Source organism: Stenotrophomonas sp. STK17_22, assembly GCF_051983905.1.
Classification (GTDB): domain Bacteria; phylum Pseudomonadota; class Gammaproteobacteria; order Xanthomonadales; family Xanthomonadaceae; genus Stenotrophomonas; species Stenotrophomonas maltophilia_A.
The window spans coordinates 1119485-1345225 of sequence record NZ_CP197010.1 but is presented as its reverse complement, the minus strand read 5'-3'; the positions used below and the strand labels follow the sequence as shown (position 1 = coordinate 1345225).

General features: G+C 66.2%; 212 protein-coding genes and 1 tRNA gene (1 of these 213 running past the window's edge). 107 read left to right on the top strand and 106 right to left on the bottom strand.

Annotation, left to right across the window (positions count from 1 at the left end):
* Positions 1-73: 73 nt before the first annotated feature.
* A complete protein-coding gene (locus ACSYS9_RS06115) occupies positions 74-1717 on the top strand; it encodes a catalase (RefSeq protein ID WP_049424487.1) in 1644 nt (547 codons plus the stop codon).
* A 108-nt stretch (positions 1718-1825) separates the two neighbouring features.
* A complete protein-coding gene (locus ACSYS9_RS06110) occupies positions 1826-2428 on the top strand; it encodes a DUF937 domain-containing protein (protein ID WP_071228516.1) in 603 nt (200 codons plus the stop codon).
* Positions 2429-2500: 72 nt separating this feature from the next.
* Here ACSYS9_RS06110 and ACSYS9_RS06105 read toward each other — a convergent pair whose 3' ends face one another.
* From ACSYS9_RS06105 to ACSYS9_RS06095, 3 genes are all read right to left on the bottom strand, one after another.
* Positions 2501-3688 carry a glycoside hydrolase family 5 protein gene (locus tag ACSYS9_RS06105; protein ID WP_032127549.1) on the bottom strand — a complete coding sequence of 396 codons (1188 nt, stop codon included), beginning with the start codon at positions 3686-3688 and terminating at the stop codon, positions 2501-2503.
* 113 nt (positions 3689-3801) lie between these two features.
* On the bottom strand, positions 3802-4209 hold the full coding sequence (locus ACSYS9_RS06100) for an RNA-binding S4 domain-containing protein (protein ID WP_004149153.1): 408 nt from the start codon (positions 4207-4209) through the stop codon (positions 3802-3804).
* Between the two features lie 9 nt (positions 4210-4218).
* Positions 4219-4458 (bottom strand): hypothetical protein, encoded by a 240-nt coding sequence (locus ACSYS9_RS06095; protein WP_071228517.1) that lies wholly within the window; start codon positions 4456-4458, stop codon positions 4219-4221.
* 62 nt (positions 4459-4520) lie between these two features.
* Between ACSYS9_RS06095 and ACSYS9_RS06090 the strand changes: the two genes are divergently transcribed.
* Complete coding sequence (locus ACSYS9_RS06090; protein ID WP_049399635.1) at positions 4521-5981, top strand: MATE family efflux transporter; 1461 nt, start codon at positions 4521-4523, stop codon at positions 5979-5981.
* 825 nt (positions 5982-6806) lie between these two features.
* Here ACSYS9_RS06090 and ACSYS9_RS06085 read toward each other — a convergent pair.
* The 10 genes from ACSYS9_RS06085 to ffh form a co-directional block, all read right to left on the bottom strand.
* On the bottom strand, positions 6807-7217 hold the full coding sequence (locus ACSYS9_RS06085; protein ID WP_071227725.1) for a DUF1801 domain-containing protein: 411 nt from the start codon (positions 7215-7217) through the stop codon (positions 6807-6809).
* 38 nt (positions 7218-7255) lie between these two features.
* Entirely contained in the window at positions 7256-7690 is a 435-nt protein-coding gene (locus ACSYS9_RS06080; protein ID WP_032127553.1) for a DUF1801 domain-containing protein, read from the bottom strand.
* Positions 7691-7769: 79 nt separating this feature from the next.
* The gene (locus ACSYS9_RS06075) at positions 7770-8150 is read right to left on the bottom strand and encodes a DUF6404 family protein (protein ID WP_049398969.1); all 381 of its coding nucleotides are present in this window, start codon (positions 8148-8150) and stop codon (positions 7770-7772) included.
* 82 nt (positions 8151-8232) lie between these two features.
* The gene (gene rplS / locus ACSYS9_RS06070; protein WP_005408597.1) at positions 8233-8634 is read right to left on the bottom strand and encodes a 50S ribosomal protein L19; all 402 of its coding nucleotides are present in this window, start codon (positions 8632-8634) and stop codon (positions 8233-8235) included.
* Between the two features lie 154 nt (positions 8635-8788).
* A complete protein-coding gene (gene trmD, locus ACSYS9_RS06065) occupies positions 8789-9547 on the bottom strand; it encodes a tRNA (guanosine(37)-N1)-methyltransferase TrmD (protein WP_071227726.1) in 759 nt (252 codons plus the stop codon).
* An 8-nt stretch (positions 9548-9555) separates the two neighbouring features.
* Complete coding sequence (gene rimM, locus ACSYS9_RS06060; protein WP_071227727.1) at positions 9556-10068, bottom strand: ribosome maturation factor RimM; 513 nt, start codon at positions 10066-10068, stop codon at positions 9556-9558.
* A gap of 44 nt (positions 10069-10112) precedes the next feature.
* Positions 10113-10373: a 30S ribosomal protein S16 gene (rpsP, locus tag ACSYS9_RS06055; protein ID WP_005415733.1), complete on the bottom strand. Its 261-nt coding sequence runs from the start codon at positions 10371-10373 to the stop codon at positions 10113-10115.
* 132 nt (positions 10374-10505) lie between these two features.
* Positions 10506-11288, bottom strand: a complete 783-nt coding sequence (locus tag ACSYS9_RS06050) for an aminotransferase class IV family protein (RefSeq protein ID WP_071227728.1) — start codon at positions 11286-11288, stop codon at positions 10506-10508.
* Entirely contained in the window at positions 11285-12361 is a 1077-nt protein-coding gene (locus tag ACSYS9_RS06045) for an NAD(P)H-dependent flavin oxidoreductase (RefSeq protein ID WP_071227729.1), read from the bottom strand. Before ACSYS9_RS06045 ends, ACSYS9_RS06050 begins: the two co-directional genes overlap by 4 nt.
* Before the next feature lie 91 nt (positions 12362-12452).
* Positions 12453-13829 carry a signal recognition particle protein gene (ffh, locus tag ACSYS9_RS06040; protein ID WP_005408591.1) on the bottom strand — a complete coding sequence of 459 codons (1377 nt, stop codon included), beginning with the start codon at positions 13827-13829 and terminating at the stop codon, positions 12453-12455.
* Between the two features lie 122 nt (positions 13830-13951).
* Between ffh and ACSYS9_RS06035 the strand changes: the two genes are divergently transcribed.
* The gene (locus tag ACSYS9_RS06035; RefSeq protein WP_012510433.1) at positions 13952-14746 is read left to right on the top strand and encodes a cytochrome C assembly family protein; all 795 of its coding nucleotides are present in this window, start codon (positions 13952-13954) and stop codon (positions 14744-14746) included.
* A gap of 90 nt (positions 14747-14836) precedes the next feature.
* On the opposite strand, the gene ACSYS9_RS06030 is transcribed toward ACSYS9_RS06035, so the two are convergent.
* From ACSYS9_RS06030 to radA, 4 genes are all read right to left on the bottom strand, one after another.
* Positions 14837-15301: a hypothetical protein gene (locus ACSYS9_RS06030; RefSeq protein ID WP_049424469.1), complete on the bottom strand. Its 465-nt coding sequence runs from the start codon at positions 15299-15301 to the stop codon at positions 14837-14839.
* Positions 15302-15393: 92 nt separating this feature from the next.
* Positions 15394-17700 (bottom strand): tetratricopeptide repeat protein, encoded by a 2307-nt coding sequence (locus ACSYS9_RS06025; RefSeq protein ID WP_071227730.1) that lies wholly within the window; start codon positions 17698-17700, stop codon positions 15394-15396.
* A 48-nt stretch (positions 17701-17748) separates the two neighbouring features.
* Entirely contained in the window at positions 17749-19605 is a 1857-nt protein-coding gene (locus tag ACSYS9_RS06020; protein WP_071227731.1) for an ATP-binding protein, read from the bottom strand.
* A gap of 144 nt (positions 19606-19749) precedes the next feature.
* Positions 19750-21126, bottom strand: coding sequence for a DNA repair protein RadA (radA, locus tag ACSYS9_RS06015; protein ID WP_014646395.1), 1377 nt, complete (start codon positions 21124-21126; stop codon positions 19750-19752).
* A gap of 149 nt (positions 21127-21275) precedes the next feature.
* Here radA and ACSYS9_RS06010 point away from each other — a divergent pair, with 149 nt between their 5' ends.
* On the top strand, positions 21276-23333 hold the full coding sequence (locus ACSYS9_RS06010) for a putative bifunctional diguanylate cyclase/phosphodiesterase (protein ID WP_071227732.1): 2058 nt from the start codon (positions 21276-21278) through the stop codon (positions 23331-23333).
* A 497-nt stretch (positions 23334-23830) separates the two neighbouring features.
* On the opposite strand, the gene cyoD is transcribed toward ACSYS9_RS06010, so the two are convergent.
* The 4 genes from cyoD to cyoA are packed head-to-tail and all read right to left on the bottom strand — an operon-like array spanning position 23831 to position 27847.
* Complete coding sequence (gene cyoD / locus ACSYS9_RS06005; RefSeq protein ID WP_005408584.1) at positions 23831-24172, bottom strand: cytochrome o ubiquinol oxidase subunit IV; 342 nt, start codon at positions 24170-24172, stop codon at positions 23831-23833.
* Positions 24172-24810 (bottom strand): cytochrome o ubiquinol oxidase subunit III, encoded by a 639-nt coding sequence (gene cyoC / locus ACSYS9_RS06000; RefSeq protein ID WP_005408583.1) that lies wholly within the window; start codon positions 24808-24810, stop codon positions 24172-24174. The genes cyoD and cyoC overlap by 1 nt, the downstream gene beginning before the upstream one ends.
* Positions 24807-26804 carry a cytochrome o ubiquinol oxidase subunit I gene (gene cyoB / locus ACSYS9_RS05995; RefSeq protein ID WP_049424462.1) on the bottom strand — a complete coding sequence of 666 codons (1998 nt, stop codon included), beginning with the start codon at positions 26802-26804 and terminating at the stop codon, positions 24807-24809. Before cyoB ends, cyoC begins: the two co-directional genes overlap by 4 nt.
* A gap of 2 nt (positions 26805-26806) precedes the next feature.
* Entirely contained in the window at positions 26807-27847 is a 1041-nt protein-coding gene (gene cyoA / locus ACSYS9_RS05990) for a ubiquinol oxidase subunit II (RefSeq protein WP_005408581.1), read from the bottom strand.
* A gap of 351 nt (positions 27848-28198) precedes the next feature.
* On the opposite strand from cyoA, the gene ACSYS9_RS05985 reads away from it, so the two are divergent.
* The gene (locus ACSYS9_RS05985) at positions 28199-28834 is read left to right on the top strand and encodes a GyrI-like domain-containing protein (protein WP_081352262.1); all 636 of its coding nucleotides are present in this window, start codon (positions 28199-28201) and stop codon (positions 28832-28834) included.
* 13 nt (positions 28835-28847) lie between these two features.
* Positions 28848-29183, top strand: a complete 336-nt coding sequence (locus ACSYS9_RS05980; RefSeq protein WP_071227734.1) for a hypothetical protein — start codon at positions 28848-28850, stop codon at positions 29181-29183.
* 117 nt (positions 29184-29300) lie between these two features.
* Here ACSYS9_RS05980 and ACSYS9_RS05975 read toward each other — a convergent pair whose 3' ends face one another.
* The 4 genes from ACSYS9_RS05975 to ACSYS9_RS05960 all read right to left on the bottom strand — a co-directional run bounded on the left by ACSYS9_RS05975 (position 29301) and on the right by ACSYS9_RS05960 (position 34026).
* Complete coding sequence (locus tag ACSYS9_RS05975; RefSeq protein ID WP_071227735.1) at positions 29301-29735, bottom strand: hypothetical protein; 435 nt, start codon at positions 29733-29735, stop codon at positions 29301-29303.
* 189 nt (positions 29736-29924) lie between these two features.
* Positions 29925-30000 (bottom strand) — tRNA-Thr (locus ACSYS9_RS05970).
* A 50-nt stretch (positions 30001-30050) separates the two neighbouring features.
* Positions 30051-31055 (bottom strand): 2-hydroxyacid dehydrogenase, encoded by a 1005-nt coding sequence (locus ACSYS9_RS05965; protein ID WP_071227736.1) that lies wholly within the window; start codon positions 31053-31055, stop codon positions 30051-30053.
* A gap of 97 nt (positions 31056-31152) precedes the next feature.
* On the bottom strand, positions 31153-34026 hold the full coding sequence (locus ACSYS9_RS05960; RefSeq protein WP_071227737.1) for an autotransporter domain-containing protein: 2874 nt from the start codon (positions 34024-34026) through the stop codon (positions 31153-31155).
* 286 nt (positions 34027-34312) lie between these two features.
* On the opposite strand from ACSYS9_RS05960, the gene ACSYS9_RS05955 reads away from it, so the two are divergent.
* Genes ACSYS9_RS05955 through ACSYS9_RS05935 form a run of 5 tightly spaced genes read left to right on the top strand, consistent with a single transcriptional unit; the run spans position 34313 to position 40286 of the window.
* Positions 34313-34792, top strand: coding sequence for an RNA polymerase sigma factor (locus ACSYS9_RS05955; protein ID WP_235202849.1), 480 nt, complete (start codon positions 34313-34315; stop codon positions 34790-34792).
* A complete protein-coding gene (locus ACSYS9_RS05950; RefSeq protein WP_049424370.1) occupies positions 34789-35757 on the top strand; it encodes a FecR family protein in 969 nt (322 codons plus the stop codon). The genes ACSYS9_RS05955 and ACSYS9_RS05950 overlap by 4 nt, the downstream gene beginning before the upstream one ends.
* A gap of 11 nt (positions 35758-35768) precedes the next feature.
* Entirely contained in the window at positions 35769-38567 is a 2799-nt protein-coding gene (locus tag ACSYS9_RS05945) for a TonB-dependent receptor plug domain-containing protein (RefSeq protein ID WP_071227738.1), read from the top strand.
* Between the two features lie 46 nt (positions 38568-38613).
* Positions 38614-39570, top strand: a complete 957-nt coding sequence (locus tag ACSYS9_RS05940) for a hypothetical protein (protein ID WP_071227739.1) — start codon at positions 38614-38616, stop codon at positions 39568-39570.
* Positions 39567-40286, top strand: coding sequence for a hypothetical protein (locus tag ACSYS9_RS05935; RefSeq protein WP_032127576.1), 720 nt, complete (start codon positions 39567-39569; stop codon positions 40284-40286). Before ACSYS9_RS05940 ends, ACSYS9_RS05935 begins: the two co-directional genes overlap by 4 nt.
* Before the next feature lie 83 nt (positions 40287-40369).
* Here the strand turns inward: ACSYS9_RS05935 and ACSYS9_RS05930 are convergent, their stop codons facing one another.
* The 7 genes from ACSYS9_RS05930 to murJ all read right to left on the bottom strand — a co-directional run bounded on the left by ACSYS9_RS05930 (position 40370) and on the right by murJ (position 50030).
* Positions 40370-41035: a lysoplasmalogenase gene (locus ACSYS9_RS05930; protein WP_071227740.1), complete on the bottom strand. Its 666-nt coding sequence runs from the start codon at positions 41033-41035 to the stop codon at positions 40370-40372.
* Positions 41032-42915: a M61 family metallopeptidase gene (locus ACSYS9_RS05925; protein ID WP_071227741.1), complete on the bottom strand. Its 1884-nt coding sequence runs from the start codon at positions 42913-42915 to the stop codon at positions 41032-41034. The genes ACSYS9_RS05930 and ACSYS9_RS05925 overlap by 4 nt, the downstream gene beginning before the upstream one ends.
* A gap of 157 nt (positions 42916-43072) precedes the next feature.
* Entirely contained in the window at positions 43073-44023 is a 951-nt protein-coding gene (gene ispH / locus ACSYS9_RS05920) for a 4-hydroxy-3-methylbut-2-enyl diphosphate reductase (RefSeq protein WP_049424359.1), read from the bottom strand.
* Between the two features lie 27 nt (positions 44024-44050).
* Entirely contained in the window at positions 44051-44575 is a 525-nt protein-coding gene (gene lspA / locus ACSYS9_RS05915) for a signal peptidase II (RefSeq protein ID WP_049424357.1), read from the bottom strand.
* A complete protein-coding gene (ileS, locus tag ACSYS9_RS05910) occupies positions 44575-47406 on the bottom strand; it encodes an isoleucine--tRNA ligase (RefSeq protein WP_071227742.1) in 2832 nt (943 codons plus the stop codon). The genes lspA and ileS overlap by 1 nt, the downstream gene beginning before the upstream one ends.
* Positions 47403-48350 (bottom strand): bifunctional riboflavin kinase/FAD synthetase, encoded by a 948-nt coding sequence (locus ACSYS9_RS05905; RefSeq protein ID WP_032127582.1) that lies wholly within the window; start codon positions 48348-48350, stop codon positions 47403-47405. Before ACSYS9_RS05905 ends, ileS begins: the two co-directional genes overlap by 4 nt.
* A gap of 75 nt (positions 48351-48425) precedes the next feature.
* Positions 48426-50030: a murein biosynthesis integral membrane protein MurJ gene (gene murJ / locus ACSYS9_RS05900; protein WP_049462332.1), complete on the bottom strand. Its 1605-nt coding sequence runs from the start codon at positions 50028-50030 to the stop codon at positions 48426-48428.
* A gap of 117 nt (positions 50031-50147) precedes the next feature.
* On the opposite strand from murJ, the gene rpsT reads away from it, so the two are divergent.
* On the top strand, positions 50148-50417 hold the full coding sequence (gene rpsT / locus ACSYS9_RS05895; RefSeq protein ID WP_005408560.1) for a 30S ribosomal protein S20: 270 nt from the start codon (positions 50148-50150) through the stop codon (positions 50415-50417).
* A 206-nt stretch (positions 50418-50623) separates the two neighbouring features.
* Here rpsT and cgtA read toward each other — a convergent pair whose 3' ends face one another.
* The 3 genes from cgtA to rplU form a co-directional block, all read right to left on the bottom strand.
* Positions 50624-51676 (bottom strand): Obg family GTPase CgtA, encoded by a 1053-nt coding sequence (cgtA, locus tag ACSYS9_RS05890; RefSeq protein ID WP_032127584.1) that lies wholly within the window; start codon positions 51674-51676, stop codon positions 50624-50626.
* A gap of 177 nt (positions 51677-51853) precedes the next feature.
* Positions 51854-52117, bottom strand: coding sequence for a 50S ribosomal protein L27 (rpmA, locus tag ACSYS9_RS05885; RefSeq protein WP_005415704.1), 264 nt, complete (start codon positions 52115-52117; stop codon positions 51854-51856).
* Positions 52118-52135: 18 nt separating this feature from the next.
* Positions 52136-52444, bottom strand: coding sequence for a 50S ribosomal protein L21 (rplU, locus tag ACSYS9_RS05880; RefSeq protein WP_005408557.1), 309 nt, complete (start codon positions 52442-52444; stop codon positions 52136-52138).
* A gap of 339 nt (positions 52445-52783) precedes the next feature.
* Between rplU and uvrA the strand changes: the two genes are divergently transcribed.
* From uvrA to ACSYS9_RS05865, 3 genes are all read left to right on the top strand, one after another.
* Positions 52784-55786: an excinuclease ABC subunit UvrA gene (gene uvrA, locus ACSYS9_RS05875; protein ID WP_071227743.1), complete on the top strand. Its 3003-nt coding sequence runs from the start codon at positions 52784-52786 to the stop codon at positions 55784-55786.
* Complete coding sequence (locus ACSYS9_RS05870; RefSeq protein ID WP_053449117.1) at positions 55786-56193, top strand: acyl-CoA thioesterase; 408 nt, start codon at positions 55786-55788, stop codon at positions 56191-56193. The genes uvrA and ACSYS9_RS05870 overlap by 1 nt, the downstream gene beginning before the upstream one ends.
* Before the next feature lie 98 nt (positions 56194-56291).
* The gene (locus ACSYS9_RS05865) at positions 56292-57017 is read left to right on the top strand and encodes an enolase (protein WP_071227744.1); all 726 of its coding nucleotides are present in this window, start codon (positions 56292-56294) and stop codon (positions 57015-57017) included.
* Positions 57018-57257: 240 nt separating this feature from the next.
* Here the strand turns inward: ACSYS9_RS05865 and ACSYS9_RS05860 are convergent, their stop codons facing one another.
* A complete protein-coding gene (locus ACSYS9_RS05860; RefSeq protein WP_071227745.1) occupies positions 57258-57704 on the bottom strand; it encodes a copper chaperone PCu(A)C in 447 nt (148 codons plus the stop codon).
* Between the two features lie 34 nt (positions 57705-57738).
* Here ACSYS9_RS05860 and ACSYS9_RS05855 point away from each other — a divergent pair, with 34 nt between their 5' ends.
* The 4 genes from ACSYS9_RS05855 to ACSYS9_RS05840 all read left to right on the top strand — a co-directional run bounded on the left by ACSYS9_RS05855 (position 57739) and on the right by ACSYS9_RS05840 (position 61401).
* Positions 57739-58515 (top strand): enoyl-CoA hydratase/isomerase family protein, encoded by a 777-nt coding sequence (locus ACSYS9_RS05855; protein WP_071227746.1) that lies wholly within the window; start codon positions 57739-57741, stop codon positions 58513-58515.
* Positions 58516-58642: 127 nt separating this feature from the next.
* Positions 58643-59563 (top strand): acyl-CoA thioesterase II, encoded by a 921-nt coding sequence (gene tesB / locus ACSYS9_RS05850; protein WP_004148214.1) that lies wholly within the window; start codon positions 58643-58645, stop codon positions 59561-59563.
* Between the two features lie 4 nt (positions 59564-59567).
* Complete coding sequence (locus ACSYS9_RS05845) at positions 59568-60077, top strand: pathogenicity-like protein (RefSeq protein ID WP_071227747.1); 510 nt, start codon at positions 59568-59570, stop codon at positions 60075-60077.
* A 106-nt stretch (positions 60078-60183) separates the two neighbouring features.
* On the top strand, positions 60184-61401 hold the full coding sequence (locus ACSYS9_RS05840) for an RNA polymerase sigma factor (protein WP_071227748.1): 1218 nt from the start codon (positions 60184-60186) through the stop codon (positions 61399-61401).
* A 51-nt stretch (positions 61402-61452) separates the two neighbouring features.
* Here ACSYS9_RS05840 and ACSYS9_RS05835 read toward each other — a convergent pair whose 3' ends face one another.
* A complete protein-coding gene (locus ACSYS9_RS05835) occupies positions 61453-62016 on the bottom strand; it encodes an EF-hand domain-containing protein (RefSeq protein WP_071227749.1) in 564 nt (187 codons plus the stop codon).
* 156 nt (positions 62017-62172) lie between these two features.
* On the opposite strand from ACSYS9_RS05835, the gene ACSYS9_RS05830 reads away from it, so the two are divergent.
* On the top strand, positions 62173-62928 hold the full coding sequence (locus tag ACSYS9_RS05830; protein ID WP_071227750.1) for an arginyltransferase: 756 nt from the start codon (positions 62173-62175) through the stop codon (positions 62926-62928).
* A 38-nt stretch (positions 62929-62966) separates the two neighbouring features.
* Entirely contained in the window at positions 62967-64172 is a 1206-nt protein-coding gene (locus ACSYS9_RS05825) for an endonuclease/exonuclease/phosphatase family protein (RefSeq protein ID WP_071227751.1), read from the top strand.
* A gap of 71 nt (positions 64173-64243) precedes the next feature.
* Here the strand turns inward: ACSYS9_RS05825 and purT are convergent, their stop codons facing one another.
* The gene (gene purT, locus ACSYS9_RS05820; RefSeq protein WP_071227752.1) at positions 64244-65431 is read right to left on the bottom strand and encodes a formate-dependent phosphoribosylglycinamide formyltransferase; all 1188 of its coding nucleotides are present in this window, start codon (positions 65429-65431) and stop codon (positions 64244-64246) included.
* Between the two features lie 137 nt (positions 65432-65568).
* On the opposite strand from purT, the gene ACSYS9_RS05815 reads away from it, so the two are divergent.
* Genes ACSYS9_RS05815 through ACSYS9_RS05790 form a run of 6 tightly spaced genes read left to right on the top strand, consistent with a single transcriptional unit; the run spans position 65569 to position 68591 of the window.
* Positions 65569-66450 carry an SPFH domain-containing protein gene (locus ACSYS9_RS05815; RefSeq protein WP_071227753.1) on the top strand — a complete coding sequence of 294 codons (882 nt, stop codon included), beginning with the start codon at positions 65569-65571 and terminating at the stop codon, positions 66448-66450.
* Between the two features lie 45 nt (positions 66451-66495).
* Complete coding sequence (locus ACSYS9_RS05810) at positions 66496-66675, top strand: hypothetical protein (protein ID WP_005415691.1); 180 nt, start codon at positions 66496-66498, stop codon at positions 66673-66675.
* On the top strand, positions 66672-66851 hold the full coding sequence (locus ACSYS9_RS05805; RefSeq protein ID WP_032127598.1) for a DUF4177 domain-containing protein: 180 nt from the start codon (positions 66672-66674) through the stop codon (positions 66849-66851). The genes ACSYS9_RS05810 and ACSYS9_RS05805 overlap by 4 nt, the downstream gene beginning before the upstream one ends.
* Before the next feature lie 3 nt (positions 66852-66854).
* Positions 66855-67448, top strand: a complete 594-nt coding sequence (locus ACSYS9_RS05800) for a PH domain-containing protein (RefSeq protein WP_071227754.1) — start codon at positions 66855-66857, stop codon at positions 67446-67448.
* A 9-nt stretch (positions 67449-67457) separates the two neighbouring features.
* Positions 67458-68267 (top strand): M15 family metallopeptidase, encoded by an 810-nt coding sequence (locus tag ACSYS9_RS05795; RefSeq protein ID WP_071227755.1) that lies wholly within the window; start codon positions 67458-67460, stop codon positions 68265-68267.
* Between the two features lie 30 nt (positions 68268-68297).
* Complete coding sequence (locus tag ACSYS9_RS05790) at positions 68298-68591, top strand: hypothetical protein (protein WP_032127601.1); 294 nt, start codon at positions 68298-68300, stop codon at positions 68589-68591.
* Positions 68592-68648: 57 nt separating this feature from the next.
* Here ACSYS9_RS05790 and ACSYS9_RS05785 read toward each other — a convergent pair whose 3' ends face one another.
* The 4 genes from ACSYS9_RS05785 to ACSYS9_RS05770 all read right to left on the bottom strand — a co-directional run bounded on the left by ACSYS9_RS05785 (position 68649) and on the right by ACSYS9_RS05770 (position 72275).
* Complete coding sequence (locus tag ACSYS9_RS05785; protein ID WP_071227757.1) at positions 68649-69020, bottom strand: DUF423 domain-containing protein; 372 nt, start codon at positions 69018-69020, stop codon at positions 68649-68651.
* Positions 69021-69123: 103 nt separating this feature from the next.
* Positions 69124-70197 carry an SRPBCC family protein gene (locus ACSYS9_RS05780; RefSeq protein ID WP_071227758.1) on the bottom strand — a complete coding sequence of 358 codons (1074 nt, stop codon included), beginning with the start codon at positions 70195-70197 and terminating at the stop codon, positions 69124-69126.
* A gap of 234 nt (positions 70198-70431) precedes the next feature.
* Positions 70432-71073 (bottom strand): response regulator, encoded by a 642-nt coding sequence (locus tag ACSYS9_RS05775; protein ID WP_006424175.1) that lies wholly within the window; start codon positions 71071-71073, stop codon positions 70432-70434.
* A complete protein-coding gene (locus ACSYS9_RS05770; RefSeq protein WP_049461775.1) occupies positions 71073-72275 on the bottom strand; it encodes a sensor histidine kinase in 1203 nt (400 codons plus the stop codon). The genes ACSYS9_RS05775 and ACSYS9_RS05770 overlap by 1 nt, the downstream gene beginning before the upstream one ends.
* A gap of 153 nt (positions 72276-72428) precedes the next feature.
* On the opposite strand from ACSYS9_RS05770, the gene ACSYS9_RS05765 reads away from it, so the two are divergent.
* The 5 genes from ACSYS9_RS05765 to ACSYS9_RS05745 are packed head-to-tail and all read left to right on the top strand — an operon-like array spanning position 72429 to position 75453.
* Positions 72429-73025 carry a GNAT family N-acetyltransferase gene (locus tag ACSYS9_RS05765; protein WP_032127604.1) on the top strand — a complete coding sequence of 199 codons (597 nt, stop codon included), beginning with the start codon at positions 72429-72431 and terminating at the stop codon, positions 73023-73025.
* Positions 72971-73819, top strand: coding sequence for a septum site-determining protein MinC (gene minC / locus ACSYS9_RS05760; RefSeq protein WP_050509775.1), 849 nt, complete (start codon positions 72971-72973; stop codon positions 73817-73819). The genes ACSYS9_RS05765 and minC overlap by 55 nt, the downstream gene beginning before the upstream one ends.
* A gap of 35 nt (positions 73820-73854) precedes the next feature.
* Positions 73855-74664 (top strand): septum site-determining protein MinD, encoded by an 810-nt coding sequence (minD, locus tag ACSYS9_RS05755; RefSeq protein ID WP_010483375.1) that lies wholly within the window; start codon positions 73855-73857, stop codon positions 74662-74664.
* Between the two features lie 2 nt (positions 74665-74666).
* On the top strand, positions 74667-74927 hold the full coding sequence (gene minE / locus ACSYS9_RS05750) for a cell division topological specificity factor MinE (RefSeq protein ID WP_004148073.1): 261 nt from the start codon (positions 74667-74669) through the stop codon (positions 74925-74927).
* Between the two features lie 46 nt (positions 74928-74973).
* On the top strand, positions 74974-75453 hold the full coding sequence (locus ACSYS9_RS05745; protein ID WP_049422782.1) for a hypothetical protein: 480 nt from the start codon (positions 74974-74976) through the stop codon (positions 75451-75453).
* Between the two features lie 87 nt (positions 75454-75540).
* Here the strand turns inward: ACSYS9_RS05745 and ACSYS9_RS05740 are convergent, their stop codons facing one another.
* The 3 genes from ACSYS9_RS05740 to ACSYS9_RS05730 all read right to left on the bottom strand — a co-directional run bounded on the left by ACSYS9_RS05740 (position 75541) and on the right by ACSYS9_RS05730 (position 81183).
* Complete coding sequence (locus tag ACSYS9_RS05740) at positions 75541-76785, bottom strand: DUF819 family protein (protein ID WP_049461777.1); 1245 nt, start codon at positions 76783-76785, stop codon at positions 75541-75543.
* 141 nt (positions 76786-76926) lie between these two features.
* The gene (locus ACSYS9_RS05735) at positions 76927-79005 is read right to left on the bottom strand and encodes an alpha/beta hydrolase family protein (RefSeq protein WP_071227759.1); all 2079 of its coding nucleotides are present in this window, start codon (positions 79003-79005) and stop codon (positions 76927-76929) included.
* Between the two features lie 213 nt (positions 79006-79218).
* A complete protein-coding gene (locus ACSYS9_RS05730; protein WP_032127608.1) occupies positions 79219-81183 on the bottom strand; it encodes an OPT family oligopeptide transporter in 1965 nt (654 codons plus the stop codon).
* A 200-nt stretch (positions 81184-81383) separates the two neighbouring features.
* Between ACSYS9_RS05730 and ACSYS9_RS05725 the strand changes: the two genes are divergently transcribed.
* Together ACSYS9_RS05725 and ACSYS9_RS05720 are read left to right on the top strand one after the other, a co-directional pair.
* Entirely contained in the window at positions 81384-82532 is a 1149-nt protein-coding gene (locus ACSYS9_RS05725) for a DUF1624 domain-containing protein (protein WP_071227760.1), read from the top strand.
* Between the two features lie 79 nt (positions 82533-82611).
* Positions 82612-84366, top strand: a complete 1755-nt coding sequence (locus ACSYS9_RS05720) for a peptide MFS transporter (RefSeq protein ID WP_071227761.1) — start codon at positions 82612-82614, stop codon at positions 84364-84366.
* A 58-nt stretch (positions 84367-84424) separates the two neighbouring features.
* Here the strand turns inward: ACSYS9_RS05720 and ACSYS9_RS05715 are convergent, their stop codons facing one another.
* Positions 84425-86407: an alpha/beta hydrolase family protein gene (locus ACSYS9_RS05715; protein WP_071227762.1), complete on the bottom strand. Its 1983-nt coding sequence runs from the start codon at positions 86405-86407 to the stop codon at positions 84425-84427.
* 167 nt (positions 86408-86574) lie between these two features.
* Positions 86575-87210 carry a LysE/ArgO family amino acid transporter gene (locus ACSYS9_RS05710; protein WP_005408523.1) on the bottom strand — a complete coding sequence of 212 codons (636 nt, stop codon included), beginning with the start codon at positions 87208-87210 and terminating at the stop codon, positions 86575-86577.
* 138 nt (positions 87211-87348) lie between these two features.
* Here ACSYS9_RS05710 and ACSYS9_RS05705 point away from each other — a divergent pair, with 138 nt between their 5' ends.
* The 13 genes from ACSYS9_RS05705 to ACSYS9_RS05645 all read left to right on the top strand — a co-directional run bounded on the left by ACSYS9_RS05705 (position 87349) and on the right by ACSYS9_RS05645 (position 101781).
* Positions 87349-88254: a LysR family transcriptional regulator ArgP gene (locus tag ACSYS9_RS05705; protein ID WP_071227763.1), complete on the top strand. Its 906-nt coding sequence runs from the start codon at positions 87349-87351 to the stop codon at positions 88252-88254.
* A gap of 182 nt (positions 88255-88436) precedes the next feature.
* Positions 88437-88883: a GNAT family N-acetyltransferase gene (locus ACSYS9_RS05700; RefSeq protein ID WP_071227764.1), complete on the top strand. Its 447-nt coding sequence runs from the start codon at positions 88437-88439 to the stop codon at positions 88881-88883.
* Between the two features lie 227 nt (positions 88884-89110).
* A complete protein-coding gene (gene mqo / locus ACSYS9_RS05695) occupies positions 89111-90811 on the top strand; it encodes a malate dehydrogenase (quinone) (protein WP_071227765.1) in 1701 nt (566 codons plus the stop codon).
* A gap of 268 nt (positions 90812-91079) precedes the next feature.
* Complete coding sequence (locus ACSYS9_RS05690) at positions 91080-93272, top strand: TonB-dependent siderophore receptor (RefSeq protein ID WP_071227766.1); 2193 nt, start codon at positions 91080-91082, stop codon at positions 93270-93272.
* A gap of 220 nt (positions 93273-93492) precedes the next feature.
* Positions 93493-95136 carry a malonate decarboxylase subunit alpha gene (mdcA, locus tag ACSYS9_RS05685; protein WP_071227767.1) on the top strand — a complete coding sequence of 548 codons (1644 nt, stop codon included), beginning with the start codon at positions 93493-93495 and terminating at the stop codon, positions 95134-95136.
* A 10-nt stretch (positions 95137-95146) separates the two neighbouring features.
* Positions 95147-95467: a malonate decarboxylase acyl carrier protein gene (mdcC, locus tag ACSYS9_RS05680; protein ID WP_071227768.1), complete on the top strand. Its 321-nt coding sequence runs from the start codon at positions 95147-95149 to the stop codon at positions 95465-95467.
* A complete protein-coding gene (locus ACSYS9_RS05675) occupies positions 95464-96372 on the top strand; it encodes a biotin-independent malonate decarboxylase subunit beta (RefSeq protein ID WP_071227769.1) in 909 nt (302 codons plus the stop codon). Before mdcC ends, ACSYS9_RS05675 begins: the two co-directional genes overlap by 4 nt.
* A 2-nt stretch (positions 96373-96374) precedes the next feature.
* Positions 96375-97079 carry a biotin-independent malonate decarboxylase subunit gamma gene (mdcE, locus tag ACSYS9_RS05670; RefSeq protein WP_071227803.1) on the top strand — a complete coding sequence of 235 codons (705 nt, stop codon included), beginning with the start codon at positions 96375-96377 and terminating at the stop codon, positions 97077-97079.
* Complete coding sequence (gene mdcG / locus ACSYS9_RS05665; RefSeq protein ID WP_071227770.1) at positions 97072-97713, top strand: malonate decarboxylase holo-[acyl-carrier-protein] synthase; 642 nt, start codon at positions 97072-97074, stop codon at positions 97711-97713. The genes mdcE and mdcG overlap by 8 nt, the downstream gene beginning before the upstream one ends.
* Entirely contained in the window at positions 97710-98567 is an 858-nt protein-coding gene (mdcB, locus tag ACSYS9_RS05660; RefSeq protein WP_071227771.1) for a triphosphoribosyl-dephospho-CoA synthase MdcB, read from the top strand. Before mdcG ends, mdcB begins: the two co-directional genes overlap by 4 nt.
* On the top strand, positions 98564-99484 hold the full coding sequence (mdcH, locus tag ACSYS9_RS05655) for a malonate decarboxylase subunit epsilon (protein ID WP_071227772.1): 921 nt from the start codon (positions 98564-98566) through the stop codon (positions 99482-99484). The genes mdcB and mdcH overlap by 4 nt, the downstream gene beginning before the upstream one ends.
* Positions 99485-99588: 104 nt before the next feature.
* Positions 99589-100956 (top strand): SLC13 family permease, encoded by a 1368-nt coding sequence (locus tag ACSYS9_RS05650; protein WP_071227773.1) that lies wholly within the window; start codon positions 99589-99591, stop codon positions 100954-100956.
* Between the two features lie 105 nt (positions 100957-101061).
* The gene (locus ACSYS9_RS05645) at positions 101062-101781 is read left to right on the top strand and encodes a GntR family transcriptional regulator (RefSeq protein ID WP_012510388.1); all 720 of its coding nucleotides are present in this window, start codon (positions 101062-101064) and stop codon (positions 101779-101781) included.
* Positions 101782-101891: 110 nt separating this feature from the next.
* Here ACSYS9_RS05645 and ACSYS9_RS05640 read toward each other — a convergent pair whose 3' ends face one another.
* Positions 101892-102224 (bottom strand): hypothetical protein, encoded by a 333-nt coding sequence (locus tag ACSYS9_RS05640; protein WP_071227774.1) that lies wholly within the window; start codon positions 102222-102224, stop codon positions 101892-101894.
* A 151-nt stretch (positions 102225-102375) separates the two neighbouring features.
* On the opposite strand from ACSYS9_RS05640, the gene ACSYS9_RS05635 reads away from it, so the two are divergent.
* On the top strand, positions 102376-103323 hold the full coding sequence (locus tag ACSYS9_RS05635; RefSeq protein WP_071227804.1) for a nucleoside hydrolase: 948 nt from the start codon (positions 102376-102378) through the stop codon (positions 103321-103323).
* Positions 103324-103327: 4 nt separating this feature from the next.
* Here the strand turns inward: ACSYS9_RS05635 and ACSYS9_RS05630 are convergent, their stop codons facing one another.
* The 6 genes from ACSYS9_RS05630 to ACSYS9_RS05605 form a co-directional block, all read right to left on the bottom strand.
* Positions 103328-104587, bottom strand: a complete 1260-nt coding sequence (locus ACSYS9_RS05630) for an MFS transporter (protein ID WP_071227775.1) — start codon at positions 104585-104587, stop codon at positions 103328-103330.
* Between the two features lie 77 nt (positions 104588-104664).
* Entirely contained in the window at positions 104665-105678 is a 1014-nt protein-coding gene (locus ACSYS9_RS05625) for a hypothetical protein (RefSeq protein ID WP_071227776.1), read from the bottom strand.
* A 105-nt stretch (positions 105679-105783) separates the two neighbouring features.
* Positions 105784-107097 (bottom strand): sensor histidine kinase, encoded by a 1314-nt coding sequence (locus ACSYS9_RS05620; protein ID WP_071227777.1) that lies wholly within the window; start codon positions 107095-107097, stop codon positions 105784-105786.
* Positions 107094-107834, bottom strand: coding sequence for a response regulator (locus ACSYS9_RS05615; protein ID WP_032960784.1), 741 nt, complete (start codon positions 107832-107834; stop codon positions 107094-107096). Before ACSYS9_RS05615 ends, ACSYS9_RS05620 begins: the two co-directional genes overlap by 4 nt.
* A gap of 58 nt (positions 107835-107892) precedes the next feature.
* Positions 107893-108438 (bottom strand): redoxin family protein, encoded by a 546-nt coding sequence (locus ACSYS9_RS05610; RefSeq protein WP_071227778.1) that lies wholly within the window; start codon positions 108436-108438, stop codon positions 107893-107895.
* Between the two features lie 3 nt (positions 108439-108441).
* Entirely contained in the window at positions 108442-109236 is a 795-nt protein-coding gene (locus tag ACSYS9_RS05605) for an alpha/beta fold hydrolase (protein ID WP_071227779.1), read from the bottom strand.
* 342 nt (positions 109237-109578) lie between these two features.
* Between ACSYS9_RS05605 and ACSYS9_RS05600 the strand changes: the two genes are divergently transcribed.
* The 5 genes from ACSYS9_RS05600 (at position 109579) to ACSYS9_RS05580 (ending at position 113119) form a co-directional block, all read left to right on the top strand.
* On the top strand, positions 109579-110223 hold the full coding sequence (locus tag ACSYS9_RS05600) for an HvfX family Cu-binding RiPP maturation protein (protein ID WP_049461797.1): 645 nt from the start codon (positions 109579-109581) through the stop codon (positions 110221-110223).
* A 100-nt stretch (positions 110224-110323) separates the two neighbouring features.
* A complete protein-coding gene (locus ACSYS9_RS05595) occupies positions 110324-110800 on the top strand; it encodes an HvfA family oxazolone/thioamide-modified RiPP metallophore (protein ID WP_049422760.1) in 477 nt (158 codons plus the stop codon).
* Between the two features lie 56 nt (positions 110801-110856).
* Positions 110857-111702, top strand: a complete 846-nt coding sequence (locus tag ACSYS9_RS05590) for an HvfB family MNIO-type RiPP peptide maturase (RefSeq protein ID WP_071227780.1) — start codon at positions 110857-110859, stop codon at positions 111700-111702.
* Positions 111695-112429 (top strand): HvfC family RiPP maturation protein, encoded by a 735-nt coding sequence (locus ACSYS9_RS05585; RefSeq protein ID WP_049461799.1) that lies wholly within the window; start codon positions 111695-111697, stop codon positions 112427-112429. Before ACSYS9_RS05590 ends, ACSYS9_RS05585 begins: the two co-directional genes overlap by 8 nt.
* Before the next feature lie 51 nt (positions 112430-112480).
* Complete coding sequence (locus tag ACSYS9_RS05580) at positions 112481-113119, top strand: ferric reductase-like transmembrane domain-containing protein (RefSeq protein ID WP_071227781.1); 639 nt, start codon at positions 112481-112483, stop codon at positions 113117-113119.
* Between the two features lie 62 nt (positions 113120-113181).
* Here the strand turns inward: ACSYS9_RS05580 and ACSYS9_RS05575 are convergent, their stop codons facing one another.
* From ACSYS9_RS05575 to ACSYS9_RS05525, 11 genes are all read right to left on the bottom strand, one after another.
* Positions 113182-113586, bottom strand: a complete 405-nt coding sequence (locus ACSYS9_RS05575; protein WP_071227782.1) for a hypothetical protein — start codon at positions 113584-113586, stop codon at positions 113182-113184.
* A 27-nt stretch (positions 113587-113613) separates the two neighbouring features.
* Positions 113614-114750, bottom strand: a complete 1137-nt coding sequence (locus tag ACSYS9_RS05570) for a metallophosphoesterase (RefSeq protein WP_071227783.1) — start codon at positions 114748-114750, stop codon at positions 113614-113616.
* Positions 114751-114884: 134 nt separating this feature from the next.
* Positions 114885-116423: a TerC family protein gene (locus tag ACSYS9_RS05565; RefSeq protein ID WP_440568889.1), complete on the bottom strand. Its 1539-nt coding sequence runs from the start codon at positions 116421-116423 to the stop codon at positions 114885-114887.
* Positions 116424-116466: 43 nt separating this feature from the next.
* Positions 116467-116691, bottom strand: a complete 225-nt coding sequence (locus ACSYS9_RS05560) for a helix-turn-helix domain-containing protein (RefSeq protein WP_032127628.1) — start codon at positions 116689-116691, stop codon at positions 116467-116469.
* Positions 116691-117158: a DUF2975 domain-containing protein gene (locus ACSYS9_RS05555; RefSeq protein WP_032127655.1), complete on the bottom strand. Its 468-nt coding sequence runs from the start codon at positions 117156-117158 to the stop codon at positions 116691-116693. Before ACSYS9_RS05555 ends, ACSYS9_RS05560 begins: the two co-directional genes overlap by 1 nt.
* A 182-nt stretch (positions 117159-117340) precedes the next feature.
* Positions 117341-117922 (bottom strand): NMCC_0638 family (lipo)protein, encoded by a 582-nt coding sequence (locus tag ACSYS9_RS05550; RefSeq protein ID WP_049398870.1) that lies wholly within the window; start codon positions 117920-117922, stop codon positions 117341-117343.
* A 128-nt stretch (positions 117923-118050) separates the two neighbouring features.
* Positions 118051-118554, bottom strand: coding sequence for a GNAT family N-acetyltransferase (locus tag ACSYS9_RS05545; RefSeq protein ID WP_071227805.1), 504 nt, complete (start codon positions 118552-118554; stop codon positions 118051-118053).
* A 14-nt stretch (positions 118555-118568) separates the two neighbouring features.
* A complete protein-coding gene (locus ACSYS9_RS05540) occupies positions 118569-119006 on the bottom strand; it encodes a hypothetical protein (protein ID WP_032127634.1) in 438 nt (145 codons plus the stop codon).
* Between the two features lie 72 nt (positions 119007-119078).
* Positions 119079-120821 carry a GGDEF domain-containing protein gene (locus ACSYS9_RS05535; protein ID WP_071227784.1) on the bottom strand — a complete coding sequence of 581 codons (1743 nt, stop codon included), beginning with the start codon at positions 120819-120821 and terminating at the stop codon, positions 119079-119081.
* 162 nt (positions 120822-120983) lie between these two features.
* Positions 120984-122009 (bottom strand): AI-2E family transporter, encoded by a 1026-nt coding sequence (locus ACSYS9_RS05530; RefSeq protein ID WP_071227785.1) that lies wholly within the window; start codon positions 122007-122009, stop codon positions 120984-120986.
* Between the two features lie 135 nt (positions 122010-122144).
* The gene (locus ACSYS9_RS05525; RefSeq protein WP_049398866.1) at positions 122145-122993 is read right to left on the bottom strand and encodes an isocitrate lyase/PEP mutase family protein; all 849 of its coding nucleotides are present in this window, start codon (positions 122991-122993) and stop codon (positions 122145-122147) included.
* A gap of 108 nt (positions 122994-123101) precedes the next feature.
* On the opposite strand from ACSYS9_RS05525, the gene ACSYS9_RS05520 reads away from it, so the two are divergent.
* The gene (locus ACSYS9_RS05520; protein WP_071227786.1) at positions 123102-123998 is read left to right on the top strand and encodes a LysR family transcriptional regulator; all 897 of its coding nucleotides are present in this window, start codon (positions 123102-123104) and stop codon (positions 123996-123998) included.
* Here ACSYS9_RS05520 and ACSYS9_RS05515 read toward each other — a convergent pair.
* Together ACSYS9_RS05515 and ACSYS9_RS05510 are read right to left on the bottom strand one after the other, a co-directional pair.
* Positions 123986-125038, bottom strand: a complete 1053-nt coding sequence (locus tag ACSYS9_RS05515) for a sensor domain-containing diguanylate cyclase (RefSeq protein ID WP_032127639.1) — start codon at positions 125036-125038, stop codon at positions 123986-123988. The genes ACSYS9_RS05520 and ACSYS9_RS05515 overlap by 13 nt on opposite strands.
* A gap of 104 nt (positions 125039-125142) precedes the next feature.
* A complete protein-coding gene (locus ACSYS9_RS05510) occupies positions 125143-126150 on the bottom strand; it encodes a LacI family DNA-binding transcriptional regulator (RefSeq protein WP_049422751.1) in 1008 nt (335 codons plus the stop codon).
* A 95-nt stretch (positions 126151-126245) separates the two neighbouring features.
* Here ACSYS9_RS05510 and ACSYS9_RS05505 point away from each other — a divergent pair, with 95 nt between their 5' ends.
* The 5 genes from ACSYS9_RS05505 to ACSYS9_RS05485 are packed head-to-tail and all read left to right on the top strand — an operon-like array spanning position 126246 to position 130878.
* Positions 126246-127298 carry a sugar phosphate isomerase/epimerase family protein gene (locus tag ACSYS9_RS05505; RefSeq protein WP_071227787.1) on the top strand — a complete coding sequence of 351 codons (1053 nt, stop codon included), beginning with the start codon at positions 126246-126248 and terminating at the stop codon, positions 127296-127298.
* A 27-nt stretch (positions 127299-127325) separates the two neighbouring features.
* On the top strand, positions 127326-128543 hold the full coding sequence (locus ACSYS9_RS05500) for a nucleoside permease (RefSeq protein ID WP_071227788.1): 1218 nt from the start codon (positions 127326-127328) through the stop codon (positions 128541-128543).
* A gap of 12 nt (positions 128544-128555) precedes the next feature.
* A complete protein-coding gene (locus tag ACSYS9_RS05495; RefSeq protein WP_071227789.1) occupies positions 128556-129680 on the top strand; it encodes a Gfo/Idh/MocA family protein in 1125 nt (374 codons plus the stop codon).
* Between the two features lie 19 nt (positions 129681-129699).
* Positions 129700-130563 carry a sugar phosphate isomerase/epimerase family protein gene (locus ACSYS9_RS05490; protein ID WP_071227790.1) on the top strand — a complete coding sequence of 288 codons (864 nt, stop codon included), beginning with the start codon at positions 129700-129702 and terminating at the stop codon, positions 130561-130563.
* 18 nt (positions 130564-130581) lie between these two features.
* Positions 130582-130878, top strand: a complete 297-nt coding sequence (locus ACSYS9_RS05485; protein WP_071227791.1) for a c-type cytochrome — start codon at positions 130582-130584, stop codon at positions 130876-130878.
* 30 nt (positions 130879-130908) lie between these two features.
* Here the strand turns inward: ACSYS9_RS05485 and ACSYS9_RS05480 are convergent, their stop codons facing one another.
* The 6 genes from ACSYS9_RS05480 to ACSYS9_RS05455 form a co-directional block, all read right to left on the bottom strand.
* Positions 130909-131652 (bottom strand): 3-keto-disaccharide hydrolase, encoded by a 744-nt coding sequence (locus ACSYS9_RS05480; protein WP_256200895.1) that lies wholly within the window; start codon positions 131650-131652, stop codon positions 130909-130911.
* 14 nt (positions 131653-131666) lie between these two features.
* Positions 131667-132242: a gluconate 2-dehydrogenase subunit 3 family protein gene (locus ACSYS9_RS05475; RefSeq protein WP_071227793.1), complete on the bottom strand. Its 576-nt coding sequence runs from the start codon at positions 132240-132242 to the stop codon at positions 131667-131669.
* The gene (locus ACSYS9_RS05470; RefSeq protein ID WP_071227794.1) at positions 132242-133927 is read right to left on the bottom strand and encodes a GMC oxidoreductase; all 1686 of its coding nucleotides are present in this window, start codon (positions 133925-133927) and stop codon (positions 132242-132244) included. The genes ACSYS9_RS05475 and ACSYS9_RS05470 overlap by 1 nt, the downstream gene beginning before the upstream one ends.
* A 27-nt stretch (positions 133928-133954) precedes the next feature.
* Positions 133955-134851: a hydroxypyruvate isomerase family protein gene (locus tag ACSYS9_RS05465; RefSeq protein ID WP_071227795.1), complete on the bottom strand. Its 897-nt coding sequence runs from the start codon at positions 134849-134851 to the stop codon at positions 133955-133957.
* Between the two features lie 201 nt (positions 134852-135052).
* On the bottom strand, positions 135053-135628 hold the full coding sequence (locus ACSYS9_RS05460) for a single-stranded DNA-binding protein (protein ID WP_010483495.1): 576 nt from the start codon (positions 135626-135628) through the stop codon (positions 135053-135055).
* Positions 135629-135798: 170 nt separating this feature from the next.
* Positions 135799-136194, bottom strand: coding sequence for a hypothetical protein (locus ACSYS9_RS05455; protein ID WP_071227796.1), 396 nt, complete (start codon positions 136192-136194; stop codon positions 135799-135801).
* 138 nt (positions 136195-136332) lie between these two features.
* On the opposite strand from ACSYS9_RS05455, the gene ACSYS9_RS05450 reads away from it, so the two are divergent.
* The 3 genes from ACSYS9_RS05450 (at position 136333) to ACSYS9_RS05440 (ending at position 141996) form a co-directional block, all read left to right on the top strand.
* Entirely contained in the window at positions 136333-137364 is a 1032-nt protein-coding gene (locus ACSYS9_RS05450; protein ID WP_049397657.1) for a LacI family DNA-binding transcriptional regulator, read from the top strand.
* A gap of 132 nt (positions 137365-137496) precedes the next feature.
* Positions 137497-138399 carry an ABC transporter ATP-binding protein gene (locus ACSYS9_RS05445; RefSeq protein WP_071227797.1) on the top strand — a complete coding sequence of 301 codons (903 nt, stop codon included), beginning with the start codon at positions 137497-137499 and terminating at the stop codon, positions 138397-138399.
* A gap of 12 nt (positions 138400-138411) precedes the next feature.
* Positions 138412-141996, top strand: a complete 3585-nt coding sequence (locus tag ACSYS9_RS05440) for an ABC transporter permease/M1 family aminopeptidase (protein ID WP_071227798.1) — start codon at positions 138412-138414, stop codon at positions 141994-141996.
* Positions 141997-142111: 115 nt separating this feature from the next.
* Here ACSYS9_RS05440 and ACSYS9_RS05435 read toward each other — a convergent pair whose 3' ends face one another.
* Positions 142112-142399 (bottom strand): hypothetical protein, encoded by a 288-nt coding sequence (locus ACSYS9_RS05435; protein ID WP_256200896.1) that lies wholly within the window; start codon positions 142397-142399, stop codon positions 142112-142114.
* A 236-nt stretch (positions 142400-142635) separates the two neighbouring features.
* Between ACSYS9_RS05435 and ACSYS9_RS05430 the strand changes: the two genes are divergently transcribed.
* Together ACSYS9_RS05430 and ACSYS9_RS05425 are read left to right on the top strand one after the other, a co-directional pair.
* Positions 142636-143535, top strand: a complete 900-nt coding sequence (locus tag ACSYS9_RS05430; protein WP_143048171.1) for a hypothetical protein — start codon at positions 142636-142638, stop codon at positions 143533-143535.
* A 10-nt stretch (positions 143536-143545) separates the two neighbouring features.
* Positions 143546-143920 carry a hypothetical protein gene (locus ACSYS9_RS05425; protein WP_049422733.1) on the top strand — a complete coding sequence of 125 codons (375 nt, stop codon included), beginning with the start codon at positions 143546-143548 and terminating at the stop codon, positions 143918-143920.
* A gap of 128 nt (positions 143921-144048) precedes the next feature.
* Here ACSYS9_RS05425 and ACSYS9_RS05420 read toward each other — a convergent pair whose 3' ends face one another.
* The 6 genes from ACSYS9_RS05420 to ACSYS9_RS05395 all read right to left on the bottom strand — a co-directional run bounded on the left by ACSYS9_RS05420 (position 144049) and on the right by ACSYS9_RS05395 (position 151746).
* Entirely contained in the window at positions 144049-144507 is a 459-nt protein-coding gene (locus ACSYS9_RS05420; RefSeq protein ID WP_071227801.1) for a GNAT family N-acetyltransferase, read from the bottom strand.
* Between the two features lie 115 nt (positions 144508-144622).
* Positions 144623-145009: an SseB family protein gene (locus ACSYS9_RS05415; RefSeq protein WP_071227802.1), complete on the bottom strand. Its 387-nt coding sequence runs from the start codon at positions 145007-145009 to the stop codon at positions 144623-144625.
* A gap of 58 nt (positions 145010-145067) precedes the next feature.
* Positions 145068-146030, bottom strand: coding sequence for an IS110 family transposase (locus ACSYS9_RS05410; protein ID WP_132808894.1), 963 nt, complete (start codon positions 146028-146030; stop codon positions 145068-145070).
* A gap of 324 nt (positions 146031-146354) precedes the next feature.
* Entirely contained in the window at positions 146355-148070 is a 1716-nt protein-coding gene (locus ACSYS9_RS05405) for an alpha-amylase family glycosyl hydrolase (RefSeq protein WP_071227627.1), read from the bottom strand.
* On the bottom strand, positions 148070-149557 hold the full coding sequence (locus ACSYS9_RS05400; protein ID WP_071227628.1) for an MFS transporter: 1488 nt from the start codon (positions 149555-149557) through the stop codon (positions 148070-148072). Before ACSYS9_RS05400 ends, ACSYS9_RS05405 begins: the two co-directional genes overlap by 1 nt.
* Positions 149554-151746, bottom strand: coding sequence for a Six-hairpin glycosidase-like protein (locus ACSYS9_RS05395; RefSeq protein ID WP_071227629.1), 2193 nt, complete (start codon positions 151744-151746; stop codon positions 149554-149556). Before ACSYS9_RS05395 ends, ACSYS9_RS05400 begins: the two co-directional genes overlap by 4 nt.
* A gap of 237 nt (positions 151747-151983) precedes the next feature.
* Between ACSYS9_RS05395 and ACSYS9_RS05390 the strand changes: the two genes are divergently transcribed.
* On the top strand, positions 151984-154035 hold the full coding sequence (locus ACSYS9_RS05390; protein ID WP_071227630.1) for a glycoside hydrolase family 97 protein: 2052 nt from the start codon (positions 151984-151986) through the stop codon (positions 154033-154035).
* A 251-nt stretch (positions 154036-154286) separates the two neighbouring features.
* On the top strand, positions 154287-157055 hold the full coding sequence (locus tag ACSYS9_RS05385) for a TonB-dependent receptor (protein WP_071227640.1): 2769 nt from the start codon (positions 154287-154289) through the stop codon (positions 157053-157055).
* 256 nt (positions 157056-157311) lie between these two features.
* Here the strand turns inward: ACSYS9_RS05385 and ACSYS9_RS05380 are convergent, their stop codons facing one another.
* Positions 157312-158925, bottom strand: coding sequence for an alpha-glucosidase (locus ACSYS9_RS05380; protein ID WP_071227631.1), 1614 nt, complete (start codon positions 158923-158925; stop codon positions 157312-157314).
* 214 nt (positions 158926-159139) lie between these two features.
* Between ACSYS9_RS05380 and ACSYS9_RS05375 the strand changes: the two genes are divergently transcribed.
* Entirely contained in the window at positions 159140-160138 is a 999-nt protein-coding gene (locus ACSYS9_RS05375; protein WP_071227632.1) for a polyprenyl synthetase family protein, read from the top strand.
* 96 nt (positions 160139-160234) lie between these two features.
* Here ACSYS9_RS05375 and ACSYS9_RS05370 read toward each other — a convergent pair whose 3' ends face one another.
* Positions 160235-161026, bottom strand: coding sequence for a dienelactone hydrolase family protein (locus ACSYS9_RS05370; protein ID WP_071227633.1), 792 nt, complete (start codon positions 161024-161026; stop codon positions 160235-160237).
* A gap of 134 nt (positions 161027-161160) precedes the next feature.
* Between ACSYS9_RS05370 and ACSYS9_RS05365 the strand changes: the two genes are divergently transcribed.
* The gene (locus ACSYS9_RS05365; protein WP_071227634.1) at positions 161161-161754 is read left to right on the top strand and encodes an SMI1/KNR4 family protein; all 594 of its coding nucleotides are present in this window, start codon (positions 161161-161163) and stop codon (positions 161752-161754) included.
* Positions 161755-161814: 60 nt separating this feature from the next.
* On the opposite strand, the gene murD is transcribed toward ACSYS9_RS05365, so the two are convergent.
* The 3 genes from murD to ACSYS9_RS05350 all read right to left on the bottom strand — a co-directional run bounded on the left by murD (position 161815) and on the right by ACSYS9_RS05350 (position 167228).
* Positions 161815-163224 (bottom strand): UDP-N-acetylmuramoyl-L-alanine--D-glutamate ligase, encoded by a 1410-nt coding sequence (gene murD, locus ACSYS9_RS05360; protein ID WP_071227635.1) that lies wholly within the window; start codon positions 163222-163224, stop codon positions 161815-161817.
* On the bottom strand, positions 163205-164557 hold the full coding sequence (murL, locus tag ACSYS9_RS05355) for a UDP-N-acetyl-alpha-D-muramoyl-L-alanyl-L-glutamate epimerase (protein WP_071227636.1): 1353 nt from the start codon (positions 164555-164557) through the stop codon (positions 163205-163207). The genes murD and murL overlap by 20 nt, the downstream gene beginning before the upstream one ends.
* Positions 164558-164633: 76 nt before the next feature.
* Positions 164634-167228: a bifunctional aspartate kinase/diaminopimelate decarboxylase gene (locus tag ACSYS9_RS05350; RefSeq protein WP_071227637.1), complete on the bottom strand. Its 2595-nt coding sequence runs from the start codon at positions 167226-167228 to the stop codon at positions 164634-164636.
* A gap of 75 nt (positions 167229-167303) precedes the next feature.
* Between ACSYS9_RS05350 and ACSYS9_RS05345 the strand changes: the two genes are divergently transcribed.
* Positions 167304-168176 (top strand): PhzF family phenazine biosynthesis protein, encoded by an 873-nt coding sequence (locus tag ACSYS9_RS05345; protein ID WP_071227638.1) that lies wholly within the window; start codon positions 167304-167306, stop codon positions 168174-168176.
* A 131-nt stretch (positions 168177-168307) separates the two neighbouring features.
* A complete protein-coding gene (locus ACSYS9_RS05340) occupies positions 168308-169186 on the top strand; it encodes a PhzF family phenazine biosynthesis protein (protein WP_071227639.1) in 879 nt (292 codons plus the stop codon).
* A 31-nt stretch (positions 169187-169217) separates the two neighbouring features.
* On the opposite strand, the gene ACSYS9_RS05335 is transcribed toward ACSYS9_RS05340, so the two are convergent.
* Both ACSYS9_RS05335 and ACSYS9_RS05330 read right to left on the bottom strand, forming a co-directional pair.
* A complete protein-coding gene (locus tag ACSYS9_RS05335) occupies positions 169218-170183 on the bottom strand; it encodes an IS110-like element ISStma4 family transposase (RefSeq protein ID WP_440568522.1) in 966 nt (321 codons plus the stop codon).
* Between the two features lie 326 nt (positions 170184-170509).
* Entirely contained in the window at positions 170510-170941 is a 432-nt protein-coding gene (locus tag ACSYS9_RS05330) for an OsmC family protein (RefSeq protein WP_005408443.1), read from the bottom strand.
* A 371-nt stretch (positions 170942-171312) separates the two neighbouring features.
* On the opposite strand from ACSYS9_RS05330, the gene ACSYS9_RS05325 reads away from it, so the two are divergent.
* From ACSYS9_RS05325 to ACSYS9_RS05310, 4 genes are all read left to right on the top strand, one after another.
* Positions 171313-171711, top strand: a complete 399-nt coding sequence (locus ACSYS9_RS05325; RefSeq protein ID WP_010483539.1) for an HU family DNA-binding protein — start codon at positions 171313-171315, stop codon at positions 171709-171711.
* 253 nt (positions 171712-171964) lie between these two features.
* A complete protein-coding gene (locus ACSYS9_RS05320; RefSeq protein ID WP_032129232.1) occupies positions 171965-172273 on the top strand; it encodes a DUF3861 family protein in 309 nt (102 codons plus the stop codon).
* A gap of 55 nt (positions 172274-172328) precedes the next feature.
* Positions 172329-172877: a hypothetical protein gene (locus tag ACSYS9_RS05315; protein ID WP_071228086.1), complete on the top strand. Its 549-nt coding sequence runs from the start codon at positions 172329-172331 to the stop codon at positions 172875-172877.
* Positions 172878-172958: 81 nt separating this feature from the next.
* Entirely contained in the window at positions 172959-173555 is a 597-nt protein-coding gene (locus ACSYS9_RS05310; RefSeq protein ID WP_012510326.1) for a DUF1439 domain-containing protein, read from the top strand.
* A 72-nt stretch (positions 173556-173627) separates the two neighbouring features.
* On the opposite strand, the gene ACSYS9_RS05305 is transcribed toward ACSYS9_RS05310, so the two are convergent.
* Positions 173628-174095, bottom strand: a complete 468-nt coding sequence (locus ACSYS9_RS05305) for an SET domain-containing protein (protein WP_012479369.1) — start codon at positions 174093-174095, stop codon at positions 173628-173630.
* A 209-nt stretch (positions 174096-174304) separates the two neighbouring features.
* Between ACSYS9_RS05305 and ACSYS9_RS05300 the strand changes: the two genes are divergently transcribed.
* The 5 genes from ACSYS9_RS05300 to ACSYS9_RS05280 all read left to right on the top strand — a co-directional run bounded on the left by ACSYS9_RS05300 (position 174305) and on the right by ACSYS9_RS05280 (position 179607).
* On the top strand, positions 174305-174760 hold the full coding sequence (locus ACSYS9_RS05300) for an SUF system Fe-S cluster assembly regulator (protein ID WP_005408436.1): 456 nt from the start codon (positions 174305-174307) through the stop codon (positions 174758-174760).
* Between the two features lie 17 nt (positions 174761-174777).
* Positions 174778-176253: a Fe-S cluster assembly protein SufB gene (sufB, locus tag ACSYS9_RS05295; protein WP_043396952.1), complete on the top strand. Its 1476-nt coding sequence runs from the start codon at positions 174778-174780 to the stop codon at positions 176251-176253.
* Positions 176254-176327: 74 nt separating this feature from the next.
* Positions 176328-177092: a Fe-S cluster assembly ATPase SufC gene (gene sufC / locus ACSYS9_RS05290; RefSeq protein WP_019337095.1), complete on the top strand. Its 765-nt coding sequence runs from the start codon at positions 176328-176330 to the stop codon at positions 177090-177092.
* A complete protein-coding gene (gene sufD, locus ACSYS9_RS05285; RefSeq protein ID WP_071228085.1) occupies positions 177092-178354 on the top strand; it encodes a Fe-S cluster assembly protein SufD in 1263 nt (420 codons plus the stop codon). Before sufC ends, sufD begins: the two co-directional genes overlap by 1 nt.
* Positions 178351-179607, top strand: coding sequence for a cysteine desulfurase (locus ACSYS9_RS05280; protein WP_071228084.1), 1257 nt, complete (start codon positions 178351-178353; stop codon positions 179605-179607). Before sufD ends, ACSYS9_RS05280 begins: the two co-directional genes overlap by 4 nt.
* Positions 179608-180156: 549 nt before the next feature.
* Here the strand turns inward: ACSYS9_RS05280 and ACSYS9_RS05275 are convergent.
* From ACSYS9_RS05275 to ACSYS9_RS05240, 8 genes are all read right to left on the bottom strand, one after another.
* On the bottom strand, positions 180157-180690 hold the full coding sequence (locus ACSYS9_RS05275) for a hypothetical protein (protein ID WP_239509104.1): 534 nt from the start codon (positions 180688-180690) through the stop codon (positions 180157-180159).
* A gap of 17 nt (positions 180691-180707) precedes the next feature.
* Positions 180708-180971: a hypothetical protein gene (locus ACSYS9_RS05270; protein ID WP_049462176.1), complete on the bottom strand. Its 264-nt coding sequence runs from the start codon at positions 180969-180971 to the stop codon at positions 180708-180710.
* Positions 180972-181217: 246 nt separating this feature from the next.
* On the bottom strand, positions 181218-181724 hold the full coding sequence (locus tag ACSYS9_RS05265; protein ID WP_143048184.1) for a hypothetical protein: 507 nt from the start codon (positions 181722-181724) through the stop codon (positions 181218-181220).
* A 1401-nt stretch (positions 181725-183125) separates the two neighbouring features.
* Positions 183126-183449, bottom strand: a complete 324-nt coding sequence (locus tag ACSYS9_RS05260) for a hypothetical protein (RefSeq protein WP_143048183.1) — start codon at positions 183447-183449, stop codon at positions 183126-183128.
* A 146-nt stretch (positions 183450-183595) separates the two neighbouring features.
* Entirely contained in the window at positions 183596-184405 is an 810-nt protein-coding gene (locus ACSYS9_RS05255) for an RHS repeat domain-containing protein (RefSeq protein WP_081352287.1), read from the bottom strand.
* Positions 184406-185053: 648 nt separating this feature from the next.
* Positions 185054-185515, bottom strand: coding sequence for a hypothetical protein (locus tag ACSYS9_RS05250; RefSeq protein WP_143048182.1), 462 nt, complete (start codon positions 185513-185515; stop codon positions 185054-185056).
* A 5-nt stretch (positions 185516-185520) separates the two neighbouring features.
* Complete coding sequence (locus tag ACSYS9_RS05245; protein ID WP_080355180.1) at positions 185521-186459, bottom strand: RHS repeat-associated core domain-containing protein; 939 nt, start codon at positions 186457-186459, stop codon at positions 185521-185523.
* 3 nt (positions 186460-186462) lie between these two features.
* The gene (locus ACSYS9_RS05240; protein ID WP_440568870.1) at positions 186463-191781 is read right to left on the bottom strand and encodes a wall-associated protein; all 5319 of its coding nucleotides are present in this window, start codon (positions 191779-191781) and stop codon (positions 186463-186465) included.
* A 241-nt stretch (positions 191782-192022) separates the two neighbouring features.
* On the opposite strand from ACSYS9_RS05240, the gene ACSYS9_RS05235 reads away from it, so the two are divergent.
* The 11 genes from ACSYS9_RS05235 (at position 192023) to ACSYS9_RS05185 (ending at position 204654) form a co-directional block, all read left to right on the top strand.
* A complete protein-coding gene (locus ACSYS9_RS05235; RefSeq protein ID WP_049463142.1) occupies positions 192023-192562 on the top strand; it encodes a GNAT family N-acetyltransferase in 540 nt (179 codons plus the stop codon).
* A complete protein-coding gene (locus tag ACSYS9_RS05230) occupies positions 192559-192891 on the top strand; it encodes a non-heme iron oxygenase ferredoxin subunit (protein WP_032129243.1) in 333 nt (110 codons plus the stop codon). Before ACSYS9_RS05235 ends, ACSYS9_RS05230 begins: the two co-directional genes overlap by 4 nt.
* A gap of 707 nt (positions 192892-193598) precedes the next feature.
* Positions 193599-195923: a catecholate siderophore receptor Fiu gene (locus ACSYS9_RS05225; protein WP_049463141.1), complete on the top strand. Its 2325-nt coding sequence runs from the start codon at positions 193599-193601 to the stop codon at positions 195921-195923.
* A 48-nt stretch (positions 195924-195971) separates the two neighbouring features.
* The gene (locus ACSYS9_RS05220) at positions 195972-196649 is read left to right on the top strand and encodes a Fe2+-dependent dioxygenase (protein WP_049463140.1); all 678 of its coding nucleotides are present in this window, start codon (positions 195972-195974) and stop codon (positions 196647-196649) included.
* Positions 196650-196813: 164 nt separating this feature from the next.
* Positions 196814-197215, top strand: a complete 402-nt coding sequence (locus ACSYS9_RS05215; protein ID WP_049463139.1) for a hypothetical protein — start codon at positions 196814-196816, stop codon at positions 197213-197215.
* A 146-nt stretch (positions 197216-197361) separates the two neighbouring features.
* Positions 197362-199788, top strand: a complete 2427-nt coding sequence (locus ACSYS9_RS05210) for a TonB-dependent receptor domain-containing protein (RefSeq protein WP_071228091.1) — start codon at positions 197362-197364, stop codon at positions 199786-199788.
* A gap of 174 nt (positions 199789-199962) precedes the next feature.
* Positions 199963-200601, top strand: a complete 639-nt coding sequence (locus tag ACSYS9_RS05205; RefSeq protein ID WP_071228079.1) for a PepSY-associated TM helix domain-containing protein — start codon at positions 199963-199965, stop codon at positions 200599-200601.
* A gap of 26 nt (positions 200602-200627) precedes the next feature.
* Positions 200628-201146 carry a DUF2271 domain-containing protein gene (locus ACSYS9_RS05200; RefSeq protein WP_005408420.1) on the top strand — a complete coding sequence of 173 codons (519 nt, stop codon included), beginning with the start codon at positions 200628-200630 and terminating at the stop codon, positions 201144-201146.
* 76 nt (positions 201147-201222) lie between these two features.
* The gene (locus tag ACSYS9_RS05195; RefSeq protein ID WP_071228078.1) at positions 201223-202026 is read left to right on the top strand and encodes a DUF4198 domain-containing protein; all 804 of its coding nucleotides are present in this window, start codon (positions 201223-201225) and stop codon (positions 202024-202026) included.
* A gap of 55 nt (positions 202027-202081) precedes the next feature.
* A complete protein-coding gene (locus tag ACSYS9_RS05190; protein WP_071228090.1) occupies positions 202082-203053 on the top strand; it encodes an FAD:protein FMN transferase in 972 nt (323 codons plus the stop codon).
* Positions 203050-204654 carry a sulfite reductase subunit alpha gene (locus ACSYS9_RS05185; RefSeq protein ID WP_071228077.1) on the top strand — a complete coding sequence of 535 codons (1605 nt, stop codon included), beginning with the start codon at positions 203050-203052 and terminating at the stop codon, positions 204652-204654. Before ACSYS9_RS05190 ends, ACSYS9_RS05185 begins: the two co-directional genes overlap by 4 nt.
* Before the next feature lie 335 nt (positions 204655-204989).
* On the opposite strand, the gene ACSYS9_RS05180 is transcribed toward ACSYS9_RS05185, so the two are convergent.
* The 4 genes from ACSYS9_RS05180 to ACSYS9_RS05165 form a co-directional block, all read right to left on the bottom strand.
* A complete protein-coding gene (locus tag ACSYS9_RS05180) occupies positions 204990-205598 on the bottom strand; it encodes a HutD/Ves family protein (RefSeq protein ID WP_049398795.1) in 609 nt (202 codons plus the stop codon).
* 34 nt (positions 205599-205632) lie between these two features.
* Entirely contained in the window at positions 205633-206358 is a 726-nt protein-coding gene (locus ACSYS9_RS05175; RefSeq protein ID WP_071228075.1) for a murein L,D-transpeptidase catalytic domain family protein, read from the bottom strand.
* A gap of 16 nt (positions 206359-206374) precedes the next feature.
* Positions 206375-207460: a L,D-transpeptidase gene (locus ACSYS9_RS05170; protein WP_049463135.1), complete on the bottom strand. Its 1086-nt coding sequence runs from the start codon at positions 207458-207460 to the stop codon at positions 206375-206377.
* Positions 207461-207812: 352 nt separating this feature from the next.
* The gene (locus tag ACSYS9_RS05165) at positions 207813-208217 is read right to left on the bottom strand and encodes a ComEA family DNA-binding protein (RefSeq protein WP_440568863.1); all 405 of its coding nucleotides are present in this window, start codon (positions 208215-208217) and stop codon (positions 207813-207815) included.
* A 121-nt stretch (positions 208218-208338) separates the two neighbouring features.
* On the opposite strand from ACSYS9_RS05165, the gene ACSYS9_RS05160 reads away from it, so the two are divergent.
* From ACSYS9_RS05160 to murU, 4 genes are all read left to right on the top strand, one after another.
* A complete protein-coding gene (locus ACSYS9_RS05160) occupies positions 208339-209832 on the top strand; it encodes a M20 family metallopeptidase (RefSeq protein WP_010483606.1) in 1494 nt (497 codons plus the stop codon).
* Positions 209833-209902: 70 nt separating this feature from the next.
* On the top strand, positions 209903-210172 hold the full coding sequence (locus tag ACSYS9_RS05155) for a GlsB/YeaQ/YmgE family stress response membrane protein (protein ID WP_049398791.1): 270 nt from the start codon (positions 209903-209905) through the stop codon (positions 210170-210172).
* Positions 210173-210236: 64 nt separating this feature from the next.
* A complete protein-coding gene (locus ACSYS9_RS05150; protein ID WP_071228073.1) occupies positions 210237-211262 on the top strand; it encodes an aminoglycoside phosphotransferase family protein in 1026 nt (341 codons plus the stop codon).
* Positions 211259-211969 carry an N-acetylmuramate alpha-1-phosphate uridylyltransferase MurU gene (gene murU, locus ACSYS9_RS05145; protein ID WP_071228072.1) on the top strand — a complete coding sequence of 237 codons (711 nt, stop codon included), beginning with the start codon at positions 211259-211261 and terminating at the stop codon, positions 211967-211969. The genes ACSYS9_RS05150 and murU overlap by 4 nt, the downstream gene beginning before the upstream one ends.
* Positions 211970-212498: 529 nt before the next feature.
* On the opposite strand, the gene hda is transcribed toward murU, so the two are convergent.
* The 3 genes from hda to ACSYS9_RS05130 are packed head-to-tail and all read right to left on the bottom strand — an operon-like array spanning position 212499 to position 215511.
* A complete protein-coding gene (gene hda / locus ACSYS9_RS05140) occupies positions 212499-213206 on the bottom strand; it encodes a DnaA regulatory inactivator Hda (protein WP_071228071.1) in 708 nt (235 codons plus the stop codon).
* Positions 213206-214375 carry an AI-2E family transporter gene (locus ACSYS9_RS05135; protein WP_032130360.1) on the bottom strand — a complete coding sequence of 390 codons (1170 nt, stop codon included), beginning with the start codon at positions 214373-214375 and terminating at the stop codon, positions 213206-213208. Before ACSYS9_RS05135 ends, hda begins: the two co-directional genes overlap by 1 nt.
* Positions 214372-215511, bottom strand: a complete 1140-nt coding sequence (locus tag ACSYS9_RS05130; protein ID WP_071228070.1) for a DUF2066 domain-containing protein — start codon at positions 215509-215511, stop codon at positions 214372-214374. The genes ACSYS9_RS05135 and ACSYS9_RS05130 overlap by 4 nt, the downstream gene beginning before the upstream one ends.
* Before the next feature lie 99 nt (positions 215512-215610).
* Here ACSYS9_RS05130 and purM point away from each other — a divergent pair, with 99 nt between their 5' ends.
* The 7 genes from purM (at position 215611) to ACSYS9_RS05095 (ending at position 220537) form a co-directional block, all read left to right on the top strand.
* A complete protein-coding gene (gene purM, locus ACSYS9_RS05125; RefSeq protein ID WP_071228069.1) occupies positions 215611-216669 on the top strand; it encodes a phosphoribosylformylglycinamidine cyclo-ligase in 1059 nt (352 codons plus the stop codon).
* A 22-nt stretch (positions 216670-216691) separates the two neighbouring features.
* The gene (locus ACSYS9_RS05120; protein ID WP_071228068.1) at positions 216692-217180 is read left to right on the top strand and encodes a hypothetical protein; all 489 of its coding nucleotides are present in this window, start codon (positions 216692-216694) and stop codon (positions 217178-217180) included.
* Entirely contained in the window at positions 217177-217599 is a 423-nt protein-coding gene (locus tag ACSYS9_RS05115) for a hypothetical protein (RefSeq protein WP_032130364.1), read from the top strand. Before ACSYS9_RS05120 ends, ACSYS9_RS05115 begins: the two co-directional genes overlap by 4 nt.
* A 41-nt stretch (positions 217600-217640) precedes the next feature.
* The gene (locus ACSYS9_RS05110) at positions 217641-218303 is read left to right on the top strand and encodes a DUF2238 domain-containing protein (protein ID WP_071228067.1); all 663 of its coding nucleotides are present in this window, start codon (positions 217641-217643) and stop codon (positions 218301-218303) included.
* Positions 218300-218959, top strand: a complete 660-nt coding sequence (gene purN, locus ACSYS9_RS05105) for a phosphoribosylglycinamide formyltransferase (protein WP_049398165.1) — start codon at positions 218300-218302, stop codon at positions 218957-218959. The genes ACSYS9_RS05110 and purN overlap by 4 nt, the downstream gene beginning before the upstream one ends.
* Before the next feature lie 67 nt (positions 218960-219026).
* Complete coding sequence (locus ACSYS9_RS05100; RefSeq protein WP_049398164.1) at positions 219027-219851, top strand: DUF3108 domain-containing protein; 825 nt, start codon at positions 219027-219029, stop codon at positions 219849-219851.
* Between the two features lie 2 nt (positions 219852-219853).
* Positions 219854-220537 (top strand): DUF3108 domain-containing protein, encoded by a 684-nt coding sequence (locus tag ACSYS9_RS05095; protein ID WP_010483632.1) that lies wholly within the window; start codon positions 219854-219856, stop codon positions 220535-220537.
* Between the two features lie 122 nt (positions 220538-220659).
* On the opposite strand, the gene ACSYS9_RS05090 is transcribed toward ACSYS9_RS05095, so the two are convergent.
* The 3 genes from ACSYS9_RS05090 to ACSYS9_RS05080 are packed head-to-tail and all read right to left on the bottom strand — an operon-like array spanning position 220660 to position 222509.
* Positions 220660-220989: a hypothetical protein gene (locus tag ACSYS9_RS05090; protein ID WP_032130368.1), complete on the bottom strand. Its 330-nt coding sequence runs from the start codon at positions 220987-220989 to the stop codon at positions 220660-220662.
* Positions 220986-222257 carry a UDP-N-acetylglucosamine 1-carboxyvinyltransferase gene (gene murA, locus ACSYS9_RS05085; RefSeq protein ID WP_071228066.1) on the bottom strand — a complete coding sequence of 424 codons (1272 nt, stop codon included), beginning with the start codon at positions 222255-222257 and terminating at the stop codon, positions 220986-220988. The genes ACSYS9_RS05090 and murA overlap by 4 nt, the downstream gene beginning before the upstream one ends.
* Positions 222258-222278: 21 nt before the next feature.
* Positions 222279-222509 carry a BolA family protein gene (locus ACSYS9_RS05080; protein ID WP_005408396.1) on the bottom strand — a complete coding sequence of 77 codons (231 nt, stop codon included), beginning with the start codon at positions 222507-222509 and terminating at the stop codon, positions 222279-222281.
* Positions 222510-222563: 54 nt separating this feature from the next.
* Between ACSYS9_RS05080 and ACSYS9_RS05075 the strand changes: the two genes are divergently transcribed.
* The 5 genes from ACSYS9_RS05075 to lptB form a co-directional block, all read left to right on the top strand.
* Positions 222564-223565, top strand: coding sequence for a KpsF/GutQ family sugar-phosphate isomerase (locus tag ACSYS9_RS05075; protein ID WP_049421533.1), 1002 nt, complete (start codon positions 222564-222566; stop codon positions 223563-223565).
* A 66-nt stretch (positions 223566-223631) separates the two neighbouring features.
* Positions 223632-224180 (top strand): KdsC family phosphatase, encoded by a 549-nt coding sequence (locus tag ACSYS9_RS05070; RefSeq protein ID WP_071228065.1) that lies wholly within the window; start codon positions 223632-223634, stop codon positions 224178-224180.
* Positions 224177-224752, top strand: coding sequence for an LPS export ABC transporter periplasmic protein LptC (gene lptC, locus ACSYS9_RS05065; protein WP_071228064.1), 576 nt, complete (start codon positions 224177-224179; stop codon positions 224750-224752). Before ACSYS9_RS05070 ends, lptC begins: the two co-directional genes overlap by 4 nt.
* A 104-nt stretch (positions 224753-224856) precedes the next feature.
* On the top strand, positions 224857-225408 hold the full coding sequence (lptA, locus tag ACSYS9_RS05060; RefSeq protein ID WP_071228063.1) for a lipopolysaccharide transport periplasmic protein LptA: 552 nt from the start codon (positions 224857-224859) through the stop codon (positions 225406-225408).
* On the top strand, positions 225408-225741 hold the start of the coding sequence (lptB, locus tag ACSYS9_RS05055) for an LPS export ABC transporter ATP-binding protein (protein WP_049400688.1). It continues 386 nt past the right edge of the window; 334 of the gene's 720 nt are visible here — the first part of the coding sequence; the start codon lies at positions 225408-225410; its stop codon lies beyond the right edge, outside the window. The genes lptA and lptB overlap by 1 nt, the downstream gene beginning before the upstream one ends.

Here is a 225741-nt window from a genome sequence, read left to right as displayed (position 1 = left end):
TATTCATTTCATCTGGCCCTAGCTAAAGTCGAGTGAAGATGTTCCATCCCGTCTTCACCCGCAGGAGCCAGCCATGAGCCAGTCCGATAACAACAGCCCCAAGTGCCCGTATCACACCGCGCCGTCGCCTGCGGAAGGCGCCCAGCAGCAGCGTGAACTGAGCACCACGCCCAAGCAGAAGCACGGCGATGATCCGGTCACGCCGATGACCACGGCCTTCGGCGCACCGGTGGTGGACAACCAGAACAGCAAGACCGCCGGCCCGCGTGGCCCGCTGCTGATGGAAGACGTGTGGCTGCTGGAAAAGCTGGCCAACCTCAACCGCGAGATCATTCCCGAGCGCCGCATGCATGCCAAGGGCTCGGGCGCGTTCGGCACCTTCACCGTCACCCACGACATCAGCAAGTACACCCGCGCCAAGCTGTTCGAGAAGGTCGGCAAGCAGACCGAGATGTTCGCCCGCTTCACCACGGTGGCCGGCGAGCGTGGCGCCGCCGACGCCGAGCGTGACATCCGCGGCTTCGCGCTGAAGTTCTACACCGAAGAAGGCAACTGGGACCTGGTCGGCAACAACACGCCGGTGTTCTTCCTGCGCGACCCGCGCAAGTTCGCCGACCTCAACAAGGCCGTGAAGCGCGACCCGCATACCAACCTGCGCAGCGCGCGCAACAACTGGGACTTCTGGACGCTGCTGCCCGAAGCCCTGCTGCAGGTGACCGTGGTGATGAGCGACCGCGGCATTCCGCGCAGCTTCCGCCACATGCACGGCTTCGGCTCGCATACCTACAGCTTCACCAATGCCGACAGCGAACGCTTCTGGGTCAAGTTCCACTTCGTCAGCCAGCAGGGCATCGAATCGCTGACCGACGCGCAGGCGCAGATCCTGGTCGGCCATGACCGCGAAAGCCACGGCCGCGACCTGTTCGCCGCGATCGAGAAGGGCGACTTCCCGAAGTGGAAGCTGTTCATCCAGGTCATGCCGGAGCTGGACGCGGAAACCTACCGCGTGCATCCGTTCGACCTGACCAAGGTGTGGCCGAAGAGCGACTACCCGCTGATCGAAGTGGGCCAGTTCGAACTGAACCGCAACCCGGTCAACTGGTACCAGGACGTGGAGCAGTCGGCGTTCGCACCGAGCAACCTGGTTCCGGGCATCGGCCCGTCGCCAGACAAGATGCTGCAGGCACGCCTGTTCGCCTATTCCGATGCGCAGCGCTACCGCCTGGGCGTGAACCACCACCAGATTCCGGTGAACGCCGCGCGCTGCCCGGTGCACAGCAACCACCGCGATGGTGCGATGCGCGTGGACGGCAACTACGGCGGCCTGCCGCACTACGAGCCGAACAGCTACGGCCAGTGGCAGGAGCAGCCGCAGTACCGCGAACCGCCGATGAAGATCCGGGGCGACGCCGACTTCTGGAATTTCCGCGAGGACGACGCCGACTATTTCAGCCAGCCCGGTGCGCTGTTCCGCAGCTACAACCAGGCACAGAAGGACCGCCTGTTCGCCAACACCGCCCGTGCCCTGGGCGATGCGCCGGACTTCATCAAGCAGCGCCACATCGACAACTGCAGCAAGGCCGACCCGGCCTACGGTGCCGGTGTTGCCGCGGCGCTGAAGGCGCTGGCCAGCCAGCCGTCGGATCCGTTCAAGCCGGCGCAGCCGGAAGCGGACTTCCCCACCGCGACCCCGGGCGCCGAAGACATCGAGCTCTGATCGCCCTCCCCCGTGAACGGCACGCCGCCTCCCCGTGAGGCGGCGTCGCCGTTTTAACGGTCCGCGTCGTACCTTCTGCACGCCCAACCCCAATCAAGGATTCCGCAGATGAGCCTGACCGATGAACTTCTCGCCAAATTGCAGGGCGCCCCGCTGCAGCAGGTGTCGCAGCAGCTCGGCATCAGCGATACCCAGGCTTCCGGCGCGATCAGTGCCGCGCTGCCGGTGCTGATGGGCGCGCTGGGCAACAACGCCTCGCAGCCGCAGGGCGCGCAGGCCCTGCTCGGCGCCTTGCAGAACAACCACAGCGGCCTGGACCTGGGCAGCGTGCTCGGCTCGGTACTGGGTGGTGGTGGCGGTGGTGCCGCCAGCGACGGTGCCGGCATCCTCGGCCACATCTTCGGCGGCAGCCAGCAGAAGGTGGAGACCGGCCTGGCCCAGGCCACCCAGCTCGACAGCGGCCGCACCAGCCAGCTGCTGCAGATTCTTGCCCCGATCGTGATGGCCTTCCTCGCCCAGCGTCTCGGCGGCGGCCAGGCCGATGCCGGCTCGCTCAGCCAGGCCCTGGGCCAGGAAAAGCGGCAGGTGCAGCAACAGGGCGGTCTTGCCGGTGGCCTGCTCGGCAGCCTGCTGGACCAGGATGGTGATGGTCAGCTGGGCGTGGGCGATCTGCTCAAGCTGGGCGGCAATCTGCTCGGCGGCAAGCGCTGAGGGAAAGCCTGGCCGGACATGGGCCGGCGCTACCGGCATCGCCATGGGTAGCGCCGGGCCAGGCCCGGCGGCTTACCGGTTGCCCGCCTTCAAACGCTGCAGGATCGGTGCGAACAAGGGCGCCTGCATCGAGCGCGGCGGCTCGACATGGCCGCCCTTTTCCTGCGCCTGCCAGTACGACCACGGCAGCGGCTTGTCGCCCAGTTCGTAGTCCATGCCGTCCCAGCCATCCTCGCGGAAGGCGTAGAAGGCCCAGTGCACCTTGTCCTGCTCCAGCACCTGCAGCACATCCTGCAGGTAGCGGCTGCAGTCCGGCCACCGCCGCATGCAGCCGAATTCGGCCACCACCATGCGGTTGGCACCGACGCCATGCGAGGCGGCCCACGTCATCGGCTGCTGCAGGTAACGGCGTACACGCGCCGCATCCCAATGCTCGCTGCCTGCACCGAACGGCACCTGCGCCGGATAGCGCCAGGGTTTGGCACGCGTCTGGTTCGGTGCACTGGTTGCTGCATACGGCTCGTACATGTGCACGCTGTACAGCAGCTTCGAATCCGCCAGCGGTGCCGGCCAGTAGTTGAAACCGTCGGCGGCGGCATACCAGCCCGCATCCAGCATCAGCGGCATCGCGGTGTCGACCTCGCGGATGCTGGCGATCAGTTCCGAGTAGAAGCGGCGCAGATCGCGTGGGCCGTCCTGCACACCGGCATACCACCGCTGCATCGCCTCAGTGGACGCATGCTCGGCCAGGCCTGCACCGTACTCGGGCACCGGCTCATTGATGAGGTTGTAGGCGGCCAAGGCAGGATGACCCTTCAGCGCCGTGGCCAGGTCATGCCAGAAGCGACGGGCCGGCACATGGTTGTCGAAGGACTGCCACAGGCGCTGGTCGACCACATCGCCGTTGTGCTGCTTCCAGCGCAGCAACGGCAGCGACAGCGGCGTCAGCACCACTTTCAGCCCGGCCGCATCGGCGTCATCCAGCACCCGTCGCAGCGTGGCCAGGTCGGCCGGAACCAGTCCGCGATAGTCATCGGCGTTGCCGATCAGGAAGTCACGACCGCCCTGCCCCTTCCACTTGTCCGGCACCAGCCGCACCCAGGTCGCACCGGTCGCACGCAGCGCCTCGAAGTATTTCCGGTCCGGAGGCGACATGTTCATGCTGTTGCCACCGCGTTGCGGAACGTCCCAGAAGGTGATGTCGGCAGCGTGCAGTGGCGCCGCAGCAAGCAGGGACAGGCATAACAGCAGACGACGCATGGGCAGGCCTCCGATAGGTGAAAAACCAGCCTGCCCAGCGCAATCCGAACGCACCGTGACCGGCGCTTTGTTTCGCACCGCGATAGGAACAATCCGTTGGAATCAGGATTTCGCTAGAGCGCGTCGATGTCACCCAAGGCCCGGATCAAACGCCGCGCGCGCTTGTCCGGCTTGTGTTCCGGCGGCTGGAAACCATCGCGTGCGGCAATGCGCAGTGCACGCTGTTCGGCACGGCGCGCCTTCGAAGCCTCGCTCTCGGCGTACAGCTGCTGTGCCGTTGGCGCCGGCCCGCGCTGGTCGCTCAGGCCCAGCACCTGGATCTCGAAATGCTCCTCGCCGCGGTCGACCTGCAGCTGCTCACCCACGCGCACCGCGCGCGAGGACTTCGGGCGCTGCCCGGCCACGCTGACCTTGCCGGTCTCGATGGCCTGCTTGGCCAGGCTGCGGGTCTTGAAGAAACGGGCCGCCCACAACCAGATGTCCAGGCGGACACTGGGCGACAACGGGGAAAGCTCAGGCATCGGTGCGGACTACTCCGGTGGCTTGTTCAGAGGACGCGGATGGTCGGGGTCGGTGCGGCAGCCGCTGCCCCCGATCAAGGCGGGTACACCAGCGGAAAGATCCTGGCGCTGGCTGCCGACCAGGCACTCGGGACGGTCGGTCGGCCGCACCTGGCTATCGCCCAGCCGGTCACCTGTCGAACATGCGGCCAGTGCGGTGCCGATCAAGGCCAGCGCCAGGCTCCATTTCATCTGCAGTCGTTGATGCATTGCCACATCCTGCAAACCGGCTTGGTGCTAGTGTGCGCCTCCCGGGATTCGATCACCACTCCATGGCCAAAGCGCCGCTTGACCTGACCTCCGGCCCGATCGGCCGCAATCTTCTGCTGTTCTCCCTGCCGATCCTGGCGGGCAACATCGCGCAGTCGCTGAACGGTTCGGTGAATGCGGTCTGGGTGGGGCGCTTCCTCGGCGAGGCGGCATTGACCGCCACCGCGAACGCCAACAACATCATGTTCTTCCTGATCGGCTCGGTGTTCGGCTTCGGCATGGCCTCGACCATCCTGATCGGCCAGGCGATCGGTGCGCGCGACATCGCGCAGGCACGGCGCGTGGTCGGTACCAGCGCCACCTTCTTCATCGGCCTGTCGGTGATCATCGCCATCGCCGGCTGGTTCATGGCCCATCCGCTGCTGGCGGCGATGGGCACGCCGGCCGCCTCGCTGCCGTTGGCCGAAGCCTATCTGCAGATCATCTTCCTGGCGATGCCGACGCTGTACGCGTTCGCCTTCCTCACCGCTGCACTGCGCGGTGCCGGTGACTCGCGCACGCCGTTCCGTTTCCTGATGGTGTCGGTGGCACTGGACATCGTGCTGAACCCGGTACTGATCTTCGGCATGGGGCCGTTCCCGGCGCTGGGCATTGCCGGTTCGGCCTGGGCCACGCTGGTCGCGCAGACGCTGTCGCTGGCCGGCCTGCTGCTGTACATGCGGCACAAGCGCCACACCCTGTGGCTGGGCCGCGCCGACATGCGCCTGTTCAAGCTCGACCTGACCATCCTCAAGGCGCTGGTCATCAAGGGCGTGCCGATGGGCCTGCAGATGGTGCTGATCTCGCTGTCGGTGATCCTGCTGATGACCATGGTCAACCAATACGGCACCGACACCGGCGCCGGTTACGGCGCTGCCCTGCAGCTGTGGAACTACCTGCAGATGCCGGCGATGGCGATCGGTGCGGCGTGTTCTTCGATGGCGGCACAGAACGTCGGTGCGCAGCGCTGGGATCGCGTGCGCGGTACCGCGCGCCAGGGCGTGCTGTTCAACTTCCTGTTGACCGGCGCGCTGATCCTGCCGCTGGTGGTGTTCGATCGCCAGCTGCTGGCACTGTTCCTGCCACCGGCCAGCCAGGCGCTGGACATCGCCCGCCACCTCAACCACGTGGTGATCGGCTCGTTCCTGTTCTTCGGCGTCAGCTTCGTGATCTCCGGCGTGGTTCGCTCCACCGGCGCAGTGATTCCGCCGCTGCTGATCCTGGCCGGTTCGCTGTGGGGCGTGCGCGTGCCATTCGCCGAACTGCTGCAGCCGTATTGGGGCGCCGATGCGATCTGGTGGAGCTTCCCGGTCAGCTCGCTGGTCTCGATGCTGCTGTCACTGGCCTATTACCGCTGGGGTGGCTGGCGCAAGGCGAAGATGATGGGCAAGCCCTCGCACGCCGAAGAACTGGCCACGCCGTCGGAGATTCCGGCCTGCCCGCCGTCTCCGGTGGCCGACCCGGATGCCGCGCCACTGCGGTAGTGCCGGCCGCTGGCCGGCAACCTCAAGCCCCTCCGGAAGCATCGCGCAACAGCCGGCCAGCGGCCGGCTCTACCGCTTCTTCTTCGCCGCCGGTCATTACCACGGTAGTGCCGGCCGCTGGCCGGCAACCTCAAACCCCTCCGGAAGCATCGCGCAACAGCCGGCCAGCGGCCGGCTCTACCGCTTCTTCTTCGCCGCCGGTCATTACCACGGTAGTGCCGGCCGCTGGCCGGCAACCTCAAACCCCTCCGGAAGCATCGCGCAACAGCCGGCCAGCGGCCGGCTCTACCGCTTCTTCTTCGCCGCCGGTCATTACCACGGTAGTGCCGGCCGCTGGCCGGCACCTTCAAACCTCTCCGGAAGCATCGTGCAACAGCCGGCCAGCGGCCGGCTCCACCGCTTCTTCTTCGCCGCCGGTCATTACCACGGTAGTGCCGGCCGCTGGCCGGCACCTTCAAACCTCTCCGGAAGCATCGTGCAACAGCCGGCCAGCGGCCGGCTCCACCGCTTCTTCTTCGCCGCCGGTGATTACCACGGTAGTGCCGGCCGCTGGCCGGCAACCTCAAGCCCCTCCGGAAGCATCGCGCAACAGCCGGCCAGCGGCCGGCTCTACCGCTTCTTCTTCGCCGCCGGTCATTACCACGGTAGTGCCGGCCGCTGGCCGGCAACCTCAAACCCCTCCGGGGGCATCGCAAAACAGCCGGCCAGCGGCCGGCTCTACCGCTTCTTCTTCGTCGCCGGTCATTACCTCGGTAATGCCGGCCGCTGGCCGGCAACCTCAAGCCCCTCCGGAAGCATCGCGCAACAGCCGGCCAGCGGCCGGCTCTACCGTTTCTTCTTTTTGGCAGCGTTGAACGTGGCCGCCGCGCGCAGCAGTGCCTTGAACGCGGCGGCATCCGGCATCGCGCCTTCATGGATGTCGATCGCACGTCGCGTGTTGCCGTCCAGGCTGGCGTTGAACAGGCCCTTCGGATCGGCCAACGCCGCACCGTTGGCAAAGGTCAGCTTCACCGCCTGTTTGTAGGTTTCGCCGGTGCACAGGATGCCGTTGTGCTCCCACACCGGCGTGCCGCGCCACTTCCAGGTTTCCTGCACGTCCGGCAGCGCCTCATGGATCAAGGTACGCACGCGTGCCAGCGCCTCGCCACGCCAGTCGCCCAGCTCGGCGATGCGTGCATCGATCAGTTCAGCGGCCGGGGTTCCGGCATCGGCAGGGTTCGGTGCATGCGTGGCCATCAGCGGTTCTCGTCGGCAGGGAGATCGGAACGATGCACTTACATGCGCTCGCCGGGCAATGCCGCGGCCTGGCGCACCCAGTCGAGGAACTGCGCCTCATCCAACGCACCCTCCTGCTGGATGTGCAGGTAGCGCGTATCAGCACTCTTCGACGGCTCCGGCGGCACCGGCTTCAGCGCAGCGCCGCGGAAGAACGCCACCTTGATGTAGCGGGTGAAGCAGTGGAAGCTGAGAAACCAGCCTTCGCCCGGCGCAACCGCATACATCGGCGAATTCCACTTCACTGCCTTGTGCACACCGGGTACAGCCTGTTCGATCAGCGCGTCCAGCTGTGCTCCGATCGGCCGCTTCCAGTCCGGCATCGCCGCGATATAGGCCTGCACCGGCGCATCGCCTTCGCCCTTGGCGATCTGCGGGTTGCCGCCTGACAACAGCGCGGGCGCGGTGGAAGGTGCGGTTCGCTTGGCAGGCATCGCACAGCACGTCCATCGGGATGAAACCGCAGCCTAGCGCGGCCTGTCCGCAATGGTCACGGCGCAGTGCGCCATCGGCTCAGTCCGCTTGCCGCGCCCGGAACTGCTGCCAGTCCGGCAGCTTGCGGTGGCGGCGCAGCGAGCGCATCAAGGCCGCCATCACCACGCCGAACAGCGCACCGGCCAACAGTCCGGCCGCCAGCAGCAGGGCCAGCGGGCGCTCACTGCCCTGCCACAGCATCAGCCACATCAGCGCGGTCCAGAACAGCCCGAACAGCAGACCCTGCACCAGCGCATTGGTGCCGAAGCCGGCCAGGATCGGCGGTGGCAGTGCGATGCCCATGCGCCACAGAAGGCGATGCAGCAGCGGTGCCGACTGCACGCGCGCCAGCCCCTTGCCGTCGAGGAAGCGCAGCGCCGACTGGATCACGGCGGGATAGCGCGGGTTGATGTCGTTCATCCCCTGATCGTGGCCGAAGCGATGCCGGAAACGCAAACGGCCACCCGAAGGTGGCCGTCGCGGCAACAACCGAAGTTGTTTATCAGGCCTTTTCGGCCAGACGGGCAGCCTTGGCGGCAGCAGCGGCAGCCAGGTCTTCCTTGATGCGGGCAGCCTTGCCTTCCAGGCCACGCAGGTAGTACAGCTTGCCGGCGCGGACCTTACCACGACGCTTCACTTCGACCGAGTCGATGATGGCGCTGTGGGTCTGGAAAACGCGCTCGACGCCGTAGCCGTGCGAGATCTTGCGGACGGTGAACGAGGAGTTCAGGCCGGCGTTCTTGGTGGCGATGACAACGCCTTCGTAGGCCTGCACGCGCTCGCGGCTGCCTTCCTTCACCTTCACGTTGACGACAACGGTGTCGCCCTGGCTGAACTTCGGCAGTTCACGGGTGATCTGGGCGGATTCGAATTCCGCGACGATGGACTTGTTCAGCTTGCTCATGGGTTACACCGATTCTTGTTCGGGTGGGCGTGTCGTATCGACAACGTAGGCTCATGCAGTCACCGGACTGTGCTGCACGTTTGTTTTGGGTACTGCGCGCGCCGGCCGGGGCCGACGGGAATTGGCCATGATAGCCGATAACGCCAGCCCTGCGCTAGGGGCTGGCCTTGTGTTTCTGGGCCTGACGGGCCTGCTCCAGCAGCTTGCGGTCGGCCTTGCCCAACGCCTGTTCATCCAACAGGTCCGGGCGCCGCTGGGCGGTACGGACCAGCGACTGCTGGCGGCGCCAGGCCGCGATGGCCGCGTGGTTGCCCGAGCGCAGCACGTCCGGCACGTCACCCAGCGGGTGCTGGGCCGGCTGGCTGTAATGCGGGCAGTCGAGCAGGCCGAGGTCGCCCTCGAAGCTGTCCTGCGCCGCCGATTCCGCGTCGTTCAGGGCACCGTCCTGCAGGCGGGCCACGGCGTCGATGATCACCGCCGCGCCCAGCTCGCCACCGGACAGCACGTAGTCGCCGAGGGAAATCTCCTCGTCGACATTGGCCTCCAGGAAACGCTCGTCGATGCCTTCGTAGCGGCCACAGAGCAGGACCATGCGCGGCAGCGCCGCCAGTTCCCGCACCTTGGCCTGGGTCAACGGCGCCCCCTGCGGGCTGAGATGGATCACCCGCGTCGGGGTCGGATCAGCATCACGGATCGCCTGCAGGCAGGCCTGCAGCGGCTCGATCAGCATCACCATGCCCGGGCCACCACCGAACGGACGGTCGTCCACCCGGCGGTAGTTGCCTTCGGCGTAATCACGGGGATTCCAGCCATGCAGGCTGAACAGGCCCTTCTCCTGCGCGCGCCCGACCACGCCCAGTCCAGCGGACTGGGCGAGGAACTCGGGGAACAGGGTGATGACGTCGAAACGCATGCTCACACTCAGAACTCGGGATCCCAGTCGACCACGACCAGGTTGGCCTCGAAGTCGACCGACTTGACGAAGTCCGGCTGCACGAACGGAATCATCCGTTCGCGGTCACCACGGACCACCACCACGTCGTTGGCGCCGGTGCTGAACAGGTGCGAGACCTGGCCCAGGGCAACGCCCTCGGTGGTCTTCACGTCCAGGCCTTCCAGGTCCACCCAGTAATACTCGTCGGGCTTCGGCGGCGGCAATGCACTGCGGGCCACGTAGATCTCGGTGCCGTGCATCGCTTCAACGGTATCGCGGTCCTCGATGCCGGGGAAACGGGCGACCAGGTGCTTGCCGCTGTCGCGGCCGCGTACACCTTCAATCGTGGTTTCCACGCCAGACGGGCTGCGCACGATCCACGGCTGGTAACGGAAAATGGCGGAACGTGGCTCGGTCCAGGACTCGAGCTTGATCTCGCCGCGCACACCAAAAGCGCCGACAACCCTGCCCAGCAGGATGCGGCGCTCGATATCTTTCATCTGCTTCAACCAAGAGGGCCACGCCGAAGCGTGGCCCGTCAGGATCAGGCCGCAGCGGCCTGGGACTTGGTCGCTTCCTTGATCAGGTTGCGGACCTTGTCGGTCGGCTGGGCGCCGTTCTTGACCCAATGGTCAACGCGGGCCAGGTCCAGCTCGATGCGCTTCTCGGCGCCCTGGGCGACCGGGTTGTAGAAGCCAACGCGCTCGATGTTGCGGCCGTCGCGCGCGCTGCGCACGTCGGTGACGATGATGTGGTAGAACGGACGCTTCTTGGCGCCGCCGCGGGTCAGTCGAATCTTGACCATGGTGTTTTTCCTATTGCCCAGTCGCCAGGATGGCGAGGTAAGCGGGCGATTATAGCGGCAGAGCCCGGCCGAGCCAACCCCAGGGGTGAATCCGCCTTCACGGCAGCGCCGGGCCATGCCCTGCGGGGGTTTTCACCCCAATCTGTCCCAAGCCACCGCCGCCAGCACTGCCCTGCCCTGTTCAGCCAGTGCCTGCGAACCCGGCAGGACATGCCCGTCGATGGCGTCCAGCGCCCATAGGCCGCTGGCGTTGCAGGCAAAAGCGGCCTTCACGCTATCCAGTTCAGCCAGTGCCAACGGCCGCGTCAGCTGTGCCCCCGGCCAATGCTGCTTCAACAACGTCTCGGCAGTACCGCGCAGGGCCGGCGCCTGTGGCCAGAGCAGGCGCTCACCATCGTGCACGGCCAGGTTCCAGGTGCTGCCTTCACTCATCACGCCATCAGCGGTCACGAACAGCACATCGTCGAACCCTTCCGCCATCGCCGCACGGCGCTCGGCAAACAGGCCGAAGGTGCCGACGTGCTTGATCTGCGGCAGTTCGCGCTGCCACACCACGCTGCGCACCCGCTTCGGTGCGGTCAGCGCCACCGGCGCGGACACCGCCACCAGCACGTCCACCGGTACGGCCGCCAGCGGATTGCGGAAATCGAAGCGGCGCGAGTACACCGTCACCCGCAGCGAGGCATCGGCCAGGCCGGCCTGCTGCAGCGCCTGCGCCATCCAGCCCTGCACCTGCGCCGCGTCCAGTTCGCTGCCGAACAGTTCGCGCGTGGCCTGCGACAGCCGCGCCAGATGCAGGTCCAGTCCCTGCACGGCGTGACCGCGCACCTGCAGCGAGGTGAAGTGGCCATAGTTGACCAGTGCAGGCAGCAGATCCTCCACCTGCGCCGGTTGGCCGTTGCAGGTCACGGTCATCGCAGCAGCGCCTGCGCCTGTTCCCACATCCCGCGCAACACGTCGGCGGCCGGCTGTGCCGGGGCCATCCACGCCGACTGCCCGGCCCAGGCCTGCATCGCTGCAAGACGATTTTCCTGCACGGCCTGCCTGCGCATCGGCGCGGTCAGGCCGCGCTGCACCGGGTACGGGCGTGGCGCCGGTGCGCCTTCCGCAGTGGCGGCGCGCACATAGGGTGTCGCCAGGCCACGCCCCAGGCGGCCACTGAAGGCGCGGGTCGGCCAGGTATCTTCCGGTTCGCTGGCCGCCAATCCATCGGCCCACGCTGAAGCGATCGCCGCTTCGGGCGTGCGCAGGAAGGCAGTGCCGATCTGCACGGCGCTGGCCCCCAGGGTGAGTGCGGCAGCAATGCCACGGCCGTCGGCGATGCCACCGGCGGCGATCACCGGAATCTGCAGGTGATCGGCCAGGCGCGGCAACAACGCAAACAGGCCGACCAACTGACGCTCGGCCATCGCCGGATCGAACGCGCCGCGATGGCCACCGGCTTCCACGCCCTGTGCCACCACCGCGTCGGCACCGGCGTCCTGTGCCGCACGCGCTTCGGACAAGGTGGTCGCGCAGGCGATCCAGGCAATGCCGGCGTCCTTCAGCTGCTGCACGTGGCGTGGCAGCAGCACGCCCATGATGGTCGAGGCCACCACCGGACGTGCCGCAAGCAACGCAGCGAACTGTTCTTCGAAATCGGCGGGCGTGGCGTCGGCAGCGCTGGCCGGCACGTCCGGGCCCCACTGCGCGAGGAAGGCGCGGCTGGCGGCCTCGGCGGCAACATCACGGGTCGGTGCGGGATCCGGCACCCACAGGTTCACCTGCGCCGGACCGGTCGAAGCGGCGCGGAAATCGTCCATCCAGCGACCGATATCGGCCGAAGAGGACAACACCGCGCCCATCGCGCCCATGCTGCCGGCGTTGGCCAGCACGGCCGACAGCGGCACCGGGCAGGCACCGGCCATCGGTGCCAGCAGGATCGGAAGCTGCAATGAAAAACGCCGACAGAAGGTGTCGGCGCGTTCAAGAATCGGCGATGCATTCACGCGACATACCTGTTGGAGAAGTCGCCATCCAGCATACGCCAGTCGTTGTGACCGGGGCCGCGTCGCAATGCGCGCCGGCCCCGTCGCTGCATCAACGGAACGGCATGCCGCGGCCGCCCATGGCGCCCATCATGCCCTTCATGCTGCGCAACATGCCCTTCATGCCGCCGCCGGCCATCTTGCTCATCATCTTTTCCATCTGCATGTACTGCTTCATCAGCTTGTTGACGTCAGCGGGGGTCACGCCCGAGCCCTTGGCGATGCGCGCGCGGCGCGAGCCGTTGAGCAGGTTCGGGTTGCGCCGTTCCTTCTTGGTCATCGAGCTGATGATGGCGATCATGCGCGGCACTTCCTTGCCCTGGCTGACCTGCTGCTTCAGATGGTCGGGGATGTTGCCCAGGCCCGGCAGCTTGTCCATCAGGCCGCCGATGCCGCCCATGTTCTGCATCTGCTCCAGCTGGTCACGCATGTCGTTCAGGTCGAACTTCTTGCCCTTGGCGACCTTCTCGGCCAGCTTGGCGGCCTTGTCCTTGTCGACCTGCTGCTCGACCTGCTCGACCAGCGACAGCACGTCGCCCATGTCGAGGATGCGGCTGGCGATACGATCCGGGTGGAATACGTCCAGGCCTTCCGGCTTCTCGCTGACACCGACGAACTTGATCGGCTTGCCGGTGATGTAGCGCACGCTCAGCGCGGCACCGCCACGGGCGTCACCGTCGGTCTTGGTCAGCACCACGCCGGTCAGCGGCAGGGCGTCGCCGAAGGCCTTGGCGGTGTTGGCCGCGTCCTGGCCGGTCATAGCGTCGACCACGAACAATGTTTCGGCCGGATTCACCGCCGCGTGCAGGGCCTTGATCTCGGCCATCATTGCTTCGTCGATGGCCAGGCGGCCGGCGGTATCGACCAGCAGCACGTCGACGAACGACTTGCGTGCGTCGTCGATGGCGGCGCGGACGATGGCTTCCGGCTTCTGGTCGGCGCTGGACGGGAAGAACAGCACGCCGACCTGCTCGGCCAGAGTCTTCAGCTGCTCGATCGCGGCCGGACGGTAGACGTCGGCCGAGACCACCATCACCTTCTTCTTGCGCTTTTCCTTCAGGTGCTTGGCCAGCTTGCCCACCGTGGTGGTCTTGCCGGCGCCCTGCAGGCCCGCCATCAGGATGATGGCCGGAGCGGGCACATTGAGGTTCAGGTCGCTGGCTTCGGCGCCCATCACCGCGGTCAGCTCGTCGCGCACGACCTTGATCAGGGCCTGGCCCGGGGTCAGCGACTTCAGCACTTCCTGGCCGACCGCGCGCACCTTGATGCGCTCGATCAGGGCCTGCACCACCGGCAGCGCAACGTCGGCTTCGAGCAGCGCGATGCGGACCTCACGGGTGGCCTCGCGGATGTTCTCCTCGGTCAGGCGGCCGCGGCCACGCAGGCGCTCGATGGTGCCGGAAAGGCGCTGGGTCAGTGACTCGAACATGCGGCGCAACCTGTCTGAAAGCGGGGGACAATAAGGCAGACAGTATAACGGGTCCGCTCCCCTCCCCGGACTGCGACCACAGGGCCGTCGCCACCACCGCAGGGGTATGCGAAACTGCAACGATGTTAATCGTTCTCATCGCCGCCCTGCTCTACCTGGCCGCCAGCGCCCTGCTGGTGCGTGCGCTTGGCCGCGATGAAAGCACCGGCTCTCCCGCCTGGCTGTGGCCCGCCCTGCCGGCGATGCTGCTGCACGGCGGCTACCACGTGATGGTGGCGATGCGCACCAACGGCGGGCCGGACATGCACTTCTTCGCCGCGCTGTCGCTGGTCGGCCTGGGCATGGCCTGGCTGACCTCGCTGGTCGGCGCGCGCGGGCGCATGTCGGCACTGGGCGTGGTGGTGTTCCCGCTGGCCGCGGTACTGCTGCTGGCCTACCACGGCTACGGCCACGAACCGAGCAAGGTGCTGGGCTGGCGCCTGGCCAGCCACGCCTGGCTGGCGCTGCTGGCCTACGCCACGCTGAGCATCGCCGCGCTGCTGGCGATCATGCTGTGGCTGCAGGAACGCGCCCTGCGCCGCCGCGAGTTCCGGCCGTGGCTGCGCGCCCTGCCGCCGCTGGCCGATCTGGAATCGCTGCTGTTCCGGGTGATCACCGTCGGCTTCGCGCTGCTGACCTTGACCCTGGTCACCGGCGTGCTGTTCGTCGACGACCTGCTGGCGCAGAAGCTGGTGCACAAGACGGTGCTGAGCGTGCTGTCGTGGATCGTGTTCGGCGTGCTGCTGATCGGCCGTCGCCGCTACGGCTGGCGCGGCATGAAGGCGGTGCACTGGACGCTGGCGGCAATGCTGTTGCTGCTGCTGGCCTTCTTCGGCAGCCAGTTCGCGATCGAACTGGTGTTCGGGCATTCGCGATAGCGGTGTGCCGGCCAACGGTCGGCACCCACCCTGGTAGTGCCGGCCGCTGGCCGGCAACAGGACCGCACCCTGCGTGGATGCCGCAGACGGTCAAGGCAGCGGCTGGGCCAGGATCTTCCGTACCGAGCGACCGCTGTTGGTAATGATGTCATCCACCTGCCAGCAGCCCTGCCCCTGGCGCACCATCGGCAACCGGGTCACGTAGGCCTTCTTCCATACCGAATAGCGCATCTCGACCTGGCCGGACGTCGCCGAGACCTCTTTCCAGATGTAGCGCACCGGACTCTCGATGTCGCCATCCTGCGCATCCAGCCACGGGTCCGAATCGATGGTGCAGATGCCTTCCTCACGCACCTGGCAGGCGCGCTCGCCACGCAGGGCCTTGCCGAAGGCCGGGCTGACCAGCGCCGGCGGCGGTTCCAGCAGATCGCCATTGCCGGTGGTTGCCTCGTAGAAGGCACGGGCGACAGCCACTGGTTCCTGGCAGGCCGGTGCGGCCTGCACGGTGGGGGCCAGCAGCAGCCCGGCGATCATGAACATCCCTGTCTTTCGCATGTATTTCTCCTTGAGGTAGTGCCGGCCGCTGGCCGGCAACACAGGATATCCCGGCGCTGCCGGCCAGCGGCCGGCACTACCCGATACCAGGCTTACAAGCCGTAACGCTCGATCACGTCCAGGTGCGGCTGGCGATCCTGGTCGCAGGCTTCGGCCAGCCGCAGCCAGCAATGCGGATGCTGCCACTTCGCGGTTTCCTGCTGCAGGAAGCGGTGCAGCGCCAGCGGTGCATGGTCCTGCGGCTGGGCGACGGTGAACAGCAGGCCCGGCAGCGTGCCCTCCTCCTCGTCCGGATCGGTCACGGTGTAGTCCGGGCGGCTGTGCGACCACACCTGCCAGCCCTGCGCCTCGGCCGCTGCGACAAAGGCATTCCACGCGTCTTCGCCCGGGTGCGCGCCGTCGATCAGCCAGCTGCGGGCGAAGCCGCCGCGCTCCAGGACATGCACCTGCGCATAGGTCGGGATGAAATGCTCGCGCGCTTCCTCCTCCTCCGGCGCCGGGTGCACCAGCGCAGCATCGAACACCACCCAGTCGCCCACCTGCTGGGCACGGTTGGCCGGTGCGTTCTCGACGATACGTGCGGTGACCGGGCCACTGCGGCGCGCGTAGTACTCCATCGGCTCGCCGTTATCTTCGCTGCGGATGATCACCCAGCCCCACGGCTCCTCGACCACGCCGTCCTGGCTGGACAGCTCCATGCCGATCGCCGCCGCCGAGCGGCGCACCGCATCCCAGTCGCGTGCCGCGCTGGCCGCGCTCATGTGGTCCCAGTGTGCGGCGTTGGGTTCTTCCAGCAGCTCCACCAGCTGCGCATAGCAGGCCTGCGCCTCGCTGAAGCGACCGGTTTCCATGTACATCCGCGCCAGCGTACCGCGTGCGCCATGCGAGCCCGGCGAGGCCGCCAGCAGCGCCTGCGCGGCCTGCTCCAGTGCCGGCCAGTCGGACACGCGACGGGCGCGCTGCACCTCGCACCAGTGCGCGAACACCGGCACGCTGCCGCGATAGGCATCAGCCAGCTGGCGCAGGCCTTCGTCGTCGCCCTGCTCGGTCAGCCAGCGCATCAGCGTGTAGGCGGCCGGGCCATCATCCTGCGTGTGTGCGCGCACGAAGCGCCACAGCAATGCGCGCGCTTCCGTCTGCGCCCCACAGGCGCTCAGCGCGGAGGCAGCCATCTCGGCCAGCGCCTCGTCATCTGGCAGCTGCGCCTGTGCCTGCAGCAGCCACTGCGCCTCACCTTCGGGATCGCGCGACTGGTTCTGCTCTCCCTGCTCGTTCAGCCAAACCAGTAGTTCAGCGGCCGGCACCGGCAACGGCGCCACATCCGGCAATGCATCGATGCGTGCCGCCAGGCCGGCCACCAGCGCAGCCGCCCCACGGTCCTGGCGCAGCTGTGCCAGATGGGTACGCGCCAGTTCCAGCTGGCGCAGCGCCACCCAGCGTGCGCCACGCTGCAGGGCCAGCTCCAGGCTCAGCGCAGCGACTTCGATCAGCAGGCGGTGCGAGCCAACCTCGGCAAAGTGTTCGATGATGGTGTTGAAGCGCGTACCCAGGTCCCAGGTATTGCGTGCGGGATCACGCCGGCACAGCGCTGCGGCGGTGTTCGCCCACAGCCGCCAGTAGGTAGGCGTCAGCTCGCTCCACGGCACCAGCTGCTGCAAGGCCTCTTCGTCGCGGTCCAGCTGCGCAAGCGCCCACGCCTTGGACAGGCGGCGCGGCACCGTGCAGTTGGCCGGCTCGTACTCGCCGGACGCGGCCACTTCGGCCTCGCGCTTCTCGATCAGCAGCAGCGCTTCTTCGGCGCGGCCCATGCCCAGCAGGATCTTGATCTGCATCTCCGGGAAGCTGTCGAACACTTCCTTGCCGCAGGCTTCGATCGCATCCGACTGCACCTGCAGGTAGTCCAGCGCGTCCTGGCCGCGGCCATCATCAAGCAGTGCATCGGCCTTCTCGCAACTCAGGCACTGGAAGCAGGCCCAGCTCGGGTCGATGCGACCCAGTGTTTCATCGCACACCTCGATACGCTCCGGCACCCAGCCGGGGCCATCGATGTTGCCGTAGCAGGCGGCAAGATCCTGGGTCACGCAGATCGACTGCGGGCACTCCAGGGTGTCCTCGCGATGCGCACGCTCGAACAGCGCCACGGCTTCGCCCAGCGCGCTCTCGCCTTCGACGCGGTTGCCGACGCGGTTGCGCAGCGCCCAGTGACCGACGTAGACGTCGACCCACGGGTTGTCCAGCGCCTTGCCCAGCGCTCGCGCTTCGGGCAGCAGCGCGTCAACGCGGTCGACACGCAGTTCGCTCACCTCGTCGGCGAGGCGGTTCAGCAGGTGCGCATTCTGCGCCTGGCCGGCCTGGCGCAGGTCACCCTGCAGTTTTTCGACCCAGTTCCAGATGTCCATGGGGTAAGTACTCCTGTCTAGCGAAGGCTGGATGAGAGGATGCGGTGCTCAGCGCAGCATCTGCTGCAGGGCACCGGCGATATCGGTGAAGGCGCCGTTGAGATCCGGGCCGGGCGTGGCGGTCGCGCGGGCCAGTGGACGGCCCTGCGCGGCGACGATGATCTTCAGTGAGCGCAGCAGGCGCGCTGCGGCTTCGGCCTGCGGGTGGCCGTCGCGCTGGGCGCGCAGCAGCGCCTGCACCGCCGGGTTGTCGAGGTTGAGGTACAGCCGCGATGGCGCACGCGATTCGATGCGCGCAGTGAACTGACGCGCCAGGCGCAGCGCCGCCATTGAAACGCGCTTGTCGTTCTCATCGTCTTCCAGGCGCTGCTTCAGCTCGGCTTCGCGGTCGGGCACCACCACCACCGGCAGCGACTCGGGACTGAAGCGTGCCGGCAGCAATTGTTCGCCGTCACCCAGCTGCTCGCGCAGCCATGCCAGCTGCGCCTCGTCGAGGCTGTCATCGCTGCGGAACAGCGCGCGGTTGCCCTGCTCGGTGCCGAGCTCGACCAGACGCAGTCCCTTGGCCTGGGCCCAGCGGCGCAGGAACGGCACTACTGCATAGCGATGGCCATGCGCGACCGGCACGCCCATCGCGCGGAACAGCATTTCCTCGAAGCCGCCACCGTTGTCGAGGATCACATGCACGGCACCGCGTGCGGGCAGCGCACTGGCAGGCAGATCGCCCTGCGAGGTCGGCACGCGCACGTGCTCCAGCAACAAGTCGAACAGGCGGTCATCGCACAGCGCCGCGCCCAGCAGCGCCTCGTTGTGGCGGCTCAATACACGTCGCCACGCTTCCGGCTGCTGCCGCGCGACGTCGGCCAGGCCATCAATCAGCGCCTCCAGCAACGCATGCTGCACGGCGCGGTACTGGTCGTCGCGCTGCAGGTCTTCGCGGCTGGCGGTAGGCGTGAGCCGCGAGGATTCGATCACCCCGCCGATGAAGCCCGCCCACGGCGGCAGCAGGTCACGCGCATCGTCGTCCAGCAGCATGCCGCGCACGAACACCGACAGGTTGCGGTTGTCACTGGTGCCGTAGGTGGCACCGTCCTGCACCCACAGCAGGCCGGTGGCATCGCTGTTGCCATCGGCACGCAGCGGCACGGTGACGATCGGCTCGAAATCATGTTCGAAACGCGCCGCGAACTGCAGCGCCTGGCGACGCGCCTGCACCGGATGCAGGGCCACATCGCCCTGGCCGCGCCACGGCGGCGGCTCGGGGTTGAGCGCCTCGCCTGCAGCACCGATGAAGATCGGCTCGGACAGCAGCGCGCAGTAGCGACCCAGCACTTCGTGCAGGCGCGCCTCGTTGGCCAGCGGCAGGAAGTCCGGATGCAGCTCCAGTTCCACCTCGGTGCCGACCGCGCGTGCCGGCACTTCGCTGACGGTGTACTGCTCGGCGTTGCTGGACACGTACAGATGGCCCAGTTCCGGCGTCTGGTACGAGGTGGTGCGCACGCTGACCCGGCGCGCCAGCACGAAGGCCGACAGGAAGCCGAGGCCGAACATGCCGATCAGGCCCTCATCGTCCTCGCCGCCCTGGCGCAGGCCGCGGGTGTAGCCGACGCCGACGGTCGCCAGGTAGTCATGGATCTCCTGGCGGGTCAGGCCGGCACCGGTATCGATGATGCGCAGCACGCCGGCAGCGGCATCGACCTGCACCGAAATGCGCGAAGGTACCTCGATGCCGGGCTGTTCGATGCGGCGGCGGATGATCGAGTCGTGCGCGTTCTGCACCAGCTCACGCAGCGCCACCACCGGGGTGGAATACAGGTGCTTGCCCAGCACCGTCATCAGTCCATTGAGATCGACCCCGGCACGACGGATTTCGGCGTTGGGGGCGGTGAGCGCGGTGTCCTGCATGTAATCGTTTACTCCTGGGCACGGAAAGACGCCAGAGGGCGTCTTCGTCGAGCGGGAAAAACTAGCACAGGGAGGCTGACCGTTACCGTGTCGGCCGCCGTATTCCACGTGCGCTGTGGTGACGCCGGGCCATGCCCGACGCGATCACGCCGCGTCGATAGCCTCGGACAGGCGCTCCACCGCGATCACTTCCATACCCTTCACCGAGCCGCCCTTGGGCGCATTGGCCTTGGGCACGATGGCGCGCTTGAAACCATGGGTGGCGGCCTCGCGCAGGCGGTCTTCGCCATTGGGTACCGGTCGGATCTCGCCGGACAGGCCAACCTCGCCAAACGCAATCGTCTTTTCCGCCAGCGGCCGGTCCTGCAGCGAGGACAGCACCGCCAGCAGCACCGGCAGGTCGGCAGCGGTCTCCTGCACGCGGATGCCACCGACCACGTTGACGAACACGTCCTGGTCGCCGACCAGCACGCCGCCGTGGCGATGCAGCACCGCCAGCAGCATGGCCAGGCGGTTCTGCTCCAGGCCGACCGCGACACGGCGCGGGTTCGACAGCGGCGACGCATCGACCAGTGCCTGCACTTCCACCAGCAGCGGCCGGGTACCCTCGCGCGTGACCATCACGCAGCTGCCCGGTTGGTGGGTGCTGCCGCCGGACAGGAAGATCGCCGACGGATTGGAGACTTCCTTCAGGCCCTTGTCGCCCATCGCGAACACGCCCAGCTCGTTGACCGCACCGAAGCGGTTCTTGAACGCGCGCAGCAGGCGGAAGCGGCTGCCACTCTCGCCTTCGAAGTACAGCACCGCATCGACCATGTGTTCGAGCACGCGCGGGCCGGCGATACCGCCCTCCTTGGTCACGTGGCCGACCAGGAACACGGCGGTGCCGGTCTCCTTGGCGAAACGCACCAGCCGCGCCGCGCTCTCGCGCACCTGGCTGACCGAGCCGGGTGCGGCGGTCAGGCTCTCGGTCCACAGGGTCTGTACGGAGTCGGCCACGATCAGCCGCGGGCCGGCCTTGGACGCATGCTGCAGGATCGACTCGACGCCGGTCTCGGCCAGCGCGTTGACACCATCCAGCGGCAATTCCAGCCGGTGTGCGCGGCCGGCCACCTGGGCCAGCGACTCCTCGCCCGTGACGTACAGCACCGGCAGCTCGGCCGCCATCTTCGCCACCGCCTGCAGCAGCAGGGTCGACTTGCCGATGCCCGGGTCGCCACCAACCAGTACCACCGCGCCCTCGACCAGGCCACCGCCCAGCACGCGATCGAACTCGCCGATGCCGGTCGAGACACGGCGATGCTCGGTCTGCTCCACGTCCTTCAGGGCGGTGATCTTCGGCGGGTCGATCTTGCCGGCCCAGCCGGCCCGGCGCGACGCGGGCGCCTTGGCCGCCGCCGCGCTCTCCAGCACGATTTCCGACAGCGAGTTCCAGGCGTTGCACTCGGTGCACTGGCCCTGCCACTTGCTGAATTCGGCGCCGCATTCATTGCAGACGTAGGCGGTGCGGGCTTTTGCCATCGGATGATTTCCAGCAACGGGAACAGGCGTGGCAGGATAGCCGAGCCGGGTCGCAGGTGCTGCGACCGCTCAAGTCCCGCCCACCCGCGCCGATAGCTGTCGCGGGCGTGCGCCTTGCGGGCACCCCTCCCTCCCCCTCTGGATTCAACATGACTGGCAGTTACAGTCAGAGCCTGGTCGCCATCTCCCTGCTGGTGGCCATTCTTGCTTCGTACACGGCGCTGGACATGGCCGGCCGCCTGGCCACGGCCGAGGGCCGCGTGGCGCGCTGGTGGCTGGCCGGCGGCGCGGCGGCGATGGGCCTGGGTATCTGGTCGATGCATTTCATCGGCATGCTGGCCTTCGACCTGCCGATCCCGGTCGGCTACGACCTCGGCATCACCCTGTATTCGCTTGCAGTGTCGATCGGCGCTTCGGCCTATGCGCTGTGGCTGGTGTCACGACCCAGCCTGCCCTGGCGACGACTGCTGGCCGGCGCCGTGCTGATGGGCCTGGGCATTGCCACCATGCACTACCTCGGCATGGCCGCGATGCGCATGCAGCCGGGTATCGACTATCACCCGGGCTGGTTCGCCGCCTCCATTGCAGTAGCCATCGGTGCCGCCGGCGCGGCGCTGTGGATCGCCTTCCGCCTGCGTACCGAGCAGCGCCACACCATGCGCCTGCGCGCACTGGCCTCGCTGGTGATGGGCCTGGCCATCGTTGGCATGCATTACACCGGCATGGCCGCCGCACGCTTCCCCGAAGGCAGCATCTGCGGCGCGGTCGGCAGCGGCGGCATCGACACGCGCTGGCTGGCAGTGCTGGTGATCGTCACCACGGTGGCGACCCTGGGCATCGCCCTGGTCGCCTCGCTGTTCGACCGGCAGATGCGCGTGCGCACCGGGCTGCTGGCCGATTCACTGGCGCACGCCAACGACAGGCTGATCCAGGCCGCCCTGCACGACCCGCTGACCCAGCTGCCCAACCGCATGCTGCTGCAGGACCGCATCGAGCAGGCCATCGAGAAGGCGCGGCGGCGCAACCAGGCGGTGGCGGTGATGTTCTGCGACCTGGATGGCTTCAAGGCGATCAATGATGCGTACGGACACCAGCTGGGAGATCGCCTGCTGGTGGCGGTGGCGCAGCGTATCGGCGGCCTGCTGCGGCCACAGGACACCTTCGCCCGCCTCGGCGGCGACGAGTTCGTGATCGTGCTGGCCATCGATGTTCCCGACGATGCAGTGGTGGTCGCCGAGCGGATCATCGCGGCGGCGGGCGAACCGTTCCTGCTGGATTCAGCCGAGCTGCAGGTCAGCGCCAGCCTGGGCATCGCCCTGTATCCGGCTGATGCCGGCAACGAGCGCGAGCTGATGGCACACGCCGATGCGGCGATGTACCACACCAAGGAGACCGGCCGGAACGGCTATACGTTCTTCACCCCCTCGATGCAGCTCAGTGCCAACCGCCAGCTGCGCCTGCTGCAGGACCTGCGCAAGGCCATCGCCCGCGACGAGCTGGTGCTGCACTACCAGCCCAAGTTCCCTGCCGCCGGCGCACCGGCCACCGGCGCCGAAGCGCTGCTGCGCTGGCAGCATCCCGAGCTGGGCCTGCTGGCGCCGGATATGTTCATTCCCATCGCCGAACGCAGCGGTCTGATCCTGCCGATCGGTGACTGGGTACTGGACCGTGCCTGTGCACAGCTGCGTGCATGGCACGAGGCCGGGCATACCGGATGGTCGATGGCGGTGAACCTGTCGCCCTTGCAGTTCTCCTCGCCGGCCCTGCTGGACAGCGTGCGCGAGGTGCTGCAGCGGCACCGGATCGAGCCGGCGCGGTTGACCCTGGAGATCACCGAGACCACGGCGATGAAGGATGTCGACGCCAGCCTGGCGATTCTCAACGACCTGACCGCGATGGGCGTCCATATCGCCATCGACGATTTCGGCACCGGCTATTCCAGCCTGCTGTACCTGAAGCGGATGCCGGCCACCGAACTAAAGATCGACCGCGCGTTCGTGCACGATCTGGAATGCAATGAAGAGGATGCCGCCATCGTCTCGTCGATCATCGCGCTGGGCCGCACCCTGCAGCTGCAGGTGGTGGCCGAAGGCGTGGAGACGCAGGCGCAGCGCGAATACCTGAGCGAACTGGGCTGCGACCAGCTGCAGGGCTATCACCTGGGCCGACCGATGGACGCCGAGGAATTCCTGCGCCGGGTGGGGTGAGACCCCATCCGCGCATGGCGTGGATCTCCTGGTAGCGCCGGCCGCTGGCCGGCTTCCCGCAACTGCCGGCCAGCGGCCGGCACTACCCCCCTTTGTGCCGGCCATGCCAGGTGGGATGAGGCCGATGGCTTTGGGGTCGGATCCCTTGCTGCAGGCAAGGACTCTGACCCCATCCACGCATGGCGTGGATCCTGGTAGAGCCGGCCGCTGGCCGGCTTCCCGTAATTGCCGGCCAGCGGCCGGCACTACCACGCTGTGCCGGCCATGCCGGGTGGGATGAGGCCGATGGCTTTGGGGTCGGATCCCTTGCTGCAGGCAAGGGCTCTGACCCCATCCCCGTACAGCGTGGATCTCCTGGTAGAGCCGGCCGCTGGCCGGCTTCCCGCAATTGCCGGCCAGCGGCCGGCACTACCACCGCGCGTGCCATTCCCGGTGGGCGCGACAAACAAAAAGGCCGCCCGAGGGCGGCCTTTCTGCGTGGCAACGTCGCGCGGACGTCAGTGCATCATGTGCACGTTCATGTTGTGCATGACCCACAGGGTACCGACCACGATGATGCCGATCACCACCACGGTGAAGGCCGCAGCGTTGACGTTCCAGCGGCTTTCCGAAGAACGGTCCAAGTGCAGGAAGAACACCAGGTGGACCAGCATCTGCAGCACTGCCGTGATCGCGATCACCACACCGTTGACGGTGCGCGAGAAATCACCCGACATCACCATCCAGAACGGGATGACGGTCAGCACCACCGCCAGCACGAAGCCGATCAGGTACGACTTCACGGTGCCATGGCTTTCGCCGCCGGTGCCGTGGTCGTGTGCATGGTTGTCATGTGCCATTACAGCGCTCCATTGAGGTAGACGACGGAGAACACGCCGATCCAGATCAGGTCCAGGAAGTGCCAGAACAGGCTCAGGCACGCCATGCGGGTCTTGTTGGTCGGGGTCAGGCCGTACTTCTTCAGCTGCACGAACATCACCAGCAGCCACAGCAGGCCGGCGCTGACGTGCAGGCCGTGGGTACCGACCAGGGCGAAGAACGCCGACAGGAAGGCACTGCGGTCCGGACCGTAGCCCTGATGGATCAGGTGCTGGAACTCCCACACTTCCATGCACATGAAGCCGAAGCCCAGCAGCCAGGTGATGCCCAGCCACAGGTACATCTGGCCCATCTGCTTGCGGTGCATGGCAATCATGCCCAGGCCGAAGGTCAGCGAGGAGGTCAGCAGCAGCGCGGTTTCCCATGCAACGAACGGCAGTTCGAACAGGTCCTTCGCGGTCGGGCCACCATCGGTACCGCCGGCCAGCACCACGTAGGTGGCGAACAGCGAGGCGAAGATGAGGCAGTCGCTCATCAGGTACACCCAGAAACCGAAGACGGTGTTGCCGCCGGTGTCGTGGTGCTCGTGGTCGTCATGGCCATGGGCCGCCGCATGCGCGGCGTGCCCGTGGCTCAGGGTCGAGGTATTGGTGCTCATGCCTTCAGCTCCGACTTCACCAGGCCCTGGGCTTCCAGGTGCTTGCGGTGTTCGTTCTCGATGCGTTCCACCTCGGCGGCCGGGACCCAGTAATCCACGTCCTGGTCGAAGGTGCGGTAGATGAACGTGGCGATCATGCCGACGAAGCCGACGATGGCCAGCCACCAGATGTGCCAGATCATCGCGAAGCCGAACACCAGGCTGAAGGCACCGATGACAACGCCCGTGCCGGTGTTGCGCGGCATGTGGATGTCGGTGTACTTGGCCGGCTTCGGCCAGGCTTCACCACGCTGCTTGCGCTCCCAGAAATCGTCCAGTTCGGTGACTTCCGGCAGGGTGCCGAAGTTGTAGAAGGCCGGCGGCGAAGAGGTTTCCCACTCCAGCGTACGCGCATCCCACGGGTCGCCGGTCAGGTCGACGGTCTTCTTGCGGTCACGGATCGACACGGCCACCTGGATGATCTGGCACAGGATGCCGGCGCCGACGATGAAGGCACCTGCAGCTGCGATCAGCAGCAGCGGCTCATAGGCCGGGTTGACCGTGCTCTGCAGGCGACGGGTCATGCCCATGAAGCCCAGCACGTACATCGGCATGAAGGTCACGTAGAAGCCGATGAACCAGCACCAGAACGCGCACTTGCCCCAGAACTCGTTGAGGCGGAAGCCGAACATCTTCGGCCACCAGTAGGTGATGCCGGCGAACATGCCGAACACCACGCCGCCGATGATGACGTTGTGGAAGTGGGCGATCAGGAACAGGCTGTTGTGCAGCACGAAGTCGATGGCCGGGATCGCCAGCATCACGCCGGTCATGCCGCCGATGACGAAGGTGACCATGAAGCCGATCGTCCACAGCACCGGGGTGGTGAAGTGCACGCGACCGCGGAACATGGTGAACAACCAGTTGAAGATCTTCACGCCGGTCGGGATCGAGATGATCATCGTCGTGATGCCGAAGAAGGCATTGACGTTGGCACCCGAGCCCATGGTGAAGAAGTGGTGCAGCCACACGATGAACGACAGCACGCCGATGCAGGCGGTGGCATAGACCATGCCCTTGTAGCCGAACAGCGCCTTGCGCGAGAAGGTCGCGATGACTTCGGAGAACACACCGAACGCCGGCAGGACCAGGATGTACACCTCCGGGTGACCCCAGATCCAGATCAGGTTGATGTACAGCATGGCGTTGCCGCCACCGTCATTGGTGAAGAAGTGCGTACCCAGGTAACGGTCCAGGGTCAGCAGCACCAGGGTGATGGTCAGCACCGGGAAGGCAGCGACGATCAGCACGTTGGTCACCAGGGCGGTCCAGGTGAACACCGGCATCTGCATCAGCTTCATGCTGGGGGTACGCATCTTCAGGATGGTGATGAAGAAGTTGATACCGCTCAGCGTGGTACCCAGGCCTGCGACCTGTAGACCCCAGATGTAGTAGTCCATGCCTACGCTTGGACTGTATTCGATGCCCGACAACGGCGGGAACGCCAGCCAGCCGGTGGCAGCGAACTCACCGATCCACAGCGACAGCATGATCAGCACCGCGCCGGACACGAACAGCCAGAAGCTGAGCGAGTTGACGAACGGGAACGCGACGTCGCGCGCACCGATCTGCAGCGGCACGGCCAGGTTCATCAGGCCGGTGATCAGCGGCATCGCCACGAAGAAGATCATGATCACGCCGTGGGCGGTGAAGATCTGGTCGTAGTGGTGCGGCGGCAGGTAACCCTCGGACCCACCGACGGCGAGCGCCTGCTGGGTACGCATCATGATGGCGTCGGAGAAACCGCGCAGCAGCATGACGAAGGCGACGATGAGGTACATCACGCCGATCTTCTTGTGATCCACCGAAGTGAACCACTCCTTCCACAGATAGCCCCACAGCTTGAACTTGGTGATCAGGGCCATGACGCCCAGGCCACCCAGCACCGCGCCGACCAAGGTGGTCAGCACGATCGGATCGTGGGGGATCGACTCAATTGAGAGTTTTCCCAACATGTTCATTCTCCCGAACCCGCATGGCCAGCATGGCCAGCGTGTTCGTGTTCGGTGGCATCCAGGTTTTCACCCGATTCCTTGGAATCATGCGCGTCACTGGGGGCATGCCCCTCGTGCGCTTCATGGCTGGCGGCATCGGCAGCGGCGGCACCGGCGTGCGAGTGCTTCATGCCGTAATGCTTGTTGTCGCCCATGTGCTTGGCGATGACCCAGTCGAACAGGCCTTCTTCGGTCTTGCCGAAGTAGGTGACCGGATACCACTCGGCGTTGCGTGCTTCACCCAGGGCCTTGAACGAGGCCTTGTCCAGGGTCTGCTCGCCGGCGCGGACCTGGTCCAGCCACTGGCGGTATTCGGCATCGGTGACCGAGTAGGCGGTGAAGTGCATCTTGGCGAAGCCTGCGCCACTGTAGTGCGAGGACATGCCCGGGAATTCACCGGTCTCGTTGGCGATCAGGTGGAGCTTGGTCTCCATCGCAGCCATCGAGTAGATCATGCTGCCCAGGTGCGGGATGAAGAAGGCATTCATCACCGAATCGGACGTGATCTTGAAGTTCAGCGGCGTGTTGACCGGGAACTTGATTTCGTTGACGACCGCCACCTTCTCTTCCGGATAGATGAACAGCCACTTCCAGTCCAGCGAGATCGCCTCGATGGTGACCGGCTTGACGTCCGATTCCAGCGGACGATACGGGTCCAGCGCGTGCGACGAACGCCAGGTCAGGACCGCCAGCACCAGCACGATCATGCAGGGAATGGACCACACCACCACCTCGATCGCCGTCGAGTGGGACCACTTCGGCTCGTAACGGGCCTTGGTGTTGGAGGCGCGATACTTCCACGCGAAGGTCAGGGTCATGATGATGACCGGGATGACGACCAGCAGCATGAGCACGGTGGCCGTGATCAGCAGGGTCTTCTCATCCTGGCCGATCTGGCCCTTCGGACTGAGGATGGCCACGGCATCGCAGCCGGTGAGCATCACCAGCAACGACAGCAGCAGGCCCGGGCGCAACCAGCGCCCAAGGGTTTTCAACGGAATCATCGGTCGATCCAATTGCGAGGGAATGCCGTTCCCCGTCCTGCCTGTTCCGGCCAAAGCCGGTCCCACCGGTCCGGAAGACAGGTAGGGAGGTGGGTCGAGTCAGCCTTTCAATTTTAGGCCGTCACCCACCATTTAAGAAAGGCATTGACATTGATCGAGCGCAGGAAAGGCCCGATTCTGGCTGCGACACGTTGTCGCACCGCGCGGGCGCGGCGGGCAGGACGCACGGGGGCGGCATCCTAGCATCGGGCGATGGCGGCTGCTCCGCCCGTGTTCGGCAAAGTCATCTGAACCTGTTCAGGCGTGCTGGCGGGTGCCCGGCGTGGGATGCTCGGCGCAGGAGGAAGGCCCGTGGACAAGATCGACTTCAAGAAGCGCGATCGCGCGTTGTACCTGCCCCCGGCGGGCCGGTTCGTGACGGTAGACGTACCGCCCCTGCCCTACCTGATGGTCGACGGCCACGGTGATCCGAATACCGCCCCCGCGTATGTGCAGGCGGTGCAGTGGCTGTACGCGGTGAGCTATGCACTGAAGTTCGCGCTGAAGTCCGGGGGCCAGGACTACGTGGTGCCACCGCTGGAAGCCCTGTGGACCGCCGAGGATCCGTCGAGCTTTGTCGCACGCCGCAAGGATGAGTGGAGGTGGACGGTGATGATCCGTACGCCGGACGGGATCAGTCCAGCGCAGTTGGAGGCTGCCATCGCCAAGTCGGCGAAGAAACTGGGCGAGGTCCCGGCCAGCCTTCGCCATGAAATTCTTGAAGAAGGCCTCTGCCTGCAGACCTTGCACGTGGGCGCCTACGACGACGAAGGCCCCACCCTGGCGCATCTGCATGACGAGCTGATGCCCGCACTGGGATACACCTTTGCCGGCCCCCATCATGAGATCTACCTGAGCGACCCGCGCAGGACCGACGCGGCGCGGTTGAAAACCGTGCTGCGGCAGCCGGTGCGGCCAATTGAGCCTGATGAGGACTCCTCCACGTGACACAAGGAACGCCATGCGCCTGATCAGCCGGCTGCTGCACTGGACCACCCTGCCCGCCGGGCGCCGCCTGTTGGTCGTGCTGGGTGCTGCGCTGGTGATCGTGCTGGCCTGCAACCCGGCGCTGTTGCCGTTGCTGCCGGTGGTGGACGCGCTCGGGCTGGACGTGCTGGTGCTGTTGCTGGGTGCACAGGTGGTGGCGGTACTGCCTTGGGTGCGGGAGCGGACCGTGCGCGGGACCAGGGTGCTTACACGCCTGATGATGGGCGCATTGGCGGGAGCGGCAGGTGGCTATCTCCGGCAGCTCGCGTGGTGGCTGGCACGGGGTGCGGAGATCGTTGGACGTGAATGAAGCTGTGTTTGCATCGGTGACGTCGCCGACCGACCTTTCCCTTGGGCAGAAACAGAAAGCCCCGGCAAAGGCCAGGGCTTTCTGTTGATGCAACTGCTCGTCTTGCGTGGAGTGCGTCTAGAACGCGGTCGGACCGATTTGGATCACACCATCATGGGTCAATGCGAGACGGATCCTGGTTCTGCCACCCGCCGTGACCACGTGGGAAATTTCGCGCCTGTGCGCCGATTCATCCCCCCACGAACAGAGACCTTTACCCGCGAAACTTGCGCTGACAATGCGATTGCCGGCAGGCACAGACAGCGAGACAGACTCTCCCCGCTGCAGATGGGCTGCCAGGGTGCCGTCGATATACAGTGCAAGTGGGCATGCCCCACCAACCGCGCCGACGTCCCGCGTAAAGATTACCTGTCCGGAAGCACTGTCCCCAATCCCATTGAAGGCGAAAATCCGCTCGGCAGGCACAGGTTGCGCCTGTTCGGAGCTGATCTGGCGGGTTGCACAGCCGGCGAGAACGACGCACGCCATCAGGCTCACCACGATCTTCTTCATGACATCCCCTGTTGGTTGAAACTGACTTGCCCCGTCCAGCGCCGCAAGCAACCCACCTCGGCAATGGGGATGACCCCGACCGGCAGGTACATGCCTGCAGTTCCATCGGACGCTTCCGCCGGGGTCGGGCCGCGCCAGCACAGCCCAAAACGAAAAGCCCCGACCAAGGCCGGGGCTTTTCATTACAACTGGTGCCGGAAACAGGAGTCGAACCTGCGACCTACGCATTACGAATGCGCCGCTCTACCAACTGAGCTATTCCGGCGGAGCCCGCGATTTTACGGGCTGGGCGCCCCGGCGGTCAATCCACCCGGCTCAGCCCGCCTCCACCCGGTTCGCACACAGCCGCCCCTCGGCGAAATCCTGCAGGTTCCCCAGCGTGATCGCCGAGATCTCCTGCAGCGCCTCCACGGTGAAGAAGCCCTGGTGGCCGGTCACCAGCACGTTGGGGAAGGTCATCAGGCGCTGGAAGGCCTCGTCGTCGATGATCTCGCCGGACAGGTCCTGGAAGAACAGCGCGCTTTCCTGCTCGTACACGTCGATGGCCAGATGACCCAGCCGGCGCGACTTCAGCGCGCGGATCACCGCATGGGTATCGACCAGTGCGCCGCGCGACGTATTGACCAGCATCGCGCCCGGCTTCATCCGCGCCAGCGACGCATCATTGATCAGGTGATGAGTCTCAGGCGTCAGCGGGCAATGCAGCGACACGATGTCGGCACGCGCCAGCAGTTCATCCAGCCCGGCCATTTCGCCGATACCGCCGAACGCGGGTGACGGATAAGGATCGTGCCCCAGCACGGTGCAGCCCATGCCGTTGAAGATGCGCGCGGTGGCCAGCCCGATCTTGCCGGTACCCACAATGCCAACCGTGCGGCCATGCAAGGTGCGTCCGAGCAGGCCATCGAGCATGAAGTTGCCCTCGCGCACGCGGTTGTAGGCGCGATGAGTCTGCCGGTTGAGGGTCATCACCAGCGCCAACGCATGCTCGGCCACCGCCTCCGGGGAATAGGCCGGTACGCGTGCGACGAACAGATCCAGCGCTTTCGCGGCTGCCAGGTCCACATTGTTGAAGCCGGCACAGCGCAGCAGTACGGCCCGCACGCCCATCGCATGCAGGGCGTGCAGCACCGGCGCATCCAGGCGGTCGTTGACGAACACGCATACGGCTGCGCAATCCTGCGCCAGCGCGGCCGTGTGCACGTCCAGCGCCACATCGAAGTACACGAACGCAAAGCCGTCCCCAGCCGCATCGCGCTGGTTCGCCTCATCAAGGAAACGACGGTCGTAGGGACGGGCACTGAAGACGGCGATCTGCATGGACGGGCCTGGGTGGAATGGCAGACCGACCATACCGCAGCAGCACCCGCGTTGGGATGGCACCGGCGATGCCGTCATCGCCGGTGCCGGGTGCCACTTAGAACTTGTAGCCCAGGCCCAGCATCACGCCGTTCTGGATCTGCCCGTCGCGGCGCTCACCCACGTAATCGGCCATGATCGACAGCCGCTCGCTGGCACGGCTGGTCACACCCAGGTTCCAGGCCAGCACCTGCTCGCCCACCGCCTGGCTGCTGGCGCCGAACACCAGATCCGGTGCCGCGGCGAAGCCGGTGCTGTAGCGGGCCTGCGAATCGCCCAGTTCCTTCTGCCAGACCACCCGCGCGCGCGGGGTGATGCGCTCGCCGTTGTTGCCTTCGAAGGTCTTGAACAGCTGCAGGCCCGCACCCACGCGGATGCTCTCCAGGCTGCCGCTGCGGCCAACCAGCGCACCGGCGCCCTGCCCTTCGTTGAAGCGGGTGGCCGAGGTGCGCGCGTAGTCCACCACCGGCAGCAACGGCTGGATCACCAGGCCCTTGCCGGTGGTGAAGGAGAACGCATGTTCCACCCGTGCGGAGATCGCATCGTTGCTGTACTTGGCGCGCAGCGGCTGCTGCAGGCCATCGATGCCGTTGATGCTGCGACGCGTATCGTGGCGCAGATCGGTGTAGCGCACGGCCGCCGACAGATAGCCGCGCGCGTACGTCGCGTCGAGGTAGCCGCCCACGTCCAGCGCACGCACGTCACCAGTGAAACCAGAGCCATCGCTGGCCTTGGTCGACATGTCCGCCGCGGCCACGCTGACGCCCAGGGTCACGCGGTCATCGGCCACGCGGGTATCGGCACCGACCACGATGCCACCGATGGTGTGGCTCAGGCCGGCCACGCCACCGTCGGCATCGAGGCGGCCATGGCTGGCGAAACCACGCGCCCAGATGCCATGGCTGCGTCCAGCATCACCGCTGCCCGCAACGCTGCCCGACGCCGGCTCGACCAGGTGCATCGCCAGCTGGTTGAACAGGCTGCCATGGCGCATGCCCGGCTGGGAGGAGACCGACTGTGCCACCTGCGAGGCCAGGCCATCGGCATCACCGCCGCTGCGCATGGCCGACTGGTGCTGCTGCACGACGTTGCCGATACTGCCCACCAGCGCGGTGTCGGCCAGTCGCAGGCTGGCGTGCGCATCACCGCGCAGGGCACCGGCCTGTTGTGCGATCACATCGCGGTCGGCGAACTGCAGTGCGCCCAGCAGCGATCTCAGTCCCTTGTCCTGGCGATCGGAGGCGGTCGCCAGCGCGCGGCCCAGGCCGTCGCCGGACGTACCGTTGGCAAACAGGCCCAGCTGGTCGAAGCCCGGGTTGGCGGTCAGCCACAGGCCATCGGCCGTCTGCTTCACGTTGAAGCTGAGCAGTGAATTGTGGCGCGGGCGGAACACTTCACCGGCAGTGATGCTGGCACTGTATCCGGCGTCCCCCAGCCGCACGACATCCTGGAAGCCCCCCTGGTAGATCGGCCCTTCCACCAGATCGCGGCGGTAGGCACTGGCATAGAAGCCCTGGGCCACATTCAACGCAAGGTGTGCGCCCTGCGCGATCACCAGCGCGCCCTCCTCGGTGCCGCCATCGTAGAAGCTGCCGACGCGCAGGCGGCCATTGCCGGTACCACCGGTTTCGGTAACATCGAACAACACCTGGCCGCCGGGCATGATGTTGACGTAGCCGTGGGTCACCAGGTCCCCACCGCGCGGCATCAGCGTGCCGAACACGCGCAGGCGGTTGAAGCCATCTTCGCGGTAGGACGGGCCGGTGCCATCCAGCAGCGCATCGCTGTCGGTGCCGACCGATGCGATATCACCGTGGCCGACCACGATGCTGCCCGGCATCACCCGCAGCTCGGGGGTGCGCAGCGCACCACCCTCCAGTGCGATGGTGCCGTTGTCCACCAGAATGAAATCGGCGCCGGTGGTTTCAGCGGTGCGCCAGGTGGCGCCATTGCTGACACGGATCACGCCGGCGGAGTTGGCCAGGGTCGAGGCATCCAGATCGGCCAGCCGCAGCTGGCCGCGCAGTTCATCCTGGAGGTCGGGGTCGGCGAGCAGCTGCTGCAACGACTGCGCGCCGATACCGTTCGCCCCCCGCGTGGAGAAGTTGTACAGGCTCACCGCATAGTTGATGTAGGTGCTGGCCCAGTCGGTGTTCCAGCGCGCGAAATCGTCGTCGACAAAGGCCTGCAGCTGGCGCGCGGTACGAAGGTAGCCCGGGTTGATGTCGCCGCTGACGTTGCTGGTGACACGAAGGGTGTCGCCCGGATCGCGATAGCCCGCCGTGTTGATGATGCTGTTGCTGCGGATGTCCTGGCCCGGGAATGACTCCAGCTTGCTCCCACTGCCATCCGGATCGAAGGTAACCGACGTACCCGTGGTACGCGCCGGGTCGCGGAATACCAGCAGGCCATTGGGCTGCACCACTTCATACATGGCCTTGTGCAACAGGCCCGCATCCATGCCGCCGCCGTAGTTGCCTGTGTAGATCTGGGTCATGCGCGCCGACGGCGCATAGGTGATCCTGCCACCACTGCTGGCGGCATGGATCTGCACCGAGTCGACCAGCGGCAGATCGCCGCCGAGGTAACGGTTGACGCCACCGGACTGCATGATCGAGCAGGACGAAATGCAATGGCCGGACACGATGGTGTCCAGGCCCTGGGTACGGATCACCGCCTGCAGCCACTCGCCGGCAATCAGCGCGCCACCGTTGGACGTTCGCAGCACGACTTCGCGGATCGGACGGCCTTCAGCCTGCGCCTTGGCCAGCAGTGCGGGCAGCGCCACCACATCGGCGACGGTGACGCCGCCGCTGAGGAAGACGCGATCGTCCTGCACGTGATAACTCATTGCCATGACGTCATCAGCTGCCGCGATGGCGCCAACGCCCATCAGCCCGGCCAGGGCCAGGCTCAACTTCGAATACTTCATGCGTTCTCTCTCTCCACCCGCAACACGCGGGTAGAACGATCAACGCCGCAGCGGGGCGATCTCCCCCAGTGGAACGGATCCTGAAAAATGAATACATTCACAATAAGAATCCGATCGATGCACACTCTTCCCCATCCGGTCATCGTCGCGTAAAACTCGATGACGCATTCGCCACCGACAGTCGAGGCCAGCCCTGTCCACCCCGTCTCCCCTGATCCATCGCGCGCCGGAGCCGCCCGCACCTGCGGATGCCTTCATCGCGTTCGTACGCGAAGAGCGCGCACCGCTGTGCGCGTTCCTGCGCACGCGGGGGGTCGGGCCTGAGGATGCGGAGGATATCGCGCAGGACTGCATGGAGCGGCTGATCCGCTATCGCGCACAGGGCCCGGACGAACTGCGCCTGCTGCTGTATCGTATCGCCCGCAACCGCCTGGCAGACCGCGGACGCTCGCCGCAGTCGCGGCCGCATCTGCCGCTGGCCGAACACGATGGCAGCGACGAACCGCCCAGTTCCTCGCCCGATCCATTGCGCCAGGCCGAGTCAGGGCAGATGCTGTCCCTGCTGCGGCAGGCCCTGTTCAAGCTGCCCGAACGCGCACGCGAGGTCTATCTGCTCAACCGCATCACCGGCATGAGCTACACGCAGATCGCGCGGCATTGTGGAATTACTGCCAAGACCGTGGAAAAACATATCGCCCGGGCCCTGCAGGGCCTGCGTCAGGAGTTGGGATCGGATCCGCTGCACAACGACAGGGACGGCCAATGAGTGGCACCCCGCACAGGAATGATGCACAGCTGTTTGAACGCGCCAGCGCCTGGGTAGCCCGCCTGGAAGCCCCGGACTGCACATCGGCCGAACGCGAAACGTTCGAGGACTGGCTGGCCGAAGATCCGGCCCACGTCAAAGCCTGGGTGCAGGCCGAAACCCTGTTCCAGCAGGGTGCGGAGCTTGCGGCTGACCCCTGGCTGCGCACCGCCGCGGCACGGGCGGCGCGTCCGCCGCGCCGGCGCTGGTTGCCGGGCGTGGCCGCTGCCGCCGGTGTCTGCATGGCGATCGGCATCGGCTGGATGGTTGCCGTCGACGGCAACCCGACGCCACAGGTCTACGCCAATGATTCGCACCAGGCACAGCAGCAGACGCTGGCCGATGGCAGCGTCGCCATGCTGGATGCCGGCACCACCCTCCGCGCCCGCTTCGGCTGGCGTCATCGTGATCTGGTGCTGGAGCGGGGTCGGCTGCAACTGCAGGTCGCTCCGTCGAACAAGGCGCTGCAGCTGCACGCCGGCGGCAGTACGATCCGCGACATCGGCACGACCTTCCAGGTGGAACGCCTGCGCGATGGTCTGGTCGAGGTCGCGCTGCTGGAAGGTGCCGTGGAAGTCAGCAACGGCGCAGCGCAGCACACGCTGGCACCCGGCCAACAGCTGCAGGTATTGCCCTCCGGCCGTATCCAGCCGGGCCCTGCCCTCTCGTCCAACGCAGCCGCTGAAGGCTGGCTGCGTGGGCAACTGGTGTTCGATGCCACGCCACTGTCGATCGTGGTCGAGCGCATGAACCGTTATGGCCGCACGCCACTGGTGATCGTCGATCCGGAGATCACCGACCTGGCGGTAAGCGGCACCTTCCGCGCCGGTGATGCACAGGAGCTGCTGTCGGCGCTGGAACTGGGTTGGTCCGTGGCTGGCCAGACGCGTCCGGATGGCGCGCTGGAACTGCGCCGCACCTACTGAGGAGACCGGCAGTGAAGGCAGGTCCGGGTGCGCTGCAGTGGGGGCTGCTCCGCGCCCTGCTATGCCTTGCACTGGGTGTTGCCGCACTACCGATGGCCGATGCCGGCGAGCCCGCCGGCACGCTGGAGATCGACGTGGGCGCCGGCCCACTGGTGCCGGCACTGCAGCAATGGGCCCGGCAGAGTGGCACCGCCCTGCTGTTCGACGCACGTGAACTGGATGATCTGCGCACCGGCGGCAGCCGTGACCAACGCGATACCGGGGCCTCCCTGAAGCAGCTGGTCGCCGGCCTGCCGGTCAACATCCTGCGCACTTCATCCGGTGCCTTTGTCGTGCGGCGCGTCCATCCCGAGCCCCCTGCCACGCCGCCGAAAGCGGTCGCAGCCCCGCGCCTGCCGCGCCCGGCTCCCAAGTCCGCCGACACGCCACACCAGGTGGAACTGGCGCCCATCCATGTCACCGGCAGCCGGCTGCCGCGCTCTTCGGTGCAGACCACACTGCCGGTCACCACCATCGATCGCGACGATATCCTGCGCAGCGGCTACGGCAATCTGTTCGACCTGCTGCGGCACCTGCCCGGCATGAACGGCCATCCGGCCATGAGCACCTCGCGCGGCGGCGATTCGCAGTACCTGCCGGTGGGCGCAGCGGCCACCACCAGTCTCGACGGCATGGGCCCGCGGGCGACGCTGTTCCTGGTCAACGGCCGGCGCCTGCCGCGCTATCCGATGGTGTCGCTGGAACAGGGTGGGCTCACCGACCTCGGCGGCATTCCGCTGAGCTTCGTCGACCGCATCGAACTGGTACGCGGTGGTGCCTCGGCCATCTATGGGGCCGACGCCATGTCCGGCGTGGTCAACATCATCCTGCGCGACCAGGCCGATGGGCCCGAAGCCATGCTGCAGACCGGGCTCAGCAGCCGCGGCGATGCGGGCCAGTACCGCCTGCAGGCCGCCACGGGCGGCGCGCGTGGCAACGGGGACCGCTGGTTTGCCGGACTCGATCTGCACCGTGTCGAACATGTCGCCGGTGACCAGCGTGACTGGCACGCGGAAACCTCGCTGTATCCGATCGGCGCGATCTTCGGCAACTGGTACGTGCCCGCCCGGCGCTGCGAGCCGCCCCTGAAGCGGCGCGAGGATGGCTGCTGGTTTGACAGCGCGCGGCCGCGGTCGCTGCAGCCCGCCTCGGATACCGCGTCGGCCTTCCTGCACTACCGGCATGAACGTGGTGAGGGACGCTATGCCTATGTCGAGGCGCGGGCCAGTCACAACCGCCAGCGCTTCGATCTGGGCCCGACCGCCGTTGCGGTGGTCTCGCGCGGAATCACCTTCAACAGTGTGCTGCGTGAGGCCGGCAACGTGCGCCCCAGCGTCCGCGCCACCGATGCCGACCTTACCTTCGGCATCGGCCGCGACCAGGGCCGGCGCAGCTGGGAGGCGGGCATCAGCGCGCAGCGCAGCGACGTGACCTTGTCCACTGCAGGCACCGTGCGCACGACACGCCTGCTTGAAGCAACGCAGGCGCGCAGGTTCACTCCCGGTTTCGACGCGCCGCCGGCGGCCGAGGCGGACACGCTGTTTCCGTCCATCCGCAACCGCGGCAGCACCGCACAATGGCAGGGCTGGTGGGGCGTGCAGCGTGAGCTGATGGCAATGCCCGGCGGCAATGCGCAGCTGGCCACCGGCATCGACCTGCGCCATGAACGCTGGACCTCGCGCCCGGACGCACTGCTGAGTCAGGGCGACCTTGCGCTGGGCCTGCCACAGCAGCGACGCCGCCTGTCGCGACAAAGCAGTGGCGTCTACGCCGAGCTGGGCCTGCCGCTGGCCCCCACGTTGCGCGCGGACCTGGCTGCACGCTGGGACCGCGACGGCGGCTTCATGGCGTTCTCGCCTCGTGCCGGGCTGCGCTGGAGCCCGACGCCGCACTGGTCGTTCCTGCTGGCCAGCGGGCGCGGCTATCGTGCACCGAGCCTGTTCGAGCAACGGCGGCCTCCCGGCTACTTCGGCTCGATCACGCTTCCGGTGTCCAGTGCCCTTCCGGAATGTGCGATCGCCACGCGTGGTGGCGGCTGCAGCGTCACGGCCAACGTGGTTGAGAACGATGCACTGAAGGCCGAGCGATCACGCAGCCATTCGCTGGCAGCCACGTGGACGCCCAACGACACATTCTCGCTGTCGCTGACCCACAACATCGTGGAACTGCGCAACGAGATCCTCGCCCTGCAGCCGAGCGATGCGGTGTGGAACCGCAGCACGTGGGAACTGGATGAAGACGGCCACCTGGGCAGCCTGCGCCTGTCGTTCGACAACATCGGCCGCACCACCTCCCGCAACTGGGTGCTGCGTGGCGAGTACCGCATCGACAGCGGCAGCAACGGCCAATGGTTGTTTTCGCTCGATGCGCTGAAGCAGCAGGAACTGCTTCGCCGCCGTGACCATGAGGCCGCCGTGGACCTGCGTGGTCATGTGACACCCGAGCTGGCTGCGGTGTTGAACGTGCAATGGCAGAACAGCAACTGGGACATCGCGCTGCGCGGCAACCAGATCGGGCGCACGCGTGCCTGGCTGCCGGGGGCGGAGTGCCCGCAGAAGCAGGTCGACCGGAACCACTGCATGAACCCACGGCAGCTGCGCTGGAACCTGCACCTCGCACGCCGGCTGGGGCCGCGCATCGTTGCAGCGCTGGACGTGCACAACGTGCTGGACACGCAACCGGTGAACTATCTGGTCGGCAATGGCGGGCAGATGCCCGGGCTGGACGATCCGCTCGGCCGCTACTACCTGCTTACCCTGCAGTTCCGCTGAAGCGTAGTAATCTACGCGCCCTGTTCCACCGCGGTCCCCTTCCCCCATGAAAGCCTATCTCTGGTTCTGGGGCGCGTTCCTGCTGTTCTTCGCGTTGCCTTTTCCCTGCATTCTCTATTTCGGCACTTCGTGGCCGGTAGCGCTGGTCGACCGCAGCGCACCGTGGCTGGCACTGTTGCTGCTCGCACTGTCGATGGTGCTGTGGCTGATGCTGCTGTTCGCCTTCCTGCACTACCTGTTGCTGGGGCCGCCACGCGCACTGCACCGGGTGCAGTCGATCCTGGCCGACGGTGAACCGCGCAGTGCGCTGATCGAGCAGGCCGAACAGACCGGCGTGCAGGTACGTGGGTTCGCGCAATGGAAACTGCAGTTGTCCTTCAAGAACCTGTCCGGTACGCCGGTCCGCGAACAGATGCTGGTGGTCGACAGCAAACCCCAGCTGCATCGCTTCGAGGTGGGCAGGCACATCGATGCGCGCCTGGGCCGGACACCCGGAGCATTCCCCAACATCGTGCTGGACGGTGCCCAGCCCGAACTGAATGTCGCCAGCCTGTGGCGGCGCGGCATCGGTGCAGCACTCGGCATCGCCGTCGTTGCCGCTGCCTATGTGTGGGCCTACCAGCTGCAGAGCGAGGGGCTGGGCTGGACCTTCCTGTCGTTCGGTCACCCGCTGCTGGTGTGCCCGCTGGTGCTGTGTGGCTATGCGCTGGGCCTGCGCCTGCTCGGCCGCCTGCTGCACGCCGATGCCCGCGGCGATGCGCTGAAGTATCGCGGCATCGGCGTGGAGGCCAGGGTGTTGAAGGTGCGTCAGACCGGCACCTACCTCAACGAACAGCCGCAGGTGGAGTTCCAGCTGGAATACATCGACCGCGAAGGCAACGTGCAGCAGGCTCGCGTGCGCCGCTTCATCCCGCTGATTGAACTGGCCAACATCCCGCGCGAGCATGTGACGCTGCTGTACGACCCGGATGACCGCAGCAACGTGCGCCTGGAGGGAGTATGAAACAGCCACCCTCAACCCGCACCGTGTTCCTGGTACTGCTGCTGGTTCTGGCGGGCGTGGCCGTTGCCGGAGGCGCCCTGCAGACCATCAGCGAAACGCTGGGGCATTCGGTACAGCCGGACCGGTTGCCCGCGTCCGTCTCGTCCCAGTCGCCGCGCGAACAATCCGCATCGCTTGTGCCGTCCCCGGCGCCCTTCCCCGCCGCGAGCACCGCTGGAGCGCCCGAGCGCAACAACCGCCTGTTCGATGCGGACTACCTGCTGGCTGCCCGTCAGGCACTGGAGCAGATGCCAGCGCTGGCCGGCCAGAGGCTGACGGTCTTCCACAGCATCCACTTCTACGACGATGGCCGCATCAACCTCGATCTGGTCGATCCGCAACAGCCGGGCCACGTCGACAGCTATCACTTTGAACGTGGCCAATGGCGCAAGGGCAATCCGGTGAACCCGCAGCAGTTTGCGCCGACCATCAGCCTGCAGCGCAGCAGCACATCCCTGGCCAGCATCGATTTCGAGGCTGTTCCGCGCGTGGCGCAGGCGCTGCAGGAACAGCGCAATGCACTGCAGAACCCCGCATCTGAAGTCGGCCACGTCTACGTGATCGTGCGCAAAGCCGGCAAGCTGGTATGGCTGCCGGACGAAGTCGCCGGTGACCGCGAATCCGTGCGCCTGCAGTTCGATGCGCAGGGCGCCCTGCGCGGCGTGAGCCGCCGGTAGGCCACACAAAAAAGGGGACGGAGGGGATTAAGTCGTATGTGCCTTGGTGCGGTTTGCAACTTAATCCCCTCCGTCCCCTTTTTCTATTTCACCGAGCGCGCGATGGCGTACTGCGCGGCGTAGTACGTGGACAGCACCAGCAGGCTGGCCAGCGGCAGGCCACCGGCGAAGCGGTCCCAGGCCAACAGGGAATCGCTGGCGACGAACAGCAATGCACCTGCCGCAGCCCAGCGGGCGCTTCGGGCTTCCACGGCATCGGGCTGCGGGCGGCGCCACTGCCGTGCCAGGGCCAGCACCGCCATCGATGCCAGCACCACCACGTACGCCAGCACCGGAATACGCATCGGTGCGGGCAGGTGTGGCCACAGGCCCAGCACGTTGAGCACGGCAAACGCACCGAGCAGGACGCTGGCGCCGACCAGCCCACGCCCGGCACGCAGGCCTCCGCGGAAGGCGATGATGTAGCAGACATGCGCCAGCAGGAATGCGACCAGCCCTGGTACGAACGCATCCATCGGCAGCATCAATGCGATATCGCCCACGCACGAGAGCAGCATGCCGGCCAGCACCGCACGCCGATAGAACGGCTGCACCGGATCATGCACGCCCCAGACGATGGCAGCGATCAGCAGCGTGGTGGCCGGCTTGGCCAGCCAATGCAGCCAGCGCCCATCGCCATGCAGGAACGCGCCGATGATGGCGAAGACCGCCATCAGCAGGATCACGCCATCGCGGGCACGCGGTTTCATCGCGCCTTCCACAGGTCCGCCAGGCGGTCAGGCTTGCCGGCGATGCGCTCCAGCACCGGGTACTGCAGGCCACCGTGGTAGGCGATGCTCATCGTTTCGATGCGATCGAACTGCTTCACCAGCAACACGATCGGCGCCTTGTCCTTTGCTGCGGCGGCGACTGCATCCTTCAAGCGCTGGCTGCTGTATTCACGGCCGCCAACCGCGATCACCTTCATGCCCGGTGCAAGACCGGCGTTGAACGCCGGGCTGTCCCAGATCACATCGCCGACCACGCCGCTGTCGAGCACGGTCGCGCCCAGCGAATACGCCAGCAGCGCTGCCTTGGCGCGCTTCTCCTGCGCCTTGTAGGCATCGTTCGGGGCATCGCGATAAACCAGCTTCCAGCCCGCCAGTTCCAGGCCGCCGGTCAACGAACCATGGCCGTCCAGACGCCCACGCAGGAACGTCGCCCAGTCATACGGCGCGATGCCGTTCAAGGTCGCGACCACGTCGTCGAAGGTGTAGGGATTGACGTCCCAGTCGCCATTGCCGACGCCGAAGAACGCGCGCGCGAAGTCGTCGAGGCTGCGGCGGTTGCCGCTCAGTTTGCGCAGCTTGCCCTCCACTTCCAGCCACAGCATCTGGCCGCCGGAGTAGTAGTCCTCGCTCATCTGGTAGTTGCGGTAGGGCAACGTGCGGCGCTGGGCGATGGTCGGGTCGTTGGTGGTGTCCTGCAGCGGCCGCCAGGCCAGGCCCGGGCGACCACGGTCATAGGTCGCGGCCACGTTGGCCAGCATGTCGCGCGCCTGTGTGGTCGACCACAGGCCCGAACGCGCCGCCAGCACCTGGCCCCAGAACTGGGTCTGGCCCTCGTACACCCACAGCAGGCTGTCGCCCATCGGCACGTTGAAGTTGGCGGTGGCCAGATCGGCGCCGCGACGGTACTTCCCGTTCCACGAATGGGTGTACTCATGCGGCAGCAGGTCGCGCATCCACGCGTTGCTGTCCCACTCTGTGAAGTAGCCTGGATCGGCACTGTTCTCGCTGGAGCGGTGGTGCTCCAGGCCGATGCCGCCGAGGCGGTCGGTCAACGCCAGCAGGAATTCATAGTGGTTGTAGTGGCGCGCACCGTAGAGCTTGTCGGCCTGCTGCACCAGCGCGCGGTGCATCGCGATCTGTGCCTCGCTCGGCTTCAGCGACTTTGCGTCGTCGGCGAACACATTGAGGTGCACCGGCACCTTCGCACCCGGGTCGAGATCGATGCGCTGGTAGTGCTCGCCGGCGAACAACGGCGAATCGACCAGATGGTCATACGAGATCGGCTTGAAGACGACGGTATCGCCATCGCGTCGCGCGGTTTCCAGCGCGGTGGCGAATGACCAGCTCTTGGGCAGGGTCACGCTGGCCTGCGCCTGCAGGTTGCGCGCATCGACGCCGGCCGGATACAGCGAATTGGCGTTCCACTGCAGGTTGAGCATTTCCGGGGTCATCACCACCCGGCCCTGGCTGCCGCCCTGCGAGGACAGGAAATCGAAGTGGGCGACGATCTCGCTCACGCCCTCGGGCACGTTCACCTTGAACGCATAGACGTTGAACTGGTCGCGCTGCCAGGCCAGCGGCTTGCCGTTGGCCGTCACGCGCAGGCCGGCCAGTTTGTCGATCGGGCCGGTGGGCGAATGGTTGCCGGGAATCCACTGCGGGTACAGCAGGGTCATCGGGCCGGGCTTGGCCGGCACCGTGGCGGTCACCTTGAAGATGCGCCGGGCCAGGTCACGCGCGTCCACGTCGATGCGCAGCAGGCCGGGAGCCGCCGCGTCCGCCGGCGGCGAGGTCTGCGCCAGTGCAGGCGTGGCGGCCAGCGCGAACAGCACGGACATCACCAGGGCACGGGTCTTCATCGGGCAGGTTCCAACAACGGAGAATTTTCCGATGCTAGGCCTGTGCAGTGCCCGGCCCCATGGCCAAAGGTCATGGTCGGTGGCGCTCCGGCCTGATGTGGCAAAACGCCATCCAACAGTGCGAACCAAGGTTCGCACCCACCAGAGTCAGGCCCGGTCAGTCAACCAGGCGCAGGCGCAGTTCCTTCGGCAGCGCGAACACCATCGATTCCGGTTCGCCGTCCAGCTCGCCCACGCCGCTGGCGCCCAGCTCGGCCAGACGCGCCAGCACGCCATCAACCAGCACCTGCGGCGCCGAGGCACCTGCGGTCACACCGATGTGCTGCTTGCCAACCACCCACTGCGGGTCGATCTCGTGCGCGCCGTCGATCAGGTACGACTCCACGCCCTCACGACGGGCCAGCTCGCTCAAGCGGTTGGAGTTGGAACTGTTCGGCGAGCCGACCACCAGCACCAGGTCGCAGCGCTTGGCCAGATCGCGCACGGCGTCCTGGCGGTTCTGCGTGGCGTAGCAGATGTCGTCGTTCTTCGGGCCCTGCATTGCCGGGAAACGCTCGCGCAATGCATCGATGATGCCGCGCGTATCGTCCACCGACAGCGTGGTCTGGGTGGTATAGGCGAAGTTTTCCGGCTGGTTGATGTGCAGCGTGGCAACCTGCTCGACATCCTCGACCAGATAGATCTGGCCGGTGCCGGCTTCGCGGTTCCACTGGCCCATGGTGCCCTCCACTTCCGGGTGACCGGCGTGGCCGATCAGCACCACGTCACGGCCGGCACGGCAGTGGCGGGCGACTTCGAAGTGGACCTTGGTCACCAGCGGGCAGGTGGCGTCGAACACCTTCAGGCCACGACGCTCGGCCTCCTGGCGCACGGCCTGGGACACGCCATGCGCGCTGAAAATGACCGTGTTGTTGTCCGGCACTTCATCGAGTTCCTCGACGAAGATCGCACCGCGCTGCTTCAGGTCGTCGACCACGAAGCGGTTGTGCACCACTTCATGGCGGACGTAGATGGGCGCGCCCAGCGTTTCGATCGCGCGCTTGACGATCTCGATCGCACGATCGACGCCGGCACAGAATCCACGCGGGTTGGCGAGCAGCACATCCATCAGTTCAGTCTCCCGGCAGCGGCCGGCTTACGGTTTCGGATTGGCATTATCCGCCTTTTTGGCGGACTTGCCGTCGAACAGGCCAAACAGGGCGATGCCGATGGCACCCACCACGATGGCCGAATCGGCGATGTTGAACGAGGGCCAGGTGTAGCTGCCCACGTACCACTGGATGAAGTCGACCACGTGGCCGTGCACCTGGCGGTCGATCACGTTGCCGATGGCGCCACCGATGATCAGCGCGTACGGCACCGCGGCCTTCCAGTTGCCGCGGGCAGTGCTACGCAGCCACCAGGCCATCAGGCCGCTGATGACGATCGCCAACACGGTGAAGAAGTGTTTCTGCCAGCCACCGGCGTCGCTCAGGAAACTGAACGCGGCACCGGTGTTGTAGGTGCGGTACCAGTTCCAGAAGCCGTCGATGACCACCACTGGCTGGAACTCCGGCAGGCTCGACAACACCCAGGCCTTGGACCACTGGTCCAGGCCGATGATGGCGGCCGACAGCAGCAGCCAGACCAGGGCGTTCGGATGCGGACGGGGCGCGGCCATCAGAACCAGCTCCGCACTTCACCGGCGCCGGTGATGTTGCTCACGCAGCGGCCGCACAGTTCCGGGTGGTCGGCGTTGCTGCCGACGTCGGCGCGGTGGTGCCAGCAGCGCACGCACTTGGCCTTGGTGGTCGGCTGGGCGCTGACGAACACCTCGTCGGTGGTCGCCGGGCGCACCTGCACGTCGCCACTGATGAACAGGAAACGCAGTTCATCGGCCAGCGGCTGCCACTTCGCGGCCTGCTCTTCGCTGGCGGCGATGGTGATTTCCGCTTCCAGCGCGGCACCGATCGCGCCGTTGGCACGCATCGGCTCGAGCACCTTGGCCACCTGCTCGCGCACGGCCAGCAGCTGGTCGAAGTCGGCGGCGTTGAGCTGGGCATCGGCCGGCAGCGGCGCCAGGCCGTCGTACCAGGTGGTGAACAGCACATGGCCGGCATGCTCGCCCGGCAGATAGCCCCACAGCTCGTCGGCGGTGAAGGTCAGGATCGGCGCCACCCAGCGGGTGAACGCTTCGGCGATGTGGTACATCGCGCTCTGTGCCGAACGGCGACCGTGCGAATCGGTCGGCATCGTGTACAGGCGGTCCTTGGTCACGTCCAGGTACAGCGAGCCCAGGTCCACGCTGCAGAAGTTCAGCAGCAGCTGCACGATCTCGGCCATGTTGTAGCCGTCGTAGGCCGCCTTGATCTTCTCCTGCAGCTCCCACGCGCGATGCACGATCCAGCGGTCCAGCGCGACCATCTGGTCGAGCGGCTGCAGGTGCTGGGCCGGATCGAAACCGTCCAGGTTGCCGAGCAGGAAGCGTGCGGTGTTGCGCAGGCGACGGTAGGCGTCGGCGTTGCGCTTGAGGATCTCCTGCGACAGCGACATCTCGTTGCTGTAGTCGGCCGAGGCGATCCACAGGCGCAGGATGTCCGCGCCCAGCTTGTTCATGATGTCCTGCGGCTCGATGCCGTTGCCCAGCGACTTGGACATCTTGCGGCCGTGCTCGTCCACGGTGAAGCCGTGGGTCAGGCACTGCTTGTACGGCGCGCGCTTGTCGATCGCCACGCCGGTCAGCAGCGAGGACTGGAACCAGCCGCGGTGCTGGTCGGAACCTTCCAGGTACAGGTCGGCCGGCTTGCCGAAGCCACGCGCCGCAAGCACGCCTTCATGGGTCACGCCCGAGTCGAACCAGACGTCGAGGATGTCGGTGACCTTCTCGTAGTCGGCCGCTTCGGCGCCCAGCAGTTCAGCAGCATCCAGCGAATACCACACGTCGATGCCCTCAGCCTCGACGCGGTCGGCGACCTGCTGCATCAGCTCCACCGAACGCGGGTGGATCTCGCCGGTCTGGCGATGGGTGAACAGTGCGATCGGCACGCCCCAGGTGCGCTGGCGCGAGATGGTCCAGTCCGGACGACCGTCGACCATGCTCTGGATGCGCGCCTTGCCCCAGGTCGGGAACCAGCCGACGGTATCGATGGCGGCCAGCGCATCGTTGCGCAGGTTGGCCTTGTCCATCGAGATGAACCACTGCGGGGTGGCGCGGAACACCACCGGCGTCTTGTGGCGCCAGCAGTGCGGGTAGCTGTGGCGGATCGGGTGGAAGGCCAGCAGCGAACCGTTGTCGCGCAGCACGCTGACGATGGCCTCCTGCGCCTTCCACAGGTGCTGGCCGGCCAGCACCACGTCACCGGCCGGCGGGGTCGATTCCAGGTACACGCCACGGCCGTCGATCGGGGTCACCTGGCCGGCGTTGTACTTGTCCAGCAGGCCGTACTTCTGGCTGACCACGAAGTCTTCCTGGCCGTGGCCGGGGGCGGTGTGCACCGCACCGGTACCGTCCTCGTCGGAGACGTGCTCGCCGTTGAGCACCAGGATCTCGCGCTCCGGGTAGAACGGGTGCGCCAGCAGCTGGTTCTCCAGCGCGGCACCGGTGGTTTCACCGTGCAGCACCACGTTTTCGACGCCATAGCGCTGCAGCGCGCGCTCGGCCAGGGCCGCGGCCAGCACCAGCCAACGGCGCTTGCCGTTGTGCGCCGGGCCTTCGGCCAGCACGTAGTTGATCTCCGCGCCCAGCGACACCGCCAGCGAAGCCGGCAGCGTCCACGGGGTGGTGGTCCAGATCGGCACGGCCACTTCCACGTCAGCCGGCACGCTCACGCCGAACGCCTGGCCGATGGCCTGCGCATCGCGCGCGGCGTAGGCCACGTCGATCGCCGGCGATTCCTTTTCCTGGTACTCGATCTCGGCCTCGGCCAGCGCCGAGCCACAGTCGAAGCACCAGTACACCGGCTTGGCGCCACGCACCAGGTGGCCATTGGCCACGACCTTGGCCAGCGCACGGATCTCGTTGGCTTCGAAGTCGAAGCTCAAGGTCTTGTACGGGTTGTCCCAGTCGCCGGTCACGCCCAGGCGCTTGAAGTCCACGCGCTGGATGTTGATCTGCTCTTCAGCGAACTCGCGGCACTTCTGGCGGAATTCGACGGCGTCGAGCTTGGTGCCGACCTTGCCCCACTTCTTCTCGACCGCGATCTCGATCGGCAGGCCGTGGCAGTCCCAGCCCGGCACGTAGGGCGCATCGAAGCCGGCCAGGTAGCGCGACTTGACGATGATGTCCTTCAGGATCTTGTTGACCGCGTGGCCGAGATGGATGCGGCCGTTGGCGTACGGCGGGCCGTCGTGCAGCACGAACAGCGGGCGGCCGGCGGCGTTTTCGCGCAGCTGCTGGTAGAGCCCCTGCTCTTCCCACCGCGCCAGAATGCCCGGCTCGCGCTTGGGCAGGTCGCCGCGCATCGGGAATTCGGTGGCTGGCAGGTTCAGGGTGGTCTTGTAGTCCTGGCTCACGCAGTGGCTCGCAATCTATGTTCGGAAAGGATGGCGCGCGCCTGTTCGGCATCGCGGTGCATCTGGTCGGTCAGCGCCGCCAGATCATTGAATTTCTCTTCGTCGCGCAGCTTGGCGACGAACTCCACGTCGATGTGGCGCCCGTACAGGTCGCCCTGGAAATCAAACAGGTGCGCTTCCAGCAGCGGCTCCACGCCGTCCACCGTCGGCCGCGTGCCGAAGCTGGACACCGACGGCCACGGCTGGTCGAACACGCCGTGCACCCAGGTCGCGTAGATGCCCGACAGCGCCGGGGTCTTCGGGAACCGCAGGTTGGCGGTGGGGAAGCCCAGCGTGCGGCCGAGCTGGCGCCCACGCACCACCCGCCCGCTGATCGCGTAGGGACGGCCGAGCAGATCGCCGGCACGGGCGAAATCGCCGTCCTGCAGCAGCTGGCGGATGCGGGTGCTGGAGATGCGCTCGCCGTGCAGATCGACCGCTTCGATCTCGCCGGCGCTGAAGCCGAGCTCGGCGCCGAGCTGCTGCAGCAGGGCCAGGTCGCCGCGGCGGCGGTTGCCGAAGCAGAACTCCGGCCCGATCCAGACCTCACGCGCACTCAGGCGATTGACCAGCAACTGGCGCACGAAGGTCTCGGCCGGCATCGCCGCCATCGCCGCGTCGAAACGCAACAGGCCGATCGCATCGACGCCGAGCTCGCGCAGGATCTCGACCTTGCTGCGCGCCAGGGTCAGCCGCGGCGGCGGCGTGCCCTGGGCGAAGAATTCACGCGGCAGCGGCTCGAACGCCACGGCCACCGCGGCCACGCCCAAGGCGCGCGCGCGGGCAACCGCGTGGCGGACCAGCGCACGATGGCCCAGGTGGAGGCCGTCGAATGCACCGATACAGACCACGCTTCCGTTGGGGAACAGCTCCCCGCCCTCGACGCTTCTGAACAGCCTGCTCATCAACTCTCGTTCCGGCCCGACCGGGGCCGCTGCTTCAATGGTGTAACCCTGAAGTATAGCCGCCACGGGCCGCGATCAATGCCCACGCAGGTCGCGCGGGCGGAAGCCCATCGCCAGCATGGCCACCGCATAGGTCGCGCCACCGCCGCCGACCAGCAGCATCAGGCCACCGATACGGTGCCATTTGTCCATGACGGTGAAGTCGGGAACCCAGTGCAGCAGGGCCAACAGCACGCCGACCATGGCCGCACAGGCCAGCAGCAGCCGCACCAGGTAGCCGCCCCAGCCCGGCCGGCGCTGGTAGACATCGGTCTTGCCCAGCCAGTACCAGAGCAGGCCCAGGTTCAGGTAACTGGACAGTGCGCTGGCGATGCCCAGCGCCAGGTGCAGGCCCGGCTGCTTGCCGATGGCCGCCATCACGCCCTGCGCCTTCAGCTCGTCCGGCACCATGACCTGGTAGAGCACGGCCAGCAGGGCGAAGTTGAACACCATGTTGGCCACCAGCGCGGCCACACCGGCACGGACCGGGGTCTTGGTGTCCTGGCGGGCATAGAACGCCGGCAGCACCACCTTCAGCAGGGCGAACGCCGGCAGGCCGAAACTCAGGCCGTACACCGACAGCGCGGTCATGCGGGTATCGAAGGCGGTGAACTGGCGGTACTGGAACAGAGTGGCGATCAGCGGCTCGGCCAGCAGCAGCAGGCCCAGCATGGCCGGCACCGAGATCAGCAGGGTCATCCGCAGGCCCCAGTCCAGCGAGCGCGAGAAACCCTCGCGGTCGGTGCTGACGTGATGGCGGGCCAGCGCCGGCAGGATCACCGTGCCCAGCGCCACGCCGAACACACCCAGCGGCAGCTCCAGGAAACGGTCGGCCAGCGACAGCCACGACTGCGAGCCGTCGGTCAGCTTGGCCGCGATGAGGGTATCCAGCAGCAGGTTGATCTGCGCCACCGACGAACCGAACAGGGTCGGCACCATCAGCGTCAGCACCTTGCGCACGCCCGGATGGCGCCAGCCCCAGCGCGGCAGGGTCAGCAGGTTGATGCCCTTCAGCGAGGGCAGCTGGAACAGCAGCTGCAGGATGCCGGCGGCGAGTACCGCCCAGCCCAGCGCCAGGATCTGTTTTTCCGGGGTGCCGCCCAGCCGCGGCGCCAGCCATAGCGCACCGGCGATCATGCACAGGTTGAGGATGACCGGGGTCAGCGCTGGCATCGCGAAACGCTGGAAGCTGTTCAGCGCGCCACCGGCCAGCGCGGTCAACGAGACGAACAACAGGAACGGGAAGGTCAGGCGGAACAGGTCGACCAGCAGGGTCTGCTTGACCGGGTCGGTATCAGCACCACTCGAGAATGCGACCGCCAGCTGCGGCGCGAAGATCAGCGCCAGCGCGGTAACCAGCATCAGCACCCCACCCAGGGTGCCGGCGGTGCGGGCCATCAGTTCACGCAGCTCGGCATGGCTGCGGGTTTCCTTCACTTCCGTGAACACCGGCACGAAAGCGGTGGCGAAGGAGCCTTCGGCGAACAACCGGCGCAGGAAATTGGGTACCCTGAAGGCAACCCAGAACGCATCGGTAACCGCATTGGTGCCGAACGTGGTGGTGATCACCTGGTCACGGACAAGTCCGAGCACCCGCGAGACCATGGTCATGCTGCTGAACGACAGCAGGCCTCGCAACATCTTCGGTGAACTCACTCAGCGTCCCTCTTGACAATCGACTTGACGTGCATTTCTCGGGCCATCATACTAGCTAGCTTGCTGTTCCCATAACACCGATTTTTTCAGGAAACCACCACCGTGGCCAATATCAAGTCCGCCAAGAAGCGCGCCAAGCAGACCGTCGTGCGCAACGCGCGCAACGTGGCTCAGCGCTCGATGCTGCGCACCGCTGTCAAGAAAGTGATCAAGGCGCTGGACGCCAACGATGCCGCCGGCGCCGAAGCCGCCTTCGCCGTTGCCCAGCCGATCCTGGATCGCTTCAGCGCGCGTGGCCTGATCCACAAGAACAAGGCTGCTCGCCACAAGAGCCGCCTGAACGACCGCATCAAGGCCCTCAAGGCCGCCTGATCCGGCGTTGCCGCCCTGCCCCTTCGGGGGTCGGGCAGCAGACAAGAACCCGGCCCCGGCCGGGTTTTTTGTTGCCTGCGATCCACGCGATCCGGTAGTGCCGGCCGCTGGCCGGCAACCCCGAGGAATGCCGGCCAGCGGCCGGCACTAATGGAAAATGAAAAACCCGGCCGAAGCCGGGTTTTTCGCATGGAACCACAACAGCATTACTGCGCGTTGCGGGCTTCCAGCTCGTCTTCCTTCTGGCGATCGAAGAAGGCCATGATCCGGCTCATGATCGGGAAAGTACCTTCGCGGCCCAGCGCGGAGACCAGGAACCACGGCTCCTTCCAGCCCAGCTCGGCAACGATCTGTTCGGCCGCAGCCTTCGCTTCGTCTTCGAACATCAGGTCGGCCTTGTTCAGCACCAGCCAGCGCGGCTTCTGCAGCAGCTCCGGATCATGCTTTTCCAGTTCGCGCTCGATCGCGCGCACCTGCTCGACCGGGGAAATGCCTTCCACACCGCCTTCCATCGGCGAGATGTCCACCAGGTGCAGCAGCAGGCGGGTGCGCTGCAGGTGGCGCAGGAACTGCGCACCCAGGCCGGCACCGTCGGCAGCGCCTTCGATCAGGCCGGGAATGTCGGCAATCACGAAGCTGCGGTAGTTCTCCACCTTCACCACACCCAGGTTCGGGTACAGCGTGGTGAACGGGTAATCGGCCACCTTCGGCGTCGCCGCCGAAACGGCACGGATCAGGGTGCTCTTGCCAGCGTTGGGGAAGCCCAGCAGGCCGACGTCGGCCAGCAGCTTCAGCTCCAGCTTCAGCGTGCGCTCTTCGCCCGGCTCGCCCGGCAGCGCCTGGCGCGGCGAGCGGTTGGTCGAGCTCTTGAAGTGCATGTTGCCCAGGCCACCACGACCGCCCTGCGCCACCAGCAGGCGATCACCATGCTGGGTCAGGTCGCCGATGATTTCATCGGTGGCGACGTTGATCACCACGGTGCCGACCGGCACGGTGATGGTCAGGTCTTCGCCGCCCTTGCCATAGGCCTGGCGGCCCATGCCGTTCTCGCCACGCTGCGCCTTGAAGATGCGGTCATGGCGGAAGTCGACCAAGGTGTTCAGGTTTTCGTCGGCGCGGATGTACACGCTGCCGCCCGCACCGCCGTCGCCGCCGTCCGGGCCGCCGAGCGGAATGAACTTCTCGCGACGGAAGCCAATGCAGCCGTTGCCGCCGTTGCCGGCGAACACTTCGATTTCTGCTTCGTCTACCAGTTTCATTGTTTCGATGCCTGCGATGGGCGCGGCCTGCCTGCCGTCGCCTTGAATGTTATGCCAGCCGCTGGCCGGCACCCCGGCCTGGCCGGTCTTGCTTTCACTCTAACGAAAAGCCCCGCCGAAGCGGGGCTCTTCATGCAGCACCCCCATGCCGAGGCACGGGTGCCGGCGATGCCTGGATCAGGCGTCGGCCGAGACGATGCTGACGGTGCGACGCTTCTTGGCGCCCTTGACCGAGAACTCCACCTTGCCGTCCACGAGGGCGAACAGGGTGTGGTCACGGCCCAGGCCAACGCCCGAACCCGGGTGGAACTGGGTGCCGCGCTGACGCACGATGATGTTGCCGGCTTCGATGGCCTGGCCGCCGAAGATCTTGACGCCCAGGTACTTCGGGTTGGAGTCGCGACCGTTGCGCGAGGAGCCTACGCCCTTTTTATGTGCCATGACTGCTTCTCCTGATGCTTAGCCGGCGATGCCGGTGATCTCGATTTCGGTGTAGTACTGACGGTGACCCTGACGCTTCATGTGGTGCTTGCGGCGACGGAACTTGATGATCCGGACCTTGTCAGCACGACCCTGGGACAGGACCTTGGCGGTGACGGCAGCGCCCTTCAGCGCATCGCCCAGCTTCACGCCGTCGCTGTCACCCAGCATCAGGATGTTGTCAAACTTGATCTCGCTGCCGACTTCGACTTCGAGCTTTTCAATGCGGAGCTTTTCGCCCTGCGCCACGCGGTATTGCTTACCGCCGGTGACCAGTACTGCGTACATGACCAGGCCTTCCTCTGTAGTTATTGTGGTCTGAGCTGCCGCCATCGAGGGCGGACAGGAGCGGAATTGTACGCAGATCAGCGGGCGCGGGTCAAGTCAACCCCTGAACGGCCTGGAGACCGGGCCCTGTAGAGCCGGGCCATGCTCGGCTGAACGGTTCGGGGTCCCGGCAGCCGAGCATGGCTCGGCTCTGCACAAAGCTGTCGGCCGGTCTCATCAGGTGAGACATCGGGCTGGCATTGTCGCCCATTGCCCCCATCTGGTCACCTCGGTAGGCTGACCGATTGCCGTTCCCCGCTGGCCCGGCACCCAGCCAACGCCCCCACAACCGGATCCCCCATGGCGATGGATTTCATCCGCATCCGCGGCGCGCGGACGCACAATCTGAAGAACCTCGACCTCGACCTGCCCCGCGACAAGCTGATCGTGATCACCGGCCTGTCCGGTTCGGGCAAGTCCTCGCTGGCGTTCGACACCATCTATGCAGAAGGCCAGCGCCGCTACGTCGAGTCGCTGTCGGCCTATGCGCGCCAGTTCCTGAGCGTGATGGAAAAGCCGGACCTGGACCACATCGAAGGCCTGTCCCCGGCCATCTCGATCGAGCAGAAGTCGACCTCGCACAACCCGCGCTCGACGGTCGGCACCATCACCGAGATCTACGACTACCTGCGCCTGCTGTACGCCCGCGTCGGCACACCGCGCTGCCCGGACCACGGCTACCCGCTGGAAGCGCAGACGGTCAGCCAGATGGTCGACCAGGTGCTGACGCTGGACCCGGAACAGCGCTACATGCTGCTGGCGCCGGTCATCCGCGACCGCAAGGGCGAACACGCACAGGTGTTCGACCAGCTGCGTGCGCAGGGCTTCGTGCGTGTGCGCGTGGACGGCGAGCTGTATGAAATCGATGCGGTGCCGCCGCTGGCGCTGCGCCAGAAGCACACCATCGAGGCGGTGATCGACCGCTTCCGCCCGCGCGAGGACATCAAGCAACGCCTGGCCGAGAGCTTCGAGACCGCACTGAAGCTGGGCGATGGCATGGCCTCGGTGCAGAGCCTGGACACCGCCGACGCCACGCCGGCACTGTTCTCCTCCAAGTACTCCTGCCCGGTGTGCGACTACTCGCTGCCGGAGCTGGAACCGCGCCTGTTCTCGTTCAACGCACCGATGGGCGCCTGCCCCGGCTGCGATGGCCTGGGCATCGCCGAGTTCTTCGACCCCTCGCGCGTGGTGGTGCATCCGGAGCTGTCGCTGGCCGCCGGTGCGGTGCGCGGCTGGGACCGCCGCAACGCCTACTATTTCCAGCTGATCGCCTCGCTGGCCAAGCACTACAAGTTCGACGTGGATGCCGCGTGGAATTCGCTGCCGGCCAAGGTGCAGCAGGCCGTGCTGTACGGCAGCGGCGACGAGACGATCACCTTCACCTACTTCACCGAAGCTGGCGGCCGCACCCAGCGCAAGCACCGCTTCGAGGGCATCATTCCCAACCTCGAACGCCGCTACAAGGAAACCGAGTCGCCTGCGGTGCGCGAGGAGCTGTCCAAGTACATCAGCGAACAGCCGTGCCCGGAATGCAATGGCGCGCGCCTGAACAAGGCAGCACGCAACGTGTTCGTGGCCGATCGCCCGCTGCCGGAGCTGGTGGTGCTGCCGATCGACGAGGCACTGAAGTTCTTCAGTGAACTGAGCCTGCCGGGCTGGCGTGGCGAGATCGCCGCGAAGATCGTCAAGGAGATTGGCGAACGCCTCGGCTTCCTGGTCGATGTTGGCCTCGATTACCTGACCCTGGAGCGCAAGGCCGACACCCTGTCCGGTGGCGAGGCGCAGCGCATCCGCCTGGCCAGCCAGATCGGCGCCGGCCTGGTCGGCGTGATGTACGTGCTCGACGAGCCGTCGATCGGCCTGCACCAGCGCGACAACGAACGCCTGCTCGGCACCCTCACCCGCCTGCGTGACCTGGGCAATACGGTGATCGTGGTCGAACATGACGAGGATGCGATCCGGCTGGCCGACTACGTGCTGGACATCGGCCCGGGCGCGGGCGTGCACGGCGGCGAGATCGTCGGCCAGGGCACCCTGCAGGACATCCTGGAGGCACCGCGTTCGCTGACCGGCCAGTACCTGTCGGGCAAGCGCGCGATCGAGATTCCGGCGCGCCGGCACACGCCGAACCCGAAGATGACCCTGCACCTGCGCGGGGCGACCGGCAACAACCTGAAGGGCGTGGACCTGGCGATTCCGTCGGGCCTGCTGACCTGCGTGACCGGCGTGTCCGGCTCGGGCAAGTCGACCCTGATCAACGACACCCTGTTCTCGCTGGCCGCCAACGAGATCAACGGCGCCTCGCACCCGATCGCTCCGTACAAGGAGATCGATGGCCTGGACCTGTTCGACAAGGTGGTGGACATCGACCAGTCGCCGATCGGCCGCACCCCGCGTTCGAACCCGGCTACCTACACCGGCCTGTTCACGCCGCTGCGCGAACTGTTCGCACAGGTGCCCGAAGCGCGTGCACGCGGCTATTCGCCGGGCCGCTTCAGCTTCAACGTGCGCGGCGGCCGCTGCGAAGCCTGCCAGGGTGACGGTCTGATCAAGGTCGAGATGCACTTCCTGCCGGACGTGTACGTGCCCTGCGACGTCTGCCATGGCAAGCGCTACAACCGCGAGACGCTTGAGATCCTGTACAAGGGCTTCAACATCAACGACGTGCTGGAAATGACCGTCGAGGATGCGCTGAAGCTGTTCGAACCGGTGCCGTCGATTGCGCGCAAGCTGGAAACACTGGTCGACGTCGGCCTGAGCTACATCAAGCTGGGCCAGAGCGCGACCACGCTTTCCGGTGGTGAAGCGCAGCGCGTGAAGCTGTCCAAGGAACTGTCGCGCCGCGATACCGGCCGCACCCTGTACATCCTCGACGAGCCGACCACCGGCCTGCACTTCCACGACATCGAAGCGCTGCTGGGCGTGCTGCACAAGCTGCGCGACGAAGGCAACACGGTGGTAGTGATCGAGCACAACCTGGACGTGATCAAGACCGCGGACTGGATCGTTGATCTGGGTCCGGAAGGCGGCCATCGCGGCGGCACCATCCTGGTCACCGGCACGCCGGAAGACGTGGCGGCCTGCCCGCAGTCGTACACCGGCCAGTTCCTTGCGCGCATGCTGCCGTCCACCCACGCGCGCCCGGAGCAGCCGGCCGCCGTGGCGAACAAGCCCGGCGCCCGCCCGCCGCGCAAGGTGAAGCCTGAAAAGGCCGAGAAGCCGGCGAAGAAGGCCGTGGCTGCCAAGAGCACCGGCAAGACCAGCAAGACCGCCACTGCCAGCAAGAAGAAAAAGGACGCCTGATGAGCAGCGAACACAAGATCCTGGCTCGCATCCCGATCAGCGTGCGCTGGCGTGACATGGACAGCATGGGCCATGTGAACAACGCCAAGTACATCTCCTACCTGGAAGAAGCGCGCGTGCGCTGGATGCTGGGCGTGGACGGTGTGTCGATGACCGACCGCATCGCACCGGTGGTGGCCGCGACCAACGTCAACTACCGGCTGCCGATCGTGTGGCCCAACGACATCCTGGTCGAGCTGTTCGTCGAGCGCCTGGGCAACAGCAGCGTGACCATCGGCCACCGCATCGTCGACCAGCAGGACGAATCGAAGCTCTATTCGGACGGCAACGTGGTGGTGGTCTGGATGGACACCCAGACCGGCAAGAGCGCACCGCTGCCTGAGGCGATCCGCAACGCGTCGACCTGACGCGCCTGTGGTAGTGCCGGCCGCTGGCCGGCAACCTCCAGATGTATCGCGGATGCCGGCCAGCGGCCGGCACTACCGATCCAATTCAAAGGACTGACATGATCCACCAGACTGAACTGCGCGACCTGCTGCCCGGCATGGTCCCCTTCCCCACCGACGTCTTTCCCGCCGACCAGGCCTGGCTCGGCCAGCACCTGCTGCCGCTGCTGAAGATCGACCTGGGCGTGCTGCGCCCGGAACTGGCCGGCCAGGTGGCAACGATGCTGTGCCCGATCGAGCCGTATGACGGCTGCATCGGCGAGACCACAGAAGAACACCACAACGATTTCACCGGCACCAACTGGATCGCCTTCGAACTGACCGCCGGCAACGAGATGCGTTTCCTCGGCAACGCGGGCTATTTCATCGGTGATGCGGTGCAGGACAAGGATGCGCAGGAACACATCGCGCAGATGCGCGAGAGCTACGCCAAGGCCCGCGATTACCATGCCACGCATGGCCGTCTCGCCTGCTACTCGCGCTATGGCAAGGGTGAAGCCAGCGAGCGCGATTATCTGGATACGCTGGGCGGCCCCATCGGTTTCGGCAACTGGACCGAAACCGCAGAGATTCCCGCGGCATTCGAGTTGGGTTTCACCGAAGCTGCCGATGACCCCAACGCTGCGGACGATGCCGAAACAGTGATCATCACCCGCAATGGCAACAAATTCTTCGCCGTGGCCGACGTGGCCGGCTACAACTGGTGCGCCACCGGTGCCGATGCGATCGTGATGCTGTACGAGCCGGAAAGCCGCACGGTGCTGTTCTCGTACGACTGGACGTAAGCCCCTGGTAGTGCCGGCCGCTGGCCGGCATTTCGCGTCCTGCCGGCCAGCGGCCGGCACTACCGGATATTGCGGTCGCGCCGAGCGTCCTCGACGCTACGGCAGCCATCCCAATCGTCGCTTCATCCGTAGAGTCGAGCTTGCTCGACTGCTGCTGGCCGGAGCCGTCGAGCAAGCTCGACGCTACGACGGCCATCCCAACCCCTTGCGTCAGCAGCAGCGTGCCGTTTCCCCGCGCGCTTACGGCGCGGCCTTGCGCACCACCAACGTCGCGCTCGCTTCGCCACCGCCTTCCAGCTGCAGCCGCAACGGCAGCGCCTGCCCTTCCTTCAACGCGCCTTTGCCCTGCATCAGCATCAGATGCAGGCCACCGGGCTTGAGCTCGGCGCGTGCGCCCGGTGCCAGCGGCAGACGCTCGATCGCGCGCATCCGGCTGCCCCCATCGACGATCGTGGTTTCGTGCAGCGACACATCGCCGAAGCCACTGCTGATTGCGCCAGTGATCGCCACCGCCTTGCTGCAGCCGTTGTGGATCACGCCGTAGCCGGCGGTCATCGGCATCGCCGGGTTCGGCGGCAGCCGCGCCCAGCCCTGCTCCACCGTGACGCAGTCCGGTTCCGCCGCCGAGACCGATGCTGCGGCCGCACACAGAACCAACAGTACGCCAACGAATGGTTTGGTTATCATCGCCCAGGTTCCTTCTTCGCAACGAGACCGCAGCATGACGACGCTCATCGAGGTGATCAACCATGGCCCCATCCGCGAACTGCGCCTGGCGCGGCCGCCGGTCAACGCACTGGACACCGAACTGTGCCGGCAGTTGATCCATGCCATCGAGCTGGCCATGGCCGAAGACGCGCACGGCATCGTGCTGTCAGGCAGCGAGCGCATCTTCACCGGCGGTATGGACGTGCCGCACCTGCTCTCGCATGGTGATGACAAGCACAAGTTGTTGGACACCTGGAACGCCTTCTTTGGCGCCGTGCGCACGCTGGCCGAGAGCCGCATCCCGGTGGTCGCGGCGATCACCGGCCACGCACCGGCGGGCGGCTGCGTGCTGGCCCTGTGCTGCGACTACCGGGTGATGGCGCGCAGCGCCGATCCGTCGCGGCCGTATGCCATCGGCCTGAACGAAGTGCAGGTGGGCCTGATCGCGCCGGAGGGCATCCAGCGCCTGCTGCGCCGTGCAGTGGGCGTGCACCGCGCGGGCGTCCTGCTGACCACCGGTTCGCTGGTACCGGCCGAACAGGCGCTGCAGATCGGCCTGGTGGATGAGCTGGCCGATGGCGATCTGGTGGTGGCGCGTGCCGTGGCCTGGCTGCAGAACCTGCTCAAGCAGCCGCGCCAGCCGATGCTGCTGACCCGTGCGATTGCCCGCGCGGACCTGCACGTTGCGCTGCAGCCGGACCTGATCCAGCTCGACCGCTTCGTCGAGGCCTGGTTCGCCCCGGATGCGCAGAATGCCCTGCAGGCGCTGGTCGCCCGGTTGGGCAAGTAACCGGTAGTGCCGGCCGCTGGCCGGCAACCGCAGGTGCCCCAGGAGGATCATGAGGTTGCCGGCCAGCGGCCGGCACTACCAATGATGGACTGGCCTGCAACGGTATAATCGGGGCCTCTTCATTGCTGTGGCCGCCCCCTTGAACGACACGCCCGAACCCGTCGTCTCCGAGCTGATCGACCTGCTCACCCTGGAGCGGCTGGAGGACAACCTGTTCCGCGGGCAGAGCCGCGACATCGGCACCAAGTACGTGTTCGGCGGCCAGGTGCTGGGCCAGGCGCTGGCTGCGGCGCAGGCCACGGTCGACAACGGGCGCCACGTGCACTCGCTGCACGCCTACTTCCTGCGCGCCGGCAACATCGACCACCCGATCGTCTACGACGTGGACCGTACCCGCGACGGCGGCAGTTTCTCGGTGCGCCGCGTCACTGCGATCCAGCACGGCAAGGTGATCTTCTTCTGCGCGGCCTCGTTCCAGCAGGCCGAGACCGGCGCCGAGCACCAGCACAAGATGCCCGAAGTGCCGCAGCCGGAAGACATCGAACCGAACCGCCCGCTGCCGGCCGAAGTGCTGGAGCGGCTGCCGATCAAGGTGCAGCGCTGGCTGTCGCGCGGTGGCCCGTTCGAGTTCCGCCACGTCTACCCGCGCGATGAACTCAATCCGCCCAAGCGCCCCCCGTACCACCAGGTGTGGCTGCGCCTGAGCGAGCCGGTCGGCGATGCCCCGGAGCTGCACCAGGCGCTGCTGGCCTACGCCTCCGACTTCCACCTGCTGGGCACGGCGACGTTCCCGCATGGCATCAGCTACTACCACCCGCACGTGCAGATGGCCTCGCTCGACCACGCGATCTGGTTCCACCGCCCGTTCCGTGCCGACGACTGGCTGCTGTACTCGCTGGACAGCCCCAGCGCGCAGGATTCGCGCGGCCTGGCCCGCGGCCAGTTCTTCACCCGCAATGGCGTGCTGGTGGCCAGCACCGCGCAGGAAGGCCTGATCCGCGTCGTTCCCGACCAGGCAGCAGCGGCCGCCGTGCCGGCCAAGGATTGATCCGATGCGCCAGATCTTCAGCAGCCAGCGCGTGGAAACCGTCGAAGGCGTCGCCGAGCTCCTGCGCGAGCATGGCATCGACGTCAAGGTGACCAATGGGCGCTCGTACAAGACCCGTCGCCGCGGCCAGTTCAGCTATACCGACCTGGGCAACGCCAACGCCTACCCAGCGGTGTGGATCGTGCGCGCCGACGACCAGCCGCGCGCGCGTGAAATCCTGCGCGAGGCGCGGCTGCTCGACACCACCCGCCGCGACCATCCGACCGCCGAATTCGCCTTCCGCGACACCGCAGAGACGACCGGCGGCGGCCGTGGCTGGGCCTGGCGCATCCGCATCGCCCTGCTGGTGGTGATCGCCGGCGTGGCGCTGGTGATCGGCCTGCGCCATCGCGGCGCCCCGGCGCCGGTCGCACCGGCCCCTGCCCCGCAGACCCAGCCGCAGCAGGCGCAACCGGCTCCGCAGGCCGCACCGGAAGAGGAAGAAATCCGGGTTCGCATCCAGCCCTCGAAGTGACGCACGGGTAGTGCCGGCCGCTGGCCGGCACTACCGTGCAGAAGGCCGGTCACATTCGGCGCGCGGCTCCGTCTTGGGACACAATCCCAGCAGGAGAGCCGCCGCCATGACGACGTTCGCCGCATCGATCGACCAGACCCTGGAACGCGAACTGCCTGCCGCCGCCAGCGGTTGCCAGCACGCCTATGGCCGCATCGTGCTGGCCTGCCAGAACACGGTTACCGCCATCGCACTGGCCATCACCCGCGATCGTCAGGCCAGCGAGGACATCGCCCAGGAGGCCTTCGTGAAGGGCTGGCAGCAGCTGCACCAGCTGCGCAGTTCGACCAGCTTCCTGCCCTGGCTGCGGCAGATCACCCGCAACCTGGCCCGCGACTGGCTGCGCGCACAGCGCGGCCGGCCTCTGACCGGCGAGGCCGCCGAGGTGGCGATGGGCATGGCGGCCGACCCGGCCCCGGGCGCGGCCGACCGCCTGCAACGGGTGGAAGAAGAGATCGCCGCCGAGGACATCATTTCCGCGTTGCCGGCCGACAGCCGCGAAGTACTGTTGCTGTACTACCGCGAAGGCCAGCGCTCGCAGCAGGTGGCCGACCTGCTTGGGCTCAGTGACGCCGCCGTGCGCAAGCGCCTGTCGCGTGCCCGCGCCCTGGTGCGCGACGGCCTGCTGCAGCGCTTCGGCGAGTTCGCGCGCAGCAGCGCGCCGAGCGCGGCATTCGCCACAGCCGTGGTGTCGATGGTGCTGGTGGCTGCGCCCGGCACGGCCAGTGCTGCGGTGCTGCTCGGCACCGGTGTCGGCATCGGCAGCAGCAAGCTTGGCCTCGGCGGCGCCAGCGCTGCGGGCGGAACCGCGATGGGCTCGTTGACCGCCACGCTGGGCCAACTGCACGTGCTGCCGGCCGAAAGCTGGGGGGCGGTGATCGGCGGCGTGGTCGGTGGTGCGATCGGCAGCTATCTGGGCGGACGTTTCCTGATGTCGTACACCGAAACGGCATCCGAGCGCGCCGACGTGCGCCGGTTCCTCTATCTCAACATCATCACCGGCATGTTCTGGTGCCTGGCGATCCTGCTGGCGGTCATGCTGCAGGCGCCGGTCTGGGCGCAGCTGACGGTGCTGGCGGTAGGCCTGGGCGTGGTCAATTACCAGTGCCTGGTGCCGCTGCAGCGGGTGATGGCACCGATGATCGCGCGCGATTCGGCGCGACGCGGCCGCAGCGGGACCAACTGGAAATACGAGTCCATGTATGGCCGCACCGGCATCATCGCCATGAACCTGATGGTCGTCGCGCTGGTGGTGTACTCACTGATGCGCAGCGGAAACCTGTAACGGACAACGCCGGCAGTGCGCCGGCGTTGTCGTCATTCACTGCGTTGAACCTCAGCGCTGCGGCTTCGGCGCCGCGCCATCGCGCGGACCGCCGTGGCGCGGGCCACCGTGCATCGGGCCCTTGGCGGCATCGAACTCGGCCTTGCTCAGCTGGCCATCCTTGTTGGTGTCGGCGGCAGCGAACCAGGCATCACGACGCTGCTTCATGCGCAGCTCGCGGTCGGCCTTGTCCAGGTAACCGTCCTTGTTGAGGTCGAGCTCGTCGAAGCGCGCGGCCAGGCGCGGATCGGCCTTGGCTTCCTCGCGGCTGATGCGGCCGTCCTTGTTGACGTCCAGCTTGGCCCAGCGCTCACCGCCGTGGCCACCACGGCGACCGTGCTGCCAGCGTGGCAGCTCATCGCGCGAGAGCTTGCCGTCCTTGTTCTTGTCCAGCTCGTCGAACTTCGCGGCCAGGCGCGGGTTGGCAGCGGCCTCGCTGCGGTCGATCACGCCGTCGCCGTTGGTGTCCAGCTTGGCCGGGCGCTGCGCCGGCGTGGTCGGGGTGTCGGCGGCCAGCGCGATACCGGAAGCGGAAGTGCCGAGCAGCAGGGCCAGCAGCAGGGGGGTACGGATCATGAGGTCACTCCTGGGGATGGGAACAGCGTCGGGGTGATCACTTCACCCTCGGGGAACAACAACGCCCGGGCGCGACATCGGTTGACGCCACTGCCGGTTCCATTCATCCGGCGGACAGTCGCCGCCACTGCGACAGGCTGGGGCTATGCTGTGCCCATGGCGATACATGGCGACAGAGACGACGAACTGCGACTTTTCCAGACCGGCGAGCACCCCTGCGGGTACTGGTCGGACCGGGTGGCGCGCGACCTGGTGCTGGACCCGCACGATCGCCGCCTTGGCGGCCTGTACCCGCTGGCACTGAGCTGGGGCTTCCGCCGCAGCGGCGACCTGGTCTACCGGCCACATTGCGCGCACTGCCAGGCCTGTGTGGCGGTGCGCATCCCGGTGGCGCGCTTCGCCCCGGACCGCAGCCAGCGCCGTTGCGCGGCCCGCAATGAAGACCTGGAGGTGCGGATCACCGCCGCCACCGCCCGTGACGACCTGTTCGCGCTGTATCACCGCTATCTGGTGCATCGCCACGCCAACGGTGGCATGGACGACCATGGCCCGCACGAATTCGAGCAGTTCCTGATCGGCAGCTGGTCGCACACCCGCTTCATGGAGATGCGCCTGCCCGGCCACGACGGCCAGCCCAGCCAGCTGCTGGGTGTGGCGGTGACCGACGTCACCGAGCACGGCCTGTCGGCGGTCTACACCTTCCTCGACCCGGACCATGCCGCGCGTGGGCTGGGCACCTTCGCGATCCTGCAGCAGATCGAATGGGCCCGCCGCGAGGGCCTGCCGCACGTATACCTGGGCTACTGGATCCGCGGGCATCAGAAGATGGACTACAAACGGCGCTATCGACCGCTGGAAGCCTACGACGGCCGCCGCTGGCACGATTTCGACGACGAACTGGACGGACGCTGACAAACCACTGACACCGGGCCGGGTGCACAATACGGCGCATGAACCTCCGACCCCAGATCCTCGCCCTGGCCCTGCTCTGCGGCGCCACCGCCCCCGCCTTCGCCACGTCCCCTGCGATGACCGAAAAGCCGTCCGCTGCGCTGCGCCTGGCCACCTACAACACCTCACTGTACTCCGATGAGACCGGTGGCCTGATCAAGGAACTGGAAGGCGACAGCGAGCACGCGCGCAAGATCGCCGCGGTGCTGCAGCAGGTGCGCCCGGATCTGGTGCTGCTGAACGAGTTCGACTTCGACGACGCCCACCGCGCCGCCGACCTGTTCCAGAAGCGCTACCTGGAAGTGGCCCAGCCCGGCGGCGGCAAGCCGCTGCACTTCGCCTACCGTTACCTGGCCCCGGTCAACACCGGCGTGCCCAGCGGCCTGGACCTGGACAACAACGGCGTGGTCGGCGGCGAAGGCCGCAGCCGCGGCAACGATGCCTGGGGCTACGGCCTGCACCCGGGCCAGTACGGCATGCTGGTGCTGTCGCGCTACCCGATCGATGAAGCCAAGGTGCGCAGCTTCCAGCTGCTGAAGTGGAGCGCGATGCCGGGCGCGATCCGTCCGGTCGACCCGCGCACCGGCAAGAGCTTCTACAACGACCATGTGTGGTCGCAGCTGCGGCTGTCGTCGAAGTCGCACTGGGACGTGCCGGTGAAGACCCCGGCCGGCGTGGTCCACGCGCTGGTCTCGCACCCGACCCCGCCAGTGTTCGATGGCCCGGAAAAGCGCAACGCCGCGCGCAACCACGACGAACTGCGCCTGTGGCAGGAATACCTGTCCAAGGGTGACAAGCCTTGGCTGTGCGACGACAAGGGCCAGTGCGGCGGCCTGGCACAGGACGCGCGCTTCGTGATCCTCGGCGACCTCAACAACGACCCGGTCGACGGCGATGGCCGCCATGAGGCGATCGTCGAACTGATCGAGAACGCCCGCGTGCTGCGCTACCCCACCCCGCGCAGCATCGGCGGCGAGCAGACCAGCCTGGCCTATGCGGCCAAGGGCATCGAGCGCAAGGGCGCACCGTTCCACGCCACCGGCGATTTCGGCCCGAAGTCCGGCACCATGCGCCTGGACTACGTGCTGCCCTCGACCGGTTTCGAGTACATCGGCAGCGGCGTGTTCTGGCCGGCCAATGAAAGCCCGGAAGCGAAGATCGCCGATGGCAGCGACCATCACCTGGTGTGGGTGGATGTGAAATAACAAAAAGGGGACGGAGGGGATTAAGTCGTTTGTGCAACAAACGACTTAATCCCCTCCGTCCCCTTTTTGCTTTACGGGCGCAGTTCGACGCCGATGGCGTCGGCGGCATCACGCGCGATGGCGCGTGCTTCGTCGATGGTTTCCGCGCGCGCCAGGGTCACGCCCACGCGGCGGTGGCCATGCACGCTCGGCTTGCCGAACAGGCGCACGGCGGTGTCCGGCACCTGCAGCGCGGCGGCGACGTTGTTGAAGTACGGCACGCCCTCGCCGTGGGCCAGCAGCGCGCACGATGCCGACGGGCCGCTCTGGCGAATCACCGGAATCGGCAGGCCAAGGATGGCGCGCGCATGCAGCGCGAATTCGCTCAGTTCCTGCGATACCAGCGTCACCAGGCCGGTGTCGTGCGGGCGCGGCGACACTTCGCTGAACCACACCTCATCACCCTTCACGAACAGCTCGACACCGAACAGGCCCCAGCCGCCAAGGTCGTCGGTGATCGCGCGCGAAATCTCTTCGGCACGCGCCAGCGCGGCGCTCGACATCGGCTGCGGCTGCCAGCTTTCGCGGTAATCACCGTCCTTCTGCAGATGGCCGATCGGCGCGCAGAACGAGGTGCCGCCGGCATGGCGCACGGTCAACAGGGTGATCTCGTAGTCGAAATCGATGAAACCTTCGACGATGCAGCGGCCGGCACCGGCACGGCCCCCGGTCTGCGCGTAGTCCCAGGCCGGGGCGATGTCCGCCTCGCTGCGCAGCGTGCTCTGGCCCTTGCCCGAGGACGACATCACCGGCTTGACCACGCAGGGCAGGCCGATGGCGGCCACAGCGGCGCGGTACTCGGCTTCGGTATCGACGAAGCGGTAGGGCGAGGTCGGCAGGCCCAGGGTTTCGGCGGCCAGGCGGCGGATGCCTTCACGGTCCATGGTCAGGCGGGCGGCGCGCGCGGTCGGGATCACCCGCAGGCCCTGCTCCTGTTCCAGCTGGACCAGGGTTTCGGTGTGGATGGCCTCGATCTCCGGCACCACCAGGTGCGGCTGCTCCCGGGCGATCAGGGCACGCAGCGCCATCGCATCGAGCATGTCGATCACGTGCGAGCGGTGCGCGACCTGCATGGCCGGGGCATCGGAATAGCGGTCGGCGGCGATCAGTTCCACGCCCAGCCGCTGCAGCTCGATGGCCACCTCCTTGCCGAGTTCGCCCGAGCCGAGCAGCAGCACGCGGGTGGCGGAGGGGGACAACGGAGTTCCAAGCTTGGCCATGGCGGTTCCAGCAGCGATGTGAAGGCGGGTGGGCATTCTAGCTGGCCGACCGTCCCGGCCATGGCATCCGACGAACGGTAGTCGACAAGTGATATCACTTTGATATCTTCATTCCGAACCCTCAAGGACGTACCGCCATGAAAGAGAAGTCGCTGTCTTCGCTCAACGGCCTCGGCACGCTGGCCGGCGCCCTGCTTGTCGCCCTCGCCGGCGGCGCCCTGTTCGTACTGGGGGTAGCAGCCAAGGCCAGCACCGGCTCGCCCAACCTGCTGCTGATGTTGGCAGGCATCCTGGTGGCGGCGCTGGCGGTCTTCGCCCTGGCCGGCCTGTACACGGTCCAGCCCAACCAGGCGGCGGTGCTGAGCCTGTTCGGCAAATACGTGGGCACCGTGAAGGACAACGGCCTGCGCTGGAACAACCCCTTCTATGCCAAGCGCCGGGTCAGCCAGCGCGTGCGCAACTTCGAGAGCGGCAAGCTGAAGGTCAACGAGCTGGACGGCAGCCCGATCGAGATCGCGGCGGTCATCGTCTGGCAGGTGGTCGATGCCTCCGAGGCGGTCTACAACGTGGACGACTACGAGAGCTTCGTGCACATCCAGTCCGAATCGGCGCTGCGCGCGATGGCCACCAGCTACCCCTACGACCAGCATGAGGATGGCCAGCTGGCCCTGCGCAGTCATGCCAGCGAGATTTCCCAGCACCTGAAGAACGAACTGGCCGAGCGCCTGGCCGACGCCGGCGTGCAGGTGATCGATGCGCGCATCAGCCACCTCGCCTACGCCGCTGAAATCGCCCAGGCGATGCTGCAGCGGCAGCAGGCCAACGCGGTGATCGCCGCACGCACGCGCATCGTTGCCGGTGCGGTCGGCATGGTCGAGATGGCCCTGGCCGAACTGCAGAAGAACGGCGTGGTGCAGCTGGACGAGGAACGCAAGGCGCACATGGTCAGCAACCTGCTGACCGTGCTGTGCTCGGACCGCGGCACCCAGCCGATCGTCAATGCAGGCTCGCTGTATTGAGCCACACTCGCAACGGGGCGCCCCACCGCCCCGCCAGGAGCCCCCATGAGTGAGAAGAAAGCCTACCCGCTGCGCATCAACGCCGACGTCCTGGCTGCGGCGCAGCGCTGGGCTGATGACGAGCTGCGCAGCCTCAACGCGCAGATCGAGTACGTGCTGCGCGACGCCCTGCGCAAGGCAGGACGCCTGCCCAAACCCACGCCATCGTCGGAGGACAAGGAATGAGCAAGCGCTGGAGCTACCAGACCATCGAGGTCAAGACCTCCATGATGGGCGTACTCAAGGCCGAGGATGTCCAGGCCGAGCTGAGCCGGCAGGGCCAGCTGGGCTGGGAACTGGTCAACATCATCATCCCCGCGCCGATGCGCCCGGCGATGCTGGTGTTCAAGAAGGAGGCCTGAACCATGGGCGGCAGTGACCCGAAACCCTTTGAGGTGGCCGAGAGTTCGCCGCTGCGCGTGCTGTGGATCGTGCTGCCGCTGCTGGCTGCCTTCGTGGCCTGCCTGTATGCGCAGCTGTACAAGGCACCGGCGAACGCACCCTGGATCGAAGTAACGCTGTCGCCGCCCTGGTTCCGGATGGGCGGCAGTGCGGCATGGAGCCTGATCGTCATCGCTGTACTCGCTGTCGGGCTGGGGGCCGCATTCTTCCGCCGCCGGGTGGAGCTGGCCGGCAACGTGCTGGACGTGCGCTCGACGATGTACCGGCGGCGCGTGCCGGTGGCGCAGCTGCGGCTGGACCAGGCCGAGGTGGTCGACCTGCAGCGTGACCGCCGCTATGGCATCCGTGTCAAAACCAATGGCTATTCAATGCCGGGCTTCTACTCGGGCCACTTCCGCCTGCAGGGAGGCGGCAAGGGCTTCGCCCTGGTCACCGACCGTGCGCGTGTCCTCGCCCTGCCGGTCAGTGATGGCAGCACGCTGCTGCTCAGCGTGGACCGGCCGCAGGCGCTGCTCGATGCGCTGCGCAAGGTGGCCGCGTCGGCACCACGGCAGTAAGCTGAGGCGATGCAACGACGCCCGCCCCTGCTGATCAACACCGAGGCCATCGAGCTGTGGCCCGCCCACCTGTTGCGCGCACGCAGCAACCTGGATGCACGCCTGCTGTCGCAGGCGCAGTGGGTGCTGCGGCGCAAGCGTGATGGCCGCTATCTGGCGGCGGTACTGCCGCACGGCGTGCATTCGATGGTGCCGCGCCTGCCGCGCGAGCCCGGGGTCGAGGAAGCATTGGCGCTGCTGGATGCCGCGGCTGCACGGCCCTTCGGCGCCGGACTGGAAGATCAGTGGCTGCCGCTGGCCGGGTTGCAGCAGCGCCTGCAACAGCTTGGCCTGGACCCGCAGCGCTACGCCGACGGCAGCGGCCTGCCGCTGGAACCCGAACCCTGCCTGCTGCATTTTGCCGGCCGCGATCGCTTCGCCCGCCCGCTATGGCTGCGCCGTGGCGCCGCGCAGGGCTGGCGACGGATGCGACTGCATGCGGCACAGGATGGCATTGCGCTGGACGCCATCTCCGGCTTCCGCAGCCATGCCTACCAGTTGGGCATCTTCGAACGGAAGCTGGCGCGCGGCCTGAGCGTCGCGGAGATCCTGAAGGTGAATGCCGCACCGGGTTTCAGTGAACACCACAGCGGCCATGCGCTGGACATCGGTACACCGGGCGACGCCCCGGCTGAAGAATCGTTCGAAGCCACCGACGCGTTTGCGTGGCTGCAGGCGAATGCCGGTAGGCATGGCTTCCAGCTGAGCTACCCGCGCGACAACCCGCACGGCATCGTCTACGAACCCTGGCACTGGTGCTGGAAACCGGCCAACGGCTGAGCCCCTCGTGGCGGCTGCACGGCGAAATTCATGGAACTGTCCGGGCGGATTCCGCGTGTGCCCGCCACGAAATGGGACAAGAAGGCAAAGGCAAAGCTCGAAGCCCCTGTAACGGATCAGCGCGCAGCTGTTGGGTCCGCCTTCAAGCGAGCCGAGCACCGCAGGTCCGACGAGGGCGAAGAGGTGCGGGTGTCTGAGCGCAGCGAGTTCCCGCACCGTCCCTCGACGGGCCGAGGAGCACAGGGGACCGGTGCGCAGCACCGGCTCGCGGCCGGCGGCGCGTTTCTTTTGGTTACTTTTCTTTTCGCGCGAAAAGAAAAGTAACGCCCATGAACCCTTAGGATCGCATCGGCATGGATCGAAGCGACAGCCCTGCGACCGTCACCGCCTCAATGCATTGATCGCCAGCAACACCCATCCGGCCATCATGCTGGTGCCACCGATCGGTGCCATCCGCGTCGGCCACTGCCACAACGCACCGCCCACCAGGCTGCCGGAAAACAGCAGCACGCCCAGCAGCAGCACGTACAGCGCCAGGCGCGCGGTCGCCCCCTGCGCACGCGGGCCAAGCGCCACCAGCACCGCGCCATGCGCGAACGCATACAGTGCCGCCATGTTCAGGTGCTGCTGTGAAAGCGGGTCAGCCACACCGTGCGATGCGTAGGCGGACAGGCCGATCGAGGCCGCCGCCAGCAGCGCACCAAGGCAGGCCAGCAGGGAAGGCTTACGTGCGCGACGTTCCAGGTTGAACATGGGGGCTCCTTGCACAGCGCCCTTTCCGGGCGCCAGATGAAAAAAAACGCGCCGCAATGAGCGGCGCGTTTTCGTGTCCAACACTACATGGGTCAGCCGAGGCTTACTTGACGGCCCAGTAAATGTCGTAGGTACCTTCCGGGGTGAACGACTTGTCGATGCCATCCTTCCAGGTTTCGTACGGACGGTCGATCACTTCGTTGCCGGAGGTCACAGCCCAGGCACGCAGGCCGTTGCGGGCCACGTCTAGACCCGCCATGTGGCCGGTGTAGGCGGCATGCGCCGAACGGTGCGGGGCCACGTGCACGTACTTGACCGGAGCGCCGCCGTCGATCTTGACGGTCAGCTCTTCAGCAGTGGCACCTTCAGCACCCTTCTTCTTCACCGGCTGGGCGATGTCGAAGGCGTACTTCTCCTGACCGAAATCGGTGGTGATGATGCGGAACGGACCGGCGGCTTCAAGGCCGTTGGCCTCCATCACGCGCTTGATCCACTCCTGGTTGTCCTTGATGGACTTGGTGATCGTGTCCTGACCGCGGTCCACGTTACCGGCGTTGACGACCAGCAGGTCTTCAGCCGGCACATTGACGATGGCCAGATCGGTCAGCGGGGCTTCCGGCGTGCGGTAGTCCACGTTCGGGACGCTGGCCAGCATGTTGGCCATACGCGACAGACCCATCTTGATGTCGTCGCCGATCTGGCGGCTGACATACAGGCCGGCATAACGGCCGAACAGGTCGAAGCCGTACTTCACCGAGTAGTCCTGGGTGATCTTGACGTTGCGGCCACCCTTGCCGGTCGGCTCCAGCGTGAAGGTGGTGATCTTGTCGTGACCCTTGGTGGCGTCATCGATGGCGATCGCAACACGCTTGTTCTCTTCGGCTTCGGTGATCTTCCAGGAACCGGTGCCCAGGTCCTTGGAGGTGAAGTCGAGAGTGGCACCGACGCCGGAGGCCGGGCCGGACAGCTTCAGTTCAACGGCGGGATCGCGCAGTACCAGCGGGTTCCAGTCCTTGAAGCGGCGCAGGCTGCTGACCGTGTCGTACACGATCGTCATCTTGCGGTTGGTCTCGATGCTTTCGGTGATGTGACGCTCGCCCGGCAGACATACGCCAATGATGACGAACAGGCCAGCCACGATCCCCAAGGCGATCAGGAACTCGATAATACGGGTCATTCAGAGAGTCTCCGGGGCCGATCCCACGGCCGGGTTGATTGAAGCGAAGCGCCAATCCTAGCAGGCTTCGCGGGCATTGTTTATCGGGATTGGCGCACCGGTTTCCCTGCCGGCTGCGTATTTGTATGGACAAAGAATTCGAAGGGTACCGCATACCGATACCCGTGAAGTAGAGGGCAACCCCACCCGAGGGCCATGACTGGACCTCAAGTCATTGTCCTGAAAAGATTTTCCTCAGACCAGCTGGAGTTCGAACGCCTTCAGTACGGCGCGCGTACGGTCGCGCACGCCCAGCTTGGACAGGATGTTGGACACATGGTTCTTGATGGTGCCTTCGGCCACACCCAGCGAGTTGGCGATCTCCTTGTTGGAGAAGCCACTGGCCATCAGGCGCAGGATCTCGGTTTCGCGGTCGGTCAACGGGTCCGGGCGGTCCAGGCTGACGAACTCGTTGCGCATGTGCTCCAGGCCGGACAGCAGGCGCTGGGTCACGGCCGGCTGCACCAGCGAACCGCCGTCGGCCACGGTGCGGATGGCACCGACCAGCTGCGCCAGGGTCACGTCCTTGAGCAGGTAGCCCTTGGCTCCGGCCTTGAGCCCGGCCAGCACCAGCTGGTCGTCATCGAAGGTGGTGAGGATGATGGTCGGTGGCAGCTGCTCCTGGCGCGACAGCACCTGCAGCGCCTCCAGCCCGGACATCACCGGCATGCGCATGTCCATCAGCACCACGTCGGGGCGCACCTGCGGTATCAGTTCGACCGCCTGCCGGCCATCGCCGGCCTCGGCCACCACCTCGATACCGTCGTCGAGCGCCAGCAGGGAGCGGATTCCCTGCCGCACCAGGGTTTGGTCGTCGACCAGGCAGACGCGAATCATCAACGCACTCCTTCAGGAACCTTGGTAAGGGCGGCCACCAGCACCGTTGCCGGCACCGTCGCCCGCAGCCGGAAGCCTTCACCGGGACGGGTTTCGACCTGCAGCTGGCCACCACATTGTTGCAGGCGCTCGCGCATGCCGCGCAAGCCATTGCCCACATTGACCATATCCGCGCCGACGCCGTCGTCGCGGGCCTCCACCACCACCCGGTCGGGGGCTTCACGGTACACCTTGATCCACAGGTGGCGGGCGCCGGCATGGCGCACCGCGTTGGTGATGATCTCCTGGGTACAGCGCAGCAGCACGTGGGCCCGCTGCGGGTCCTCCACGTTCAGCGGATCCTCGATCTCCAGCTGGATGTCCAGCGAGGGCACGTTCTCGGTCAGCGGGCGCAGCGCCGCCGCCAGATCGATGGCGCCGGTCTCGCGCAGCTGGCTGACCACCTCACGCACATTGCCCAGCAGCAGCTTGGCCAAGGCATGCGAGCGCTTTACATGGTCCAGCGCCTGGCCCTCGGCCAGGTGACCGGCCACTTCGAGGTTCAGGGTCAGTGCGGTCAGCTGATGCCCCAGAAGATCGTGCAGCTCACGCGAAATGCGGGTTCGCTCGTTGACGCGAGCGCTTTCGGCCAGCAGGGCACGAGTGGCACGCAGCTCCGAATTGAGCCTGCGCTGCTCGTCGCGGGCCTGGGTCTGCTGTCTCGCGACAAGGCTGGTCACGAAGATGAACATGGAAAAGCCGCCATACAGCAGCGATTGCATCACGGCTTCGAACAGCGGGAAGTTCAGCAGTATGTAATAGACCGGGGCCACCGCCAGCTGGCTGACCAGCAGCCACAGCACGCACAGACGCGCCGACAGCATCCACGGAATGACGCCGGCAGCCACCATCATCAGGATGCTGCCCAGGCCCGAACCACTGAGGAAACTGACGCCCAGCGCCGAAACCGTCAGCAGCAGCAGCAGGCCGCGGTCCAGCCAGGTGGTGTGACTATCGCTGTCACTGCGCAGGAGGCGGGTCAGCCAGTAGTACGCGGCGCCGAAGGACAGGTAGGCGACGAACAACAGGATCGCCCAGCTGCCCATATCGCTGCGGCTGTGCAGGTTCTCGAATTGCGAGTACGCCAGTGGCAGGCCGACCATGACCCAGGTAAACAGGCCGGCCAGACGGAGGACGCGGGTATGGCTGAGGACTCCCAACATGCCAGCACTCTACGGGCCCGGCCCGCGTCGCGCACTCCCACGGAAGTCATGCATCCGAGGTCCCCTGTTCATGCCGCAGCCCACCCCGGGCATGCAATAATCGTGCGCAGGGTCCAATTTGACGGACCAACCGCGTTACCCCACGGAGTCACAATGTCGATTGTCATCCGCGACGTGCGCGAGCACGAGCTCGATTCCGTCCTGGCTTTGAACAACAACGCTGGCCTGGCCATCCTTCCCCTGGATGCGGCCCGCCTGCGCCTGTTCTACGAAACCGCTGAATATTTCCGCGTCGCCGAGCGCGACGGCAACCTGGCCGGCTTCCTGATCGGCTTCGGCAGCGACAGCCAGCACGACAGCAGCAACTTCGCCTGGTTCAAGCAGCAGCTGGACACCCCGTTCTTCTATATCGACCGCATCGTGGTCGCCAGCCGCCGTCGTGGCGGTGGCGTCGGCCGTGCGTTCTATGCCGACGCGCAGAGCTTTGCCGAGCTGCGCTACCCGCAGATGACCTGCGAAGTCTTCCTCGACCATGGCGCCGATGCCGCCCTGCTCTTCCACGGCAGCTTCGGCTTCCGCGAGCTGGGCCAGAACACCATGCCGCAGGTCGACGTGCGCGCCAGCATGCTGGCCAAGGAACTGTGCAGCTACCCGTGGGTCCAGGAGACCTACGGCGGCAAGCTGCCGGATGTGGCATGGACACGTGCCCGGCATCTGCCGGCGCAGGCACAGCGGCCGACGGGGACCTGAGCGTGGCGGTGAATTTCGATTACGAACAGGCCGGTGAACTGAAGATCGGCCAGGTGGGCATCGCCAACCTGCGCATCCGTACCCTTGATGTCGAACGCCTCGTGCAGGAAATGCGCGAACGCGTCACCCGTGCGCCGAAACTGTTCGGCCGCGCCGCGGTGATCCTCGACTTCGGCGGCCTGAGCCAGGTGCCGGACGTGGCCACCGCGCAGGCGCTGGTCGATGGCCTGCGCAGTGCCGGCGTGCTGCCGGTGGCGCTGGCCTATGGCACCAGCGCGGTCGACCTGCTCTCGCAGCAGCTCGGGCTGCCACTGCTGGCCAAGTTCCGCGCCCAGTACGAGCGTGCCGAGGCCGAGCCGGCCCCGCCGCCGCCGCCCGCGCCGGAACCGCGTCGCGCAGCCCGTGCCGAACCGAAGCCGGCACCGGCCACGCCGGTGGCCAAGGTTGCCGACGCCGCCGCACCGCAGCCGGGTCGCATGCAGCTGGGCAACGTGCGTTCGGGCCAGCAGCTGTACGCTGAAAACTGCGACCTGACCGTGATGGCCACCGTCGGCGCCGGCGCCGAGGTCATCGCCGATGGCAGCATCCACATCTACGGCACCCTGCGCGGCCGCGCGCTGGCAGGGGCACAGGGCAACACCGCGGCACGCATCTTCTGCCGTGATTTCCATGCGGAACTGGTCGCCATTGCAGGCCACTACAAGGTACTGGACGATGTCCCGGACTCCCTGCGCGGCAAGGCCGTGCAGGTGTGGCTGGAACAGGACCAGATCAAGATCGCTGCGCTGGACTGACGCAGCACCCAAACAGAATCATCAGGAGAAGTCCTTTGGCTGAAATCATCGTAGTCACCTCCGGCAAGGGCGGCGTCGGCAAGACCACTTCCAGCGCGAGCCTGGCCTGCGGCCTGGCACGGCGCGGCAAGAAGGTGGCGGTGATCGACTTCGACGTCGGCCTGCGCAACCTCGACCTGATCATGGGCTGCGAACGCCGCGTGGTGTACGACTTCGTCAACGTCGTGCACGGCGAAGCGACCCTCAAGCAGGCCCTGATCAAGGACAAGCGCTTCGAGAACCTGTACGTGCTGGCCGCCTCGCAGACCCGCGACAAGGACGCACTGACCCAGGAAGGCGTGGGCAAGGTCCTGAAGGACCTGGCCGCCGACGGCTTCGATTACATCATCTGCGACTCCCCGGCCGGCATCGAGAAGGGCGCCTTCCTGGCGATGTACTTCGCCGACCGTGCGGTGGTGGTGGTGAACCCGGAAGTGTCGTCGGTGCGCGACTCGGACCGCATCATCGGCCTGCTCGACTCGAAGACCCACAAGGCCGAGTCCGGCCAGGACGTGCCGGCCTTCCTGCTGCTGACCCGCTACACCCCGCTGCGCGTGGAAAGCGGCGAGATGCTCAGCATCGCCGACGTCGAGGAAGTGCTCGGCCTGAAGGCGATCGGTGTGATCCCCGAGTCGGGTGACGTGCTCAACGCCTCCAACAAGGGCGAGCCGGTCATCCTGGATGTCGAGTCCGCAGCCGGCCAGGCCTACGACGACGCCGTCGCGCGCATCCTCGGCGAAGAACGCCCGATGCGCTTCACCAACGTCGAGAAGAAGGGCTTCTTCAGCAAGCTGTTCGGAGGGTAAGCATGGGCCTGTTTGATTTCCTCAAAGCGAAGAAGACCACCGCCGAAACCGCCAAGAACCGCCTGCAGATCATCATCGCGCAGGAGCGCAGCAACCGCGGCGGCCCCGATTACCTGCCGCTGCTGCAGCGCGAGCTGCTGGAAGTGATCAAGAAGTACGTGAACATCGACGTCGATGCAGTGAAGGTCGACCTGGTGAAGGATGGCCAGCACGATGTGCTGGACATCTCCGTGGCGCTGCCTGAAGGCCCGGACAAACCCTGAAGCTCTGCCCCGCCCGTGCCTGCACGGGCGGGGCTGCCTGACCCGCATGACCGATACGACAACCGCCGTGGACATCACCTGCGTGGGCGACATCGCCTTCGCTGATGCGCAGTGCCTGCTCGCCGCGCATGGCCTGCAGCTGCACCACGTCGCGGCCGGTGAACCGATTCCCGGCAGCTACTGGGGCGAACCCGAGGCCGGCATCATCGCCAGCAACGTGTACGTGCGCGATGACACGCCCGTGCACTCGATGCTGCATGAAGCCTGCCATCTGATCGTGCTGCCGCCGGAGCGGCGTGCGCAGGTGCATACCGACGCCACCGACTCGGTGGCCGAGGAAGATGCCACCTGCTACCTGCAGATCGTGCTGGCCGGGCAGCTGCCTGGCGTTGGCAGTGCGCGGTTGATGGCCGACATGGATGCCTGGGGGTATACGTATCGGCTGGGGTCGACACAGGCGTGGTTTGAGCAGGACGCCGAAGACGCGAAGGCATGGTTGATCGAACGCGGATTGCCGGTGGCGTAACGCATCGGTAGTGCCGGCCGTTGGCCGGCAACCTCATGAACCCGCGCAGCATTACCTGGTTGCCGGCCAGCGGCCGGCACTACCCCATCAGCCCTGCCCTGCCAGCGCGCGCAGGGTAATGCCGACGATGTAGGCCAGGTAGGTGCCGGTGGCGTAGCCCATCGTGCCCAGCAACACGCCCACCGGCGCCAGGGCCGGATGGAACGCTGCAGCCACCACCGGCGCCGAAGCCGGGCCACCGATGTTCGACTGCGAACCGATCGCGAAATAGAAGAACGGCACCTTCAGCAGCTTGCCCAGGCACCACAGCAGCGCGATGTGCACGGCAATCCAGATCAGGCCGAGCAGGAACAGCCACGGGCGGTCCAGCAGCGCCAGCAGATCCATCTGCATGCCGATGCAGGCAATCAGGAAGTACAGCAGCAACGAACCCAGCCGCGAGGCGCCCGCACCTTCCAGCGTGCGTGCACGGGTGAAGCTCAGGCTCAGGCCCAGCGTGGTCGACAGCACCACCACCCACACGAACGGCGCATCCAGGCTGAACTGCGGGGCCCAGCTGACATTGGCCTTGAACCATGCTGCCAGCGGCGCACCGATCGCGTGTGACAGACCCACGCCGCCGAAGGCCACTGCCACGATCAGCATCAGGTCGGTGAGGCTGGGAACGCGCTCATGCTCGGCCTGGAAGCGCGCGATGCGCTCCTTCAGCTCATCGATGGCCGACGTGTCGGCACCGCTGCGCGCGTCGATCTTCGCTGCGCGCCCGGCCAGGAAGATCAGCGCGGCCATCCACACGTAACCGACACCGACATCGACCACCGCGAACTGGCCGAACGTGGTGGCGTTGACGTCGAACACTTCGCGCATCGCCAGCATGTTGGCACCGCCGCCGATCCAGCTGCCGGCCAGTGCGGCCATGCCGGCCCAGGTGTCACCGGCCACCGTTTCCGGATGCAGCGCGCGCATCACCAGGAAAGCCACCACCGCACCAAGCATGATGCTGGCGGACGCACCAAGGTACATCAGCACCAGCTTCGGGCCGAGCCGCAGGATGCCCTTGATGTCCACCGCCAGGGTCAGCAGGATCAGCGCTGCCGGCAGCAGGATGTCGCGTGCGATCGGGTTGTAGAGCTTGGTGTTCTGGCCGTCGATCAGGCCGACGGTGTTGTAGATGCCGGGAATCAGGTAGCACAGCAGCAGTGCCGGCACGAAGGTGTAGAAGCGTTTCCACAGGCCCTGCTCGCGCGAGGCGGTCCAGAACACGGCGCCCAGGGTGGCGGCGATCAAACCGAAGACGACGATGTCGTTCTGGATCAGGGCGGTCGAGGGCATGCAGGCGCTCTGGGTAGAGCCGGCCGCTGGCCGGCTGCTGTTGGCGGCAGATCAGGAAGGTGTGCCGACCAACGGTCGGCCCCCACCGGTAAAGCAGATGGCGAAACAAAAGCGCCGCCCCGAAGGGCGGCGCTGCAGTCATCAGTTGCCGATGTGCTGCTTCAGCCAGGCATTGACGGTGTCGTGCCACAGGATGCTGTTGTTCGGCTTCAGCACCCAGTGGTTTTCATCCGGGAAGTACAGGAACTTCGATTCGATGCCCTGGCGCTGGGCAGCGGTGAACGCGGCCAGGCCCTGCTCGACCGGAATGCGGAAGTCCTGCTGGCCGTGGATGACCAGGATCGGCTTCTTCCAGTCCGCCACGTGGTTGACCGGGTTGAACTTTTCGTAGTTCGCCGCCTTCTGGTACGGCGTACCGCCCTGCTCCCACTCGGTGAACCACAGTTCTTCGGTGGCGTAGCCCATCATGCGCTGGTCGAACACGCCGTCATGGTTGACCAGGCACTTGAACGGGCCGTTCCAGTTGCCGGCGATCCAGTTGACCATGAAGCCGCCGTAGCTGGCGCCCAGCGCACAGGCCTTGTCACCGTTGAGGAAGGAATACTTCTTCAACGCCGCATCCCAGCCCTTCTGCAGGTCTTCCAGCGGGCGGTCGCCCCAGTGCTGGCTGATCGCATCGGTGAAGGCCTGGCCATAGCCGGTGGAGCCGTGGAAGTCGATCATCACCACGGCGTAGCCCTGGCCCGCATAGGTCTGCGGATTCCAGCGGTAGCTCCAGCCATTGCCGAAGCTGCCCTGCGGGCCACCGTGGATCAGGAACGCGACCGGGTACGACTTGCCTTCCTGGTAGTTGTGCGGCTTGACCACATAGCCGTGCACGGTGTCGTTGTTCCAGCCCTTGAACTCGAACTGTTCGTAGTCACCGAAGCTGACGTCCTTGAGCACGTCGCCAGCGGCCGGGGTCAGCGCGCGCAGCTCGCCGATGGCTTCGCCGGCGGCCGGCAGCAGGCCGACCAGCACCTGGTCGTTGCTCTTCAGGCTGTTGCGGGTGATCGCCACGCTGGTGCCGGCCACGTCCACCGAGGTAACGCTGCCGTCGCCGATCAGCTTGGTGGCCTTGCCGCTGGCCACGTCGATCTGGAACAGCGGGTGCTCGCCGAGGTCATCGGCGGTGGTGTAGATGCTGGAGCCGTCGGCGGACAGGGTGATGCCGCCCGCCGAGCGATCCCACTGCGGGGCGATCTCGCGGGTCTTGCCGCTGGCCAGGTCCATCGCCATCAGGCCGAAGCGGTCGGCCTCGAAGCCCGGGCGCTTCATCGCACGGTAGAACAGGGTCTTGCCGTCGGCACTGAACACCGGGCCGGCATCCCAGGCCGGATTGGAGGCGGTCAGGTTGACTGGCGCCTGCTTGCCCGCAGCGTCGAAGCGGTACAGGTCGAAGTTGGTCGACCACGGCTCCTGCTTGCCGGCCACGCGGATGCTGGCCACCACGCTGGCGCCATCCGGCGACCACGCGAAATCGTCATTGCCACCGAACGGCTTGGACGGTGCATCGCCGTCGATGGTCGCGCTCAGCGCCGAGGCGCCCTTGACCGCCCCGGCCTTGGCTGCCGGCAGCGGTGCCACGAACAGGGTGTTGCGGCGGCCGTCGTTCCAGGTATCCCAGTGGCGCACGAACAGCGAATCCCACACCTGGCCGCTGGCCTTGGCGTCCTTCTTTTCCTTCAGCTTCTTCTCGGTGCATGCCAGATCCGAGGCACAGGCCTGGAACACGCCGGCACTGAACAGCACGCGGTCGTCCTGCGGTGACACGTGGTAGCTGTCAACGTCCACCGGGAAGTCGGTCAGCTGACGCGGGGTGCCGCCGTTGATCGGCTGCGCGTACAGCTGCTGGCTGCCGTTCTTGGCACTGAGGAAATAAACGGTCTGGCCATCGGCCGACAGCGACGCGGAATTGACGCTCCAGCCAGCCGGGGTGATCTGCTTCGGCGGAGCGGCGTCACGCGTGCGCAGGTTGCGCGCGAACAGCGCGGTGGAGGCCTTCAGGTTGGCGTCCACGCTGCGCTTGGCGAACACCACAGTGCCACCGTCCGTGGTCAGTACCGGCGCGGAGACGCGGTCCATGGCCACCATGTCGCGGACTTCCAGGCCACGGGCAGCGGCAACGCTGGGCAGGGCAGCCAGCAGGCTCAGTGGCAGCAGGGCATGACGCAGTTTCATCGGGGTCTCCGCAGGACGGCAAAAAACCGATGGTAGGCCCGTGCGGCCGGGGCTGCCAAGGCCATCGGTCATGGCTGCCCGCGGGGTTGGCCCCGCCGCCAGAAAAAGCAAACCGCGCCGTAGCGCGGTTTGCGGTAGTGCCGGCCGCTGGCCGGCAACCAGGGGTATCACGGGATTCCGGGATTGCCGGCCAGCGGCCGGCACTACCCGTCCCTACGCCTTGGTGTACTTGCCGGTGCGGTAAATCAGCCAGCCCACCAGGAACAGCACGGCCAGGCCGATCCACTGCGCGCCCGGCAGGTGGAACGGCACGGCCAGCACGTCGGCGCGGCTGCTGACCACGATCGGAATCGCGATGGCGATGCCCATCAGTGCCTCACCGGTGATCAGGCCCGCAGCGAACAGCACGCCCGGCTTGTGCACGCGGTCGCGGCCTTCTTCGTCATCGGCGCGCACCTTGTGGAAGCGCTCGACCAGGTGGGCGATCAGGCCGCCGAGGAAGATCGGCACCATCAGCTCCAGCGGCAGGTAGATGCCGATGGCGGCGGCCAGCACCGGCACGCGGAAGCGTGCGTTGCGCGACTTCAGCCAGCTGTCGAAGGCAATGATGGCGGCACCGACCACGGCACCGATGCCGATGAAGGTCCACGGCAGTTCGCCGCCGAACAGGCCCTTGGCCACCGAGGCCATCAGGTTTGCCTGCGGCGCAGCCAGCGCGTTCGGGTGCAGCTCGGACTTCACGCCGATGCCGTAGGCGGTGGCCAGCAGGTTCAGCACTGGGGCCATGATCAGCGCACACGAGAAGGCACCGATGCCCAGCATCAGCTGCTGCTTCCACGGGGTGGCACCTACGATATAGCCGGCCTTGAGGTCCTGCAGGTTGTCACCGCCAACCGCTGCGGCGCAGCACACCACCGCGCCGATCATGATCGCCGCCACCGCGCCCAGCGGCGCACCGCCGGCACCGACCGGCTTGAGGCCATCGGCGCCCAGCAGCACCACCAGCACGGCCGAGGCGAACAGGATGGTGGAGATGGTGATGCCCGACACCGGGTTGTTGGACGAACCGATCAAGCCGGCCAGGTAGGCCGAGACCGACACGAACAGGAAGCCGGCAACGATCATGATGATGGTCATCGGGATCGACACGTGCCACTGGCCGACGATGGCCTGGTACAGGGCCAGCAGCGGCAGCACGAAGACCACCAGGGCCACCAGCATCCACTTCATCGGCAGGTCGCGCTCGGTGTGCGCCAGCACCGGGCCACCGCTCTTGCGGGCGGCGGCAAAGCCGCTCTTGACGCCATTGAGCAGCGACTTGCGCAGCGAGATCAGGGTCCAGATGCCGCCGATCAGCATTGCGCCGACACCCAGGTAACGCATCTTCGCGCCCCAGATGGCGAACGCCGCTTCGGTGGAGGATGCCGTGGCGACCGACGCGGCCAGTGCCGGATCGGTGTTCATGAAGAACGCCTGGTAGATCGGAATGGCGATGTGCCAGGTCAGGATCGAGCCGGACACGACCACGATGCCGACGTTGAGGCCGACGATGTAGCCCACGCCCAGCAGTGCCGGCGACAGGTTGGTACCGATGAAGGCGGTGACCTTGGAGCTGCCGACGTAGGCCGAGGTGGCCCAGGCGTCGGGAATCAGGCGCATGCCGCTTTCCGCGGCCAGCTTGACGAAGGCACCGATGACTGCCGACAGGCCGAGGATCTTCAGGCCCGGGCCCGGGTTCTCACCAGCCTTGAGCACTTCGGCCGCAGCCTTGCCTTCCGGGAACGGAAGCGGGTCTTCAACGATCATCGAACGGCGCAGCGGCACCGAGAACAGCACGCCCAGCAGGCCACCGAGGCCGGCGATGCCCAGCACCCACCAGTACTTGAAGTCCGGCCAGTAGCCCATGATCACCAGCGCCGGGATGGTGAAGATCACACCGGCGGCGATCGACGAACCGGCCGAGGCGCCGGTCTGCACGATGTTGTTTTCAAGGATGGAGCCACCGCCCAGCAGGCGCAGCACGCCCATGGAAATCACCGCGGCGGGAATGGCGGTGGCGATGGTCAGGCCTGCGAACAGACCGAGGTAGGCGTTTGCGGCCGACAGCACCACCGCCAGCACGATGGCCAGGGCCACTGCGCGGAAGGTGAGCTGCTTGGGCGCAGCGTCGTGGTTCATGGAAGCCCCTGCTGGCAAAAAATCCCTGCCACGCTAGCGTTCAGGGCAGATCAAGTCCAGCGTGCCAAAGGATGGGGGCGTGTGCTGCAGCGCAATGGGCCAGTACGTGGACCGGCAATCGACCGACCCGGCAAAGTCCGGCTGGGCGCGAAGCAAATGATATGTTATATCTTAATGCTACCTTGCTGTTACTGCATCGCATGCCCCCTTCCCCCTCCCCTCGCCTGGCCTCCATCGACCAGCTGCGCGGCACCGTGATGCTGTTGATGTTGCTGGACCACGTGCGCGAGACCTTCTTCCTGCAGCATCAGGTAAGCGACCCGATGGACGCATCGACGGTCTCCCCTGCGCTGTTCGCCTGCCGTCTGCTGGCCCACCTGTGTGCGCCCGTGTTCGTCCTGTTGACCGGGCTGTCGGCCTGGTTGTACGGCCAGCGCCAGGCGGATCCGCGCCGGGCCACAGCCACGTTCCTGCTCAAGCGCGGGCTGTTCCTGGTGGTGCTGGAACTGACCCTGGTGAACTTCGCCTGGACCTTCCAGCTGCCGCCGGAAACGCTGTACCTGCAGGTGATCTGGGCCATCGGGCTGAGCATGATCGCGCTGGCCGGCCTTCTGTGGCTGCCGCGCCTGGCCCTGCTGGTGCTGGCAGTCGCGGTGGTGGCCGGGCACAACCTGTTGGACGGCGTGCGAGTGGAAGGCCACGGTCTGCTGGCGATGCTGTGGAAAGTGCTGCACCAGCGCGACTGGATCGAGACCGGCGCGCTGCGCCTGCGCACTTCCTACCCGGTGCTGCCGTGGATCGGGGTAATCGCGCTGGGCTACCTGATGGGGCCGTGGTTCGCCCGCGACCGCGACCCGGCGCAACGCCAGCGCTGGCTGCTGTGCGCAGGCGTCGGCGCGCTGGCCCTGTTCGCCCTGCTGCGGTTCGCCAACCAGTACGGGGATGCACCGTGGCAGTACCAGACCAGCACGCTGCGCACCTGGATGAGCGTGTTCAACATCACCAAGTACCCGCCGTCACTGCAGTTCCTGCTGTTGACGCTGGGCGTGGGACTGTTGCTGCTGCGCCTGTACGAATGGCCGCCACTGGCGCGCGCGCTGCGCCCGCTGGCCGATGTCGGCGCCGCGCCGATGTTCTTCTACCTGCTGCACCTGTATGTGCTGAAGGGGCTGTACCTGGCCGCGCTGGCGATCTGGGGGCCGACACACGGTGATCTGTACGCACTGGATTCGGTGGCCGGCCTGCTGCTGGTGGCCTGTGCGCTGGCGGTGGTGCTGTACCCGCCGACGCGGGCGTTCGCGCGGTTCAAGGCGCGACGGCGCGATCTGGCGTGGTTGCGGTACCTGTGATCGCCCAGGCCAGTCCGGCAATCCACGCATGGCGTGGATCTACTGAAAGCGGATCGGGCCACAGGCCTATAATTCCGCGATGAATTCCACCGCTATCGCTTCCGACGATTTCCTGGGCCATCCCAAGGGCGTCTACGTCTGCTTCTTCACCGAAATGTGGGAGCGCTTCTCCTTCTATGGCATGAAGGCGCTGCTGCTGCTGTACCTGACCAAGTACCACCTGTTTGGCGACAAGGCCGGCCTGGACCTGCTCGGTGCCTATGGCGGCCTGGTGTACTGCATCCCGGTGTTCGGCGGCATGCTGGCCGACCGCTGGCTGGGCATGCGCCGGGCGGTGCTGTTCGGCGGCATCCTGCTGGTGCTCGGCCACCTCGGCATGGCCTTCGAAGGCCACGCCGCGTATCGGGTGAACGGCGAAGTGGTGCGCGACACCTCGGCACTGGCGGTGACCTACCTGTCGCTGGCGCTGATCATCATGGGCGTCGGCTTCCTCAAGCCGAACATCTCCACCATCGTCGGCAAGCTGTACGCCAAGGACGACCCGCGCCGCGATTCGGGCTTCTCGCTGTTCTACGCCGGCATCAACCTCGGCGCGCTGTTCTCTTCGCTGGTGTGCGGCTTCCTCGGCGAGGCCTATGGCTGGAAGTACGGTTTCGGTGCGGCCGGCATCGGCATGCTGGCCGGCCTGGCGATGTTCCTGTGGGGCCAGAAGTACCTGCAGGGCCATGCCGAACCGCCGCAGCCGGCCGCGCTGAAGCAGAAGGTGCTGGGCCTGCCGCGCGAATGGCTCATCTATCTGTGCGCGATGCTCGGTGTATTGCCGGTGGCGTGGTTGATGTGGGCAGCCGGCAACGGCGCGTTCGCGCTGGGCGGTGAAATCAGCCTGGCACTGATGCTGATGCTGGTGGTGCTGGGCGGCGTGCTGGTCTGGTTCGCCTGGTTCACCGGCAGCAAGTGCACGCCGGTACAGCGCCAGCAGATGATCGCGCTGATGGTGCTGATCTTCATGGCACTGGTGTTCTTCACGATGTACGAGCAGTCGTATGGCTCGTGGGTGACCTTCACCGACCGCCTGCTGACCAAGGACATCGTGCCCTCGCTGGTGATCACCGGCGGTACGCCGCTGCCGTGGTCGATCATCTCGCTGCTGCTGGCACCGCTGGGCTTCGTGGTCAGCGCGCGCCTGTCCGAACGGCGCCCCGGCTCGACCGCACCGCGTGCGTTCTTCATCGGCATCGTTGCGCTGATGCTGGTGCTGCTGGTGCGCGACTGCCTGGTGATTCCGCAGACCGCCGGCTCGCTGACCTACCTCGGCGGCCTGTTCCTGGTGCTGCTGGCGCCGGCCTTCGCCGCACTGTGGACGTGGATGGACCGCCGCGGCTGGGAACCGGGCAAGCCGGTCAAATCGGCCTGGGGCCTGGTGATCGGCGCGCTGTCGTTCGTGCCGCTGGCATTGGCCGCACAGCAGGTCGGCGCCACCGGCGAGATGGCCAGCGTGTGGTGGCTGGTGCTGGCCTACTTCCTGCTGGCCAGCGGTGAGATGTGCCTGTCGCCGGTCGGCCTGTCGGCAGTGACCCAGCTGGCCGTGCCGCGGGTGATGAGCCTGATGATGGGCACCTGGTTCCTGGCCACCGCATTCTCGGAAACGCTGGCCGCGCTGTTCGGCAAGCTGGCCGCGATCGAGGTGCCGGAGGGCGAATCGCTGGACATGGTGGCCGCTGCCGGCGCCTATGCGCACCTGTTCTGGCTGCTGATGTGGATCGGCCTGGGCTGTGCGCTGGCCGCCTTCATCGCCGCGCCGCTGCTGAAGAAGATGATGCACGGGGTCAAGTAAGCCTGATGCAGGCGAACTCCGGGGGCGGCGGATCGATCATCCGCCGCCCCCGGCTTGTTCAGGGCGCGCTGCTCTTCTCCGCAGGTGCGGCCTGCCCGGCCACCTGGCCGCCCAGGCTGCGCGAGAGGAAGGCCAGCAACCTGCTGTAGTACGCACGTTGGTTGGCAGGGGAATAGAAACCATGCCCTTCATTCTTGACGTACAGGGTTTCCACCGGCGTGCCGGCCTTCTTCAACGCAGCTTCCATGCGTTCGCTGTGCACGATCGGCGCACGTTGATCCTGGCCACCCGCGGCCAGGAATACCGGCACCCGCACCTGCGCGGCCAGATTCACCGGGGAACGCTCTGCCAGATCCTTGGGCGATCCCAGCCAGTTCCGCAGGTAGGCCAGGCCTGACTCATCGCTCTGGATGTCTCCGCGGGCGTACATCAACGGCAGGTCGTAGATGCCGACGTAGCCGGCCGCGCACTGGTACAGGCCCGGTTCGCGCACCGCCCCCATCATCGCCGCATAGGCACCGTAACTGGCGCCATAGATGCAGATGCGGTTCTTGTCGGCCACGCCCTGTTCGATCGCCCAGCGCGTGGCATCGGTGACGTCATCCTGCATCGACAGCCCCCATTGCTTTCGCGCGGCCTGCATGTGGGCCCGGCCATAGCCGGAAGAGCCGCGGAAATTCACCTGCAGTACCGCGTAACCTGCCGCCGCCAGCATCTGTGTCTCGGTGTCATAGGCGCCCTGGTCGGCAACACCGATCGGACCTCCGTGCGGCACCACCACCATCGGCAGCGCACGGGCCTCGCGGCCATGCGGGACGGTAAGGAAGCCATGCAGCGGACGCCCATCACGCGCCGTCAGGCTGATCGGACGCACCTCCGCCGCCAGCGCGGGGTCGATCCAGTCGCTGCGGCTGATCAGGTGCCGTGCACTCTTGCCAACCGTGTCATAGAGATAGAAATCGCCCGGATTGCTGCCTGACCAGGTTTCCACCAGCACCGTCTTGCCATCGCGCGTGCTGGAGGTGATGTAGACCGCTCCGCCCAGGCCGGCTTCGAGGCTGCGGTACAGGCGAGCGTCGTCCGAGGCGTCATCGAAGAATGCCGTTCGCGGCGCACTGCCAAGGAACAGGGCCCCGACCGGCACGCGGCTGCCGGGGCGCCGGATGATGCGCGCCGGGTCGGCACTCCCATCGCGCAGCACGGTGCGTCGTTCATTGCTCTGGGGGTCCCAGCTGACAATTGCATCAGGTCCATCTGCCTGCTCGACCTGCAGGTACGCCAGGCGACCATCGGCCGAGAAGCCGAGCGGCGCCTCGATGCGCTTGCTCAGGGATTCATCATTGAGCAGGACCCAGTCGCTGTTGCTGCCCGTGCGGTAGTAGAGCTTCTGCGTGCCATCGGTAACGACAGCGCGTGCGAAACGCACCTCGCCCTGCTCATCGGTCGTGAAGTCCGCATCGGGAATGGGAGCGCGCGCCACGGCGTTGCGGCGACCGGTGATCACGTCCAGGCGCTCGACCTGCGCATGCGAACTGCCGACCAGCGGGATCACCGTCACCAGCGCGTTGCGGTCATCGTCCTTGAGTTCATCACTGAGGTAGGCGGCCACCAGGCCTGCCGGCTTGACCTTGATGTTGGTGCCCAGGCTCTGGTCGGCAACCCGGTACCCCACCAGCAGCTCGCCGCCCTTGCCGTTGGCATTGATACCGAACAGTTCGCCGGTCGGCGTCGGCCGGTCCAGCACACCGAACTTCTGTGCCATGCCCACCAGCAGCCGCTCGTTGCTGACCCAGTCGAAGGTGTGGGCGTGATCGTTGCGGGGCGGGCGGAAGCTGCCGACCATCTTCATGTCGGCAATGCGGTAGATCGCCAATGCGGTTCCCGCCTCCAGCGGAACCGTCGCGGCGATGTACTCGCCCCCTGGTGAAATCTTGATGTCGGTAAACGACTCCTGCCGCAGATAGCGATCCAGGTCCAGCGTTGCGGCCGATGCCCCACCCACAACCGCGCCCAACAGTACAGCCAGCACAATCCTGCGCATCCTTCCCCCATGGAAAACCGGACACCCTGTCCGGATGCACGATTCTAGGCACGTGACCGTTTGCCGCGCCACATCGGCAGAAAAAACGACGGCACCGTTGCCGGTGCCGTCGTTACCACTACCTTGGAGAGAGAGTCAGGACGTGGGTTCGGGGGGCGTGCGCCGGGTCAGTGGACCCCGCGCACCGCCAACGTAAGGGCCAGGATGCTGAGGATCACGGCGATGGTGCCGTCGAGCACGCGCCAGGTACTGGGCTTGGTGAACAGCGGCGCCAGCAGGCGTGCGCCCAGGCCCTGCGCGGTCAGCCACAGGCAGCTGGCAGTCACCACACCGGCGGCGAAGGCCATGCGGGCGTTGCCGAAGTTCTCGGCGATCGAGCCGATCACCATCATGTCCAGCCAGAAGTGCGGGTTGATCAGCGAGAAGCCGACCGCAGCCATCAGCACCGCGCGGCGGCTGCCGTCGTCGCTGTCAGCCTCGCCCATGCCGCCGCCACCGGCAATCGCACGGCGTGCCGACTTCATGGCGTACCAGGCCAGGAACGCCACGCCCGTCCACAGCACGGCGGTGGTCAGCCACGGCAGCGCCGAAGTGAGCGTGCGCAGGCCAGCCACGCTGGCAAAGATGAAGATCGCATCGATGGCCGCACAGGTGGCAACCACCGGCACGATGTGCTTGCGCAGGATGCCCTGGCGCAGAATGAAGGCGCTCTGGGCCCCGACCACGGCGAACAGGCCGATGCCGGTAGCTGCACCAGAGAACCAGGCACCGAGGCCGGTGCTGGCGGAGATGACCGAGAACATGGGATTCACTGCCTTTGCTTGCTTGGGGGGACGGTGCCTCGCGAAGGCGGACAGCACCGGAACGGGCGCCATTGTCGCGCCGCAACATGAAAAAGACGAGCTAAACTTCCTAAACCAACATTAGCGGAACTTAATTCGATGCGTATCGACCATGCCCAGCTGCGCGCCCTCGCCGCAGTGATCCGCGAAGGCAGCTTCGACCGCGCCGCGCAGTCGCTGAATGTCACGCCCTCAGCCATCTCGCAGCGGGTCAAGGCACTGGAGGATCGGGTCGGTCGCCTGCTGGTCAAGCGCGGCACCCCAGCCACCGCCACCGCCGAGGGCCAGGTGCTGGTGCAGCTGGCCGAGCAGACCGCCCTGCTCGAGCACGACGCCCTGCACCGGATGGGCCTGGCCGATGAGGACCTGCCGCAGGCCAGCATTCCGGTGGCGGTGAACCACGACAGCCTGGAAACCTGGTTCCCGCAGGCCGCCTCGCAGTTCGCACAGAGCACCGGCACCACCCTGGACCTGCGCGTGGAGGACCAGGACCACACCGTCGAACTGCTGCGCCAGGGCACCGTGCTGGGCGCCGTGACCACCCTGGACGAGCCGGTGCAGGGCTGCCAGATCCATGCGCTGGGCAGCATCCGCTACGCGGCGACCTGCACCCCGGAGTTCCGCGAGCGCCATTTTGCCAAGGGCGTGACCGCCCAAGCCCTGGCCACGGCACCGGTGCTGGTGTTCAACCGCAAGGATGAGATGCAGTCGCGCTTTGCCCGGCGCATGGCCGGCGACGACCTGCCCAGCACCGCGCCCACCTGGTGGATTCCCTCCACCCGCGCGTTCGTGCAGGCCAACCTGGGCGGCATGGGCTGGACCATGAATCCCCTGCCCCTGGTCAAGCGGCATCTGGACGCCGGCCGCCTGGTCTACGTACGCCAGCGCGCGTGGGAAGACGTGCCGCTGTACTGGCAGCACTGGAAGGGTGACGTCCAGACCATGGCCCTGCTGACCCGCGCCGTGCTGGATGCCTCCTCAGCGCTGGTGCGGCGCAAGCGCTGAGGCAGCGCCGCAAAAAGGGGACGGAGGGAATTAAGTCGTTTAAGGCCCATACGACATTCTGGGCAAAAACGACTTAATTCCCTCCGTCCCCTTTTTGCTCCATCCAATCTCCACGAAGTCTCCACACCGGGTCCATGCGTGATGCGGATACTGGTCGGCCGATCACTGCAAGGATGCCCTGCATGCCTGTATTCGTCCGCGATGCGCGCCCCGAAGATGCCGCCGCCTGCATCGACCTGCGCGGGCGCACCCGCGAGAACGCCTTCAGTGCCGCGCAGTTGGCGGAGCTGGGCATCACGCCGGAAAGCTGGGCGGCCGGCATCGCCCAGGGCGATTCGATCGGCCGCGTTGCCTGGGAAGGCGAACGCATGGCCGGCTACTGCTTCGCCGACCGCGACAGCGGCGAGGTGCTGGTGCTGGCCCTGCTGCCGGACTACGAAGGCCGTGGCATCGGCCGCCAGCTGCTGCAGGAGGTGGTGAGCCTGACCCGCGATGTCGGCCATGCCCGGCTGTTCCTGGCGTGCTCGGCCGACCCGCGTTCGCGCTCGCATGGCTTCTACCGGCGCCTGGGCTGGCGCCCGACCGGGGAGATCGATGAGGCCGGTGACGAGATTCTGGAGCTGGTCTGATTGAAGGCGTCGCCAGGCATGGCCTGGCGCTACTGGGGCTACGATCGCCAGGCTGGGCCCGCCGCTCACGTGACGGGGCCGCGAAACGTCGGATGCTGCGTTGCATCAAAAACGGACCGGATCCGGTTAGAATCGCGGATGGATGGCGCAAGGCGTTGTTTCTTCACGCCCTTTCCCTGCCCCACGCGCATCCTGACCCCTTCCCCTCCGCCAACGATCCCGCCCCCATGAAGAAATTTGGCAAGGCCCTGCTCGCCCTGCTCGTGCTGCTGTTGCTGGCCGCCGCGCTGTTCCTGTACTGGCCGCTGACCCAGCGCTCGGTGCCCGCCGCCAGCAACGACAAGCCCGTCGACGTTGTGCTGGTCGGCGCCGGCATCATGAGCATCACCCTGGCCACCTACCTGCAGGAACTGCAGCCGGACTGGAACATCCAGGTCTACGAACGCCTCGACGGCGTCGCCGGTGAAAGCTCCGACGGCTGGAACAACGCCGGCACGGGCCACTCGGCCTTCGCCGAACTGAACTACACCCCCGAACTGCCCGACGGCAGCATCGAGACCAAGCGCGCGGTCGGCATCGCCGAATCGTTCGAGGTCTCGCGCCAGTTCTGGTCGCACCAGGTGAAGGAAGGCCGGCTGAGCCAGCCCAGCGACTTCATCAACCCGACCCCGCACATGAGCTTCGTCTGGGGCGATGACAACATCGCCTACCTGCACAAGCGCCAGCAGGCCCTGGTGAAGAATCCGCTGTTCTACGGCATGCAGTACTCCGAGGATCCGGCACAGATCAAGCAGTGGGCACCGCTGCTGATGGAAGGCCGTGACCCGAAGCAGAAGGTTGCCGCGACCTGGATGCCGCTGGGCACCGACGTCAACTTCGGCGTGATCACCCGCCAGCTGACCGCCGGCCTGCAGCGCAGCCCGAACTTCAGCCTGCACCTCAACCACGAAGTGAGCGCGCTGCGGCAGAACGCCGACAAGAGCTGGAACGTGACGGTGAAGGACCTCAAGGCCGGCACCGAGTCCACCACCCACGCCCGCTTCGTGTTCATAGGTGCCGGTGGCGCTGCACTGAAGCTGCTGCAGATGTCCGGCATTCCGGAATCGAAGGACTACGCCGGCTTCCCGGTCGGTGGCCAGTTCCTCGCCTTCCAGGGCCAGGACGTGACCTCGCGCCATGGCGTGAAGGCCTACGGCATGGCCGAAACCGGTTCGCCGCCGATGTCGGTGCCGCACCTGGATGCGCGCAAGCTGGACGGCAAGCCGGTGGTCCTGTTCGGACCGTTCGCGCTGTACAGCACCAAGTTCCTCAAGCACGGCTCGTGGTGGGACCTGTACTCCTCGGTCACCCACAACAACGTTGGCCCGATGCTGGAAGTGGGCAAGGACAACCTGGACCTGGTGCAGTACCTGATGGCCCAGGCACGCCTGAACGATGCCGATCGCCAGGCCGAACTGGTCAAGTACTTCCCCAATGCCAAGCCGGGCGACTGGAAGCTGGTCACCGCCGGCCAGCGCGTGCAGATCATCAAGCGTGATCCGCTGAAGGGCCCGGTGCTGCAGTTCGGTACCGAGATCGTGACCGACAAGGACCACACCATCGCCGCCCTGCTCGGTGCCTCGCCGGGTGCATCGACCTCGCCGCCGATCATGCTGGACCTGATGGCCAAGGCCTTCCCGGACCAGATGAAGGCCGGCTGGGAAACCCGCCTGCGCGAGATCGTGCCGTCGTACGGGCGCAAGCTCAACGACAACGCCGCGCTGGTCAACGAGATCCGCACGCTGACCAGTCAGACCCTGCGCCTGCCGTACCTGGAGGTGCCGGTGGACGCCAATGCGGCGGCTCCGGCCCCGGCGGTAGTGCCGGCAGCCGTTCCGGCACCAGCCAAGGAAAAGCGCAACGCCAACGAGGAACTGCAGGCGCTGTAAGCCTGGCAGATTCCCTGCAGCAGACACGGACGGCCACCTTCGGGTGGCCGTTCGCGTTTGGGCCGCTCCCTGCTGCAGAAAGCGATGCCCGGCGCCGGGAATCCTATGCACAATGACGCTAATTGTAATGTTGTTAAGAATTATTTACACTTGCGCCCTGCGCAGTGACCGCGCCCCTCCCAGATGGACCTGATGTGCCCGAAGCCGCCGCCCCGGGTGCTGGACGACTGTTGCCGCCCCCTTCCCGTCTCCGAGCTTCGAACCCACCATGTCCCTGACGTTCCGTAACCGCCTGCCCCGCCGTGCGCTGCTGCCGGCTGCCCTGCTCTCTTCGCTCGCGCTGGTCGCGTCTCCGGCGTTCGCCGAGGCCGCCGCCGATGCATCCGATGCCAAGACCCTGGACCGGGTCAGCGTCCGTGCCGAGCAGTCCGCTCCGCCATCCAGCACCACCCGCCTGCCGATCACACTGCAGGAAACCCCGCAGTCGGCCACTGCGATCAGCCTGAAGCGCCTGCAGGACGAATCGCTGTTCAGCATCAACGACGTGATGCGCAACGTCACCGGCGTCAGCGTGTCCTTCTATGACACCCAGCGCCCGCTGTACTACGCACGCGGCTTCGCCATCACTGACTTCCAGGTCGACGGCATCCCGACCTACAGCGGTTCCACCAACCAGGAATACGACACCGCTTTCTACGACCGCATCGAAGTGATCCGCGGTGCCAACGGCCTGCTCAGCGGCGCCGGCGTGCCGTCGGCCACCGTCAACCTGCTGCGCAAGCGGCCGGGCAAGGAGTTCGATGCCTCGTTCGCGATCAGCGCCGGCAGCTGGGACTATCGGCGCATGGAGGCGGACGTGACCGCGCCGCTGACCGATGACGGCCGTTTCCGCAGCCGCGTGGTCGCCGCCTATACCGATCGTGGCCTGTATTACGACCGCTACGACGAGAACAAGATGGCCGGCATGGCGGTGCTGGAAGGCGACGTCACCGACAGCACCACGATCACCCTCGGTTACCAGAGCCAGGACAACAATCCGACCGGCTCGACCTGGGGCACCGTGCCGTTCTTCGACAACCAGGGCAATTTCGCGCACCTGCCGCGCTCGACCAACCTGTCGCCGAAGTGGAGCTACTGGAAGCGCGAGAGCAACACTGCCTTCGCCAACCTGGAACAGCGCTTCGGCGACAACTGGCTGTTGAAGATCAACACCGCCTACACCCGGGGCAACGTGCAGAACGTGCGCCTGTACGGCACCGGCAACCCGGACCCGGTGACCGGCTCGGGCATCTACCTGCGTGCCGCCGCCGGTGATTCGAAGGACACCCGCCGCAATGTCGATGCCTACCTGACCGGCAGCTTCCCGCTGTTGGGCCGCGACCACGACCTCACCGTCGGCGCGCAGTGGTCTGACCTGGAAGGCACCACCAACACCCTGGCACTGAACTTCCCGGGCGACTGGGCAACCTGCGGGCGTGAGCGCTGCTACTACATCCCCAACGTGTTCAACTGGAACGGCGACATCTCCGAGGTGACCTACACCCGCACCGGTGCACGTCGCGTGGCCAAGACCACGCAGAGCGGCGTCTACCTGGCCACCCGCCTGCGCCTGGCCGATCCGCTGTCGCTGATTGCCGGTGCACGCCTGAGCCGCTGGGAAACGCTCAGCCGCTCGTACAACGCCGCCGGCGTCTACACCGGCACCAGCGGTGCCTACAAGGTGAGCGATGAAATCACCCCGTACGTGGGCCTGGTCTACGAGATCACGCCGAACGTGTCGGCCTATGCCAGCTACACCGAGATCTTCAATCCGCAGAACTACAAGGACCGCAACGAGAACCTGCTGGCGCCGGTACAGGGCTCGAACCTGGAAGCGGGCATCAAGACGCAGTGGTTCGATGGTCGCCTGACCGCCAATGCCGCCGTGTTCGAAGCCAAGCAGGACAACTACGCGGTGCGTGACATGGGCGTGCCGGAGGGTTCGCTGAGCGATGGCACCTCCGCCTACGTCGGCGTCAACGGCACCAAGGCGCGCGGTTGGGAGATGGACGTCAATGGCGAGATCCTGCCGGGCTGGATGGTCAATGCCGGCTACACCCACGTCAAGGTCACCCGCGCCGCCACCGATCTGCTGTACGCCAACCCGCCGAAGGATCTGTTGCAGCTCAACACCCAGCTGCAGCTGCGCGGTGCGCTGGAACGCCTGAGCGTTGGCGGTGGCGTGCAGTGGCAGAGCAAGGTGCAGGGCTACAACATCGCCTACCCGCTGGGCGGCACGGTGACGGTGAACCAGCCGGCCTACATGCTGGTCCAGTTCAACGCCAACTACCGCATCAGCGACAACTGGACGGCAACCCTGAGCGTGCGCAACGCACTGGACAAGACCTACTGGGCGAATCTGGACTACAACAACTACGGCGAACCGCGCTTCGTGTCGGCCAGCCTGCGCTGGAAGTTCTGAGCCACCAGAAACGGTAGTGCCGGCCGCTGGCCGGCTCCAAGCGATGCATCGATGACGCGGAGCCGGCCAGCGGCCGGCACTACCCCGATCGATGCGGTCATCCTCCATTTCAATCTGAATGGGCCCGCCTCTGTGCGGGCCCTTTCATTTGCTGCACCGCGGGTTGCACGCCCATCATAATTATGCCGTAATTACATCGACACCAATCGGAAGCCGGTCGATGAACCCGAGCTGGGATACGTTGGAACGCAGCCGCCAGGCCCGCCTGGAACGTGCCGCGCCGTGGGCCCGGGGACGTGAGGTCGCCGCCACCGACGTGGGCGAGCTGCTGCACGCACTGCTGGAGCCAGGCGACAAGGTCTGCCTGGAGGGCAACAACCAGAAACAGGCCGATTTCCTCGCCCAGGCCCTGGCCGACCTTGACCCGGCCCGGGTGCACGACCTGCACATGGTGCAGTCGGTGCTGTCTCTGCCGTCGCACCTGGATGTATTCGAGCGTGGCATCGCCTCGAAGCTGGACTTCTCGTTCTCCGGCCCGCAATCGGTGCGGCTGGCCAACCTGGTGGCCGAAGGGCGCATCCAGATCGGTGCCATCCACACCTACCTGGAACTGTTCGGCCGCTACTTCATCGACCTCACGCCCCGCGTAGCGCTGGTCGCCGCGCAGGCCGCCGATCGCCACGGCAATCTCTACACCGGCCCGAACACCGAAGACACGCCGGTGATCGTCGAGGCCACCGCGTTCGGTGGCGGCATCGTCATCGCCCAGGTCAACGAGATCGTCGACACCCTCCCCCGCGTCGACATCCCTGCTGACTGGGTCAACTTCGTGGTGCAGGCGCCGAAGCCGAACCACATCGAGCCGCTGTTCACCCGCGACCCGGCGCAGATCTCCGAGATCCAGGTGCTGATGGCGATGATGGCGATCAAGGGCATCTACGCCGAGTACGGCGTCAACCGCCTCAACCATGGCATCGGCTTCGATACCGCCGCCATCGAACTGCTGCTCCCCACCTACGCCGAATCGCTCGGCTTGAAGGGAAAGATCTGCCAGCACTGGGCCCTCAATCCACACCCCGCACTGATTCCGGCGATCGAATCGGGCTTCGTCAAATCGGTGCATTCGTTCGGTTCCGAACTGGGCATGGAGAAGTACATCGCCGCACGCAGCGATGTGTTCTTCACCGGTGCCGACGGCTCGATGCGCTCCAACCGCGCGTTCTCGCAGACCGCGGGCCTGTATGCGTGTGACATGTTCATCGGTTCCACCCTGCAGATCGACCTGCAGGGCAACAGCTCCACTGCCACCCGCGACCGCATCGCCGGCTTCGGTGGCGCACCGAACATGGGCTCCGATGCACGTGGCCGCCGCCATGCCAGCGAGGCCTGGATCAAGGCCGGCCAGCAGGCCGCACGCCCCGGTGAGATGCCGCGTGGCCGCAAGTTGGTGGTGCAGATGGTGGAAACCTTCCGCGAACATATGGCACCGGCCTTCGTCGATCGGCTGGACGCCTGGGAGCTGGCCGAGCGCGCGAACATGCCGCTGCCACCGGTGATGATCTACGGCGACGACGTCAGCCATGTGCTCACCGAGGAGGGCATCGCCAACCTGCTGCTGTGCCGCACTCCTGAGGAACGCGAACAAGCGATCCGCGGCGTGTCCGGCTATACCGCCGTGGGCATGGGGCGCGACCGCGCGATGGTGGAGAACCTGCGCGACCGCGGCGTGATCCGCCGTCCCGATGACCTCGGCATCTCCGTGCGCGATGCCAGCCGTGACCTGCTTGCGGCGCGTTCGGTGAAGGACCTGGTGCGCTGGTCCGGCGGCCTGTACGACCCGCCCAAGCGCTTCCGCAACTGGTAAGGGGCTGAGCATGGAAACCCTCGACTATCGATTCGAAGGACACACGGCGGTGCAGTTTCCGCGCGATGCGGTACTGGTCGGCGTACTGGCCTCGGGCAATCTGGAAATCCTGCTGGAACCGGCCGCACTGGACGGCGCGATGACGGTGCGCATCATCACCGCCGCGCAGGGCTTTGGCCGCGTCTGGGAGGCGGTGATCGGTGATTTCGCACAGCGCCATCCACTGCGCGATGTACGCATCTCGATCAACGATGCCGGTGCGACCCCGGCGGTGGTCAGCCTGCGCCTGGACCAGGCCGTGGAAACCCTGCTTGCTGGAGATCCACGATGAGCCGGACGCAGCGCCACAGTTACTACGAAGCCGATGCACGCGAGCGCATCGCCGGGCTGATCGACGCCGGCTCGTTCCGTGAATTCCTGGGCCCTACGCGGCGGATGATGAGCCCGCACCTGGCACAGCTCGACCAGCCCGCGGCGTTCGACGACGGTATCGTTGTCGGCGAAGCCACACTGCGCGGCCGACGCGTGCTGCTGGCCGCACAGCAGGGTGAATTCATGGGCGGCGGCGTGGGCGAGGTGCACGGCGCCAAGTTGACCGGGCTGCTGCACCGTGCAGCGGAAACCCGACCTGACGGTGTGCTGCTGATGCTCGATACCGGTGGCGTGCGCCTCCACGAAGCCAATGCAGGGCTCATCGCCATTTCCGAGGTCATGCGCGCCACGCTGGATGCGCGCGCTGCAGGCGTCCCCGTGGTGGCGTTGATCGGCAGCGGCAACGGCGCATTCGGTGGCATGGGCATCGTCGCCCGCTGCTGCAGCACGGTGGTCATGTCCGAGGAAGGCCGGCTGTCACTGTCCGGGCCGGAAGTAATCGAGACCGTGCGTGGTGTGGAAGAGTTCGATTCCCGCGATCGCGCGCTGGTCTGGCGCGTAACGGGAGGCAAGCACCGCTACCTGATCGACCAGGCACAGGTGCTGGTGCCCGATGCCATCGAGGCGTTCGCGCAGGCTGCCAGCAATGCGCTGCAGCCCGATACCAGCAGCACCGATCCAGATACTGCACTGGCCGCGCTGCAGGAACGCCATGCGGCACTGAAGGCGCGCGTGCAGGCCTGGGGCGATTGCCGCGATGGCCTGGAGATCTGGGCGCGGCTGGGTATCACTACCCCCGAGCGACTGTCGCTGCTCGACACCGATGCGTTCCTCATCGCCACCGCCGACCGGAGCCTGCCATGAGCATGCCGCTGCAGACCCTGCTCGATGCCCTGTTCCCGCATGGGCATGCCATTGCCGTGAACGATTCGGTGCTGACCGGTAGCGCCACCACAGAGGATGGCGAGGTGACCGTGATCGGTACCGCCGACAAACTCGAAGTCGGCGTGGACCACGCATTGGCACTGGCCGAAACCGTGCTTGCCAGCACCGCCGCGCTTCCACAGCGACCGATCGTGATGCTGGTCGACACCGCTGGCCAGCGCCTGGCGCGGCGTGACGAACTGCTTGGCATCAACGGCTACTTCGCTCACTTGGCGCAGACGCTGGATCTGGCACGCCGACGCGGTGCGCGGCTGGTGACCCTGGTCTATGGCGAGTCGGTCAGCGGCGGCTTTCTGTCGTTCGGCCTGATGGCCGACCACATCCACGCCCTGCCCGATGCACAGGTGCGGGTGATGGACCTGCGCGCGATGGCGCGGGTGACCAAGCAACCGCTGGAGAAACTGCAGGCACTCAGCCAGACCTCGCCGGTGTTCGCGCCGGGCGTGGAGAACTACGTGGCGATGGGTGCGGTGGAATCGCTGTGGGAGGGCGATCTTGCCCAGCACCTGCTGCAGGCGCTGCGCGCGCCCGCCGAAGGCGACCTGCGTGCCGCACGCGGCGCACAGCGCGGCGGTCGTGCCCTGGCGGCAGGCGTTTCATCTGCGGTGGCCCACGGCGATGCCTGAGCGGCCCGCCCGCCACACGCTGGCCTGGCTGTCGGCCGATGCCGACTGGCGGGCTGACGTGACTGCACAGGAACCACGCCTGGCAGCGTGGTTCGCGCAGGGCCTGCCGGCCATGGTGGCGCGCTGTGCGGCGGACGACCCCGACCCTCGGCTGCGCCTGGGGGTACCGCTACCGCCAAGCGAAGGCAAGCAACGGCTGGCGCTGCGCGTGACCCTGCAGGACGTTCAGCAGCTGCAGCCTCCCCCTCCCTTGGATCACGTTCTCGCCGGCGGCGTTCCGGCGGATTGGCAGGCGGCGTTGCAGGCAATGCTGCGGCTTGCACCAGCCCGCGTATTCGGCGCCTTCGCATGGCAGCACCTCAGCGGACTGCCCTATGTGCACCCGCGCTCGGACATCGACCTGCTGTGGCAGGTGGATGACGCGCGCCAGGCCGACCTGCTGGTCGAACGCCTGCAGCACTGGGAAAGCGCCTACGGGCATCGCGTAGATGGCGAACTGTGCCTGGTGGATGGTGGCGCGGTGAACTGGCGCGAATACGCCGGTCGCAGCCGCGAAGTACTGGTCAAACGCATTGATGGTGCCGCTCTGGAACTGCGCGAGGCCTTGTTCAACGCCACTGGAGTTGTCGCATGAACGCCGTCGTGAAGCGCGTCGCCCGGTCCACCCCGGCGGTGGACAGCGCGCGCCTGGGGCGCCTTGCCATCGCCAGCCTGCACGCCGAACTGGCCCTTGCCCCCAAACCGGGACTGGTTACACCGTTCGATTGCGGCAGCCACCACGACATGGATGCCGGCACCTTCCTGCGCAGCCTGTTCGCGTTGCGCCACTATTTCATCGCCGTGGCCGACGCCGGTGCCAGCGCGGCGCCGTTCCAGACGCTGCGCCGGCATGGCATCGCCGCCGAGATATCGATGCTGCACGCCACTGCGGGCATCAACACCCATCGCGGTGCGATCTTCAGCCTTGGCCTGCTGGTGGCCGCGTCCGCTGCCTGCTGGGGCCGCGCGGGCCGTGTCGCCGCAGCCGAGCAGGTCTGCCAGGAAGTGCGCCGTTGGGCGCCCGAGCTCGCCGACGCGCCTCTGGATGCGAACAGCCCTGGCCAGCGCGCGCGTGCACGGCACGGCGTGCAAGGCGTGCGCGAACAAGCGGCCGCCGGCTACCCGCTGCTGCGCGAAGTGGCACTGCCTGCCCTGCGCCACGCACTGGCCAGCGGCCTGCCGCGCGAGGCCGCGATGTGCCAGACCCTGATGCAGCTGATCGCGTGCGTGGATGACCTCAACCTGCTGCACCGTGGCGGCGCCGACGGCCTGCGCTGGGCCCAGCGGCAGGCACGCACCTTCCTGGACGCCGGCGGCACCTTCGCGCCGGACTGGCAGGTACATCTGCGTCGCATCGGTGACGGCTTCGTCATGCGCCGGCTGAGCCCGGGCGGCAGCGCAGACCTGTTGGCCTGCAGCGTGTTCCTGCTGCAGCAGGAGCAGGCATGAGCCTGGCCCTGCTCTGCCCTGGCCAAGGCGCGCAGCACGCGGCGATGTTCGATCGCGTGCGCGATCTAGCTGCCGCGCGGCCGGTGCTCGATGCCACGAGCGAACTGCTCGGCCGCGATGTATTCGCCGCTGCGGCGGCCGACGACCGCTTCGACAATGTGCGGGCGCAACCACTGCTGTGCGCAGCAAGCCTGGCGCATTGGCAGGGCCTGCGCGAGGTATTGCCAACGCCGACGGTGATCGCGGGTTACAGCATCGGCGAGCTGGCCGCACATGCCATCGCCGGCGGCGTCGATGCGGCCACCTGCCTTGCCCTGGCTGCGCAGCGCGCGCTGTTGATGGACAGTGCCAACCCCGCCGATGCAGGCCTGCAGGCAGTGCTTGGCCTGGAACGCCATGTACTGCAGCCGCTGTGCGATCTGCACGGAGCGCACGTGGCCATCGCCAACGGGCAGGACCATTTCATCGTGGGCGGCACGCACGCCTCATTGCAGCGGCTGGCCGATGCCGCGCGGCCGCAGGGTGCGGACATCCGTCCACTGCCGGTGCACGTGCCTGCACACACACCGTTGCTGGCAGCGGCGGTCGCACCGTTCGCTGCCGCACTCGACGCCTCGCCACTGCAGGCCCCACGCCTGCCGCTGCTGGCCGGCATCGATGCGCGACCGGTGCGGGATCGCGCAACGGCAGTCCACACGCTGTCGGCGCAGCTCGCGCAGACCATCGAATGGGCGCAGGTGATGCGCCAGGCCTTCGAGCGTGGCGCGCGGGTGTTCCTGCAGCTGGGCCCGGGCAACGCATTGGCGCGCATGGTCGCGCCGGCCTATCCGTGCTGCGAGGTGCGCGCGGTGGAAGAGTTCCAGAGCCTTGAAGGCGCCGCGGCGTGGGTCCGCAGCGCGCTGGAGCGGCTGCAGTAACGGGTTCGAGCAGTACGTATCACGCAACACGCAGTACGTCGCCTTACCCCGGGATGGCGGGTCTCCATCCGCGCTGTACGTGAGTCACGTGTCTGGGAGGGCGCATGAGTCCACAAATCGCAACGATCATCGGTCTGGTGATCATGTTCATCGTCGCCACCGCGATGCCGATCAACATGGGTGCCGTCGCCTTCGCGCTGGCCTTCATCATCGGCGGACTGTGGGTCGACATGGGCGGCAAGGAGGTCCTGGCCGGCTTTCCCGGCGATCTGTTCCTGACCCTGGTCGGCATCACCTATCTGTTCGCCATCGCGCAGAAGAACGGCACCATCGACCTGCTGGTGCACTGGGCAGTGAAAGCCGTTCGCGGCCATATCGTGGCCATTCCGTGGGTGATGTTCGTGATCACCGCGGTCCTCACTGCGTTCGGTGCACTGGGCCCGGCGGCGGTCGCGATCATCGGCCCGGTCGCGCTGCGCTTTGCCAAGCAGTACAACATCAATCCACTGATGATGGGCCTGCTGGTCATCCATGGTGCGCAGGCGGGCGGCTTCTCGCCGATCAGCGTGTACGGCAGCATCACCAATGGCGTGGTGCAGAAGGCCGGGCTGGAAGTGACCGAGATGGCGGTATTCCTGACCAGTCTGGGCTTCAACTTCATGATGGCGACGATCTGCTTCTTCGCCTTTGGTGGCATCGCCCTGCTGCGCCGTGGCTCGATCACCGCAGCAGGAACGCTCGGCACTGCCGAGCTGGCGATGGCCGGTGGCCCGCAGGCCTCGTCGCGGCAATTCGCGATCGAAGGTCATGGCGCGCTGGTCGCGGCAGGTGGCGGCACGCTCAGCAATGATCCGGCGGCACTGGATGCGGTGAACCTCACCCGCGAACGCCTGTTCACCCTGATCGGCCTGCTCGGCCTGGGCGTGGCGGCGCTGATCTACAACCTCAACGTCGGCCTGGTCTCGATCACCGTGGCGGTCGCGCTGGCGCTGCTGTCGCCACAAAGCCAGAAGGGTGCGGTCGATGGCATCAGCTGGTCCACCGTGCTGTTGATCTGCGGCGTGGTGACCTACATCGGCGTGCTGGAACATGCCGGCGCGGTGGAATTCATCGGCAACGGTGTCTCCGACATCGGCATCCCGCTGCTCGGTGCACTGCTGGTCTGCTACGTCGGCGGCATCGTCTCCGCATTCGCTTCGTCGGCAGCGGTACTCGGCGCGACGATCCCATTGGCGGTGCCATTCCTGATGCAGGGCCACCTCAGCGCCGCCGGCGTGATCTGCGCGCTGGCGGTGTCATCCACCATCGTCGATGTCAGCCCGTTCTCGACCAATGGCGCACTGGTGGTGGCCTCGGCCGCGAAGGAAGAACGCGAGACCCTGTTCCGCCGCTTCCTGGTCTACAGCGGCCTGGTGGTTGCGCTCGGACCGCTGCTGGCCTGGCTGGTGTTCGTGGTGCCGGGCTGGATGTAACCGCCCAGCCGGGGTGCCGACCGCTGGCCGGCACTCTCATGAAGCCATCCAGCGATCATGGGTTGCCGGCCAGCGGCCGGCACTACCTGGCGGTACACTTCCACCATGGCCATTGCCCCTGCCCCGCGGTCACCGAAGAAGCGCGCACCCCTGTACGAAGAGGTGGCCGAACACGTGCGCGAGCGCATCTACGATTACCGGCTGCCGCCGGGAGAGTGGATCGACGAGCCCGCGCTGTGCGAAGAACTGGGCATCAGCCGCACGCCGCTGCGCGAGGCGCTGAAGCTGCTGGCCGCCGAAGGCCTGGTGCAGATCGATGCGGGTCGTGGCAGCCGGGTCACGCGACTGACGCTGGAAGACCTCAACCAGCTGTTCCCGGTGATGGCGATGCTGGAAGGCCGCTGCGCGCATGAGGCGGTGAAGCACATCGACGATGCCGGCGTGCAGCAGCTGGAAGACCTGCATGCAGCGATGGAAGCGGCTGCGGCAGAGGGCAACATCGCCGAGTACTACCGCAACAACTACCTGATCCACGAAACCGTGCAGCATTACGCGGGCAACCCCTGGCTGATCCGCATCACCCACGACCTGCACCGCATCCTGAAGATGCATCGCGGCCGTCAGCTGCTGACCCCGGGTCGCACCGCGCAGTCGCTGGCCGAACACCGCGAGCTGATGGAATGCTTCCGCCGCCGCGACGCGCAGGCTGCCGAACGCACCATGGAACGCCATCTGCTGAGCCAGGGCCAGGCACTGGCCGCCTATGTGGCGGCAGGCGGCCTGTTGAACGTACCGGCGCCGTTGCCGACCGAAGGCGGCGGCTGAGCGGGCTGTCGTCGCCTTTGTAGAGTCGAGCCATGCTCGACTGCTTTTCGATCAGGCATCGCGGCGTTGGAGCGAAGTGCAGTCGAGCATGGCTCGACTCTACAGAGACCTCAATCGCTGCAGCTGCCACCACCACCGTCACTGCTGCCGCCGTCGCTTCCACAGTCGGAGCTGCTGTAGCTGTGATGACTGTGGCTGTCCCCGGAATAGCCGCCGGAAAAATCGGCGGGCCCACCGCCACTGCCATCGCTCCGCGCGGGTGAGCCATCGGCCGTGGCCACTGCCATGCACAGGATCGCGCCGACCAGCGGCAGCAGCCAGACCAGCAGCAGCTGCACCGTCCGGCCGCCCGCCGACAGGCCGTCGCGCTGCGCGATCACCACGGTGGCCACCACGTTCAGGCCCAGCACCAGCAGGACCAGCAGAAGGGCAACGATCAGCATTCGGCGACTCCGTGCCTGGACTGGGGGCATTATGGCCTGCCACCCCGGCAATGGCCCTGCCTGTCATGAAGATGGGACAATGTAGGGCGCGCCGGCCTGCCCCGTGGCCGCCGGCGCCCCCCGCACCACACGGAAGAAGAAGAACAACAACATGCTGAAAGTCATTTTCGATACCGACCCGGGCGTCGACGACGCCCTGGCCCTGCTGTACCTGCACAAGCACACCCAGATCGACCTGATCGGCGTCACCACCACCTTCGGCAACGCCTCGGTGGAGTCGACCACACACAATGCGCTGTACCTGAAGCAGGCCTGGGGCTTTGCCGCTCCGGTCGCGCGCGGTGCCGGTGGCCCGCTGCAGCCGGAAGCCACCCCGGAAGCCTGGCCGGTGCACATCCACGGCCACAACGGGCTGGGCAATCACCCGGTGCCGGCCAGCCTGGACGTGGCCGCCGATGCGCGCCCGGCCCATCAGCTGATCATCGACCTGGTCCGCGCACATCCGGGCGAAGTGACCCTGGTCGCGGTCGGCCGCATGACCAACCTGGCCCTGGCCCTGCAGCAGGCCCCGGACATCGCCGGCCTGGTGCGCGGCGTGGTGATCATGGGTGGCGCTTTCCACGTCAACGGCAACATCACCCCTGCCGCCGAGGCCAACATCTGGGGCGATGCCGAAGCCGCCGACGTGGTGTTCACCGCCAGCTGGCCGGTTACTGCGATCGGCCTGGACGTGACCACCCGCGTGGAAATGGACCGTGACGGCCTGGACAAGCTGGCTGCCATCGGCGGTGCCGACGCCGAGCTGGTGCGTGCGCTGTCGCAGGACTACGTGGACTTCTACCTGCAGGCCGGCCACAAGGGCATGGTCGTGCACGACTGCTGCGCGTGCATCGCGCTGACCCGCCCGGAGCTGTTCCAGTTCGAGCGCGCCAGCGTGCGCGTGGCCACCGACGGTGTCGCCCGCGGCATGACCATTCCCAAGCCGGAAGGCCTGGCGTTCGGTCCCAGCGTGTGGGATGGCCACGTGGTGCAGTCGATTGCCATCGGCGTGGATGCGGCCGCGGTACTGGCCGACATCGAGCAGACCCTGAAGGTCTGACCCGCTAGCGCCTGGCCCTGCCCGGGACCGTCTCGGGCAGGGTCCACAGCACCGGCAGCACCAGCACCGCCACCAGCGCGATCATCGCGCCCGGCGCCGCTGCCCAGCCGCTGCGCTCCACCCACCATTGCGCCAGCCAGGGTGTTGCGCCGCCGAAGAAGGCGGTGGCCATGGTCACCCCCAGTGCCAGCCCGCTGACCCGGCCTTCGCCGGGGAACTGTTCAGCCGTGGCAGGGGCCGCGACCGCGCTCACGCCACCGGCCACGCAGGCCAGCAGCACCGCCGCCAGCCCGATGCCCAGCGCCGTCGCCTGCGCCATCCACGCAAACAGGGACAGTGGCAACAACGCTGCCAGCACGGTCAGGCCCAGCAACACCGGCCGTCGTCCAACGCGGTCGGACAATGCGCCACACAACGGCGTGATCGCGATCACTGCCACCGCCGCAATCGTCGACAGCCACAGTGCGTCGCCCTCGTCATGACCCCGCGCGTGCAGGAACGCAGGCACATAGGTGATGCCCACGTAGTAGGTGATCGAGCCCAGCGCCGAGATCGCGAAGGTGCGTGCCACCGCCAGCGGATGGTTGCGCAGTACGTGGCGAAGCGGTGTAGCCGGAATGCTGCCCTCGCGGCGCTGACGCTCGAACTCCGGCGATTCGTGCATGCCCGAGCGCGCGACCAGGATCACCAGTGCCAGCGCCGCGCCGATGAAGAACGGAATACGCCAGCCCCAGCTGTCCAGCTGTGCGGGCGCGAGCAGCCCCACGGTAGCCGCGGAGATCGCCACCGCCAGCAGTGCGCCTACTTCGCTGGCGGCCGAGGCCAGCGAGGTCACCAGGCCACGTCGCCGCGCCGGTGCGCTTTCCAGCAGGTACGCCACCACGCCGGTGTACTCACCGCCCACCGAAAATGCCATCACGCAGCGCAGTACCAACAGCAGCACGCCCGCCGTAGTGCCCGCCGTGGCCGCTGTCGGCAGCAGCGCGGTGGCCAGCATCGCCGCTGCCATCAAGGCCATCGATGCCAGCAGCATCCAGCGCCGGCCCAGGCGATCCCCCAGGTGGCCGAAGCACAGTGCGCCCAGCGGGCGCATCAGGTAGGACACCGCAAAGCCGGCCAGGGTAACCAGCAGCGCCTGCTCGCCACCACCGAAGAACACCCGCGACAGCACCGTGGCGAAGTACAGATACAAGGTGAAGTCGTACCACTCCACCACCGTGGACAGGCCGGCCACCCACATCGAGCGCTGCCGCTCGGCAGTCATTGCGTGTTCGCCTTCAACAGCCTCGATCCCGGTTGCGCAGGTTCGGGGAGGATGTCACGGCCGGGGTGAAATACCGGTCATCGGCTATCCGTCGCCTGCATGTACTGGGTTTCATGGCCGGTGAATCGCTCACCGTCAAAGCCGAAGCAGAAGCGTCCTTCCTCGAACACGCGGTAGACCAGCAACGCACCATCAAGGCAGAACTGTTGCTGGTCCACACCCGTTTCCAGTGTCCCGTAGCCGGTGGCGTCTCCGCCCTTCCCCGCCGGGCCGGTGAAGGCATCGATCGGCAATGGCGTGGCGCGTCCGGTGCGGGTATCGACCAGCACCAGCGTGCGCTGGAAGTACTCGGGACGATCATCGACCTGTACCAGCAGATAGTGCTGGTTGAAATTGGGCTTCTGATGCTGGAGAGCTTCTTCAATGGCGGCCCGGTGCCGCGCATCGCAGAAGTCGACCGGGCTGTAGCGGTAGCTGCAACCGTCGTGGTCGTAGGGCAGGTTCATGCCGGAATAGCTCACGCCTGCCTGGCTGCCCGCGTCATCTCCCGGCTCCGGCGTGCTGCACAGCAGCCACGAGCGCTGCGCATCCTCCGGGTCGGCCAACAGCTTCGGCTCACGGCCCGCTTCGTAAGCCGCGCCACCCGGGAAGTCCTGCCCCAGGTGCTGGCGGGCGATTGAACGCGCCTTCTCCAACGGCAAGGCAATCCTGGCCCCACGGAACGAGACGAACGTCATCGTCGGCAGGATCACTTCCTCCACCGGCAGCCCCTTCCATTGCCCCTGCACGCAGAACGTGGCGATCTCGTTCTCCCCGTCCTCCTTGCAGGGTTTCGGCGCGTTCGCAGCCAACCAGGGGTGGGCCGGGCGATCGGTTTGGTGATCGATGTACCAGCCGTCCAGCGCGCAGGTCGGCAAGGCATCGAGTAGCGGTGAGAGGTCTGTTGCGGTGGCCGGGGCGGCAAGCGGTGTGCCCGCTGCGGGTGCCACGGTCGACGCGTCCGGTGTGCGCTGGCAGGCCGCCAGCGCGAGTAGACCGACCAGCAGCGCGACGTGGCGCGGACGCCGGATTGAATGCTGCGCTCCCTGCATTGCGTGTTTCCTGGTTTCGACACTCCCTGCAGATGATCGCCGATCCCGGGGCCGGGCAGGATTGCCATAGATCCGCGCCGTGCGTGGATGCTCTGACCGCGCCAATTACCCCGGCAGCTGCAGCTCCGCCCGCAGGCCGCCCCCCTCGCGGTTGTGCAACCGCAGCGAGCCGCCCAGCGACTGCGCCAGCTGCACCGCGATGGCCAGGCCCAGGCCGGTCCCGCCGGTATCGCGATTGCGCGAGCTTTCCAGCCGGTGGAACGGCGCCAGCACTGCCTGCAGCTGGCCCTCGGGAATGCCGGGGCCACGGTCGGAAATTCCGATCCACACCCTTCCGGCCTCATCGCGGCCCGCCTCGATCTCGGCGGCACCGGCGTAGCGCAACGCGTTGTCGACCAGATTGCCGACCACCCGGCGCAGCGGCTGCGGCCAGGTCTGCACGACCAGTCCAGCGGGCGCACCACCACTGACCGGCTTGCCCATGTCCTCGTAATCGCCGACCACACTGGCCAGGAACGCGCCCAGGTCCATCGACACCGGCGCGCCACTGGCGACGTGGCTGCTGCGCGCATAGGCCACGCCCTCACGCACCAGTTGACCCAGGTGGTCGAGGTCGGCCAGCAGCCGCTGCTGGGTGCTGTCTTCAGGCAGGGTCTCCACCCGGAGCTTCATGCGCGTGATGGGGGTCTGCAGGTCGTGCGAGATCGCGGCCAGGATCTGCAGGCGCTCACTGACATGGCCACGAATGCGTGCCTGCAGTGCATTGAGTGCGGCCGCCGCGCCGCCCACTTCCGCAGGGCCGTCTTCAGGCAGTGCAGGCCCGTCCTTGCCCGGCTGCAGATGCTCCACCGCATGCGACAGCTGCTGCAGCGGGCGCATGGCCAGGCGCACCGCCAACCACGCGCACACCAGCAGCAGCGCCAGCTGCACCAGCAGCACGGCGGGCAGCCAACGTGCCAGCGGCAGGCCCGACGGAGTGACTTCAATGGTCAAGGGTGTGCCGTCGTGCAGGCGCAGTTCCACCTCGAACCGCTCCGGCAGGCGAGCCACCTGGCGCGCCTGCAACGGATAGCGGTGCTGCAGGCTGTCGTCGATGATCGCCGTGACCTGGCGTGCACGATCGGTCTGCAGTCCCGGCCCAGCCGCAGCCGGGCGCAGCAGGTAACGGTAGGTGCGCCGCTCCAGCCGCGGCACCCAGGCATCGCGCTGGTCCTCGGGCAGGTGCTCCAGCAGCGCGACACTCACGGCCACGTCTTCATCGAGGTTGCGCAGCATCATGCTGCGGGTGGACTGGTAGCGTTCGAAGAACAGCAGACCGAAGGACAGTGCGTGGGCCAGGGCCAGTCCGCCCAGCAACACCAGCAGCAGCCGCGCCGACAGCGTGCGCGGCCAGCGTGGACGGCGTGCGGTGGTGTTCATTCGTCCGGTCCCAGCAACTGCACCGGCACGCTGAACACATAGCCTTCGCTGCGCACGGTCTTGATGTAGGTCGGCTCGCGTGCGTCGTCACCCAGGCGCTGCCGCACGCGGCTGACCAGCAGGTCGATCGAGCGATCGAACAGTTCGGCATCGCGGCCCTGGGTGAGGCTGAGCAGCTGGTCGCGGCTGAGCACCCGATTGGCGTGATCGAGGAACACGCGAAGCAGGCGGAACTCGGCGCCACTGAGCGGATAGGCGGTGTCCTGCGCATCCAGCAGGTGGCGTGCGGTGGTGTCCAGGCGCCACTCGCCGAAGGCCAGCTGGCGACCTGCTTCGCTCACCTGCAGATTCGGCGGCAGCATCCGGGTGCGGCGGATCACCGCATTGATGCGTGCCAGCAGTTCGCGCGAAGAGAAGGGCTTGGTCACGTAGTCGTCAGCGCCCATTTCCAGGCCGATGATGCGGTCGGTCTCGTCGTCGCGGGCGGTCAGCAGCACCACCGGCACCGCACGATGCTTGCCGGCGCGCAGGTTGCGGCACAGGCTCAGGCCGTCCTCGCCCGGCATCATCACGTCCAGCACCACCAGATCCACGGCATGGGTATCCATCAGCGCGCGCATGGCCCGGCCACCGTCGGCCTGGCTCACGCGCAGGCCGTTGCGTTGCAGGTAGTCGGCCAGCATCTGGCGGATCTCGCTGTCATCGTCGACGACCAGGATGTGCGGTACATGGTTCATTGCGTTCTCGATGAAGGCAGGGGGACAGCGCCGCGCGGCGCGGCCATGGTAGCGCGGCTCAGGGGCTGGCCAGCAGGCGCTGGATCTCGCTTTCGGTACGTGCGTAGTCGCCCTCGCCGTAATGGCGGTAGACCACCCGCCCCTGCCGGTCGAGCAGGTACAGCGCGGGCCAGAAACGGTTGCCCCAGGCGTTCCAGATCCGGTACTGGTTGTCCTGCACCACCGGCCAGGTGATACCCAATCGTGCGATGGCCCTGCGCACGTTGCCGGGCAGCCCTTCATAGGCAAACTCCGGCGTATGCACGCCGATCACCGTCAGGCCCTGCGACCCGTACCGTGCATGCCACTGGTGGACGTATGGCGCCACGTTGAGGCAGTTGCTGCAGGTGTAGGTCCAGAACTCGACCAGCACCACCTGCCCCTGCAACTGCTCCAGTGTGAGCGGTGGGCTGTTGTGCCAGGGGCCGCCACCGTCGAACTCGGCGGCGGGAACGGTCTGTGCCGGCTGCGCATCGGCCCCCGGGCTGGGCCAGGCCATCAACAGCGCAGCCCCACCCAGCAGGCCCATCAGCAACGGCAGCGCGTACGCACGCAGGGCGGCCATCGCTCAGCCCCCCTGCTCGGCCAGCGGCAGTTCCGCCGGCTTCACCCCTGCCGCTTCCAGGATGCTGTCGGCCACCTGCGCCGGATGCGAAAGCAGCGACACATGGCTGCTGCCGATCGATTGCAGCTGTGCACCGATGCGACGTGCGGTCGCGGCCTGCAGTTGCGGCGACAGCATGCGGTCATCGCGGCTGAGCACGTACCAGCTCGGCTTGCTGCGCCACGCCGCAACGTTCACCACCTCGCCCAGCGCGCTGGCCTTCAACGGGACCTGCGTGCTGTACAGCAGTGCGGCCGATTTTTTCATCACGTCCGGCGCGAAGTCCTGGGCGATGGCATCAGCCGGCAACGTCAGATAGCCATCCCTTTCCTGCAGTCGGGCCAGGCCCGGACCGACCGGGAAACCTTCGCCCTGTTGCGCCGAAGACTGCCCTGCATCCGGTGCAAAGGCCGCCACGTACACCAGCGCCTGCACCTTCGGGTCATTGCCCGCCTCGGTGATGACCGTACCGCCCCAGCTATGGCCGACCAGCACCACCTTGCCGGGTGCAGCGGCAATCGCACGGCGGGTGGCGGCAACATCGTCGGCCAGCGAAGTGAGCGGATTCTGTACGGCCACCGCCGGCAGCTTCCAGTCATGCAGGGTACTGATGACCTTGCTCCAGCTGGAGCCATCGGCGAACGCGCCGTGCACCAGGATGACGGTGGGCGGTGCAACGGTATCGACCTGGCTGGCGAAGGCGGGGGCGGCTGCGCCGGCAAGGGCGAGAGCAGCGGCAAGCAACGAGGTACGGATCATGGGTGGCACTCCGGTGTTGGGAGTGGCCATTTCCGCCTGCCGGTGTATCGCCGCTGTTTCTCCGCGGCGCGGAGTTGTACCGGACTGTAGGGCGCAGGCGGGTTTCTACAGTGGGATACATTCGGGTGCCGTGCCTGGCCGGGCGCTACCGGGTGGATATCGCTCCCCGCACGGGGGCGCGCAACGCCCCGATGTGCGTCAACGCATCGTCTTTGTATCTGACTGTACGAAACCCCGGCCGCAGCCACAGTCGCTGACAAAACCCCGGGCAACGGCACACGTTGCCGATACCTGCGCCGCCTGAAATGGCCTCCATCGCCCACTGGCCCGCAGGACACCACCATGATCAGCACCGCCTCTTCCGTGTATACCCCCCGCCTGGACGCCGTCGGCCGCTGGCTCTCGCCATTGGCGCTGCGCACCCTGCTGGCCTGGGAGTTCTTTGAATCCGGCCGCGAGAAGCTGGGCGGCCAGAACTGGTTCGCCGACCTGGAAGGTCGCTTCCCATTCCCATTCTCCACCCTGCCCGCATCACTGAACTGGCAGCTGGCCACCTGGCTGGAACTGGTGGGTGCAGTGATGCTGCTGCTCGGCCTGGCCACGCGCTCGGTGGCTTATGTGTTCTGGGTGCTGACCGTGGTCGCCATCGCCGCCGTGCACTGGCCCGACCAATGGAACGGCCTGGGCGAACTCTGGCAGGGCTATGCGATCACCGACCAGGGCTACGGCAACTTCAAGCTGCCGCTGCTGTTCCTGGCCATGCTGCTGCCACTGATCCTCAACGGCGGTGGCGCACTCAGCGTGGACCGACTGCTGGCCGGCTCACAGCACGCCCCCGTTGGCAATGACGGCTTGGGTTGGGGCGTCAGCCTGATCGCCCTGCTGCTGCCGGTTGCCGCGCTGCTGCCCGGCATCGGCTTCGGCGGCGCCCTGCTCGGTGGTGTGCTGCTGGTGGGTTACGTACTGCGCCGTCGCCGCAACGCCTGATCCGCTTCGCCCCTTCACCGCGCTTCTTCCCTTCGTTTCCGTCGCCTTCAAGCGGCGTCCATCCCGCACGCCCCGCGTGCATTCCCAAGGAGTCACCACCATGTCCGTCTCGACCAAGAACACCCTCTCCTCCCGCCTGCCGCGCATCGGTGCCGTCGGCATCGCCCTGGCCGGTGGCCTGCTGCTGGCCGGCCAGGCTGCGGCGATCCAGCCACTGGCGATCAGTGCCGTGGCCATGAGCGCCGCCGCCGAAGGCAAGTGCGGTGAAGGCAAGTGCGGGGCCAACAAGACCGCCACCGGCAAGCCCGCCGGCAAGGCCAAGGTGGCCGAGGGCCAGTGTGGCGAAGGCAAGTGCGGCGACGCCTCGTTTGCCCGCACCGATCGTGACCACGATGGCCGGGTCTCGCGTGCCGAGTTCAACGCCGTGGCCGCCAAGCGTGCCGCCGAGTTCGACCGCATCGACACCGACCACGACGGCTACATCAGCGAGCAGGAAGCGCACGACTACCTGCGCAGCGTCTACACCGCCAACGGCAAGCCGATGCCGAAGGGCCTGTTCTCGCGCGTCGCCGATTGATCGACGTTCAACCGGCGCCGCCTCCGAGGCGGCGCCCTCTCCCTGGAGCAACCGTCATGACCCTGCCCCTGCCTTCCAATGCCGCCGGTCTTGGCCTGCGTCGTGGCCTGATCGACGAACTGCTGGCCATGCCGGCCGGTGCCATCGACTTCCTCGAAGTTTCGCCCGACAACTGGATCGGCGTCGGCGGTGCACACGGTGCAGCGCTGCGCAGGTTGAGCGAACGCCACCCCCTGACCTGCCACGGCCTGTCGCTTTCTTTGGGCGGTCCTGATCCGCTGGACCGCACCCTGCTGGCCCAGACGCGTGTCTTCCTCGACCTGCACCAGGTGCAGCTGTACAGCGAACACCTGAGCTACTGCGCTGCCGGTGGCCACGTCTACGACCTGCTGCCGCTGCCGTTCACCGCCGAGGCCGTTCACCATATCGCCGGTCGCATCGCCCAGGTGCAGGACATGCTGGGCCGACGCATCGCCGTGGAGAACATCTCCTACTACGCCGTTGCCGGCGCGGACATGAGCGAGATCGACTTCATCAACGCCGTGCTCGCCGAAGCCGACTGCGACCTGCTGCTGGACGTCAACAACGTTTTCGTCAACGCCTGCAACAATGGTTATGACGCCTTCGAATTCCTGGCCCGCGTGCCGGCCCACCGCGTCGCCTCGCTGCATGTGGCGGGCCACTTCGATGAAGACGATGGCTTCAAGATCGATACCCATGGTGCACCGGTGAAAGGCGTGGTCTGGGCACTGTTGCGCGAGGCCTATGCGCGGGTGGGCGTTCGCCCCACGCTGCTCGAACGCGACTTCAACTTCCCCCCGCTTGCCGAATTGCTGGCCGAGGTCGGGCAGATCCGCCAGGCGCAGGCCGAGGCACGTTGGCCCGAGGTGGCCCATGGCTGAGTCGCTGGCGACCCTGCAACGGCGCTGGGCCGATCATGTGCGCGACCCTGCAAAGACCGCACCCGATGGCATCGAGGCGCGGCGGATGGCGGTCTACCGCCGCCTGTGCATCGACAGCTTGGACACCCTGCTGGCCAGCAGCCTGCCGCGACTGCAGCAACAGTTGGGCACGTCGCGCTGGCGCGACATCGTGGAGCACTACTACGCCAGCCACATCTGTCACACCCCGTTGTTCCCACGGATCGCCGGCGAGTTCGCGGCCTGGCTGGCAGTGCAGGACACGCTGGCACTGCCGGGCTGGGCAGCAGAACTGGCGCACTACGAGAGCACGCAGCAGTCGCTGCACATTGAAACGCGTGACGGCGGGCGGCCGCTGCAGCGCGCTCCCGTAGGCAATGATGTGCTGGCGGTTTCGCCGTTGGTGCGGGTGCTTGGCTACCAGTGGCCAGTACATGAGGACGGGGCGCTGGAGCCGGTGTTGAGCACGGCTCCCACGCTGCTGGTGATCCAGCGCCTCGCCGATTTCAGCCTGCAGACCGAGGAACTGTCACCGCCGGCCTACGCGCTGCTGTCGGTGTTCGGTGACGACAGCGCGTCGGTGGATGAAGCACTGCAGCTGCTGTCCGAAACACATGGCGAGGCAGCGGACGCATTGCGCATTGCCTGCGTGCCTGTTCTGGGCGAGCTGTGCGCGGCGGGCGTGCTGGTCGCATTGCCTGCTTTCTGAGATTGCCGGCCAGCGGCCGGCACTACCGCCCCCCTACTTCGAGGTCTCACCATGGCTGCATCCAATACTCCCTTCCTGCACGGCTGGCGCCTGTTCGTGTCCGTGGCGGTGGTCCTGATCGCCTTCGCGCTGGCGGTCTTCGCCCTGTATCCCGATGCGGCCGAAGGCAGCCGAGCCGCGATCCGGGTCACTGCACGCACATCGTTCCTGTTGTTCCTGGCAGCGTTCACGGCATCGTCGTTCGCCAGCCTGCTGCCCAGCCCGTTCACCCGGTTCCTGCTGCGCGAACGGCGCATCATCGGCCTGTCCTTCGCGTTCTCGCACCTGCTGCATGCCATCGCCATCACCAGTTTCGGCATCCTCAACCCGGCATTCTGGCCAGCACGCTCAGCGCTGGCCAACCTCCCGGGCACGGTGGGCTACATCGCCATCCTGGCGCTGGCCATCACCTCGCATCGGGGGCTCGCCCGGCGCATGGGACCCACGGCCTGGCGTCGCCTGCACGTCACCGGCATGTGGATCATCGCGGCGGTTTTCACCTACTCGTACTTCAAGCGCGTGCCGGGCAACTTCTGGTATGCGGTGCCGTCGGCGCTGCTGTTCACCGCCTTCGTGGTGCGCTGGATCGCCAAGCGGGCGCAAGCGCTGCGTCGAAGTGCGCATGCGCGGCCGCCGCTGCGAGCGGCCTGACGGGCCGGGGTCAGATCCCTTTGCCAAAGGCGAAGGGATCTGACCCCATCATGTCGTCCCCATCAGCCGTCACGTGTGGCGCGATAGGCAGCGTAGGCATCGAGGATCTTCTGCATCCGGGCCTGCTGCTTCACACCCATCGGTGCCCGTTGCACACGCTTCAGCAGCGTCTTCCACATATATCCGGAACGGAAGAAGTACGGGCGCACCTCAAGGAAGGTCAGCACGACATCCACCGTATCTGGATCGCGTTCGGCAAGTTGCTTCAGCGCGTTGGCGTAGCCCCCCGGGAAAGCAAGCTGTTCATAGCGCTGGTTGTATTCCGCGCAGGCTGCCACGTGCCGCTGCATTTCTTCCGGGCCACGCCAGCGCGCGCCAGCGGCTTCGCGGATGGCTTGGCGCAGCCGATTGATCTCGTCCGCATTGGCGCGGATCAGACGTTCCATGGGTGCGCGGGGATGGGACATGGTTCCTTCCCTGTGGTTTGTCAGGGGTCACGGGGCGCGGCGCAGGGTGATCAGGGTGATCTCCGAAGGAACGCCGATGCGTGCCGGGAAACCAGCCCACAGGCCTGCACCATTGCTCACGTACAGGGTCATGCCATCCACGTCGTAGCGACCGGAAACATAGCCACCGTTGGCACGCTTCACCAACTGGTCCATGCCAATGATCTGGCCGCCATGTGTATGCCCGGACAGCTGCAGCTTCACCCCACGCGCGGCCGCCTCGCGTGCGTTGCGCGGGCGATGGTCGAGCAGGATCACCGGCGCGCCCGGATCGGCGCCAGCCAGCGCGGCCTCCAGGTCCGGCAGCGGCAGACCGTAGCGTGCGGCCACCGGGTCGGTGACGCCGGCAATGGTCAGCGCCGCATCGCCGCGCCGCACCTGCAGGTAGCTGTTCTCCAGCACCTGCATGTGCAGTGCGCGGAACGCCTGCATCCACTCCTGGTACTGCGCGTAGTACTCGTGGTTGCCGGTGATGGCGATGACGCCGTCCGGTGCATGCAGATCAGCCAACGGGCGCGCGTCCTCGCGACGCGCCTCGACGCTGCCGTCGATCAGATCGCCGGTAATCACGATCAGGTCCGGCTTCAGCGCGTTGCTGTCGTCCACGACCCTGCGCACCCAGTCGCCGGTCAGCAGGCGGCTGGCATGGATGTCGGACAACTGCAGCACGCGATAGCCATCGAACGCGGCCGGCAAGCCGGCGATGCTCACCTCGATCTGCCGGGGCTTGGGGACGGCCATGCCCTGGCTGACGCCATAGCCACTGACCAGCAGCGCCAGCACACCCGCCGCCGGGCGCAGCTTCGGCGCGCGCAACGCCGATACAGCACGTGGCCTGCGCAGGATGCGCGACACCAACAGGCCCGCGTCCAGCACCAGCATCACCAGCGCCAGCAGCAACACGGCGGTGGAGCCGGTGGCCAGCGTGGCGATGGCCAGCTTCGGTATCTCCGGCGAGGCCATCGTGCCCCAGAACATGGCGACGATGCGCAGCTGCACGGCAACGCTCACCAGCAGCAGCGACAGCACGACCTTCATCCAGATGGGCATGCGCAGTGGCCAGAACAGGCGCCAGGCCACATACAGGCCCATCAACAAACCGATCGTACTCAGCACTGCAACCATCCTGGAAAGAAAGCGGGCCCGCCATGGTGACGGTTGCCGGCAGTGTTGTGTAGAGCCGGGCCCGTACCCGGCTGCTCAGGAAGCAGTCGAGCATGGCTCGACTCTACAGAGGGCCAGTCGAGCATGGCTCGACTCTACGAAAGCCCGATGCGTTCCACCCGCAGGCGGGCGATGCGACGCTTCTCCATTGCCAGTACGGTGATGCGTACATCCGCAATCTCCACCGTGTCACCGATGTCCGGCAGGCGCCCCAGACGCTCCAGCACCAGACCGGAGATGGTCATGTAGTCGGCACTGCGTGGCAGCGAGACGCCGGCCAGGCGCTGCAGGTCGTCCAGGGTCAGCGCACCGTCGGCCTCCCACTGGTTCTCGCCCTGCGCCTCCACGCCATAGCGCTCGTCCTGGGTGTCGACCAGGTCACCGGCAATGGCCGCCAGCAGATCGTTGGCGGTCACCAGGCCTTCCACACTGCCGTACTCGTCCACCGCCACCGCAAGCGGCACCGGGTGCTGGCGGATCAGCTCCAGCGCCTGCAGTGCGCTGGCGCTGGACAGCACGTACTGCGGCTCGCGCAGGTTGCCCTCCAGCTGCAGCGGCCTGCCCTGCAGCAGGTCGGCCAGAAGGTCGCGGCTCTGCACCACGCCGCGCAGGCTGTCCAGGTCGCCATCACCCACCAGCAGGCGGGTGTGCGGCGATGCCACCAGGCATGCCACCACATCCTCCTGCCCACGCGCCAGGTCGATCCACTGCACGTCGGCACGCACGGTCATCACGCTCGACACCGGGCGATCAGCCAGGCCCAGCACGCTGCGGATCATCTCGTGCTCGGCCGGCTGCAGGCGCTCTTCAGCATCCACCTGCTCGCTGGCCTCTTCGTCGTGATGGCCGTTGGCCGGCCGCGCGCCGAGCATCCTCAGTACGGCGTCGGCAGTACGTTGACGGAACGGCTGGCGGCGCTCGTTGCGCTCGCGATTGAAGCGCACCCACTGGTTGAAGGCTTCAACCAGGATCGAGAAGGCGATCGCCGCGTACAGATAGCCCTTCGGGATCTTGTAGCCCAGGCCTTCGGCCACCAGGCTGAAACCGATCATCAACAGGAAGCCCAGGCACAGCACCACCACCGTAGGATGCTTGTTGACGAAACGGGTCAGCGGCTTGCTGGCCACCAGCATCAGCACCATCGCGATGGTCACCGCGGCATACATCACGCCCAGGTTGTCGACCATACCAACTGCGGTGATCACCGAGTCCAGCGAGAACACCGCATCGAGCACCACGATCTGTGCCACCACCATCGCGAAGCTGGCGTAGACCTTCTTGCCATCCTCGTGATGCTCGCGGCCCTCCAGCCGCTCGTGCAGTTCCATCGTGCCCTTGAACAGCAGGAACAGACCACCGCCCAGCAGGATCAGGTCACGCCCGGAGAAGCTGTGGTCGAACAGCGTGAGCAGCGGTTCGGTCAACTTCATGATCCATGCCAGCGCGGCCAGCAGCACCAGCCGCATCAGCAGGGCCAGCGCCAGGCCGATCACCCGCGCGCGGTCACGCTGGTGCGGCGGCAGTTTGTCGGCCAGGATCGCGATGAACACCAGGTTGTCGATGCCGAGAACGATCTCCAGCACGACCAGGGTTGCAAGGCCCATCCATATCGAGGGGTCAGCCAACCATTCCATTTCAGGTCCGTTTCGTCAGTAGGTAAGGGAAAAGGGGAAACACTCAGTCAGCCTCCTGCGCCTGCGCCGGGTCATGCCCGAGCAGGTCACCGGGCGTGCACTGCAGCTCACGGCAGATCGCATCAAGTGTGGAAAAGCGGATGGCGCGCGCCTTGCCGGTTTTGAGGATCGACAGGTTGGCCAGGGTGATGTCGATGCGCCCGGCCAGCTCGGACAGGGTCATGCCCCGTTCCTGCAGCATGCGGTCCAGGGTGATGACAATCGCCATCAGATGACACCGTCGAGGTCATCGCGCATTGCCGCACCCACGGCAAACACGCGTGCCAGCACGAACAGCATCAGCACCGCGACCAGGCCGGTGATCGACATGCCGCCGCCCACCTCCATCCAGGTGAAGTCCGGGCCCATCCAGGCGGCGTAGGCGCCGATCAGGATCGACAGCACCTCCATCGACAGCATCAGCCAGGCCATGCGCTGCAGGCGCTGTGCATTGGCGTGGGTGAACGGCCGCTCGCGCGCCGCCGACTTCAACAGCCGCAGCAGGTGGCGCAGGAACATCAGGCACAGCACCAGCAGCGCGACGATCGCGCCCAGGCCCAGGCAGAAATGCAGGAACAGGTCGCTGCCATGCACGGCAGCGGCATCAGCGTCGTGGATGCTGTCGAGCAGCCAGCTGCGGTCGTGGGCGACCAGCGGCACGGCCAGCAGTGCGGCCAGGATGCCCAGCCAGCACATCGCCCGCACCGCCTGTACGGCGGCCTGGGCCAGGGTGAACAAGCCTCGCGCGGGTCTGGCGCGGGCGGGACGAGCGGTCAAGCGGCCTCCGGCATTGGGGTGGCCTCGCCGCCCCGGGTGAATTTATCGATAAACGATATACCACTTGCCGCGTGAAAGGCTGAATCGCGAGCGTGGGCCCTTCAGGGCCCAGGCGCGCCCTGCGCCAGCATCGCTTCGCCCGGGGCCGCCGAGGCCATCGCCTGCACGCCGGCTTCGGCCGCCTGCCGTGTGACCAGGCGGAATCGCACCTGCAGCTTGCCCTGCCCCGGCGTGGCCCAGCCGTACTGGATGGCCACCTGATCGGCCGACAGCGGCCCACGCCCTGGCAGCGACCGCACCTGCAACGGCTTCGGTGCGGCCTGCACCAACCGGGCGAATCCCTTCTGCACGACCGCCGCGTCGGCCTTTTCGGCGTAGACCGTACACGTGCCATCGTCAGCCCAGCTCACCGCATAGCGGCCACTGGCCAGAGGCACCATCCAGGCCACGCCCGATTGCCCCTGCAACAGCGTCGCGGCTTCGGCGGGCTGCAACGGCGACAGCCCATTGGATTCCATCAGCGACTGCAACCGCGCCGGGGCACCGATGTGCTGCATGCAGGCAGTATCGAACAGCTCGCTGAAGGGATCCTGCGCAGGGGCCTTGGCCTTTGCAGTACGCGCAGGTTGCGCCACCGCCAGGGTGGGCAGCAGGGCCAAAGCCAGCCAGAACACAGGACGCATCGGGATTCCACGCTACGGAAAACAGCAGGGAGGATGGCAAAGCCCGGGCGCCACGCGCAATGGGTCATGGCTTGACATGCGTAGATGACGCCCCCGGGTGCACCGATGATGCCGGCCAGCGGCCGGCACTACCGGGTGCTGTAGCGGTAGACCAGATCATCGGCATCACTGCGCACGGCGTTCGCATCCAGCACCCCGCCCAGGCGCCGCGCGACGGCCTGCGATGCCAGGTTGTCCGGCGCCATGTAGCTGACCAACGTCGGCAGCCGCACCACCACGAATGCCCAATCGCGTAGTGCACCGGCCGCTTCAGTGGCAAAGCCCTGCCCTTCATGGCCGTCGTACAGCAACCAGCCCAGCTCCTTTTCAGGAAACAGCGGGCCATGATTGATCCCGACCTGGCCGATGCAGGCTCCCGTATCGGCACGCTCGATCATCAACGCGCCATGGCCGAACAGATGCCAGCTGGCGAGGTCATGGCAGAACTGCCCCCACGCCGCCACCTCACCGAACGGCCCGCCCATGCCCCGCGCACGCGGCGAGGCCAGGAACGCGGCATAGACGCCGAAGTCATCCAGCTGCTGTGGACGCAGCCGCAGGCGCACGGTGTGCAGGGTTGGAATCTCAAGCACGACGGCGCACAGGATCAGTACACGGCCAGGTGGCCACAACCGCGGCGCTGCGGCTGCCCTTCCATCGTCACCTGCACGCTGGCCAGGGTGTCCACACCTTCGGCAGTGCGACACGACTCACGCTTGATCTCGACGATGGCGGGCTGCTGGCCAAGCTCGCCGTTGAGCACGATCAGCGAGCTCGGTGCATCGGCCGGCTGCCCCGGATAGCGCAGCGTGCCCTTGTGGGTACGGCCGTCAGCGCTGAGGCTGGCATCGTGGTTGCCCTGGCCGGTGGAGGCGATCTCAATGCTCCAACCCGCACCGCCGCCGGTGAAAGCCGGCACCGGGCTCAGGTCGGCGGCAACCGAGGGGTGGCGTGGCGCATCCGCAGCGGTCTGCGACGAAGTGGAGGTACAGCCGGCCAGCATCCCGGCCAGCAGCGCTGCAGCAACGACGGGGCGAACGGTCATGATGCGCTCCTGCCAAATGGTCGAAGGTCCAGTCTAGGCAGCCATGCGTGCGCCAGCGATGAACATGATGTTTCAGCGTGGAATGCGCCCACCACCGGCGACCCGCACGCGGTCGCGGCCCTGCGCCTTGGCCTGGTACATGGCCGCATCGGCGGCACGCAGCAGGGTCCGCCAGCCCAAGGCGTCGGTAGCACCGCGGGCCACGCCGAAGCTGGCGGTCACCCGCAGCACGGTACCGCCGGCCACCACGATGTCCAGCTGCTGCAGCGCAAGCCGCAGCGATTCGGCCAGCTGTCGGCCAGCGGCCAGGTCACCGTCGGCCAGCAGCACCAGGAACTCCTCGCCACCATAGCGGGAAATGCTGTCGCTGCGGCGAAGATGGCGCTGCAGCAGTTGCGCCACCTGTACCAGCACTTCATCACCCGCATCGTGGCCATGACCATCATTGATCGATTTGAAGCGATCAACGTCCAGCAGGATCACCACTGCGCTCATCCGCCCCTCGTCGTGGCGCTGCTGCACCAGTTCCTCCAGCGCGCGACGGTTCAGCAGTCCGGTCAATTCATCGGTGCCGGCCAGCTGGCGCAGCTCGCTGGTCAGCGCCGAGCGTTCGCGCGACTTCTCGCGCAGCACTTCAATCGCATCGAACAGGCGCTGCATCTCGGCCAGCGGATGGGTGACATGCTGCTCGGGCCCCGGCGCTTCGGAGGCAATCTGGATCACCTGCCGTTGTGCCTGCAGCAGAGGCCGCAGGATCTGCAGATGCGCGATACGCAGCGCCACACCCAGTACCACCAGGGTTCCCAGCGCGGTGGCCAGAAGTACCGCCAGCCGCGTAGCCTCCCGGTTGCGGGTGTGCTCGAACCTGGCGATGGACACACTCAGGTAACCGTCACGCAGCGCCTCAAGCGACTGCAGGGTCGGCACGTAGCGCGTGGTGAACTCGGCAGCGGTCCACGGCGGCGGCAGGCCACGGCGTCCGTCGTCGATCAGCTGTTCGATCATCGGCAGTGACTCGCCGAAGAACTGCCGGCGCGCCATATCCCAATGCCAGGACAGCGTCGGATCACTGCGGAACACCGATTCGTGGCTGCCGGCCAGCCGCCACAGTTCCAGCAGGCGGCCCTCGGTCTGCAGCGCCGCGCGCACCTGTTCGTTGCGCCAGGCACCGGGTACCGCCACCGGCGCCATCACGTTGGAGGCCAGACGCCCGCCGTGCTCGCGCAGGTCGATCAGCACCTGCCCCTGCATGGCTGGAATCGCCGCTTCGCGGTCGGCCCGGACCAGTACGTTGATCTGTGCCGAGGTCAGCAGGTGCAGGCGGTCGACCACGGCAAACATGCCGCTGATCGCGCGCTCCACGTCTTCGACACGTCGTGCGTCGCGCGGCTGCGCTGCCACCCGGTCCACGCCCGCGCGTGCCGACTGCAGGCGACGTTGCGCGTCTGCCAGCATCCCATGCTCATCCACCACGCCCGGATCAGCCGTGAACACGGCATCCAGCTGCTGCAGCGCGGTGTCCACACGCCTGCGCACCACCGCCAGCTGCAGCGTAAGCCGCGCATGCTCGCTGGCATCGGCCGGGTCGGCACCGAGCAGGCTGTTGGCCGGGCCGCGTTCGGCCGAGACCAGGTTGGCCAGTTCGAAGGTCTGGCGCAGCTGGCGCAGGCTGACCAGGTTGTCCTCGGCAGCGCTGTAGCGCAGCGTGCCCTGGACCAGCGCGATGGCCATCAACGGCAGCGTACAGACCACGAACGACCCCGCCAGGATCCAGACCCAGGTCCGCAGTCCGATGGGCGATGCCTTGCCGGCCATGCAAATTTCCCCTGAAGTGCGGATCACTGTAGCCGCCGGTCCCGGCAGCGCCAAGCCAGTGCCGCGCGAACCGTGACCATAGGTATACCGCAGCCACCGCGAACGCGCCGGCAAGGTCTCACCTCGCGCCGGGCTGGGGCGAATGCGTCACACCCTGCCGTACTAGATCCAGCGCTGGTCGACCAGTTCGCGCTTCACGTAGGCGTAGAACACCGGCGCCGCCACCAGGCCGGGCAGGCCGAACGCCGCTTCCATCACCAGCATCGCCAACAGCAGCTCCCAGGCGCGGGCCTGGATTTCGCCGCCAACGATGCGCGCATTGAGGAAGTACTCCAGCTTGTGGATCACGATCAGGTACAGCAGCGCCGCCACGGCCACGTAGAACGAGACCGACAGCGCGACGATGGTGATGATGGTGTTGGAAATGATGTTGCCCACCACCGGCAGCAGGCCGGCGATGAAGGTGATCAGTACCAGGGTCTTGGACAGTGGCAGGTACACGCCGAACAACGGCAGCACGCCCAGCAGGAAGATGGCGGTGAACACCGTGTTGAGCAGCGAGATCTTCACCTGCGCGAACACCACCTGGCGGAACGCGGTGGCCAGGCGGCTGGTGCGGCCGATCAGCTCCTGCGCCAGCGGGCCCATCTTCGGCAGCGGCAGTTCGTCATACAGCGCGATCATCGCGCCCAGCACCATTCCGATCAGTACGCGTACGCCCACCTGCACCACCGAGGTACCGGCCACGCCCAGCTGGCGCTGATGCTCGGCGGCCCAGTCGTTCAGTGCCGTGCGCAGCGCCGGCATGTCCTCGGGAATGTACGGCTGCAGCAGCGCCGGCACCTGGTGCCGCGACGAATTGAGGATCTCCATCAGCCGCGCCAGCAATGCGTCCGGTCCACCGGTCTCGTTGCGGAAAAATGACGCCACGCCGATCCCGGCCAGCACCAGCGCGCTGATGATCACCGCTGACAGCACGATCACCGCGATCGCCCGCGCCCGGCCTGGCGGCAGCTTGCCCTCCACGGTGGAGGCCAGCAGGTGGGTCAGCTGGAACACCAGCAGGCCCGACAGCAGGGTCACCACCAGGCCCAGCTTCAGCGCCAGCCACATGCCCAGCAGCATCATCAGCCAGGCCGCGATCCTCGGGACGGGGGGCTTGGGCTGGGCAACGAGGGCGTCTTGCATGGGCGGCACGTCCGGGCAGGGTGGCCCATGGTAGAGGATTGGCGGCGATGATTCCGGGTGCAGGATGAACAGGCAACACACGCGGATTCCGCCGCCCCTTCTCCGTCCATCGGCACGTCCGCAATCACGCCCGGATCACACCCGGTCCAGTGCCAGATACCGCGCCGTGCGCACGATCGTCTCACGCTCGCCGAAGCTGGCCAGCTCGCCGGCAACACGCCCGCTGTCGCCAGTCGCTGCGATCTCCTGCAGGGTGCGCTGCATGGCCCGGATCGCAGCGCGCTGCAGGTCCGAGGGAATGATCACCAGCCGGTAATCGAGTTCGGCCAGCCGCGCCACGGGCACCAGCGGCGTCTTGCCGCTGTGGAACATGTTGATCAGCTTCGGCCCGGGAACCTGCTGCGAAATCACCTCGATCTGCTCCAGCGTTTCCGGTGCCTCGACGAAGATCATGTCCGCGCCCGCGTCCACATAGGCCTGCGCCCGTTCGATCGCCGCATCCAGGCCTTCGCAGGCGATGGCATCGGTACGCGCGATGATCATCAACTCCGGGTCGATCCGCGACTGGCAGGCAACACGGATCTTCGTGCACATCTCGCCCGCGTCGACCAGCGTCTTGTCATCCAGGTGTCCGCAGCGCTTGGGGAAGGCCTGGTCCTCGATATGCAGGGCGGCAACGCCTGCCCTTTCGAACGCGCGCACCGTGCGTTCAACATTCGCGGTGCCGCCGAAGCCGGTGTCAGCGTCGGCGATCACCGGCAGATCGCAGGCATCGACGATCCGTTCAACCTGCGCAAGCACTTCGCTGAGGCCGAGCAGGCCGATGTCCGGCACGCCGGCCGAACGCGCGATGGCGCCGCCGCTGGCATACACCGCATCGAAGCCGGCCAGCTCCACCAGGCGCGCCGACAATCCATCGAATGCACCTGGCGCAATCACGCTGCCCTGGCGGAGCAGATCGCGCAACTGACGTGTCTTTTTCATGTGGTCTCCCTTGTCGTTGGACATCTGCCGTGGGATACCGATGATGTTGCCGCCAGCGGCGACCGTCCAATACCGTGTTCGTACAGCACCAGAACGTTTGAGGTTCCAATGGAACTGCGGCACCTGCGCTACTTCGTCATGACTGCCCAGCTGCAGAGCTTCACCAAGGCCGCCGAGGCCCTGCATATCGCCCAGCCGCCGCTCGGGCAGCAGATCCGCGCCTTGGAGGAAGAGATCGGCACACCGCTGTTCCACCGGCAGGGACGCGGCATCGTGCTCAGCGATGCTGGCCAGGTATTCTGGAAAGCCGCGGAGGACATCCTCGCGCGCGTCGACCAGGCCAAGGAGGAGGCGATGCGCGCCGCACGCGGCGAGGTCGGCACGTTGACATTGGGGCTGACCGAATCGGCGACCTACAACGAGGCGGTCACCGCGCTGATGCGCAGCTTCCAGCGGGCGCATCCGGCAGTGCAGGTGCGGCTGGTAGAAGATGGCAGTGAATCCCTGGTCCGGCGCCTCGATGATGGCGAGCTCGATGCAGTAATCGTGCGCCCGCCGTTTTCCAATACCGGTGAACGGATGACACAGCAACTCAGTGCCGAACCCCTGGTGGCAGTACTGCCGGCCGATCACCCGTTGGCGTGCCGGACGAGCATCGCGCTGATCGAGCTGCGCGACGAGCGCTTCATCCTGTTCTCGCGGAAATCGGGCCAGGGCCTGAGTGCAGACGTCGTCGCTGCCTGCCGCAGCCAGGGCTTTGCGCCTACCATCCAGCAGGAAGCGCCGCAGGTGGCTTCGGCGATCAACCTTGCCGCTGCCGGCCTGGGCATCGCCATCGTGCCGGCCTCGATGCAGAGCATGCACCGCAGCGGCCTGGCTTTTGTTGCGCTGGAACTGGGCATGCCGACCACTACGCTGCAGTTGGCGGTGCGCTGCAAGCCTCCGGCAACGGCCGCCCAGCTGCTGGCCTGCGCCAGAGACGTGTCAACACCTCATTCGCCATAGCTGGCGTTGTTCTTGCCCTGGCGCTTGGCGTGGTACAGCGCGCGGTCGGCCAGTGCCAGCCAGTCCTCTACGCTGCCACCGCGCGGCGTCGCCGCGATTCCGATGCTGACGCTGAACTCGATGCCCGGGGTTGCCTGCCGTGCTGCCTCCAGAAGTTGCAGCCGAACCCGCTCTGCCACATGCATCGCATCGACGGGCGCACAGTCCTGCAGCAGCACGACGAACTCGTCGCCTCCCAGCCGCGCAGGGGTATCGCCAGGCCGGGCGAAGGCGCGCAAGGTGGAGGCGATATGGCGCAGCACTTCGTCCCCGGCGCGATGACCGTGCGAGTCATTGATGCGCTTGAAGTCATCCACATCAAGCATCAGCAGGCAGGCAAAACCACCCTGCCCCTGCGCCTTGTCCAGTGCCTGCTGCGCACGGACGATCAGGAAGCCGCGGTTGGCCAGCTCCACCAGCGGGTCCATGCGGCTCAGCCGCTTCAACTGGCGGTTCTGCGATTTCACCCGCCGCGCCAGCTGCCAGCTGAGGATGCTGAGGCCGATGCCGTAGACGAACAGGAACGGCACGCTGAGCACGATCGTGCGCTGCGATGACACCGGTTGGTAAGGAAACCCGAGCCCCCACCAGGTGAGCGCGAATCCCGCTACCAGTGCCAGTGTGGCCCGTACCGCCAGCTTAACCCCACCGGCGGCGATCTTGTCGGCGACCAGCAGCGCGGCGAACAACGCACTGGGTACCACGCTGAGCCCCATGAAGGCGATCCAGCCACCGCCAAAGAAGGAATCAACCACCATGCAACGGAACTGGACCACCGCAGGCTGCCGTGAGCGCTGGGTCAGCACCAGCGCGAGCGCCGGCCAGGCCAGCGCGTTGAGCAGCAGCAACACCCAGGCCCACGGGCCGTCCTGACGTTCAAGAATGATCGAGGCGATGGGAATCGCGCCCAGCCCATTGCCCACGAAGCGCATCCAGCCGATGCGACGTGCCGCGCCGATGCCTTCGACCGCGACTTCCGTCGAGTCCGTCAAGAACGGCATTGCCGACCCCCTTGCGCGATCGCACGCCCTTGCCGGGCGGCCTGTGGTGAGTCTGACAGCTCTGCGTCAATTCGGGATCAAGGATTCACGGCGGTTACCCTGCCTCACCCACGCCTGGGTGGCGCCGTTGAACCCCGCAGCATCAGGCTGAAATCCAGCGTCTGCTGCAGCGGCACATCCATGTGCTCGATGATGGCAAGCAGCAGGTTGACCGCGCGCTCACCGATCTCCCGCATCGGTTGCCGGATGGTGGTCAACGGCGGCGTGAGGTAGCGGGAAGATGCCAGATCATCGAAGCCGACGATGGACAGGTCCTCCGGCACGCGGATGCCCAGATCGCGGCAGGCCGCCAGGGTGCCCAGCGCCATCTGATCGCTGAAACAGAAGATCGCCGTTGGCGCAGACATGCCGTCCAGCAGCGCCATGGCAGCCGCATGGCCGGATTCCACCGAAAAGTCACCCGGCACGATGTTCAGCTGGCGCAGGCGTCCACGCGCCTTGCCGGCCGCCCGCACCCCTTCCAGCCGTTGCTGGTGCAGCGGATTGTCCGGCGGTCCGCCGACCACGGCGATCCGCTCGTGTCCCAGCCCATACAGATGCTCCATCACCACGCGCGCGGCCGCGGCGTTATCGATATGGACGCTGGGAATGCCCAGTGCGGGGTCGAACTCGCAGCCGTTGATCACCGGCGCGGCGGCACCGCGCTGCTGGACGATCTCGCGCGCCGTGGGCGGCAGGCGGTGCCCCAGCACGATCATGCCGTCGGCCTCGTTGCGCCGGAGCATCTGCGCATAGCGCTCCTCGCGGTCGGGTTGATGCTGGGTATCGCCGAGCAGAACCGCATAGCCGACCGCCTGTGCGGCGTCCTCCGCCCCCTGCAGGATCTGCGCGAAGAATGGATTGGCGATGTCCGGGACGGTAACCAGGATCTTGCCGCTGCGCTGGGTCTTGAGCGTGCGGGCCACCGTGTTGGGCACATAGCCCAGTGCGGCGGCGGCCTGCTCGATGCGCGCGCGGGTAGCCGGCAGCACTTTGTCCGGCCGGGAAAGCGCCCGCGACACCGTGCCTGCGGAGACGCCGACGTGCTTCGCGATGTCGTAGATGGTGGCCATGGCGTTAGTTCTCCTGTCTGCTGTGCAGTGCACAACAGGTCCTGCGTGAGCCCCTGCTAGGATAATGCAATCGATTGCATCTAGGGCGAATCACGTTGAAGACGCTCAAGGGTCCAGCGCTGTTCCTGGCGCAGTTCATCGGCGACACAGCTCCTTTTGATCGGCTGGACCCGCTGGCCGGATGGGCCGCGGGTCTGGGCTATTCTGGCGTACAAGTCCCCACCGGCGCGCCCCACCTGTTCGATCTGGCCGAGGCCGCGCGCAGCCAGGCGTACTGCGACGACGTCGCCGGCATGCTGGCCGGTCATGGCGTGCAGATCACCGAGCTGTCCACCCATCTGCAGGGGCAGTTGGTCGCGGTGCATCCGGCCTACGACAGCCTGTTCGACGGATTCGCGCCGGCGGACAAGCGCGGCGATCCGGCTGCCCGCCAGGCTTGGGCAGTCGAGCAGCTTCTGCTGGCCGCCAAAGCCAGTCAGCGCCTGGGGCTGACCGCGCATGCCACGTTCTCCGGCGCATTGGCCTGGCCCTATTTCTATCCCTGGCCGCAGCGTCCACCGGGACTGGTGGAAGAAGCCTTCGCCGAACTCGGCCGCCGCTGGCGCCCGATCCTGGATGCGTTCGACGCCTGCGGCGTGGACCTGTGCTTCGAGATCCACCCGGGTGAGGACCTGCACGACGGCGCGACCTTCGAGCGCTTCCTCGACGTGGTGGACCATCACCCCCGCGCGAAGATCCTGTACGACCCCAGCCACCTGCTGCTGCAGCAGATGGACTACCTGGGTTTCATCGACCGCTACCACGCGCGCATCGGCATCTTCCACGTCAAGGACGCGGAGTATCGCTCCAGCGCGAGCAGCGGCGTGTATGGCGGCTACCAGGACTGGATCGAGCGTCCGGGCCGCTTCCGTTCGCTCGGCGATGGCCAGATCGACTTCAAGGCGATCTTCTCGAAGTTCGCGCAGTACGACTTCCCCGGATGGGCGGTGCTGGAATGGGAGTGCTGCCTGAAGCACCCCGAGGACGGCGCGCGCGAAGGTGCTGCCTTCATCCGCGACCACCTCATCCGCGTGACCGAACGCGCCTTCGATGATTTCGCCGACAGCGGCACGGACGCCGCATCACTGCACCGCATGCTGGGAATCTGAGCCACGACCGCCCCGGGAGGGCAAGCCATGACGCACGCCATGTCGCGCCTGGGCGCGATGATGTTTCTGCAGTTCTTCATCTGGGGGGCATGGTTCGTGACCCTCGGAACCTACCTGGTGCAGGGCCCGCTGCAGGCCAGCGCGAGCCAGGTGGCGACCGCGTTCCTCAGCCAGTCCATCGGCGCCATCGTGGCGCCGTTCCTCGTCGGCCTGATCGCGGACCGCTACTTCGCGGCGCAGCGCATTCTCGCGGTGCTCCACCTGGCCGGCGCGGTGCTGATGTGGCTGGCGTCCACCGCCACCAGCTTCAGCGTGTTCTCCGCCTGCGTGATGGGCTACATGCTGCTGTTCATGCCGACGCTGGCGCTGGCCAACAGCGTAGCCATGCGGCACATGCAGTCGCCCGAGAAGCAGTTCCCGCTGGTACGCGTGGCCGGCAGCATCGGCTGGATCGTCGCAGGCGTGCTGATCGGCTGGCTGGGCTGGGAGCAGGCCCATCGGCTTGAACTGACGTTCCGCATGGCGGCGCTGGCATCGCTGGTACTGGGCCTGTATGCGTTCACCCTGCCGCACACGCCGCCACTGTCACAGCAGCGCGATGCCGGGCTGGGGCAGATCCTCGGGCTGGATTCATTGCGGCTGCTGAAGTCGCGCGCCTACCTGGTGTTCTTCCTGGCCTCCATCGCCATCTGCATCCCGCTGTCGTTCTACTACAACTTCACCAATCCGTATCTCAACGACCTGGGCGTGCCCGGCGCAGCAGGCCTGCAGTCGCTGGGCCAGGTCTCCGAGGTACTGCTGATGCTGGCCATGCCGTTCCTGTTCGTGCGGCTGGGGGTGAAGACCATGCTGGCGGTCGGCATGGCGGCGTGGGTGGTGCGCTACGTCCTGTTCGCCTGCGGCGATGCAGGCAGCGGCTTCTCGCTGCTGGTGATCGGCATCGTGCTGCACGGCATCTGCTACGACTTCTTCTTCGTCACCGGCCAGATCTACACCGATGCGCATGCCGGCCCCGCCGTGCGCAGCAGCGCGCAGGGCTTCATCACCCTGGCCACGTACGGCGTAGGCATGCTGATCGGCACCTTCCTGTCCGGCGCGGTGGTGGAGCACTACACCACGACAGCGGGCCCGGACTGGCAGAAGATCTGGTTGTTCCCGGCCGGCGTCGCACTGCTCGTGCTGATCGCCTTCCTGTTGCTGTTCCGCGAGCGGCCGGTGGCCGCGGCCGCGCCTTCCACGCTCTGAGGACCACAGCCGATGCCAAAGCTTGGAATCGCCATCATCGGCGCCGGCATGATCGGTACCGTGCATCGCCGTGCGGCATTGCTGGCGGGTGCCGAGGTACGCGGCGTCGCCGCTTCGTCAGCGCAGCGCGCGCGTGAGATGGCGCAGCTGTGGAATGTTCCGCGCGCCTACCAGCACATCGAAGAGGTGATCGCCGATCCGCAGGTGCAGGTGGTGCACGTGTGCACGCCCAATCATCTGCACCGCGCGATGGCACAGGCCGCACTCGAAGCCGGCAAGCACGTGATCTGCGAGAAACCGCTGGCAACGACGTTGGACGATGCGCAGGCGCTGGCGGCGTTGGCCGCCTCGACCGGCTTGGTTGCCACGGTCCCCTTCGTCTACCGCTACCACCCGGTGGTGCGCGAGGCACGCGCACGCATCGCCGAAGGCGATCTGGGGCCGCTGCACCTGATCCACGGCAGCTACCTGCAGGACTGGCTGCTGGACCCGGCCAGCAACAACTGGCGCGTGGACCCGGCGCTGGGTGGCGCATCGCGCGTGTTCGCCGACATCGGCTCGCACTGGTGCGACCTGGTGGAATGGGTCAGCGGCGAGCGCTTCGCCGAAGTGAACGCGGCATTCGCCACGGTGATCGCCGAGCGCGGCGCCGTCAGCGGGCAGAGTTTCAGCACGCCAATGGCAGCCAGCGCGATGCAGGCCGTCATGAGCGAGGACGTTGCCGCGGCGATGTTCAGGACCGGCGCCGGTACGCTGGCGTCATTGACGGTCAGCCAGGTCTCGGCCGGGCGCCACAACCGCCTCTGGTTCGAGATCGATGGCGCAAAGGCCAGCGTGGCCTTCAACCAGGAGGATGCCGAGCGGCTGTGGATCGGCCTGCCCGACCAACGCGAGGAGATCTTCGTGCGCGGACCAGGCGCCGGCAGTGCCGATCAACGCCGCCTTTCCGTGCTGCCGGCCGGACACGCTCAGGGCTACGCCCAGTGCTTCGAAGCGTTTGTCGCCGACACCTATCGCGCCATCGAGGGCGAGCGGCCGCAGGGCCTGCCCACCTTCAAGGACGGCCTGCGCTCGGCGCAGATCGTCGATCGTGTCATTGCATCAGCCAGGTCGCGTGCCTGGACCACCATCGGTTGAAACCCGGGAGGATCTGTTGATGAAAGCCCTTGTCCATGGAACTGCAAGCCTCATTCTGCTGCTCGCTGCCCTGCCCGCTTTCGCAGTCGAAGCCGCCAGCACGCAGCAACCGATCGCGGTGCAGATGTACACCCTGCGCGATGCCGGCTCGCTCGAGCAGCAGTTGAAGATCGTCCACGACGCAGGCGTCCATGCGGTGGAAACGGTCGGCACGCAGAACACCAGCGCCGCCGAGCTCAAGCAGCTGCTGGACCGGTATTCGATCAAGGCAATTTCATCGCATGTGCCGCTGGCCGAGCTGCGCAGCAACCTGGATGGGGTGGTGACCTTCAACCGGTCGATCGGCAACACGACGCTGGTGGTGCCGTACCTGGACAAGAAGGATCGTCCGAGCGATGCCGCCGGCTGGACCGCCCTGGGCCAGGAACTGGGCCGCATCGCAAAGCAGGTGCGCGGCAAGGGCATGCGCCTGGCCTACCACAACCACGATTTCGAACTGGTCGACTTTGATGGCAGGACCGGACTGGAACTGCTGTTCGCCGCCGCCGGTCCCGACCTGCAGACCGAGCTGGACCTGGCCTGGGTCGCGCGTGCAGGCCTGGACCCGGCAGTGATGCTGGCAAAGTTCCGCGGCCACGTATTCGCGGTGCACGCCAAGGACAATGCACCGAAGGGCCAGGCCCAGGACGAAGGCGGATTCGCCGCGGTTGGCCGGGGCGTGCTGGACTGGAACGCGATCCTGCCTGCTGCGGCAGCCGCCGGCGTGCATTGGTACATCATCGAGCACGACCAGCCACGCGATCCGGCCAAGATCATCCAGACCGGTGCGGACTATCTGCGTGAACACCTGACCACCAACGTGCCCGCCCGTGCGCGGCGCTGACGCATCAAGGAGCCCCACATGAAAATGATCCTGGCAACGGCGGTGGCCCTGGGTGGCATGAGCGTTGCGACGGCCGCCTGGTGCAAGGACGATCCTGCTGCGGGTGCAAAGCTCTACACCGCGAACTGCGTGGCCTGCCACGGCGCCGATCGTGCGGGCATGCCGGGCGCGTTTCCGGCGCTCACCGACATCGGCAAGCGCATGGCACCCGCACAGATCAAGGAAAAGATCAGCAAGGGCGGCGGCTTGATGCCACCCTTCTCCCAGCTGTCGCAACAGGAAATCGATGACATCGCCAGTTACCTGGCGAAGTAAGCGGCCGGCAACCACGCCGGCTGTGTGCCACTACAGCTCGCGCACCCAGATGTTGCGGTAGCTGACCTTGGCGTCGTGCTCCTGCAGGTAGAGCGGCGCACACCCATGCGGCGCGTACGAAGGCGCGCCGATGTACTCGGTCTTGCCCGCCAGCACAGTGTCGTCCTGCACCAGCACGCCGTTGTGCAGCACCGTGATGCGCGCGGGCGACACAAGTCCACCGCCCTGCGAGAAGCGCGGCGCCTTCCAGAGGATGTCGTAGGCCTGCCACTCACCCGGTGCGCGCGAGGCGTTCACCAACGGCATGGCCTGCTTGTAGATCGAGCCCGCCTGGCCATTGGCATAGGTCGGGTTGTTGTAGCTGTCGAGCACCTGCAGCTCATACAGCTCCTGCAGGAAGATGCCGCTGTTGCCGCGGTTCTGCCCGTCGAAGCCCTTCGTGTCGGTAGGCGTGCGCCACTCGACATGCAGCTGGACGTCGCAGAAGCGTTGCCTGGTGCGAATGCCCTTGCTGCCGGGCACGACGGTCATGGCGCCATCGGCAACCTTCCAGGACACGCCTCCGCCCTGCTCCGACTCCCACGCGGAGACATCCTTGCCATCGAACAGCACGATTGCGTCGGACGGTGCCTTGCCTGGCGGCGTGGCAACGGTCGCAGGCACCGGCGTCCACACCTCGGTCTTCTTCGGATCGCGCGCGGCGTCGGCACCGTTCTGCGCGAACACGGGTGCGGCGGCCAGCACGGTGGCCGCAATCAGCAGCGGCTTGATCATCCTGTTGCGCTCCATCAGCTGGTCCCCCAGGCGGGCGTGCCGGGAACATAAGCAAGATCGCCGTCGTAGCGCCCCGGCACGGCAACGTACTGCAGCACCCCGGTCGCGCCGACCTTGGAGGTGAAGAAGCCGAAGATGGCCAGCTGCTTGAGCATCGTGAAGTAGTGCGGCATCGCCTCGCCCTCCTCAGGCGTACCTGTTTCAGTCACATCGGCATGTCGTGCCTTGGCTTCGGCGTCCAGCGTGCGCAGCAATTCGGTGCGGGCTTCCGGCGTGAGCGACACAAAGCGGCCGCCGGCGCGTTTGTCGATGTCGGCCAGCCCTGCGCGGAACGTCGCCTGCTGCCGGGCGGTGTAGCAGTCGTTGACGAAGGTCGCCATGAACAGACCAGCGCCCGCGTCTTTCGCCCCTGGTGTCCGGGTCCGCGGCAGGATGGTCTCGGCGATCTCGTCCAGCGTGCCGACATCGGCGTCGGAGAAATGGAGCTTCGCAGCGGCGGCCGGCGCCTGCCCTTGCACGAGCGCAGGCAGGCCGACCATGGCCGCCCCCGTGGCGGCGACGATCATTTTCAGAAGTTCGCGGCGATCCATCAGAGGTTCCCCGCTTTCAGTTCGCGCACCGCATGGTCGGCGGCCCGGGCCGTCAGCGCCATGTAGGTCAGCGAAGGATTCACGCAGGCGCTGGAGGTCATGCAGGCACCGTCGGTGACATACACGTTGGGCGCATCCCAGACCTGGTTGTGCTGGTTCAACACCGAACTCTTCCGATCACGCCCCATGCGCGCGGTCCCCATCTCGTGGATGCCCTTGCCCGGGGCATAGTCGTTGTCGTGCATCTTCACGTCCTTGACGCCGGCCGCCTCCAGCATCTCTGCGGCATCGGCGGCCATGTCCTTGCGCATCGCCAGTTCGTTGGCGCGCATGGCAACGTCCATCGCCAGCACCGGCAAGCCCCACTTGTCCTTGCGGTCGTGGTCCAGGCGGATCGTATTGTCGTGGTGCGGCAGCATTTCACCGAAGCCGGTCATGCCGATACGCCAGTCACCCGGCACGGTCAGCGCCTCCTTCAGGTCTGCACCGATGTTCAGCTCGGCGATCTCGCGCGACCAGCCGGTGCGGCTTGCGCCGCCCTGGTAGCCGAACCCGCGCAGGTAACCGCGTTTGTCAGCCGCGACGTTGCGGAACCGCGGAATGTAGAAGCCGCAGGGGCGACGCCCGAAGTAATACTTGTCTTCGTAGCCCTCGACCCGGCCCGAGGCACCTGCACCGAAATGATGATCCATCACGTTGTGCCCGAGCTCGCCCGACGATGAGCCCAGCCCGCCCTCCCACACATCGGTGGCCGAGTTCATCAGCAGCCAGGTCGAGTTGAAGGACGATGCGTTGAGGAAGATGACCTTGGCCATGTACTGATAGGTCTGCCCGGTCTCGGCGTCGATCACCTCCGCCCCGCGGGCACGCTTGCGGTCCTTGTCGTAGAGCACTTCCTTGACGATCGAGAACGGCCGCAAGGTCAGGTTGCCGGTCTTCATCGCCGCCGGCAGTGTCGCTGCCTGGGTGGAAAAATAAGCGCCGAAAGGGCAACCCAGGATGCACTTGTTGCGGTACTGGCAGTTGACGCGGCCCTGTTCGGGCATGGGCTTGGTGATGTTGGCGGTACGCGAGTGGATCATGTGCCGGGTGCCGCCGAACGCCTTTTTGATCCGTGCGGCCACGTCCTTCTCGACGATGTTCAACGGGATCGGCGGCAGGAACTCACCATCCGGCAACACGTCCAGCCCTTCGCGCGTACCAGCGATACCTGCGAATTTCTCCACGTAGTCGTACCACGGCGCGATATCGGCGTAGCGGATGGGCCAATCGGCTGCGATGCCGTCCTTGAGATTCGCCTCGAAGTCCAGGTCGGAGAAGCGATAGCTCTGCCGGCCCCACAACAATGAGCGGCCGCCGACGTGATAGCCGCGGAACCAATCGAAGCGCTTGGTCTCGACGTAGGGCGAGTCCTGTTCGTTGGCCCACATCCCTTCCAGGTTCTCGGCCAGGCCATAGTCGCGCATCAGCACCGGGAAGTCGGCCTTCATCGCCTGCGTTGGCCGGTTTCGGTGCGGGAAGTCCCACGCCTCCTTCATCGCGTTGACGTAGTCCTTGACGTGCTCGATGTTGCGTCCGCGTTCCAGCATCAGGACCTTCAGGCCCTTCTCGGTCAGCTCCTTCGCTGCCCAACCGCCACTGATTCCCGAGCCAACAACAATGGCGTCGTAGTGATTATCTGCCATGGGTTTCTCACCTGGGTGGATATCGTTTCAGACGTCGCAGAGGCGGATCGCCTCGCGCAATGAGGCAACGGGATCGGGCGCTGCAGGCGTGAACTCCTGCGCCAGATACCCCTTGAAACCGGTGTCGCGGATCGCGCGACAGATGGCCGGATAGTGGAGCTCCTGCTGGTCTCCGATCTCGTTCCGGCCAGGCACGCCTGCGGTGTGATAATGCTTGAAGCAGGCGTGATGCTTGCCGATGGTGGCGATGATGTCGCCCTCCATGATCTGCATGTGGTAGATGTCGTAGAGCAGGCCGAAGTTGTCCGAGCCGAGCCGCTGGCACAGCTCCACGCCCCAGGCCGAGTGGTCGCACAGGTAGTCGCGATGATCGACCTTGGAATTCAGCAGTTCCATCACCAGCACCACCCCGCGCTTCTCGGCATGCCCGAGGATGCGCTTGAGGCCGGCCTCGGCATTGGCCATGCCTTCGGCGGGGTCCATGCCGTTGCGATTACCGGAGAAGCAGATCAGGTTGCGGTAGCCGGCGTCAGCCACCAGGTCGATGTGCTGCGTGTAGCGCTCCACCAGCTGGTCGTGGAATTCGCGGCCGGCAAAGCCCTTGGTCAGGCCCAGCTCTGCGCCGTTGCACATCGAGCTGTACACGCCATGGGCCTTCAGCGTCGGCCAGTCCTCCGGACCGACAAGGTCGATCGCGGCGAAGCCGATGTCTTTTACCGTCGTGCAGAGCTGGGCAACCGACAGCTGCGGGAAGGTCCAGCGAGCAACGGAATGTTTCAAATTGCCCTTGAGCGCTGCGGTGGCGGCGAATGCAGGCAACGCTCCCGCAGTACCCAGAGCTACGCCTCCAGCAACCGCCATGCGCAACGCATCGCGCCGCGTGAGGCCCGCCGCCGGGGCCGGTCTGATCGAATGGATGGACATCCACCTTCCGGCCTCCCAACCGGTATCAAACGCAACGATTCACAGCAATGCAATCGATTGCACCATAGGGGAGGAAATTGTCTGTTTGCAAGTCGCGGTGCACGAAAACCGATGCTGCGGGGCACAACTCCGAAGGGATTCCGGAAAAAGAAAAGCCCCGCATGAGCGGGGCTTTCTATTCTGCTGCGAACGAGCGTTCGATCAGAACGGAATATCGTCGTCAGCAAAGTCGTCCATCGGCGGCGCCTGCTGCGGCTGCGGGCGCTGGTTGCCACCCTGGTTGCCGTAACCGCCGCCCTGGTTGCCGCCCTGGTTGCCATAGCCACCGCCCTGGCCGCCACGCTGGCCGCCGCCACCGCCGCCGTACTCCTGGCGCGGGGCCTGCTGGCGCTGAGGACGATCGCCGCCGTAGTTGCCACCACCGCCACCGCCGCCGCCTTCACCACGGCCGCCCAGCATCTGCATTTCATCGGCAACGATGTCGGTGGAGTACTTCTCCACGCCGTCCTGGCCGGTGTACTTGTCGTAGCGCAGGCTGCCTTCGACGTAGACCGAGCTGCCCTTGCGCAGGTACTCGCCGGCGATCTCGCCGAGCTTGCCGAAGAACACCACGCGGTGCCATTCGGTACGTTCCTGCTGGTTGCCATCCTTGTCCTTGCGGACGCTGGTGGTGGCCAGGCTGATGCGGGTGATCGCCATGCCGCTCTGGGTGTACTTCACGTCCGGGTCGTTGCCGAGGTTGCCGACCAGGATGACTTTGTTGATGCCGCGCGCCATAGATGGATTCTTCCGTTGTCCGGGGCTGGACCAGTGATAGCACACCCGACGGGGTGCCGATACGCTGGACCTCCCACGGTTGCGAATGGGGGATATCGGAACGAGGCATCTTACCATTCCCTTCGCCCCCGGCCCGTCGGGAATCCGGCCGATCCGGGTCGGAACCGGCCTCAACGAAGCAGGGGACGATCCAGCAGCAGGCCGGTGACCCGCGTAACCTCCCCCACCGCCACCACCTTGGGCCCTTCATGGCAGTGGAAGCGCACGCCCGGCTGGATACGCTCCCGGTGCAACCCCGCCCTCAGCACCTCATTGACCACGGTCAGGCCCGCCAGAAGGGGCTCGCCCACCGGCAGCGGCAGCTCGGTCGCCCAGCTGTCGCCCTCAGCGTGCCGGAAGTCGGGCCAGATCATGAACAGCTCGGGTGTCCCGGCGTCATCGGCGTAGGCGAAGTCCCAGCGGATACCGTTCCGGGCCGGGCTGCGTCGCCCGCCCTCCTCCGGCGCGAGGATACGGATCCGCGCCTCGAAATCATCCGGAACATCCGGGTACAGGCGAAAGGACACCGCTTGGCTCCATCAGGCTGTGGCACTGACCGTCGCACACCCGCGACCTTGACCACAAGCGGCGTCGGCCAGGACGGCCGGCAGCCACCGCATGGCATCATGCCCGGGCACCTTCCGCCTGCCCCCTTCCGCGTTCCCATGACGATCAAAGGCAAAGCCACCTCCCTGGACATCGCCCACCTGGCCGGGGTCTCCCAGCCGACCGTGTCGCGGGCGCTGCGTGGCAGCCCGATGGTCAACGCCGAGACCCGCGAGCGCATCCTGCGCATCGCCCGCGAGCTGAACTACAAGGTCGACAAGAACGCCTCCAGCCTGCGCCTGCGCAACGCCGGCACGCTGGCCCTCCTGTTCTTCGAAGACCCGACCAACGACGACTCGCTGATCAACCCGTTCTTCCACTCGATGCTGGGCTCGATCACCCGCGCCTGCGCCCTGCACGGGCAGGACCTGCTGGTCTCGTTCCAGCAGTTGTCCACCGACTGGCAGGCCGATTACGAGGACAGCAACAAGGCCGACGGCATCATCCTGCTCGGCTACGGCGACTACCACGAATCGCGCGACCGCCTGCAACGGCTGGTCGAACAGGGCACGCACTTCGTGCGCTGGGGCGCCGCCCTGCCCGGCCAGCCCGGCGTCTCGATCGGCAGCGACAACTTCCAGGGTGGGCATGACATCACCACCCACCTGCTGCAGCAGGGCTGCCGCCGCATCGCCTTCCTCGGCCATGCCTCCAGCCATTACCCCGAATTCCAGGAACGCTACCGCGGCCATGTCGCGGCCCTGCAGGACCACGGCCTGGCCGCCGAACCGGCGCTGCAGCACGATGCGATCACCACCGAGGCTTCCGGCCAGGAGGCCTGCCAAGTGCTGCTGGCGCGCGGTGAACCGATCGATGCGATCTGCGCCGCCAGCGACCTGATCGCCATCGGTGCGATGCGCGCCCTGCGCGAGACCGGCCTGCGGGTGCCACAGGACGTGGCGGTGACCGGCTTCGACGACATCCCGCTGGCGGCCTCGGTATCCCCGGCGCTGACCACCGTGCAGCAGGACACCAAGCAGGCCGGCCAGCTGCTGGTGGAGCGCCTGCTGGCACTGATCGGTCGCCAGCCGGTGGAGAGCCAGAGCATCCCGGTGAAGCTGGTGGTGCGGGAATCATCGCTGCGCCGCTAAGCGCCACCAGGCCTCCCGCCCCGCCCCAACGTGCGACGGCGGAATTCTCCCCCCCATGACCAACGGCGGATGCGCACGGAGGCTGATGCGCGGATAACGCGCAGACATCGCCCATGGAAAGGTGTACGTCGCATGCTGAAGATCGATTCGCTGTCCAAGACGTACGCCAACGGCGTGCATGCCCTCAACAACGTCACCCTGGACATCCCGCGCGGCATGTTCGGCCTGCTCGGCCCCAACGGCGCCGGCAAGTCGTCGCTGATGCGCACGCTGTCCACCCTGCAGGAGGCCGACAGCGGCACGGCTACCCTCACCATTCCAGGCGAGGCGCCGATCGACGTACTGCGCGACAAGGACGCGGTGCGCCGCCGGCTCGGCTACCTGCCGCAGGATTTCGGCGTGTACCCGAAAGTCAGCGCGCTGGACCTGCTGGAACATTTCGCGGTGCTCAAGGGCCTGACCCAGCGCGCGCAGCGCCGCGAGGTGGTCGATGGACTGCTGCAGCAGGTGAACCTGTGGGACGCCCGCAAGCGCAAGCTGGGCACCTACTCCGGCGGCATGCGCCAGCGCTTCGGCATTGCCCAGGCGTTGCTGGGTGACCCGCGGCTGGTGATCGTCGATGAACCCACCGCCGGCCTCGACCCGGAAGAGCGCAACCGCTTCCTCAACCTGCTGGCCGCCATCGGCGAGAACGTGGCGGTGATCCTGTCCACCCACATCGTCGAGGACGTAACCGATCTGTGCCCGACGATGGCGATCATGAACAAGGGCCAGGTGCTTCTGACCGGCCGCCCTGCCGAGGCCATCGACGCCCTGCAGCAGCAGGTCTGGCGCAAGCAGGTCGATCCTTCGGAACTGGCTGACCATGAAGCGCGCTACGTAGTGCTGTCGACCCGTCTGGTCGGTGGCCGCCCGGTGATCCACGTGCACAGTGCCAACGATCCCGGCGACGGCTTCGCGGCCGTGGCTCCCGACCTTGAGGACGTGTACTTCCAGCGCCTGCGCCTGCAGGCCCGTGCCCGCGCGGCAGCCTGAGCGGAGCACGCCATGATCCTCAACTTCTTCCGCTTCGAGCTGCGCGAGCAGCTGCGTTCCCCGCTGCTGTGGCTGCTGGCCGGGCTGTTCGCCCTGCTCGCCTTCGCCGCTGCCTCCAGCGACGCCGTGCAGATCGGTGGCGGCACCGGCAACGTGCACAGCAACGCGCCCACCGTGATCGCGCAGATGCTGGGCATCTTCACCCTGCTTGGCATGCTGGTCACCGCACTGTTCGTCAGCAACGCGCTGTTGCGTGACTTCGAACTCGGCACCGCCGAACTGATCTTCGCCAGCCCGGTGAAGCGCCGCGACTACCTGGCCGGGCGCATCGCCGCCGCCCTCGCCGCCGGCCTGCTGGTCTACGTTGTGATTGCGTTCGGCCTGTGGCTGGCGCCGTTCATGCCGTGGGTCGATCCCGAACGCATGGGGCCGATCAGCTGGCGGGGCTATGCCTGGACGTTCGCGGTCATCATCATTCCCAACCTGTTGTTCACCACGGCATTGCTGGCACTGCTGGCGGCGCTGACCCGTTCGATCCTGTGGGTCTACATCGGCCTGGTGGCCTACCTCGTGCTGTATGGCGTCAGTGCAGCCCTGCTGCGCGACATCGACAACACGTGGATCGCCGTGCTGAGCGAGCCGCTGGGCATGCGTGCACTGAGCCGCACCATCCGCTACTGGTCCACCGCCGAGCGCAACAGTGGGATTCCCGCACTGACCGGCTATCTGCTGGCCAACCGCGTCCTGTGGCTGGGCGTGGCCGCAGCGCTGTTCACCGCCACCTTCGCACTGTTCCGTACCGAGCGCAGCGGCAGCGGCCGCCGTCGCTGGGGCCGCAGGCAGTCGCAGCCGGCTGCCGACGCCAGCGCCGCCCGCCCGACCCGCGCAACGCTGCCGCGCGTGGTACCGGCGTTCACCGCCACCACGGCATGGCAGCAGTTCCTGCGCCAGGTCCGCTTCGATACACGCGGCGTGCTGCGCAGCGTGCCGTTCATCGTGCTGCTGGTACTGGGCCTGGCCAACTTCCTGCCCAGCGCGCTGTTCCGGCAGACGCTGTACGGCACCTCGATCTGGCCGGTCACCTCGCAGATGATCATGGGTCTGCAGGGGGCCTTCAGCTGGCTGCTGGTGATCATCGTGCTGTTCTTCGCCGGTGAGCTGGTCTGGAAGGAACGCAGTGCGCGCATCAATGAAGTGACCGATGCCATGCCGGTGCCGAACTGGGTGCCGCTGCTGGCCAAGTTCACCGCACTGCTGGCCGTGATCATCTGCTTCCAGGCCGCCGGCGCGCTGGCCGCGATGGGCGTGCAGCTGGCCAAGGGCTACACGCATCTGGAGCCACTGCTGTACCTGCGCAGCCTAGCGCTGGATTCGGTGGTCTACATCCTGATGGGGGGCCTGGCGCTGGTGCTGCAGGTGCTCACCAACAACAAGTTCGTCGGCTACGCACTGCTGATCGTGGTGATGATCGGCCAGGGTGTGCTCGGCCTGCTCGACTACACGCAGAACCTGTACAACTTCGGCAGCTGGCCCAACGCGCCCTATTCGGACATGAACGGCTACGGCCACTTCCTGACCGGGCAGCTGGCATTCCAGGGCTACTGGGCCCTGTTCCTGCTGACGTTGATGTGCCTGGCGTCAGCCTTCTGGGTACGAGGTGTCAGCCAGGGCCTGCGCCAGCGACTGGCCCTGGCCGGCCGCCGCCTGCGCGGTCCGACCGGCGTCTTTGCAGCGCTCGCAGCACTGGCCTTCATCGGTGTGGGCGGCTGGCTGTACTGGAGCACCAACATCCGCAACGAGTTCCTCTCGCCCGACCAGCAGCTGGACCTGCAGGCCCGCTACGAGCGCGAGCTGTCCAAGTACCGCAATCTGCCGCAGCCCCGCATCGTGGCGGTCGACAACCGCGTGGACCTGTTCCCGGAATCGCAGTCGATGGTGATCGATGCGAACTGGACGGTGCGCAACACGCATGCCGTGCCGATCCAGGACGTGCATGTCTCGATGGGCGACGACAAGCAGCTGGTCGCGGCTGACCTGGGTGGGCAGACCTTGTCGATGCATGACGCCGATCTCGGCTACCGCATCTACCGCCTGGCCGCGCCACTGCAACCGGGTGAAAGCCGCAACGTCCACTTCCGGGTGGTGCAGAAACCCAACGGCATCACCGCCGGCCAGGCGCCGAGCAACATCGTCGACAACGGCACGTTCTTCAACAGCCGCGTACTGCCGTCGTTCGGCTACAACGAAGGCGCCGAGATCAGCGACCGCAACGAGCGGCGCAAGCGCGGCCTGGGTGAGCCGCGGCGCATGCCCAAGCTGGAAGACGAAGCCGCGCGCGCCAACACCTACATTTCCAACGACGCCGACTGGCTCGATTTCCGCACCACGGTCTGCACCGCACCGGACCAGGTGGCGCTGGCGCCGGGCTACCTGCAGAAGGAGACCGCGGTGAATGGCCGCCGCTGCTTCAGCTACGCCATGGATCGGCCGATGCTGAACTTCTACGCCTATCTGTCGGCACGCTGGGAGGTGCGCAAGGCGAAGTACAAGGACATCCCGATCGAGGTCTACTTCGACCCGGCGCACGGCTACAACGTGGACCGGATGATCGAAGCGGTGCAGAAATCGCTGGCCTACTACGAAGCGAACTTCACCCCGTACCAGCATCGCCAGGTGCGCATCATCGAGTTCCCGGGTTATGCCCGCTTCGCGCAGTCGTTCGCCAACACCATCCCCTACTCCGAGGCCATCGGTTTCATCGCCGACCTGCGTGACCCGGACAAGGTGGACTACGTGTTCTACGTAACCGCGCACGAGATCGCGCACCAATGGTGGGCGCACCAGGTGATCGGTGCCAACGTGCAGGGCGCGACGGTGCTGTCCGAATCGCTTTCGCAGTATTCTGCACTGATGGTGATGGAGCAGGAGTACGGCCGCCAGCACATGCGCCAGTTCCTCAAGCGCGAACTGGACGGCTACCTGTCCGGCCGCGGCGGCGAGGCCATCGAGGAACAGCCGCTGGAACGTGTGGAGAACCAGCAGTACATCCACTACCAGAAGGGTTCGCTGGTGTTCTACCGGCTGCGCGAGGAAATCGGCGAGCAGGCGCTGAACCGTGCTCTGAAGCGCTTCCTGCAGGACAAGGGTTACCAGCAGCCGCCGTACACCACCTCACGCGAGCTGCTGGGCTACATCCGTGCCGAGACCCCGGCCGACCGCCAGCAGCTGGTCACCGACCTGTTCGAGAAGATCAGTTTCTACGACAACCGGGTGATGGCCGCCAGCGCCCGCAAGCGCGATGACGGCCGCTACGACGTAACCCTGGACCTGCACGCCGCCAAGCAGTACGCCGATGGCAAGGGCAAGGAGAGCGACGGCACGATGGATGACTGGGTCGAGATCGGCGTGTTCGCCAACGGGCCCTCCGGCAAGGAACGCGACCAGAAGGTGCTGTATCTGCAGCGCCACCACATCACCAGTGCCGAGCCGAAGATCACGGTGACGGTGGATGAAAAGCCGGATGAAGCAGGCTTCGATCCCTACAACAAGCTGATCGACCGGGTGAGCGATGACAACCGGCGCAAGGTGACGATGTGAGGCAACGGGGCGCCGGCCTGTCCGCCGGCGCTCCACGCAACACCTGCGGGCTTGGCTCGGCCTTACTGTAGTGCCGAGCCATGCTCGGCATACTGCCCACGGTGACCGCGAAGCTTCAGCGCACCGTCGCCTTCGGCCCCAGCAACGCCAGCAGCACGTAGACCACGATCGAGGCGACGGTGCCGAGCGCCGCCGGCAACCAGAATGCCCACGCCGAACGGCCCTGCTGGCGCGCCCACTGGGCCAGATGCCAGGCCGCGCCCAGATTGATCAGCCAGGCAATGACGAACACCGGCCACAGCACCATGCCCAGGGCGCGCAGCAGGGGCATGGAGACCAACGCGGCAACGATCGCCGCGATCAGGAAGATCAGGGCGGAGCGGGAATGGCGGGGTACAGCCATGGTCACGTTATCAGCCATCAGAAGATGAAGTCCGCTTCCAGAATAACGCTGACTGACATTGGGTGCAGCAGGGGTCAGATTGGATGCCTGACATCAAGATCCTCGGATCTCTGACGAACCGCACGGCGGATACCGATACGCGGCAGTCGCCACGAAGCGCAAGGTGAATGCGTGGGAACACCGTGGATCAGGAAGGTGTACCCGCAGGTACACCCACTCGTCCAAGGAGCCACTTTGTGAAAATGATCTCTGCAGCCACCTTGATTCTCGCAGGCTCCGTGCTTTCCCCGTTCGAGGCACACGCGGTCCAGGTAGTCACCTGTGGCAACTGCACTCAATCCTGGCAATACGAATCCGCTGGCGAGATGGCTCATGGGTTCCGTCGTGGCTGGGAGGCCTACCTCGTGGTCAACCCCAACACCGCCCAAGCGCTTTACGTCACCGTCAACTACATTCCTCCTGGCGAGGTTCCCAGACGCCTCCACCAGGCCCCTTCCCAGGGCGATCTGGGAGTCGCTGCCGACATCAACGTTCCAAGCTGGCGCCTACCGAGCCAACCGGTGCTGACCCGGTATGGGCAAGGTGACTTCGATAGCAGTTCACAGGGCCTGGCAGACGGCGATCGACTTCAGCTTGAAGCGATCGTCCGCATGTCGAAAGAATGGGTGTTCATAAAACCCGTAAACGACAGCGGCTACTTCTCAAGCCTGCATGTCGCAAACCAGTTCATCCCCGCAGTGGACGATGCTATCCGAATCGCGCACACCGCAAACAATCCAGCCTGGCAACACGGGCAGATCAATGGAAACCTCATTGGCTCACTCTTCCGGTCGCTCGAGTACTTCTTCGGGAGAGGCGTTGGCGGCTGCCTGCTGATGGACAACGGCGACACCGCTTGCTGGCAGATCAATCCAATGGCAAGAGGGGCGGCTCGACTGATCAAAGACACCGCCAGGGATGTTTTTGGCCAGGCATTGCCTGAATCAGACACCATCAGGAATGGGGGACAGATTGATATTGATATCGACAAGGGGGATTGGCCACGTGAGATCCGCTACAACTTTAGTGGCGGCTATTACCGATGCGGATCGATAAACGGAAAGCTGGACCGCTGCGAATGGGTCCGTCCCCGCTAGGAGTTCCGTCATGAAGATATGGTTGCAGTTGGGATCGCATTCCCTGGTCGCCATTGCGTTCTCGCTTCTGGGAGCCTTTCACATCACCCATGGACTACCCAGTCTGAAGCAGCAGTACAGCGATGATCTTGCGATGTCCATCCACATGCTTTTCGACGAGGATGGTGAAGCAAGATCCCAGGCTGAACTGCAGTCCAGAATCTCATCCCACATCGTTAACATGCTGTTGCTCTCAGCCAGCTCATCGGCAAAATCGGATGCGGACAATGAGCGTTTGGCAACAATCAGCAAACGCGTTCTCGCACAGGACCTCCTGCGATACATCGAGCGTGACGATGTACGACACAACGCTGTCCTCGTCGCGGGCAACCTGGCTGCCGATTGAGCATGCGATGTCCGAAGTCTCCAAGCCCTGAGGTCGCCCCTTTTCCGACAGCAGTGAGCCGGAGCTCCCAAGCTCATTCAACCGGCACATCCAGCTCACCGCCTGGACGAAGCACCAGGGCACTTCTCCTACAGCGAACGCACCATCACCAGCACACGGTGGCTGCGGTTGTCGGCTTCCTGCAGCGGCTTCCAGCCCAGCCGCGCGTACAGCCCACCATCCAGGGCCTCGGTCTGCAGATACAGGTCGGATACACCCATCCGCACCGCCTGCGCTGCTGCCTGCTCGACCAGGCCGCCAGCCAGCCCACGCCCGCGATGACTATCGGCCACGAACACGCTGCCCAGCCAGTGCTCGTACTGCGGGAAGGCCTGCATCTCCCGGCGCTTGAGCTGCACCGCACCGACCACCTGACCGTCATCGAAGGCAGCGATCAGGTGCGGGAAACCCTCGGCGTCCTGAGGTGTGTTCAGCCGCTGCAGTTCCTGTTCCAGCGACAGGCCGGCGTCGCGGCCCCATTCGGCGTGGTACCACCGGGCCAACTGCTGCCGTTCCGGTGCATCGGCGGGTAATACCCTGAATTCCATGGCAATGCCTCGATGGGGAAGCGTTCTGTAGAGTCGAGCCATGCTCGACTGATCTGGCACTGTGCGAAAGGCAGTCGAGCATGGCTCGACTTTACAAATATAGCGCGGTGGCGGTTCAGCCCTGGGCGAAGTCCTTCAGGATCTCGCCCACGCCGCTCGGCGAAATCTCAAAGCCCAGCGAAGTGCCCGGATTGATCACCACGCCATAGCCACCCGGCACGCGGCGCAGCACGTCCAGCATCAGCCAGCGGATCTGGTGATCGGCCTGCTGGCTGTAGATGCCCACCCGCGACGGGTCGGTGAACACGGCCACGTGCAGGGTGCCCTGCTTGTCGAACAGCAGCGGGTCGAAGCCGCTGCCGTCGGGAGTGACCAGGCTGCCGGTCAGCAGCACCACTTCCGAGGCGACGAAGGCCTCCATGAAGGCGCGGATCGGCACCGCCCCGTCCATCGCCGCCTTCAGCAGGGTTTCGATCGGGGTCTGCGGGGCGAGGTCGGTCATGGCGGTACGGCGGGGCGTGAGGGGTGCCTATTGTAGAGTCGAGATCCTATGTTCGTGGTCAAGCCTGCTGGAAGCAGGCTTGACCCACCTTCAGCATCGCCGGATCGAAGTCCCGGCCGCTTTTGAAGACACCCCAGGCGATCCTGGCCAGCTTTCTGGCCAGGATGTTGAAGACGGCGGTGCTGGGGTGACCGCGTTTTGACAGCTCGTCGTAGAGCGGTTGCCCCCGACGACACCGCTTGAGCCCCATGGCGGCCATGTAGAGCATCTGGCGCAGCACTGGCGCGCCCTGTTTGGACAGCCGACGCCGTCCCGTTCTGCCGCCAGACTCGTTAGGCCGGGGATCCAGGCCGGTGCAGGCGATCCACGCGTTGGCGTTGGCCAACGGCCAGCGCGTCATGTAGTAAATCAGGTGAGCGGCGACGGCGGGGCCGATACCAGGGATGGTCAACAGGCGCTTGTAGAGCGTGCCATGCTCTCCATCGCGACCCAAGCGCTGCAGTTCGCTTTCCAGCTCGGACAGCGTCCCAGCCAGAGCGCAGAACAGATCTGACAGCTCCCCGGGGGCACTTTTGCTTACCCCGAAGGATTGCTCCAGCCGCGCGCGTGTCTTTACCAGCGTCTGCCGCTTGCGCAGCAAATCGTGCATCTGCTGCTGCTCATCGGTACGCGGTACGTATTCACGCAGGCGATCGTTCTCCTTCTTCACGTACCGGGCGATCGCTTCGGCGTCCATGGCGTCCGTCTTGCCACGCGAGCCCGTCGCCCGGCCGTAGTGCTTGATCAGACGTGGATTGATCACATAGACAACGTGGCCTGCCTGGCCAGCCATCCGAGCCAACAACTCGTAGTACCGCCCCGTCGCCTCCATGCCAATCCGGCATCGCTGGGGCAAGGTGTTGAGCCACTGGGCTATGCCGGCCCGGGTGTTGGCGATCCTGTCGCCGGCCTTGCGGTCGGCCACTGCCGGTACGAACTCCTTGGAGTCCACGTCCACGCCAATATCGAGAGAATCAGACATTTGTACGGCTCCCAGCTATCTTTAAGGGGCTGGGGTGGTACCGCACCGACGTTAGCTTGCCTACATCGACGATCCCCTTTGGGGGCCGTACGATCCTTTATCGACGTTCGTGTGCGGGATGGGGATCGCTCGACTCGTCTGTCGGCTAGTATCCGCAGATGCATGCTTGACGGTCCCTCCACCCTGGCTCCTACATACCGCGTAGGAGCCGGGAGGAACATACAAGCTTGCTCGACTGCTCGAAAAGCGTGCCAACCAAGGTTGGCACCCACCAGAGCGGTAGGCAGGAGCCAGGAATCCGGGGTTGCCAGCCAGCGGCCGGCACTACCGCCCCAGCCGCTGATCCCGCGCCCTCTGGTCGGCCATCGCCTTGTCCAGCTCGGCCTGCAATGCCGGCTGCTGCACGGCGGCGTCCAGCACGTAGACCTTCACGCCGTGCGCGGGCACGTCGGCCTTCAGGGAGGCATCCACCTGCAACGAACCGCCGTCCAGTGCATCGCGCCAGCGGCCCGCCTGCACGTAACGCGACACAGTGAGGGTCCTGGTCCGGTCGCCCTTGTTCAGCAGCACCAGCGCGGTCTGCGCCACGTCGCCATACTGCAGCACGCGGAAGAACACCGCCTCATCACCCTGCAGGCGCTCGTTCACCTGCAGGCCACGCTGCAGCGCCGGCGTGGCTTCGCGCAATCGCGCGATACGCTGCAGCGGCGCGAAGATCGGACTCTCCGGTGCGGCGTCCACGCGCGGCTGGCCAAAGTAGGCACGATTGCCGGCATGCTCGGCGCGGCCGCGCATGAAGCCGGTTTCCGAGCCGTAATAGACCACCGGAATGCCGCGTGCGGTGAACAGCCAGTTGTGCGCATCGATGAAGCCGCTGTCACTAGCCTGCAGGCGCGGCATGTCGTGGTTGTCGTAGAAGCTCATCAGCTCGTACGGATTGGCGTACGGGCCGCCGGTCAGGTGCAGCGGCTCGCCCAGGGTTTCAAAGCCCTTTCCAGCGGTGCCGAAGGTCTGCTCCAGTGCGCCGCGCAGCGGGAAGTCGAGCACGCTGACATTGGCGTTGGCCGGCCAGGTGTGTTCGGCGATGCTCGCCGCGTTGTAATCGAACGCTTCGCCGAACATGAACATGCCCGGATGTTCAGCACGGATGCGCTTGACGAAGGCATGCCACCACGGGTGCGGCAGCCAGCCGATGGTATCGATGCGCAGCGCATCCACGCCTTGCGAGGTCCACTGCAGGTAAGCACCCACCAGATAATCCATCACCGCCGGATTGTCCTGGTTGAAGTCGGACAGCTCGGCAAGGTTGCCGTCGAAGATCGATCCGTTCTTGCCGTCGACCGGACCGATGTTGTTGTAGAACGCGTGCAGCGGGTTGTGCTTCGGATCCAGCTTCTGCGGTGGCAGGTTCTGGTGGTCGGCGATCAGCGTTCCGTCCTTGTCGAAGATCTGGCCGAACTGCGGCTGCCGCCTCGGCATGGTCCAGGCTGGCGAGCCGTGGTTGCCGACGATGTCCAGCACCACCTTCAGGTCTGCGCCATGCAGGCCCTTGGTCAACCCCGCGAAGTCCAGGTCCTTGCTGGGCAGGTGCTCATCGAGCTTGTAGAAGTTGATGCCCCAGTAGCCGTGGTAGCCGGTCTTGCCGCGATCGGTCAGCGTACTGGTGCAGCTGATCGGCTTGCTGCCGGTGAACGCCTCGTCCGGGTTGTCAACGATCGGCGTGATCCATACCGCGCCGAAGCCGAGGTTGCGGATGTACTGCGCATTGTCGAGCACGCCGCGGAAGTCACCGCCGAGATAGCCGATGTTGCCGTCCACCTTGTCCGGGCACGGCACCGGGATATCGAAGGTGCGGTGCTTGCCGCCCTGGTCGCGATGATCGTTGGACGGGTCGCCGTTGACGAAGCGGTCGGTGACCACGAAGTACACCGCATCGCTGGCGAACGGTTCGGTGGTGCCCACATAGTCCGGGCGTGGCGCGGCCGCCGCATGGCCGGCCAGCAGTACCAGGGAAACAGCAACAGACAGCGCACCACGCATCACACCACCTCCGGACGGGACGGAACCCGCAGCACGCACAGGCCGGCAACGAACAGGCTGCAGCCGCCCAGCACCAGCACATGCATCGGCTGGCCACCCAGCCAGGCACGCAGGGCAAAGCCGAGCGCGCTGGCCGCAACCAGCTGCGGGATCACGATGAAGAAATTGAAGATGCCCATGTACACGCCCATCTTCGATGCCGGCACGCTGTCGGACAACAGCGCATAGGGCAGCGAAAGAATGGACGCCCAGGCGAAGCCGACGCCGACCATCGACAGCAGCAGCCAGTGCGGGTCGCGGATGAACATCAGCGAGACCAGGCCGGCGCCGCCCAGCCACAGGTTGACCAGGTGGCTCCAGCGCAGGCCGATCGCACGCACCATCGGCGGGATCAGTACTGCGGCCAGCGCAGCGAAGCCGTTGTAGGCACCGAACAGCACGCCCACCCAGTTGGCGCCCTCGTTGTAGGCCGGTGACTGCGGATCGGTCGAGCCGAAGTGGGTACCCGCCACCGCGGCGGTGGTGTAGATCCACATCGCAAACAGCGCGAACCACGAGAAGAACTGCACCCACGCCAAACGACGCATGGTCACCGGCATCGCGCGCAGGTCACCGACGATGGCGGCCAGCATATGCGTGGCCGGCAACGCACGCGCGGCCGCCAGCAGCAGGCCATAGCCGGCACACAGGCCGGCCAGCACGTACAGCATCCTGTCGCCCTGCCGCCAGGCGATCAGCAGCGCCAGCAGCACGCCCAGCCCCAGCCATACGGCCACCTGTGCCCACGGTGCCGGGCCACTGATCACAGCCCCTGCGTGGTGCGCCGACGGCTCGGCATCGTCAAACCCGGCCAGCTCTGCCGGCGAGTACTCGCGGGTACTGACCACCGTCCAGGTGATCGCCGCCAGCAGCACCACCGCGCCGAAGTAGAACGCATAGCGCACGGTATCCGGCACTTCGCCTGCGGCAGCCGTGTTGGCGATGCCGAAGTGGGCGAGGATGAAGGGCAGGAAGCTGGCGACGATGGCGCCCACGCCGATGAAGAAGCTCTGCATCGCGTAGCCGGCCGGCCGCTGGCGTGGTGCCAGCTGATCACCGACGAAGGCGCGGAACGGTTCCATCGACACGTTGATGGAGGCGTCCAGCACCCACAAGGTACCGGCGGCGATCCACAGCGTCGGCGAATTCGGCATCACCAGCAGCGCCAGCGTGGTCAGTACCGCACCGATCATGAAGAACGGGCGGCGACGGCCCCAGCGCGTCCAGGTGCGATCAGACAGGTAACCGATCACCGGCTGCACCAGCAGGCCAGTCAATGGCGCCGCGATCCACAGCCCGGGCACCGCGTCCATGTCCGCGCCCAGGGTCTCGAAGATGCGGCTGGCGTTGGCGTTCTGCAGGGCGAACCCGAACTGGATGCCGAGGAAGCCGAAACACATGTTCCAGATCTGCCAGAACGACAGCTGCGGTTTGGCGGGACGACTCATCGTGCGCCCTCTTCCATCGCCACCGGCGCCACCTTCAGCGCCTGCACCTGGGCCTGGTTGAGCACACCATCACGCCCGCCCTTGCCGCCGGTGTAGCGCGCGAAGTGCTGCAGCGCGCTCATGTTGAAGCCCTCTTCAAGCGCGACCGTGCACTGCCCCTTTGGCACCGTGAATGCCGCCGAGGTCGAGTCCTGCATCGCCACGCTGTGCGGCAGGGTGACCGTATGCTGCTGCAACGGCTGGCCCGGGCACTGCAGCACCAGCTGCTTGACCGCAGCGGTGACGCCAGTGTTGATCGGCCCGTTCGGGTTGCGGTACTGCAGGCGCAGGCGCACCTGCCCGGCCCTGGCCGAGGTGAACTGCCAGCGATCATCGCCCTTCAGCACCTGCTGCGGACCGACGCAGAGCGTCGGGCTGTGCAGTGATTCCAATGCACCCACGCGCCGGGTCAGGCTGAGGCAGTGCTGCAGGCCATCGTCGCTGATGTGCACCTGGCCATTGCTGGCGGCGACATGCCTGCCGTCCTTCCATAGCGTCTGGTCAGCCGCAACCGGGACGCTCCAGCCAGTGCCTTTGCGGGTGGCCTGCGGCGTAGTCGGTGTAGCTGGCGCACGCGCGTTGGCATCCGCAGTCGTGGCAGAAAAACCGGTTGCTGCCGGGGCGGCGACCAGCTCCACCGTGGTAGTCGTGCCACGCGTGGTGGTGCTGCCGGCCACCAGCAGGCCATCGCCCACGTTCTGCGGGCGCTCCAGCACATAGCGCTTGCCGTTGGCTTCCAGCGTGATGCGGGGGCGCGTGCCGAACAGCTCCGGCACCAGCACGGCCGGCAGCTTGGGCTGCACGCGGCCATCGTCCTGCACACCGAACACACCTTCAAGCACCATCGACAGGTAGCCGGCCACCGACCACAACTGGCGTTCGGAGTTGACCACCGGGCCGCTCAGCGCACCTTCCTCGACATGCACGGCCTGGCTGACCAGTTCGTAGTTTTCCATGTTGGAACCGGCCAGCGCCGCGCCCTGCATCAGCGAACGGATCTCAGCGGCGATGCGCGGTGCATCATCCAGCTGCCGCGCCGCACGCAGCGAGTAGGCACTGACGAACGGCCAGATCGCACGGTTGTGGTAGATCGGCTGCTGCGATTCCTGCGGCCACACCACCGGGCTGCCAGCCGGCCCCATCGGGTAGGCAGCCAGGGCGCGACGCGCGCGCTCGGGTGGCAGCACCTCGGCGAGGATGCCCAGCGACAGGCCGAGCAGATCGACCTTGGCGTACGGCACCGGGTGCGCGGCTTCGCCGATGTAGCTCATGTACTGGCCCATGTCCTCGCGCCAGAAGCGTGCATCGATCTGCTGCGCCAGCGCATCGGCCCACACCTTGTACTCGGCCGCGCGGGCGTCGCCGTGCTGGCCGGCCAGCCGTTCGGCCAGGCGCAGTGCCTGGTAGTGCAGCACGTTGGTGGACAGTGCGTAGGAATCACCGATGAAGCGCACGTCCTCGCGGGTCCAGTCCGGATAGGTCTGCTCGCGCCAGTCCAGGAACGAGGTCTCACCACGGTACAGGCCCACCTGCGCGTCGAACACCATCGCGCGGTCCTGCGCCAGCGTGCCCTGCAGCGCCTGCCAGACCTGGTCGGCAAACGCGCGATCGTCCAGCAGGTGGCGTGCCGCCAGGAACCACACCACCCGGTCGCTGCTGATCGGCCAGCTGCCGCCGGAACCGGTGTCCTGCGCGACGAACAGGCCGGGCGTATGGCCATCGCGCGCTGCCGACAGCTTGAACTGCAGCGACTGCCGGGTGCGCTGCGGGTCCAGCCGCGCCAGCGCCAGGTCGGCGGCGAAGCTGACATCGCGGGTCCACACGTAGGGCCAGCGCGCGCCGGTCTGGAAGCACTCGCATGGCACCGGCCGGCCTTCGTCGAACGCGGGATCGCGGATCGCATCCACGCGGTCCTGGTCCATCTCCTGCTGGGCCAGCGCGAACAGTGCATCGAACATCACGCTGCCGGTCTGGCTGCGCATCGGCATGGGCGCGATACGCACCTCAGCCTTCGGCGCATGCAGCACGTAGCTGCCCTTGGCAGCGGCTTCGGCACGCGCATGGCGGCCGTCGAATTGCAGGTCGGCCGCCTGCGCGGTCGATCCCAGCGCTGCCCCCAGGGCAGCGGTCAGGCAAATGATCTTCAGCATCGAAGCGGCGGACCGGCTTGCGCCCGTCGGCCTCCCTCCCTCTCTGCACGCGTTGTAGGTCCGCACCGTCGTTGTCGGCGGGCGGGCGCGGCCCCTCCCTCAAGGTGCCTTGGCCCCATGGTAGACGCGGGGCTGTCGGCTGCGTCCAGCTGCATACGTATTCATGGCGTTGCGCGGTAGCGGGCCTGCCGCGCTGGCTTATGGTCCGGGTCTGCCAACGGCGCCTTGGGAGGGGAAATGCCGATGTCACCCACTGCTGTACGCGCGGTGTTCGCGCACCTGCTCGGTCTGGCTCTGCTGGGCCTGGCCACGCTGGCGCAGGCCGCGCCGCAGGTGGCCAGCGTCGAATCACCGGGAAAAGTGCTCAAGGTCAGCCTGGTGCTGGACGGTGGCACCGCGCGCTATCGCGTCGAGCGTTTCGGCGAGACCGTGGTGGAAGATTCGAAGCTGGGCTTTGCCTTGCGCGATGGGCGCCTGGACCGGGATTTCGCCCTGCTCGGCCAACAGCAACGCAGCGTCGATGACAACTGGGAACAGCCCTGGGGCGAACGCCGGCTCACCCGCAACCACTTCAACGAACTGACCGTGCAGCTGGCCGAGACCACCGGCAGCAAGCGCCGGCTGGATGTGGTGTTCCGCGTCTACGACGATGGCATCGGCTTCCGCTACGTATTCCCCGAGCAGCCGAACCTGCGCGAAGCCATCATCGATGACGAGCTGACCGAGTTCGCCATCGCTCAGGATTCCACCGCGTGGTGGATCCCTGCCGGCGAACCGATCCACTACGAGTACCTGTACCAGCGCACGCCGCTGCGCGAGGTTCCGCTGGTGCATACACCGATGACCCTGCGCAGCCGCGACGGCCTGCACGTGGCGATCCATGAGGCCGCGCTGGTGGACTACGCCGGCATGTGGCTGCGCCGCACCGAAGGCCAGCGCCTGCGCGCGCAGCTCTCGCCCTCGGCCGAAGGCTGGAAGGTGCGCCGCGCCCTGCCCTTCGCCACGCCGTGGCGCACGCTGCAGATTGCCGACCGTGCGGGTGGCCTGGTCGAATCAGACCTCATCCTCAACCTCAACGAGCCCAATGCACTGGGCGATGTGAGCTGGGTGAAACCGGCCAAGTACCTGGGCGTGTGGTGGTCAATGCACCTGGACAACGAGAGCTGGGCGACCGGGCCGAAGCATGCGGCCACCACCGCGAAGACGAAGAAGGTGATCGACTTCGCCGCCGCGCACGGCTTCCGTGGCGTGCTGGTGGAAGGCTGGAATCCGGGCTGGGACGGCATGTGGGTGGGCAATGGCTACGACTTCGATTTCACCCGTGCCACGCCTGATTTCGATATCGAGGCGCTGTCCGCCTACGGCCTGAAGAAGGGCGTGCACCTGATCGGCCACCACGAAACCGGCTGCGCCATCGAGCACTACGAGGAGCAGCTGGGCGCTGCGCTGGACCTGTACGCACGGCTGGGCGTGGACCAGTTCAAGACCGGCTATGTCTGTGACGACGGCCAGGTCGACCGCCGCAACCCCTCGGGCGGCCCGCTGTGGCGCGAGTGGCACGACGGTCAGTTCATGGCCCGCCACCATCTGACGGTGGTGCAGGAAGCGGCACGCCGGCACCTGTCGGTGAACCCGCATGAGCCGATCAAGGACACCGGCCTGCGCCGCACCTATCCCAACTGGATCGCGCGCGAAGGCGCACGCGGCATGGAGTACAACGCCTGGGGCCAGCCGCCGAACCCGCCGGAACATGAGGTCAACCTGGTGTTCACCCGCATGCTGGCCGGGCCGATGGATTACACCCCCGGCATCCTCAGCCTGAAGGGCCGCCACGGCCAGGCCATTCCCAGCACGCTGGCACGCCAGCTGGCGCTGTACGTGGTGCTGTACAGCCCGATCCAGATGGCCGCCGACCTGCCCGAGCACTACCTGCAGCATCGCCAGGCATTCCGCTTCATCGAAGACGTGGCGGTGGACTGGGAGCAGAGCCGCGTGCTCGATGGCGAAGTGGGCGACTACGCGACGATCGTGCGCCGCGACCGCAACAGCCGCGACTGGTTCCTCGGCAGCATCACCGACGAGCACGGCCGCGTGCTGCCGGTGTCGCTGGGCTTCCTGGAGCCGGGCGTGCGCTATCGCGCCGAGATCTACCGCGATGGCGAGGGCGCGGATTTCCGCAGCAATCCCTTCGCATTCGCGCGCGAAACCCGAGAGGTGACCAGCGCCGACGTGCTGACGCTGGTGCTGGCACCGGGGGGTGGACAGGCCATTCGTTTCACGCCGCTTTGAATGCCGCGGTAGTGCCGGCCGCTGGACGGCAACCCGGTGAACGCGATTGCCGGCCAGCGGCCGGCACTACCGCAAACAGAACCTGAAAGCGATTACATCCCTGCAAACGCCATTGAATACGTATGCAGGGTGATTCCCGCGAAGAACGCGCTGCCTACCATAGCGGCGACGACAGCGGCCACCGCGTCGCACGTCCACGGTCACTCCTGGACGTTCACGAATCGATCTGCAACATTGCCTGGGAGGGGAAAATGTTGAACCACAAGCGCAGCGCGCTGAGCATCGCGCTGGCCGTTGTCCTGGCGCCGACGCTGGCGTCGGCACAGTCCACGCAGAGCACCACCACGCCGGCCGCCACCGCCGCCACCAACCTGGATACGGTGCAGGTCACCGGCATCCGCCGCGGCATCGAGAACGCAATCGCGATCAAGCAGGACGCCACCTCGGTGGTCGAAGCGATCTCCGCCGAAGACATCGGCAAACTGCCTGACGTCAGCATCGCCGAATCCATCTCGCGCCTGCCCGGCCTGGCTGCCCAGCGCGTGGCCGGTCGTGCGCAGGTGATCAGCGTGCGTGGCCTGTCGCCCGACTTCGCCACCACCCTGCTCAATGGCCGTGAAGTGGTCAGCACCGGCGACAACCGCGGCGTCGAGTTCGACCAGTACCCGTCCGAGCTGGTCAACGGCGTGACCGTGTACAAGACCCCGGACGCGGCGCTGGTCGGCCAGGGCCTGTCGGGCACCATCGACATGCAGACCGCACGCCCGCTCAGCTTCGGCGAGCGCGTGATCGCAGTCAGCGGCCGCTACCAGAAGAGCTCCCTGGGCCGCGCTGCCAACATCGACCCGTATGGCAACCGTTTCAGCGCCAGCTACATCGACCAGTTCTTCGACAACACCCTGGGCATCGCCATTGGTTATGCGCACAGCGACATGCCGATCCAGGAGAACCAGGTCGGCCTGTACGAGCCCTGGACCACCGAACACACCGACAAGGGCGAGCGTCGCGGAATCGCACCTGGCACCTACTTCACCGATGGCATCAAGGCCCTGCGTCGCACCGGCAACAACAAGCGCGACGGTGTGATGGCAACGATCCAGTTCCGCCCCAGCAACAGCTGGACCAGCACCTTCGATGCGTTCCATACCGAAGCCGAGCAGATCGACACCGCCAACCAGTTCGAGCTGAGCCTCAGCGGCAACGGCGAGGACAGCAACAATCCCAACGCGATCCTGCCGGTGTTCAGCAATGTCGGCCGCAATGCCGATGGCAGCTTCACCGGTGGCACGATCAACAATGCGTACCCGCTGGTGCGCGGCATGTACAACAAGCGCAAGGACAAGATCGATGCGTTCGGCTGGAACAACGAGTTCAACGTCGGTGGCGTGAAGCTGGTCGCCGACCTGAACTACTCCAAGGCGACCCGCCGCGAGATCAACCTGGAAAACAACCTGCAGCTGGTGCCGCGCCCGCAGTTCGACACGATCGGGCTGGTGGTGAACAACAACAGCTTCTCGCAGATCACGCCGGGGCGCGACTATTCCAATCCGGACAGCCTGTTCCTGACCAACACGATCTATGGTTCCGGCTACGGCAAGGTGCCAGAGGTGGAAGATCGCTTGAAGGGCGCCAAGCTGGCGGCGACGCTGCCGGTTCCCGAGGCCATGTCCAGCTGGTTCTCGGATGTGGACGTGGGCGTGAACTATGCCGACCGCCGCAAGCAGAAGGCCCAGGCCGAAGGCAACATCCTGCTCGGCGCCCAAGGCGAATCCACCATCGCTCCGGACCTGCAGTACCGCCCGGTCAACCTCGGTTTCGCCGGCATCGGCTACATCCCGTCGTGGAATGTGCCGGCAGCCGTCGGTCGTTACATGACCTTCAACCCGGTCGACAACCTGGACTACCTGATTCCGAAGTCCTGGACGGTCGAGGAGAAGATCACCACGGCGTGGGCACGCCTGAACATCAATACCGACATCGGCGTGGTCGGCGTGCGCGGCAACATCGGCGTGCAGATGCAGCACACCGACCAGAGCTCGGATTCGCGCTACTGGGACAGCTCGCAGCCGGCGGGCAGCAACATCCAGCCCTTCTCTGCCGGCAAGACCTACAAGGATTGGCTGCCAAGCTTGAACCTGGTGTTCATGTTCCCGCACCAGCAGACGCTGCGCTTCGCCGCCGCCAAGCAGGTCGCGCGCCCGCGCGTGGACCAGATGCGTGCCGGCCTGGAATTCGGCGTGGATACCAACAACGGCCGCCCCGGTGGCAGCGGTGGCAATCCGCTGCTGGATCCGTGGCGCGCCACCGCGCTGGATCTGTCCTATGAGAAGTACTTCGGCGAGAAGGCCTACGTGGCTGCGGCGATCTTCTACAAGGACCTGAAGAGCTACGTCTACACGCAGTCGGTGGACAACTACGACTTCAGCGGCCTGCTCGGCAACTACGTGCCACCGCCGGGCATGACCGCACCGGTGCTGACCACCGGCACCTTCTCCACGCCGCAGAACGGCAAGGGCGGCACGTTGAAGGGGCTGGAGCTGACCGGTTCGTTCCCGTTGGAGATGCTGACCGACAGCCTGCGTGGCTTCGGCGTGCAGGCCAGCGCAACGTTCAACAAGAGCGACATCACCATCCTGGATCCGGAAAGCGCCAACAGCGTGGGCACCGGCCCGATCAGCCTGCCGGGCCTGTCCAAGCGTGTCTACAACTTCACCGCCTACTACGAGCGCAGTGGCTTTGAAGCACGCGTGAGCCAGCGACGCCGCTCGGACTTCATTGGTGAGATCGGCAACTTCAACGGCAACCGCACGCTGCGTTACGTGGTGGGCGAGAACGTGACCGATGCACAGGTCAGCTACACCTTCAGCGACAGCAGCAGCCTGCGCGGGCTGACCCTGCTGCTGCAGGGCAGCAACCTGACCAACGAACCGTACCGCACCTACGCCGGCAGCAAGGACCGCCCGCTGGAATACATCGAGTGGGGCCGCACCTACATGCTGGGCGTGAACTACAAGTTCTGACCACGACCGGGTAGTGCCGGCCGCTGGCCGGCAGCGACTCATCGGAAACCCGCTGCGCAGGCAGCGGGTTTTCTTTTGCGCGGATGCCGGCCGTTGGTCGGCAAGGCCCATTCACGCATGGCGTGGATCTACTGGTTGGGGTGTCTCTGGGTAGATCCACGCCATGCGTGGATGCCTTTCGCCGGAAGCCCACCCACAAAAAAGGGACGGGGCGCTTCGGCCCCGTCCCCGCAAGTACCGCCACCGGAGAAAACGGTCAGCTGCGTCGGGCGCAATACACCGCGCGCGGCGGCAGCCGGAGTTCATTGCCCTGCACCGTGCCCGCATCCGGGCCTGGCACCGCCACCTGCTGCCAGTTGCCCGGCGGCAGCGGATGGCTCACCGCCTCGGCCGACAGGTTGAAGGCCAGCAGGAGGGTTTCATCTGCAAGCATACGCTCGAACAGCAGCACTGGCTCGGCGCTTTCGATGAATCGGATGCTGCCATGCAGGAGTGCCGGCTGGCTATGCCGCCAGGCCAGGAACCCGCGGAACGCAGCCAGGACCGAGTCCGGGTCGCGCTCCTGCACCGCCACGGCCGCGGCGCGGTGCTCGGGCGGAATCGGCAGCCACGGCTGGCCGGCGGTGAAACCGGCCAGCGGCGCGTCGGTCCACGGCAGTGGGGTCCGGCAGCCATCGCGGCCCTTGAAGTTCGGCCAGAAGGTGATGCCGTACGGGTCCTGCAGGGCCTCGAACGGCACCTCGGCCTCGGCCAGGCCCAGTTCCTCGCCCTGGTACAGGCAGACCGAGCCGCGCAGCGAGCACAGCATCGCCACCAGCATCCTCGCCAGGCGCGGGTCAGCCGGGTGGCCGCCCCAGCGGCTGACCGCCCGCTCCACATCGTGATTCGAAACCGCCCAGCACGGCCAGCCTTCGGTCATCACGGCTTCCAGGCGCGAGACCGTATCGCGGATGTAGGCCGCGCTGTAGTCGTCCACCAGCAGCTCGAAGCTGTAGCCCATGTGCAGGCGGCCATCGCGGGTGTACTCGGCGGTGGTGGCCAGCGAGTCCTCCGAGGAGATCTCGCCCAGGCTGACCGCCCCCGGGTACTCGTCCAGCAGCGCGCGCAGCCGCTCCAGGAACGGCAGGTTCTCCGGCTGGGTATTGTTGTAATAGTGGTACTGGTAGGCGTACGGGTTGTCCGGGCTGAAGCCGCGACCGAAGCGCTTCTCCGCCGGCTTGGCCGGGTTGTCGCGCAGCTGCGCGTCATGGAAGCAGAAGTTGATCGCATCCAGGCGGAAGCCATCCACGCCGCGGTCCAGCCAGAAGCGCACGTTGTCCAGGGTCGCCTGCTGCACGTCCGGGTGATGGAAGTTCAGGTCCGGCTGGTCGACCAGGAAGTTGTGCAGGTAGTACTGCTCGCGGCGCGGCTCCCACTGCCAGGCGCAGCCGCCGAACAGCGACAGCCAGTTGTTGGGCGGCGTGCCGTCCTCGCGCGGGTCCGCCCAGACGTACCAGTCCGCCTTCGGGTTGCTACGATCCTGGCGGCTCTCGCGGAACCAGGCGTGCTCGATCGAGGTGTGGCTCAGTACCTGGTCGATCATCACCTTCAGGCCCAGGCCGTGGGCCTTGGCCAGCAGGCGGTCGAAGTCGTCCAGGCTGCCGAACAGCGGGTCGACATCGCGGTAGTCGGCAATGTCATAGCCGAAGTCGGCCATCGGCGACTTGAAGAACGGCGAAATCCAGATCGCATCCACGCCCAGCGCGGCAATGTGGTCCAGGCGCTGGATGATGCCTGGCAGGTCGCCCACGCCATCGCCGTTGGCGTCGAGGTAGCTGCGCGGGTAGATCTGGTAGATGACGGCTCCGCGCCACCATGGATAGTGCGACATCGACAGCCCCCCTCCGGGCATGCAGGGCCCGCCGGAAGCGGGCCTAAATACTGTTCCGGCAAGCTTAGCGGCGCCCTCCCGGGCATGGCGCAACCTGCATACGTATTCACGCAGGCGGCAGCCGTGGCCGGGCCGGGGACGTCGGCCAGCCCGGTTTGCGCCCGAATTCACAGGCAACGCCTATAATCAGCGATGAGCCTGAAAGCCTGATCGCATGACCATCACCGAAGACACCCGTCCCGCCCTGGGCCTGCCCCAGATCCAGTCGCTTGCCGCGGCCGACATGGCCGCCGTCGACGCCCTGATCCGGCGCCGGCTGTCCTCGGACGTCGTGCTGATCAACCAGATCGCCGACCACATCATTTCCGCCGGCGGCAAACGCCTGCGCCCGATGCTGGTGATGCTGGCCGGCCACGCGGTCGGCCACGCCGGCCCGGATCACCACCAGCTGGCGGCGATCATCGAATTCATCCACACCTCCACCCTGCTGCACGACGACGTGGTGGACGAATCCAGCCTGCGCCGTGGCCGCAGCACCGCCAACGCCCTGTGGGGCAACGCGCCCAGCGTGCTGGTCGGCGACTTCCTGTACTCACGCAGCTTCCAGCTGATGGTCGAGCTGGAGCGCATGTCGGTGATGCAGATCCTGGCCGATGCCACCAACCGCATCGCCGAGGGTGAAGTGCTGCAGCTGCTGCACGTGCACAACCCGGATACCGACGAAGCCGCCTACCTGCGCGTGATCGAGCGCAAGACCGCGGTGCTGTTCGCCGCCGGCACCCGCCTGGGCGCGCTGGCCAGCGGCGTGGATCAAGCCACCCAGCAGGCCCTGTTCGACTACGGCATGCACCTGGGCTACGCGTTCCAGATTGCCGACGACGTGCTGGACTATTCGGCCAATGCCGAGGAGCTGGGCAAGAACCTGGGTGACGACCTCGCCGAGGGCAAGGCCACGCTGCCGCTGATCCACGCGATGGCCCACTCCGACGACGCCACCCGCGAGCGCCTGCGCACCATCGTGCAGGACGGCGACGCCTCGGCGATGCCGGAAGTGCTGGCCGCGATCCGCGCTACCGGCGGGCTGGAGTACAGCCGCGCGCGTGCCGAGGAATATGCCGAGGCCGCCGAGCGCGCGCTCGATGGCCTGGCCGACAATGATGCCGTGGCGGCCCTGCGCGGCCTGGCCCGCTACGCGGTGCAGCGTTCGCATTGACCGCATCCGGTAGTGCCGGCCGCTGGCCGGCATTCCCGATGACATCCGCAGCATCATGAGGTTGCCGGCCAGCGGCCGGCACTACCGCTGCACGGTTCAACGTTTCTCGAAGCGCTCCTCGAAGAACTCATCCAGCGCCTTCCACGCACGCTTCGCCGCGCGCTCGTTGTACTGGCAGCCCGGCGGGCTGTTGGCATCGCGCTCGGCAAAGCAGTGCACCGCGCCGCTGTAGTTGGTGAACTCCCAATCGACCTTGGCCGCGTCCATTTCTTTCTGGAAGCTGCCGATGTCCTCGGCGGTCACGCTGGTGTCGTCGGCGCCATTGAGCACCAGCACCGACGGGTGGCTGCCACCAGCCTGTGCCGGCAGCGGCGAACCCAGCCCGCCGTGCAGGCTGACCACCCCTGCCAGCGGCGCACCGGCACGGGCCAGCTCCAGCACCGTGGTGCCACCGAAACAGAAGCCCACCGCACCGATCCGGCTGGCATCGAGCGGCGCCTTGCCGGCCTGGGCCTTGAGCACGTTCACCGCTTCCAGCGCGCGCGCACGCAGCAGCGGCCGGTCGTTGCGGAGCTTGGTCGCCACCGGCCCGGCCTCGGCATCGGTCTTCGGCCGCACGCTCTTGCCGTAGACATCGGCCACCAGCACCACATAGTCATCGCCAGCCAGCTGCTTGGCCTTCTCGACCGCCGATTCGTTCACGCCTTTCCAGTTCGGCACCATCACCAGCCCGGGGCGCTTATCGTTGTCGCCGTCGTCATAGACCAGCACGCCGCTGAAAGTCGTGCCCTGGTGCTTCCACTCCACCGGCTGCGTCTTCATCGCCGCCCACGCCGGCATCGCCGCCAGCCCCAGAACCACCGCCACACTGCATCGCCAACGATTCATGCGCCTGCTCCGCAAGAAAAAGGGGACGGAGGGGATTAAGCCGTATTCGCCCCTCCCGCGTCGCATTCTGCATTGGCGACGTGACGCAGGTGTGGTTGGATACGACTTAATCCCCTCCGTCCCCTTTTTTCTGCATGAACCTTGTTGATCGCTTTCTGTCTGGCCTGATCCCCCGCCTGCCTGCCGAGGATGCCCCGCAGTGGGCCCACGTGCAGGGCGCCAGCGGCGAAGACCTGCAGCGCCTGCGTGCGCAGTGGCCTCAGGTGCCAGACAGCCTGCTGGAACTGTTGTCCCGCCTGGATGGCACCCACTTCCGTGAGTACCCCGGCGGCGAGGTCTGCGTGCTGGTGCTCGGCTCGGACGTGGAGGACGGCGGCTATCCCTACTACCTGCGTTCGGTTGCGCAGATCTTCGAAGACCAGCAGCAGTGGGACGACAGCATCCGTTCGATCTACGAAGAGTGGCTGGATGACGAGCCAGAGATCCTGGGTGAGGGCATCGACGCCGATCTGCCGATGAACCGCCGCCTGTGCTTCTCGCACTGCATGAACAACGGCGGCACCTCGATGCTGTACCTGGATTTTGATCCCGCGCCGGGCGGCGCGGTCGGCCAGGTGGTGCGCTACCTGCACGATCCGGACAGCTATGCGGTGATCGCGCCCAGCTTCGATGCGTACCTGCAGCAGCTGATCGAAGGCGGCTACGCGTTCATCGAAGACGAACAGTAGATCCACGCCATGCGTGGATGAATTTCTCCGGAGGTTGCCGGCCAGCGGCCGGCACTACCTTCAAGCGATACCCAGCCCGGGAATCGCGCTGATGCTCTCCGGGTCAAACCCAGCCAGCTCAGCGAAATGACGGCCACGCGCCACGTAATCCCGGTAGGCACCAAAGCTCGGCGCGCCCGGCGACAGCAATACCACCCCGCCTTCAGAACCCAACGCGGCACGTGCCAGCGCCATTGCCTCGGGCAGATCCGCCGCCGCGTGCAGACCGAAGCGACCGGCATCGGCCAGCGGCTGCAGCATCGCGTGGATGCGCGGGCCGTTGCTGCCCATGGTCACGATCTCCACCGGCGGCACGTCGTGCGCCATGTGCTGCATGAAATCGGTCCAGTCCAGGCCACGGTCATGCCCGCCCACCAGCAACGCGATGCGCTGCCCGGCGAAGCACTCCAGCGCGGCCAGGCTGGCATGCGGCGTGGTGCTGATCGAATCGTTGACGTAGGTCAGGCCATCGGCCGCGCCGATGCGCTGCAGGCGATTCGGCAGCGGACGGAAATCCTGCACCGCCGGTGCCAGCGCCACGGCGTCCAGCCCCAGCGCTTCCAGCGCCGCCAGTACCGCACAAAGGTTGCCGCGGTTGTGGCGACCCGGCAGCGGCGTGTTGCGGGTATCGAACACGGCCTGCTCGCCGCGATGCACGATGTCACCGCGCATATGCCAACCCTGCGGCTGGTTGAACCAGACCACCTCGCTATCGGGCAGCGACAGCGCGGCCAGGTGCGGATCGGCGGCGTTGAGTACGGCGATGCGTGGCGCGGCTTCAGTCACCAGCCGCAGCTTGTCCTCGATATAACGCTGCTCGCTGCCGTGCCAGTCCAGATGCTCCGGAAACAGGTTCAGCACCACCGCTACCTGCGGATGGGCGCCACTGCGCGCCACCTCGCCAGTCTGGTAGCTGGACAGTTCCACCGCCCAATACTCGGGCGCGGGCTGCGGGTCCAGCACTTCCAGCAGCGGCAGGCCGATGTTGCCGACCAGGCCGGTGCGGTGGCCGGCCGCGCGCAGCAGGTGCGCGACCAGTGCGGTGGTGGTGCTCTTGCCCTTGGTACCGGTCACGCACACGGTGTCGTGCACGATGCCATCGGCACCCGCATGCTCGGCAAACCACAGAGCGGTGCCACCGATGAAGGTAGTGCCGCGACCCGCGGCCGCCAGCGCGATCGGCTGGTACGGGCTGATGCCGGGCGACTTGATCACCACGTCGAAGGCGGCCAGCGCCTCGGCCGAGGGTTCACCACGAACATCCAGCGCACCCCGCGTTTCCGCACGCGCGGCCTCGGCTTCAGCCGGCGGGCAGAACAGGCTCAGCGGCAGTGCCGGCAGGCGCTCACGCAGCACCGCGAATGCCGCACGGCCCTCTCGGCCCCAGCCCCACAGCGCAACGCGCTTTCCTTCAAGCTTCGAAATCTTCACGCACCCGTTCCCACAGCGCAGCCGGAATACGGTGCTCGCCCTGCAGCTGCAGCAGCGGTGCCAGTTCCAGTTCGGCGGCATCCAGCTGCGGCTGGATCTCATTGCAGAAGCGCTTCACCAGCACGTCTTCCTTCCACTCCGGGCGCTGCGCCAGGGTCGCCATCGCCGCGCGCGATTCGCGGCCTTCGCCCACGCACTCGAACGGCTTGTGGTCCTGGAACTCCAGCAGCGCATCGAAGCCACCGGCCTGCTCGGCATCGTCCAGCAGGTTGCGGCCGAAGATGCGCACCAGGCGTGTCTTGGGCATGAACGGGGCCAGCGCCAGGAACACGAAGTGGCACTTCGGGCAGACGCCGCACCAGCGGTTCACCGGGCGCTCGCCGAGGATGTGGAAGTTGCGGTTGCAGCTGGAAAAGTGCGCGTCGTAGAAATCGGTCTTGGCGAACTGGCGGGCCACCGCCAGCTCCGACATCGGGCGCAGCAGCGAGTAGTACTGCAGGTCCGCAGCGACGTGCTTCTGCACGTGGCTGCCGAACGCCTGCTCGAACGCCCAGCCCTTGGACCACTGGTGGTTCACTTCGCCGGTGCCTGGAATCTGGCTGCCGTAGCTGGCCGAACGCTCATTGGAGAACACCACCTGGTCCACGCCCTGCAGCAGCGCGGCCAGCACCATGATCGCCGAGTTCACCGCGGTAACCGGGATATGCCCGTTCCAGGCGCCCTGGCGGTTGAGCTCGAACAGTTCCGGTGCCAGCGCGCGACCCAGGTTCAGCGTCGGCAGGCCGGTACGCTCGGCACAGGCGCGGATCAGCTGCGAGCCACCGATCCAGGTCACCGTCTCGTCCACGCCGGCACGGCGCAGCGCTTCGATGCTGACCAGCGAATCCTTGCCGCCACCGATCGCCACCAGCGCGTGCGGCTGCAGGCCCAGCACCGGCGCCTGCACTGCGTCGCCCTGCACCGGCAGGCGGAAGCGCCCGCGCAGGTTCAGACCGTTGCGGTACGCAAACTCACCCAGGCCGTTGAGGTAGACCGTCTCCACCAGCGCAGCGGTATCGGCATCGATGGTGTAGCTGTCGATGCTGACCGTCTCCGGCACGCCCGCCTTGTAGTAGCTGACACCGGCGATCAGGTGCAGCAGCTGCAGGGCGCGCTGCACGGCGGCGCTACGCGCTTCGTCCAGCACGAACGGGGCGCCCGGCACGGTGATGGTTTCCACCATCTCCGGGCCGTCATCAAAGGCGTAGACCAGCCTGGCCACGCCGGTGTCCGCGGCGAATTCGCAGCGGACGAAGCGGAAGCGGGAAACCTGGTGTTTGTCGAAAGCAGTCATGGTGTATCCGGTCAGGCACGGGCCCGCGCGATGGCGCGAGGCGTGTCGGTGGGCGGGTGCAGGGCGCGCGCGGTGGTCATTCGATTACGTCTTCGCGCGGCAGCATCCGCTGGTTGTAGGTGTTGGCCATCGAATAGCCGTAGGCGCCGGCATCGGCGATCAGCATCACGTCGTCCGGCGCGGTCGACACCGGCAGCTTGCGGCGCTTGCCGAACACATCGCTGGATTCGCAGATCGGGCCGACCACATCGAACGCAGCTTCGGCATAACCGCCCTGGCGGCTGAGGTTCTCGATGTCGTGCCAGGCGTCGTACAGGGCCGGGCGCATCAGTGCGTTCATGCCGGCATCCAGGCCAACACGGCGCACGCCGTCCTTCTCCACCACCTGGGTGACATGGGTCAGCAGCACGCCGGATTCGGCCACCAGGTAGCGGCCGGGCTCGATCGCCAGGCGGAATGCCGGATGCAGCGCCTTGACCTCGGCCAGGCCCTCGGCCCAGGCGTCCAGGTCGAATGGCTCGTCTTCGTCGCTGTACGGAATCGGCAGGCCACCGCCGATATCGATGGTGTGCACGCTGCCGATGCGGCGGGCGAAGCCGGCCAGCTCATCGCACATCAGGCGCCAGTGCTGCGCGGTTTCCACGCCGCTGCCCAGGTGCGCATGCAGGCCGACCACGCGGCTGCCCAGATCGGTGGCCGCGCGCACGAACTCATCGACACGGGCGATCGGCAGGCCGAACTTGGACTCCTTGCCGCCGGTACGGACCTTGGCATGGTGGCCTTCGCCACGGCCCAGATCCACGCGCAGCCACAGCTCGCGGTTGCGGAACAGGTCCGGCCAGCGCTGCAGTGCTTCGACGTTGTCGACGGTGACGGTCACGCCCAGCGCGAACGCGGCTTCGTACTCGCTGCGCGGGCAGAAGCTGGGGGTGAACAGCACGCGCTTGGGCGACAGTTCCGGCAGGTGCTGGAACACGTGCTTCAGTTCGCCGTGCGAGACGCACTCCAGGCCGAAGCCCTCGGCTTCCAGCAGCTGCAGGATGGCCGGATGGCTGTTGGCCTTGATCGCGTAGTAACGCTGGTCGATCGGCTTGATCGCGGCCAGCGCGCGGGCACGGGCGCGCACGGTCGGCAGGTGGTAGACGTAGCGCGGCGTACCGGCGTCGGCCAGCTGCAGCAGGTGCGCACGCTGGCCCCGCCACCACGGCGTGCCACGCGGGCGCACGGTGCCGGCGATCTCGCGCCAGCGCGGGCCGAACACTTCGGTCTCTTCCACCGGCATCGCACCGCTGTCGATCAGCTCGGCGTGCAGGATCGGCAGCAGGCCATCGGCATCGGCTTCGTCGATGACGAAGGTCAGGTTCAGGTCGTTGGACGACTGCGAGATCATGTGCACGCGCTCGCGGCCGAAGGTGGCCCACACGTCCGACAGCTTGTGCAGCAGCGAACGCATGCCACGGCCAACCAGGGTGATCGCCGCGCACGGCACGATCACCTTCACCTTGCAGATCTGCGACAGGTCGGCCGACAGCGCGGCCAGCACATCGGTGTTGACCAGGTTCTCGGACGGATCCAGTGACACGGTGACGTTGGTTTCGGCCGAACCGATCAGGTCCACCGACAGGCCATGCTTCTTGAACAGGTTGAACACATCGGCCAGGAAGCCGACCTGCTGCCACATGCCGATGCCTTCCATCGACACCAGCACGATGCCGTTGCGGCGGCTGATCGCCTTTACGCCCGGCACCGGCGCAGCACTGCCGTCGATGCTGGTGCCCGGAAGTTCCGGGCGCTCGGTATCGAGGATAGCCATCGGCACGCCGGCATCGCGGCACGGCTTGATCGAGCGCGGGTGCAGCACCTTGGCGCCGGTGGTGGCGATTTCCTGTGCTTCGTAATAGTCCAGGCGGGTCAGCAGGCGCGCGTCCGGCACGTCCTTCGGGTTGGCACTGAACATGCCAGGCACATCGGTCCAGATCTCCACGCGGCTGGCGCCGAGCAGCGCGCCGAAGTACGCCGCCGAGGTATCCGAGCCACCACGGCCGAGGATGGCGGTGCCGCCATCGGCATGCCGCGAGATGAAACCCTGGGTGATCAGCAGGCGGGTCGGCTGCGCGCGGAAGCGCTGCATCCACTCCGCATCGGCACGCCACTGGCAGTTCACCGACAGGCGCTGCGACCAGTCGCTCTGGTTCGGCTGCGGCGGCATCGCGTCCAGCCACTGGCGGGCATCCATCCAGCCCATGTCCAGGCCCGAAGCGTGCAGATAGGCCGCGCCCAGCGTGGACGACAACAGCTCGCCCTGGCCCAGCACTTCGGCCTGCCACTGCAGCGGACGGGTGGCCGCACGCGGGTCGTCGAGCAGGCCCTGCAGCGTCGCCAGGCGCTCGGCCAGTACTTCGCGGCCCAGGCCCAGTTCGGCCAGGAAGCCTTCATGGCGTTCGACCAGCGCGGCCACGCGATCACGGCTGTCCGGCGCGCCATCGGCGATCGCGGTCAGTTCATTGGTGACCCCGGACAGCGCCGACACCACCACCAGCACGCGCGAGCCGGTCTCTTCCGCGCGTTTTTTCGCCAGCTTCCCGATCGTATCCCAGCGGTGACGACGCGACACCGAGGTGCCGCCGAACTTCAGTACGATCCAACGATCGACAAGGGGGGAAGCTGACATGGATTGGCTATGTAGAATGTGGGGAAGCCGCCCTCGGGGGCGGAACCTTTGATTCTAAGCGCAATATCCCCGTAGATGGCCGTCCTCAGTTACCTGCAGCTCGATGTCTTCGCCCCCCGCCCCGGCACCGGCAACCCACTGGGCGTCATCCTGGACGCCGACGAGCTCTCCAGCAGCCAGATGCAGGCCCTGGCCGCCTGGCTGAACCTGTCCGAGACGGTGTTCTTCCTGCGCCCCAGTGCGCCGGGCGCCGACTACCACATCCGCATCTTCACCCCGACCCGCGAGCTGGCATTTGCCGGCCACCCCAGCGTCGGCGCCGCCTGGGCGGCGGTGACCTGCGGCCTGGCGCAACCACGCGACGGTGCCCTGCTGCAGCAATGCGCGGCGGGGTTGTTGCCGGTACGGGTGAGCGGCCCGGCCGAGGCGCTGCAGATCCAACTGGCCAGCCCACCGGCGCAGCAACTGGACACAGCGGCGGACGGAGCGCCGGAAGCGCTGCTGGCGCTGGCTGCCAGCGGGCACGTACCCGAACTGTGGGACAACGGCGCTCGCTGGTGGCTGCTGCCGCTGCGCGACGCCTCCGCCGTACGCAACCTGGTGCCGGACATGGCCGCACTGGCCGACTGGAGCCTCACCACTGATGCCACCGGCCTGGCCGTGTTCGCCGACGAAGCTGGCACCGACCACACCCGGGTGGTGCGCGCCTTCTGCCCCGCTGATGCGGCCGCCGTACCCGAGGACCCGGTGACCGGCAGCGCCAATGCCCTGATCGGTGCCTGGCTGCGGCAGCGCGATGCCCTGCCCGGCCGCGAGGGCCACTACGTGGCCAGCCAGGGCCGCGAAGTCGGCCGCGATGGCCGCGTGCAGGTGCAGGTCGATGCGCAGGGCACGGTCTGGATCGGCGGCCAGGTGCAGGCGGTCATCGACGGCCACATCCGCTGGTAGCCCACGGAAAAAAGGGGACGGAGGGAATTAAGTCGCTTATGGCACATGGGGCAAAAGCGACTTAATTCCCTCCGTCCCCTTTTGGGTGCCCCGCGCTACGCTATGCGGCCTGTTTACTGGAGTGCCGCCTGATGTCCACCCGCCGTTTCCTGCAGCTGGATGTGTTTTCCCCGCGCGCCGGCGCCGGCAATCCGCTGGCCGTGGTGCTCGATGCCGAGGGCCTGGACGACGCCAGCATGCAGGCCATCGCGCGCTGGACGCGCCTGCCCGAGACCACCTTCGTGTTCCCGCCGCAGGTCGCCGGTGCCAGTTACCGGCTGCGCATGTTCAGCCCGCAGAAGGAAGTTCCGTTTGCCGGCCACCCCAGCGTCGGCACCGCGCATGCGGTGCTGCAGGCCGGCCTGGCCGTAGCGGTCGATGGTGTGCTGGTGCAGGACGGCATTGCCGGTGCCCTGCCGCTACGCGTCAGCGGTGAGGGTGTGCAGCAGCGCATCGCCATCCGCACGCCGCGCGCGCAGCTGGCCGAGACTGCCGAGGCGACCGATCCACGCCTGCAGGCCGCACTGAAGGACTGGCCGCTGGGCACGCTGCCGCCGGCGCGCATGCAGGGCGGACGCAGCTGGTGGGTGGCGCAGGTGGCCGATGAGGCCGCATTGCGCGCATTGCAGCCGGACTGGGATGCGGTGGCCGCACTGGCCGAGTCCACCGACAGCATGGGCGTGTTTGCCTATGCCTTCAGCGATGGCGGTGAGGGCTTCGATCTGGCGGTACGTGCCTTCGTCGGCAATGGACGCCGCTTCGAGGACGCCGCCTCCGGTGCTGCCAATGCGGTGCTGGCCGCATGGCTGGACCTGCGCGATGCGCTGCCCCGTGGTCGCGCACCGTTCGAAGTCAGCCAGGGCCGCGAAGTCGGCCACGACGCGCGCCTGACCCTTTTCGTCGATGAAGACGGGGAAGTCTGGTCCGGTGGCCAGGTGCAGACGGTCATCACCGGCACCATCGATTGGTAAAGGGATGCTGTAGATACCGTGTCGCCCTCGCCTAGGCAAGGGCGACGTCAGGCTCAAAGGGTCGGTCACTTCTCAGTACGCCCCAAATCAGATGGATGAGCTTGCGCATCACTGCACACATGACGACCTTGAAGGGCTTGCCTTTCGCGCTGAGCCGGTCTGCAAAGGACTTCAGTGTGGGGTTGTGGGTCTTCCCGGTCAGCGCCGGCATGTACAGCTTTTTGCGGAAATTGGCGTCGCCGACGCGTGATATCCGGCATTTGCCTTCGTAGTTTCCTGATTGACGCTGGGCCGGATTCAGGCCCGCGTGGGCAACCACCTGGCGCACGTCGCTGTATTTGCTTAGATCCCCCAGAATGGCCAACAGCTGGGCACTGCTGGTGTTGCCTACACCGGGGATGCTGGTAAGCAGTTGATGACGCCGGCGCAGGTCCGGATCGTTATCGATATGGTCCTCAATCGCCTTCTGGACCTGCTTGATCTGCTCTTCCAACGTCCGGATCACATCCTTGATCCCTTGCTGGACCGAGATATCGGCAACGTCCAGGCGGTTGTGCTCCATCTGCAGCATTTCCTGGAGATCATCTCGACGCCGTACCAAGGCGCGCAGCTTCACCTCCGAGGGCGTCGGCGGAACGTAGGGATGCAGCTTTTCCGAGCGTTGTGCCTCAAAAAACCGGGCAATCAGCTTGGCGTCGCTGCGGTCAGTCTTGGTCCGCATCCCCTCCGCCTGCCCAAACGCCTTTACTCGGGCGGGATTGGCCACATGAACCACGACCCCCGCCTCCACCAGTGCTTGAGCCAAGGCCTCGTGATAGATGCCTGTAGCCTCCATACCTACCGCCGCGTTCGGCGCATGCTTGGCGCGCCAAGCCAGAAGCTCATCAAAACCCTTTGGCGTATTGGGGAGTTTGGCCTTGGTTCGATACTTGCCGTGAGATAGAGGCAGGGCGATGTCAAAAGTCGCCTTGGCTGCGTCGATGCCGATAAATTGCATGATTTCGCTCCAGCTTGAACTTACGATCGTGATCGGAAGCCGCCAGACTTGCCCTTGTGAGTACAGGCTCTCACCCGATGGCGGGCCTAAGATACCGTTCAAGTTCCATGGCGGTGTCAGGCCGCCGACGCGCTGAATCTACTTTGCAAGCTCGAAGGCTTAAGAGCCGAGGCAGCGTCATCGGAGCCTCCCGGGTCACCGGGGGATTGTGCCTGATCAGGGCACGATCCAAGACACAAGAGCCGAGCCCATGCTCGGCTGCTCTCCGGCCAGATCATGGCAGCCAGAGGAGCCGAGCATGGGCTCGGCTCTACAGATACGCCGGCTCAGCCCAGCTCGGCTTCCAGGCTGATCGGCACTGCGCTCAGCGCCTTGGATACCGGGCAGTTCTGCTTGGCGTCATCGGCAATCGCACGGAACTGCGTCGCGTCGATGCCCGGCACCACCGCCTTCACCTTCAGCCGGATCTGCGACAGCTGCGGGCCGCCTTCCAGCGACAGATCAACCTTGGCCTCGGTATCCAGCGAGGTCGGGGTAAAGCCGGCCTCGCCGAGCTTGGCCGACAGCGCCATGGTGAAACAGCCGGCGTGCGCGGCAGCGATCAGTTCTTCCGGATTGGTGCCCTTTTCGTCGCCGAAGCGGCTGTTGAAGCCGTAGCGGGTCTTGTCCAGCAGCCCACTCTGCGGCGTGCTCAGCTGCCCCTTGCCCGACTTCAGATCGCCTTCCCAGTGCGCGGTGGCGTGTCGCGAGATTCCCATGTTCTGCTCCTGCGTGACGGTGATGAACGGTCACCCTCGCACGGGAGGCGTTAGCCCTGCGTCGCTCCGCCGCACGCTACAGGTCCGCCGGAAACCGGACAACTGGTCACTTCTTCGCCAGACCGGCGCGCATTTTTCCCTTGTTTTCAGTGGTTTCGCGCATTCCTCCGACGGGCGGGCGCGGGCCATCGCGCGCGCTGCCACACCCCCTTCCCCCACTGCCGGCCATGTACTGAATCGGCCTGGATATGAAAAAACATGCACTTTCCGCGCTTCGGGCTATTGGCGGCGCCCGAGAGTTGCCCTACATTGCGCTTGCCGACGGGGTTCGGCGCCGACCAAACAACCAACCGTTCACGGAACAGGAAACCATGGCAAAGACCGCTAAGAAGGCTGCCCCGAAGAAGGCAGTGAAGAAAGTCGCGACGAAGGCAGCCGCCAAGCCGGCCGCTCCGAAGCCGATCAAGGAAGTGCTGACCAAGTCCGGCCTGGTTGCACACATCGCTGAAGCCTCCGGCGTCATCGCCAAGGACGTCCGCGCTGTGCTGGCCTCGCTTGAAAGCGCCGTCGCCTCCTCGGTGCACAAGAAGGGCGCTGGCTCCTTCACCCTGCCGGGCCTGCTGAAGATCACCACCGTCAATGTGCCAGCCAAGCCGAAGCGCAAGGGCATCAACCCGTTCACCAAGGAAGAGCAGTGGTTCGCTGCCAAGCCGGCCACCACCAAGCTGAAGGTGCGTCCGCTGAAGAAGCTGAAGGACGCCGCGCTGTAAGCGCGCGCCCCAACGCGGATTCCGACGGGACGGCTCTGGCCGTCCCGTTTTTTTTTCCCAACCACAGCCCGCAACACAGCGTTGCCGCATCCCCGGGAATGCGCGTACAGGCCCGTCGCCATTGGCTGGGCGTGGTCCGTTGCGGCCCCGGAACGTACCGGGTGGAACACTGCGTGCAGCCCCGGCCATCGCCGCCGGGCACGGCCTTGCCTAAGGTGGGCACATCCTCCACAGCTACGGCGAGCACACCCTCATGGCCAGCCCCTCCACCCGCTACCGGATCTCGGTGACCCCCATCGAAAAGGACGGGTTGCAGTGCACCGGGCGCTGCACCATCGAACTGGAACATCGCGCAAGCCGCGACCTGATGCGCCTGCTGGAAGCAGCACCGCGTACCGCTGGTATCAGCGGTGACGAGCGCGCGACCCTGGTGATCGCCACCCAGCTGCTGCGCGACATCGTGCAGCGCCACGCCGACACCGAAGGGCATGCCCTGGCCGCCATCGCCACGCAGGTGCTGCCAGCGCTGGATGCACTGGAACAGCTGCCCTCCTCCCGCTGATCGCGGCACAGCCGATACACTGCCTCCTTCCGTTCGCCTCGGGGAGGAGGCAGACATGCGCAGGTTCCTGATACTGCTCGCACCGCTGGTGCTGCTGGCCTGTTCCCGGCCGACATCGCAATCCGATCCAGCGGATGCCACACCGTCGGCCACGGCCGAGGCGGCTGCCCGCACGAAGTCACAGACCGCCGCAGAAGGCGATGCACCGGCCGTGCAGGCCATCGATGTCGAGCCCCTGTTTGCCGCCGTCGCGGCCGAGGCCGAGCTGCCGGCGGGAATGCTCAATGCCTATGTAATGGCCCTGCTCAATCGCGATCGCAAGGCCGTCGACGCCGCGTGGACCTTCCCGCCCAGCGATGCACGACGCGCCGACGATGCCGCATTGCGCCAGCTCACGGACGTGCGCAGCCTGCGCCTGACCAGCGAACTACCGATCGCGCGCGACGGTCACCAGCCGCCGCAGCTGCTGGAGGTTCCGGTACAGATCCGCGCAGTGACCCCTGAGGGCACCTTCCGCTTCGGTGGCTGGTACCGGGTGCAACCCCGTGCCGATGGCCGCGCCTGGCAGATCCAGTCGGCGCAACTGCGGCCAACGCTGGACTGAACCGTTGCAGCGGCATGCACGCGCGATTCAGCCGGCGCGGCTACTCTTTGATTCGTCCATTCATATCCACCGGTCACCGCCATGCGCCTGCGTTCCCTGATGACCCGCCTCGCGGCGTCCACCGTGCTGATCGCCGCTGCGATCGGCGCCCAGGCCGCCCCTTCCATCTCCGGCCGCGAACTGTCGGTCGGCGCCAGTGACGTGCAGCAGTACCTCGATGGCAGCTTCCCACGCACCCAGGACGCCCTCGGCGGCCTGATCGCGCTGACCATGAGCCATCCACAGCTGAGCCTTCCGGCCGGCGAACGGTTGAACCTGGGCATGGATGTGGCACTGGCCACCGCCGGTGGCAACCCGGCCAAGCTGGGCACGGTGAAGCTCAGCAGTGGACTGCGCTACGACGCGCAGACCCAGGGCTTCCACCTGCAGCAGCCCAGCGTGGATGACTTCACCCCGGCCAACCAGGGCGGTCGCCTCGATTCGCGCACCCGCGGCCTGCTCAATGCCTGGCTGAGCGACTACGCCCAGCGCGAACCGATCTACAAGCTGGACCCGGCCGTGGCCGGCCTGCTCGGCGCGCTGCAGGTGCAGTCGGCGCAGGTGAAGAACGGCAAGCTGGTGGTCACCTTCAACCAGAACCTGGGCAACCTGGTGCCGGCAGGCGTGCTGGGTAAGTAAGGTAGTGCCGGCCGCTGGCCGGCACGCTTTTCACATGTGTGCCGGCCAGCGGCCGGCACTACCCGCTGCGGGTCAGCGCTTGGGCTGCAGCATGGTGCCGGTGCACTTGGGCGAGCCGCAGCGGCACTCCCAGATCTTCTTCAGCTTGGCGGTGTGGCGCTCAGCCAGGGTGATGCCGTAGTTGTAGGTCAACTCTTCGCCGGCCTTGATGTCACGCAGCGCCTCGATGAACACCTTGTCGCCGCGGCTGTCGCCGTCCTCGTCTTCCTCGATCACCGCCTCGCAGTTCGGGTCGCAGCTGTGGTTGATCCAGCGCGCGTCATTGCCCTTGTAGTTGGCATCGATCACCCAGTCGTCGTTGAGGGTGAACAGGAAGGTATGACCACTTTCGACGTCGCCGCTGTCATCGGCATCAACGTCGCCGTGGCTGCGCAGCAGGCCCTTGTACTGGATCACGCGCTCGCCCTGCTTGATCGGGGCCACGGCGAACACGCCGTTGCCATGGATGGCGGACTTGCGGGCTTGGATCTTCTTCGGCATCGGCACGGGCTGTTTGCAGCGAATGGAACAGGGATTCTCGCGCATTCCGGGTGATTGCGAAAATCACCCCGTTGGCGCAGCATTGCGCCCTGGCAACGGCCCCGGTGTGTCCTCCCGACCCGGCCCCAGCGCCGGCTGAATGCCCGGGTTGGATGGCGGCGAATAAAAGCGTACAATTTCAGTCCGCTTTAAGAACCACTCGCATCCCCATGTTGCGCGTCACCAAACTCACCGATTACGCCACCGTCGTGCTGACCGTGCTCGCCGCCCGTCCGGGCGAGGTGCTCAGTGCCACCGAGCTGGCCGAATTCACCGGTCTGGAGCCGCCCACCGTCAGCAAGGTGCTCAAGCCGCTGGCCCAGGCCGGCCTGGTTGAAGGCCTGCGCGGCGTGCGTGGCGGCTACCGCCTGACCCGCCCGGCCATCGAGATCTCGCTGTTCGAAGTGGTCGAAGCGATGGAAGGGCCACTGGCCCTGACCGAATGCAGCCACGACCACCACCAGTGCGGCATGGCGCCCAAGTGCGGCGCGCGCAGCAGCTGGCGGCTGATCAACGACGTGGTTTCCGAGGCCCTGCGCGATGTCACCCTTGCGCAGATCCTGCCCCCTCTCCCCCTTGCCGATGACGAACAGCGCCGCACCATCGCTGTCGACGTCGTCTCCTGATCCGTAGGCAGCCCCCCATGGCCACCGAAACCATCGAAAACGTCGCCCACGACGACACCCCCAACCGCGAGATCCACGAGCAGCTCGGCCGCAAGTATTCGGCCGGCTTCATCACCGAGATCGAATCGGACTCCCTGCCGCCGGGCCTGGACGAGGACACCATCCGCGCCCTGTCGGCCAAGAAGGAAGAGCCGGAGTGGATGACGCAGTGGCGCCTGGACGCCTACCGCCACTTCCTGACCATGCCGATGCCGGACTGGGCCAAGCTGGAGATCGCGCCGATCGACCTGCAGGCGCTCAGCTACTACTCCGCGCCGAAGGGCCCGAAGTACGCCTCGCTGGATGACGTGCCGAAGGAACTTCTGGACACCTACGACAAGCTGGGCGTGCCGCTGCACGAGCGTGCCAAGCTGGCCGGCGTGGCGGTGGACGCGGTGTTCGACTCGGTGTCCGTCGGCACCACGTTCCGCAAGGAACTGGCCGAGAAGGGCATCATCTTCTGCTCGATGTCCGAGGCCATCAAGGAACACCCGGAACTGGTCCGCCAGTACCTGGGCACCGTGGTGCCGGTGGGCGACAACTACTTCGCCGCGCTCAACTCGGCGGTGTTCTCCGATGGCAGCTTCGTGTTCATTCCCAAAGGCGTTCGCTGCCCGATGGAACTGAGCACCTACTTCCGCATCAATGCCGGCCACACCGGCCAGTTCGAGCGCACCCTGATCGTGTGCGAGGACAAGGCCTACGTGTCCTACCTGGAAGGCTGCACCGCGCCGATGCGCGACGAGAACCAGCTGCACGCTGCGGTGGTCGAGCTGGTCGCGCTGGAAGACGCGGAGATCAAGTACTCCACCGTGCAGAACTGGTACCCGGGCGACGAGAACGGCGTCGGCGGCATCTACAACTTCGTCACCAAGCGTGCCGAATGCCGTGGTGCGCGCAGCAAGGTCACCTGGACCCAGGTCGAGACCGGCTCGGCGATCACCTGGAAGTACCCGTCCTGCGTGCTGCTGGGCGACGACTCGGTCGGTGAGTTCCACTCCGTGGCGCTGACCCATCACCGCCAGCAGGCCGACACCGGCACCAAGATGATCCACGTCGGCAAGCGCACCAAGAGCAAGATCGTCAGCAAGGGCATCAGCGCCGGCCGCGGCCAGAACACCTACCGCGGCCTGGTGCGTGTGGACCGCAATGCCGATGGCGCGCGCAACTACACCCAGTGTGATTCGCTGCTGATCGGCAAGCAGTGCGGCGCGCACACCTTCCCCTACATCGAGGTGAAGAACCCGGGCGCCACCGTCGAGCACGAGGCCACCACCTCGAAGATTTCCGACGACCAGCTGTTCTACTGCCGCGCCCGTGGCATCAGCCAGGAAGACGCGGTGTCGATGATCGTCGACGGCTTCTGCAAGCAGGTGTTCCGCGAACTGCCGATGGAGTTCGCGGTGGAAGCCAAGAAGCTGCTGGAAGTCTCGCTGGAAGGTTCGGTGGGCTGACCGCCCGCCCCTGCCCCTCGCAAACGCATTCTCTTTACCGGCGGGCCGCGGCCCGCCCCACGGAAACCCCCACCATGCTGAAGATCGAAAACCTCCACGCCCGCATCGGCGACAAGGAAATCCTCAAGGGCCTGTCGCTGGACGTCCAGCCCGGCCAGGTGCACGCCATCATGGGCCCGAACGGCGCCGGCAAGTCCACCCTGGGCAATGTCCTGGCCGGCCGCGACGGCTACGAAGTGACCGAAGGCAGCGTGCAGTTCGACGGCGTCGACCTGCTGGAGCAGGACCCGGAAGCGCGCGCCGCTGCCGGCCTGTTCCTGGCGTTCCAGTACCCGGTGGAAATCCCGGGCGTGAACAACACCTACTTCCTGCGCGCGGCACTGAACGCCCAGCGCAAGGCGCGCGGTGAGGAAGAACTCGATTCCATGCAGTTCCTCAAGCTGGTGCGCCAGAAGCTGGCCGTGCTGCACCTGAAGGACGAACTGCTGCACCGTGGCGTCAACGAAGGCTTCTCCGGTGGCGAGAAGAAGCGCAACGAGATCTTCCAGCTGGCCGTGCTGGAACCGAAGCTGGCGATCCTGGACGAGACCGACTCGGGCCTGGACATCGACGCGCTGAAGAGCGTGGCCGATGGTGTCAACGCACTGCGCGCCGCCGACCGTTCGTTCCTGGTCATCACCCACTACCAGCGCCTGCTGGACTACATCAAGCCGGACGTGGTGCACGTGCTGGCCGATGGCCGCATCGTCAAGAGTGGCGGCCCGGAGCTGGCACTGGAACTGGAAGCGCACGGCTATGATTTCCTGAAGGACCGGGTCGTGCCCGAGGCGGCGGTCTGATGAGCGCCCTGCTTGATTCGATGGCCCAGGCCTTCTGCGGCAGCGATGCGCGCCGCGAAGTGCTGGATGCGGCCCTGCGCGACGGCCTGCCGGCCGCCCGCAACGAAGCCTGGAAGTACACCTCGCTGCGCCAGCTGGAACGCCGTGCGTTCGCTGCGGCACCGCTGCAGGGCCCGGCGCTGGACGCCACGCTGCTGGACGACATCCCGGCGCCGCGCCTGGTGTTCGTCAATGGTCGCCTGGATGCCGCGCTGAGCGACGTGCAGGCCCTGCCGTCCGGCGTGCAGCTGCAGCCGCTGTCGGCCGCACTGGCCTCCGGCGAAGACGCCGTGCGTTTCCTTGGCCGCCGCTACGAACGCAGCGAGGAGATCTTCGCCCGCCTGAATGCCGCGCTGGCCGATGAAGGCGTGGTGTTGCGCGTGGATGAAGGCGTGCAGGTCGAAACGCCGCTGCAGCTGGTATTCGCCAGCGTCGCCGGCGACACCGACCTGGCCTGGCACCACCGTCACCTGATCGAACTGCGTGCCGGCGCCAGCCTGGGCGTGGTCGAGCATCGCTTCAGCGTGGGTGACTCCGCCCACCTGGACAACACCGTGCTGCATGCCCACGTCGCCCGTGATGCCGTGCTCAAGCACGCCCGCGTGCAGGCCGGCAGCGGGCGCCAGACCAGCTTCCTGCGCACCGACGCGGTGCTGGCCCGCGACGCGCAGTACCACCGCGTCGACCTGGAACTGGGCGCCGCGCTCAGCCGCCATGAACTGAACGTGCGCCTGGAAGGCGACAATGCCCAGCTGACCGCCAACGGCGTGCTGCTTGGCAATGGCCGCCGCCACGTCGAAACCCGCCTGGGCATCGACCACATCGCACGCGATACCGCCTGCGAACTGCTGTGGCGCGGCGTCGCCGCCAACCGCAGCCGCGTGGTGTTCCATGGTGGCATCCAGATCCGCGAAGGCGCCGATGGCACCGACGCGAACCTGTCCAACAAGAACCTGCTGCTGTCGGCCGATGCCGAGATCGACACCCAGCCGACACTGGTGATCGACGCCGATGAAGTGAAGGCCGCGCACGGCGCGACCGTCGGCCAGCTCGATGCCAATGCGCTGTTCTACCTGCGCTCGCGCGGCCTGCCGCAGGCACAGGCGCAGGCACTGCTGAGCGCCGCGTTCTGCCACGAGCCGCTGAAGATCCTGCCCGACGCACTGCGTGCGCAGCTGGCACGTCGCCTGGACAAGGCCCTCGCCGAGGCGGGTGTGGCATGAACCTGTCCACGCCGCGCCCGATCGAAGAACGCACCGGCGCCCCCGACTGGGACCGCGTCCGCCTCGACTTCCCGCTGCTGATGCGTGAAGTGCACGGCAAGCCGCTGGTCTATTTCGACAACGCCAACACCGGCCAGAAGCCAGTGCAGGTGATCGGCGCGGTGGACGAGTTCTACCGCCGCTACAACGCCAACGTCAGCCGCGCGGTGCATGCACTGGGCAGCGAAGCCACCGATGCCTACGAAGGCGCACGCAACAAGCTGGCGCGCTTCCTCAACGTGCGCCCCAGCGACCTGGTGCTGTGCAGTGGCACCACCTTCGCCATCAACCTGGTGGCCTACTCGTGGGCGCTGCCACGGCTGAAGGCCGGTGACGTGATCCTGATCACGCGCATGGAGCACCACGCCAACATCGTGCCGTGGCAGCTGGTCGCGCAGCGTACCGGCGCCAGCATCCGCGTGGCCGAGATCACGCCTGACGGCGCACTCGATCTGGATGCGCTGCGCGCGGCAATGACCCCGGAGGTCAAGCTGCTGGCGGTCACCCACGTCTCGAACGTGCTGGGCACGGTCAACCCGGTGCGCGAGATCTGCCGCGAAGCGCGCAAGCGCGGCATCATCACCGTGGTCGATGGCTCGCAGGCGGTACCGCACCGCAAGGTCGATGTCGCCGCGATCGGCTGCGATTTCTACGCCATTACCGGCCACAAGATGTGCGGCCCGACCGGCACCGGTGCGCTGTGGGCCCGTCGCGAGCACTTGGACGCGATGCCGCCGTTCCTCGGCGGCGGCGAGATGATCAAGGAAGTCAGCTTCGACGGCACCGTGTTCAACGATGCCCCGCACAAGTTCGAAGCCGGCACCCCGAACATCGCCGGTTTCATCGGCCTGGGCGTGGCTGCCGACTACTTGCAGCAGCTTGGCCAGGAGAACGTGGAAGCACGCGAAGCCGAACTGCTGGCGCACTTCACCGAAGAGCTGCGCCGCGTTGACGGCCTGCGCATCATCGGCGAAGCGCCGGAGAAGGCCGCGGTGGTCTCGTTCCTGATCGACGGCGCGCATGCCCACGATCTGGCCACCCTTCTGGATCTGGAAGGCGTGGCCGTGCGCTCTGGCCAGCACTGCGCGCATCCGCTGCTGCAGTACTTCGGCGTCGCCGCCACCTGCCGTGCCTCGCTGGCGTTCTACAACACGCACGCCGAGATCGAGCGCTTCATGACCGCGCTGACCAAGGTGCGCAAGCTGCTGGGCTGAGGATTCGCAAGAATCGGGGAAGTATGAGAACGCCGCAGGAAACTGCGGCGTTTTTTTATTGCGCGCTGGACGCAAGCAAGCAGAGGCGTGACCGGGAAACACCGAGTGATGCCAGGAACGGGCAATCTCACCGTAATGCCGATCCATCCACCATCAACGGCCTTGAGGCGCCGCCCCCTACATGCCGACAAGCATGGATACCCCGGAGGCAATCAGGAAGACGTACATCACCACGACGCCCCTCAACACCCACCGTTCCCCCTGATGGAGCGTCTGCCCTTTGGAAGTAAGGGCAAGCACTGCAATACCGCGCAAGCACCTAAGCCACCAATCAACCTTGATGATTCCGACTGCAGCGAGTACTTCCGGCCGTTCACGCTCGATTTTAAGCAACATCCTGTGAGCCGCAAATGCGTTTATCCACATGGCACCTAGAATGATGGAAGCCCAAATGGGGAAGCTTTCAACAAACCCTGGCACTCAGCTCCTCCTTTTGAGGCTACTCCAGCACATAGCACCTGCACACCCAATCTTCTACGCAGCAATCAGCTATGGAGTCGATGCGCTCAATGGCGCAAGAAGACCCTTGACGTACCCACCGAGGCCAACTACGTCCTCAGCTGTGCCAAGCAGGTCCCGTCGCATCATCTTCTGGACATGCTCTACACCACCAAGTCGCGCGACAACATTCGCAAGGAAAGTGACATCTCCCGCAAACAACGTCACGTCCTGATCCAGCTTTACAACCCAGCGACCATCATGCGAATACAAATAATGATCACGCATGAAGTTCCCATCTTCGAGCCAGTAGGAGCGCAGGCCATCCAGACCTCGCTCAATTTCCACGGGGCTTCCCCCGTCGAAGCACTCTGAACATCGAACCGCGCACATCGCGATATCTGCAAAGTTCTCCGAAAGTACTTTCAGCCACGCCACCCAAACATCATTCGGAGCAAAATCCTCATACAGGTTGCGATCAAACGCCATCCCCGCCCAGTCTTCCCGGAGAAGAGGGAGATCCGGAGGGGTAGCATCCGAGAGGGATGCCGCAATGAAGTCTGGCAAGCAACATTTATTGCTCATGGCTTCTCTGACTGCACTCAAGCCCACTCATCAATACTCTGCCTAACGGCCAACACCTGTGCTTCGGCATAGCGGGGATCGCGAATACGGATATCGGCGTCATCAAGATAGTGCCATATCACGTGAGGAACCCCGATTTCATACGAAATTGACCGAAGCACGTCCTTGATAAATTCCGCCCTCTGGTACCAGCCAGACGCCTGTTCCACGGAAGCAGGCTCGGATTCCAACAGTCTCCGCAGACAGGCTAAAACGAGATTCTTTTCATCGATAGCGCTCAATGCGAAACCTCATATTCATCAACCAAGAGGAAATTCCCCCAAAGTCTATCGACGTGATCGATCAGTTCGCAATGGAAGCCGTGGCGTTGTCCTTCCCGTGGTTGCGCATGCTGCCCCACTGCACGTCGACCTTAAACATCATCTGCAGAGGTATGTAGTGACCTGTCGGCACCCGCCTCGGACACCAGCAGAAGAATCCCTGTTATCACGAACCGCTTCATGGGAGCCGCGATTGATACTTGAAACTCACTTCAGATCTTCGAGATCAACGGACACGTCTCCGAAAGTCGCTCTTGGAATCGGACCTGGGACCCTCAACGACTGAACGTCAAGCGGGGCATGCATTTCGCCGAGAAGAAGATCATCCGTCGACCCGTCCGTCTTCCTAAGCCTGAACTCTCCAGTCACTGATACCCACGAATAGGCATACCGATTAAACACGTCACGCTGGAGATCTATTGGGCCCTTGATGCGAACTTGGGTCTCCTCAGTCACTCCAGCTTCGAACAGCTCCTTGCTGGAGTTCAATACAAAGAGCCCCCGACTAACTCCGAGATAGCCCTCCACGCGTATCGATTTCCCATCGAATAGACGGGGGGTCGAAGCCAGCGCCCGGAAGCTGACTCGGCAAGCGGAGCTGCCCTCGACCCCACCGGTCTTTCCAGACGGTGCGCCCCCACCTTCTTGATACCTGCAACCAGCCCCATAGAAAATAAAAACAATAACCATGAAAAACCGGAACTTAAATTTCATGCCCATACCTCCGCGTCGCCATCCAGCGCCATGGATACCCGCTCACTTTCTTCGCTCCACACCCACAAACCCAAGCCCCCCCCTGTCAGCCGAAAAATTCACTGAATCACTGATAGCCAAGCTCATCAACAAAAGCCCTGCACTTGGAATCCCAATCGACATGAAATGACTTCAGCTCATCGGACTGCAGTTTCCCATTGTCCGAACGATTCATTACTGCATATCCGCGCCGCCCTCTCACTGCCCCTCAGTAGCGGTGCCGTATACATCCCATCCGACCGCCGCGACGCCTTATACGGGCCACGCGCACCAATACCGCGAGTGCCGTCCGAATCAGTGGGGAGTCAGCCCTTTTTCCAGCCGACAGCTCACCCTCGACCTCTCGGCAATAGTCATCACGCACTCATTCACAGGAAGCCCACAGGTGTCCGCCGACCTGACGACACCTTGATGATCGGCCAAGACGAAATATACCCTCTCCCTTTCGCTTCCAGCCTGATCAAATGATTTCCTGACATCAATTAAATGTACCCTACATATTTGCGCTTCTGGCACGCTCCCGGAAGAACTAAAAACTGACTCGAGCGCAAGTGCGTAGTTATTAGCCGCTGCGTTTCCCGGCTCATGATTTATGACCACACCCAAACCTTCATCTCTTCCGCCACAGGCTGTAAGCCCTAACAAGCAAAGCGCCGCTACAATAATATCGACCAGCCGCCCAAAGCGATCAAGCACTTGGGGATTTTTCACTGAAATACCTCCCAAAACTTAGCGCATCCGCAATCTACATCCTTTCACAGAACCCGATCATTCGCTTCAAAATGACCGAGGCACACTGGTCTTCGTCAATACCGCAAGTCCCCGCAGTCAAGAACTTCCCGCCGCCATCAGTCAATACATAGAAGATCCTTCTATTTCTCTGACCCTCCCGAGAGAGTTCGAGCTGCGATACCACCAACTCTGCATTCACTTCCCGCGCCCCATCCACAGGGCGCGAATGTATTACCTCATCCATATCAGCATGAATCTTCTGAGATGAGGAGCTGTCGTGGTCTTGGTTGGCCACCCGAAGAAGACAACCGCGGTTCTGCACACAGGAGGCAAGAAGCGGCATCGATAAGGCAGCAGATAGAAAAACTATGATCCTCATCGAAACCTGCCCATCCAATGACCTCGAGTTCAAACCAGAATACGCTCCACACCACCCGTTCCTATCATTGAATCCGAACGAATTATTATGGACATTCGCGCAATTGCAACCTCTAATTGGAAATCCCCACCCCGCAAGGTGGAATCCCGACCCGTTCATGCCGCAACCTCTGAAGATCCATCTCCATCAATTCGCGCGTAGTCTCCGGCGGATCAAGACGCAAGCCTTCCTCGAGGATTTGCATTGCGCGCCTACAGCCCCCCCGCCTTGCTCAAGGGAGAGGAACAGTGCCAATCGCTGCATTGAACTAACGTCAATTCGTGCGACTCCTCAAGCCAGTAGCGATACCGCTCCATGTCGCCACGCGTCGAGTAGTGCCATTCGAGCTTTAGACGGGCCTCTGCACTCCCGTTTTCAGCCATCGAAGTCTGACGTTCCAACTCCTCCTCGGAAAGGGCCAGACTTGGCGCCTCATCATATTTCTCATTTCGGGAAAGCCGCTCTTCCTGGGGCTCCCCGTTACCGCAGCCAACAAGCAGCAAAGACAAAGCAACAGAATTCGAAAGAATTTTCATTGCTTCACCTTCACCATTTCTACTCTACGAATTCTGGACCCCAATTCAGGCTCAGCAAACTGATAGGATATTGAACCATCAGCTTTGATCGTAATCGAACGAATGGCGGGACCTGCCGGCCCCGTCCCGCCAGGCGAGAACCTCTGTCATACACCTGCACCTCCGGTTCCGTTCTCACCCATACTGACACGGAGCGTCATATCATCTCCAGGCTTGTAGTTTTTTGGATAGCGAGCGAATCCGTTGGGAGCATATACGGACGACTTATTCAGGTTCGCCCATCCCTGAGAAAAAGCCTTTGCCTGACCGATTTCCGTCCCCAAGTGGCAACCTGCCATGAATATTTCCTGGCCCTGTTTTAGCCCAAACTGGGTCCGAGCCATATCCCAGGAGCTGACTGTGGAGTAGTTTTCCATGCGCCCCCCTCGCTGGTCCTGAATGACCATGTTATTGGCGTGCCCTGCGACCGTGAACTTGCCCGGAATGTTGAGCGCATCTCCTCCTGCTCTCAGCCCGTTCGGATCAGCTTCACCGAACACGTTCATGTCTGCCCTGCCGTCCGGATCCTTGAACTTATACAGATTGGCAGAAGCATAGCGATAGCGATTGAATGAAGCCCCTTCCGAACTAGCTGCAACTGGATCAGCCCCCAGAAATGCGACAGTTTGGAAGTCATAATATCGCTGCTGCATGTAACTCAGCCCGGCCCCCGATTCCGTCACATGCCCCGTATATCCCGGCCCATCCTTCAACGGCCGATTCACCACCGCCCCATACGGCTCATGGATTGTACGCTCGATGACGTTTCCGCTGGCATCGGTGATCGCCACCGGTGAACCCAATGCATCAGTGTGGATGTACTCGACCACTTCCTGGGCGGTCGCTGGCGCCATACAGGCCACCAGCACCACTATCGCAAGCACCACTCGAATCAACAACAAAGAGAGTCCATTCATGGCTTAGTCCCAGCTCGGTACACTCTGGGTGACAGGATGGTTGCTCCACCACGGCAAGCAATCTTCTGCATTGCAGGCACGCGCGCGATACTCATGCGCGCAATAGGTCCCGCCACTCGACTGCACGTAGGTCTTGCCGCGAAAAAATGCCGATGACGCAGTCTCCCGTTGCGACTGGCGCTTCAGCAGCCTGCAAGATAGCTACGCTTAAGAAGAGGCCCCATTCGGTGGACGTATCGCGTCTGCACAAGGCTGCTACGAACTCTTCCCGCGTAGCAAGCCAACGAAAAGAGGTATGTAGCCCACCGTGAACGCCGCCAGAAGTATGAGCGCCCATTCAATGAATGAAATCCATGTATGCCCGTACACCAGACGCAACAATCCATAGCTTACGATCGTGAAAACAGCAGTTTTCGCGTAATACACGGCGACGCCCTTCAAGATCAATTTGATCTTCATATTGGACCGACCAGGATTTCGTAGGCAACTCAGAGCCATAATCAATGATAACGAGAGGGGTGTCTATGGTGAGCAAGCAGTACAGTCTCCTCAACCTGAGCTGTCATTGCCTCTCAGGTTGCCGGCCAGCGGCCCGCACTGCCCGGGAGTTCTTCAGAGCATCCCTAAACAACGACGTTAGTCACACCTTCAAGAGAACGGATTGGAGATGGCCGCATAAATCGCCTCAGGCGGCCCATCAAATCCGAACGCCTCTCTATGCATCATCTCCTCAATATAACGATGCTTTTCTATGTCCCCGGGATATGGGCTTGCCACCCCAAGAAAGTCACGACCACCAACAGCTATAACAAAGCGCTCATGAACATCCCAATAACACAATGAGCCCGACGAATCATGGCGCAGCACAACTTCAAAACCCGCGGCACGACTATCAATCTCATAGATATCGTAGGCATCAGCAATGAGAACATCCTCAATCTGCCTGCCATTATCAGATATCCTCGACAGCAGCGGCCGATCACTCCCAGAGACCTTGGAAAATGCGAGCCACATAAAATAGCAATCTACAATTGACAACGACCACGGGTATACAGCATTACCCCGCCCCTTCACATACCTCATGAATAGCGTGGAATCATCACCAAACATGCCACCTACTCCTCTTTAAATCTAACTTTAATAACCTCTTTAATCTTGGTTCCGGTTCGTTCAGCGCTGAGCCGAACTGAAGTCTCGCCCGAACCATCCCTTGTAATTCTTGCACTCATCTGAACCACTGAGCCGTCGCCCAGTTTCCCTAACTGCCCCCCATCCCGCGCCTCAGACTGACCGCGAGTCAATATATTGAACATTTTTTTTGCGCCAGCGGCGCCACCATGCCCCTCGTACTGGTTGGTTCTTCTGCCAGCACGCCCCCCGGTGGGACCCAACTGATCTGCAACCGAGTCAATGTACTTCCGTGCTTGGGAAAAATCCTTCCCGGCCATTATGGCGCCACGCATTGCCGCAGCCAACGCTGAAACGAATCCTCCACCCTCTATCGCTGCACCACCGGTTGTGCCCGCGACCGCCGATCCTCCAACAATTCTCAGCATCAGACGGCCATCTCGCCCGACTTGCTGTTGTGCCTGATCAAGGGTCAGGCAGCTGGAAGTGTCGTGGCAAGAACGTGGATCCGACACTTGACGCCCATCTGGGTCAGTAAAGCGGTAGGGATTGCCATCTCCGTACCTGTAGCGACTGAACTGTCCAATCGGGCTCTGATATGCAGCGACCGGATCGACAGACAGAAAGCCTGCCAACGCAGGATCATAGTACCGCTGCTGCATGTAACTCAGCCCGGTCCCCGAGTCCGTCACATGCCCCGTATATCCCGGCCCATCCTTCAACGGCCGATTCACCACCGCCCCATACGGCTCATACACCGTACGCTCGATGACGTTTCCGCTGGCATCGGTGATCGCCACCGGTGAACCCAGTGCATCAGTGTGGATGTACTCGACCACTTCCTGGGCGACTGCCGGAGCCACGCAGGCCGCCAGCACCACCACCGCGAGTACCGCCCGAATCAACAGCGAAGAGAGTCCATTCATGGCTTAGTCCCAGCTCAGTACACCTTGGGTGACCGGCCGTTCGGCCGACCATGGGGAGCAACCGCCTGCATTACAGGCACGCACGCGATACTCATGCGCGCAGTAGGTCCCGCCATTCGACTGCACGTAGGTCTTGGGGCCCGTGTAAAGACGCTTGCCACCGCCACCGCTTTCAAGCTGATACTCGGTTGCGTCTGCCACCAGACTCCATCCTGCAGAGCACTGGACCTGATAGGGCGGCCTGCGGGTCGTCAACCACTCTGCTAGATAGAGACTCGTCGCCCCCGGCGGCAGCACCACCGCGACAGTCACGACTCCCGAGTACGGACTGCACCCCGCGAAATTGCACGCCCTCACGCGATAGGCGTAGCTGCCTTTACCACGGCTGGCACCAAAGCTGTTCCCGTCGCCGTTATGCACCACCGTCCAGCCACCACCGTTGGCGCTCTCCTCCAGCACGAAGCTCTCGCTGTTGGCCGGCACCGACCAGCTCAGGCTGTACTGCGGCACGTTCACCAGGCCCGGCGCACTGATCACCGGCTCGATCGTCGGCGGCCCGATCACCGCTACCGTCGACGTAGCCGACCACGGTCCGCAGCCCGCGCCATTGCAGGCGGCAACCCGATAGCCATAGTTGCCCACACCGCGCGCAGCGGTGGCATAGGAACCCGCGTTGCCGTCGAACAGCGTGACCCATCCGCCACCATTGCTACTCTCCTGCAGGGTGTAACGCGTGGCACCAGCCACCCCGTTCCAGCCAATACCAATACTGCCCGGCGCAGCGCGTGCCGGCGCAGAGAGTCCGGGCGCAGTGGCAGGCGGATATACGACCGTCACCGCAGCCGTGGCGCTGTATCCCGTGCACCCTACCGGGTTACATGCGCGAACCCGGTAGTTGTAGCTTCCCGCTGCCTTGCCACTGAAGGCCTTGGACTGACCGATGGCGTTGTGCACCTGGGCCCAAGCGCCACCATTGGCGCTTTCCTCCAGCTCATAGCGCTCGGCACCGGAAGCCGCAGACCAAGCTACGTTGTAGCTGCCGTTGAAGGCTGTGGCAGGCACGTTCAGGGTCGGCACGGTGGATGGCGCCAATGCCACGGCCACTGACGCGACATTGCTCCATCCGCCGCACACCGCCCGGCAGCCGCGCACCCGGAATTGATAGGTCCCCGTGACCAGGCCTGTGCTGGTGAACGATTGCGCCGCGCCATCGAAGACTGTGCTCCAGGTGCCCGCAAGGGCACGCTGCAACTCATAGCGGTTGGCACCGCCGGCCGGGCTCCAGGTCAGGTTCACGCTGCCCTGGGTGATGTAGCCCGGCGCACTCAGCGCGGGAACGCTGGGTGCCGCTTCGCCATGCACCTGGGAAACCAAACTGCCTGACAGGTAGAGATAGTCGGTCTGCTTGCCGGTACGTTCGTTGCGCTGGAATCGCAGCACGCCGCCGTTGTCGTAGAACGAGTAGATTGCCCCCTTGCCACTGGCGCTGGCCTTCACCCGACGGCCGTGGGCGTCGTACTCGTAGCTCTCTGCTGTTCCGGCCGCGCGCAGCCGGTTGCCGTAGTCAAACGCGAAAGCCTGACCATTGCGCACCGAAAGATTGCCCTGCACGTCATAGCCAAGACCGGTCACGGTTGCGCCGGTTCCGGTTTCAATCACGTTGACCAGTCGATTGGTCGGATCGAAGTAGTGCGTACGATCGCGGCTGCCGACCTTGGCACGGCGCAGGTTGTCCAACGCGTCATACTCATACAAGGCGTTGCCGAAGCCCGGCGCAGTGACCGTCCGCAACCGGTCCAGGCCGTCATAGGTCATGTCCCGGTTGCCGGGCGCCCCGGGCAGACCATCGGAAATGGCCATCACGTTGCCACCAGCATCGTAGTCATAGCTGTCATCCAGCACTGCGGCCGCTGCAGTGGCATCGCGGCTGCGGTCGGGCAGCCCGCGGGCATTCTGGGTCAACGTGTGCACGATTCCGTTGCCATATACGAAGCGGGCCAACGCGCCGTTGGCAAAGTAACTGGCCTCCTTCGCATAGCCGCCGACCGTCGTCGCCCGACCCAGTGCGTCCGGCGTATAGCTGACGACACGCCCACCCGGATAGGTATTGCTGGCCAGTGTGCCGTTGGCATCGTAGCCATAGGCCAGGCTCAGGCTTCCCAGATCCGGATGCTGCAGGGTTTCGCCGCTGAGCAGGCGGCGGCGGTTGTACTGGTAGCGGTTGACGACCATCGGCCGGGCCGGATCGTTCTGCGTGCTGATCTCGGCCGGCAGACCATCAGGCGCGTAGGACCAGTTCTGATTTCCGCGCCCATCCGGGAAGATCAGGGACGACAAGCGGTTGGCGGCGTCGTAACTACGCTTCACCGCACGTCCGCTGGCCAGGGCTTCACTTCGGTTGCAGTCGGTGGTGCTGGTCAAACCCGTGCCGGCCGCCGACCACAGCACGTTTCCTGCCGCGTCGTAGTCCTGCACGGTCGCACCGGTTTCCGGCTCGATGGTCTTGCACAGCTGCTGGTAGCCGTCATAGACGTAGCGGCGGGTGAGCGACTGGCTGCCGTCTGCATTGCGGCGGGTGATCGCCAGCGGCTTGCCCAGCGTGTCGCGCTGGATCTCGGTCACCACGCCTTCCGGGTGCTGCAGCGTCAGCGGCATCTCGTAGCTGGGCTGGTCGTAGGCAAGGTGACGGGTCGTCGTGGCCTGGCCGCGGGGGTTGGTCACCTTCACCGAAAGGTTGCCCACGTACTCGGTGCGGGTAACCAGTGCCCCAAGCTCGGACGATTGACTGACCACGGTGGGGCGGCCCAACGCGTCGTACTGCGTCGTGGTGCCGGTCAGGGCGGCATTGATATCGGAGAGCTGCCGCGTGGGATACGAGGCAAACACGGTCTTGCCGCTGGTGTCGTAGCGGGTCACCACGGCGCTGTCCAGCACGTTGTTGGCGTTCTCGGTCACCAGCACCGGGCGGAACATCGCATCCAGGTAGGTATCCGTGCGCCGCCCGCCCTGCGTGCGCGAGTGCTTCCATGCGCCGGCGGGCACCCCCAGCTGCGCGCCACCCAGTCGCTGCAGGTCCATGGTTACGCCATTCCAGTTCACGCTGTCGCCGCCAGGGAACTGCTGGCTGCGCAGCCTGCCCATGCTGTCGTAGCTGAAGCTGGTGGTTGCGCCGGTTTCGTCGGTCAGCGAGGTGATCCAACCGTTGTCGTCGACGGCAACCGTGCGCACCGCACCATTGGGCGCTTCGGGCGTGGCCGGCATGCGGAGCTGCTGCGGAACACCACGCTTCCATCCCGACAGATGGCTGGTATTTCCACGGCCATCGGCCACCGAGGCAACCGTGCCATCGGCTGCATAGGTCACCTGCTGCGCCAGGCGGCCAAATGCGTAGGCGCGCAGCGGCAGTGCTTTGGCCGTATCGAATTCGGTGCGGGACTGTTCGATGCCATTGAGCACACTGCGCGCTGTCTGGCCGTTCACCCATAGCGCGGGATTGTCGTAGTAGCTGGTGCTGGTGGTGCGACTCTGGCCAGCGGAATTCGCTTCGACGACGGTGACTTCGCGCGCAAATGCATCAAAGGCCTGCACGGTGCGGGTGAACTGCACGCCATCCTGTTCCACAACAGTGGATTGAACGGGGCGGTTGTAATGGGCCTTGAGATCGCTCGCACCGTACTTGAAGTCCTTGCCAGCCTCTTTCGGGAAGGGCGCCGCATCCAGCTGGGCATCTGGATAGTAGTTATTGCGGTCAACGCGCACGACCGAGCCGCCCGATCGCGTTGTCGTGGACAGCAACAGGCCGTCGTTGTAGGCAACTTCCTTGCCGAACTCGTAGACGCGAACGACACCATCGGGCAACGTCTCGGTGGTGATCTTCGGCTCTGCCTGGCCTACGGGGATTACTGGACCGCCCAGGTCCTGGGCGAAAGCACCATTGAGATTGGTGTATTGATAGGTCCACTGTGCAGTGGGCATGCCCGGACCGCTGATGGTCTTGGTCACCAGCGACATTGCGTCACGGTAGACCGGCGTGTAGTTCCAGCCATCGGCAAACAGGTGATTGTCACCAGAGGTCTGGCAATCCAGCTTCACATTCTTGCGCCCATGGCGGAACGGACGGAACAGGAACGTTCCCAACGCACCCGACGGATGCTGGATACTCAGGGTGATCTCGCTGGCCACGATCTTGTTGACGCGCGAGCATGTGGCCGGGTAGTCCATGTACTCCCAGATGCCCTGCCCGATGTAGTCGGCGTACTTGTGGGTGACTGACAGCGGCGGCAGGTTGTAGACCCATTGGGTTCCGTCCGGCAGCGTCACTGTCCGCAGGATATCGGCCTCCGTGTACCCGTAAATCCAGGTGCGCCCTGCAGCGGTTGCGGATGCGATCAGTCCTTTCGCGTTGTAGGCCAGGCTGATCTCGCGGCCATCGTTGGCAACCATGCGCAACAGCCGGTCGCCGCTCCACTCGTAGCGCACCCAGTTGCCGAAGCGATCCACAACCTGCGATGGGTACAGGAACACAAGCTTTCGATTCAGCAGTGCATTGCTTTCAGGTCCGTAGGGTTGCAGCGTTGCACCGTTGTGGGGCTTGGCGACCATCCAGTCGAAGTAGTACTTGGTGCCGTCGGGAGCATGGCCAAGGAAGCCTTGTCCCGGCTGTCCACTCTTCAGGGCGGTCAGGCAACTGAACGTCCAGCCGCCCTTGGTATTCCAAGGCGCCGGTTCGCCAAACTGTGGCTGCGGCTGACGCGCATCACCGCTGCCTCCCAGGACCGGCTCACCGCCACCACCTGGCAGGGAGAGGCGCACGCCATCCCAGAAAGTATTGGGATAGAAATTTACGGTTTGGGTGCGGCGACGGTTCCAGACCTCCAGTGACGGAGGCGCCGCCACCGTACTGCAGCGCGCAGCGGGCGCCCAATAGCCGACAGCAGCGGTCTCCGGCAGATCGCCATAGACGCCGGACATGGACGGAATATCCAGATCCCAATCCGAGAATGGGCTCTCACTACTGCGATCGCCATCGCGATAGCTGCGGCCCAAGGTCATCGTCAGGCTGCCATTGCCCGGAATCGAAACATCCGTGGCCTTGAAGCTGATCGAACCGTCATAGAGGTTGACCTGCTCGCCGAAGATCTCGCCCTTCAGCGGTTCGACAAGGTCCCCGTACTTCAGTCGCTTGTCGTACTCCTGGCGCCAGGTGGGAACGATCTGGGCTGAAACGCCGACCGGTGCCAGCACACACAGGGCAATGAAACCGAGAAACAGACCCTTGGCAGCCGTTGCGGCGCGCGGATGAGAAATGAGGCGAGACTGCATGAAGATCCTCCCTGGATCGACGTCCCTGTGTGCCCCACCCGCGCCGAACGGCAGTTGGCCTTCGACCAGGCGGCACCCACTCCGGCAGACAGCCACGCGTTGCTTCACGGTGGGCGGGTGCTGACCATGGATATGAACGAATAATGAAGACGACGTCAACCCTGCGTATTGGGCACACTCGGCAAAGTCGACCCAAGCGGCAGCCTCCCGCGCCCTTCCCCGCTCCACCTAGAATGTGCCCATGAGCACCCTGACCTTCCGCGCCGCCACGTCGGCCGACATCCCCGCCCTCATTGCCCTCGTCACCTCGGCCTACCGCGGCGACGCCAGCCGCGCCGGCTGGACCACCGAAGCCGACCTGCTGGACGGCGCCCGCATCGATGCCGAGGGCATCCAGGCCGACCTGGACCGCCCGCGCTCCACCATCCTGCTGGCCGAACGCGGGAACCAACTGGTGGCCTGCGCCCACGTTGCCGATGTCGACGGCAAGGGCTACTTCGGCATGTTCTCGGTCGACCCGGCCCAGCAGGGTGGCGGCGTCGGCAAGCAGCTGATGGACGCCGCCGAAGCGCACGCCGCACGCGAATGGAAGGTGCCGGTGATGCAGATGACGGTGATCGACGTGCGCGACGAGCTGATCGCCTTCTACGAGCGCCGCGGCTACCAGCGCACCGGCATCAAGAAGCCGTTCCCCTATGGCGACGAACGCTTCGGCATTCCCAAGCGCGACGACCTGCGCTTCGAGATCCTGGAAAAGCCGCTGGCCGGAGCCGCCGCGTGAGCGATACCTGGACCTTCGTCTGTGCCGGCACCGAGCTGCTGCCGGGTGAAATGAAGAGCGTGTTCGACGAGGTAACCGGCACGCCGATCGTGGTGTTCAACCTCGACGGTGAGTTGTACGCGCTGGAAGACCAGTGCACACATGAAGAGTTCGAGCTGTCCTCGGGCGAGTTCAACACCATCGAGGGCAGCGTGGAGTGCGTGCTGCACGGCGCGCGCTTCGACGTGCGTGACGGCCGCGCCCTGTGTGCCCCGGCCTACAGCCCTGTACCCAAGTTTCCGGTGAAGCGCGAGCACGACGCCGTCTGGACCCGCGACGACCGGGATTGAGGCGGCGCTCGGCCCTCACGGACCTCCCAAAGGGCGCCCCGCGGGAGAGCATCCACCCATGGGGTGGATCTACCGGAAGGCCATGAGGGCGCCCCCAGGCCGCTCCGGGGCGGCCCCAGCGGCCCGTCACGCCCCGCAGATGCGAATCATTATCGTTGATGTTATTCTACGTAACATCTTCGTAACGACTCCGCCCCCGCGCCATGGCTTCGCCCGCGCCCACCGCCACGCTGTGCCAGCTTGCCCGTCAAGGGTGGCCGCTGCTCGTAGCCGTGCTGCTGACGCTGGTGTTGGGCTGGTCTGCGTTGCATGAAGGCAGGCACACGGCGACCGCCGATGCGCCGACTCTGTATGCTCATGATGTGTCGCCCGCGTCCCCGCCACACGTGCTGCCGCACGAACAGGCGATGCACCCCGCTGAATCCGAACCCGATGGCAGTCGCGGCGACAAACCTCGTGCCCTGCGGCGACTCTGCCTGCAGCACCCTGACAATGCACCTGCAGACGCTCCGGCGCCGGTGACACCGACCCCTCCGGTGCTCGCACCGGGCCGGCGCCAGCCCCCATCCCACGCACCGCCCGCGCTGCTGGCCTGACGCTCTGCTGCGCCATGCGCAGCCGCATCCGCACGTCCCCCCTCGTTCTACGTACTGCTGCCGCGCGGCCCGCGCCGGCCGCCTCTCCCTGCTCCCCTTCTGCAGACGCCCATGAACCCGATCAAGAGCCGCAAGCACGCTTCGCCGCTTCGTACCCTGCCGCTGGCCACCGCCAGTCTTGCCGCCGGCCTCGGCCTGGCCACCCTGCCCGCGCTGGCCCACGCTGAAGCCACCGACAACGCCCGCACGCTGGACAAGATCGACGTGCACGCCACCCGGGGCTACAAAGCCGACAAGGTGGCCTCGCCGAAGTTCACCCAGCGCCTGCAGGACACGCCGCAAACCATCCAAGTGATTACCAGCGACCTGTTCAACCAGCAGGGCGCAACGACCCTCACCGAGGCACTGCGCAACAGCCCCGGCGTGGGCACCTTCTACGCCGGTGAGAACGGCAACACCACCACCGGCGACGCGCTGTTCATGCGCGGCTTCGACACCTCCAACAGCCTGTATGTGGACGGTGTGCGCGACCTGGGCTCGATCTCGCGCGATGTATTCAACATCGAACAGGTGGAAGTGACCAAGGGGCCGGCCGGCACCGACAATGGCCGTTCGGCGCCGACCGGCGCGATCAACCTTGTCAGCAAGCAGGCCAACCTGCAGGACGCGACGTCGGCCAGCGTTTCGCTGGGCAGCGACCAGCAGCGCCGCGCCACCGCCGACTGGAACCAGTCGCTGGGCACCACCAGCGCGCTGCGCATCAACGGCATGTGGCAGGACAGCGACCAGCCCGGCCGCGACCACGTGCAGAACAAGCGCTGGGGCATCGCACCGTCGCTGGCCTTCGGTCTGGGTACCGCCACCCGCTACTACCTCAACCTGCTGTATGTGAAGCAGGACAACGTGCCAGATGGTGGCGTGCCCACCCTGGGCCTGCCGGGCTGGACGCCGCAGCCGACGCTGGAAGCGCTGGCCGGGCACCCGGTCGATCCGGAGAACTTCTACGGCACCCGCGCCGACCACGATGACGTGACCGCGAAGATGGCCACGTTCCGTTTCGAGCACGACTTCAACGACAGCGTGCGCCTGACCAACACCGCCCGCTGGGGTCGCACCGAACAGGATTACCTGCTCACCGCCTTCATGGGCACCGGCGTGCGCGGCGCAGGCGGCCGCCCGACCGGCAACATCACCTATGCCAACCCGGCCGACCTTTCCAGCTACGCCATCGCGCGCAGCCTGCCGACCTTCAAGGACCAGCGCAACACGATCCTCACCGATCAGCTGAACCTGCGCGCCGACTTCGCCACCGGCGCGGTCGGGCACGCATTGAGCGCTGGCCTGGAATTCACCCGTGAAGAACTGGACAGCTACGGCCAGGCCGCCGCTGCCGATACCAGCTGGCCCGCTGCGAACCTGTACAACCCGGACTGGAACGTCAGCGGCCTGAACTGGGCGCACAACGGCGCCGATGCACATGGCAAGACCACCACCTCCTCGGTGTACCTGTTCGATACCCTGTCCTTCGGCGAAAGCTTCCTGTTGACCGCTGGCGTGCGTGCAGACCACTACAAGACCGAGTACGCCAGCGCGTCGGTGTGTGGTGGCCGCGGCGGCCCGGCGTGTGGCAGCAACCCTGCCGGCACGGTGCTGCGCAACCCGACGCTGGACGCGTCCGATACGCTGCTGAACTGGAAGCTCGGCGCCCTCTACAAGGTCGGCGATACCGTCAGCGTCTACGCCAACTATGCCATCTCGCAGCAACCCCCGGGTGGCGCCAACTTCCAGCTGAGCAGCTCGGCCAACAGTGCCGACAATCCCAAGCTGGACCCGCAGAAGGCCAAGACCTTCGAAGTGGGCAGCAAGTGGGCGTTCCTGGATGACGCCCTGGCAGTGAACCTTGCATTGTTCCAGACGGACGTGGACAACGAGATCAACACCACCGTGCTCGACGATGCCGGCAACCCGACCCAGACCGGCAGCAAGCGGGTCAAGGGCGTGGAGCTCTCCGCAGTCGGCCGCCTGACCGACAACTGGTCGGTCAGCGCCGGATACAGCCACCTGGACACCGACGTAAGGGAAGGCGCGAAGGTGGCCGCCGATGGCACCACCAACCTGACCTATACCCCGGACGACACGTTCACCGGCTGGACCAGCTACACCCTGCCCTACGGCATCACCGTGGGCGGCGGCGTACGCTATGCCGCCGGCATGCACCGCGGCACCGACGGCGCGGTGGGCACCCCGTCGTTCACCAAGTCCTACGTGGTGTATGACGCGGTCGTGTCCTGGGCGATCAATGAGACGATCTCGCTGCGCTTGAACGGCTACAACCTGTTCGACAAGCAGTACGTGGCCAGCATCAACAAGAGCGGCTACCGTTACACCCCGGGTGCCCCGCGCACCTTCCTGCTCAGCGCGGACATCCGCTTCTGATGCAGCACGCGGGGGAGCCCACTCCCCCGCGCCCCCAAAGGAACCGCCATGCTGCTGCACATTCCCGACGTGCTTTCACCCCAGGACGTGGCGCAGGCACGCAGGCGACTCGACGCTGCAGACTGGACCGACGGTCGCGAGACCGTCGGTGCACAGGGCGCGATGGTCAAGCACAATCTGCAGCTACCCGATGCATCTCCCCTGAAGGCGGAGCTGGGCAGGGACCTACTGGCCGCGCTGAGCCGCAGCCCCTTGTTCTTTGCTGCCGCGCTGCCCCTGAAGATCCTGCCGCCGCGTTTCAACCGCTACAGCGGGGGCGGCACCTATGGCTTCCATGTCGATGGCGCGGTGATGAACCTGGCCAACGGCGAACAGCTGCGCTCGGACATCTCCTGCACCCTGTTCCTGTCCGATCCGGACGAATACGAAGGCGGCGAGCTGATCATCAGCGATACCTACGGCGAGCACGAGGTAAAGCTGCCGGCCGGCGACCTGATCGTGTATCCGTCCAGCAGCCTGCACCAGGTGCGGCCGGTCACCCGCGGTGCGCGCGTGGCCTCGTTCTTCTGGGTACAGAGCATGATCCGCGACGATGTGCAGCGCCGCCTGCTGTGGGAAATGGATGGCTCGATCGAGCGCCTGCGGCAGACCGGCGGTGACGCCGAGGCGGTGCTGCAGCTGACCGGCGTGTACCACAACCTGCTGCGACGCTGGAGCGAAGTCTGAGCCACATCCGGCCGACCCGCGACAATTTGGCAATCATTCTCATTTGCAACAGCTAACAGCTCTCATTACAATCACGCCCCGTTGATGCCGGCCGCTGCCGGCAGACCCCTGGGGACCCCTGCTTGCTGCGCCCGCTTCGCCCTCGCCCACTCATCCATCGAAAGATGGGCACCGCCATGCGCGGTCAGCGTCCTGCGCTGGCCAGCCTGCTGGCGTGGGTGGCGATGCTGGCTTTGCTGCTGGGCACCCTGCCGCTGCTGCCACACGGCCAGGCCGGAATGGCCGTGCAGATGCCGCTGGAAGAGCGCGGTGGCGAAGCGTCCCCGCAGGAAGAAGCACCGGCCAAACTGCGCCGCTGTGCTGCCGCCCCGGTGAAATCGGCCGAGAAGGCGCGCCCGCCGCTGCTGCTGGCCAGCCAATGGCTGCGCACCGAGCTTGAACTCGTACCCGCCACGCCGGCCATGCCCGGCGTGCGCCCGGACTGGCCGCTGGCCGCTCCGGACACGCCCTGGGCCGACGCGCCCGGGCGCCGCCAGCAACGCGGCCAGGCGCCTCCGCTCGCCTGATTCACGGCCCCGCGTGACCGCCTGCGCGGTCGTGCCCGCACGCCGCTGCCTGCTTCATCCCTGCCGCCCCTGACCGGGCCTCCCCGTGCATGCCGCGCCGTTCGCGCCTGGCATTGCACCACCCTGCATCCTTCGAGGTTACTGCCATGGCCCAGCGCCATCGTGTCCGTTCGTCCCTGTCCCGTACCCTGCTGACCAGCGCCGTGCTGGCAGCCATGACCGCCCCTGCCTTCGCCCACGGTGACGCTTCCGGCGCGCCACAGACGCTGGACAAGGTGGTGGTCACCGCCTCCGGCTTTGAGCAAAAAATTACTGACGCGCCGGCCAGCATTTCAGTCATCACCCAGGAAGAGCTGACCAAGCGCCCATACATGACCCTGTTGGATGCAGTCCGCGATCTGGAAGGCGTGGACGTTGGCGAGACCCGCGACAAGACGGGCCAAGGCACCATTTCCATGCGCGGCATGGGCTCGGACTACACGCTGATCCTGATCAATGGCCGCCGCCAGAACAATCACGGCGACATCTACCCGAACAACTTCGGCGGCAACCAGTTCAACCACATCCCACCGCTGGACGCGATCGAGCGCATCGAAGTCATCCGCGGCCCGGCTTCCACACTGTACGGCGCCGACGCCATGGGTGGCGTCATCAACATCATTACCAAGCGATCGCTGGACCGCTGGAGTGGCTCGGCCACCCTTGCAGGCACCTTCGAGACCGATGACGATTTCGGTGACGACCGCACTGCAGACCTGTATGTGACCGGCCCAATCGTTCCCGGTGTACTGAACCTCAGCGCACGCGCCAGTTGGTATGACCGCGATGCTTCCAATCCCGTCTACTCGCCGGCGATCGACCCCAACGGCACCCCCCATGCGCGCACGCTGGGCTTTGGCGGCGGTGGTAAAACAGTCGACAACACGAATAAAGCAGGTGGTCTGAGCCTTGAATGGAACATCAACGAAGATCAACGCCTGACGCTTGACTACGACACCTCGCGCCAGGAATACGACAACTCGATCAAGATCAATGATGCCGGTGTCGAGGAGTACCCGGTTGGTACGGTAGACAACATCAACAGCATCTGGCGCACGGCCAATTTCTGCCGCAGCGGCAGCGGTGCCAGTGCCAACGCGTGCCGGACCAGTGGCGGTACGTGGGCACGCCGGGCCGACCCGCGCGTGGGCTATGGACCGACCCAGGAATTCACCCGCGATGCATGGGCGTTGACCCACGAGGGCAAGTGGGGCTTTGGTAACAGCCTGGTGTCCCTCTCGCACGTATCAACCAACAACGATGGCCGGACGATGCCATTCACTGTCGCGGAACGCGAGTTGCTGCTGCAGATGATCGACGGCACCGGTGCCTATAGTGGCCGCTCAACGGCTGAACGCCGCGCGCTGGCTGAATCGACCTTCCTGCCACGGCCTCGACGCACGCTCGAAAGCGCCCAGTACACCTTCGATGCAAAGTTGGACATTCCCTTCCAGGCCGCAGGCCAGCATGTCGCTGTTGTCGGTGCGCAGGTCATCCGTGGTGAACTGACCGACGGCGTGTTCGGCACCGAGCGCGGAATGCCCGGCCAGAAGCAGGAGCACAACATGTACTCGCTGTTCGCTGAGGACACCTGGACCGTCATCGCGCCGCTGGGAATCACCTATGGCCTGCGCTACGACGACCACGAGGTATTCGGCGACCACTTGAGCCCGCGCCTGTACGGTGTGTACACCGTCAATGAACAGTGGACGGTGAAGGGCGGTGTCAGCACGGGCTTCAAGACACCCAAGACCACTCAGCTGTACGACGGCGTCACCGGCTTCGGCGCGCAAGGCACGCTACCGATGTTCGGCAATCCGAACCTGAAGCCCGAAACCAGCACCAGCACCGAACTGGCGGTCTACTGGCAGCATCCAGACGGGCACAACTTCAATGCCACGGTGTTCCACAACCGCTTCGACGACAAGATCGCCTCACAACCCTGCGGCGGCCGCTTCGCTCTGGCCTGCACCTCAACGGGCGACTACGCCGAGCTGGGCTACGCCAACAGCAGCAAAACGGTGAACATCGATGAAGTGATCATTCAGGGCGCCGAAGTAGCTGGTCGATGGAACATCGGCGAGCGTTTCGGCCTGCGTGCGAACTACACCTACACGGACAGTGAGCAGAAGAGCGGCGCGGAGAAGGGCCTCCCGCTGGGCAACAGCGCGCGGCACATGGCCAATGCGACCTTCGACTGGCAGGTCAGCGAGCGCTTCAATATGTTTCTGACTGCAGAGGCGCGCTCCAAGCGCTTCCGTGGGCTCAACGCCACTACGCGCGAGAAGCTCTACTACAAGGACTACACCACTCTGCATCTGGGTGCTTCGTTCGAAGCGACGCAGTGGCTGACGGTCAATGCACGTATCAACAACCTGCTGGACCGCGATTTCACCACTTACCAAGCCAGCTTCACCGACCTGGACGGCAGTGGGGTATATGGCGATTCGAGCAATGAAGTGCTGTTCGAAGACGACTACAACAACAAGGACAAGGCCCGCAGCGTCTGGGTGAGCCTGAACTTCAAGTTCTGATCGTTAGCGCTCCATCCACGCATGGCGTGGATCTACTGATCCGTGGGATTGCCGGCCAGTCGGTAGTGCCGGCCGCTGGCCGGCAATCCCCCCTGGGATACAGAACGACACGCAATTGCGAGCTATTCTCATCAATGATGTAATGGGCAGTCCCCGTCCGCCTCGAACCGTGCCGTGAGCCGTCCTGCCTCTTCCACCGTGCAGCAGCAACAGAACCGTGGCTTCTGGCTGCGGACGCTGCACCAGTGGCACTGGATCAGCTCGGCGGTCTGCCTGATCGGCATGCTGCTGTTTGCGGTGACCGGCCTGACCCTCAACCATGCCGCGAAGATCGAGGCCAAGCCCGAGGTGCAGAACCAGCATCTGGAACTGCCGGCCGCGCTGCTGGGCCAGCTGGGCACGCGCGAGGACGGCAACGCGCCGATCCCGCGCCCGGCCCGGCAATGGCTGGACACGCAGCTGGGCATCGCCATCGGCGGGCGCCCGGCCGAGTGGTCGGCTGAAGAGATCTACCTGTCACTGCCACGCCCGGGTGGCGACGCCTGGCTGAGCATCGATCGCGCGACCGGCGCGGTGGAGTACGAATCAACCTCGCGCGGCGCGGTGTCCTACCTCAACGACCTGCACAAGGGCCGCAACGCGGGCCCAGCGTGGGGCTGGTTCCTGGACCTGTTCGCCGTGGCCTGCCTGGTGTTCTGCATCACCGGCCTGTTCCTGCTTCACCTGCATGCACGGCAGCGGCGCATGACCTGGCCGCTGGTCGGCCTCGGCCTGATGATCCCGCTGCTGATCGCCCTGCTGCTGATCCACTGACTTTCCTTCGTTTCCGGAGCCGCCCCATGCGCGTCACCCTGACCATCGCCCTCAGCGGCCTGCTGGCCACCTCGCCGGCCTATGCCACCACCCTCGACATCAACGTCGAAGTGCCCAAGCTCAACGTGGCCGAGTACCACCGCCCGTACGTGGCGGTGTGGCTGGAAGGCGCCGACCAGAAGGTCGCGGCCAACCTGTCGGTCTGGTACCAGCAGACCAGCAACAGCGAAGGCCACGGCACCAAGTGGCTGCCGGACCTGCGCCAGTGGTGGCGCAAGAGCGGCCGCACCCTGCAGGTGCCGGTGGACGGCGTGACCGGCCCGACCCGCCCGGCCGGCAAGCACGCGCTGTCGTTCAACGACAGGCAGCCGGCGCTGAAGCAGCTGGCTCCGGGCAACTACACCCTGGTGGTGGAAGCGGTGCGCGAAGTCGGCGGCCGCGAGCTGCTGAAGATCCCCTTCACCTGGCCGGCCACCGCCGCACAGAACGGCAAGGCGCAGGGCGCCACCGAACTGGGCCAGGTCACCCTCGCCGTCAAACCCTGAAAAGGGGACGGAGGGGATTAAGTCGTAATTCCCCTCCTCTCGCCGCACCACCCTGCATCCACCTGGAGTCTTCCGCATGAAGCGCACGCTTGTCCTCGCCGCCGCTCTGGCCGCTGCCCTTCCCTTCTCCGCCCTGGCCCACAAGGCCTGGCTGCTGCCCTCGCAGACCGTGATCGCCGGCAATGCGCCGTGGATCACCGTCGACGGTGCGGTCTCCAACGACCTGTTCTATTTCAACCACGTGCCGCTGCGCCTGGAGTCGCTGGTGATCACCGCGCCGGACGGCAGCACCGTGCAGCCGCAGAACGCGTCCACCGGCAAGTACCGCAGCGTGTTCGATGTCGAGCTGAAGCAGCCGGGCACCTACCGCATCGCGTCGGTCAATGACGGCCTGTTCGCCACCTACGAGCAGAACGGCGAGCGCAAGCGCTGGCGCGGCAGCGTGGCTACCTTCGGCGAACTGCCCAAGGATGCGAAGAAGCTGGAAGTGAGCCAGTCGGTCGGCCGCGTGGAGACCTTCGTCACCAACGGCGCCCCGAACGACACCGCGCTGAAGCCGACCAACCGTGGCATCGAGCTGGTCGCCGTCGGCCACCCGAACGATCTGTTCGCCGGCGAGGAAGCCACCTTCCGCGTGCTGGTCGACGGCAAGCCGACCGCCGGCCTGGAGTTCGAGATCGTGCGTGGCGCCACCCGCTACCGCAACGCGCAGGACGAGCTGAAGGTCACCAGCGATGCCAAGGGTGAGATCAAGGTGACCTGGCCGGAAGCCGGCATGTACTGGCTGGAGACCGGCACCGAAGACAACAAGACCTCGGTGAAGCAGGCCGCCAAGCGCCGCCTGAGCTACGTCGCCACGCTGGAAGTACTGCCGCAGTAATGACGTGGACCGCGATGCCGGGCACGCCCCGGCATCGCGCCTGCAGCACACCACCATGACCGATTCCCTGCTCGACATCGCCCGCCTCGGTGGCACCACCATGGGCACCACCTGGAGCGTGTCGCTGGTCGCGTCGCGCCAGCGCGACCTGCACCCGCTGCATGCTGGCATCCAGGCGCGGCTGGGCGAGGTGGTCGCGCAGATGAGCACCTGGGAGCGTGGTTCGGATCTGAGTCGCTACAACCGCGCCGACGCCGGCCAATGGTGCGTGCTGCCAGCCGAAACCCGTCACGTTCTGGCCTGCGCACAGGCCATCGCTTCCGCCAGTGGCGGCGCCTTCGATCCCACCATCGGTCCGCTGGTTGCACTGTGGGGCTTCGGGGCACATGCCGGCGAACGCCGCCAGCCCGACGACGCTACCCTGCAGGCCACGCGTGATCGCTGCGGTTGGCAGCGCCTGCAGTGGCAGGACGATGCGCTGCTGCAACCGGGTGGACTGGAACTGGATCTCTCTGCGATCGCCAAGGGCTTCGGCGTCGATCACGTGGCCGCCTGGTTGCGTGGACAAGGCATCACTGCCGCGCTGATCGAAGTCGGCGGCGAACTGGCCGGCTACGGCCGCAAACCGGACGGCCAGCCGTGGCGCGTGCTGGTGGAATCCGCACCCGAAGAAGACGTGCACACCGATACCCCGCCACGGGTGCTGGCGCTGGACGGCAAGGCGGTGGCCACCTCCGGTGATCGCTGGCACCAGTACCAGGCCGATGGCGAGGCCTACAGTCACAGCCTGGACCCGCGCTCGGGCAGACCGGTGCGGCAGGTTGCAGCGGCGGTCACGGTGGTAACCGACGACGCCATGCACGCCGATGCATGGGCCACCGCACTGACCGTACTCGGTCGCGAACAGGGCATGGCACTGGCCGAGCGCGAAGGACTGGCTGCGCGCTACCTGCAGCGTGCGGCAGACGGCCCCCGCGAATTCCTCAGCAGCGCCTTCCAGCGCCTGCTCGACGAGCAGGACGCATGAGCGCACGTCCATCGCGCGCCTGGCTCGGCAACGCACTGGTTCTGCTCCTGCTGGCAGCGATCGGCTGGGCACTGCTTCGCCTGCATCTCGGCGAAGCGTGGTGGCGGGGCGCACCACCGGCGCGGCACTCGCAGATCGCGGTGCTCGCCACGGTGCTGTATGCGCTGGCCTGCGCGGCACTGTGGTGGCGTGGGCGCCCGCGCGACGACGCCGCAACCGGAGACACCGCGCCCATCCTGCTGGTCTGGTCCAGCCAGACCGGCTTCGCCCGCGAACTGGCCGAACGCAGCGCCGAGGCCCTGCGCGGTGCCAGCGTGCCAGCGCGCGTGCGCGGACTGCATGAGGTGGATGCAGCACTGCTGGCTTCCAGCCAGCGCGCGCTGTTTATTGCCAGCACCACCGGCGAAGGCGATCCACCCGACCACGCCCTGCCGTTCCTGCGCGGGGTGATGGCCACCCCGCCCCCGCTGCAGCACCTGCACTACGGGGTGCTCGCGCTGGGCGACCGCAGCTATGGCCACTTCTGCGGATTCGGCCACCAGCTGGACACTTGGCTGCGCCAGCACGGCGCGCATCCGCTGTTCGACGCCATCGAGGTCGACAACGCCGATCCGGCAGCACTGCGTCATTGGCAACAGTTGCTGGGACAACTCGGCGGTAACGCCAGCGAACTGCCCGACTGGAGTCCGGCCGAGTACCAGCCGTGGACGCTGCTGCAACGCGAGCATTTGAACCCGGGCAGCCCCGGTGGTCCGGTGTACTGGTTGCGCCTGCAGCCCCCGGCCGATGCAAATGCGCAGTGGCAGGCCGGTGACATCGCCGAGATCGGCCCGCAGCACGCATCGCACACCGTGCGTGCCTGGCTGGATGCACAACGCTTCGACGCGGACACCGTGCTGGATGACGGGCAGACGTTGCTGGCACGCGTCGCGCGCTCGCACCTGCCCTCATTGGTTCCCCCGGGTGATCTGCCTGCCTTGCTGGCGACCCTGCAATCGCTGCCGCATCGCGAGTACTCGATCGCCTCGGTCATGGCCGACGGTGCGGTTGAGCTGCTGCTGCGCCGCCAGCTGCGCGCTGACGGTACACCCGGCATCGGCAGCGGCTGGCTGTGCGACCACGCTGCCATCGGCGAACCGGTACAGCTGCGTCTGCGCCGCAACGACAATTTCCATGGCGCGCCCGCCGACGTGCCGCTACTGCTGATCGGCAACGGCACCGGCATCGCCGGCCTGCGCGCGCATCTGCACGAACGCGTACGCAGTGGCGCACGCCGCACCTGGCTGCTGTTCGGTGAGCGCACCGCCGCGCACGACTTCCACTTCGGTGAAGAACTGCAGGCGATGCTGGCCGACGGCACGCTGGTGCGGTTGGATGCAGTGTTCAGCCGCGATGGCGGTGCGCACCGCTATGTGCAGGACCGGCTGCTGGCCGAAGCGGCAACGCTGCGCCAGTGGGTGGATGAAGGCGCCACGATCCTGGTCTGCGGCAGCCTGCAGGGCATGGCCCCGGCGGTGGATGCAGTGATCGAGCAGGTGCTGGGTACCGCGGGCAAGGAAGCGCTGTTGCTGGCCGGTCGTTACCGGCGCGATGTGTATTGAGGCCACCGCATCCTGGTGGGTGCGAACCGATTCCTGGTGGGTGCGAACCGCTTTCTGGTGGGTGCGAACCGCTTTCTGGTGGGTGCGAACCTTGGTTCGCACCATGACGCGGTGTCGGTGGCCGCATCCACGCATGGCGTGGATCTACTGAACAGATTCGGCTGGCGCGAACCGCATTCTGGTGGGTGCGAACCTTGGTTCGCACCGTGACGCGGTATCGGTGGCCCCATCCACGCATGGCGTGGATCTACTGAACGGTGTGTCCAGACATGGTGGCAACCGCATTTGCAGTAGATCCACGCCATGCGTGGATAGTGCCAACCGGCGCCCAGGAATCATCCCGCCGCCGCACTGATCCGGATCGCCAGCAACTCGCCACCGCCCTGCAATGCATGACGCTGCCGTTCACCGGCCGCCAACCACGCAGTGTCTCCCGCCTGCAACGCCGGCAGGCCACTATCTGCACCAAACTCCGCCTGACCGGCCAGCAGATGCAGCGCCCAGGCCACGCCCGGCTCGCAGAAGAAGAACATCGTGCCCACCAGCGGCCGGTGCAGCAGCTCGGCCTGCAGCAGCTCGCGCTTCCACATCAGGTTGAAGTCGTGGGTGGTGCCATCGACCAGTTCGCCGTGCAGCGCTTCCTCACCGGCGAAACGCACGCGCCCGTGCGGTGGCAGCACCTCGGCCACACGGCCATCCTCGAAACGCAGGCGCACGCCATTGCCCTGCAGCAGCACCAGTTCGCGCTCCACGCCGGGGAAAGCAGAGAACGCGGCGTCCTGTTCGATCTCGGCCACCGACAGGCGTAGCGCCCAGTCATCACCCTGCGCCGGCAGTCGCAGGATCTCGCGGGTCCAGCCCAGGCCGTTGCGCCAGCGTTCGCGGCGATAGTCCAGGCGGGAGATCACCTGGCTCGGAGTGTGCAACAGGGAGTCGATGTTCATCGGCGCATTGCATCATGCCGCGCGCCGTCATGCATCACCGCGTGGCGAGCGTGCCCTGGCCACCACACTCACCGCCCAGCAGCTGCGAGTGCTTCAGCCAGTCCTGGTCGGGGTAGTAGGCGAACACCATCGTGCCGCCACGCAATGCGTCGATCAGCGGCTTGGCCACCGACAGGCGTACCGCAGGGCAGCCCAGGCTGCGGCCGAGCCGTCCCTGCAGCTGCGCGGTCGCCGGGTTCACGTACGGCGCGCCGTGGATGACGATCGCACGGTCTCGCGCGCGGTCGTTGAAGCCCGGTTCCAGCCCGGCCAGGCGCAGCGAATAGCCGTTGCCGCCCATGTAGGTCTCCTGCGCGGTGAACGCGCCGAGGCTGGACATGAAGCTGCCATCGCGATTGGAGAAGTGTTCGGTACGGTTCTCACCGCTGTTGCGGCCATGCGCCACCCATTCCTCGAACAGCAGGCGCTGGTGGGCCAGGTCGAACACCCACAGACGCGGCTCGGTGGACGGCCGCGAATAATCGATCACGCTGAGGCGATCACCATTGATGCCCAGCTCCGGCCGCTGCAGCGCGCAGCGCATGGCGTGCGCCGCCAGCTGCAATACGTGGCGGTCGGCCTTGGGCGCACTGCGCGACAGCAAGGCGGCCAGATCATCGGCACTGGTGGCAAGGGCGGGCGTCTGTGCCAGCGCTGGAGCGCTGGCCGAGGTCGCCAGCAGGCCGAACGCGGCCAGCCGGCACAGGCGGGATGCAGTCATGGGCACAACGAGGGACTCAGTTGCCCTTGAGGGTGGACCCTGGCGGCTCGGATTCCAAGACCGGCTGCATCCCGGATTCAGCCGGGCTTGGGCGGACCGCCGGCAGCGAGGTCACCAGCAGGGTCGTGCCCGGTACCAGCACCTGGTACAGCTGACGGGCGAAATCGGCCGGCAGCGCCATCGGCAGCGAGGGCGTGGCCAGCAGGTCCGGCGTGGCCTGGGCACGGTCCTGGCCCAGCAGCGGATAGGCCGTCCACTGGTGCAGGCGCTGGTTCACGTCCAACGGGCTGGGCGTATCGCTGTAGCCCTGCCCCATCACGAACAGCGTGGTGCCCTGGAATGCCGGCAGGGCGTCGGCCTTCAGCGGCGACTCGCCGATCATCACGCCATCGCGCAGCACGTACAGGCGCTGGTCGTGCAGGCTGACCAGGATGCCGACCTGCCCGGCCGGCGCTGCGGCGTCATCCCACCAGGCCTGCGCCGGGGCCCCATCCCCGGTCTCCGGAAGGGCCTGGCCGCGCGCGTTGACCGGTGCCAGCACCGACGGATAGGCCAGCGTCATCGGCGAGCTCTTGGCATCGGCCACGACCACGGTGTCGCCACGCTGGGTTTCACTGAACAGCTTCTGCGCGAAGGCCTGCGGCAGCCGCACGCAGCCATGCGAGGCCGGATGACCAGGCAGGCTGCCGCCATGCAGGGCGATGCCGTCCCAGGTCAGCCGCTGCATGTAGGGCATCGGCGCGCTGTTGTAGAGGTTGGACTTGTGGTCCTTGTCCTTCTGCAGGATGGTGAACACGCCGGTCGGCGTCTCATGCCCAGCCTTGCCCGAGCTGATCGTGGTCAGGCCGATGGCAATGCCGTTGCGGTACACGTACGCGCGCTGCTCATCGAGGCTGACCACCAGCACGATCGGGCCGGTCGGTGAAATTTCCGGATGCCACAGGTATTCGCCCGGCTTGAGGTCGGTCGGTCCGCGCACTTCGGCGGTGCTGGCTGCGGCAGCGGCAGGCTTGGCGGCCGGCGTCGGCGCAGCGGCATGGCCCAGCAGCGGCAGGGCCAGTGCAAGGGCGAGCATCAGGGTAGTGGGGCGGTGCAGAAGCATCCAGCGGGGGTCCTTTCCATGCGGTGCGGCCACCGTACACCATCGACCCGTGGTGGCCGCGGCAAAACCAGGTGCCGGAAATGAAACTGCCCGGCGACACAGCCATGTGTCGTACCGGGCAATCGTTACGTCCTTGTCGGCCTGCTGCCGCCCCCTCGCATCCTGCGCTGTGGGGGTAGCGTTGCATCCTGCACGCGGCCGCGTCTGTCCTGTTTGTATCTCAGCCCCTTCCACAGGTCTGTGATGCCACCATCCTGGTGATTGGTGCCGCGTCCTGCGGCGGTCGGTGGTCACGGCCTTCCTGTCCGTGTCCGGTGAACCAGCCTCCTGCCGGTTCCGACGATTCCTGCTGTCAGCGCCTGGGTACGGTTCGCACCGGTACCGATCCGGGTACCGGATCCGCCGGCAACAACCTGTTGCCTACGGTGATCCGCTGTCGATTCCGTTCGACGATTGCTTTCCCTATCCCCTTCACCTGCGTCAGGTCCTCGACGCGATGAAACGGGCCGTGTCTGCGCCGGTGCTCGACGATCGCCTCGGCCTTGGCGGCTCCGACCATCGTCAATCCCTGCTGCAGCGCCTGGGCATCGGCGCGGTTGATGTCGATCGGTTCGGCGGCATGCGCCCCAGCGATCCACACGACCAGCACCAGTGCCCTCAACACGACACCCCAAGGCACGACGTGTATCTCCTTGTGATTCTGGCCGTCCCGACCGGCAATCCCGTCGGTAGGAACAGTGTCCGTCACCACATGCACACAGCCTATCGGTTTCCTGGATTTCTAAAAGCCAGCCAAATACCCGACGTGATGTAGGAAAAACCCTACCCGCGGCACAGGCGTAGAATGGCCGGATCAGCCCATGCAACCGGAGTTTCAGATGGACAGCGCCAAGCTCGGCCAATTCGTCAATGACAAGTGGGACAGCGAAATCGTCCCGCAGTTGGTCGACTACATCCGCATTCCCAACAAGTCGCCGATGTTCGACGCCAATTGGGTGCAGAACGGCTACATGGAACAGGCGGTCACCCTGATGGAGAACTGGGCCAAGGCCCAGCAGCTGCCCGGCCTGAAGGTTGAAGTGGTGCGCCTGGAAGGCCGTACCCCGCTGATCTTCCTGGAAATTCCGGCTACCGGCGCCGAAACCGGCGACGACACCATCCTGCTCTACGGCCACCTCGACAAGCAGCCGGAAATGACCGGCTGGGACGACGACCTCGGCCCGTGGACCCCGGTCCTGCGCGGCGACAAGCTGTATGGCCGCGGCGGTGCGGACGACGGCTACGCCATCTTCGGCTCGCTGGCCGCGGTGCTGGCACTACAGGCCCAGGGCCTGCCGCACGCCCGCTGCGTGGTGCTGATCGAAGCCTGTGAAGAGTCGGGCAGCTATGACCTGCCGGCCTACGTCGACCACCTCGCCGACCGCATCGGCAAGCCGTCGCTGGTGGTCTGCCTGGATTCGGGCTGCGCCAACTACGACCAGCTGTGGTGCACCACCTCGCTGCGCGGCCTGACCGGCGGCAACTTCACCGTGAAGGTGCTCAACGAAGGCGTGCACTCCGGCGATGCCTCCGGCGTGGTGCCGTCCAGCTTCCGACTGCTGCGCCAGCTGCTGTCGCGCATCGAGGACCAGGACACCGGCCGCATCCTGATCGACGGCATGAACGTTGAGATCCCGGCCGAGCGCCAGGAACAGGCCAAGCGCGCCGCCGAAGTGGTCGATACCGAGATCTTCGAGAAGTTCCCGATGGTCGACGGTCTGCGTCCGATGAACGAGGACCTGACCGAGCTGGTGCTCAACCGCACCTGGCGCCCGGCACTGTCGGTCACCGGCGTCGGTGGCATGCCGGCGCTGGAATCGGCCGGCAACGTGCTGCGCCCGCAGACCTCGGTGAAGCTGTCGCTGCGCCTGCCGCCGACCGCCGATGGCAAGACCTGCGGTGAGCTGCTGAAGGAAGCGCTGCTGCGCGACCCGCCGAACGGTGCGCAGGTCACTCTGGATCTGGAAAAGGCATCCACCGGCTGGAACGCCCCGGCCATGGCGCCGTGGCTGACCCAGGCCATCGACGACGCCAGCCAGGCCTTCTTCGGCAAGCCGGCGATGTACATGGGCGAAGGTGGCTCGATTCCGTTCATGGGCATGCTGGGTGAGAAGTTCCCGGGCGCCCAGTTCATGATCACCGGCGTGCTCGGTCCGCACTCCAATGCACACGGCCCGAACGAGTTCCTGCACATTCCGATGGGCAAGAAGGTCACCGCCTGCGTGTCCAAGGTGATCAGCGAGCACTACGCCGCCAGCCTGCGCGGCGAGACCAGCGGTTCGCCGGTGGCTGCCGACAGTGGCACCCGCCACGGCGACCACGGCTGCTGCTGAATCCGGCACACCGTGACGGACGCAGCCTGGCCTTGCTAGGCTGCGTCCACCCTTGGTGGAAATCGCGCGCATGAATGGTCTGTTCGGCAGCAGCAGCTGGCTCTACATCATCCTGGTCGGCTTCTTCGTCGGCCTGCTCGGGCGATTCTTCATGCCCGGCAACAACCGCATGGGCTGCCTGCTGACCATCGTGCTGGGCATCATCGGCGCGCTGCTGGCCGGGTGGTTCGGCCAGTACATGGGCTGGTACGCCCCCGGTGAGCCGGCCGGCTTCCTCGGTGCGGTGCTGGGCGCGGTGGCCGTGCTGGCCGTCCTGCGTCTGTTCAGCGGTCGCCGCTGATCCCGCACCCTCTTCCCTTCCTGTTCCCGACGTAGGCGCGCCCGGCGCGCCCGGATATGCCTGCATGACCGAACCCGCCTCCGATCCCCAGCGCAGCGCGCAGCGCCTGCAGTGGGCCCGTACCCAGCTCGATGATTCCAGTGCGGTGGTCGAACGCGCCTCGGTCGATGCCGGCATGCGCAGCTACTGGCGCACCACCAGCACGCGCGGCAGCCACATCGTGATGGATGCCCCGCCGGGGCTGGAAGATCCGCGCCCATGGCTGCGCATGCGCGGCCTGCTGGATGACAACGGCCTGCGTGTGCCCGCGCTGCTGGCGCAGGATCTGGATGCCGGCTTCCTGCTGCTGGAAGATCTCGGCGGCCCGACCCTGGCGAAGATCCTCGACGAGCGCAACGCCGATGAATGGTTCGGCCGCTCGATCGAACAGCTGCTGCGCCTGCAGGCGATCCCGGTGCCGGCCGACTTCGGCCAGTTCGGCGAAGCACTGCTGCAGCGCGATGCCGGCCTGTTCGACGAATGGTTCCTGCAGCGCCACCTGAACCTGGAACTGGACTGCGGCGAGATTGAAGGGCTGCAGCTGGTGCACCGCCGCTTGATGGACAACGCGCTGGGCCAGGCCCAGCTGATGACCCATCGCGACTACATGCCGCGCAATCTGATGCCGGTCGAGAATGGTCCGGCAGTGCTGGATTTCCAGGACCTGGTGCGCGGCCCGATCGCCTACGATGCGATGAGCTTGTTCAAGGACGCGTTCCTGAGCTGGCCGCTGCAGCGTGTGGACGAGTGGCTGGCGCAGTATCACGAGCGCGCCCGCAACGCCGGCCTGCCGGTGCCCGACCGCGCCACCTTCCTGCGCGATGCTGACTGGATGGGCATCCAGCGCCACGTGAAGATCCTTGGCCTGTTCTGCCGCCTGCGCTACCGCGACAACAAGGGTCACTACCTCGACGACGCGCCGCGCTTCATCACCTATCTGGATGAAGTGCTGCCGCGCTACCGCGAGCTGGCACCGCTGCAGCAGCTGCTGGAACACCGCATCAAGCCGGCGCTGGCCGACCTGGCCGCACCGATGCGCGTGGCCCGATGAAGGCACTGATCTTTGCTGCCGGCCTCGGCGAACGCATGCGCCCGCTGACCCTGTGCACGCCCAAGCCGCTGCTGGAAGTAGCTGGCAAACCGCTGATCGTCTGGCACCTGGAACGCCTGGCCGCACTCGGCGTGCGCGAGGTGGTGGTCAACACCGCATGGCTGGCCGAACAGTTTCCAGCGACGCTGGGCGATGGCAGCCAATGGGGCCTGCGCCTGCATTTCATGTACGAAGGGCAGACCCCGCTGGAAACCGGCGGCGGCATCCTCAATGCCCTGCCGGTGCTGGGCGACGCCCCGTTCCTGGTGGTGAACGGCGACATCTGGACCGATTTCGATTTCGCCACGCTGCCGCGCGAGCCGCAGGGCCAGGCGCATCTGGTGCTGGTCGACAATCCGCTTCAGCACCCGAACGGTGACTACCGCCTCGATGCGCAGGGGTTGCTGCACCACGACCGCGAAGGACCGTGCCTGACCTATGCCGGCATCGGCGTGTATCGCCCTTCCATCGTGGCCGACTGGCACACGGTGATCGGTGATGCACCGGGCAGCGAGCGGCTCCCACCGAAGTTCTCGGTGGTGCCGCTGCAGAAGCACTTCATGGCACAGGGATTGATGACGGGGCAGCACCATCGCGGGCGCTGGACCGATGTCGGCACCGTTGATCGCCTGCGTGCGCTGGATGCGGAGTTGGCGGCGAACGGCTGAGCCCCTCGTGGCTGGATGCCTAATCAGTAGAGTCGAGCTTGCTCGACTGCAAAGCCGTGCTTGGCCGGGCGGGATGGGTACGCGGGGGACGCCGTGAATCCATCCATGGAGGCTTGTCCGCGGCATCCATGCCGCAGACACCCCCGCGTACCCATCCCGCCCGGCCTCTGACAGTTTCCGTGCGCGTCCAGCCACGGAAAAGAAAAAAGAAAAGCAAAAGCGGGTCGCGTCGCTATGCTCGCTCTGGTGTCGACCAAGGTCGACACCCACCAACAGCAGTGCAGTACGCAGTCCCGGCAGATCGCGGGAATCTGTCGAAGGCGGGGTGGCTCAGGTTGCGGGGGCGTGAGCGCCATGGATGGCGCGACCGAGGCTACATGGACGTACTTGCGCCGTCCCCCGCAACCTGAGCCACCCCGCCTCCCCTCAGGAAGCCAGCTTCTGCTGTTGCTTCAGCTCTTGCTGTTGCCGGCCAGCGGCCGGCACTACGGCGGGTGCAGGGCGCAGCCCTGCAAAGCAAACCCCACCCTCAGTAACGAGGCCGCCCTTCTTCCAGCACCTGGCGCAGGAACGGCACGGTGATCCGCCGCTTCGCCGCCAGCGACTCCCGGTCCAGCCAGTCCAGCAGCGTGATCAATCCACCCAGCTCGCGCCCGGTATGCGACAGCAGCCACTCGATCGAGGCCTCGTCGATCGCCAGCCCACGCCGCAGCGCGCGCTCACGCAGCACCGCTGCCCGCCCTTCCTCATCCAGCGGCTGCAGCAGCACACGCACGCACTGGCCCAGCCGCGAACGCAGGTCCGGCAGCACCAGGCCCAGTTCGCCCGGCGCCTTCTGCGCCGTGTACAGCACGGTCACGCCCGCAGCGCGCGCACGGTTATGGAAATCGAACAGCGCGATCTCGTCCTCGCGGTTGCCGGCAACCTCATCCAGGCCGTCCAGCGCCACCAGTTCGCGCGCTTCCAGCCCATCGAGCGCCGCACGAACGCGGCCAGCGGCGCTGGCCAGCGGTACGTAGGTCGGCAGTCGCCCGGCCTGCTCGGCGCTGGAGCACATCGCCAGCGCCTGGTGGGTCTTGCCCGTGCCCGCCGCACCTTCCAGGTAGACCCAATCGTGGCTGGCGCCGACCGCGATCGCGCGCAGCTGCGCCAGCGCGCCATCCGGCGCGCCGATGAAGGTCTCCAGGCGCTGGTCCCGCGGGTAATGCAGGGCCAGCGGCAGTTGCGGCACACCCATCACTTCAGGTCGGGGCCCTTGTCGTTCGGAATGATGATATGGGGGGCATCGACCACGCCATCAAGCACGATCGCCGGCTTCTCACCCACGTACAGCTCGCTCTGGCGATAACGCTGGTGCGCGTAGCGCAGCAGCACGTTGGTCACCGCTGCCACCGGCAGCGCCAGCAGCATGCCGAGGAAGCCGAACAGCTGGCCGCCGGCCATCACCGCGAAGATCACTGCCACCGGGTGCAGGCCGATCTTGTCGCCGACAATCCGCGGGGTCAGCACGTAGCTTTCCAGCAGCTGGCCCACGGTGAACACCACGCCGACCAGGATCAGCAGCTTCAGGTCGAAGCCCTGTGCCTGCACCAGTGCGGCGACCACCGCCATCAGGATGCCGGTGGTCGCGCCCAGATAGGGAATGAAGCTGATCAGGCCGGCAATCAGGCCGATCAGCAGACCCAGCTTGAGGCCGACCAGCGACAGGCCGCCGGCATAGATCACGCCCAGCGCCAGCATCACCAGGAACTGGCCGCGGATGAAGGCGCCCAGCACCTCGTTGGACTCACGCGCCAATGCGCTGATGGTGCCGATCTGGTTGCGCGGAATCACCGACGCCACGCGCTCGACCAGCTTGTCCCAGTCACGCAGGAAGTAGAACGCCAGGATCGGCAGAAGCAGGATGTTGACCACCCAGGTCACCATCGCAAAGCCCGAACGCGAGACATAGCCCATGAACGTGGTGGCGAAGCCGCCGGCCTGCTGCCAGTGGCTGCGCACCCATTCGATCAGGCGGTCCGGGTCCAGCCACTGCATCACTTCCAGGCCGGTCTTCTGCTCGAACCAGGGAATGCCCTTTTCCATCAGCCACGCCTGTGCCTGCGGCGCGACCGCAATCAGGGTGGTGATCTGGCGCTCGATCATCGGCACCAGCACCAGCAGCAGCGCCACGATCACCAGCACCATCGCCGCGAACACCAGCACCACGCCGGTCATGCGCGAACGGCCGGTGGCCTCGATGCGGTCCACCAGCGGATCGCCCAGCCAGGCCAGCGCCAGCGCCAGCACGAACGGGGTCAGGATCGGCGCCAGCAACCACACCACCCAGCCGATCAGGCCGGCGAACAGGATGTACTTCAGGCGGCGCAGAAACTGCGCGATTTCCGCTTCCGGGGTCAGGTTCATCGCAGGCGGTACTCGTTGCTGACCGGCGCAGCGACCGGGGCACCGGTGGTGTCGTCGATCGGCGTCGGCAGGGCCGGCAGCGGTGCGCTCGGCACCAGCACGCCGTTGTCGCCCAGCATGCGGTTGAAGCCGGCCAGGCCGGTGGTCATCTCCAGGCTCAGCTCCAGCTGGCCGGCCGAAGCGTGCAGCGGGGTGACGTTGCGCACCACCGGCACCTCACGCAGGCCGGCAGCCAGGCGCAGGTAGTCGTCGGCACTGTTGATGCCGGTGACCACCACCCGATAGGTGCCGGCCTGGCCGACGGCCGCGCCGGCCTTGGCATAGCGCTTGACCAGCGCATCGGCGGCACCATCGGCACCGGCGGCCATCGCGCGCATGGCGTTGGCGTCCTTGCTGGTCCACTTGTTCAGCTCACGGCCGTTGTCGACGAACACCCAGTCCGCCTGCCAGCCGCCATTGGCGCGGTACAGCTTGCCGATCAGCTGCATCGGCGGAGAGTAGCGCGAAGAGGCACGGGCCACGGCGGCACTGTCCTGGCGCCAGATGGCACTGGCCAGCGCCTGTTCGGCGGCACCACCGCTGGGCAGGCCCAGCTTGTAGCCGCGCTCGATGGCGCGGTTCAGCAACGGGCGGGCGGCGTTGGCCTGCTGCACGCTGACCAGGCGCGGACCGCTGCCGTCATCGACGGCCAGCCACAGCACCGGCTTCGGTCGGGGCTGCGGCCACAGCGGCAGGCCCAGCGCCGACACCAGCGAATCGACATCGTCCTCGCGGAAGCGGGCCACCAGCAGGGTGCGGAAGCTGGGGGCGCCACTGGCGCTCACGCTCTGGTCCTGCTTGTAGTCGTAGCTGGCCACGTAATCCTTGGCATTGCGCAGCGCCTGCGCCACGCCAGGGCGCGACATCACGCTGCGATCGCCGGACAACTTGCCCAGTACAACGCTCAAGGCGCGGGCCAGGGCGCCGTTGCGGTCGGCTTCGGCCTGGCTGTTGACGGGCACTTCGGCCTCGTACGCGCCAGTGGCGGTGGCAACATCACCCTCGGTGCGCAGGCCGCTCTGGGCCATCGTGGCCACCGGCAGGCTCAGCGCAAGGAGCAGGGTCAGAATCAGGCTGCGGCGCATCAGGACATCCATTGGCTCGACGTATCCGGGGGAATTGTTGCCCGAATACGGCCTTTGCGCCAATGCGGCCTGTTAAAATCGCCCGTTCAACCCCTGCCAGCGCCGACGCCCGTGACCAACACCCCGTCTTCCGCCCCCTCCCCCCTCACCTACCGTGACGCGGGTGTCGACATCGACGCCGGCAACGAACTGGTCGAGCGGATCAAGCCCCTGGTCAAGCGCAGCTTCCGCCCGGAAGTGATGGGCGGCCTGGGCGGCTTCGGCGCCCTGTTCGACCTGTCCAACAAGTACCGCGAGCCGGTGCTGGTGTCGGGTACCGACGGCGTGGGCACCAAGCTGAAGCTGGCCCACCAGCTGGACCGCCACGATACGATCGGCATCGACCTGGTCGCGATGTGCGTGAACGACGTGCTGGTGCAGGGTGCCGAGCCGCTGTTCTTCCTGGACTACTTCGCCACCGGCAAGCTGGACATCGACACCGCCGCAGCGGTCGTGGGTGGCATCGCCAACGGCTGCACCGAGGCCGGCTGCGCGCTGATCGGCGGCGAAACCGCTGAAATGCCCGACATGTATGCCCCGGGCGAGTACGACCTGGCCGGCTTCACCGTCGCCGCGGTCGAGAAGAGCGAGCTGAAGGATGGCGCCAGCGTGGCTGCCGGCGACGTGCTGATCGGCATCGCTTCGTCCGGCCCGCATTCCAACGGCTACTCGCTGGTGCGCCGCATCTACGACCGCGCCGGCCGCCCGGCCGAGCTGGAGCTGGAAGGCGGCGTGAAGCTGGTCGATGCGCTGATGGCGCCGACCCGCCTGTACGTGAAGCCGATCCTGTCGCTGCTGAAGTCGCACGGCGCGGCCATCCACGGCATGGCCCACATCACCGGTGGCGGCCTGACCGAGAACATCATCCGCGTGGTGCCCGACGGCCTCGGCCTGGACATCCAGGCCTCGTCCTGGACCCTGCCGCCGGTGTTCCAGTGGCTGCAGAAGGAAGGCGCGGTCGCCGACAGCGAGATGTGGCGCACCTTCAACTGCGGTATCGGCTTCGTGCTGATCGTGGCGCCGGACCAGGTGGCCGCGGTATCCGATGCGGTCAAGGCGCAGGGCCTGGAGCACTGGACCATCGGCCAGGTGGTCACTGCCGAAGGCGCCGAGCGCGTCCACATCGCCTGATCCCGACAACCCAGGAGCCCGCATGGACGCAACGCCCCCCTTGTCGCCCGCCCCCGTGCCGCCGCCGCTGGCGACGGTACCGGTGTTCAACGCGCAGGATGCCGACCACCTGCGCATGCTGGCCATCGCGCACTACGTGGTCGGCGGCCTGATCGTGCTGTTCTCGCTGATCTTCATCATCCACATCGTGCTGGGCATCACCGCGCTCACCGGCAACCTGCCGATGAATTCCGGCGGCCAGCCGTCGTCGCCGGCCGAACAGCGCCTGTTCGGCTGGATGTTCACCCTCATCGGTTGCGTCGCCGTATTCGGTGGCGTCAGCCTGGGCGCGTTCGTCGCCTATGCCGGCCGCTGCCTGGCCCAGAGACGCCGCTACCTGCTGTGCCTGATCGCGGCCGGCCTGGCCTGCCTGTTCACCCCCATCGGCACGGTGCTGGGGGTGTTCAGCCTGATCACCCTGCTGCGCCCGCAGGTGAAGGCCGCCTTCGACCTTCCCGCCACGCCCGCATGACCGCCTCCGGCAATCCGCCGCCGCTGCCGCATCAGACCCTGGCGCAGCTGCAGCTGACCAGCCATCTGCAGACGCTGAAAGTGCTGTTCTACGCGTTGGCCGGCTTCCATTGGTTCGCCACAGTGGCGTTCCTTGGCCTCAGCGGATGGGTGGCCCACTCGCGCGGACTGGACGATGCCTGGATGCTGACCACGGTCTATGCGTCCATCGCCGTGCTGGCGGCCGTGCTGGGGTTCGTGCAGTTGTATACCGCGCGCCAGCTGTCACATCGCACCGGGCTGGCCTGGTGCCGGCGCGCGGCGTGGCTGGGCGTACTGGCCGGCCCGCTGGGCATGGCCTTGGCCGCCTATGCCTGGGTGTTCCTGTCCAAACCTGACATGGCCGCGCTGTTCGACCGCGGCGACCACCTCAGTGTCTGAACCTGCCGGCAGACGCCCCGTCCTTTCCTGATCGATTTCCCATGTCCGCGCCTGCCCTCCCGACGTCCGCTTCGCCCACCACCCACCGTTTCTCGGGCCCCAAGAAGCTGGCCTTTGCCGCCGTGCTGGCGGTGTTCGCAATCAGCTGGGTCCACCCGCTGTGGCCTACCGAACAGGCCCTGCACAGCACCCTGACCGCGATCGGGCTGGCCGCGCTGCTGTGGGTCGACCGTCGCGGCGGCTGGCTGGGCAACGGTGCCTTCATCGCGATCTGCGGCTTCATCGCCCTGCACTGCGTGGCCGCGCGCTGGCTGTATTCCAACGTGCCCTACGACGCCTGGGCGCAGACGCTGAGCGGCTGGTCGCCGAATGCGGCCTTCGGCTGGCAGCGCAACCATTTCGATCGCCTCATCCACTTCCTGTTCGGGGTCTGCTTCACTCCTGCGCTGCTGCAGCTTGCCCGTCATGCGTGGCCGGCGCTGCGCTTGGGCCAGGCCTTCACCCTGGCGGTGATGACGGTGATGTGTGCCAGCCTGGTCTACGAATGGTTCGAGTGGGCCATCGCGCTGGCGCTGTCACCGGATGCTGCCGAGGCCTACAACGGGCAGCAGGGCGACATGTGGGACGCGCACGCCGACATGCTGATGGCCACCCTCGGCAGCCTGCTGATCTGGCCGCTGATCCGCCGGAGCGCCCAGCAGTGACCGCGACCACCCGCATTGCCGTGCTCGCCTCCGGCCGCGGCAGCAACCTGCAGGCCATCCTCGATGCCATTGCCGACGGCCGACTGCCCGCCGAGGTGGTCGGCGTGTTTTCCGACCGCCCCGCCGCAGAGGCCCTGCAGCGCGTCGCACCGAACCTGCGCTGGGCGCATGCACCGAAGTCCTTCAGCGACCGCGCCAGCTACGAGCAGGCGCTCGGCGATGCGCTGGCCGCAGTACAACCGGACTGGATCGTCTGCGCCGGCTACATGCGCATCCTCGGCGCGGCCTTCGTACAGCGCTTCAATGGCCGGCTGGTCAACATCCATCCATCGCTGCTGCCGCTGCACAAGGGCCTGGACACCCACGCACGGGCGCTGCAGGCGGGCGACGCCGAGCACGGTGCCAGCGTGCATCTGGTCGTGCCCGAGCTGGATGCGGGCGCCGTGCTGGCGCAGGTGCGGGTGCCGGTGCTGCCCGGCGATGACGCCGACAGCCTGGCCGCGCGCGTGCTGGCGGTGGAGCATCCGCTGCTGATCGCCACCCTGCAGCTGTTGTGCGCCGGCCGCCTGGCTGAACGGGAGGGCCAGCCGCAACTGGACGGTCACCCCCTGTTTAGCCCGTTGGCCCTAGATTCCGCCGGGAACCTGAACCGGTAGTCCCCATGCACACGCCCCGCTGACTGCGGGGCTGGCATCCTGCCCCCTCCTGCGGTCCCTGTCCTCCATGAAGACCACGACCCTGCTGTCCACTCCATTGCTGTTGTCGCTTGCCGTGTTCCCCGGCGTGGGCTGGGGCCAGGCGCAGGCGCCCGCCCCCCCGCCGGCACCGGTGCCCGCAGCGCAGCCGCCAGCCGATGCGCCGGCCGTACCGATGCCACCGGCACTGGCCTGGGAGCCACCGCCGCTGCAACCGTTCAGCGCCACCTACCAGGCCTTCTACAAGGGCAAGGAAGCGGGCGATGCCAGCATGCAGGTCACCCACACCGGCGGCAGCCAGTGGCGGGTGGACATGCAGGTGGTCGGCCGCCGCGGCTTTGCCAGCGTGCTGGGCCTGAACATCGAACAGAGCACAGTGTTCGAGGAGCGCAGCGGCGTGTATGCGCCGCTCAGCCAGAGCACGGTGCGCAAGGGCCTGTTCCTGGGCAAGAAGGCGGTCGGCACCTACAACTGGCAGGCCGGCACCGCGCAATGGACCGGTGACGTCAAGAAGGAACGCGCGCAACCGATCCCGCTGCAGGCAGGCGACCAGAGCGCGCTGCTGATCAACCTGGCGATCATGCGCGATGCGCGTCCAGGCGCCTCCATGCATTACCGCTACGTGGACATGGGCAAGGTCCGCGAACACGACTACCAGGCCGCGCCGCAGACCGAGAACGTCGAGGTCGGCGACCTGTCCTACAACGCACTGCGGGTCTACCGGACCAACGGTGGCAGAAACGAAACCATTCTCTGGATCGCCAACGGTGTCCCCACCCCGGTGCGCATCCTGCAACGCGAAGACGGCGAAGACCGCGTCGATCTGCGCCTGATCGAATACCAAGGAGTCTGAGCATGAATACCCTGACCCGCCCCCTCACCTGGATCGCAGCCGCTGCCCTGACCGTGGCCAGCCTGCCGGCCATGGCGCTGGAACCGTTCAAGGCCGATTACCTGGCCAGCTACATGGGCATGCAGGCCAACGGCACCATGACCCTGGCCAGCGAAGGCAGCAACAAGTGGCGCTACAGCCTGCAGGTGAAGAACCAGCTGGCCGACCTCAGCCAGAGCACGGTGTTCGAGGAAGTGCGTGGCCAGCTGCGCCCGCTCAGCAGCCAGGACCGTTCGGCGCTGCTGGTGAAGAAGCGCAACGTGCAGGCCAACTACAACTGGACCAGCAACCAGGCCACCTGGACCGGTGACATCAAGCCGGATCGCGCTGGCCCGATTGCGCTGAAAGCCGGTGACATGGACGCGCTGCTGATCAACCTGGCGATCGCCCGTGACCTGGCGGCGGGCAAGCCGCTGACCTATCGCATGGTCGACGAAGGCCGCATCAAGAACATGACGTACCGTGTGATCGGCAAGGAATCGATCACCGTGGGCGGCAAGAGCTACGAGGCCACCAAGGTCTCGCGCGCCGACGGCAACAAGGAGCTGATCGCCTGGATCGTGCCGGAATTCCCGGTGCCGGCGCGCATGCTGCAGCGTGAGAGCGGCCGCGATGCGCTGGACCTGACCATCAAGGCGATGAACTGACGCGCGAACCGGTAGTGCCGGCCACTGCCCGGCATTCTCGCGATGCTCCACGAGGTTGATGGGGTTGCCGGCCAGCGGCCGGCACTACCGAAAAGAAAACGCCCGCTTTCGCGGGCGTTTTCTTATTTCTTCGCTTCAGCCGGTTTCTGTTCCTCGGCCGGCTTGAACTCGGTCCGGCAGTCCACGCGGATCTGCTCACCGGTGCTGCGCCAGACGAAGGTGCGGCAATGACGGTTGCCGTCCTGGCTGTCGTTCACTGCGACCGCATAGAACGACTCGATGATTTCATCACGCGAGACCGTGCCATCGCCGTTCCAGTCCATGTCCTTCTGCTCGATGCCCTGGGTGATGGCGATGTTGGCGTACCAGGCATAGCCCAGCCACGCCAGCACGATCAGCACCAGGGCCAGCAGCGCCTTGCGACGCGGGCTGAACTTGCCGCGCAGGATCATGGCACGCGCCGGATGGTGGCACCGAGCGAAGACAGCTTCTCTTCGATGTTCTCGTAGCCACGATCAAGGTGGTAGATGCGGTCGATGGTGGTATCGCCGCTGGCCATCAGGCCGGCCAGGATCAGCGATGCCGAGGCGCGCAGGTCGGTGGCCATCACCGGCGCGCCGCTCAGGTGCTCGTTGCCACGCACGATGGCGGTATGCCCTTCGACCTGGATATCCGCGCCCAGGCGCAGCAGTTCGTTGACGTGCATGAAACGGTTCTCGAAGATCGTTTCGTTGATCACGCCCACGCCGTCGGCCACGCAGTTGAGCGCCATGAACTGCGCCTGCATGTCGGTCGGGAATGCCGGGTACGGCGCGGTGGTCAGGTTGACCGCCTTCGGCCGCTTGCCCTGCATGTCCAGGGTGATGGTGTCTTCGGTGGTCTCGATCTTCGCACCGGCTTCGACCAGCTTGGACAGCACCGCGTCCATGGTGTTCGGGCGCGCACGGTTGACCGTGACCTTGCCACCGGTCATCGCTGCGGCCACCAGGAAGGTGCCGGTCTCGATACGGTCGGGCAGCACTTCGTGGCGGCCACCGGACAGGCGCTCGACGCCTTCGATCACCAGGCGAGCAGTGCCCAGGCCTTCGATTTTCGCGCCCAGCGCGATCAGGCAGTGCGCCAGATCGGTCACTTCCGGTTCCATCGCGCAGTTGTCGAGGATGGTGGTGCCTTCGGCCAGCACCGCGCCCATCAGCACGTTCTCGGTGCCGGTGACGCTGACCATGTCGAAGGTGAAGTGCCCCCCCTTCAGCCGCTTGGCGGTGGCCTTGATGAAGCCGTTCTCGACCACGATCTCGGCACCCAGCGCCTGCAGGCCCTTGATGTGCTGGTCGACCGGACGCGAACCGATCGCGCAGCCGCCCGGCAGCGATACTTCGGCCGCGCCGAAGCGGGCCAGCAGCGGGCCCAGCACCAGGATCGAGGCGCGCATGGTCTTGACCAGCTCATACGGTGCCACGTGCTGGTTGACCGAACGCGGGTCGACCACGATCGCGCTGCCGCGCGACAGCGTGCCCTGGTCGATGGTCACTTTCGCGCCCAGTTCGCCCAGCAGCTTCACCGTGGTGACCACGTCGTGCAGGTGCGGCACGTTGGTGATCTCCACCGGCGCATCGGCCAGCAGGGTCGCGCAGAGAATGGGGAGGACGGCGTTCTTGGCGCCGGAGATGCTCACTTCACCGTGCAGCGCAGCGCCGCCGGTCACAACGATCTTGGCCATGTATTCGGGATCTTCTGCGGTTCAGCCGGCTTCGGCCGGGGTCACGGTTTTCAGCGCCAGCGCGTGGATCGCGCCGCCCATCAGGTCGCCCAGCGTGGCATACACCATGCGGTGGCGGGCCAGCGGCATCTTGCCGGCGAAGGCCTCGCAGACCACGGTCGCTTCGAAATGCACGCCATCGTCGCCCTGCACGTCGGCGCGGGCGCCGGGCAGGCCGGTTTCGATCAGATTGCGGATGGTGTCGGCGTCCAACGGGCTTTCCTAATAAAATGTGCCTCCATTCTACTTCCGCTGCGTGGCGTCCGCATGGCCGAATCCCTGTTGCCCCCCCGTTCCGTCGACCCTGCCGGCCTGGTCGCCAGCGGCCGCCGCGTCTTCGAGATCGAGCGGCAGGCGCTGGACGCCGTGGCCGACCGCCTTGGCGAGGCGTTCCAGCAGGCCTGCCAGGCGATCCTGGCCAGCCGCGGCCGGGTGGTCGCCACCGGCATGGGCAAGTCCGGGCACATCGCCCGCAAGATCGCCGCCACCCTGGCGTCCACCGGTACGCCGGCGTTCTACGTGCACCCGGGTGAAGCCGGCCACGGCGACCTGGGCATGATCACCGAGGACGACGTGGTGCTGGCCCTGTCCTATTCGGGCGAGTCAGACGAGGTGCTGATGCTGCTGCCGGTGCTCAAGCGCCAGGGCAACGTGCTGATTTCCATGACCGGGCGCCCACAGTCCAGCCTAGCCACCGCCGCCGACATCCACCTGGACGTGAGCGTGCCGGCCGAGGCCTGTCCGCTGGCGCTGGCGCCGACCTCCAGCACCACCGCCTCGCTGGCGATGGGCGACGCGCTGGCGGTGGCCCTGCTCGATGCGCGCGGCTTCACCGCCGACGATTTCGCCCGTTCACACCCGGCCGGCAGCCTCGGCCGCCGCCTGCTGCTGCACATCACCGACGTGATGCACACCGGCGACGACCTGCCCAGCGTGGGCGCCGACGCCAGTCTCAGTGAAGCGCTGATGGAGATGAGCCGCAAACGGCTGGGCATGACCGCCGTGGTCGATGCCGGCGGCGTGCTGATCGGCCTGTTCACCGACGGCGACCTGCGCCGCGCGCTGGACAGCGCGCTGGACGTGCGCACCGCGAAGATCGCCGATGTGATGACGCGCAACCCACGCACCATCGGCGCCGACCAGCTGGCGGTGGAGGCGGCCCGGCTGATGGAGACCCACAAGATCACCGGCCTGATCGTGGTCGATGGCCAGGGCCGTGCGGTCGGCGCCCTGAACATTCATGACCTGTTGCGGGCCCGGGTGGTTTAACCGACAGTCCGTAGACCCCATTCAGTCTGTACTGCCCCACCCGAACCCACCGAGCCTGCCGCCCTGATGCCCTGGTCCCCCTTGCCCGCCTTCCCTGCCCACCTGCATGCCGCCGCGGCCCGTATCCGCCTGGCCTGCTTCGACGTGGACGGCACCCTCACCGACGGTCGGCTGTACTACGACAAGGACGGCAACGAGAGCAAGGCGTACTTCGTGCAGGATGGCCTGGGCCTGAAACTGCTGCAGCAGCACGGCATCCATCCCGTGCTGATCACCGCGCGCAACAGCCAGTCCGCGCTCAAGCGCGGCGCCGACCTCGGCATCGACACCCAGATCGCCGTAGGCGACAAGCTGGCCAGCGTGCAGGCGCTGTGCGCGCAGCATGGCATCGGCCTGGAACAGGTGGCCTTCATGGGCGATGACCTGCCGGACCTGGCGCCGCTGGGCGCGGTCGGCCTGGCGGTGGCACCGGCCAACGCCCATCCGTGGATCGCCGAGCGCGTGCACTGGCAGACCCGTGCCAATGGCGGGTGTGGCGCCGCGCGCGAGCTGTGCGACATCCTGCTGGCCGCGCAGGGGCATGTGGACGCCGTACTGGCGAGGTTCGGCGCATGAACCTGCCGACCGTGAACTGGCGCACCCTGCTCGGCATCGGCCTGCTGCTGGCCGCCCTGCTGAGCAGCTGGGCGGCGCTGCGCAACCGCGACAAGGGGCCAGCCAGTGGCGGCCAGGAAGTGGGCGTGGATTACATCCTGCACGACTTCCAGATCGTCGCCCTGGATGAGCAAGGCAAGGAATCGACCACGCTGCGCGCACCGTTGCTGGAACGCCAGCGCGGTGACCAGACCATCAACATCGCCACGCCGTTGTTCGAGATGCCGGACAAGGATGGCAGGCACTGGACCCTGCGTGCCGAAACCGGCTGGCTCAGCGCCAAGGGCGACGAGATGAAGCTGCGCGGCAACGTCGCCGGCGACAGCCCGGTCGGCCCGGGCACGGTGCCGACCACCTTCCGCACAGACCATCTGGACGTGTTCCCGAAGGAAAACCGCGCCCGCACCGACGCCCTGGTGACCATGACCCGCCCGGGCATGGAACAGTCCGGTGTCGGCTTCGAAGTGGATTCGAAGAACAACACGTATCATTTCCTCAGCCAGTCCAAGGGCCGCTACACGCCCAAACGCTGATTCCGCCGCCAGCCTGCGACGTCTCCGGACAGGCGCAAGGCCGGCAGCCCCACCCGCCCGCCCCCGGTCCACCCGGGAGGCCCCCACCGGTAGAACGGACCCCGATGAAGATTCCCTTTGCCGCCGTACTCGCGCTTGGTCTTCTTGTCCCCAGCGCCGCCTTCGCCAAGTCCACCGACCGCAACGAAGACATGCACATCGATTCCGGCGCCCAGTCGGGCACGCTCACCGGCGACGGCAAGACCGTGCTGTCGCAGGGCGTGATCATCACCCAGGGCACGCTGGACCTGCGCTCGTCCGAGGCCGAGATCTACCTCAAGGACGGCGAAGCGGTGCGTGTGGTGTTCACCGGCAAGCAGGCCAAGATGAAGCAGCAGCTCGATGATGGCACCTGGATGGACGCGCTGGCCGATCGCATCGACTACGACATCAAGACCGAGATCATCACCCTGACCGGCAACTATAAGGTCACCAGCGCGCGCGGCACCAATGCCGGCCAGCGCATGATCTACAACACCCGCACCGGCGAAATGAACTCCGGTGGTGACGGCAGCCGCGTGCGCACCGTCATCCCGCCGAAGAACAAGACCCCGGCCGCACCTGCGGCACAGCCCAAGGCCACCACGCCGGCACAGCCGGCCGGGAGCAGGAAGTAATGCTCGTCGCCAAGGGCCTGCGCAAGAAGTACAAGCAACGCGAAGTCGTCAAGGACTTCGGGCTGACCCTCGACGCCGGTGAAGTGGTCGGCCTGCTCGGCCCCAACGGCGCCGGCAAGACCACCTGCTTCTACATGATCGTCGGCCTGGTTGCCGCCGATGCTGGCAGCATCGTGCTCGACGGCAAGGACATCACCGGCGACCCGATGTATACCCGGGCCAAGCAGGGCGTGGGTTACCTGCCGCAGGAGCCGTCGGTGTTCCGCAAGCTGACCGTGGCCGACAACATCCGCCTGGTGCTGGAGCTGCGCGAGGGCCTGGATTCGGCTGGCC

What these genes read in the sequence shown, in the direction of transcription:
- ACSYS9_RS06115 (WP_049424487.1), top strand. Translation starts at nt 74, where the DNA reads ATGAGCCAGTCCGATAACAACAGCCCCAAGTGCCCGTATCACACCGCG.
- ACSYS9_RS06110 (WP_071228516.1), top strand. Translation starts at nt 1,826, where the DNA reads ATGAGCCTGACCGATGAACTTCTCGCCAAATTGCAGGGCGCCCCGCTG.
- ACSYS9_RS06105 (WP_032127549.1), bottom strand. Translation starts at nt 3,688, where the DNA reads ATGCGTCGTCTGCTGTTATGCCTGTCCCTGCTTGCTGCGGCGCCACTG.
- ACSYS9_RS06100 (WP_004149153.1), bottom strand. Translation starts at nt 4,209, where the DNA reads ATGCCTGAGCTTTCCCCGTTGTCGCCCAGTGTCCGCCTGGACATCTGG.
- ACSYS9_RS06095 (WP_071228517.1), bottom strand. Translation starts at nt 4,458, where the DNA reads ATGCATCAACGACTGCAGATGAAATGGAGCCTGGCGCTGGCCTTGATC.
- ACSYS9_RS06090 (WP_049399635.1), top strand. Translation starts at nt 4,521, where the DNA reads ATGGCCAAAGCGCCGCTTGACCTGACCTCCGGCCCGATCGGCCGCAAT.
- ACSYS9_RS06085 (WP_071227725.1), bottom strand. Translation starts at nt 7,217, where the DNA reads ATGGCCACGCATGCACCGAACCCTGCCGATGCCGGAACCCCGGCCGCT.
- ACSYS9_RS06080 (WP_032127553.1), bottom strand. Translation starts at nt 7,690, where the DNA reads ATGCCTGCCAAGCGAACCGCACCTTCCACCGCGCCCGCGCTGTTGTCA.
- ACSYS9_RS06075 (WP_049398969.1), bottom strand. Translation starts at nt 8,150, where the DNA reads ATGAACGACATCAACCCGCGCTATCCCGCCGTGATCCAGTCGGCGCTG.
- rplS (WP_005408597.1), bottom strand. Translation starts at nt 8,634, where the DNA reads ATGAGCAAGCTGAACAAGTCCATCGTCGCGGAATTCGAATCCGCCCAG.
- trmD (WP_071227726.1), bottom strand. Translation starts at nt 9,547, where the DNA reads ATGCGTTTCGACGTCATCACCCTGTTCCCCGAGTTCCTCGCCCAGTCC.
- rimM (WP_071227727.1), bottom strand. Translation starts at nt 10,068, where the DNA reads ATGAAAGATATCGAGCGCCGCATCCTGCTGGGCAGGGTTGTCGGCGCT.
- rpsP (WP_005415733.1), bottom strand. Translation starts at nt 10,373, where the DNA reads ATGGTCAAGATTCGACTGACCCGCGGCGGCGCCAAGAAGCGTCCGTTC.
- ACSYS9_RS06050 (WP_071227728.1), bottom strand. Translation starts at nt 11,288, where the DNA reads ATGACCGTGACCTGCAACGGCCAACCGGCGCAGGTGGAGGATCTGCTG.
- ffh (WP_005408591.1), bottom strand. Translation starts at nt 13,829, where the DNA reads ATGTTCGAGTCACTGACCCAGCGCCTTTCCGGCACCATCGAGCGCCTG.
- ACSYS9_RS06035 (WP_012510433.1), top strand. Translation starts at nt 13,952, where the DNA reads ATGTTAATCGTTCTCATCGCCGCCCTGCTCTACCTGGCCGCCAGCGCC.
- ACSYS9_RS06030 (WP_049424469.1), bottom strand. Translation starts at nt 15,301, where the DNA reads ATGCGAAAGACAGGGATGTTCATGATCGCCGGGCTGCTGCTGGCCCCC.
- ACSYS9_RS06025 (WP_071227730.1), bottom strand. Translation starts at nt 17,700, where the DNA reads ATGGACATCTGGAACTGGGTCGAAAAACTGCAGGGTGACCTGCGCCAG.
- ACSYS9_RS06020 (WP_071227731.1), bottom strand. Translation starts at nt 19,605, where the DNA reads ATGCAGGACACCGCGCTCACCGCCCCCAACGCCGAAATCCGTCGTGCC.
- radA (WP_014646395.1), bottom strand. Translation starts at nt 21,126, where the DNA reads ATGGCAAAAGCCCGCACCGCCTACGTCTGCAATGAATGCGGCGCCGAA.
- ACSYS9_RS06010 (WP_071227732.1), top strand. Translation starts at nt 21,276, where the DNA reads ATGACTGGCAGTTACAGTCAGAGCCTGGTCGCCATCTCCCTGCTGGTG.
- cyoD (WP_005408584.1), bottom strand. Translation starts at nt 24,172, where the DNA reads ATGGCACATGACAACCATGCACACGACCACGGCACCGGCGGCGAAAGC.
- cyoC (WP_005408583.1), bottom strand. Translation starts at nt 24,810, where the DNA reads ATGAGCACCAATACCTCGACCCTGAGCCACGGGCACGCCGCGCATGCG.
- cyoB (WP_049424462.1), bottom strand. Translation starts at nt 26,804, where the DNA reads ATGTTGGGAAAACTCTCAATTGAGTCGATCCCCCACGATCCGATCGTG.
- cyoA (WP_005408581.1), bottom strand. Translation starts at nt 27,847, where the DNA reads ATGATTCCGTTGAAAACCCTTGGGCGCTGGTTGCGCCCGGGCCTGCTG.
- ACSYS9_RS05980 (WP_071227734.1), top strand. Translation starts at nt 28,848, where the DNA reads ATGCGCCTGATCAGCCGGCTGCTGCACTGGACCACCCTGCCCGCCGGG.
- ACSYS9_RS05975 (WP_071227735.1), bottom strand. Translation starts at nt 29,735, where the DNA reads ATGAAGAAGATCGTGGTGAGCCTGATGGCGTGCGTCGTTCTCGCCGGC.
- ACSYS9_RS05965 (WP_071227736.1), bottom strand. Translation starts at nt 31,055, where the DNA reads ATGCAGATCGCCGTCTTCAGTGCCCGTCCCTACGACCGTCGTTTCCTT.
- ACSYS9_RS05960 (WP_071227737.1), bottom strand. Translation starts at nt 34,026, where the DNA reads ATGAAGTATTCGAAGTTGAGCCTGGCCCTGGCCGGGCTGATGGGCGTT.
- ACSYS9_RS05950 (WP_049424370.1), top strand. Translation starts at nt 34,789, where the DNA reads ATGAGTGGCACCCCGCACAGGAATGATGCACAGCTGTTTGAACGCGCC.
- ACSYS9_RS05940 (WP_071227739.1), top strand. Translation starts at nt 38,614, where the DNA reads ATGAAAGCCTATCTCTGGTTCTGGGGCGCGTTCCTGCTGTTCTTCGCG.
- ACSYS9_RS05935 (WP_032127576.1), top strand. Translation starts at nt 39,567, where the DNA reads ATGAAACAGCCACCCTCAACCCGCACCGTGTTCCTGGTACTGCTGCTG.
- ACSYS9_RS05930 (WP_071227740.1), bottom strand. Translation starts at nt 41,035, where the DNA reads ATGAAACCGCGTGCCCGCGATGGCGTGATCCTGCTGATGGCGGTCTTC.
- ACSYS9_RS05925 (WP_071227741.1), bottom strand. Translation starts at nt 42,915, where the DNA reads ATGAAGACCCGTGCCCTGGTGATGTCCGTGCTGTTCGCGCTGGCCGCC.
- ispH (WP_049424359.1), bottom strand. Translation starts at nt 44,023, where the DNA reads ATGGATGTGCTGCTCGCCAACCCGCGTGGATTCTGTGCCGGCGTCGAT.
- lspA (WP_049424357.1), bottom strand. Translation starts at nt 44,575, where the DNA reads ATGGCCGCGCCCCGTCCGCATCCGAACGCCCTGGTCTGGCTGCTGCTG.
- ACSYS9_RS05905 (WP_032127582.1), bottom strand. Translation starts at nt 48,350, where the DNA reads ATGAGCAGGCTGTTCAGAAGCGTCGAGGGCGGGGAGCTGTTCCCCAAC.
- murJ (WP_049462332.1), bottom strand. Translation starts at nt 50,030, where the DNA reads ATGTTGCGAGGCCTGCTGTCGTTCAGCAGCATGACCATGGTCTCGCGG.
- cgtA (WP_032127584.1), bottom strand. Translation starts at nt 51,676, where the DNA reads ATGAAACTGGTAGACGAAGCAGAAATCGAAGTGTTCGCCGGCAACGGC.
- rpmA (WP_005415704.1), bottom strand. Translation starts at nt 52,117, where the DNA reads ATGGCACATAAAAAGGGCGTAGGCTCCTCGCGCAACGGTCGCGACTCC.
- rplU (WP_005408557.1), bottom strand. Translation starts at nt 52,444, where the DNA reads ATGTACGCAGTACTGGTCACCGGCGGTAAGCAATACCGCGTGGCGCAG.
- uvrA (WP_071227743.1), top strand. Translation starts at nt 52,784, where the DNA reads ATGGCGATGGATTTCATCCGCATCCGCGGCGCGCGGACGCACAATCTG.
- ACSYS9_RS05870 (WP_053449117.1), top strand. Translation starts at nt 55,786, where the DNA reads ATGAGCAGCGAACACAAGATCCTGGCTCGCATCCCGATCAGCGTGCGC.
- ACSYS9_RS05865 (WP_071227744.1), top strand. Translation starts at nt 56,292, where the DNA reads ATGATCCACCAGACTGAACTGCGCGACCTGCTGCCCGGCATGGTCCCC.
- ACSYS9_RS05860 (WP_071227745.1), bottom strand. Translation starts at nt 57,704, where the DNA reads ATGATAACCAAACCATTCGTTGGCGTACTGTTGGTTCTGTGTGCGGCC.
- ACSYS9_RS05855 (WP_071227746.1), top strand. Translation starts at nt 57,739, where the DNA reads ATGACGACGCTCATCGAGGTGATCAACCATGGCCCCATCCGCGAACTG.
- ACSYS9_RS05845 (WP_071227747.1), top strand. Translation starts at nt 59,568, where the DNA reads ATGCGCCAGATCTTCAGCAGCCAGCGCGTGGAAACCGTCGAAGGCGTC.
- ACSYS9_RS05840 (WP_071227748.1), top strand. Translation starts at nt 60,184, where the DNA reads ATGACGACGTTCGCCGCATCGATCGACCAGACCCTGGAACGCGAACTG.
- ACSYS9_RS05835 (WP_071227749.1), bottom strand. Translation starts at nt 62,016, where the DNA reads ATGATCCGTACCCCCCTGCTGCTGGCCCTGCTGCTCGGCACTTCCGCT.
- ACSYS9_RS05830 (WP_071227750.1), top strand. Translation starts at nt 62,173, where the DNA reads ATGGCGATACATGGCGACAGAGACGACGAACTGCGACTTTTCCAGACC.
- ACSYS9_RS05825 (WP_071227751.1), top strand. Translation starts at nt 62,967, where the DNA reads ATGAACCTCCGACCCCAGATCCTCGCCCTGGCCCTGCTCTGCGGCGCC.
- purT (WP_071227752.1), bottom strand. Translation starts at nt 65,431, where the DNA reads ATGGCCAAGCTTGGAACTCCGTTGTCCCCCTCCGCCACCCGCGTGCTG.
- ACSYS9_RS05815 (WP_071227753.1), top strand. Translation starts at nt 65,569, where the DNA reads ATGAAAGAGAAGTCGCTGTCTTCGCTCAACGGCCTCGGCACGCTGGCC.
- ACSYS9_RS05810 (WP_005415691.1), top strand. Translation starts at nt 66,496, where the DNA reads ATGAGTGAGAAGAAAGCCTACCCGCTGCGCATCAACGCCGACGTCCTG.
- ACSYS9_RS05805 (WP_032127598.1), top strand. Translation starts at nt 66,672, where the DNA reads ATGAGCAAGCGCTGGAGCTACCAGACCATCGAGGTCAAGACCTCCATG.
- ACSYS9_RS05800 (WP_071227754.1), top strand. Translation starts at nt 66,855, where the DNA reads ATGGGCGGCAGTGACCCGAAACCCTTTGAGGTGGCCGAGAGTTCGCCG.
- ACSYS9_RS05795 (WP_071227755.1), top strand. Translation starts at nt 67,458, where the DNA reads ATGCAACGACGCCCGCCCCTGCTGATCAACACCGAGGCCATCGAGCTG.
- ACSYS9_RS05790 (WP_032127601.1), top strand. Translation starts at nt 68,298, where the DNA reads ATGGAACTGTCCGGGCGGATTCCGCGTGTGCCCGCCACGAAATGGGAC.
- ACSYS9_RS05785 (WP_071227757.1), bottom strand. Translation starts at nt 69,020, where the DNA reads ATGTTCAACCTGGAACGTCGCGCACGTAAGCCTTCCCTGCTGGCCTGC.
- ACSYS9_RS05780 (WP_071227758.1), bottom strand. Translation starts at nt 70,197, where the DNA reads ATGACCCGTATTATCGAGTTCCTGATCGCCTTGGGGATCGTGGCTGGC.
- ACSYS9_RS05775 (WP_006424175.1), bottom strand. Translation starts at nt 71,073, where the DNA reads ATGATTCGCGTCTGCCTGGTCGACGACCAAACCCTGGTGCGGCAGGGA.
- ACSYS9_RS05770 (WP_049461775.1), bottom strand. Translation starts at nt 72,275, where the DNA reads ATGTTGGGAGTCCTCAGCCATACCCGCGTCCTCCGTCTGGCCGGCCTG.
- ACSYS9_RS05765 (WP_032127604.1), top strand. Translation starts at nt 72,429, where the DNA reads ATGTCGATTGTCATCCGCGACGTGCGCGAGCACGAGCTCGATTCCGTC.
- minC (WP_050509775.1), top strand. Translation starts at nt 72,971, where the DNA reads ATGGACACGTGCCCGGCATCTGCCGGCGCAGGCACAGCGGCCGACGGG.
- minE (WP_004148073.1), top strand. Translation starts at nt 74,667, where the DNA reads ATGGGCCTGTTTGATTTCCTCAAAGCGAAGAAGACCACCGCCGAAACC.
- ACSYS9_RS05745 (WP_049422782.1), top strand. Translation starts at nt 74,974, where the DNA reads ATGACCGATACGACAACCGCCGTGGACATCACCTGCGTGGGCGACATC.
- ACSYS9_RS05740 (WP_049461777.1), bottom strand. Translation starts at nt 76,785, where the DNA reads ATGCCCTCGACCGCCCTGATCCAGAACGACATCGTCGTCTTCGGTTTG.
- ACSYS9_RS05735 (WP_071227759.1), bottom strand. Translation starts at nt 79,005, where the DNA reads ATGAAACTGCGTCATGCCCTGCTGCCACTGAGCCTGCTGGCTGCCCTG.
- ACSYS9_RS05730 (WP_032127608.1), bottom strand. Translation starts at nt 81,183, where the DNA reads ATGAACCACGACGCTGCGCCCAAGCAGCTCACCTTCCGCGCAGTGGCC.
- ACSYS9_RS05725 (WP_071227760.1), top strand. Translation starts at nt 81,384, where the DNA reads ATGCCCCCTTCCCCCTCCCCTCGCCTGGCCTCCATCGACCAGCTGCGC.
- ACSYS9_RS05720 (WP_071227761.1), top strand. Translation starts at nt 82,612, where the DNA reads ATGAATTCCACCGCTATCGCTTCCGACGATTTCCTGGGCCATCCCAAG.
- ACSYS9_RS05715 (WP_071227762.1), bottom strand. Translation starts at nt 86,407, where the DNA reads ATGCGCAGGATTGTGCTGGCTGTACTGTTGGGCGCGGTTGTGGGTGGG.
- ACSYS9_RS05710 (WP_005408523.1), bottom strand. Translation starts at nt 87,210, where the DNA reads ATGTTCTCGGTCATCTCCGCCAGCACCGGCCTCGGTGCCTGGTTCTCT.
- ACSYS9_RS05705 (WP_071227763.1), top strand. Translation starts at nt 87,349, where the DNA reads ATGCGTATCGACCATGCCCAGCTGCGCGCCCTCGCCGCAGTGATCCGC.
- ACSYS9_RS05700 (WP_071227764.1), top strand. Translation starts at nt 88,437, where the DNA reads ATGCCTGTATTCGTCCGCGATGCGCGCCCCGAAGATGCCGCCGCCTGC.
- mqo (WP_071227765.1), top strand. Translation starts at nt 89,111, where the DNA reads ATGAAGAAATTTGGCAAGGCCCTGCTCGCCCTGCTCGTGCTGCTGTTG.
- ACSYS9_RS05690 (WP_071227766.1), top strand. Translation starts at nt 91,080, where the DNA reads ATGTCCCTGACGTTCCGTAACCGCCTGCCCCGCCGTGCGCTGCTGCCG.
- mdcA (WP_071227767.1), top strand. Translation starts at nt 93,493, where the DNA reads ATGAACCCGAGCTGGGATACGTTGGAACGCAGCCGCCAGGCCCGCCTG.
- mdcC (WP_071227768.1), top strand. Translation starts at nt 95,147, where the DNA reads ATGGAAACCCTCGACTATCGATTCGAAGGACACACGGCGGTGCAGTTT.
- ACSYS9_RS05675 (WP_071227769.1), top strand. Translation starts at nt 95,464, where the DNA reads ATGAGCCGGACGCAGCGCCACAGTTACTACGAAGCCGATGCACGCGAG.
- mdcE (WP_071227803.1), top strand. Translation starts at nt 96,375, where the DNA reads ATGCCGCTGCAGACCCTGCTCGATGCCCTGTTCCCGCATGGGCATGCC.
- mdcG (WP_071227770.1), top strand. Translation starts at nt 97,072, where the DNA reads ATGCCTGAGCGGCCCGCCCGCCACACGCTGGCCTGGCTGTCGGCCGAT.
- mdcB (WP_071227771.1), top strand. Translation starts at nt 97,710, where the DNA reads ATGAACGCCGTCGTGAAGCGCGTCGCCCGGTCCACCCCGGCGGTGGAC.
- mdcH (WP_071227772.1), top strand. Translation starts at nt 98,564, where the DNA reads ATGAGCCTGGCCCTGCTCTGCCCTGGCCAAGGCGCGCAGCACGCGGCG.
- ACSYS9_RS05650 (WP_071227773.1), top strand. Translation starts at nt 99,589, where the DNA reads ATGAGTCCACAAATCGCAACGATCATCGGTCTGGTGATCATGTTCATC.
- ACSYS9_RS05645 (WP_012510388.1), top strand. Translation starts at nt 101,062, where the DNA reads ATGGCCATTGCCCCTGCCCCGCGGTCACCGAAGAAGCGCGCACCCCTG.
- ACSYS9_RS05640 (WP_071227774.1), bottom strand. Translation starts at nt 102,224, where the DNA reads ATGCTGATCGTTGCCCTTCTGCTGGTCCTGCTGGTGCTGGGCCTGAAC.
- ACSYS9_RS05635 (WP_071227804.1), top strand. Translation starts at nt 102,376, where the DNA reads ATGCTGAAAGTCATTTTCGATACCGACCCGGGCGTCGACGACGCCCTG.
- ACSYS9_RS05630 (WP_071227775.1), bottom strand. Translation starts at nt 104,587, where the DNA reads ATGACTGCCGAGCGGCAGCGCTCGATGTGGGTGGCCGGCCTGTCCACG.
- ACSYS9_RS05625 (WP_071227776.1), bottom strand. Translation starts at nt 105,678, where the DNA reads ATGCAGGGAGCGCAGCATTCAATCCGGCGTCCGCGCCACGTCGCGCTG.
- ACSYS9_RS05620 (WP_071227777.1), bottom strand. Translation starts at nt 107,097, where the DNA reads ATGAACACCACCGCACGCCGTCCACGCTGGCCGCGCACGCTGTCGGCG.
- ACSYS9_RS05615 (WP_032960784.1), bottom strand. Translation starts at nt 107,834, where the DNA reads ATGAACCATGTACCGCACATCCTGGTCGTCGACGATGACAGCGAGATC.
- ACSYS9_RS05610 (WP_071227778.1), bottom strand. Translation starts at nt 108,438, where the DNA reads ATGGCCGCCCTGCGTGCGTACGCGCTGCCGTTGCTGATGGGCCTGCTG.
- ACSYS9_RS05605 (WP_071227779.1), bottom strand. Translation starts at nt 109,236, where the DNA reads ATGATCCGTACCTCGTTGCTTGCCGCTGCTCTCGCCCTTGCCGGCGCA.
- ACSYS9_RS05600 (WP_049461797.1), top strand. Translation starts at nt 109,579, where the DNA reads ATGATCAGCACCGCCTCTTCCGTGTATACCCCCCGCCTGGACGCCGTC.
- ACSYS9_RS05595 (WP_049422760.1), top strand. Translation starts at nt 110,324, where the DNA reads ATGTCCGTCTCGACCAAGAACACCCTCTCCTCCCGCCTGCCGCGCATC.
- ACSYS9_RS05590 (WP_071227780.1), top strand. Translation starts at nt 110,857, where the DNA reads ATGACCCTGCCCCTGCCTTCCAATGCCGCCGGTCTTGGCCTGCGTCGT.
- ACSYS9_RS05585 (WP_049461799.1), top strand. Translation starts at nt 111,695, where the DNA reads ATGGCTGAGTCGCTGGCGACCCTGCAACGGCGCTGGGCCGATCATGTG.
- ACSYS9_RS05580 (WP_071227781.1), top strand. Translation starts at nt 112,481, where the DNA reads ATGGCTGCATCCAATACTCCCTTCCTGCACGGCTGGCGCCTGTTCGTG.
- ACSYS9_RS05575 (WP_071227782.1), bottom strand. Translation starts at nt 113,586, where the DNA reads ATGTCCCATCCCCGCGCACCCATGGAACGTCTGATCCGCGCCAATGCG.
- ACSYS9_RS05570 (WP_071227783.1), bottom strand. Translation starts at nt 114,750, where the DNA reads ATGGTTGCAGTGCTGAGTACGATCGGTTTGTTGATGGGCCTGTATGTG.
- ACSYS9_RS05565 (WP_440568889.1), bottom strand. Translation starts at nt 116,423, where the DNA reads ATGGAATGGTTGGCTGACCCCTCGATATGGATGGGCCTTGCAACCCTG.
- ACSYS9_RS05560 (WP_032127628.1), bottom strand. Translation starts at nt 116,691, where the DNA reads ATGGCGATTGTCATCACCCTGGACCGCATGCTGCAGGAACGGGGCATG.
- ACSYS9_RS05555 (WP_032127655.1), bottom strand. Translation starts at nt 117,158, where the DNA reads ATGTGCTGGCTGGGCATCCTGGCCGCACTGCTGGCCGTGCCGCTGGTC.
- ACSYS9_RS05550 (WP_049398870.1), bottom strand. Translation starts at nt 117,922, where the DNA reads ATGCGTCCTGTGTTCTGGCTGGCTTTGGCCCTGCTGCCCACCCTGGCG.
- ACSYS9_RS05540 (WP_032127634.1), bottom strand. Translation starts at nt 119,006, where the DNA reads ATGACCGTTCGCCCCGTCGTTGCTGCAGCGCTGCTGGCCGGGATGCTG.
- ACSYS9_RS05535 (WP_071227784.1), bottom strand. Translation starts at nt 120,821, where the DNA reads ATGGCCGGCAAGGCATCGCCCATCGGACTGCGGACCTGGGTCTGGATC.
- ACSYS9_RS05530 (WP_071227785.1), bottom strand. Translation starts at nt 122,009, where the DNA reads ATGCAAGACGCCCTCGTTGCCCAGCCCAAGCCCCCCGTCCCGAGGATC.
- ACSYS9_RS05525 (WP_049398866.1), bottom strand. Translation starts at nt 122,993, where the DNA reads ATGAAAAAGACACGTCAGTTGCGCGATCTGCTCCGCCAGGGCAGCGTG.
- ACSYS9_RS05520 (WP_071227786.1), top strand. Translation starts at nt 123,102, where the DNA reads ATGGAACTGCGGCACCTGCGCTACTTCGTCATGACTGCCCAGCTGCAG.
- ACSYS9_RS05515 (WP_032127639.1), bottom strand. Translation starts at nt 125,038, where the DNA reads ATGCCGTTCTTGACGGACTCGACGGAAGTCGCGGTCGAAGGCATCGGC.
- ACSYS9_RS05510 (WP_049422751.1), bottom strand. Translation starts at nt 126,150, where the DNA reads ATGGCCACCATCTACGACATCGCGAAGCACGTCGGCGTCTCCGCAGGC.
- ACSYS9_RS05500 (WP_071227788.1), top strand. Translation starts at nt 127,326, where the DNA reads ATGACGCACGCCATGTCGCGCCTGGGCGCGATGATGTTTCTGCAGTTC.
- ACSYS9_RS05495 (WP_071227789.1), top strand. Translation starts at nt 128,556, where the DNA reads ATGCCAAAGCTTGGAATCGCCATCATCGGCGCCGGCATGATCGGTACC.
- ACSYS9_RS05490 (WP_071227790.1), top strand. Translation starts at nt 129,700, where the DNA reads ATGAAAGCCCTTGTCCATGGAACTGCAAGCCTCATTCTGCTGCTCGCT.
- ACSYS9_RS05485 (WP_071227791.1), top strand. Translation starts at nt 130,582, where the DNA reads ATGAAAATGATCCTGGCAACGGCGGTGGCCCTGGGTGGCATGAGCGTT.
- ACSYS9_RS05480 (WP_256200895.1), bottom strand. Translation starts at nt 131,652, where the DNA reads ATGATCAAGCCGCTGCTGATTGCGGCCACCGTGCTGGCCGCCGCACCC.
- ACSYS9_RS05475 (WP_071227793.1), bottom strand. Translation starts at nt 132,242, where the DNA reads ATGGATCGCCGCGAACTTCTGAAAATGATCGTCGCCGCCACGGGGGCG.
- ACSYS9_RS05470 (WP_071227794.1), bottom strand. Translation starts at nt 133,927, where the DNA reads ATGGCAGATAATCACTACGACGCCATTGTTGTTGGCTCGGGAATCAGT.
- ACSYS9_RS05465 (WP_071227795.1), bottom strand. Translation starts at nt 134,851, where the DNA reads ATGTCCATCCATTCGATCAGACCGGCCCCGGCGGCGGGCCTCACGCGG.
- ACSYS9_RS05460 (WP_010483495.1), bottom strand. Translation starts at nt 135,628, where the DNA reads ATGGCGCGCGGCATCAACAAAGTCATCCTGGTCGGCAACCTCGGCAAC.
- ACSYS9_RS05450 (WP_049397657.1), top strand. Translation starts at nt 136,333, where the DNA reads ATGACGATCAAAGGCAAAGCCACCTCCCTGGACATCGCCCACCTGGCC.
- ACSYS9_RS05445 (WP_071227797.1), top strand. Translation starts at nt 137,497, where the DNA reads ATGCTGAAGATCGATTCGCTGTCCAAGACGTACGCCAACGGCGTGCAT.
- ACSYS9_RS05440 (WP_071227798.1), top strand. Translation starts at nt 138,412, where the DNA reads ATGATCCTCAACTTCTTCCGCTTCGAGCTGCGCGAGCAGCTGCGTTCC.
- ACSYS9_RS05435 (WP_256200896.1), bottom strand. Translation starts at nt 142,399, where the DNA reads ATGGCTGTACCCCGCCATTCCCGCTCCGCCCTGATCTTCCTGATCGCG.
- ACSYS9_RS05425 (WP_049422733.1), top strand. Translation starts at nt 143,546, where the DNA reads ATGAAGATATGGTTGCAGTTGGGATCGCATTCCCTGGTCGCCATTGCG.
- ACSYS9_RS05420 (WP_071227801.1), bottom strand. Translation starts at nt 144,507, where the DNA reads ATGGAATTCAGGGTATTACCCGCCGATGCACCGGAACGGCAGCAGTTG.
- ACSYS9_RS05415 (WP_071227802.1), bottom strand. Translation starts at nt 145,009, where the DNA reads ATGACCGACCTCGCCCCGCAGACCCCGATCGAAACCCTGCTGAAGGCG.
- ACSYS9_RS05410 (WP_132808894.1), bottom strand. Translation starts at nt 146,030, where the DNA reads ATGTCTGATTCTCTCGATATTGGCGTGGACGTGGACTCCAAGGAGTTC.
- ACSYS9_RS05405 (WP_071227627.1), bottom strand. Translation starts at nt 148,070, where the DNA reads ATGCGTGGTGCGCTGTCTGTTGCTGTTTCCCTGGTACTGCTGGCCGGC.
- ACSYS9_RS05400 (WP_071227628.1), bottom strand. Translation starts at nt 149,557, where the DNA reads ATGAGTCGTCCCGCCAAACCGCAGCTGTCGTTCTGGCAGATCTGGAAC.
- ACSYS9_RS05395 (WP_071227629.1), bottom strand. Translation starts at nt 151,746, where the DNA reads ATGCTGAAGATCATTTGCCTGACCGCTGCCCTGGGGGCAGCGCTGGGA.
- ACSYS9_RS05390 (WP_071227630.1), top strand. Translation starts at nt 151,984, where the DNA reads ATGCCGATGTCACCCACTGCTGTACGCGCGGTGTTCGCGCACCTGCTC.
- ACSYS9_RS05385 (WP_071227640.1), top strand. Translation starts at nt 154,287, where the DNA reads ATGTTGAACCACAAGCGCAGCGCGCTGAGCATCGCGCTGGCCGTTGTC.
- ACSYS9_RS05380 (WP_071227631.1), bottom strand. Translation starts at nt 158,925, where the DNA reads ATGTCGCACTATCCATGGTGGCGCGGAGCCGTCATCTACCAGATCTAC.
- ACSYS9_RS05375 (WP_071227632.1), top strand. Translation starts at nt 159,140, where the DNA reads ATGACCATCACCGAAGACACCCGTCCCGCCCTGGGCCTGCCCCAGATC.
- ACSYS9_RS05370 (WP_071227633.1), bottom strand. Translation starts at nt 161,026, where the DNA reads ATGAATCGTTGGCGATGCAGTGTGGCGGTGGTTCTGGGGCTGGCGGCG.
- ACSYS9_RS05365 (WP_071227634.1), top strand. Translation starts at nt 161,161, where the DNA reads ATGAACCTTGTTGATCGCTTTCTGTCTGGCCTGATCCCCCGCCTGCCT.
- murL (WP_071227636.1), bottom strand. Translation starts at nt 164,557, where the DNA reads ATGACTGCTTTCGACAAACACCAGGTTTCCCGCTTCCGCTTCGTCCGC.
- ACSYS9_RS05350 (WP_071227637.1), bottom strand. Translation starts at nt 167,228, where the DNA reads ATGTCAGCTTCCCCCCTTGTCGATCGTTGGATCGTACTGAAGTTCGGC.
- ACSYS9_RS05345 (WP_071227638.1), top strand. Translation starts at nt 167,304, where the DNA reads ATGGCCGTCCTCAGTTACCTGCAGCTCGATGTCTTCGCCCCCCGCCCC.
- ACSYS9_RS05340 (WP_071227639.1), top strand. Translation starts at nt 168,308, where the DNA reads ATGTCCACCCGCCGTTTCCTGCAGCTGGATGTGTTTTCCCCGCGCGCC.
- ACSYS9_RS05335 (WP_440568522.1), bottom strand. Translation starts at nt 170,183, where the DNA reads ATGCAATTTATCGGCATCGACGCAGCCAAGGCGACTTTTGACATCGCC.
- ACSYS9_RS05330 (WP_005408443.1), bottom strand. Translation starts at nt 170,941, where the DNA reads ATGGGAATCTCGCGACACGCCACCGCGCACTGGGAAGGCGATCTGAAG.
- ACSYS9_RS05325 (WP_010483539.1), top strand. Translation starts at nt 171,313, where the DNA reads ATGGCAAAGACCGCTAAGAAGGCTGCCCCGAAGAAGGCAGTGAAGAAA.
- ACSYS9_RS05320 (WP_032129232.1), top strand. Translation starts at nt 171,965, where the DNA reads ATGGCCAGCCCCTCCACCCGCTACCGGATCTCGGTGACCCCCATCGAA.
- ACSYS9_RS05315 (WP_071228086.1), top strand. Translation starts at nt 172,329, where the DNA reads ATGCGCAGGTTCCTGATACTGCTCGCACCGCTGGTGCTGCTGGCCTGT.
- ACSYS9_RS05310 (WP_012510326.1), top strand. Translation starts at nt 172,959, where the DNA reads ATGCGCCTGCGTTCCCTGATGACCCGCCTCGCGGCGTCCACCGTGCTG.
- ACSYS9_RS05305 (WP_012479369.1), bottom strand. Translation starts at nt 174,095, where the DNA reads ATGCCGAAGAAGATCCAAGCCCGCAAGTCCGCCATCCATGGCAACGGC.
- ACSYS9_RS05300 (WP_005408436.1), top strand. Translation starts at nt 174,305, where the DNA reads ATGTTGCGCGTCACCAAACTCACCGATTACGCCACCGTCGTGCTGACC.
- sufB (WP_043396952.1), top strand. Translation starts at nt 174,778, where the DNA reads ATGGCCACCGAAACCATCGAAAACGTCGCCCACGACGACACCCCCAAC.
- sufC (WP_019337095.1), top strand. Translation starts at nt 176,328, where the DNA reads ATGCTGAAGATCGAAAACCTCCACGCCCGCATCGGCGACAAGGAAATC.
- sufD (WP_071228085.1), top strand. Translation starts at nt 177,092, where the DNA reads ATGAGCGCCCTGCTTGATTCGATGGCCCAGGCCTTCTGCGGCAGCGAT.
- ACSYS9_RS05280 (WP_071228084.1), top strand. Translation starts at nt 178,351, where the DNA reads ATGAACCTGTCCACGCCGCGCCCGATCGAAGAACGCACCGGCGCCCCC.
- ACSYS9_RS05275 (WP_239509104.1), bottom strand. Translation starts at nt 180,690, where the DNA reads ATGAGCAATAAATGTTGCTTGCCAGACTTCATTGCGGCATCCCTCTCG.
- ACSYS9_RS05265 (WP_143048184.1), bottom strand. Translation starts at nt 181,724, where the DNA reads ATGAAATTTAAGTTCCGGTTTTTCATGGTTATTGTTTTTATTTTCTAT.
- ACSYS9_RS05260 (WP_143048183.1), bottom strand. Translation starts at nt 183,449, where the DNA reads ATGAAAATTCTTTCGAATTCTGTTGCTTTGTCTTTGCTGCTTGTTGGC.
- ACSYS9_RS05255 (WP_081352287.1), bottom strand. Translation starts at nt 184,405, where the DNA reads ATGAATGGACTCTCTTTGTTGTTGATTCGAGTGGTGCTTGCGATAGTG.
- ACSYS9_RS05250 (WP_143048182.1), bottom strand. Translation starts at nt 185,515, where the DNA reads ATGTTTGGTGATGATTCCACGCTATTCATGAGGTATGTGAAGGGGCGG.
- ACSYS9_RS05245 (WP_080355180.1), bottom strand. Translation starts at nt 186,459, where the DNA reads ATGAATGGACTCTCTTCGCTGTTGATTCGGGCGGTACTCGCGGTGGTG.
- ACSYS9_RS05240 (WP_440568870.1), bottom strand. Translation starts at nt 191,781, where the DNA reads ATGCAGTCTCGCCTCATTTCTCATCCGCGCGCCGCAACGGCTGCCAAG.
- ACSYS9_RS05235 (WP_049463142.1), top strand. Translation starts at nt 192,023, where the DNA reads ATGAGCACCCTGACCTTCCGCGCCGCCACGTCGGCCGACATCCCCGCC.
- ACSYS9_RS05225 (WP_049463141.1), top strand. Translation starts at nt 193,599, where the DNA reads ATGAACCCGATCAAGAGCCGCAAGCACGCTTCGCCGCTTCGTACCCTG.
- ACSYS9_RS05220 (WP_049463140.1), top strand. Translation starts at nt 195,972, where the DNA reads ATGCTGCTGCACATTCCCGACGTGCTTTCACCCCAGGACGTGGCGCAG.
- ACSYS9_RS05215 (WP_049463139.1), top strand. Translation starts at nt 196,814, where the DNA reads ATGGGCACCGCCATGCGCGGTCAGCGTCCTGCGCTGGCCAGCCTGCTG.
- ACSYS9_RS05210 (WP_071228091.1), top strand. Translation starts at nt 197,362, where the DNA reads ATGGCCCAGCGCCATCGTGTCCGTTCGTCCCTGTCCCGTACCCTGCTG.
- ACSYS9_RS05200 (WP_005408420.1), top strand. Translation starts at nt 200,628, where the DNA reads ATGCGCGTCACCCTGACCATCGCCCTCAGCGGCCTGCTGGCCACCTCG.
- ACSYS9_RS05195 (WP_071228078.1), top strand. Translation starts at nt 201,223, where the DNA reads ATGAAGCGCACGCTTGTCCTCGCCGCCGCTCTGGCCGCTGCCCTTCCC.
- ACSYS9_RS05190 (WP_071228090.1), top strand. Translation starts at nt 202,082, where the DNA reads ATGACCGATTCCCTGCTCGACATCGCCCGCCTCGGTGGCACCACCATG.
- ACSYS9_RS05185 (WP_071228077.1), top strand. Translation starts at nt 203,050, where the DNA reads ATGAGCGCACGTCCATCGCGCGCCTGGCTCGGCAACGCACTGGTTCTG.
- ACSYS9_RS05180 (WP_049398795.1), bottom strand. Translation starts at nt 205,598, where the DNA reads ATGAACATCGACTCCCTGTTGCACACTCCGAGCCAGGTGATCTCCCGC.
- ACSYS9_RS05175 (WP_071228075.1), bottom strand. Translation starts at nt 206,358, where the DNA reads ATGACTGCATCCCGCCTGTGCCGGCTGGCCGCGTTCGGCCTGCTGGCG.
- ACSYS9_RS05170 (WP_049463135.1), bottom strand. Translation starts at nt 207,460, where the DNA reads ATGCTTCTGCACCGCCCCACTACCCTGATGCTCGCCCTTGCACTGGCC.
- ACSYS9_RS05160 (WP_010483606.1), top strand. Translation starts at nt 208,339, where the DNA reads ATGGACAGCGCCAAGCTCGGCCAATTCGTCAATGACAAGTGGGACAGC.
- ACSYS9_RS05155 (WP_049398791.1), top strand. Translation starts at nt 209,903, where the DNA reads ATGAATGGTCTGTTCGGCAGCAGCAGCTGGCTCTACATCATCCTGGTC.
- ACSYS9_RS05150 (WP_071228073.1), top strand. Translation starts at nt 210,237, where the DNA reads ATGACCGAACCCGCCTCCGATCCCCAGCGCAGCGCGCAGCGCCTGCAG.
- murU (WP_071228072.1), top strand. Translation starts at nt 211,259, where the DNA reads ATGAAGGCACTGATCTTTGCTGCCGGCCTCGGCGAACGCATGCGCCCG.
- hda (WP_071228071.1), bottom strand. Translation starts at nt 213,206, where the DNA reads ATGGGTGTGCCGCAACTGCCGCTGGCCCTGCATTACCCGCGGGACCAG.
- ACSYS9_RS05135 (WP_032130360.1), bottom strand. Translation starts at nt 214,375, where the DNA reads ATGAACCTGACCCCGGAAGCGGAAATCGCGCAGTTTCTGCGCCGCCTG.
- ACSYS9_RS05130 (WP_071228070.1), bottom strand. Translation starts at nt 215,511, where the DNA reads ATGGATGTCCTGATGCGCCGCAGCCTGATTCTGACCCTGCTCCTTGCG.
- ACSYS9_RS05120 (WP_071228068.1), top strand. Translation starts at nt 216,692, where the DNA reads ATGGACGCAACGCCCCCCTTGTCGCCCGCCCCCGTGCCGCCGCCGCTG.
- ACSYS9_RS05115 (WP_032130364.1), top strand. Translation starts at nt 217,177, where the DNA reads ATGACCGCCTCCGGCAATCCGCCGCCGCTGCCGCATCAGACCCTGGCG.
- ACSYS9_RS05110 (WP_071228067.1), top strand. Translation starts at nt 217,641, where the DNA reads ATGTCCGCGCCTGCCCTCCCGACGTCCGCTTCGCCCACCACCCACCGT.
- ACSYS9_RS05100 (WP_049398164.1), top strand. Translation starts at nt 219,027, where the DNA reads ATGAAGACCACGACCCTGCTGTCCACTCCATTGCTGTTGTCGCTTGCC.
- ACSYS9_RS05095 (WP_010483632.1), top strand. Translation starts at nt 219,854, where the DNA reads ATGAATACCCTGACCCGCCCCCTCACCTGGATCGCAGCCGCTGCCCTG.
- ACSYS9_RS05090 (WP_032130368.1), bottom strand. Translation starts at nt 220,989, where the DNA reads ATGATCCTGCGCGGCAAGTTCAGCCCGCGTCGCAAGGCGCTGCTGGCC.
- murA (WP_071228066.1), bottom strand. Translation starts at nt 222,257, where the DNA reads ATGGCCAAGATCGTTGTGACCGGCGGCGCTGCGCTGCACGGTGAAGTG.
- ACSYS9_RS05075 (WP_049421533.1), top strand. Translation starts at nt 222,564, where the DNA reads ATGGCCGAATCCCTGTTGCCCCCCCGTTCCGTCGACCCTGCCGGCCTG.
- ACSYS9_RS05070 (WP_071228065.1), top strand. Translation starts at nt 223,632, where the DNA reads ATGCCCTGGTCCCCCTTGCCCGCCTTCCCTGCCCACCTGCATGCCGCC.
- lptC (WP_071228064.1), top strand. Translation starts at nt 224,177, where the DNA reads ATGAACCTGCCGACCGTGAACTGGCGCACCCTGCTCGGCATCGGCCTG.
- lptA (WP_071228063.1), top strand. Translation starts at nt 224,857, where the DNA reads ATGAAGATTCCCTTTGCCGCCGTACTCGCGCTTGGTCTTCTTGTCCCC.